Here is a 230686-nt window from a genome sequence, read left to right on the forward strand (position 1 = left end):
GCCCGTTGCGGCTGGTGTCGGTGACGAAGTGCTTCATCCGGGACGGGTCGACCGCGCCGAGCCGGGAGTCCATCCAGGCCCGCGCGCGGGCCCGGCGCCAGCGCTGGGTGGGGCACGAGGCGGGGTCCTTGCCCCGGGCGGCGTAGGCGAGGCAGGAGGAGATCAGCCGGCCGTACCAGGTGGTGGCAGCGCCGGACTGGTAGTTGGAGGCGTTCAGGTAGAAGCCGGTGGCCCGCTCGACCCCGGCCGCCAGCAGCCGCGTCACGATGCTGGGCACGGTGTGCCAGGCGGAGTGGCCGGCGTCGAGGTAGACCCGGGTGCGGCGCAGCGGTTCCAGGGTGGCGACCGCGTAGTTGATCTCCCCGAACCGGGCGGCGGTCCGCTGGTCGGCTGGTTTGGCCGCGAAGGGGGACGCCTTCGAGCGGGGCGGGGAGGGGACCGGCGGGGCCCCGCCGGACCCCGTCCGCGCCTCGGCCGCGTCGGCCGTGGCGGGGGGAGCCCCGGCCGAACCGGGGAGCGCCGGCCGGGCGTCGGCCGGCCCGGCGTCGGCCGAACCGGAGCTGCGCGCGGGGCCGCCGGGCGAGCCGGACCTGGGCACCGGTCCCTCCAGGGCGTCCGCGGCCTCGCCGGCTCCGCCCGGCGCGAGACCGTCCGGCGCGAGCCCGTCCGGCGCGAGCCCGTCCGCCTCCGGCGCGTCCCCGTCCAGGGCCCGGTCGGCCCGGCCGGCGTAGCCGCGCTCGGCGGACGGCCTGTCCTGCGCGCCGGACCACGGGAAGGCGTCGTAGGCGTCGTTCACCAGGTCGTCGGGGTCGACCGGTGCCTCCTTGCCGGGCCCGGACGGGTACGCGGTGTCGGGGGCGGCGGCGTCCGGGTCGAGGTCGGCGTCGGGGTCCACTTCCGGATCGGTGTCCGGATCGTCCAGCCCGGCATCCGGATCGGCGCCGGCATCCGGATCCGGCTCGGCGTCCGGGTCGGTGTCCTGGTCCCGGCCGCCGTCGTGGTCCGGGTCGGCCTGCGCGTCGTGGTCCGGGTCGTGGTCCGCGCCCGGGTCCGTGCCGGTGCCGGGGTCGGCCGCGGCGTCGCCGTCCGGACCGCCACCGGGGCAGTCCTGCGGCAGCAGCGCCAGCGAGTCCGGCTCCAGGATGACCAGGGCCTCCCGGTCGCCGATGCCGCGGGCGACCGCGTCGATCCAGGCCCGGTACTCGGTGGTGCTGCGGACGCCGCCGGCCGAGTAGCTTCCGCAGTCGCGGCCGGGCACGTCGTAGAGCGCGAGGACCGGCACCTTGTGCTGACGGGCCGCGCGCCGGGTGGTGGCGCGCACCTGGCGCTCCACGACGGCGGGCGTCTGGTCGCCGTACCAGACCGCGTGCGGGGTGCGGATCATGGCGAGGACACCGGCGGCGTCCCGGTAGGCCCGACGCTTCATCAGCTGCATGACGTGCCGGTAGGCGTCGTTGTCCGCCGGGGGCGTGTAGAAGCGGTCGGCGGGTTGCGAGGGGACGGCGGGCGCGGCCATGCCGGTCAGCGCGGGGACGGCGGCGGTGGCCGCGACGGCCGCGACGGTAGCGGCGGTGAGGATGGCGGGTCTGCTGCGCACCCCTCCATTTCCGCGCGCCGCCGCCGGTCCGGCAACCGTGTCCTACTCCGAGTGGCGGACGGACCTTGACTGCGCGTCAGGCGACCGAATCGAACCGCCCGTGTCCGGCGAGCGGTTCGCCGTCGTGATGGATCGGGGTGTGGGCCCCCGTTAGGGGCATGCCACTGCCGCCGCGCCGGTTCGCCACGATCTCGCTCGCGATGGACAGGGCCGTCTCCTCGGGCGTACGGGCCCCCAGGTCGAGGCCGATCGGGGAGCGCAGCCGGGCCAGTTCGAGCTCGTTGAGGCCGACCTCGCGGAGCCGGGCGAGCCGGTCCAGGTGGGTGCGCCGGGATCCCATGGCGCCGACGTAGGCGACGGGCAGCCGCAGCGCGCGCTCCAGCAGCGGGATGTCGAACTTGGCGTCGTGGGTGAGGACGCACAGCACGGTGCGGCCGTCCACCTCGGTGGCGTCGAGGTAGCGGTGCGGCCACTCCACGACGACCTCGTCGGCCTCCGGGAAGCGCTGGGCGGTGGCGAAGACGGGGCGGGCGTCGCAGACGGTGACGCGGTAGCCGAGGAACTTGCCGATGCGGACCAGCGCGCCCGCGAAGTCGATGGCACCGAAGACGATCATCCGGGGGGCGGGGACGCTGGATTCGACGAGCAGTTCCAGCGGCTCCCCGCAGAGGCTGCCGTCGGCGCCGATGGCGATGGTGCCGGTGCTGCCGGCGTCCAGCATGGCGCGGGCGATGCCGGCGGCCGTGCGGTCCAGGGCGGCGCCGTCCCGCACCGGGGCACCGGCCAGGGTGCCTCGCAGGCCGCCGTCCGGCCGCACCAGCAGGGCGCGGCCGAGCATCGCGGCCGGGCCGCCGACGATCCGCGCGGCGGCCGCCGCCTCCCCTCGGGCGGCGGCGGCCAGCGCGTCGGCGTAGGGCTTGCGGACCGGGTCGCCGGCCCGGACCGGGGTGACGAGGACGTCGATGGTTCCGCCGCAGGTCAGGCCCACGGCGAAGGCGTCCTCGTCGGAGTAGCCGAAGCTCTCCCGGACCGGCTCGCCGGTCTGGAGGGCCTGGTGGCACAGGTCGTAGACCGCGCCTTCCACACACCCGCCGGACACGCTGCCGACCGCGGTGCCCTCGGCGTCGACGGCCAGGGCGGCGCCCGGCTGCCGGGGCGCGCTGCCGCCGACGGCCACCACGGTCGCGACGGCGAAGTCGCGCCCTTCCTGGCACCAACGGTGCAGTTCGGCAGCGATGTCCAGCATCGGTGATCAGCTCCTTGCCTGACGTTACTGACTTAACTGGCACCGAGCCAGTGCTCGATGGGGTCAAGGGCGAAGTAGACGAGGAAGACGCCGGTCAGGACCCACATGAAGGCACCGGGTTCGCGGTACTTGCCCTGGGCGGCCTTGATCGCGGTGTAGGTGATCACGCCCGCGCCGACTCCGGCGGTGATGTTGTAGGTGAACGGCATCAGCGCCACGGTCAGGAAGACCGGGATGGACACCGAGCGGTCGCTCCAGTCGATGTGCGCGGCGGCGCTCATCATCATCGAGCCGATCACGACCAGGGCCGCCGCCGCCACCTGTCCGGGGACGAGCTGGGTCAGCGGGGTGAAGAAGAGGCAGACCGCGAAGAACAGGCCGGTGACCACGGAGGAGAGGCCGGTGCGGGCTCCCTCGCCGACGCCGGAGGCCGACTCGATGAAGACGGTCTGGCCGGAGGATCCGGTCACTCCGCCGATCGCGCCGCCCGCGCCGTCGACGAACAGCGCCTTGGACAGGCCCGGCATGCGGCCCTTGTCGTCCGCCAGCTTCGCCTCGGTGCCGACACCGATGATGGTGGCCATGGCGTCGAAGAACCCGGCCAGGACCAGCGTGAACACGATCATGCCGACGCTGATCGCCCCCAGCTTGTCCCAGCCGCCGAACTCCACATCGCCGAAGAGCCCGAAGTCGGGTGAGGAGACGGCGCTGCCGTGCAGCTCGGGGGTGGTGCCGCCCCAGTCCTTGTCGCTCAGGCCACCGATCTTGGTGACCACGATCGACAGGATCGTGCCGACGACGATGCCGATGAGGATGGCGCCGGGCATCTTGCGGGCCTGCAGCATGAAGATCAGCAGCAGGGTCACCGCGAAGAAGAAGACCGGCCAGCCGACGAGTGCGCCGGTGCCGGTGCCGAGCTGGACCGGGCCGCCCTTGCCGACGCCCACGAAACCGGCCTTGACCAGGCCGAGCAGCGCCACGAACATGCCGATGCCCATGGTGATCGCGTGCTTGAGCGGCAGCGGGATGGCGTTCATGATCATCTCGCGGAGGCCGGTGACCACCAGCAGCATGATCACCACGCCGTAGATCACGCACATGCCCATGGCCTGCGGCCAGGTCATGTTCGGCACGACCTGGCTGACCATGGCCGCCGAGACGTTGAGGCCGGCCGCGAGGGCGAGCGGGACCTTGCCGATGAAGCCCATCAGCAGGGTGCACAGCGCCGCGGCGAACGCGGTCGCGGTGACCAGGCCGGCGTGGTCGAGAGTGGTGCCGTTGACGTCCTCGGCGCTGCCCAGGATCACCGGGTTGAGCAAGAGGATGTAACACATCGCCATGAAGGTGGTGATGCCGCCGCGCACCTCGTTCGCGACGCTGGATCCTCTGTCGGATATGTGGAAGTACCGGTCGAGCCATGACCGTCCGGCCGAGGGACGGGAGCCGTTGGCAGCGTCCTCGGCGGACGTGCTGGGCTCGACTGTTGACTGGGTCATGCGGTGCCACTCCCAAGGTTCATAGGGGCCCCCGCGCACGGTGCGCGGGATTTGGGATGTTGCTTCGGCATCACGACCCGGGGGGACGGCCCGGAAAGCGATGGTGCAAGCGTCCTCGCCGGGCGGCGAGGAACCTTGTGGGGGGGTGTCGCGGGGGGGGTGGTGCGGGGGGTTGAGGGGGGTGATCGGGGATGGACGGGGGTCGGGGGGTGGGGCTTCGCCCTGCCGGGCGGGGTGCGGGGAGGGTGTTCGGCCCGCTCGGCAGGGCGGCGCCGCCTACGTACCGGTCAGGTGCTCGGGTCGTACCGGTACGCGGTTCAGGGCCAGGCCGGTCGCCTGGCGGATCGCCGCCACCACCGCGGGGGTGGAGGAGAGCGTGGGTGCCTCACCGACGCCGCGCAGCCCGTAGGGGGCGTGGTCGTCGGCGAGTTCGAGGACGTCGACGGGGATGGTCGGCGTGTCGAGGATCGTGGGGATCAGGTAGTCGGTGAAGGAGGGGTTGCGGACCTTGGAGGTCTCGGGGTCGACCACGATCTCCTCCATGACCGCCAGTCCGAGGCCCTGGGTGGTGCCGCCCTGGATCTGGCCGACCACGGACAGCGGGTTGAGCGCCTTGCCGACGTCCTGGGCGCAGGCCAGCTCGATGACCTTGACCAGGCCCAGCTCGGTGTCGACCTCGACGACCGCCCGGTGTGCGGCGAAGGAGTACTGGACGTGGCCGTTGCCCTGGCCGGTGCGCAGGTCGAACGCCTCGGTGGGGCGGTGCCGCCACTCCAGCTCGATGTCGACCGCCTCGCCCTGAAGGACGTCGACCAGGTCGGCGAGGACCTCGCCGCCGTCGGTGACGACCTTGCCGCCCTCCAGCAGCAGTTCGGCGGTGGCCCACGCCGGATGGTAGGTGCCGAACTTGGCGCGCCCGATCTCCAGCACCTTCTCGCGGACGGCCTCGCAGCTGTTCTTCACCGCGCCGCCGGTGACGTAGGTCTGGCGGGAGGCGGAGGTGGACCCGGCCGAGCCGACCTGGGTGTCGGCCGGGTGGATGGTCACCTGGGTGACCCCCAGCTCGGTGCGGGCGATCTGCGCGTGCACCGTGACGCCGCCCTGTCCGACCTCGGCCATCGCGGTGTGCACGACGGCGACGGGCTCGCCGCCGACGACCTCCAGCCGCACCCGTGCGGTGGAGTAGTCGTCGAAGCCCTCGGAGAAGCCGACGTTCTTGATGCCGACGGCGTAGCCGACGCCGCGCACCACGCCTTCGCCGTGGGTGGTGTTGGACAGGCCGCCGGGCAGCGCCCGGACGTCCACCGCCTCACCGGCCGCCTCCCACTGCCTCGAAGGCGGCAGCGGCATCTCCTTGACCCGGCGCAGCAGTTCGGCCACCGGCGCGGGCGAGTCGACCGGCTGCCCGGTCGGCATGATGGTGCCCTGCGACATGGCGTTGAGCTGCCGGAACTCCACCGGGTCCAGCTCCAGCGCGGCGGCCAGCTTGTCCATCTGGGCCTCGTAGGCGAAGCACGCCTGCACCGCGCCGAAGCCGCGCATGGCGCCGCACGGCGGGTTGTTGGTGTAGAGGGCGATGGCCTCGATCTCGACGTCGTCGATGACGTACGGGCCCACTGACAGCGAGGAGGCGTTGCCGACCACGGCCGGGGAGGCGGAGGCGTAGGCGCCGCCGTCCAGCACGATCCGGCACTTCATGTGGGTGATCTTGCCGTCCCGGGTGGCGCCGTGCTCGTACCAGAGCTTGGCCGGGTGGCGGTGCACATGGCCGAAGAAGGACTCGAAGCGGTTGTAGACCATCTTCACCGGCTTGCCGGTGCGCAGCGCCAGCAGGCAGGCGTGGATCTGCATCGACAGGTCCTCGCGGCCGCCGAACGCGCCGCCGACGCCGGACAGCGTCATCCGGACCTTCTCCTCGGGCAGGCCGAGGACGGGGGCGATCTGCCGCAGGTCGGAGTGGAGCCACTGGGTGGCGATGTACAGGTCGACACCGCCGTCCTCGGCGGGCACCGCCAGCCCGGACTCCGGGCCGAGGAACGCCTGGTCCTGCATGCCGACGACGTACTCGCCGGAGACGATCACGTCCGCGCGCTCGCGGGCGGCTTCCACGTCACCGCGGACGATCGGCTGGCGGTGCACGATGTTGGGGTGCGGGACGTGATCGACGTGGTGATCGGCGCGGCCCTCGTGGATGAGCGGCGCGTCCTCGGCGGTCGCGGACGCCTCGTCGGTGACCACCGGCAGCTCGGCGTAGTCGACCCTGATCTTGGCGGCGGCGCGCCGGGCGGTCTCGGGGTGGTCGGCGGCGACCAGCGCGACGGGCTCGCCGTGGTGGCGGACCCGGCCGTGCGCGAGGACCGGCGTGTCCTGGATCTCCAGGCCGTAGTTCTTGACGTCGGTCGGCAGGTCCTCGTAGGTGAGGACCGCGTAGACGCCGGGCTGGGCGAGCGCCTCGGAGATGTCGATGGAGCGGATCTCGGCGTGCGCGTGCGGGCTGCGCAGGGTGTGCCCCCACAGCATGTCCTCGTGCCACAGGTCCGAGGAGTAGGCGAATTCGCCGGTGACCTTCAGGGTGCCGTCGGGGCGCAGGGTGGATTCACCGATGCCGCCCCTGGTCTGGCTGGACTGGGAGATGCCGGTGGGCGTACGCGTCACGTCGGCCATGGTCAGACCGCCTCTCCGGCGCGGGCGGCCGCCAGGCGGACCGCGTCCAGGATCTTCTCGTAGCCGGTGCAGCGGCACAGGTTGCCGGAGAGCGCCTCACGGATGTCGGCGTCGGACGGGTCGGCGTTGCGCTCCAGCAGTTCGTCGGCGGCGACCAGCAGGCCGGGGGTGCAGAAACCGCACTGCACGGCGCCGGCGTCGATGAACGCCTGCTGGATCGGGGAGAGTTCGCCCTGCTCGCCGGCGTGCGCGCCGGACGGGCGCGCCTGCCACCGCTGTGCCTGGTCCAGGCTGGTGCCGCAGGCTCCGGTGGCGCAGCTCCCCTCGGCGCGCTCCTTGGCGTAGTCGGCGAGGCCCTCGACGGTGACCACCTCGCGGCCTTCCACCTGCCCGGCGGCCACCAGGCAGGAACACACCGGCACGCCGTCCAGGCGGACCGTACAGGAGCCGCATTCGCCCTGCTCACAGGCGTTCTTGGAACCCGGCAGGCCGAGCCGCTCGCGGAGCACGTAGAGCAGGCTCTCGCCTTCCCAGACGTCGTCGGCGGTCTGCTTGCGTCCGTTGACGGTGAAGTTCACGCGCACTGTGCTTCTCCCTTGCTGCGACCGCCGCGGTAGGACTCCCAGGCCCAGCCGAGGGTGCGGCGGGCCATGATGCCGACCGCGTGGCGGCGGTACTTCGCGGTCCCGCGCACGTCGTCGATGGGGTTGCAGGCGCCGGAGCACAGCTCGGCGAACTGCTTGGCGATCGACGGGGTGATCACCTTGCCGCTCTCCCAGAAGCCGCCCTCCTCCAGCGCGGCGGCGAGGAACCGCTCCGCCTCCCGGGCCCGGACCGGGGTGGGCGCGGCCGAGCCGATGCCGGTCCGCACGGCGCGGCTGTCGGGGTGCAGGGCCAGTCCGAAGGCGCACACCGCGATGACCATGGCGTTGCGGGTGCCCACCTTGGAGAACTGCTGCGGCCCGCCGGCGGTCTTGATGTGGACGGACTTGATCAGCTCGTCCGCCTCCAGCGCGTTGCGCTTCACCCCGGTGTAGAAGTCGTCGATCTCGATGAGCCGGGTGCCGCGTACGGACTCGACCTCGACCTGGGCCCCGGCGGCCAGCAGCGCCGGGTGGGCGTCACCGGCCGGGGAGGCGGTACCGAGGTTGCCGCCGACGCCGCCGCGGTTGCGGATCTGCGGAGAGGCGACCGTGTGCGAGGCGAGCGCCAGCCCGGGCAGCTCGGTCCGCAGGTTCTCCATGATCCGGGTGTACGGGACGGAGGGCCCGAGCCGGACCGTACCGCCGTCCGGGCTGACCTCCCACTCGCTCAGCTCACCGATGCGGTTCAGGTCCAGCAGGTACTCGGGCCGCCGATGGTCGAAATTGATCTCGACCATGATGTCGGTCCCACCCGCGATGGGCACGGCCGTGGGGTGCTCGGCCTTGGCGGCGAGCGCTTCCTCCCAGCTGGCGGGGCGCAGGAAGTCCATGGTGATCTCTTCTCGGAATCGTTCGGTGGGGAGGTGAGAGGGGGTATTCGAAGTCCGTTCCTGTCCTGGGCCCTGTCCGGACCCGAGATGTGATCTCCAGACAGCACCGCACGCGGCCTGACGCAAGTACACCGACGCCGTGTCCACCTGGTGCAGTCACGGAAAACATGAAGCGGTTGGCTGGCCAGGGGGCAGGTCTTGTAGATTCAGACGAAAGACGGGGGCCGGAAACCTCGCGGCATACCACCGGCAACATCACGACAGATCGGCTGGCAACGACATGCGGCTGCGCGCACTGCTGGAGACCGAGGCCCTGGGCCTGCGACTGCTCGGCGGCGAAGAGGAGCTGGACCGCACGGTACGGGGCGTGATGACGACCGATCTGCGCGACCCCAGCCGGTATCTCACCGGGGGCGAGCTGGTGCTCACCGGCCTGGCCTGGCGGCGCGAGCCCGCCGACTCGGAGCGCTTCGTGCGCATCCTGGCCGCGGCCGGGGTCGCCGGTCTCGCGGCCGGCGAGGCGGAGCTGGCCAATGTCCCGGCGGACCTGGTTCAGGCGTGCGCCCGGCACCGGCTGCCGCTGTTCTCGGTCGTCGAGGACGTGTCGTTCGCGTCGATCACCGAGCACGTGGTGCGGCAGGTGTCCGGGGAGCGGGCCGGGGATCTGGCCGCGGTCGTCGACCGGCACCGGCGGCTGATGACGTCCGGCCCGGCCGGCGGCGGACCGGACGTGATCCTCGATCTGCTCGGCTCCGACCTCGACCTGAGCGCCTGGGTGCTCTCCCCCACCGGTCGGCAGATCGCCGGGGCGCACCCCGGCGGCACCCCGGACCGGCCCGCGCCCGAGCTGCCCGCGGCGGTGTGCGCGCGGCTGGCGGGCGAGCACCTGGCCGCGGTCCGCGGCGGGCGGCGCGCCCCCTACCGGGTCGTGGTCCCCGGCGCCGGCACCTACTCGCTCTTCCCGGTCCACAGCGGCGCCCGCACCGGCGCCCGGGACGTGCGCGAGACGGTGCTGTCGGACTGGCTGCTGGCGGTGGAGGCCGACGCCGGTGACTGGCCGGAGGAGCGGCTGGACCTGCTGCACGGCGTCACCCAGCTGATCGCGGTGGAGCGGGACCGGCGGGACGCGGCCCGCACCGTGCGGCGGCGGCTGGCCCAGGAGGTGCTGGAGCTGGTCCAGGCGGGGGCGCCGCCGGCCGAGATCGCGGCCCGGCTGCGGGTCGCCGCGCCGGTGCTGCTGCCGGGGCTGGGCAGCGCCCCGCACTGGCAGGTCGTGGTGGCCCGGGTGGAGTGGGGGCTGCCGGGCGAGGGTGGCCCGGTCGGCGACGAGCCGGCGGGCGGCCCGGTCGCGCAGTCGCTGCTGGAGGAGATGCTGGTCGAGCCGGACACCACCGGATCGGAGCCCTCGGACCGGATCGCGGTGGCGCACACCGGCGACGAGGCGGTGGCCCTGGTGCCACTGCCCGCCGTCGCGGACGACGAGCAGGACGCCGCGCTCCACGCCGACCGGCTGCTCGCCGCGGTCCGCGAACCGCTCGGCCGCGGGCTGGACGGCGACGGGCGGCTGACCATCGGGGTGAGCGCCACCGTGCACTCGGCGGAGGGGCTGCGCGGCGCGCTGGAGGAGGCCCGGCACGCCCGCCGGGTCGCGGCGGCCCGGCCCGGCCGGGTGTGCGCCGCCGGCCACCAGGAGCTGGCCTCGCACGTGCTGCTGCTGCCGTTCGTCCCCGACGACGTGCGGCGCGCCTTCACCGCCCGGCTGCTGGACCCGCTGCGCGACTACGACCGGCGCCACCGGGCCGAGCTGATCCCCACCCTGGAGGCGTTCCTGGCCTGCGACGGCTCCTGGACCCGCTGCGCGACCCAGCTGCACCTGCACGTCAACACGCTGCGCTACCGGGTGGGCCGTATCGAGCAGTTGACGGGCCGGGACCTGTCGCGGCTGGAGGACAAGCTCGACTTCTTCCTGGCCCTGCGGATGAGCTGACAAGCCGCCACCATCGGAGTGCCGTCTTCCGGTAGAACCGTGGAGAGCCGCGGGGCCGCGGGCGAGCGACCCCACCGTGACGGGCGGACGAAAGCTTTGTGAATCCGTTCACACCGACCTCTTGGCCGCCCCCGCGGATCCGTGCTGAGATTCGCTCACGGCTTCCGGCTCCATGGCGCTTGGGGAGGGCAATGTGGCGGACACCGCCATGTCACGGTCTGGATCGTCGGATGCGCGGGAGGGGCTGGGGGGCCCACTGGACACGGCGGTGTGGCGGCTCAGGTCACGCGGCTGCTGGACGGACGCCGCCGAGCTGCTGGCCCCGCGCGCCGCGGCGGACCCGGCCGCCGCGCTGAAGCGCACCGCGCTGCTGACCGAGCAGTGCATGTTCACCGCACAGGGCTGGGAGTGCGCCGAGGACGCGCTGCGCGCCGCGGAGGCGCTGGTCACCAGCGACGAACACCGCGGCACGGCCGCCTGCGAGCGCGGCCATCTGGCGTACGCCTCGACGCTGTTCGGGGTGCGCGACCGGGCCGACGAGGCGCGGGCCGCGCTGGGCCGGGCGGCCGCGCTGCTCGCCCCCGGCTCACCCGCCCGTCCGCTGCTGGACTTCCGGCGCGGCCTGCTCGCCCAGCACCTGGCGCAGAATCCGGCCGGCGCGCAGGCCGCGTTCCAGCGCGCGCACGCCGGTGCGGCCACCCACGGCGACGAGCTGCTGCGCTCCTTCACCTGGCGGCACCTGGCCGCCCTGGCCGAGCTGAGCGGCGACCTGGCCGAGGCGCGCCGTGGATTCGCCGAGTCGCTGCGCATCCGCGAGGAGCTGGGCTATCTGATCGGCATCGCGCCCGCGCTGGCGGCGCTGGCCGAGGTCGAGGAGGAACCGGAGGCCGGGCGGCTGCGCGCCGAGGCGAGGCGGCTGGTGCGGCTGCTGGGCGGGGTGCCGTCCTGGCTCGCCGAGCAGCTGCGCCCGTCGCCGGACGGGAACCCGCCCGGCACCTGACGCGGCGGGGACGGGACCTCGCCCGGCACCTGATGCGGCGGCCGGACGGGAACCGGCCCGGCACCTGACGCGGCGGCCGGACGGGAACCGGCCCGGCACCTGACGCGGCGGGGAACGGGATCAGACCGGGCCCGAGAAGTGCTCGCGGACCAGGGTCTCGACGAGGTCGAGATCCTGCGCGGCCAGCGCCTGGAGCAGCGCCGTGTGCTCGGCGGCGTCCGCCACCAGGTCGGCGGTGCGCACCACCTGGCCGGGAACGAGCGGCCACTGCGCCCGCCGGTGCAGGTCGTCGGCGATGACGACCAGCTGCTCGTTGCCCGCGAGGCTGAGCAGCGCCTGGTGGAACGCGCGATCCGCCTCCAGGTACGCGACCCGGTCGCCCTTGGCGGCGGCGACCGCCGTGGCCTCGGCGAAGGGGTGCAGGGCCGCCCAGCGCTCGGGCGCGAGGGTCTCGGCCAGCGAGAGCACCACCGGCACCTCCAGCAGGGCGCGGACCTCGGCCAGCTCGGCCAGCTCGCGGGCGCTGCGCCGGGCGACCCGGAATCCGCGGTTCGGGACGACCTCCACGGCGCCCTCGCCGGCCAGCTGCTGCATGGCCTCCCGTACGGGTGTGGCGGACACCCCGAAGCGCTCGGCGAGCGCGGGGGCCGAGTACACCTCGCCGGGGGCGAGGTCGCCGCCGGCCAGGGCCCCGCGCAGGGCGTCCAGGATCTGGCGGCGCACCGAGTGCCGCTGCAACGGCACGCGGGGCGGCGCCGCCGTCTCGGCGCTGGGCTGCTCCACTCGGGTCCTCCTGAGATACGTCCCTGGAACGATATGCGGCCTCCGCGCCAGGTCAAACCGAGTCATCACGGATCAGGCACGACTTAGGCAAGCCTGACCACCCGCGTCGGGGCGCCCGTCGCGCTCGCGCCGTACCCGCCGCCGAGCGCCGTTCCGCAAGCTGATCGCTTCGATTCCACCGGAACGGATTCCGTGAATAGAATGCAAGTCGCTTGCAGCAAGCGAGCGTTCGAACCGTTTCGCACCTATCCGCGTGTCCCCACCGTCCGTTGGCGTCTTCTTGCCCGGAAACCCCTTGAGGCAAGGCCCGACTCCGCCAAGATGTCGCGCGAGTAGGCCGTACCACGGCCAGAACACCATTCGAAGCGAGGCAAGGGGCCGCATGAGACTGACCGACATATCGCTGGACTGGGCCGTGCCCGTGGCCGTGGCGCTCGTCGGAGTCGTGACGGCCGGGACGGTGCTCACTCGCGGCCGGAACGGCAAGGGCAAGGACAAGGCGGCCTCGGATTCCTGGGAGCGCAGCGAGGAGCGCCGCCGGCGCAAGGAAGCCGTCTACGGCATCGCCTCCTACCTGCTGCTGTTCTGCTGCGCCGCGGTGGCCGCCGCGCTCTCCTTCCACGGCCTGGTCGGCTTCGGCCGGCAGAACCTCAGCCTCTCCGGCGGCTGGGAGTACCTGGTCCCGTTCGGGCTCGACGGCGCCGCGATGTTCTGCTCGGTGCTGGCGGTCCGCGAGGCCAGCCACGGCGACGCGGCGCTGGGCTCCCGGCTCCTGGTGTGGCTGTTCGCCGGCGCCGCCGCCTGGTTCAACTGGGTGCACGCCCCGCGCGGCATGGGCCACGCCGGCGCCCCGCAGTTCTTCTCGGGCATGTCGCTCTCGGCGGCCATCCTCTTCGACCGGGCCCTGAAGCAGACCCGCCGCGCGGCGCTGCGCGAGCAGGGGCTGGTGCCGCGGCCGCTGCCGCAGATCCGGATGGTGCGGTGGCTGCGCGCCCCGCGGGAGACCTTCGCCGCCTGGTCGCTGATGCTGCTGGAGGGCGTGCGGACGCTGGACGAGGCCGTGGAGGAGGTCCGGGAGGACCGTCGCCAGAAGGAGCAGCTCCGGGACCGCCGGCGGGACCAGGAGAAGCTGGACCGTGCGCGGATCAGGGCCTACAACCGGCAGCACCGGGTGTGGGGCCGCCGCGGTGGCCGACAGGTCGATGTCGCGGCACTCCCCGCGCAGCCGGCGCAGCTCGGCTCGGACCCTGCTATAGCGGATTCCGGACAGCTGCCCTCACGCTCCTCCCTTCCCGCGCTCCAGTCCTCGGACACCCCCGGGACTGACACCGACTCCGGCCTGCTCGGTCCTTTCGGCAAGGACCGGCCGCGCACCGTCGACCTCACCGCCGAGGACGACACCCTGACCATTCCGCGCCTGGACTCCCTGGAGGAGAAACTCGCGCAGATCGAGCGGCAGTTCGGCTGAGCCGCTCAGCCGGCGGCCGTGCCGTCCAGCTCGAACCACACCGCCTTGCCGACGCCGTGTGCGGTGACGCCCCAGGCGTCGGCAAGCGCGCCCACCAGCAGCAGTCCGCGCCCCGAGGTGCCTTCCTCACCGCATGCGGGCGAGGGGCGGGCGGCCGGCGGCCGGGACGTGAAGTCCCGCACCTCGACGTGTAATCGGCCGCGCACCCGCGCGGCGGGAGAGTCGCCCAGAGTGGCGGTGACCACCGCGTCGCCGTCGGTGTGCACCAGGGCGTTCGTCACCAGCTCGCTGATCAGCAGCACCGCGGCGTCGGCACGGCCCGGCGCGCCCCAGTGGCGCAGCAGGTCGCGCAGCTCCCGGCGGACCTCCGCCACCCCGCTCAACTCCGTGTGCCGCAGTCGGATTCTCAGTCCCTGCCCCCACTCCCCCTCGATCACCGGCGCCTCGTCCGGCCATCTGATGTCCATGCCGCCTCGCTGTGCAGACCGACGCTTCATTCCTCCCCCGCCCCGATGTCCACCGCTGGTCCGGCATCACACGCCTTCGAACGCGCGCTCAGGGGATGCATGCCCGTGCGCCCGCGCCCACACACGCCGGATGTGATCGTGCCCGTGCCGGCGTGAGGCGGCTCTCAAGGCCGGGCGGTCCCGACGGCGGGCAGCTCTCGGCGGCGGGCAGCTCCGAGGGAGTCGCGGGCAGCTGTGCAGGGCGGTGCGGCTGGGACACGCCGCGGAGGGACCGCTCGGGCACGCCGCGGAGGGCTCGCTCACGCCTCCCAGACGGCGGCCGCCGTACGGTCGTCGGCGTACCCCTTCACCCGCACCTGGGTCTCCGCGAGGAATCCGGCAAGGCCCGGGGGCTCCGCTCCGGCCCACCGGCGGGCCAGCCGCTCGGCCAGCGCGGGCTCGCCGCGCAGCGGGTCGGCCAGGCCCGGGGTGCACAGCAGCAGGGTGTCGCCCGGCCGTGCGGCACAGGCCCGGAACCGGTACCCGGCCGCGGGCCCCTCGGCGCGCTCCTGGTCCGCGGCCTCCTCGGCCGCCGGTTCCAGGTCCTGCCAGGCGCCGTCCCGCAGCCGGAACAGCCCGCCGTCCCCGGCGCCGAAGTACACCCGCGTCCGGCAGGCCGGATCGGCGGGCAGCAGCAGACAGCGCGGCACGGCGGTGTAGGCGGCCGGGTCGAGTCCGAGTTCGCCGGCGCGGGCCCGCAGCCGGCCCAGTCCGCGGTCGGTGAGCCGGTGCAGGCCCGAGCTGAGCGCGGTCTGCCGCCCGGCCCGGATGTCCTCGGCGAGACGGGCGTGGCTGCGGCCGACCGCCCCGCCGATCCACTCGCACATCTCCCGCGCCGCTCGGTGCGCTCCCTCGGCGGCCCGCGGTCCGCTCGCCATGGCGGCCAGGACGAGGGCGGACCGGCCCGATCCGAAGCGGGCGATGAGCAGGGCGTCCCGCCGGGGTTCGCCGCGGTACCGCGCCGAGTCGCCGCGTAACGAGGCGGCCCGCAGGGTCAGCGGCCCGATGTGGGCGCCGTCCAGCACGGTGTCCGGCACCAGATCGGCCAGGTCGGCGGGGTCGGCGGGCGGCAGTGTGGTGGGTTCGGGGTCATAGGTGGGCGGCCGGTCGCCGACGAACTCCGCCTGGGCGGGGACCTCGTCCCGGTCCGGCGAGCCGGTCGGCGGCGAGTCGGGTCGCGGCGGGCCGGGCGGCGGCCAGGCCAGGGTGCTCAGCGCCGAGTCGACGCGGTCGTCCAGGGTGTCGCCCGCCCGGGCCGGGCCCGCGTCGCCGGAGCCCGCCTCGTACAACTCGCGCCACCAGTCGTCCTCGTGTACCCGCCCCGCCCCCTGCCGGCTCATGCCCACATTCTCCACGCCGCCGCGTGCCGGGACAGCGGGTTCGCAAACAGCACGTGCGGACTGGTACGACCGGAAGGGCGCTGCGGATCCGCACGTGAGGAAAGGCACCCTGCTGCATGCCCCCCGACCGGTGCGAGGATGAGGCGCCACATGCGGGGAGGAGTATCGGGTGCTTGATGCCATTGGTCTGGACGACTCTCAGGAGTCGGCCTATCGGGCGCTGGTGGCGCTCGGCTCCGCCGAGGTCGGCGATCTCGCTGAGCGGCTGACCCTCTCCGAGGAGGAGGCCGTGCGGACCCTGCGCCGGCTGGAGCAGCAGGGACTGGCGGCACGGTCGCCGGGGCGACCGGGGCACTGGGTGGCGGCTCCGCCGGGCGTGGCGCTGGGTGCGCTGCTCAGCCGCCGCCGGCATGAGCTGGCGCGGGCCGCGCAGGCGGCGGAGCTGCTGGACAAGGAGTACCGCTCGGAGGGTCCCGACACACCCGGCGCGCTGGAGGTGGTGGCGGGGGCCGGGCCGGTGGCGCGGCGCTTCGCCCAGCTGCGCTGGGGGGCCGCCGAGGAGGTGTGCGCGCTGGTCGCCGGCCGTGCGCCGGAGCCGTGGCCCGCGGCGTCCGGCGGGGTGATGCACCGGGTCGTCATCGAACGCGACGCGCTGACCGGCCCGGCCGGTCCCGGCGACTGGGGGCCGGAGCTGGGCCGCGGCCTGCGCGTGGCCGAGCGGGTGCCGTCGGACCTGGTGATCGCCGACCGTACGCTCGCGATCGTGCCGCTGACCGGACGGGCCGCCGAACCGGCCGCCCTGGTGGTGCACGCCGGCGGCCTGCTGGACGCGCTGCTGGCGCTGTTCGAGGGGGTGTGGGCGGAGGCGATGCCGCTGCGCCTGGGCGGGGGCGCGCCACACGAGGAGCACTGCCCGGACGAGGGCGCGGAACTCTGCCCGGAAGGCCCGCACGAGCCGGACGGCACCGATCTGGAGATCCTCTCGCTGCTGTTGGCCGGTCTCACGGACGCCAGTACGGCCCGGCAGCTGGACCTGGGGCTGCGCACGGTGCAGCGGCGGGTGAAGCGGCTGATGGAGCTGGCCGGCGTGACGACCCGGCTCCAGCTGGGCTGGCACGCCTACGAGCGCGGCTGGGTGTCCCGGGCGGACGCGCCCCGCTGACCGTGGCCGGCCCGGGTCCCGTCAGCGGGCTGTCCGGGGCCGGGTGGCAGCCGCGCCGGGGCCGGTCCGCCAGGCGCTCCTTCCGGCGTTCCGGCAGGCTGGGGCCATGGGGACGTGGCAGCTGGTGCTGTGCGGTCTGGTCATGCTGCTCGGGCTGATCGGCGTGGTCGTGCCGGGCCTTCCCGGGCCGCCCATCGTCTGGGCGGGCGTCCTGTGGTGGTCGATGGCCGAGAAGACCGCACTGGCCTGGGCGGTGCTGGCCGGGGCGACCGGTGTGCTGCTGCTCAACCAGGCCCTCAAGTTGCTGCTGCCCGCCCGCCGGATGCGCGGAGCGGGCATCACCCGGCGCACCTTTCTGGTGGCGGGGACGGCCGGGATCGTCGGCTTCTTCGCCGTGCCGGTGCTGGGCGCACCGCTCGGCTTCGTGGCCGGGATCTACGGCGTCGAGCGGCGGCGGCTGGGCCGGCACGGTGAGGCATGGGCGTCGACCCGGCTGGTGATGCGGGCCATCGGCACCAGTGTGCTGATCGAGCTGTGCGCGTGTCTGCTGGTGGCCGGGGCCTGGGTGGGTGCGGTGGTGGCGCCGGAGTGACCGGCTCCGCCGCCTGCCTCCGCGTCAGCCGCCCTGCCCGGAGCCCCCGGATCCCCCGGAGCCCGTGTCTCCGTCGGGCCCGGCGTCCCGGTAGGCCTCCAGCAGCCGCAGCCAGACCTCGCTGATCGTCGGGAAGGCGGGTACGGCGTGCCAGAGGCGCTCCAGCGGCACCTCTCCCGCGACCGCGACGGAGGCGGAGTGCAGGAGTTCCCCGACGCCCGGTCCCACGAAGGTCGCCCCGAGCAGTCGGCCGCGGTCCTCGTCGACCACCAACCGGGCCTGCCCCCGGTAGCCCTCGGCGTAGAGCGCGCTGCCCGCCAGCTTGGCCAGGTCGTGGTCGACGATGCGGATCCGGTGCCCCTGGTCGCGGGCCTGGGCGGCGGTCAGCCCGACCGAGGCGGCTTCGGGGTCGGTGAAGACCACCTGCGGCAGGGCCGCGTGGTCGGCGGTCGCCGCGTGCGCGCCCCACCGTCCGGCGTCCAGCGGTGCCCCGCGCGCCCGGGCCGCGATCGCCGCGCCGGCGATCCGGGCCTGGTACTTGCCCTGGTGGGTCATGAGCGCGCGGTGGTTGACGTCCCCCGCCGCGTACAGCCAGCCGTCGGCCACGCCCTGGACCCGGCAGCTGTCGTCCACCTCGAGCCAGCCGCCCGGGTCCAGTCCCACCGTCTCCAGGCCGAGGTCGTCGGTGCGCGGGGCCCGCCCGGTGGCGAAGAGCACCTCGTCGGCCTCCAGCTCCTCGCCGCCGTCCCCGGCCTCGCCCTCGATGCTGAGGGTGACCGGGCCGCCGGCCCCGGCGCGCCGGATGCCGGTCACCGTGGTGTGGGTGCGCAGGTCCGCCCCGGCCTCGGTCAGCGCCTGGGCGACGAGCTCTCCGGCGAACGGCTCCATGCGGGCCAGCAGGCCGGGGCCGCGGACCAGCAGGGTGACCGCCGAGCCGAGAGCCTGCCAGGCGGTGGCCATCTCGGCGGCGACCACGCCGCCGCCGACCACCGCGAGCCGCCCGGGGACCGTCCGTGAGCTGGTCGCCTGCCGGCTGGTCCAGGGGTGTGCCTCGTCCAGTCCCGGCAGCGGGGGCAGTGCCGCGCGGCTGCCGGTGCACAGGACGACGGCGTGCCGGGCGGTGAGCCGCCGCGTCCCGCCGTCCGGGGTCGCGACCGTGACCCGGCGGGGCCCGTCGAGCCTGCCCTGGCCGCGGACCAGGTCGATCCCTGACGAGTCGAGCCAGCTGACCTGGGCGTCGTCCTGCCAGTGCGAGGCGTTGGCGTCGCGGTGGGCGAGCACCGCGGGGACCTCCAGCGGACCGCCCACCCGCTGCCGCAGTCCGGGGACTCTGCGCGCGTCGGCGCGGGCGATCACCGGCCGCAGCAGCGCCTTGCTGGGCATGCAGGCCCAGTACGAGCATTCGCCGCCGACCAGTTCGTTCTCCACGATGACGGTGGACAGGCCGGCGGCACGGGTGCGGTCGGCGAGGTTCTCGCCGACCGGGCCCGCGCCCAGCACGATGACGTCGTAGACCTCGGCCTTCTGGTCGTCGCCCGTGCCCTGCGTGGTGTCGTCCGGGTCCGCGCTCATGGGCGTCATCCTCCCGTGGCTCGCCCGGCGCGGCCACACGACCGCGCGTATCGCGCCACCCCGGGCGCGGGCGCGGCCAGGGGTGGCGCGCCCGCAGGAAGGCCCGGGAGCATACGCGGAACGCGCGGGGCCGCTAGCGGCCGGAGCGGCCCTTGCGTTCCAGCATGTGGCGGCCGAGTGCCTGCCGCTGCTTCCACTCGCGCCGCATCTCGGCCCGCAGCCGGGCGTCGGTGCGGGCGGCCAGCCGCTGGTTCTCGCGCAGCAGCTTGCGGTAGCTCTCCAGCCGGCGGTGTGGCAGTGAGCCGTCGTCGACGGCGGCGAGGACCGCGCAGCCCGGCTCGCCTTCGTGGGCGCAGTCGTGGAAGCGGCACTCGGCGGCGAGCGTCTCAATCTCCGAGAACGCCTGTGAGACGCCGCTCTCGGCGTCCCACAGCCCGACCCCGCGCAGCCCCGGGGTGTCGATGAGCACGCCGCCCCAGGGCATCAGCAGGAGGTTGCGGGTGGTGGTGGTGTGCCGCCCCTTGCCGTCGACGTCCCGGGCCGCCTGGACGGTCTGGGCCTCCTCGCCGAGGAGGACGTTGGCCAGCGTCGACTTGCCCGCGCCGGACTGGCCGAGCAGCACCGAGGTGCCCGAGGCCAGCACGGCGGCGAGCACGTCGATCCCCTCACCGGTCGCCGCGCTCACCGGCAGCACCTGGACGCCGGGCGCCGCCGTCTCGGTGTCGGCGACCAGATGGGCCAGGGTGTCCGGGTCGGGCACCAGGTCGGCCTTGGTGAGGACGACCAGCGGCTGGGCCCCGCTCTCCCAGGCGAGCGCGAGGAACCGCTCGATGCGGCCGAGGTCGAGCTCGACGGCGAGCGACACCGCGATCACGGCGTGGTCGACGTTGGCGGCGAGGATCTGGCCCTCGGAGCGCTTGGAGGAGGTGGAGCGGACGAACGCGGTGCGGCGCGGCAGCAGGGCGCGCACATAGCCCTGGCCGAGATCGACGGCGGCCCAGTCGCCGGTGCACATGATGGCCAGCGGGTCACCGGTGGTGACCAGGGCGGTGTCGGCCGACACGGTGCGTACGCCGTCGCCGTCAGGGACGACGACATCGCAGCGGCCGCGGTCGACCCGCACGATACGGGCGGGGGTGAGGCCCTGCGCCGCGTACGGGGTGAAGGACTCCGCGATCCCGTCGTCCCAGCCGTAGGCGAGGAGAGGGCGCGCGGAAGTGGATCCGGAGAAGCCGGAGACGTCAGACAAGACGGGAGACCCTTTCGAGGGTGGTCCCGGGACGCACGCCAGGCATCGTCAGCGGAGCCGGTGCCGATGCGTCGATATGTCGATGACGGCATCGGTCCGGCGTCAGGCGTGGTGGATCAGCCGGGGACCTGGGAGGTGAGGAGAACAGGCTGGTGGTCGTGGGCAGCGCCCACCGCAACGACAGTCATCACGGTCCTCACCTCTCACTTCGCTCGCGTCGGTCACGGACGGCGGCAGACCGGCCGCGTCCGGATGACGATCACCCTGCCGGGGGCCGCCAGGCCGCGTCAATCGAATTAACGGTCGCGGGGCGCGTCAGCGGTCGCGGGGCGCGTCAGCGGTCGCGGGGCGCGTCAGCGGTCGCGGGGCGAGGTGTGCCACTCGCGGAGCGGTTCGCGCTCCGGGTCCGGGTCCAGGCCCGGGTCGCGGCGGGCGTGCAGCCGGGAGCGGACGTCCTCGGGCGGCAGGAACTGTGCCCAGCGCTCGGGGAACTCCGAGGGCGGCGGAACGTCCGACCAGGCCGGGCCATGCGACTCGTCGTCCTCCTCGTCGCCGTCCTCGCCGAAGTCATCGAAGTCGTCCGGGCCGTCGAAGGCGGCCTCGGCGCTCGCGCCGGATCGGTCCGCGCCCCCGCGCCCCGCCCGCTCGGCCCGGGCGGCCAGCGCCTCGGCGCGGGCCTCGGCCGCCATCCGCGCCGCGTGCTCGGCCCGGGCGGCGGCGATGGCCACCGAGGGCCACACCCGGTCGATGGCGGCGTTGACGGCCGCGCCGACGAGCACCGCGAAGGCCGAGATGCCGATCCACAGCAGGACGGCGACGGGGGCGGCCAGGGAGCCGTAGATGGTGGGGCCCTCGATGGTGTGGGTGAGGTAGATGCGCAGCAGGAAGCTGCCCAGCACCCAGATGGTCAGGGCGAACAAGGCGCCCGGGATGTCCTCCCGCCAGGGCGACCGCACCGGCACCGAGACGTGGTAGAGCGTGGTGAGGAAGGCGATGGACAGCAGCATCACCACCGGCCAGTACAGGATCCGCACCAGATTGCCGCTCCACGGCACGATGTCGACCATGGTCTCCGGGCCGACCACCATCAGCGGCAGCGCCACCGCCCCGATGATCAGGGCGACGATGTAGAGCAGGAAGGCGAGCAGCCGGGTCTTGACGATGCCCCGGTGCCCCTCCAGCCCGTACATCACCGTGATGGTGTCGACGAAGACGTTGACCGCGCGGGAGCCGGACCACAGGGCGATGGCGAAGCCCAGCGAGATGACGTCCGGGCGGCCGCCCTCGATGACGTCGTTCAGCAGCGGCTCGGCGATCTCGTTGACGCCCTTCTCGGACAGCACGGTCCCGGAGGCGTCCAGGATGTTGTCGCGGATGGTGGCGACGGTGTTGGTGTCGGTCCAGGCGTCCACATAGCCGAGCAGGCCGATCAGGCCGAGCAGCAGCGGGGGCAGCGACAGCAGCGTGAAGAAGGCCGCCTCGGCGGCCAGCCCGGTGACCCGGTACTCCATGCAGGAGTTGCAGGTGTCCTTCAGCAGCAACCACGCCGTCCGGCGCTTGGACACATTGCGGGTCAGGGCGCGGGCCTTGCGGAGCCGGCCGGGTGGCTGTTCCGCCGGTTGCGCTGATTCATGTCCGGGCTGCACGTCATAACGGTAGCCGGGGCGCGGCGGCACTTTTCACGCCAACCAGCCGATATTCGCGACGGAGGGTGATGCCGCGCCGACTCGGCATCACCCTCCGGGCGCGCTGTCCACTGTCGGCCGGGGGCGTGCTGTGCCGCAAACGTTGCGTCGCGTTGCAACCGATCTCACCGATGGCCGGGCACACGTCGCCCGGACACCGGCACCATGTGACCGTGAACCCAAGATCGAGGGACCGGGTCATACCGGCCGGCCCGGACGCGCGGCCGGTGATCGCCGAGTCGTGGCTGCGGTCGCTGCGGAACGGAGTCGACCCCGACGCCGGGCGTCCGGCGCATCAGCCGCTCTCCGCGGATCAGCTCGCGGGCCGGCGGCTCGGCACGTCGCTGGGCGAACTGCTGCCCGGGCTGCGTGAGGGGCTGCGGGCGATCACCGAGGACGAGCGGCACGTCATGGTCGTCACCGACGCCCGTGGCTGGGTGCTGTGGCAGGACGGCAGCCGGGCGGTGCGGCGCAGGGCGGAGCGGCTGGACCTGTTCGAGGGTGCCTACTGGGGTGAGGAGACGGTCGGCACCAATGGGATCGGGACCGCGCTGGTGGCCCGCCGCCCGGTGCAGGTGCACGCCGAGGAGCACTATCTCCGGACGCTGCGCGGCCTGGTGTGCGCGGCGGCCCCGCTGCACGACCCGCGGGACGGCCGGCTGCTGGGTGTGGTGAACGTGACCGGTCCGGCGAACGGGGCGCATCCCGCCACCCTCGCCCTGGTGTCGGCCGTGGCACAGGTCGCCGAGGGCGAGCTGCGGGCCCGGCACTGGTCGTCCGTGGAGCGGCTGCGCGCGGTGGCGGCGCCGGTCCTGGCCAGGCTGGGGGGTGCGGCGCTGGCGGTGGACCGGGCCGGCTGGCCCGCGGCGGTGACCGGCATGGCGGCCCCGGACCGGGTGGCGCTGCCCAGGACGCCGCAGGCCGGGCCGGTGTGGCTGCCGTCCCTGGGCTGCTGCACCCTGGAGCCGCTGCCGGGCGGCTGGCTGGTGCGGGTGGGCCCTGGGGAGTCGGGCGTGGTGCCGGGCCGGGTGGTGCTCGATGTGAGCGGGGCGCGGTCCTGGAGTGTGACGGTCTCCGGGCCGGCCGGCAGCTGGTCGCAGGAGCTGAGCCCGCGCCACACCGAGCTGCTGCTGGTGCTCGCGCTGCACCGGGAGGGGCGCAGCGCGGCGCAGCTGGCGGACGATCTCTTCGGCGATCCGGGGCGTTCGGTCACGGTGCGGGCGGAGATGTCCCGGTTGCGGCGCACCTTGGGCGGGGTGCTGGCCCATCGGCCGTACCGCTTCGCGGACGGGGTGCTGGTGGAGGTGGTGCGGCCGTCGCGGTCCGGGGATCTGCTGCCGGTCTCGACGGCGCCCGCGGTGCTGGCGGCGCGCCACGCCTGAAAGCGGCCACGCGTGCGGGCCGCTCTCACGCGTGAGGTCGGCGCCGCCGGAGAGCAGCACCGCCTGAGAGCGGCCGCGCCTGGGGGCGGGCACGCCTGGGACCGGCCCCGGGTGAGCGTGCCTCGTCCGGGTGGGTGGCCGTGTCCGGTCGGCGGCGCACGGTGCGTGGTTTGCTGAGTGTCATGGACAGCGAAGAGACCTTGACCACCTGGTACCTGGAACAGACCGCCCCGGAGGATCTCCGTCCGGCGGTGGAGCCGCCCGCCTCGGCGCAGGTGCGGATCGTCCGGTCCGAGGTGCCCAGCCCCGAGTTCAGCCGGTTCCTGTACGCGACGGTGGGGGCGGACGTGCGCTGGCACGACCGGCTGGTCTGGTCGGAGGAGCAGTGGCGGGAACTGGTGCACCAGCCCGGGGTGGAGACCTGGGTGGCGTACGAGCGGGGCACCCCGGCCGGGTTCATCGAGCTGACGGCGCAGGACGACGGGGTGGTCGAGATCGCCTACTTCGGACTGCTGCCCGCCTTCCGCGGCCGCGGCATCGGCGGGCATCTGCTGGCCTTCGGAACAGCGCGCGCCTGGGACATCGCGGAGCGCCTGCCGGACCGGAAGCCGACCCGGCGGGTGTGGGTGCACACCTGCAGCCTGGATGGTCCGGCCGCGATGGCCAACTACGAGCGGCGGGGCTTCCGGTTGTACGACACCACGACCGAGCCGATGCCGGAGAACCTCAAGGAGCGGCCGGCGAGCTGAGGCCGCCGCGCGCGGCGGGACAGCATCCGGCGGACCCGGTGGCACGCGATCCGGTGGGGCGGCACCGGGTCCCGCCGTATGTGACCGGCGCCACACTATCTCGCTGCACGAGACGAAGTTGTCCACATCTTGGATGGCGGTGGACTCCCCCGAGACGGCCATGCCACGCTTCGGTCATGTCCCGAGCTGGAATTGACTTGGTGAGTCGGCGCCACGTCGACCTCGGCCGCATGTCCAGCGCCATCTGTCCGGCGGGCTGACGCTCCCCCACCGGGCCTTGGCCCTGGCAGCGCCGCTGTAACGATTCCGCCGTCCCCGCCGACGTGGACGAGCGAGCACCCTCTCACTCCCCCCTTTATCTCCCGACACCCGCCGCTGCGCCCTGCTCGGCCGCTTCCCGGACCCTGCTCCCGGAGGCGTCCCACTTCCGCAGGTCACGGGGGTGGAGACAGTCTGACCTGCCTCCCGAAGCGCTGCACCCCGAAGGACACACCGCCATGCCCGCCACCCCGGAACACCCCCAGCCGTCTACCGGGGGCGCCCCCACCACCACGGGCGCGCCCCGCCGCAAGACCGGGCGCCACCGCGGCGAAGGACAGTGGGCCGCGGGGCACTTCACCCCGCTCAACGCCAATGAGCAGTTCAAGAAGGACGACGACGGTCTCAATGTGCGGACACGCATTGAGACGGTCTACGCGCACCGCGGTTTCGACGCGATCGACGGCGCCGACCTGCGCGGACGCATGCGCTGGTGGGGCCTGTACACCCAGCGCAAGCCCGGCATCGACGGCGGCAAGACCGCGATCCTGGAGCCGGAGGAGCTGGACGACGAGTACTTCATGCTCCGGGTCCGGATCGACGGCGGCCGGCTGACGACCGAGCAGCTGCGGGTGATCGGCGAGATCTCCGAGGAGTTCGCGCGCGGCACCGCCGACATCACCGACCGGCAGAACATCCAGTACCACTGGATCCGGATCGAGGACGTGCCGGAGATCTGGCGGCGGCTGGAGGCCGTCGGACTCTCCACCACCGAGGCGTGCGGCGACACCCCGCGCGTCATCCTCGGCTCCCCGGTCGCCGGCATCGCCGAGGACGAGATCGTCGACGGCACGCCCGCCATCGACGAGATCCACCGCCGGATCGTGGGCAACCCGGCCTTCTCCAACCTGCCCCGCAAGTTCAAGTCCGCGGTGTCCGGCTCACCGCTGCTGGACGTGGCGCACGAGATCAACGACGTCTCGTTCGTCGGCGTCGTCCACCCCGAGCTGGGCCCGGGCTTCGACGTGTGGGTCGGCGGCGGACTGTCCACCAACCCCAGGATCGGTGTCCGGCTGGGCGCCTGGGTCCCGCTGGAGCAGGTGCCGGACGTCTACGAGGGCGTCATCTCCGTCTTCCGCGACTACGGCTACCGGCGGCTGCGCAACCGCGCCCGGCTGAAGTTCCTGGTCGCGGAGTGGGGCGCGGCGAAGTTCCGGCAGGTGCTGGAGGACGAGTACCTGAAGGGGAAGCTGGCCGACGGCCCCGCCCCCGCCCGGCCGGTCCAGCAGTGGCGGGACCACGTCGGGGTGCACCGGCAGCGGGACGGCCGCTTCTACGTCGGGTTCGCCCCCCGGGTGGGCCGGGTGGACGGCGCGACCCTCACCAAGATCGCCGAGCTGGCGGCGGACCACGGCTCCGGCCGGCTGCGCACCACCGCCGAGCAGAAGATGATCGTGCTCGATGTGGCCGAGGACCGGGTCGAGTCGCTGGTCGCCGGTCTGGAGGCACTGGATCTGCGGGTCAACCCCTCGCCGTTCCGGCGCGGCACCATGGCCTGCACCGGCATCGAGTTCTGCAAGCTGGCGATCGTCGAGACCAAGGCGCGCGGCTCCTCGCTCATCGACGAACTCGAGCGCAGGCTGCCCGACTTCGACGAGCCGATCACCATCAACATCAACGGCTGCCCCAACGCCTGTGCCCGTATCCAGGTCGCGGACATCGGTCTCAAGGGCCAGCTGGTGCTGGACGAGGACGGCAACCAGGTCGAGGGCTACCAGGTGCACCTGGGCGGCGCCCTGGGCCTGGAGGCCGGGTTCGGCCGCAAGGTGCGGGGCCTGAAGGTCACCGCCGCCGGACTGCCGGACTACGTCGAGCGTGTTCTCAGGCGCTTCCATGCCGAGCGCGCGGACGGCGAGCGCTTCGCCGCCTGGGCGGCCCGAGCCGACGAAGAGGCCCTCTCATGAGTGAGCGAGCCGCTCCCTTCTACTGCCCGTACTGCGGTGACGAGGACCTGCGCCCGAGCGAGCAGGGCCACGGTGCCTGGGAATGCGCGGGGTGCAACCGCGCCTTCCAGTTGAAGTTCCTCGGACTGCTGTCCCGTGGACTTCGGCGCAACGACGGTGGAGGCGACGCGATATGACCACGATGCGGACCGACGATCTCAAGGCGCTTGCCGAGCGGGCCGGGCGCGAGCTGGAGGACGCCCCCGCGCTGTCCATCCTGAAGTGGGCGGTCGACACCTTCGGCCCGCGGTTCTGCGTGACCTCCTCCATGGAGGACGCGGTCGTGACGCACCTGGCCTCCCGGGTCGCCCCCGGCGTGGACGTGATCTTCCTCGACACCGGCTACCACTTCCCCGAGACCATCGGCACCCGGGACGCGGTCGCCGCCGTGATGGACGTCAACGTCATCACGCTGACGCCGGCTCGCACCGTTGCCGAGCAGGACGCCGAGTTGGGGCCCCGGCTGCACGACCGCGACCCGGACCTGTGCTGCGCCCTGCGCAAGGTCCAGCCCCTTCAAACGGGTCTGGCCGGGTACGACGCCTGGGCGACCGGCCTGCGCCGGGACGAGTCCGCGACCCGCGCGGACACCCCGGTGGTCGGCTGGGACGACCGGCGGCGGAAGGTGAAGATCTCCCCCATCGCCCGCTGGACCCAGGACGACGTGGACGCTTACGTCGCCGAGCACGGCGTGCTCACCAACCCGCTGCTGATGGACGGTTACACCTCCGTCGGCTGCGCCCCCTGCACCCGCCGGGTGCTCCAGGGCGAGGACGCCCGCGCCGGCCGCTGGGCGGGGCGCAGCAAGACCGAGTGCGGGCTGCACACATGACGACGACCACAGCGACCATCGCGACCCAGGAGAACCACGTGACGAGCGGAGCCACCGTCTGGCTCACGGGTCTGCCGAGCGCCGGCAAGACCACCATCGCCTACGAGCTGGCCGGCCGGCTGCGCGAGGAGGGCCACCGCGTCGAGGTGCTCGACGGCGACGAGATCCGCGAGTTCATCTCCGCGGGCCTCGGCTTCAGCCGCGAGGACCGGCACACCAACGTGCGGCGCATCGGCTTCCTCGCCGAACTGCTCGCCCGCAACGGCGTCAAGGTGCTCGTCCCGGTGATCGCGCCGTACCAGGACAGCCGCGAGGCGGTGCGCGAGCGCCACCAGGAGAGCGGGGCGCCGTACCTGGAGGTGCATGTGGCGACTCCGGTCGAGGTGTGCTCGGTCCGCGATGTGAAGGGGCTGTACGCCAAGCAGGCCGCGGGCGAGCTGACCGGGCTGACCGGCGTCGACGACCCGTACGAGGCGCCCGAGACGCCCGACCTGCGCGTCGAGTCGCAGCACCAGACCGTGAGTGAGTCCGCGGCCGCGGTCCACGCGCTGCTCACCGAGAGGGGACTGGCATGATGACGACCGTCGCGGCGGTGCCGGAGGGCACCGACAACCCCTACGCGCTCTCGCACCTGGACGCCCTGGAGTCCGAGGCGGTGCACATCTTCCGCGAGGTGGCGGGCGAGTTCGAGCGGCCGGTGATCCTCTTCTCCGGCGGCAAGGACTCCATCGTCATGCTGCATCTGGCGCTGAAGGCCTTCACGCCCGCGCCGGTGCCCTTCTCGCTGCTGCACGTCGACACCGGGCACAACTTCCCCGAGGTCATCGACTACCGCGACCGCGCGGTGGCCGAGCACGGCCTGCGGCTGCATGTCGCGTCCGTGCAGGACTACATCGACCGGGGTGTGCTGCGCGAACGCCCCGACGGGACCCGTAACCCGCTGCAGACGCTGCCGCTGACCGAGAAGATCCAGTCCGAGAGGTTCGACGCGGTCTTCGGCGGCGGGCGCCGGGACGAGGAGAAGGCGCGGGCGAAGGAGCGGGTGTTCTCGCTGCGGGACGAGTTCTCGCAGTGGGACCCGCGCCGGCAGCGGCCCGAGCTGTGGAACCTGTACAACGGCCGGCACGCCCCCGGCGAGCACGTGCGGGTGTTCCCGCTGTCCAACTGGACCGAGCTGGACGTGTGGCAGTACATCGCCCGCGAGTCCATCGAGCTGCCGGAGATCTACTTCGCGCACGAGCGCGAGGTGTTCCGGCGCGGCGGCATGTGGCTGACCGCCGGCGAGTGGGGCGGGCCGAAGGACGGCGAGACGGTCGAGAAGCGGCTCATCCGCTACCGCACGGTCGGCGACATGTCCTGCACCGGTGCCGTCGACTCCGACGCGGTGACGCTGGATCAGGTCATCGCCGAGATCGCCGCGTCGCGTCTGACGGAGCGCGGCGCCACCCGCGCCGACGACAAGCTCTCCGAGGCCGCGATGGAAGACCGCAAGCGCGAGGGGTACTTCTAGCCATGACGACCACCACCGAGGAGCTCGTCGCCACCACCCTGCTGCGGTTCGCCACCGCGGGCTCGGTCGACGACGGCAAGTCCACCCTCGTCGGCCGGCTGCTGCACGACTCCAAGTCGGTGCTCGCCGACCAGCTGGAGGCCGTCGAGCACGCCTCCCGCAACCGCGGCCAGGACACCCCCGACCTGGCGCTGCTCACCGACGGCCTGCGCGCCGAGCGCGAGCAGGGCATCACCATCGACGTCGCCTACCGCTACTTCGCGACCCCGCGCCGCCGGTTCATCCTGGCCGACACCCCGGGCCACGTGCAGTACACCCGGAACATGGTCACCGGCGCCTCCACCGCCGAGCTCACCGTGATCCTGGTCGACGCCCGCAACGGTGTCGTCGAGCAGACCCGCCGGCACGCCGCCATCGCCGCCCTGCTGCGCGTCCCGCACGTCGTCCTCGCCGTGAACAAGATGGACCTGGTCGACTACCGGGAGTCGGTGTTCGCCGCGATCGCCGAGGAGTTCACCGCGTACGCGACCGAGCTGGGCGTCCCGGAGGTGACCGCGATCCCGATCTCGGCGCTCGCCGGGGACAACGTCGTGGAACCGTCCGCCACCATGGACTGGTACGGCGGCCCGACCGTCCTGGAGCACCTGGAGACGGTCCCGGTCAGCCACGACCTGAGCCACTGCCACGCGCGGCTGCCGGTGCAGTACGTGATCCGGCCGCAGACCGCCGAGCACCCGGACTACCGCGGCTACGCCGGCCAGATCGCCGCCGGTTCCTTCCGCGTCGGCGAGCGGGTCACGGTGCTGCCCTCCGGCCGCACCTCGAAGATCTCCGGCATCGACCTGCTGGGCAAGCCGGTCGACGTCGCCTGGACCACCCAGTCGGTGACCGTCCTGCTGGAGGACGACATCGACATCTCGCGCGGCGATCTGATCGTGCCCACCCAGGACGCCCCGGCGACCACGCAGGACATCGAGGCGACGGTCTGCCATGTCGCCGACGCCCCGCTCACCGTCGGCCACCGGGTACTGCTCAAGCACGGCACCCGCACGGTCAAGGCGGTCGTGAAGGACATCCCGTCCCGGCTGACGCTGGACGACCTGTCCCTCCATCCGCACCCGGGGCAGCTCGTCGCCAACGACATCGGCCGGGTGAAGATCCGTACCGCCGAGCCGCTGCCGGTCGACTCCTACGCCGACTCGCGGCGCACCGGCTCGTTCATCTTGATCGACCCGAACGACGGCACCACGCTCACCGCCGGTATGGTCGGCGAGTCGTTCGCCTCTCCGGAGCCGGTCAAGGAGCAGACCGAGGACGACGGGTGGGACTTCTGACATGAACTCCACCGACTACTACGCCACGTTCGCCAAGGAGGGCGGCCGGGTCGGCAGCGGAGCCCTCGGCAGCGGCCAGGGCGGAGTCGGGCGATGTGCGTGCTGAGGGCCCTGCCCCCAGCTCCCGCACCGCACCGATTCCGACCCACCCAGCCGCCGGGCGTCCCCTGACAGAAGCCCCGGCTCTTCCGAGAGGAACACCTCCCGTGTCTGCCGACCACTCCGCTCCCGCCCGGCTCTCCCGCCACCGGCGTCTCATCGCGGCCGCCGCCGCCCTCCCTGTGCTGATCGGCGCCCTCGGCGCCTGCGGCTACGGCTCCCAGAAGGACGACAAGGACTCCCGGCCCACGGTCAGCGGCAAGAAGGTCGACGGCCTCGACGAGGTGAAGATCGGCTACTTCGCCAACCTCACCCACGCCACCGCGCTGGTCGGCCTCCAGCCGGACGGCCTGATCCAGAAGGAGCTGGGCGGCACCGCGATCAAGCCGTACACCTTCAACGCGGGCCCCTCCGAGATCGAGGCGCTCAACGCCGGCTCCATCGACATCGGCTGGATCGGCCCGTCCCCGTCGATCAACGGCTACGTCAAGTCGCACGGCAAGAACCTGCGCATCATCTCCGGCTCGGCCTCCGGCGGCGTGAAGCTCGTCGTCAACCCGGAGAAGATCGAGACGCTGGACGACGTCAAGGGCAAGAAGATCGCCACTCCGCAGCTGGGCAACACCCAGGACGTGGCGTTCCTCAACTGGATCGCCGAGCGGGGCTGGGATGTCGACGCCCAGAGCGGCAAGGGCGATGTCTCGGTGGTCCGCACCGACAACAAGGTGACCCCGGACGCGTACAAGTCCGGCTCCATCGACGGTGCCTGGGTGCCGGAGCCGACCGCCTCCAAGCTGGTCGCCGAGGGCGGCAAGGTGCTGCTGGACGAGAGCACCCTGTGGCCGGAGAAGAAGTTCGTGATCACCAATGTGATCGTCAAGCAGTCCTTCCTGGAAGAGCACCCGGACGTCGTCGAGGCCGTGCTGCGCGGCTCGGTGAAGACCAATCAGTGGATCAAGGACAACCCGGCCGAGGCGAAGGCGGACGCCAACGCCGCGCTGGCGAGGGAGACCGGCAAGCCGCTGCCGGCCGAGGTGATCGATCCGGCGTGGAAGGGCATCGAGGTCACCGACGACCCGCTGGCCGCCACCTTGGAGACCGAGGCGGACCACGCGGTGAAGGCGGGCCTGCTGGAGGAGCCCGACCTGGGCGGCATCTACGATCTCAGGCTGCTGAACAAGGTCCTCAAGGCCGCGGGCAGGCCGACGGTTTCCGCGGCCGACCTCGGCCGGCAGTAGACCCTCCGACCGCCCACGCAATCATCAGGAGGTGACGGGATGTCCCCGGCACTGACCACCGAGAAGACCGAGGCGAAGGCCGCCGGCGAGAGCGCCGCGTCCTCCATACCGGCCGTGCGGATCGGCCATGTCCACAAGGCGTTCGGCCGGCCCGGTTCCGCCGCGCAGTCGGTGCTGGAGGACATCAATCTCGACGTCCGGCCGGGCGAGTTCGTCTGCCTCCTGGGAGCGTCCGGCTGCGGCAAGTCGACGCTGCTCAACCTGATCGCGGGGCTGGACCGGCCGACCGCCGGGGAGATCGAGGTCCCCGGCGGCCGCCCGGCCCTGATGTTCCAGGAGCACGCGCTCTTCCCGTGGCTGACGGCGGGCAAGAACGTCGAACTGGCGCTGCGGCTGCGCAAGGTGCCGCGCGCCGAGCGCCGCCCGGAGGCGGAGCGGCTGCTGGAGCTGGTCCGGCTGGGCGGCGCGTACGGCAAGCGGGTGCACGAGCTGTCCGGCGGTATGCGGCAGCGGGTGGCGCTCGCCCGGGCGCTCGCCCAGGCCTCGGACGTGCTGCTGATGGACGAGCCGTTCGCGGCGCTGGACGCCATCACCCGCGATGTGCTGCACGGTGAGCTCACCCGGATCTGGAGTGAGACGGGCGTGTCCATCGTGTTCGTCACGCACAACGTCCGCGAGGCGGTGCGGCTCGCCCAGCGGGTGGTGCTGCTGTCCTCCCGTCCCGGGCGGGTGGTCCGTGAGTGGGCGGTGGACATCCCGCAGCCGCGCCGGATCGAGGACGCGGCGGTCGCGGACCTGTCCATCGAGATCACCGAAGAACTGCGGGGGGAGATCCGCCGACATGGCCAGCACTGAGACCACCGGCTCGTCGTCGCGGGAGAGCGCGACCGAGACGGTCGACAAGATCACCGACAGGCCCCTCGACGCGGCGGGCGACGGGGAAGTGGACAAGCGCCTCGACAAGGGCGCGGACGGGGCCGGCGGAGGGGACCTGGCGGGCCTGGAGGCCGGTCTGGACGCCCTGGACGCGGTCCAGATCCGCCGCACACCGGTGACCGAGGTCCTGGTCCAGAAGGTGCTGCCGCCCATCGTGGCCGTCGCCCTGGTGCTGGGCGTGTGGAAGCTGCTGGTCCTCGCCGAGGTCACCGAGGACTACAAGCTGCCCGACCCCAAGCTGGTCTGGGAGGAGCTGCGCCTGCTGTGGCTGCGGGGCGAGTTGCTGGACATCATCTGGACCAGCGTCTCGCGCGGCCTGTTCGGCTTCCTGATCGCGCTGGCGATCGCGACTCCGCTGGGGCTGGTCGTCGCCCGGCTGAAGTTCCTCCGGGCCGCGATCGGGCCGATCCTGTCCGGCCTCCAGTCGCTGCCGTCGGTGGCCTGGGTGGCGCCCGCGGTGATCTGGCTCGGCCTCAACGACCGGATGATGTACGCGGTCATCCTGCTCGGCGCGGTGCCCTCCATCACCAACGGGCTGGTCTCCGGCATCGACCAGGTGCCGCCGCTGTTCCTGCGGGCGGGCCGCACCCTGGGGGCGCGCGGTCTGACCAGCGCCCGGCATGTGCTGCTGCCGGCCGCGCTCCCCGGCTACGTCGCGGGTCTGAAGCAGGGCTGGGCGTTCTCCTGGCGGTCGCTGATGGCCGCGGAGATCATCGCCAAGTCCCCGGACCTGGGTCTGGGGCTCGGCCAGTACCTGGAGAACCAGCGGAACAACTCCTCCATGGCGGGGGTGCTGCTCGGCATCATCCTCATCCTGTTCGTCGGCATCGCCATCGAACTGCTGGTGTTCGCCCCCATCGAGCGGCGGGTGCTGCGCAGCCGCGGCCTGCTGGCAGGCGCCCGCTGAGACCTGCCCCAGTCCCCCGCACGACCGCGGAGTCCCGCTCACCCGGAAGGCCGTTGAAGGTACGTCACCGATGAACGCACCCGCCCTGCTCGTCGTCGCCCACGGCAGCCGCGATCCGCGGCACGCGGCGACCGTCACCGCGCTCACCGAGCGGGTGCGGTCGCTGCGGCCCGGGCTGCGCGTGGAGACGGCGTTCTTGGACTTCAACGCGCCGAGTGTGCCCCAGGTGCTGTCGCGACTGGCCGCCGAAGGGGCCCCGGAGGTGGTGGCCCTGCCGTTGCTGCTGACCCGCGCCTTCCACGCCAAGGCCGACATTCCGGCGGTGCTGCGGGAGGCCAGGGCGCGGCATCCGCGGCTCCCGATCCGCCAGGCGGCGACCCTGGGCCCGTCGCCGCTGCTGACCGCCGCCCTGGAGCGGCGGCTTTCCGAAGCCGGGGTGCGCCCCGGCGACCGTGGCTCGACCGGGGTCGTACTGGCCTCGGCGGGCTCCACCGACCCGGAGGCGATCGCAGTGATCGCAGAAATCGCGCGGGAGTGGCGGCACACCGGTTGGTGCGCCGTGCGGCCTGCGTTCGCCTCCGCTGTTACCGCCGCGGGCCCCGCCCGGACCGAGGACGCGGTCCGGGCGCTGCGGGCCGAGGGGTGCGCCCGGGTGGCGGTGGCGCCGTATGTCATCGCGCCCGGGCGGCTGCCGGACCGGATCGCCGAGGGCGCCGTGGCGGCCGGCGCGGACGTGCTCGCCCCGGTGCTGGGCGCCGCCCCCGAGCTGGCCCGGCTGCTGGTGCGCCGCTTCGATGAGGCCACCGTGCCGGTGCGCGCCGCGCTGACGGCCTGACCGCCCGCCACCGCGGCGCCGCTCGGGCATCTCACCCGGGCTCGGCGCCGACGGTCGGTCAGCTGAAGTCGAGTTCGCCGGTCCGGGTGCGCTTGAGCTCGAAGAACTTCGGGTAGCCGGCGAGCAGTCGCACGCCCTCGAAGATGCGCAGGGCGTCCTCGCCGCGCGGTACGGCGGTGAGCACGGGCCCGAAGAAGGCGACACCGTCGATGTGGAGGGTGGGGGTGCCGACCTCCTCGCCGACCGGCTCCATGCCCGCCCGGTGGCTGGCGCGCAGCGCGGTGTCGTACTCGGTGCCGGCGGCGGCGTCAGCGAGCGAGGCGGGCAGGCCGACCTCCACCAGGGCTTCCTTGACGGCGAGTTCGGTGTCCTGCCCGCCGCCCTCTCGGTGGATGCGGGTGCCGATCGCGGTGTAGAGGTCGCCGAGCACCTCCTCGCCGTGGTGCTGAGCGGCCGCGACGCACACCCGGACCGGGCCCCAGCCGCTGTCCAGCAGGTCCCGGTAGCGCTGCGGCAGGTCTTCCCGCCCCTCGTTGAGCACCGACAGGCTCATCACCCGGAACCGCAGGTCGAGTTGGCGCTGCCGGGCGACCTCCAGGATCCATCGGGAGGTGATCCAGGCGAAGGGGCAGATGGGGTCGAAGTAGAAGTCGACCTTGGGGACGGGAACCTCAGAGGTGGTGGCGGTGATGACGGTGGCGTCTGCTGTGCTCATGACGTCGAGCGTAGCCAGTCATTGGCCTGGCCATCAGGGCCAATGGCCCATCAGATCACTGGGCCATTTCTCACAACGGCGCGGACCGGCCGCCGCGCCCCGTGGGGGTGGGGAGCGACGGCCGGTCCGCTGCCGGGCCTGGCGGAACTACTCGACGATCTTGAGCAGCTTGTTCGGCGTGCCCTCGCTCGGGTTCGAGATCTTGTCCGGGGTGGCCCCCTCGGTCAGCGCGGTCGCCACCTGGTCCGGCGTGGCGTCCTGGTGGTTGCCGAGGTAGACGGCGGCCGCACCGGTCACATGCGGGGTGGCCATCGAGGTGCCCGAGATGGTGTTGGTCGCGTCGTCGCTCTCGTTCCAGTCGGAGGTGATGTCCGAGCCGGGAGCGTAGAGGTCGACGACCTCACCGTAGTTGGAGAAGTCCGACTGCTCGTCCTCCTTGGTGGAGGAGGCGACGGTGATCGCCTCCTTGACCCGGGCCGGGGAGCCCTGGCCGGCGTCGGTGGACTCGTTGCCCGCCGCGACGGCGAAGGTGACCCCGGACTGGATCGCCTTCTGCACGGCCGTGTCCAGCGCCTCGTCGGCGCCGCCGCCCAGGCTCATGTTGGCCACGGACGGACCCTGGTGGTTCTGGGTGACCCAGTCGATGCCCGCGACGACCTGCTCGGTGGTGCCGGAGCCCTGGTCGTCCAGCACGCGGACCGCGACGACCTTGGCCTTCTTGGCGATGCCGTGCTGGGCACCGGCGATGGTCCCGGCGACGTGGGTGCCGTGGCCGTTGCCGTCGTCGGCGTTGTCATCGTTGTCGATGGCGTCGAACCCGGAGGTGGCGCGGCCCTCGAAGTCTTTGTGCGTGATCCGCACACCGGTGTCGATGACGTACGCGGTGACGCCCTCGCCCGCGCTGTCGGGGTAGGTGTACTTGCCGTCGCCCTCGGTGTCCTCCTGGTCGACCCGGTCCAGGCCCCACGACGGCGGGTTGTCCTGGGTGGCGTCGATGGTGAACTTGTGGTTCTGGACGACCTTCGCCACGGCCGGGTCGGCCGCGAGCTGCCGGGCCTCGGTGTCGCTGAGGCCGGTGGCGGAGAAGCCGTTGACGGCGGAGTCGAAGCTGCGCTTGACCTTGCCGCCGTAACTCTCGGCCAGGTCCTTGCCCTCGGAGGCGGCCTTGATGCTCTTGCCGCCCTTGAGCAGCACGATGTAGCTGCCGTCGATGGCGTCCTTGGACTGGGTGCCGTAGACGGTGCCCTCGGCGGGAGTCGAGGCTCCGGCCGGGAGGGCGATGAAGGCTCCGGCGGTCACGGCCGCGGCGGCCGCGACCGCCAGGGCTATCTTGCGCTTTCCTGCGCGCTTGTGAGTTGCCATGACGAGGGTTCCTCCTCGTGAAGGGTGGGGGGATCGGGGCTGCGGTAACAGCCCCTGGTTTCCCGGGGATCGGGCTCCGGGTTGTGCGAAACCCTCGCTGATCCACCGGTCTTAATTCAAGATTCCCCGTCAGGTGTGACATAAGCAACTTCCTTACGTAAATACATATCCCGTTGAACGACGGAAAGTCGGAAAAGAACGCTGTTCCGGTCGAACCTGCCCATGTCCCTTTACGTGTAAGGGACCGGCATCAGGGGAGGTAGGGCTAGCCCCCCTCCCTGGGGTGTAGATGCCCCTCCTCGGCTTCACCAGCCAGCACGATGGGCCGTCAGGTCATGCGCCTCTAGCGTTTTCCACGTGGCGGCACGGGGTCGCCACCGCATGGAAATAAGGGGACGTCGTGGCGGACACAGGCCGCATGGACAGACCGCGCGGGCTCGCCGCCCGCGCCGGCAGTTGGAGTGCGCGGCACCGCTGGATCGCGGTCGGGGGCTGGGTGTTGTTCGTCGTACTCGCCGTCGCCATCGGGGGGATGGCGGGGCGGGTCGATGTGTCGGAGGGTGAGGAAGTACCCGGCGAGTCCGGGCGCGTCTCCAAGATCCTGGACGAGGCGGGCATCACCGATCCGGCCGGCGAGACGGTGCTCGTCCAGACCGCGGGACGCGGCGGCCCGACCGCCGACGACCGGGCCTTCCGCGAGACGGTCGACGCGGTGATGAGCGCGGTGAAGGGCACCGGCGAGGTCACCGCGGTGAAGTCCCCGTACACCTCCAAGGCGATATCGAAGGACCGGCGTTCGGCGCTGGTCCAGTTCGAGATGCGCGGCGATCCGGAGAAGGCCACCGACCACATCGAGCCGGTGCTCGACGCGGTGGAGAAGGTGAAGGGTGATCACCCAGGGCTGCATGTCGCGCAGTTCGGTGACGCCAGCGGCCAGAAGGCGTTCGACGACGCCTTCGGCGACGACTTCCAGCAGGCCGAGTTCTCCGCGCTGCCGGTCGCGCTCGGCATCCTGCTGATCGCCTTCGGCGCGCTGGTCGCCGCCCTGCTGCCGGTGGTGCTGGCGATGACCGCGTTCGTGGCCACCACCGGACTGGTGGCGCTGGTCAGCCACCTGGTGCACATGAGCGACACCGCCAACTCCGTGATGCTGCTGGTCGGTCTGGCCGTCGGCGTCGACTACTGCCTGTTCTACCTGCGGCGGGAGCGCGAGGAGCGCGCCGCGGGCCGGGACCGGCAGACCGCGCTGCGGATCGCCGCGGCCACCTCCGGCCACGCCATCCTGGTCTCCGGCTTCACCGTCATCGTCGCCATGGCCGGCATGCTCTTCACCGGTATCGCCGACTTCAAGGCGATGGGTCTGGCCACCCTGATGGTCGTCGCGGTCGCCGTGGTCGGCTCGGTGACGGTGCTGCCCGCGCTGCTGTCGCTCCTCGGCGACCGGGTCGAGAAGGGCAAGGTGCCTTTCCTGGCACGCCTGAAGCGGAGCGGCGGGCGGCACGGCGGCAGCGGCGAGAGCCGTTTCTGGCGCGCGGTGCTGGGCCGGGTGCTGCGGCGGCCGAAGCTCTCCGTCGGCGTGGCGGGCGGTGCGCTGATCCTGCTCGCCGTGCCGGCCGTGGGGATGAACACCGCCAACCTCACCCTGGACCAGGAGTTCAACAGCTCGATGCCGATCGTGGCGGCGTACGAGCGGATGAACGAGGCCTTCCCCGGCGGCCCCGACCCGGCCGAGGTGATCGTCAAGGCCGACGACATCGACGCCCCGCGGGTGCGCCAGGCCATCGCGGACTTCCGCTCGCAGGCGGTCTCCCAGGGTGCTTCCAAGGGACCGGTCTCGGTGACGGTCCACGCCCGGCAGAACATCGCCGTCATCCAGGTGCCGCTGGCCGGTGGATCGGACGAGGCGAAGAGCGAGAAGAGCCTGAACATCCTGCGGGACGAGGTACGGCCGGCGACCCTGGACAAGGTCGACGGAGTCGAGGCCCCGATCGGCGGCTCGACCGCCTCCTCCAAGGACTTCACCGACAAGATCGGCTCCTCGGTGGTCCCGGTCTTCCTCTTCGTGGTGGTCTTCGCCTTCCTGCTGATGCTGATGTCGTTCCGGTCGCTGACCATCGCGGTCACCGCCATCGCGCTCAACCTGCTGTCGGTGGGCGCCGCCTACGGCATCCTGACCGCGGTCTTCCAGCACGGCTGGGGCGCCGGACTGGTGGGCGCGGAGGGGGTCGGCGCGGTCGTCGCCTGGCTGCCGCTCTTCCTCTTCGTGATCCTCTTCGGGCTGAGCATGGACTACCACGTCTTCGTGGTCTCCCGGATCCGGGAGGCGCGGATGGCCGGTCGCACCACCAGGGACGCGATCGTGCACGGCGTGGTCACCACGGCCGGTGTGGTCACCAGCGCCGCCGTCATCATGGTCGCCGTCTTCGCGATCTTCGGCACGCTCTCCATGCAGAGCATGAAGCAGATGGGTGTGGGGCTGGCGGCCGCGGTGCTCATCGACGCCACGATCATCCGCGGGGTGTTGCTGCCGGCGGTGATGGCCCTGCTCGGCGAGCGCAACTGGTACATGCCGCGCTGGCTGCGGTGGCTGCCCGACCTGACGCACGACGAGCCGGTCGCGGTGCACGCCCCGGCATCCCCGGCGCCGGGGATGCCCGGCCCGGCCGGTCCCGAGCCGCAGCACGTGCGGGTCTGACATCCCGTCGCGGCCCGGCCTGCCGGGCCCGAACGGTCAACCGGCCGCGCGACCTCCGGGTCGCGCGGCCGGTTCGCGTTCCGCGGCCGGTTCGACCCTGGCGCGGTCACCCGCGCAGGGCGGCCTCGATCAGGTCGGCCGCGCGCTTGGTGCCGCCCTCGGCCGCCATGCGAGTCTGGATGGCGGCCAGGCGTTCCGCGACGGCGGGATCGTCCACCAGTTCCAGCACCGCGGCGCGCAACGCCTCGGCGGTGGCCTCCTCCTTGGGCAGATGCCGGGCCACCCCGAGCGACTGGAGCATGTCGGCGTTGCCGAACTGGTCGACGGCCTGCGGCACGGCGACCATCGGCACCCCGCAGGCGAGCCCTTCCTGGCTGCCGCCGGCGCCGGCGTGGGTGATGAAGGCGTCGGCCTGCCGCAGGACGCTCAGCTGCGGCACCCAGTCGTGCACCTCGATGTTGGCCGGGACCGGGCCGAGTTCGGCCGGGTCGACGTACTTGCCGATCTGCAGCACCACATGCCAGCCCGGCAGGTCCCCGAAGGCGGCGACGCAGGCGCGGTAGAAATCGGGCTCCTTGGTCCAGGCCGAGCCGAGGGAGACCAGCAGGACCCGGGTACCCTCGTCCAGCCCGGCCGGGCGCCGCCACTCGCCCTGGTCGGCACGGTCGCCCTGGCAGGCCCCGACGAAGGTGTAGTGGGACCTGTCGACGCGGTCGGCGTGCGGCTGGAGTGCCTCGGGGATGAGCACCAGGCACCGGTCGGGACGGCCCTGGAAGCGGTCGGGGTCGGTGCCGGGCATACCGTTCTCGGCGAGCCAGGCGCGGAACCGGGCGTAGTACGCCTGCCCCCGCTCGGACGCCTTGAGCTCGGCGAACATCGGCTCGGCGACCTCCTCCTCGTATCCCTCCCAGGCGACCAGGTTGGGCGAGAGCTGGATCACCGGGACCTGCCAGCGGTGGGCGAGTACCGGGGCGGGATAGGCGGTGATGTCGTACAGCACCAGGTCCGGCTCGTCGCCCTGGTACGCCGCCAGCTGCTGCGGGAGCGCCTGGACGGCGTCGGCGAGGAACGGCTCGATGTTGTCGATGAGTTCGGTGCCCCACGCCTCCGGATCGTCGTCGGTGGGCAGGGTGGAGGTGTAGATCTTCGGCTCCGCGCCGGTGGCGGCGACCTTCTCCGCGAAGGACTCCGGAATGGCGTAGGTGACGCGATGGCCCCGGGCGACCAGCTCACGGATCACCTCCAGGCTCGGGTTGACGTGCCCGTGCGCGGCGATGCTGAACATGGCGATGTGGGAACGCTTCGGCGAGGTCATGACCCGGAGCCTAAACGAGACGAGACGTCTCGTGCAACCTGTCTCCGTCGGGAGATCGGCGCTCAGGGCGCTTCCGGGGGGCGGATCTCCAGCCGGGCCGGGGTCGCGCCGGCCGCCGGCGGCAGCCGCAGGCCGGCGCGACCGGGGGTGATGGAGCCCAGGACGGCGGAGCGCCGTGCCCCGGTACAGGCCGGCACGGTGCCGCCCAGCCCATGGACGGTCAGGAAGCCGAGGACCGCGAAGGCGTACGCCTCCTTGGCCGCCGAGGGCAGGCCGAGCGCGTCGGAGGTGGTGAGCGGGACCCGGCCCACCGCCAGCTCCTCGCGGAGCATGGCCATCAGCGTCGGGTTGCGGGTACCCCCGCCGGAGGCGATGACCTCGGTGCCGCCGGCCTTGCGCACCGCGTCCGCGACCGTCCGGGCGGTGAGCCGGGTGACGGTGGCGACGACGTCCTCGGCGGCCGGCTCGGAGCGGAGGTCACGCAACGCCGCCTGGAGGTAGGGAAGGTGGAAGAGTTCCCTGCCGGTGGTCTTGGGCGCGGGCAGTGCGTAGTACGGCTCGCCGAGCAACCGCCGCAGCAGCGGCTGGTCGACGGTGCCGCGGGCGGCCAGCACGCCGTCGGCGTCGAAGGCAAGCCGGCCGCCCGTCAGTTCGCGGACCGCCACGTCGATCAGGGTGTTGCCGGGGCCGGTGTCGAAGGCGAGCGGCTGCCCGCCGCCGGAGCGGGCCACGGTGACATTGGCGATGCCGCCGAGGTTGAGCGCCACCGGGGTTCCCGGGCGGCCGCGCAGCCACAGCACGTCGAAGGCGCTCACCAGCGGCGCTCCCTGTCCGCCGGCGGCGATGTCGCGGGCGCGCAGATCGGAGACGACGGGGCGGCCGGTCGCCTCGGCGATCCAGGCCGGCTGCCCGATCTGCAGGCTCCCGTGCACCTGGCCGTTCTCGGACCAGTGGAAGACGGTCTGCCCGTGCGAGACGAAGAGTTCCGCGCGGCCGCCGCACAGCTCCCGGTCGGCGCGCTCCGCCACGGCCGCGAAGGACCGCCCCACGAGCGTGTCGAGCCGGCACACCGCGCCCATGGTGGTGGCCGACGGGGGCAGCGCGGCGGCCAGTTCGGCCCGCAGGCCGTCGGGCCAGGCGACGCCGATCATCCCGAGCGGCGACATCACCAGGGTGTCACCGGCCAGGGTCAGCTCGGCCGCCGCGGCGTCGACCGCGTCGCAGGAGGTGCCCGACATCAGTCCGATCACTCGCATCGCGCGGGTCCCTCCTCCCTCATCGGGTTTCGCTCATCGGGTTTCGCTCATCGGCTTTCAGCCATCGGGTTTCAGTCATCGAGCGGCCGCCGGTGGTCGTCGCCGCGCAGGGTGAGCAGCGCCGGGATACTGAGCCCGCAGGCCGCGACGGCGTAGTAGGCGGGGATGTCGGCGTCGTGGGTGCGTTCGATCAGCTCGGTGATGATCAGCCCGGCCGAGCCGGAGAACACCGCGTTCGACAGGGCGTACGCCAGCCCCAGGCCGGTGCAGCGGACGGCGGTGGGGAACATCTCCGCGAGCATCGCCGGTCCCGGGCCCGCCATCAGGCCGACCGCCGCGCCGGCGGCGAACACCGCGGCCCGCTTGGCGCCCGTCGAGGCGTCCGGGTCCTGCAACAGGTTCATCAGCGGGAAGGTCGCCACGACCACCAGCAGCGCCCCGGTCAGCATCACCGCCCGCCGGCCGATCCGGTCGCTGAGCGCGCCGGCCGGCAGGATCGCGCAGGCGAAGCCCAGGTTGGCCAGGACGGTGGCGAGCAGCGCCTGGGTGAAGGACATCGCGAGGGTGTTCTGCAGATACGAGGGCATGACGACCAGGAAGGTGTATCCGGCGGCCGACCAGCCCATGATCCGCCCGGTGCCCAGCGCGATGGCCCGGGCCACCGCGGACCGGCCCGGCCGCCCGGGTGGACTCGGTGGACTGCCGGCGCCCGTGCCCGCGTTCGACAGCCCGGCGGCGTCCCCAAGCGTCCGGCCGAACGCCGGGGTCTCCTCCAGCCGGAGCCGCAGCCAGAGCGCGAACAGGCCGAGCGGGCCGGTGAGCAGGAAGGGGATCCGCCAGCCCCACTGGTGGAGGGAGCTCTCGGTGAGCACGGTGCCCAGCACCGCGGCCACCCCGGCACCGGCCAGCAGGCCGAGCGCCACGGTGAAGGACTGCCACGCCCCGTACAGGCCGCGTCGGCCGGCGGGGGCGAACTCCGTCATGAGCGACACCGCACCGCCGAACTCGCCGCCCGCGGACAGCCCTTGCACCACCCGGAGCGCGGTGAGCAGCCAGGGGGCGGCCGCGCCCGCGGTCCCGTAGGTGGGCAACAGGCCGATCCCGGTGGTGGCGCCGGTCATCAGCAGCAGGACGAGGATCAGGGTCGGGCGGCGGCCGATCCGGTCCGCCAGGCGCCCGAAGAAGGCGGCGCCCAGCGGGCGGAAGAAGAAGGCCAGCCCGAACGACGCATACGTCTTGACCAGGCCCTCGGCCTCGCTGCCTCCGTCCGGGGTGAAGAAGTTCGCGGCGATGACCGTCGCCAGGTAGCCGTAGACACCGAACTCGAACCACTCGATGAAGTTGCCGATCGAACCGGCGGCCAGGGCCCGCCGCCGACCGCGGATTCCGGCTGCCGCCGCGGCCGGCTCCTGGACGGGCAGGGTCATGTCTGCTCCTCTCGATCCCTCGTCCCCACCAGACTCCCGCCCCGGGCCGGCCTGTCCAGGGACGAATCGCCGCCGAACCCGAGGGCCCAGGATGCGAGACTGGCGCTGATCGGCAGGCGAACGGCGGGAAGGCACGGCGTGACGGACGGGGCGTTCACCGAGTCCAGCGAGGTGACCGGGTCAAGCGAGGCGACCGGGTTCACCGAGGAGCGGGCCTGGAAGGTGCTCGCGGCGGCGGTGCCGCATCTGCGCGACGAGGGCGTGCGGGCACGGCTGCTGGCCTTCGGGGAGAACGCCGTCTTCGCCGTGGACCGGCCCGGCCGACCCGGCCTGGTGGTCCGTATCAGCCGCAGCGCCGATGAGGCGGCCTGGGACCGGGCGGTGCGCGAGCTGAAGATCGCCGAGTGGCTCGCCGCCCAGGGCCTGCCCGCGGTGCGGCCCGCCCCCTACAGCGCCGACCAGCCGCTGCCCTTCGGCGGCCATCTGGTGACCTACTGGCAGCAGCTGGCCCCCGCGGTGCGCCCCGCCGAGCCGCGCGACCTGGCCGGCCTGCTGCTCCTGGTGCACGCGCTCCCCGACTGCCCGTTCCCGCTGCCCGCGCGCGATCTGCTGGGCGGCGTCGAGCGCTGGCTGCGCCTGGCGGGCGAGGCCGTCGACCCGGCCGACGCGGCCTATCTGCGGGCCCGCCGGGACGACTTCGCGGCCGCGGCGGCGGAGCTGCACCCGCACCTGCCGACCGGGACGATCCACGGCGACGCGCTGCCGCGCAATGTGCACATCGGCCCGGACGGCCCGGTCCTCCTCGACCTGGAGACCTTCGCCACGGATCTGCGCGAGCACGACCTGGTGGTGATGGCACTCGCCCGCGACCGGTACGGAGTGGACCCGGCCGCGTACGACGACTTCGTCGCGGTGTACGGCTGGGACGTGCGCGACTGGGACGGCTGTGCGGTGCTGCGCGGGGCGCGCGAGACCGCCGGCTGTGCCTGGGTCGCCCAGCACGCGCCCGCCAACCCGGCCGCGCGGACCGAATTCCGCCGCCGGATCGCCTCCTTGCGCGAGGGCGATCCCACGGTGCGCTGGCACGCCTTCTGACCGGTCGGGAGAGCACGCCCGATCTGACCGGTCGGGAGAACACGCCCACCGCGACCGGTCGGCGCGGCATGTCCCGACCGTGTCCGGTCAGGAGTGCGCGTGCCGACCGGTCCGACGGGTCAGGACGGCAGGCCGCTCACCGCCGCGGCCTCGCGCAACGGCCAGCCGCCGTCGACCACCGCGTCCGGGGTGCCCCGGCCGCGCCGCCAGCGCTGGAGATCCGCCGCCCACTGGGCCGACCAGCCGACCTGCGCCCGGTGCAGGTCCCATGGCGCCAGCCGCGCCACCTGGGGGTGGGCCTCGGCGAGCGCGTAGGCGAGCCGGGCGGCGGCAAGCGCGTCCGCCCCGGCGTCGTGCGCCCCGGTCAGCGCGATTCCGTACACCTCGCAGACCGCGGCCAGCGTGCGTTTGCCCCGGCGGTATTTGTCGACCGCCCGGTCTATCGTGAGCGGATCGACGACCGGCCCGGTCTCGGCGCCGCCCAGCCGCTCGCTCAGCGGGCGGAGCCCGTACCGCCGCAGCTCGGCGGCGAGCAGGCTCAGGTCGAAGGAGGCGTTGTACGCGACGACCGGTGTGCCCGCTCGCCAGTAGCCGGCGAGGGTGTCCGCGATCTCGTCGGCGACCTCGCGGGCCGGGCGGCCCAGGGCCGTGGCGCGCTCATTGCTGATGCCGTGCACCGCGACGGCATCCTCCGGAATGGGCACGCCCGGATCGGCCAGCCATTCACGCCGGCCGATCGGCTCCCCGCCCTTCACCTCGACGACCGCCGCCGTGACGATCCGCTCCGCCGTCGGGTCCGTGCCCGTGGTCTCCAGATCGAAGCCGACCAGCAACTCCCGGTGCCACCCCATAGCGGCCCTCCTTCACCTGATCTCCCCCGGTTGTGCTTCAGCCTCGCACGGGGCACTGACACCGGGTGGGGCCTGCGCGGCCTAAGCGGGCTTCCGGACCTCGTCACGCATGACGGCGACCCGCTTGGCGAATGCCTCCAGGTCGATGGAGCCGGGCGAGCGGACGGCCAGCTTCATGTCTCTCAGCATGAACACACCAAGCGTCGTCGAGTCCCCCCACGCACAGACCGGGTAGGCCATCTTCCGTTGCTCGTCCTTGGCCATCACCACGCACGTCAACGGCTCGTTTGAGCCCTCGGGAGTGATCTCCCGCCGAGGCTGTCCGACCGAGGCGCCGTCAGCCTCCTCCATCCCGTCGAGGATGTCGTCGACGGCCTTGTCCGGGTCGACGATGCGACCGGTGAAACCGGTGTAGAGAAGCTGGTCCTCGACGCCGTGCGTGTACTGGCCCGCGCTGGACTTCATGTCCTGCGTGTTGACGCCGTCGTTCGGGGGATTCTCGTTGAACCTGTCGCTCAGGTCCTGCTCCAGGCTGTACTTCGCGTTCTCCAGGGTCTTCGGCACGATGAGCCGGTACGTGCCGCCGGTGGCGCCGCTCTCCGAGGGCGACGGCGACGCGCCGGGACTCTCGGCGCTCACGCTCGCACCGGCCGAGGGGCGGCCATCCGCCCTCTTGTCCTTCTCGTCCTTGTCGTCACCCCCGACGAGGAAGATCGCACCGGCGAGCACCGCCCCGACGGCCACCAGGCTCCCGATCACGATGGCGAGCGTCTTGTTGTTGCCACCCCGCGGCGGCGGGGGCGGCGGCGCTCCCCAGCCGCCGCCGTACGGCTGTCCCGGTGCCTGCCCCTGCGGCTGCCCCGGCGCCTGGACGTAGGGATGGGGCTGCGGCGCTCCCGGCGGCTGGCCGTAGGGGTTCGGGACCGGCTGGGCGTACGGGTTCTGCCGCGGGTCGGGGAATCCGCCCTGACCGGGCAGGGGAGGCTGCGGTGGGACTGTCATACCGAAGACCTTTTCACAAGGCCCCGAGGCCCTGCCGTCCGCCCTCGCGGCGATACCTCACTGGGGCGTGCTGCCCCAGCGGCCGCCGAACCGACGACATTCGGATCCGGGCGACGGTCTGTGTCCGGTGGTACGCCTGCTCGTAGCGGCTCCGGTGCTCGGGCGGGAGGTCGGGGTCGGCCAGTGCGGTGGGCAGGGCGACGGCGCGGACGGGCCCGGTCAGGTCGATGAGTGTGGGAATGAAGCCCAGGCGTCCGACCCGCCAGGAGCCGGCGGTCCGGGTGAACCGGAACCAGGACAGGAGGCCCTCCTCGGTGGTGCCTCGTGGAATGCGGTGCCGGGCAAGGAGATTGCCGTGGCCGTAGACCACCCAGGTGCCGTTGATCCGGTCGAACGGCTGGACCGCGTGGGCGTGGTGGCCGAGGATCACATCGACCGACGAACCGGCGGTCAGTTCCGCAGCCCGGGCAAGCTGGCGCGGGCTGGGCTCATGCTGGTGCTCCCGCCCCCAGTGCATGCTGAGGATCACCACTTCGGCGCCCGCGCGGCGAGCCCGGTGGGCCTCGTCGACGACGCGTTCGCTGATCGGGTTGGCCAGCCATGGCTTGTCCGGCGGCAGGAGTCGGCGGCCGAAACCGTAGGTATAGGACAGGTGTGCGACCGGGACACCTCCGGCCTCGATGATGTTCGGCTGGTCCGCCTCGGCCCTGCTCCGTGCCGAGCCGGTGTGCCGCAGGCCCGCCGCGTCCAGGGCGTCCAGGGTTCGCCGCACACCGGCCTCGCCCTGGTCGAGCGTGTGGTTGGACGCTGTCGAGCAGCTGTGGAACCCCACGTCCGCCAAGGCTGTGGCGATCTGCGGCGGGGCGGCGAAACTGGGGAAACCCGTGAACGGTCCCTCGGCCGGCGCGAGCGGTGTCTCAAGATGGCAGATCGCCAGATGGGCCCGGGACACCGCCGGCCTCAACCCGGCCAGCATCGGCCTGAAGTCGAGCCCCTGGCCACCGGCCGCCCTGGCATCCTGGGCGGCCTGCTCGATCAGCGGAGGGTGGATCAGGACATCGCCACCGGCGATCAGGGTGAAGGACACACCCTCATGATTGCCCGGCGTTCCCCGTCTCCGCTGCGGCCTTTCGGGTCACCTGGCGCATGGTCTGGGCACCACCCACCGAACCCGGCGCCGTCCCCCTCACCGCCATGCGCCATCCCGCCGTGCCCGGGGGCGACTTCGTCCGCCATGGGTGAGGTGGGCGGGGCAGGTCAGTGCTTCAGCGTGACCTTCAGGACCACGATGAGCAGGCCGAGGACCAGATTGACCACGCCGGCGGCGACCACCAGACCCCGTGTCGCCCCCGCGCGGACGGCGGCGACCGCCGCCCAGCCGACCTGACCCGCGATCGCGACGCCGAGCGCCAACCACAACGTCCCCTCCTCGCCGAGCCCCAGCAGCGGACTGACGGCGACCGCGACGGCCGGCGGCACCGCCGCCTTCACGATCGGCCACTCGGCCACGCAGACCCGCCAAATCTCCCTGCCGCCCAGGGGCACGTACGCGATCCGCTCGCCGAAGAGCCGGGCGAAGACGTGCGCGGCCCAGAACACCACACCGGTGAAGAACAGCAGCAGCACGAGTTCCAGCCGCGGGAACCTGCCGAGCGAGCCGGCGCCGACCACCACGGAGGCCGCGAGCAGCGAGCCGTACACGGCGCCGGTGTAGTCGACCTGCTTCTCGGTGGTCACCGCGTGCAGCAGGGGATCCTCGGGGTAAGTCCGGCCTCTCATGGGCAGTCTTTGATCAGTGGATGGGGAAGACGCCATGGTCGCCCCAGCCCTGCCCCGGCGCCTGGTCCCACCCCTGGCTCCACACCTTGCCGTCGGTGCCGGGCCAGAAGACATCGAGGTGTCCCGGCAGCCGGGCGACCGAGCAGGTCCGGGTGACCAGGGGCGGCAGATAGCGCTGGAGCGTCTGGCGGATCCGCCGCGTGCAGACCGCGCACAACGGGTGGGCCCAGCGTCCTCATGAGGCAGTTGAACCGAGGACGGTAGGCCCCGCAGTGGTAGTAGTGGGCGCCCTCGAAGGCGCCGGCCGTGGCGGCTGGCACCGGGCTCGGCTGAGGATGGCACTGCGCGCAGTCGGCATTGGCCGTCGTCGGCATGGCGGTACCGTCACGGTCGCATCCCCTCTTCCGTGCGGACGGGGACGCCTGCCTCGGCGGCGCCCCATGCTTCCAGTGTTCCGCCGGAACCCAAGATCGCAACTACACGCGTCAGCCGACAGTGGGCACGATCTCGCCCCGGGCCCGGCCCGACTCCCCGTACGGGTGGGTCTTGGCCGCCGACGCTGCTGTGCGGTGATCACCAGTGAAACGGCGTAGCGGGAATCCGTTTCAGGACACCGGCCGGGAGTCCGCCCAGACGCTGTCGAACTCCTCGCGGTAGACGTCGAAGAGACCGCCGTCCAGCTCGCCGCTCTCCTGGCGCACCACCTCGCGGGCGCGGCCGCCGCCGCGCAGCACCAGCACCGGGGCTTCGATACCGCGGGCCTTGCGGAGGTAGCTCTGGACGACGGCGAGGCCGTCGGCGCCGTCGCCGTTGACCAGGTAGGCGGTGAAGCGGGGGGTCTCGTCGAAGACGTGGATCTCGAAGGCGCCGGGGTCCCGCAGGCGGGAGCGGACGCGCCGCAGATGGAGGATGTTCATCTCCACCGAGCGGCTCATCTCCCCCTTCTTCAGCCCCAGTTCGCGCTCCCGGCGGCGGACCGCGCTGCTGGCCGGGTTGAGGAAGAGCAGCCGGGCGCGGCAGCCGGACTCGGCGAGGCGGACCAGCCTGCGTCCGGAGTAGTTCTGCACCAGGAGGTTGAGGCCGATGCCGACGGCGTCCAGGCGGCGGGCCCGTCCGAAGAGGTCCTCGACGGGCAGCTGGCGCTGGAGCCGTACCCGGTCGGCGTGCACGCCGACCACGTCCGCGTACCGGTCGCCGACCAGGTCCTCGACGGCGTCTATCGGGAGGCGTTCGGCGGACGGGGCGGCGGTGCCGCTGCCGAGGATCTCCAGCAGCCGGGCGCAGGCGCGTTCGGCCTGGGCGAGGACGGCCTGGGACAGGGCGCGGTTGCGGGAGACGACGTTGCGGGCGACTTCGAGTTCGTCGAGGGCGAGTTCGAGGTCGCGGCGGTCGTCGAGGTAGGGCTCGAAGCACGGCCAGTGCTGGACGAGCAGTTCGCGCAGCTGCGGCAGGGTGAGGAAGCTGAGGACGTTGTCGTCGGCCGGGTCCAGGAGGTAGCCCTTGCGGCGGCTCACCTCCCGGACCGCGGCGGCGCGCTGCACCCACTCCTGGCCGGCCGGTCCGGCGGCGGCGACCACCCAGTCGTCGCCGTGCACCGGCTCGTAGACGGGCCGGAGCACGGCGGCGACGACGGCACGCAGGCGCTGCTCGACGAGGTTCAGCCAGATGTAGGCGCGCCCGGCCCGGCGGGCACGGGTGTGCACCTCGGTCCAGGCCTCGGCGCCCCAGTCCAGTTCGGCGCCGATCTCCACCGGCCGCGCCAGGGACACCGCGCCAGGTGGCGCGTCGGTGGCGCCGTCACCCCCGGGACCGCAGTCACCAGGGGGCAGCTCCAACCCGCCCGAGCTCAACTTGCACCGCCTTCCGCCCCCGTCCAACGATCACCGCAGACTACTGCGCGGGCGGGGGCGGTGCATCCGGATCGATCGACCTGTCGGTCAACCTCGTTCTTCCGTATGGCCGTTGTGGCCGGACAGGGCCGGAGGCGTGAGCGGATTCATAGCGGTGACATCGCGCGGGGCGAGCTGAAAGCCCTGCCAGTGCACGGGCATCGGCTCCTGGTCCTCGTCCCGGGCGATGTGGTGGAAACCGATGTTGACCCAGGCGACGGGGTGCTTGAGCGTCTGGCCGCCGACCCACTTGTCGACGCTCTTGCCCGCGCCCGCACCGCAGTTGCGGAGGTTGTCGCTGGCGAACTGCTCGCACTTGTTGTACTCGGTGAAGTACACGTCGTGCTTGGTGTAGCCGCGGCCGGGGAACTTCGTGGTGTGGCCGGGCACGATCTCGTAGGACCGGGGGTGCCCGTCCTTGTTCTTGCCCTGGGAGCTGACGACCCGCCACCAGCGGGCGCCCGCCGCGTCGCCGGCCAGCTCCTTGGTGACCTGGGTGCGGGTGGTCTTGGTCTTCGGCAGCTGGCCCGCGGACTGCGTGGTCTTGGAGTCGTACTGCTCGATCCGGCTCTTGGGCGAGCCGTCGAGGCCGAAGTTGAGCCGCCAGAAGACGTTGTGGGCGTGGCTGGTGGCGTAGTCCTTGGCGCCCTTGCCGATCGGCCAGCCGCGGCCGTCGCCGGCGTCGTAGTCCATCGGGGAGAGCGTGCCGGTGGCGCCGACCTGCATGGTCATGGTGCCGTCGCCGGAGAACCGCCACTCGGTGATGTACTCGTACCAGCCGACCTTGTTGACGGTGTAGACCAGCAGGTCCTTGCCCTGGGCCTGGTAGACCTTGCCGCCGGGCTCGTCGGCCCCCATGCGGTAGGCGTGGCCGCGGGCCCGGGTGGTGGCGCACAGGCCCTTGACGTTCGGGTGGGCCGGGTCCCAGGCGCCGGGCACCTTGACGGTCTTGATGGTGCCGCCGGGGCACTCCGCCGGGTCCAGCTGCTGGAGGCCCTGGGCGAAGCCGGCCCCGGTGAGGTCGTCGTACTCCACGCTGCCGTCGTCGTAGGGCACATGGATCTGGGCGAGCTTGGCGCTGGTCAGCACCTTGATCGGGGCGGGCTCGCCCTTGGGCTGGTAGGAGACGTCGTCGAGGACCAGGCCGGCGTTGGACTCGTAGTGCCAGCACATCCGCCAGACGGTTCCGCCCTCCAGCTTCTGCTCGATCCGGTAGGCGCTGCTGCAGCTCGCGGCGGGGGCCGCGGTGGGGGCCTTCTCGGGCGCCTTGGGCGCGGCCTGGGCTCCGCTCGCGGGCCCGGCCGCGACCGTCGCGGCGCCCAGGAGCACACAGGCTCCGAATGCCGACCCCAGCCTGCTGCGGGCAGGGCGGCGCTTGTCGTCACGCATCTAAGGGACTCCTGTACGGAAACGTACGGATGAAGGAGATGAAGAAGATGAAGGAAGGGACGGCGGCGTCAGCTCAGCCGGGTGACGGCGCGGTCGCTGAGGTCGACGACCAGCTGCCGGGTGTCGATCCACGGGCCGTTGGTGACCCGGGTGAACAGCCGCACGCAGCGGTGCTTGCCGCATTCGGCGAGCCCCGCCGGGCCCGGGCGCTCGGCGTCGACGCGGTAGACGAAGCCGGTGACGGTCAGCTGGCTCGGGCCGGTGAGCTTGGATCCGGTGGCGTCCTGGAAGTCCTTCCGGAGGCCGTCGCCGAGAGGGTCGGCGATCAGCAGCCGGGCCGCCTCGTCGGTCTCCGCGCGGCTGAGCGGCGGCTGCACGCCGTGCTGGGTCTCGGTGTGGTCGACCTTGCCGGTGTCGAGGTCGACCGTCTTGGTGACGTAGGCGTCGTCCTTGTAGTCATAGAAGGTCACGTTCGCCCGCCGGTGGGCGTCGGTCCTGCCGACCTCCTCCGGAGGAAGCTCGGCGAGGTCGGTGGCGAGCTGCTGCGGGCCGGTCTTGCCCGTCACGTCCTCGCCGCCGCCGCGGAAGGTCCGGCCGCGTGCGATCTGCTCGGCGCGCCGGGTCTCGTCATCGGTGAGCGGGTCCCGGCCGCTGCCGGTGGGGCCCTGCGGTGCGGCGGATTCCACCACCGCGGGCGCCTGGCCCGGTTGCCCGCCACGCTCGGCGGTGGTGCCCTGGTTGCCGCCGCGAGCGGCCCTGGAGTCTCCCGAGGCGTCGCCCGGGAGGGTCACAGCGATCATCACGGCTGTGGCAGTGGCCGCGACGGCCGCGCCTGCCATCACCTTGCCCAGGTGACGGTGGCTTATCGTGCGCACATTCTCCCCCAATCCCCCCTGCTGTGAAATTAGCCGCGTACCGGCACATCCGGAGCGCGGAGTCACCCGGTAGGACGAACCGATGTGGTCGTAGGTTGCCTCGCTTTTGAGGAAGATCTGGTGAAAGCGGCGTCTTGGGGCACCTGTTGGGCCACCTTGCCCACCCGTCCCCGGGCCCTTGAAGTGCTGACGCGTCCTCGCGGCGCACGGAGAAGAAGTGGAAGAGTCGACGCATGCAGGTATGGCCGGGACAGGCTTACCCCCTGGGCGCCACGTACGACGGCGCCGGTACGAATTTCGCGGTGTTCTCCGAGGCCGCCGAGCGGATCGAGTTGTGCCTGTTGCACGACGACGGGTCGGAGACGGCGGTGGAGCTGCGGGAGAACGACGCGTTCGTCCGGCACGTCTACCTGCCCGGGATCATGCCCGGGCAGCGGTACGGCTTCCGGGTGCACGGACCGTACGAGCCGGAGCACGGCCACCGCTGCAATTCGGCCAAGCTGCTGCTGGACCCGTACGCCAAGGCGATCAGCGGCCGGGTCCGCTGGGGCGAGGAGGTGTACGGCTACCACTTCGACCGGCCCGAGCGGCGCAACGATCTGGACTCCGCCCCGCACACCATGACCTCGGTGGTGGTCAATCCCTACTTCGACTGGGGGGACGACCGGCCGCCGCGCACCGACTACCACCGCACGGTCATCTACGAGGCCCACGTCAAGGGGCTCACCATGCGGCACCCCCGGCTTCCGGAGGAGCTGCGCGGGACGTACGCGGCGCTCGCCCACCCGGCGATCATCGAGCATCTGACCGAGCTGGGGGTCACCACCCTGGAGCTGATGCCGGTGCACCAGTTCGTGCACGACCACCGGCTGGTCGACGCGGGGCTGGCGAACTACTGGGGCTACAACACCATCGGCTTCTTCGCCCCGCACAACGCCTACGCCTCCTGGGGTGACCGGGGCAGCCAGGTGCTGGAGTTCAAGTCCGCGGTGCGGGCGCTGCACCAGGCGGGCATCGAGGTGATCCTGGATGTCGTCTACAACCACACCGCGGAGGGCAACCACCTGGGGCCGACGCTGTCCTTCCGGGGGCTGGACAACTCCTCGTACTACCGGCTCACCGAGGACCCCCGGTACTACATGGACACCACCGGCACCGGGAACTCCCTGCTGATGCGGAGCCCCCACGTGCTCCAGCTGATCATGGACTCGCTGCGCTACTGGGTCACGGAGATGCGGGTGGACGGCTTCCGCTTCGATCTCGCGGCGACCCTGGCACGCCAGTTCCACGAGGTCGACCGGCTCTCGTCCTTCTTCGACCTGGTGCAGCAGGACCCGGTGGTCAGCCAGGTGAAGCTGATCGCCGAGCCCTGGGACGTCGGGGAGGGCGGCTACCAGGTCGGCAACTTCCCGCCGCTGTGGACCGAGTGGAACGGCGAGTACCGGGACACCGTGCGGGATCTGTGGCGCGGCGAGCCGCGGAAGCTGGCCGAGTTCGCCTCCCGGCTGACCGGCTCCTCCGACCTCTACCAGGGCGACGGGCGGCGCCCGCTGGCCTCGGTCAACTTCGTCACCTGCCACGACGGCTTCACGCTGAACGACCTGGTGAGTTACGAGAAGAAGCACAACGAGGCCAACGGCGAGGGCAATCGGGACGGCGAGAGCTACAACCGGTCCTGGAACTGCGGGGTGGAGGGCCCCACCGACGATCCGGAGGTGCTGGCGCTGCGGCAGCGGCAGATGCGGAACCTCATCGCCACGCTGATGCTCTCCCAGGGCGTGCCGATGCTCAGCCACGGGGACGAGTTCGCGCGCACCCAGGGCGGCAACAACAACGCCTACTGCCAGGACAACGAGCTGGCCTGGGTGCGCTGGCCGGACCCGCTCGACGAGCGGGACGCCGCCGCTCTTGAGATGCTGCGCTTCACCCGCTCGCTGGTGTGGCTGCGGCGCGACCACCCCGTCTTCCGGCGGCGGCGCTTCTTCCACGGCCGGCCGGTGGAGGGCACCCACGACGAGCTGTCGGACATCGCGTGGTTCACCCCCGAGGGCGAGGAGATGCGGCAGCGCGACTGGCAGGCGGCGCAGGCCAGCTCGCTGATGGTCTTCCTGAACGGCTCCGCGATCTCGGAGCCGGGCCCGCGCGGAGAGCGGATCAGCGACGACTCCTTCCTGCTGATGGTCAACGCGCACCACGAGCCGATGGACTTCACCGTGCCGGTCGACCACGGCAAGCAGTGGCAGGTGATCGTGGACACCGCGCTGCCCCAGGGGGTCGAGCCGGGCAGCGGGGCGAAGGTCGGGGCGGGCGACCGGCTGACCCTGGTGGACCGGAGCCTGACCGTGCTCCAGCGGCCGGGGTAGCCGCCGCGCCGGGCGGCGGTCGGATGCCGGCGGGGGCAGGCCGCGGCGGTCCGCCAGTCGGCCGAGTGGCGAACCTGCCCGCCGCCGGTTGTGGGTACGTACGTTCTTATGACGCCCGATCGCAGCGACGACCCCCGCCCCGCGGACCGTGCCGCCGGACGCTCCGCGCCGACCGCCACCTACCGGCTCCAGCTCCAGCCCGGCTTCCCGTTCGCGGCCGCCCGGGAGGCGGTGCCCTATCTGGCCTCGCTCGGTGTCTCCCACCTGCACCTGTCCCCGGTGCTGGAGGCGGTCCCCGGCTCCACGCACGGCTACGACGTGGTCGACCACACGGCCGTACGCGGGGAGCTGGGCGGGGAGGAGGGGCTGCGGGAGCTGGCCACCGCCGCCCGCGCGCACGGGCTGGGGCTGATCGCCGACATCGTGCCCAACCACATGGCGGTGCCGGCACCCGAATGGCTCAACCAGCCGCTGTGGCAGGTGCTGCGGGACGGCCCCGATTCCGGTTACGCCCGCTGGTTCGACATCGACTGGGCGGCGCAGGGCGGCAAGGTGCTGCTGCCGGTGCTCGGCGGCCCGCTGGGCGAGGAGCTGAAGCAGCTGCGGGTGGAGCGGGGGACGCTCCGCTACCACGAGCACGCCTTCCCGCTGCGGCCCGGCACCGAGGGGCTGCCGCTGCCGGAGCTGCTGGAGCCGCAGTGGTACCGGCTGGGGTGGTGGCGGCTGGCCCGCACCGAGCTCAACTACCGGCGGTTCTTCACCATCTCCGAGCTGATCGCGGTGCGGGTGGAGGATCCGGAGGTCTTCGAGGCGACCCATGCCAAGCTGCTCCAGCTGCTGCGCGAGGGCGTGCTCGACGGGCTGCGGGTGGACCACCCGGACGGGCTGGCCGACCCGGCGGGCTATCTGCGGCGGCTGGCCGGGGCGGCGGGTGGCCGCTGGACGGTCGTGGAGAAGATCCTCGCCCGCCACGAGCCGCTGCCCGTCGGCTGGCCGGTCGCCGGGACCACCGGGTACGACGCGCTGCACCGCGTCGACGGGCTCTTCCTCGACCCCGACGGGCTCACCGAACTCACCGACCTCTACCGCGCCGCCACCACGCCCGACGCGGGTCACGATCCCGCCCGGGGCCCTGACGGCGACGAAGCTCCGGGCTCCGCAGGCCCCGGCGACGATACCGGCGGCGGCTGGGCGGGCACGGTGCGCCGCGCGGCCGCCTGGGTGGTCACCCACGAGCTGGCCGCCGAGGTGGAACGGTTGGTGCGCACGGCCTGCCGGATCTGCGCCGCCTCACCGCGGTTGCGCGACCACGCGCCCTGGGCGCTGCGCACCGCCATCCGCGAGCTGCTGGTCCGGCTGCCGGTCTACCGCCCGTACGCCGTACCCGGCGCGCCGCCGCCGGAGGCCGACGCCGCGCTGCTGGAGACGGCCGCGCGCGGGGCGCGCACCGCCTTCTCGGTGCGCGAGGAGGCACGGGCGGTGGACACGGTGCGGGACGCGGCGCTCGGGCGGCTCGGCGACGGGCCGGAGCACCGCGACTTCCTCGCCCGGTTCGCGCAGACCGCCGCCGCGCTGCGCGCCAAGTCGGTCGAGGACACCGCCTTCTACCGCTTCACGCCGCTGCTGTCGGCCGCCGAGGTGGGGGGCGACCCGGGCGGGCCGGCGGTGAGTGCCGAGGAGTTCCACGCGTTCTGCGCGAGGATCCTGCGCGACTGGCCGCTGACCGGCACGGTGCTCTCCACCCATGACACCAAGCGGAGCGCTGATGTGCGGGCCCGGCTGGCGGCGCTCACCGAGTGTCCGGGAGCGTGGGGGCGGCTGTTCACCGGGGCGCTCGCCGCGCTGCGCGCCGACGGGGTGCCGGTGCCGGACCCGCGGCTGGCCTGGACGGCCTGGCAGACCGCGCTGGGGCTGGGGTCCGCCGCGGCAACTGCGGAGCGGCTGGTTCCGGCGCTGCTGAAGGCGGTGCGGGAGGCCGGGGTGCACACCAGCTGGACCGAGCGGAACGCGGAGTACGAGGACGCGGTCGCCGCGTTCGTGGCGGACGGCTGCCGCGGTCGGCACGGCGTACGCGGCCCGGCGTTCGCCGCCTTCGAGCGGGAGCTGGCCTCCCCGGCACGGGCCAACACCCTCGGTGCCGCGCTGCTCCATCTGACCATGCCGGGGGTGCCGGACCTGTACATGGGCACCGAGCGCACCCGCTACGCGCTGGTCGACCCCGACAACCGGGGGGTGCCGCGCTTCCCTGCGGGCGGGCGGGCGGCCGGTCCCGGCGACCCGGGCGGCGGACAGCCGGCCGACGGGCAGCCGGGGAGCGGGCAGCCGGGGAGCGGGCAGCCGGATGGCAGGGATTCGGCCGGCCGGCTGTCCGACGAGAAGCTGCGGGTGACCACGGCCGCGCTGCGGCTGCGCCGCCGCCGTCCGGAGTGGTTCGGCGCCGAGGGTTCGTACCTCCCGGTGGCGGCGGACGGGCCGGCCGCCGCGCACTGCGTGGCCTTCGTCCGCGCGGGCTCGGCGCTGACCGCCGTCACCCGGCTCTCCGGTCGGCTGGCCGGGGCGGGCGGCTGGGCCGGCACCGCGCTGCCGCTGCCGCCGGGCCACTGGCGGGATCTGCTCACCGGGCGGATGTGCCAGCGCCGGGTCAGGCTCGCCGAGCTCCTCACCGAGCTTCCGGTGGCACTGCTGGTACGGGAGTGAGGCGATCCCGGTCGCCGGGAGCCAGCCGGGCGGCCGTGGCCGTACGGAGCAGCTCGGTGAACTCGGCTGCCACTCCGGTGAGTTCCACCCGGGAGAACGCGGTCAGCTCGCGTCGCCACGGCGGGTCCACCGGCACCCGCGCGCAGTGGACACCGGCCGCCAGATGCGCGGGGGCGGCGACGATGCCCGCGCCCGCCGCGGCCATGTGGACGGCGGTGGAGCTGTGTTCGGTCCACACGCCGGTGCGCGGCGCGAACCCGGCCTGATCACACACCCGGTCCAGCCACCGGCGGCCGTCGATGACCGGCTCCAGCTCGCAGCGCACCCACGCGCGGTCCGCCAGCTCCGGCAGCCGCACCGAGGCACGGCCGGCCAGCGGGTCGTCGACCGGCATGACCAGCACGATCTCCTCCTCGCCGAGGGGGACCACCGGGCCCCGCCAGTCCTGCGGCGGTGGGCCGAGCGCCACGTCGGCCACCCCGCGCTCCATGCGGTCGCGCAGTTCCTCGGTGGTGGCGTACTCGTGCAGCAGCAGCGTGACCGCGGGGTGTTCGCGCCGCCAGCGGGCGAAGACCTCCGGCAGTACGCCGAGGGCGACGGCGTGGACGGAGGCGATGTGCAGCTCGCCGCCGTCCGCCCCGGCGGCGGCCCGGGCGGCGCGCCGGGCCTGTCCGGCGCTGCGCACCGCCAGCTCGGCGTGCGGCAGGAAGGCGCGGCCCATCGGGGTGAGTCCGACCCCGCGCGGCAGCCGCTCCAGCAGAGCGCCGCCGACCTCCCGTTCCAGCGCCTTGATCTGGTGGGAGAGCGCGGACTGGGTGACGTTGAGGGCCTCCGCGGCCCGGGTGAAGGACGCCTCCTCGACCACCGCCACCAGATACTCCATCTGCCGCAGACTCATCGCCCCTCCCCATGCACACAGTTCATGGGATCCATAGAAACATTGCCTTGGACTCATGCCGCGGCGCGGCCGAGGCTGGATCCATGCATGAGACAGACGTCATCGTCATCGGCGGCGGCACCGGCGGTTACAGCACCGCGCTGCGCGCCGCCGCCCTCGGGCTCCGGGTCGCCCTGGTCGAGCGGGACCTGGTCGGCGGCACCTGCCTGCACCGGGGGTGTATCCCGAGCAAGGCCATGCTGCACGCCGCCGAGCTCGTCGACGGGATCGCGGAGGCGCGGGAGCGGTGGGGCGTCAAGGCGTCCCTGGAGGCGGTGGACTGGGCGGCGCTGACCGCGACCCGCGACGACATCGTGGCCCGCAACCACCGCGGGGTGGAGGGCCACCTGTCGCACGCCGGGGTGCCGGTGGTGCGCGGCAGCGCGGCGCTGACCGGTGCGCGCTCCATCCGGGTGGTGTCGGGTCCGGCCGCCGGCGAGGAGTACACCGCGCGGCGCGGCATCGTGCTGGCCACCGGCTCGCGGCCGCGCGAGCTGCCGGGCCTGGCTCCGGACGGCCGCCGGGTGGTGACCAGCGACGACGCGCTGTTCGCGCCGGGGCTGCCGGAGTCGGTGCTGGTGCTGGGCGGCGGCGCGATCGGCGTGGAGTACGCCTCCCTGCACCGCTCGATGGGCGCCGCGGTCACCGTGGTGGAGGCGGCGGACCGGCTGCTGCCGCTGGAGGACGCGGACGTCAGCCGTCATCTGACCCGGGGGCTGAAGAAGCGGGGCATCCAGGTGCTGACCGGCGCCCGGCTGGAGGACGCCGAGCTGCCGGCCGACGGGGTGCGGGCCACGGTGCGCACCACCCGCGGCGAGGTGCGCACGGTGGAGGCCGAGCGGCTGCTGGTCGCGGTGGGCCGCGCCCCCGTCGTCGACGGGCTGGAGCTCTCCGCCGCCGGACTGGCCACGGACGGGCGCGGGTTCGTCGCCCCGGCCGACTGGTCGCGGCTGGAGACGGCGGTTCCGGGCGTCCATGTGGTGGGCGATCTGCTGCCGCCGCCGTCGCTGGGGCTGGCGCACGCGTCGTTCGCGGAGGGGCTGGTGGTCGCCGAGACGCTGGCGGGCCGTTCGCCGCGGCCGGTGGAGTACACCGCCGTCCCCCGGGTCACGTACTCCAGCCCGCAGACCGCGTCCGTCGGGCTGTCGGAGGCCGAGGCCCGGGCGGCCGGCCGGGACGTGGTGGTGAACACCATGCCGCTGACCGCGGTCGCCAAGGGCATGGTGCACGGGCAGGGCGGCATGGTGAAGGTGGTCGCGGAGCGGGGCGGGGCGGTGCTGGGGGTGCACCTGGTCGGGCCGCACGTCTCGGAGATGGTCGCCGAGAGCCAGCTGGTCGTCGGCTGGGACGCCGAGCCGGCGGACGTCGCCCAGCACATCCACCCGCACCCCACGCTCTCGGAGGCGGTCGGCGAGGCGTTCCTCACGCTCGCCGGACGCGGCCTGCACCAGCAGTGAGGCCACGCCGGCGGTGAGGCGCTACTTCCGTCGCGACCTGCGCGACTTCGGTATCGGATTCATCCGCCGGGAGCCTCCGGCCACGGAACGCTCGCTAGATTCGCTCCATGAGCAGCGCAGAGGGCAGACCGGAGAGCGAACCGGGCAGCGGGTCCGCAGGCCGTGTGCCCGGGGTGCCCCGGACCGCGCGTGACCGGGCCGTCGACGTGACCCTGTGTCTGCTGGCCCTGGCCTTCTCCGTGCTCACCGACGAGGCGGTGACCGAGGACCCGCGGATCTCGGAAGGTCAGCTGCTGGCCGATCAGCTCACCGGTCTGATGGCCTGCGCCGCCCTGTGGCTGCGGCGCGGCCATCCGGTCGGACTGGCCGCGGCGCTGGTGCCGGTGACCGTCTTCTCGCACTACGCCTCCGGGCCGCTGCTGGTGGCGCTGTTCACCGTCGCGGTGCACCGCCCGCTGCGCGCCGTGGTGTCCGTCGGCGCGGGGGCGATGGCCGCCACGGTGGTCGGCGGTCTGCTGCACCCCGACCCCGACCTGGACTTCGGCACCGTGCTGCTGCTCGTCGGCGTGATGTACGGCGGCACCATCGGCTGGGGGATGTTCGTACGCTCCCGGCGGCTGCTGCTGGAGTCACTGCGGGAGCGGGCCCGGCGCGCGGAGACGGAGGCGGGGCTGCGGGCCGAGCGGGCGCAGCGGCTGACCCGTGAGCGGATCGCCCGGGAGATGCACGACGTGCTCGCCCACCGGCTGTCGCTGCTCAGCGTGCACGCGGGCGCGCTGGAGTACCGCAAGGACGCCTCGCCCGAGGAGGTGGCGCAGGCGGCCGGGGTGATCCGGGACAGCGCGCACGCGGCGCTGCAGGATCTGCGCGAGGTGATCGGGGTGCTGCGGTCCCCGGACGGCGAGGGGGCGGAGCCGTCCGGCGAAGGGGCCGGGCCGGAGGCCGACGGCGGCGGACGGGAGGGGTCATCCCCCGTCCGGCCGCAGCCGACGCTGGCGGAACTGCCGCGCCTGATCGCGGAGTCGCGGCAGGCGGGGATGCGGGTGACGCTGCGCGACCGGCTGGGCGAGGAGGCCGCGGACGGGGTGCCGGGTGCCGTAGGCCGGACCGCGTACCGGATCGTGCAGGAGGGGCTGACCAATGCCCGCAAGCACGCGCCGGAGGGCGCGGTGACCGTCACCGCGGCGGGCACGGCGGGCGGCGGGCTGACGGTGGAGGTGCGCAACCCGGTGCCGGCCGGCGAGCCGGGGCGGGCGGAGATCCCCGGAGCGGGCGCCGGCCTGACCGGGCTGGCGGAGCGGGCCGCGCTGGCGGGCGGGCGGCTGGAGAGCGGCCGGACCGCCGAGGGAGACTTCCGGCTGTACGCCTGGCTACCGTGGCCGGCATGAGCACTCCCCCCGCACCCCCGCCCGCACCTGCCGCCTCCGGCCCGGTCCGCCTGCTGCTCGTCGACGACGACCCGCTGGTGCGGGCCGGGTTGCGCCTGATGCTGGGCGGCGCGTCCGGCATCGAGATCGTCGGCGAGGCGGCGGACGGCGCCGAGGTCGTCGGGCTGGTGGACCGTCACGCCCCGGACGTGGTGCTGATGGACATCCGGATGCCGGGGCTGGACGGGCTGGCGGCCACCGAGGAACTGCGGCGGCGGCCGGACCCGCCGGAGGTCGTGGTGCTGACCACCTTCCACGCCGACGAGCATGTGCTGCGGGCGCTGCGCGCCGGGGCCGCGGGCTTTCTGCTCAAGGACACGCCACCGCCACAGATCGTGGCGGCCGTGACGCGCGTGGCGGCGGGCGAGCCGGTGCTCTCCCCCGCCGTCACCCAGCAACTGATCGCCCATGTGGCGGGGTCCGGGCAGGACGACCGGCGGCAGCGGGCGCGGCGGCGGCTGGCGGCGCTGGGCGAGCGGGAGCGGGCGGTCGCCGTCTCTGTGGGGCGCGGCCGGTCCAACGCCGAGATCGGCGCGGAGCTGTACATGAGCGTGCCCACCGTGAAGACCCATGTGTCGCGGATCCTCACCAAGCTCTCGCTCAACAACCGGGTGCAGATCGCGCTGCTCGCCCATGACGCGGGCCTGCTGGACGGTCCGCCGGCCGCCGGCTGAGACCAATCCGCCGACCGCGGATTCAGCGAATAATCCGTGGACGGTGAGGAGTTGGCGCCCGTACGGTGCGGCGCCTCGCCCCCTTCAGGGAAGGATCCCCGTGACCGAGCTGGTCATCCGCGCGCTTCAGGCGAACGAAGCACATCTGTTCCACGCCCTGCCCGACCCGGGCCTGGTCGGCCGAGCCCGCTTCGGCCACCGCTACGCCCTGCGGGGCGCGGGCGGGGAGTACCGCCCGGAGTGGACCTGGGTCGCCCTGCGCGGTGACCGGGTGGTGGCCCGGGCCGCCTGGTGGGGCGGGCCGAAGGACACCGAACCGAAGGTGCTGGACTGGTTCGACTTCGCCGACGGCGAGTCCCAGGCCGCGGTGCGGCTGCTGCGTGAGGCGCCGCTGCGCGCCGAGTACAGCCTGCTGGTCCCGCCCGGGTGGCGGGAGGACGCCGCGGTGCGGGCCGCCGCCCAGGCGCGGATGGACGCCGTCACCGCGGCCGGGCTGACGCTGCTGGTGGAGCGCTTCCGCTACGAGTGGACCACCGGAGACGGGCTGCCCGAGCGGCCGGGCCGGCTTCGGTTCCGCCCCGAGCCGGACGACGGCGTGATCGCGGACGTGCTGCGCCGGATCACGCACGGCACCCTGGACGCGCACGACCGGCGGGCCGTCGCCGAGTCGGGGGTCGAGGCCGCGGTGCGGGAGAGCCTCGAACTCTTCCACTGGTTCCCCTCACCCCGCGCGTGGTGGCGGCTCGCCTTCACCGCGCAGGGCGACCTGGTCGGCATCCAGGTGCCCGCGCACAACCCGAACGGCCCGTGTGTCGGCTTCATCGGCGTCGTACCGGAGCAGCGCGGCCGCGGCTACGCCTACGACCTGCTCGCGGAGTGCACCCACGATCTGGTCGGTCACGGGGCCACCCGGATCACCGCCGCCACCGACCAGGGCAACACGCCGATGGCGGCGAACTTCGCCAAGGCGGGCTACCCGATCACCCAGGAGCGGATCGACTTCGTCTGAAGGCGCCGCGCCACCAAAGGCGCCGCGCCGGGATCGGCTTCCGGCCGGTTGCCTCACGCACCGATGCGCTCGCGGCACGCGTCCCGCAGCATGGTGGGGGCGGTGGTGATGCCGTCGACGGGCCACCGACGAGGAGGCGCCAGTGCTGTTCGAGGTCTGGGCACCCGCGGCCGACCGGGTCGCGCTCCATCTGGACGGCGCCCTCCGCCCGATGGAGCGCGACCCGGGCCGCGACGGCTGGTGGACCGCGAAGGCGCCGGCCGGGCCCGGCAGCCGGTACGGCTTCGCGCTGGACGGCGGGCCGCCGCTGCCCGACCCGCGCTCGCGCCGCCAGCCGGACGGCCCGGACGGCCTGAGCGCGGTGGTGGACCTCTCCGAGCCGGGGCGGGCGGGGCCGGAGCCGCCGTGGCCCGGGCGGCCGCTGGCCGGCGCGGTCCTGTACGAGCTGCACATCGGCACCTTCACCCCGGCCGGAACCTTCGACGCGGCCGCCGAACGACTGCCGTATCTGGCGGAGTTGGGGGTGACGCATGTGCAGCTGATGCCGGTGTGCCCGTTCCCGGGACGGCACGGCTGGGGCTACGACGGGGTCGCCCCGTGGGCGGTGCACGAGCCGTATGGCGGCCCGGCGGGGCTGCTGCGCTTCGTGGACGCCGCGCACCGGCAGGGCCTCGGCGTGGTCCTGGACGTGGTCCACAACCACCTGGGCCCGTCCGGCAACCATCTGCCCGCCTTCGGCCCGTACTTCACCGACACCCACCACACGCCCTGGGGCGCGGCGGTGAACCTGGACGCGCCCGGCTCGGACGAGGTGCGGGCCTACTTGCTGGGCAGCGCGCTGGCCTGGCTGCGCGACTACCGGATCGACGGGCTCCGGCTGGACGCGGTGCACGCGCTCTGCGACACCCGGGCCGAGCACTTCCTGGCCGAGCTGTCGGCGGCGGTGGACCGGCTCGCGGAGCACACCGGCCGGCCGCTGTTCCTGATCGCCGAGTCCGACCGGAACGATCCGCGCACCATCGCCCCCCGCCCGGCCGGCGGGCTCGGGCTGCACGCGCAGTGGAACGACGACTTCCACCATGCGCTGCACGTCGCGCTCACGGGAGAATCCCAGGGCTACTACGCGGATTTCGCCGCCGATCCGGCCGCCGCCCTCGTCAAGACGCTGACCTGCGGCTTCTTCCACGACGGCGGCTATTCCTCGTTCCGGGGCCGGGGCCACGGCAGCCGGCTGGACCCGCGCGCCACCCCGGCCTGGCGGCTGCTGGGCTACAGCCAGACCCATGACCAGATCGGCAATCGCGCCGCCGGTGACCGGCTCGCGGCCGGCTGCTCCCCGGGGCTGCTGGCCTGCGCCGCCACCCTGGTGCTGTGCGCGCCGTTCACGCCGATGCTGTTCATGGGCGAGGAGTGGGGGGCGAGCACGCCCTGGCAGTACTTCACCGACCACACCGAGCCGGAGCTGGCCGAGGCGGTGCGCGCCGGCCGCCGCCGCGAGTTCGCCGCGCACGGCTGGGCGGAGCACGAGGTGCCCGATCCGCAGGATCCGGCCACCCGCGACCGTTCCTGTCTGGACTGGTCGGAGCGGGAGCGGGCGCCGCACGCGGAGCTGCTCGCCTGGTACCGGCGGCTGATCGCGCTGCGCCGTGCCGAGCCCGCGCTGACCGACCCGTGCTGGGAGTACGGGGCGATCGGCGCGGGGCGGAACGGGTCGGGGCCGGACGGGACAGGGCCCGACGGGAGGGTGTGGGACGGGACGGTCCACTTCCGGCGCGGTAGGTGCGAGGTCGCGGTGAACCTGGGCGCCGCCCCCGCCGAGCTGCGGCTCGGCCCGCGGGCGGCCGGGGCCCGGGTGCTGGCGGCCTGGCGGCCGGTCTCCCCGCCGGATGCGGCGGGGGTGCTGCGGCTGCCGCCCCGGACGGCGGCCGTCCTTGCGGCCACCCGTCCCGGGCAGGACGCTGGAAGGTGACGCGCCCCGCCTTCGTGCGTGCGCGGACCGGGCACCGGGGCGTCGGGCGCGCCTGCCGAAGGAGTGAGGCCCATGCGTACGCTGCTCACCGCCCGGATCAACACCCAGGCCGGCAACGAGGCGATCCGCGACGGGACCATGCCGGCCGCCCTGAAGAAGACCATGGACCGGCTCAACCCGGAGTGCGCTTACTTCACCGCGATCGGGGGCCGCCGCACCGCGCTGATCGTCTTCGACATGAAGGAGTCCTCGCAGATGCCCTCCATCGCGGAGGCGTTCTTCATGGAGCTGGAAGCGGAGGTGACCTTCCAGCCGGTGATGAACTACGACGACCTGCAGAAGGGCCTGGCGGCCCTGGGGGGTTCGGACTGACCGTGACGGCAGACCGGCCCGGCCGTTGCCCGGCCGGGCCGTTGGGTCAGCTCGCGTCGGGGACGAGCCGCAGCGAGATGGAGTTGATGCAGTACCGCTGGTCGGTGGGGGTGGGGTAGCCCTCGCCCGCGAAGACGTGGCCCAGGTGGGAGCCGCAGCGGGCGCAGCGGACCTCGGTGCGGACCATGCCGTGCGACCTGTCCTCGATCAGCTCGACCGCGTCGGAGTCCCTCGGGTCGTAGAAGGAGGGCCAGCCGCAGTGGCTGGCGAACTTGGTCTCCGAGCGGAACAGCTCCGCACCGCAGGCGCGGCAGGCATAGCTTCCGGTCGTCGTGGTGTCGGTGTACTCGCCGGTGAAGGCGGGCTCGGTGCCGGCCTGCCGCAGGACCTGGTACTCCTGCGGGCTCAAGCAGGCGCGCCACTGCTCGTCCGGCTTGTCGACCTCGTAGGCCATGGCGGGACCTCCTCAGCTGTCGGTGCGCTCCAGGTGGGCGAGGATCCGCGGCCCGAGGTCGGTCACGTCGCCGGCGCCCATGGTGAGAACCAGATCGCCCGGCTTCGCCATTCCTGCGATCAGCTCGACGGCGGCGTCCTTGGCGGGCGCGGCCTGGACGTCGGCGCCGCCGCGGGCGGCCGCCTCGATGATGAGCGCGCTGGTGACGCCCGGGATCGGGTCCTCGCGGGCCGGGTAGATGTCGAGGACGACGGAGGCGTCGGCGAGGGTCAGCGCCTGACCCATCTCCACGCCCAGCTCCTGGGTGCGGCTGAACAGGTGCGGCTGGAAGACCACCAGCACCCGGCCCTCGCCCGCCCCGCCGCGGATCGCCTCCAAGTCGGCGGAGATCTCGGTGGGGTGGTGGGCGTAGGAGTCGATGACCTGGACGCCGGCCGCGGTGCCCTTGAGCTGGAGCCGCCGCTTGACGCCGGTGTACGAGGCGAGGGCCGGGGCCAGCTCGGCCGCGGGGATGCCCAGGGCGGCGCCCGCGGCGAGCGCGGCGACGGCGTTGAGCGCGTAGTGGCGGCCGGGGACGGAGACGGTGAAGGTGAGCGCCTGGCCGCCGAGGGACGCGGGGAGGGTGGCAGTCACCTCGCTGGTGAGGCCGCTCGGGGCGATCCCGGTCACCCGCACGTCCGCGTCCTCGGCCTCGCCGTAGGTGAGCACGGTCAGCGCCTCGCGGTCGCCCAGCCGGCGGATGAGCTCCCGGGTGCCGGAGTGGTCGGCGGAGATCACCAGGGTGCCGCCGGGGCGGATCTTGCCGACGAAGGTCTCGAAGGACTCGTAGATCTCCTCGATCGAGGCGTAGTTCGCGTGGTGGTCCAGCTCCGCGTTGAGGATGATCGCGACCTCGGGGGCGTACTTGTGGAAGCTGCGGTCGCTCTCGTCGGCCTCGGCGACGAAGATCTCGCCGCCGCCGTGGTGGGCGTTGGAGCCGGGCGCGTCGAGGTCGCCGCCGATGGCGTACGAGGGGTCCAGGCCCAGGGTGGTCAGGGAGACGGCGAGCATGGAGGTGGTGGTCGTCTTGCCGTGGGTGCCGGCCACGGCGATAGGCCGGGCGCCGTCCATCAGCGCGGCCAGCGCGTCGGAGCGGTGCACCACGGGGATGCCGCGCTCGGCGGCGGCGGCCAGCTCGGGGTTGTCGGCGCGGATGGCGCTGGAGACGACGACGCAGCTGGCGTCGGGGGCCAGGTGGGCGGCGGCGTGGCCGATGTGCACGGTGGCGCCGAGCGCGCGCAGCGCCTCCGCGGTCGCCGAGTCCTTGGCGTCGCTGCCCGCGACCTGGGCTCCGCGCATGGCGAGGATCTTCGCGATGCCTGACATTCCGGCGCCGCCGATGCCGATGAAGTGCGGTCGGTCCATGGCGGACGGAACGGCTGCCATATGCGGGGCTCCCTGCTTCGCGGTTTCTCGCTGTCGGCGCCGATTCTCGCATTGCGCGGGGCGGAATCTCGCGCGCGGACCCGACGGCGGGGCCCGCCGGCCGGGCGGCTGCCGAGTAGGGCCGGTCAGCCGCCCGCGGCGGCCTGCCCTTCGTCGACCGCGTGCGAGAAGAGCTTGAGCACCGGGACGCCGACCTTGTGCCGGGCCCGGGAGGCCCAGTCGCGGTGGAAGAACTCCTCCACGAAGTGCGGTGCGGTCAGCACGATCACCTCGTCCGCGCCGGTCTGCTCCACGACCGAGCGCAGCAGGTCCAGCGGGTGCTTCTCGACCACCTGGCCGACGGCCTCGCTGCCGGCCGCGCGCAGGGCGGCGAGCGAGTGGTCCAGGGCTCGCTGGGCGGGCAGCCGGGCCGCCTCGCCCTCCGGCTCGTCGCCCTCGTGGACGGCTTCATCCAGCTCGCCGAGCGCGACGTCGTCGATGGCGCGGAGCAGCCGGTCCTGGTCACCCCGCGGCTGCATCAGCACGACGAAGGAGACCGGGTCGTCACCGTGCAGGGTGGTGACGAACTCCACGTCTGCGGGCGTAAGGGGCTTCTCGATCATCAATACGCTGGTGAACACGGCGGACGCCCTTCTCCTTCTGGGCCGCGGGGCCCGAACAGAAACCATCCTGCGCTCGCCCGCGAGGGCTCGCGTGATTCAAGTCTGCCCGCCGGAGGTTAAGCGGAACGAAGAATTCCGTTGATCGTCAGCTCCGACGGTAGCGGGTGAACAGGAAGCCGGCCTCCTCCATGACGGACGCGAGCGAGAAGCGCTCCGGGTCCACCAGGGCCGGGCCGTCGGCGATCCGCTGCGCGTTCCCGGCCGCCACCAGCGGCGCGAGCGACAGGCACAGCTCGTCCAGGGCCCGGGCCGCCATGAACTGCCCGAGCAGCCTCGGCCCGCCCTCGGTGAGCAGCCGGGTGAACCCGCGTGTCGCGAGTGCCGCAACCGCCCGCACCGGCTCCACTCCGGCCCCGGCACCGGCCACCAGCACCTCCGCGCCCGCCGCGCGGGCCGCGGCGACCCGCTCCGGGGCGGCCTCGGCGCCGGTCAGCAGCAGCGTCGGCACCAGCGGCGCGGTGAACAGCGGAGCGGAGAAGTCCAGGTCCAGGCTGGCGGTGACCACGGCGATGGCCGGCGCGGGGGCCTGCCCCGCGGCCGCCCGGCGGGCCGCGAACTCCTTCCGCGCGCGGGCCGGGCGGTAGCCCTCGCGGCGTACCGTCTCCGCGCCCACCACCACGGCGTCGGCCAGCCCGCGCAGCACCCCGAAGATCCGCATGTCGGCGGCGGAGGACAGCGGCTGCGACCGGCCCTCGTGGTGGGCGGCGCCGTCCAGCGAGGACACCATGTTGGCCCGCAGCCAGCCGCCGGGCCGATCGGCCGGATAGGCGTACGCCTCGGCCAGCTCCTCGAGGCTCCACTCGCGGTCCTCGGCGTCGGAGGGGGCAGGGGGGTGTGACAGGGGGAACAGACGACGCATAGGTCGCAGTGTGACATGCCACGCTCATCATTCGAGCCGCACCGCGCCGCGCCACCGGGCCGCCCGCCCCCGGCCCCGCACGCCCGGCGGGGGCCCTCCGACCGGGTGGGGGCGTTGCGCCGAACGGGTCAATAAGCGTTTAGGCTGGGTAACCGTGCCAGCCACCGATTCCGCCTCCGATTCCGCGAGCCCGATAGCCGGCCTGCCGGCGGACGCCGCCGAGGGCCCCGCGGCGCTCACCGCCCGCACACCGCAGGTCCCCGCGACACGGCTCGTAGCGGAGATGGTCCCGCCGCCCCGCTTCGACGCGGTGCGCTTCGACACCTACATCCCCGACCCGAACCAGCCCAGCCAGACCGACGCGGTCAAGACGCTGGGCGGCTTCGCCGGCCGGCTCGGCGGCGGAGCGACCGCCACCGGCACCGGGCGGCGCCGCTGGTTCCGCCGGGAGGCGAAGCCGGCCGTCCCCAGCGGCCCGCGCGGCGTCTACCTGGACGGCGGGTACGGCGTCGGCAAGACGCACCTGCTGGCCTCGCTGTGGCACGCCACCCCGGCCGCCCCCGAACACAAGGCGTTCGGCACCTTCGTGGAGCTGACCAACCTGGTGGGCGCGCTCGGCTTCCAGCAGACCGTGCGGACGCTCTCCAGCCACCAACTGCTGTGCATCGACGAGTTCGAGCTGGACGACCCGGGCGACACCGTGCTGGTCTCCAGCCTGCTGGGCAAGCTGGTCGAGGAGGGCGTGGCGCTCGCCGCGACCTCCAACACGCTCCCCGGCAAGCTGGGCGAGGGCCGCTTCGCCGCCGCCGACTTCCTCCGGGAGATCCAGGGGCTGTCCGCGCACTTCCACACGCTGCGGATCGACGGTGAGGACTACCGGCACCGCGGGCTGCCGCAGGCTCCGGCGCCGTTCACCGACGAGGAGGTCACCCGGGCCGCGTACCGGGTCCCCGGCGCCTCGCTGGACGACTTCCCCTCGCTGCTGGAGCACCTGTCCCGGGTGCATCCCAGCCGTTACGGCGCGATGTGCGACGGCGTCCGCGCGGTGTGCCTGACCGGCGTCGAGCCGGTGCCGGACCAGTCGACGGCGCTGCGGCTGGTGGTGCTGGCCGACCGGCTCTACGACCGCGAGGTGCCGGTGCTGGCGTCCGGAGCGCCGTTCGACCAGCTGTTCGGCGAGGAGATGTTGAAGGGCGGGTACCGGAAGAAGTACTTCCGCGCCATCTCCCGGCTGACGGCGCTGGCCCGCGACGCGAAACGCGTGATCGAAGCGTAGCCCGCGGGCTGACCGCGTGGTACACACGTGCGGTCATATTCCTGTCCGCCAACAGGGAGATACCGCATGTCAGCAACCCGACGTCAGATCCTGGCGCGCACCGGCGCGGCCGGCGCCGCGATCGCCTTCGCCGGCAGCGTCTCGGAGATCTTCGCGGGCACGGCCGCGGCCGCGCCCGCCGCTCCCGCCCCGCCCACCGGCCACGCCGGATACGGCCCGCTGATCCCCGACCCCGAGGGCCTGCTCGACCTGCCCGAGGGATTCGGCTACCGCGTGCTGTCCCGGACCGGCGACCCGCTGCGCTCCGGCGAGGGCCTGGTCCCGAGCAACTGCGACGGCATGGCCGCCTTCCCCGGCAAGGGCGGCCGCAGGCACCTGGTCCGCAACCACGAGAACCGGCAGAACGCCACCCACCGGGTACCCACCGTGGAGGGCCTGACCTATGACCCCGAGGGCCCGGGCGGCTGTACCGCGCTCGCCCTGGACCGGCGTGACCGGGTGCTGGACGAGCGGGTCGCCATCGCCGGCACCTCCACCAACTGCGCGGGCGGGCCCACCCCCTGGCACACCTGGCTGACCTGCGAGGAGACCGAGTTCAAGGCGGGCGAGCAGGGCTACACCAAGGACCACGGCTTCATCTTCGAGGTGGACCCCTACGACCCGCGCCGCACCGGCGCGCACCCGCTCACCGCGATGGGCCGCTTCCAGCACGAGGCCATCGCGATCGACCCGGGCAACGGCACCGTCTACGAGACCGAGGACGCCTTCGAGCGGCCCTTCGGCCTCTTCTACCGCTTCCTGCCGAACAAGCCGCTGGGCGGCCGGGGTTCGCTGCGCGCGGGCGGACGGCTGGAGGCCATGCGGGTGCCGGGCGTGGCCGATCTGTCCGCCGTCCAGGAGACCGGCACGCACTTCGACGGCATCGAGTGGGTGCCGGTGCCCGACCCGCTGGCCCGGCAGACCCCGATCCGGTTCCAGGACTTCGGGCGCGGCGGCATCACCCACGCCCAGAAGCTGGAGGGCTGCTACTGGGGCGGATCGTGCGTCTACTTCGTCTCCAGCTTCGCCAAGAGCGCGAACGGGTCGGCCGCCGACCACTTCGGCCAGGTGTGGAGGTACGACCCGAAGCGGCGCCGGCTGACCCTGGTCGTGGTCTTCGGCCCGGACACCGACATCCAGCTGCCGGGCGAGTCCCCGGACAACATCACCCTGGCGCCCAGCGGGGGCCTGATGGTCTGTGAGGACGGCGACGGCGCCCAGCACGTCTTCGGGCTCACCCGGCGCGGCGCGGTCTACCCGATGGCGCGCAACGCCCAGAACATCAGCAGCCCCCAAGAGCCCGAGTGGGGGGAGTTCGCGGGCGTCACCTTCTCGCCGGACGGCGGCACCATGTACGTCAACTGCTACACCCCCGGTACGACCTTCGCGGTCACCGGCCCCTGGCGCCACTGACGGTCTCCGGCCCCCGCCTCACTCAGGCGGCCCGCCGGCGGCGGGGGCCCGGCTCCGACAGGGCCGGCTCCGGCAAGGGCTCAGCTCCGGCGGGCTCGGCTCCTGCGGGCTCAGCTCCGGCGCGAGCTGAGCGCGCAGGCCACCGCCACCGCCCCGGCCGCGACGGCGCAGGTGACGGCCGGCGGCCACCAGCTGACCGTGACGGTGCCGCTGCGCGAGCCGGTGACCAGGTCGGAGACCGCGGCGTTCGCGGGCGAGCCGCTCATCAGCAGCACCGCCATCCCGGCCACCAGGGTGGCCGGGATGGACCTGGCCGGGCTCCGCAGCAGCGGCCGGTTGCACAGCGCGCCGACCGCCGTACCCAGCAGCGCGCAGCAGCAGGCGGCCAGCAACCCGGCGGGGACGGCCTCGGCGACCGGCACCGCCACCGCGTGGTCGGAGCTGCGCGGGTCGCTGACGGCGGCGGTGAAGAGGACACCCGCGGCGCCGAGGACGAGGGAGAACCCGAGCGCGGCGAGCAGCGCGGCCAGGTGCGCCCTGGCCGGACCGGCCGCGGCGGCGACGCAGTTGCGGGCGGCCGCCGGCTCCTGGTTGGTGCAGACGCGCACCACCCAGGCGGCCACCGGGAGCAGGGCGCCGGCGGCCCAGCCGAGCGAGTCGAGGATCGGCTGGGCCCAGACGCCGACGGTGACGACGACGGCGTACAGCACGAGCGGTGCCAGCCAGCGCTGGGAGCGCAGCAGCAGCGCGGTCTGGTAGCGAAGCAGGGCGGTCACGCGTCTCCTGACCGAGGGGTCGATATCGGGTCGCGGGCGCCCGGGGACGGCCCCGGCGCGCCGGTGGGCGCACCCTCCGCTCCGGTGGCGGGGGCGCCGTCCGTCCCCGGGCTCCGGCCGTCGGGCGCGTCGGCGCGCCGGGCGCCGGGGAGCGGGGCGGGGGTCGGTGGGACGTCGGCGGGCCGCGGAGCCACGCCGCGGATGTGCCACGGCGGGCGGGCGGCGAGCAGGGCCCGCAGCAGGGCATCGGAGTGCGCGGCGCCGACGGCGAACCGCACCACGACGGGCGGAGGCGGCCCCGGATCCGCGGCCGGGGCGTTCGGGTGTCCGGCGCCCCACACGAGGGAGTCACCCGACGGCGCGGCGGCGAGCCGGGGGCCGGCCGGGGCGGGCAGCCGCACCGGGGCGCCGGGCAGTCCGTCGGGGGGCTCGGCGCCGGGCGGCCCCTCGGCCTCGACCACCATCTGTGGTCCGTCGGGGGCGCCCTGCCCGGCCGCGGACGGCCGCGGCACGGGTCGCAGCCGACCCTCGGTCAGCCGGTGGACGGCGTCCTCCGCCCCGGCCAGCCGGCGCGGATCGTGGTCGACGAAGACCACCGTCCCGCCGCCCGCCACCCGCTCGGCGACCGCCTCGTCCAGCACCCGGCGCGCGGCCTGGTCCAGGCCGGTCCATGCCTCGTCGAGGATGAGCAGGCCGGGCTCGGCGAGCAGCGCGGAGGCGACGGCGACCTTCTGGCTGGTGCCCTTGGACAGCTCGGAGAGCCGGGTACCGGAGTGGTCCGCGGCCCCGAACCGGTCCAGCCACGCGGCGGCGGAGCGCCCGGCCGCCGAGCGCCCCAGACCGTGGATGCGCCCGAGGTGGGTGAGGTAGCCCAGGGCGGTGAAGGGCAGGTCGGCGGGGAACCGTTCGGGCACGTAGGCGGTGCGGGGGCGGCCGGTGATCCGGCCGGCGCTCGGCGCGTCGATCCCGGCGAGCAACCGCAGCAGCGTGGACTTGCCGCTGCCGTTGGCCCCCTCGATCCGCAGCAGGGCGCCCGGCGCCACGTCGAGATCGACTCCACGCAGCACCCACGGCCCGCTCAGCCCGTACCGGCGGCCGACTCCGTGCAGTCTCATGCTGGTTGAGCCTACGCGGGAGCACGCGCCCGGGCGCCGGCGGCCGCCCGTTCGCGGCCCGGTGGCGGCTGGCACACTGGACCGGTGAACAGCTCCGACACCGCCGACGTCCCCGCCGACCCCACCACCTCCTACGTGGCGACCGACCGGGACGCGGCGCCGCAGTTCGTGCTGCCGCTGGTGGTGCGGATCGAGAAGTCCGCTCCCCCGGCCCGGACCGACGCGCTGCAGACGGCGGCCCGCGCGGTGCTGACGCTGCTGTCCGACGAGCGGGCGACGGCGGAGGACGGCGTCTGGGCGCAGGCCGTCCGGGACTGGCAGGACGCGCGGATCCGCAAGGTGGTGCGCCGGGCGCGCGGCGCGGAGTGGCGGCGGGCGCAGTCCCTGCCGGGCATCACGGTCACCGGGGACACCGCCGAGGTGCGGGTCTTCCCGCCGGTGCCCCTGGACGGATGGCCCAAGGAGCTGGTCAAGCTCCAGGTCAGCGGCACGGATCTGAGCGACCCGGAGCCGCCTGTCACTCCGGACGAGGCCGGGCCGGTGCTCTGGCTGAACCCGGCGGTCGAGATGTCGGCGGGGAAGGCCATGGCGCAGGCCGGACACGGTGCCCAGCTGGCCTGGTGGGAGCTGGACGAGGCACAGCGCGCGGCCTGGCGCGAGGCCGGGTTCGCGTTGTCGGTGCGCACGGCGGACCCGCAACGGTGGGCGCGGCTGACCGCGACCGGCCTGCCGGTGGTCAGGGACGCCGGGTTCACCGAGATCGCGCCCGGGTCCCGCACGGTGATCGCCGACCACCCGGCACTGCGCGCGACCCGCGCCTGACGGCCCGCACCCGGTCCGCCGCACCGCACCGATCCGCTGCGCCCGGACCCCCTCCGGTCACCGCGCGGCCCGGCCGGAAACGCGGCCAGCCAGAAGCGCAACCGGTCAGAAGCGCAGCGCCGCCACGATGTGATCGCGTGCGGCGAGGGCCTCGTCCGGGACGAAGGCCACCGCGCTCCCGGTCTCCAGCGCGGCCTCGATGATCTCGTCGACGATGTCCTCCTGGAGCCGGGTGCCCGGCTCGGCCGGCGGGGTCTCGGCGGGATCGACGGGTACCAGGTGGCCGTCGGCCACGCGGACCGTGCGCTGGAAGGACTCCTCCACGGCGAGGGTGTCGATCCTCCCCTCCCGGACGACCTGCCACACCTCTTCCAGCCCGGCGGCGAAGGCCCGGCGCCCCTGGGCCTCGCCGACCCGGTCCAGCACCCGCTCGGCCTCCCGCCTGGCCTGCTCCTCGCGCGCCGGGGCGATGGCCTCGGCCAGTGCGGCCGCGGGGCCGTTGGTCAGCCCGCCCTTGACGACCTTGGCCACCGCCGCCTTGGCCGCGGTGCCCACGTCCTCCAGCAGGCTGAGCGCCGGGGTGGTGCCGACCAGGTACAGCGGTCGCGGCTCGGCGCCCAGCAGCTTCTCGATGGCGGTGTCGACCTGCCGCATGTACATCCGCGCGTTCTCGCCGCCGTACGGACCGGGCACCTCGCCTCTGCGCCCTTCGCGCTCGGGGTCGGGCGTCAGTTCCGGCGGTTCGGCCGGCAGCCCGTGGGCGTGCTCCTCGCGCAGGGTGCCGTCGTTGCCGCTCCACAGGGTGGTGTGGTCCGCGGCGACGGCGATCACCCAGTACGGGCGGGCCCGCTCGCGGGCGGAGACCAGGTTGCGGGTGAGGAAGGTGTCGCTGAAGACGACCCGCTCGGGGGCGGGGTTCGGCAGGTACCAGACCTGGTGCTCGCCCTTCGCGGCGAAGATCACCAGTGCGTCCTGGAACTGGCTCGCCTCGACCTCGCCCGCCGCCGCGTCGAGCTGCTGGGCGATGTCGTAGCGGGCCTCCCGCGAGACCTCGGGGTCCGCTTCGAGCCGGTGTTTGGCCTCGGCGATCACGTTCCGCAGCCGCACCGCGTCCTGCGTCGTGGCAGGCGTCGCCCGCCTGTCGGTGGGCAGGGTGACGGTGACCGCCGGGTAGGGCCGTCGCGTGCGCAGCGCGGCCAGCGTGCTGGATGTCAGATCGGTGGTGCGCATCTCTGCCTTTCGACGATGGCCTCCCCAGCAGGATCGCCCAGACCCGGCAGCCGCGCATCACGGAGAGGCCCGGGGGTGCGCCGAGCGGCCATGCCCCACCCGTGTGAAGAGATGGTGATGGGTCGGTGATACTGAACGTCGTACTTTCGTACTGGCGCCTTGGGGGCGGGACACCTTGAAAGCGTTGCAGGCAAAGCGCGCCTACGGCATAGCCGCGCTGATCGCGATAGCCGTCGTCGTCGCACTGCTGGTCTCCCTGACCAGCGGTGGGTCCGGTTCCGCGGACGAGCAGGAGCCGCCCGCGGCCGGCAGACCCGCTCCCGGGCCGGACGGGAAGCAGGCCCCCGAGCCCGGCAAGAAGAAGGGGAAGTACGCGGACTGGGACGGCAAGGTCAAGGTGCTGGGGGACGGCTCCACCGCCTACACCGGGCCGCAGCCGGGGCAGCCCAAGCCGAAGAAGCTGAAGCCCGGCGAGAAGCCCCCGCAGTTCGTCGTCTTCTCCTGGGACGGCGCGCTGGAGAACGAGGACCATCTCTTCTCGCACTTCCGGCAGGTCGCCAAGGACAACAACGCCGACATGACGTTCTTCCTCAGCGGCATGTACCTGGTGCCGAAGTCCAAGCGCGAGCTGTATCTGCCGCCGCAGCACAAGCCGGGGTCCGCCGCGATCTCCTTCCCCACCGACCCGCACATCCGCGAGACGCTGGAGCAGCTGAGCGGCGCGTGGCTGGAGGGCAACGAGATCGGCTCCCACTTCAACGGGCATTTCTGCGGGCCCAAGGGCGGCGGGGACTGGAGCACGAGTGAGTGGCGCAGCGAGATCGAGCAGGCGTACTCCTTCGTGAAGAACTGGAAGACCAACACCGGCTTCACCGACATGGAGCCGCTGCCCTTCGACTACGACGAGGAGCTGGTGGGCGGCCGGGCCCCCTGCCTGGAGGGGCAGAAGAACCTGATCCCGGCGGTCAAGGCGTTCGGCTGGCGGTACGACGCCAGCTCCCCCGGCGACTTCCAGATCTGGCCGTCCAAGATCAAGGGCGTCTGGAACTTCCCGCTTCAGCTGGTGCCGTATCCGCAGAGCGAGAAGCAGGTCCTGTCCATGGACTTCAACTTCCTCTACAACCAGTCCGGCGACACCACCGAGGGTGATCCGGCGAAGTACGACGAGTGGGAGCAGCTGACCCGGGACGGCTATCTCAACGGATTCGAGCGCGTCTACCACGGCAGCCGGGCACCGCTGTTCATCGGGAACCACTTCGAGACCTGGAACGGCGGCATCTACATGCGGGCCATCGAGGACGTGATGAGGAGCGTGTGCCGCCGCGACGGCGTGCGCTGCGTGTCGTTCCGCCAGCTCGCCGACTGGCTGGACGCCCAGGACCCGAAGGTCCTGGACAAGCTGCGGATGCTGGACCCGGCCGAATCGCCCGACTGGTCCACCTACCTGAAGCACTGAGGTCCCGCTGAGGGCGGGAACCGCAGAGCTGGTCTCGCAGAACCGATCCCTCAAGGGCTAAGGCCCTTGAGGGATCGGTCATGTGCGCCGATCGCCCGGCCGGGGCGGAGGGTCAGCCGGCCGCCGCGGCCTTCATGTAGCGCGTCCAGATCTCGATGGGGTAGTCGCTGCCCGGCTTCCCCGGCGCGGCCCCGCCCAGCCCGGTCAGCGGCAGCAGCTCCTGCGTCTTCGGGTCGAGCCGGGAGAGCGAGACGGCCGTCGCGAGGTCGTCGGTGTAGCCGACGAACCAGGACGAGGTGTTGTCCTGCGCGGTGCCGGTCTTTCCGGCGATGCCGGGCCCGGCCTGGGCCGCCAGGGTCGCGGAGCCCCGCCGGACGGCGCCCTTGAGCGCGTCGCCGACCTGCTCGGCGACCTGCGGGCTGAACGCCCGCGCGGCGCCCGACTTCTCCAGGTGGACCTTGTTCCCGTTCTTGGAGAGCGAGGTGACCGAGAACGGCGGGGTGTGCATGCCGTCGGCGGCGAAGGTGCCGTAGGCGCTGGCCATCCGGATGGCGCTCGGCTTGGCCGTGCCGAGCGAGTAGGCCGGGACCCGGGAGCCGCCGACGCTGCTGGGCAGCAGCCCGGCGTCCACCGACGCCTGGCGCACCCGGTCGAGTCCTACGTCCATGCCCAGCTGCATCATCGGGGTGTTGATGGACTGTTCCACGGCCTTCTCGAGGGTCACCTGGCCCCAGTCGCGGTCGCCGTCGTTGGAGCCGCGCACGATCTTCCCGCTGCGGTCCCAGTACGGCCCCTCGGGGGTGCGGATGGCCGCCTCGTCGTTGCCGTCGTACGGGGTCATGGGGTTGACCGGGGTGCGCGGCGCGCCGCGTTCGCGCTGCACCCCGTCGCGCAGCGCCGCGGCGTAGACGAACGGGGTGAAGGACGTACCCGCGGGTACGTTGGAGGCGTTGGCGTCGTTGAAGCCCTGCTTGAGGTAGTCCGGGCCGCCGTAGATCGCCCGGATGCTGCCGTCCGGGCCGACCGAGGCGGCGCCGATCCGCACATTGCGGTCGGCCGCGCGCTGCCGGGGGCGCAGCTCGTGCCGGGCCTCGTCCACCGCCTCGGCCAGCGCCTCGACCTTCGGCTTCTGGAAGGTGGTGTGGATCTGATACCCCCCAAGGTCGAATTCGGCGTCGGTGATGTCGGTGTGGGAGGCGACGTATGCGCGGGCGGTCTCCACCAGGTAGCCGGTCTGGCCGGTCAGCCCCTCCAGCCGGGGCGGGGCGATGGGCTCGGGGAAGGTCTTGTAGCGGGCCCGCTCCTTGGCGGAGAGCTTGCCGATCTCCACCATGCGGTCGAGCACCCAGGCCCAGCGTTCCTTCGCCCGGCGCCGGTTGTCCGCGCTGATCGCCGGATCGAAGGAGCCGGCGCCCTTGAGCAGCGAGGCGAGAAAAGCGCCCTCGCTCGCGTTCAGCTGCGAGACATTCTTTCCATAATAGGCGTTCGCGGCCCGCTGGATTCCATAGGTGCCGCGCCCGAACCAGCTGGTGTTGAGATATCCCTCGAGAATCTCCTCCTTGCTCATCTTGTCGTCCAGCTTCATGGCGATGAACATTTCGGTGAGCTTGCGGGAGAATGTCTGACGCTGGTTCAGGTAGGCGTTCTTGACGTACTGCTGAGTAATCGTGGAACCACCCTGCGTCTCGCCGCCGGTCACCATGCGGGTGACGGCGCGGGCGAGTCCGCTGGGCGATATGCCGTTGTCCGAGTAGAAGTTGGCGTTCTCCGCGGCAAGCACCGCCCACTGGACGTCCTCGGGCACCTTGTCCAGGGCGATGTCCTGCCGGTTCACCGGGCCGGTGCGGGCCATCTCGCTTCCGTCGGCCCAGTAGTAGACATTGTCCTGCTGGGTCGCGAAGTCATTGAGGTCCTCAGGTATCTCGGTCTGCCAGTAGATATAGCTCAGCCCACTGGTGAGAATTCCGAGGCAGAAGAGGAAGGAGAGCGAGGTCTGGCGCCAGGACGGCAACCAGCGCCGGATTCCCTGTTTGCGGCCGCGCGGGTAGTCGAGTATCAGACGGCGATAAGCCCAGCGGCGCACCGCCCATGCCCTGACCGTCGACGGGGGTATCCGGCGATGCCTTCTACGCCGCTGCCTGCCCGCGTCCCTGCTGCTGCCCTGCACGTCGCCCCCACGCTCCGCGCGCCCGCGCGCTCGAAAAATCCGATCTCATACATCCCCCCAAGACGGGTCCGACCTTATAGCCCCCTTCCGGGGATCTGTCGCAGGAGACCCCCATAAGTCCGCGTCGGTGCGTCGGGACGCCGGCCGGGGGGCACCGCGGCGGCGGGCGGCGAAGCTCAAATGAAGCTCTGAACCGTCCGGCTCCGGGATTCGTCCTGGCCAAGGGGGGTCATGACTCCCGACGGAGAGAGGGGGAATCATGGTGCGTCTGGGAACCGGAATCGGCTGGCGGCCGGAGATAGCCGACGACATAGCCCGACTGCCCGGGATCGACTGGGTGGAGGTCGTCGCGGAGAACATCTGCCCCGGCCATCTTCCGGACGGTCTGCGGCGGCTGCGGGAGCGCGGTACGACCGTGGTGCCGCACGGGGTCTCACTGGGGCTCGGCGGCGCGGAGCGGCCGGACGCCGGGCGGCTGGCGGCGCTCGCCGGGTGTGTGGAGGCGCTGGGCGCCCCGCTGGTGACCGAGCACATCGCCTTCGTCCGGGGCGGGGGGCCGCTCACGGCCTCCCCGGGCATCGAGGCCGGGCATCTGCTGCCGGTGCCGCGCACCCGCGAGGCGCTCGACGTGCTGTGCGCCAATGTGCGGATCGCCCAGGCGGAGCTGCCGGTGCCGCTGGCGCTGGAGAACATCGCGGCGCTGGTCTCCTGGCCGGGAGAGGAGCTGACGGAGGGGCAGTTCCTCACCGAGCTGGTGGAACGCACCGGGGTGCGGCTGCTGATCGACGTCGCCAACCTGCACACCAACCACGTCAACCGGGGGGAGGACCCGGCCGCCGCGCTCGACACGCTGCCGACCTCGGCCATCGCGTATGTGCACGTGGCGGGCGGGGTCGAGCGGGACGGGGTGTGGCACGACAGCCACGCGCATCCGGTGAGCCGCCCGGTGCTGGACGTCCTGGCGGAGCTCTGCGCGCGGACCACCCCGCCGGGGGTGCTGCTGGAGCGCGACGAGGACTTCCCGGCATTCAAGGAGCTGGCGGCCGAGCTGGACGCGATCCGCGCGGTCACCGAGCGGGCGGCGCTGGTCGCGGCCGTCTCCGCCGCGACCGGCACCGGGCATGCGGCGCACGCGGACGCTCCGGCCGGTGGCCCAGGCGCGGGGGCCGGTGGCTCGGGCACGTTGGCAGAGGCCGGTGGCGCGGGCGCGGCAGCGGAGGCGGGCGACCTCGGGGACGCCGGGGGCGCGGAAGCAGGTGGCGCGGGCGCGGGGGCCGCGGACGTCGACGCGGGTGTGCGGGAGCGGCTGGCGGTCACCCAGACCGCGCTGCTGTCGGCGCTGGTCGCGGGGACGCCGCCGCCGGAGGGCTTCGACCGGCAACGGCTGCGGGTGCAGCACCAGGCGCTCCTGGCGAAGCGGGCCAGTGTGGTGGCCAAGGTGGCGCCGGAGCTGCCGGAGATCCTGGGAGACGGCTTCCGCCCCGCCTTCTTCCGGTACGCCCGGTCCCGCCCGATGACCGGCGGCTACCGCCAGGACGCCCTCGCCTTCGCCGAGCACGCGCTGGCGCTGCGCGAGCCGTCGGACCCCGGCGCGCGCCGGCGGCTGCGCGACTGGTGGCTGGAGCGCTCGGGGCCGGTGCCTCCGCGACCCGGCCGGGTGGCCCGACTCGCCCGCACCGCCCGGTACGCCCTGCTCAGGAGGTGAACGGGAGCGGGAGACGAGCGCGAGTGCCGGCGAGGGCGGCCGGTGAGCCGCGCCCGTATGGTGAACAGCCCATGGCGGAACCGGCGTTCCGGGGGTAGAACTCGCCCATGTTCTGGGTGCTGTTCCTCCTCGTCGCCTGGGGCGCCGCGCTGCTCAGCTGCGCCCGGTTGTGCGCGGCCGCGGTCAGTGCCGCCGAGGCCCCGGAACCGCCCCCGGCGGTGCTCGACCGCGACCTGGACCTGTACGAGACCGCGTTCCTGGCCGGCGGCCCGCACCGGGTCACCGATCTCGCCCTGGTCTCGATGTACCGGCAGCGCCGGCTGCTGCTGGCGCACACCGGCTGGGTGACCGTGGTCGATCCGGAGGGCCGGGACGAGCTGGAGCGCTCGGTGATCTCCGCGATCGGCCCCGACGGCCAGTCCCCGGTCCCGCCGGTGCGGACCGCGCTCAGCGCGGACGAGTCGGTGCGGGCGCTGGCCGACCGGCTGGTGACGGCCGGTCTCGCGGTGCCGGCCGCGGCCCGCACCGGCGTGGCGTCGGCGGTCCGTCAGGTGCGGGCGGCCTGTGTGCTGGTGCTGCTGACCGGGGCGGTGTCGCTGCTGATGGTCCCTCCGACCGGAGGATCGGGCCAGGTGCTCGCCTGGTTCGCGCTGCCGCTGCTGCTGACCGGCGGCTGTCTGCTGATAGCCCGCGCCGAGATGCACCCCTACAGCCGCTGGGCCTCCCCCGCCGGGCAGCAGCTGCTGGGCGCCATCACGGTGCCCCGGCGGCCGCCGCGAGCCGATGACGGCACGGCGGGCCCGGACGATGATCTGACCGCGCTGGCGGTGCACGGATCCGGCGCGCTGACCGACCCGGTGCTGCGCGCGGCCCTGCGCGACCGCCGCCGGGGCGACTGAACACCGCCGGCGCGTACCCGCCGTACCCGCCGTAGCCCCGGCGCACACCCGCCGTCCCCCCTGAGGGGCGCATTGGGAGCATTGCTCACGACACCGCTCGCCGGTGCTTTACAACATCCCCGAACGGGCCAAATATCCCTTTTATAGCGAAACATAGAAGGGATGTCCTGTGAGAGCAGCCGCGCTGTACGGCGTCCTCGGTTCCATGGCCATGACCGCACTCGTCATCACCCCGGCCACCGGCTCCCCCGCCGCCCCACCACCCGGCGGAGCCGCCGAGGCGCACGGCGTGAAGGTCGCCGCTGAGCGCGCCGCCGCCCGGGGCATCCACTTCGGCCGCTGCCCCGCCGCGGAGGAGCTGCCCTCGCGGGTGCGCTGCGGCACCGTCAAGGTGCCGCTGGACTACGCCCACCCGCACGGCAAGCAGATCTCCCTGACCGTCAGCCGCGGCCTGGCCACCGGCCCTCGGGAACGCCGCCAGGGGGCGCTGGTCTACAACCCGGGCGGACCGGGTGGCTCCGGTATGAAGTTCCCCCTCCGGGCGGGCGAACCCGACTTCCGGAAGCTCGCCGCCGCGTACGACTTCGTGGGCTACGCGCCACGCGGCGTCGGGCGCTCGGCACCGCTGTCCTGCCAGGACCCGGCGGAGTTCGCGAAGGCCCCCAACAGCTCGCCCACCTTCCCCTCCCCCGAGTACAAGCGGAGCCGGATCCTGCGGGCCCGCGCCTACGCGGAGGGCTGCGCCCGCAACGCCGGCCAGGACCTGAGGCACTTCAGCACCCTCAACAACGCCCGTGACCTCGATGTGCTGCGGGCGGCGCTCGGCGAGCGGCGCCTCACCTACCTGGGCGCCTCGTACGGCACCTACTTCGGCGCGGTGTACGCCACCCTCTTCCCGCGGCACGTGCGGCGGATGGTGCTGGACAGCGTGGTCAATCCCGATCCCCGGCAGATCTGGTACCAGAACAACCTCGACCAGTCGCTGGCCTTCGAGAGCCGCTGGGCCGACTGGCGCGCCTGGGTGGCCCGGCACGACGCCGTCTACCACCTCGGCACGACACCGGCCCAGGTGCTCGCCTCCTACCTCAAGGCCCGGCAGGCGCTGGACCGGGCTCCGGCGGGCGGCAAGGTCGGCACCGGCGAACTGCACGCCGCCTTCCTGCGCGTCACCTACCACGACGCCTACTGGGAACCCAGCGCCCGCGCGCTGGCGGCCTATCTGCGCGGCGACTCCAAGCCGCTGATCACCCTGGCCGCGCCCGATCCCAAGGAGGCCGCGGACAACGAGAACAGCAACGCCGTCTACACCGCCGTCGAGTGCAACGACGCCTCCTGGCCGACGGACTGGTACACCTGGGACCGGGACAACACCGCGCTCGCGCGCCGCGCCCCGTTCGAGACCTGGGACAACGTCTGGATGAACCTGCCGTGCGCCTTCTGGCCCGTCCAGCAGCGGCAGCAACCCGTCGACATCGGCGCCGGGCCGGGCGCGCTGCCCCCGGTGCTGCTGGTCGCCGGGGAGCGGGACGCCGCCACGCCGTACGCCGGAGCGCTGGAACTGCGTCGCCGGTTCGCCGGATCGCGGCTGCTCACCGAGCGGGACGCGGGCACGCACGGCGTCACGGGCGGCCCGAACGCCTGCGTGAACCGGCACGTCGACAGCTATCTGCTCACCGGCCGCACGCCGGGACGGGACGCCTCCTGCGCCGGGCGCCCGCAGCCGCAGCCGACCGCCACCACCACCCGGGAGAAGCGCCCGACCCCGCACGCGGTGCTGACCCGCACCCCGTGACCAGGGCCCCGGGACACTGAAGGGGAATGACCGACGGCCCGCCCGGGCCGCGGCGGCGCATCGCGCCGGCCGCCCGGGCGGGCCGTCATCGGTGGGCTTTGCCGCGCCCCGCCGGACCTCTCAGGCCAGGTCCGCGACGAGCTCCGCGACCGCCTTGCGCCGACCGGTGTAGAACGGCACCTCCTCGCGCACGTGCCGGCGCGCCTCGGAGCCGCGCAGGTGCCGCATCAGGTCGACGATCCGGTACAGCTCGTCGGCCTCGAAGGCGAGGATCCACTCGTAGTCGCCCAGCGAGAAGGAGGCGACGGTGTTGGCGCGCACGTCCGGGAAGCCGCGGGCCATCTTGCCGTGGTCGGCGAGCATCCGGCGACGGTCCTCGTCGGGCAGCAGGTACCAGTCGTAGGAGCGCACGAACGGGTAGACGCTGACGTAGTCGCGGGCGACCTCGTCGGCCAGGAAGGCCGGGATGTGCGACTTGTTGAACTCGGCGGGCCGGTGCAGTGCCATGTTCGACCAGACCGGCTCCAGGGCCCGGCCCAGCCGGGTGCGGCGGAAGCGGTTGTACGCGTCCTGCAGCGCGTCGGAGGTCTCCGAGTGCCACCAGATCATGACGTCCGCGTCGGCCCGCAGCCCGGACACGTCGTAGGTGCCGCGCACCGTGACGTCCTTGGCGGCGAGCTGCTCGAACAGCTCCTCCACCTCGTCGGCGAAGCCGGTCCGGTCCTCGGGCAGCACATCGCGCAGCTTGAACACGGACCACAGGGTGTAGCGGATGACCTCGTTGAGGTCCTTGGCCTTCTTCCCGGCGTTCGGGGCCTTGGCTGTTGTCGCGGTCTCTGGAGCAGTCATGGCTCTATTCTCGCTCGCCCTCCACCGGGCCCCGCGCCAGGGTCGCCAGCAGCTCCTCGGCGGCGCGCTCGCCGCTGGCGACGCAGGCCGGGATGCCCACACCGTCGTACACCGCGCCGCAGACCCCGAGCCCGGGCACCTTGGCGACCTGCTCGCGGATCCGGGCGACCCGGTCGAGGTGGCCGACCGGATACTGGGGCAGGCCCTGGTCCCAGCGGGTCACCCGGGTCGCCACCGGCCGGGCGCTCAGGCCGGTCGCCTCCCCGAGGTCGGCCAGCGAGACCGCCACCAGGTCGGCGTCGTCGCGCCGCAGGTCCTCCTCGTCCTGGTACCGCCCGATCGAGGTACGCAGCACGAACAGCTCGGAGTCGGCGTCCCGCACCCAGCCCCACTTGCGGCTGGAGAAGGTCGCCGCCTTGATCCGGTGGCCGTCCACCGGCGGCACCAGGAAGCCGCTGCCGTCCGGGAGCCCGGCCGCGTCGGCCCGCCGGAAGGCCATGGTGACCAGCGCCATGGAGGCGTAGTCGACGCCGGCCAGCTCGCCTGCGGCGGCCGGGGCGTCGGCGGCCAGCAGCCGCGCGGCGGCCGGGGCGGGGACCGCGACGACCACGGCGTCCGCGGTCAGCGTGGCGTCGTCGGTGACGACGGTCCAGCCGGCCCCGCCCGCGCGGCGCAGCTCCCGCACCGGGGTGCCGGTGCGGATCTCCCCGCCCGCGGCGCGCACCGCGTCCGCGACGGCGAGCGGCAGCCGCCCGACACCGCCGTCCAGCCCCATGAACACCGGCCGGCCGTGCTGGTGCGACGCCGCCTGGGCCTTGCGCTGCACTGCCCGGACGCCTTCGGTCAGTGAGCCGTGGACCCGCGCCGCCTCGAAGAGCTGGGGCACCGCGGCACGCATCGAGATGCGGTAGGCGTCGCCCGCGTACACCCCGCCCAGCAGGGGTTCGACGAGCCGGTCCACCACCTCGCGGCCGAAGCGGTCCGCGACGAACGCGCCGATCGCCACGTCCTCGGACAGCTCGGGGCGGGGCAGCTCCGGCTCGCGCGCGATCCGAGCCAGCCCCTCCTCGGAGAGCACCCCGGTCGCGGCCAGCGGTGCCGTGTCGGCGGGCACGCCCATCACCTGGCCCTTGGGCAGCGGGCGCAGCGCGCCGCGCGTCCACAGGCCCGCGGTGCTCGTGGCGGGGGGCTGCAGGGCGTCGGCGAGCCCGCAGCGGCGCGCGAGGTCGACCGCCTCCGGCCGCCGCGCCAGCATCGCCTCGGCGCCCAGGTCGACCGGGAGTCCGGCGATCTCGCCGGTCCACAGCTTGCCGCCGACCCGCGGCGAGCCCTCCAGCACGGTCACCCGGGCGCCGCCCGCCAGCAGCCGGTGGGCCGCGGCCAGTCCGGAGATCCCACCGCCGATCACGATCACATGTCCGCTGCCCGTGCCACCCGTGCCGCCCGCTCGCCGCATCCCCTGCGTGTCCATGGCCCCACTGTCTCAAACCCGGGTCGGCCGGACGCCCGCCCGGGCCCCATTGACAGGGCGCGAGGGGCAGACTGAGACTCGTGAGCGGCCCGCTCTGTACCGAACGGTCGGTGGGGCCGCTGAGGTCCGGTGAGCGGACCGGCTGGGTGGAAGAGGGGACAGATGAACGACCGCATACGGGATGTGTACATCGTCGACGCCGTCCGGACGCCGGTCGGCAAGTACGGCGGAGGGCTGTCCCGGGTGCGCCCCGACGACCTGGCCGCCCATGTGGTGCGCACGCTGGTCGACCGCGCCCCGGCGCTGGACCCGGCCCGCATCGACGACGTCTACTTCGGCAACGCCAACGGCGCGGGCGAGGAGAACCGCGACGTGGCGCGGATGGCGGTGCTGCTGGCGGGGCTGCCGGTCTCGGTGCCCGGCACCACGGTCAACCGGCTGTGCGCCTCCGGGCTGGAGGCCGTCGTGCAGGCCACCCGCGCGATCGCGGTCGGCGACGCCCACATCGCACTGGCCGGCGGCGTGGAGTCGATGTCCCGGGCCCCCTGGGTGCTGCCCAAGCCGGAGCGGGCCTTCCCCGCCGGCCACCAGGAGCTGTACTCGACCACCCTGGGCTGGCGGATGACCAACCCCGCGATGCCCCCGGAGTGGACGGTGGCGCTCGGCGAGGGCGCCGAGCTGATCGCCGACGAGCACTCCATCGACCGCCAGGCGCAGGACGCCTTCGCCCTGGAGAGCCACCGCAAGGCGGCGCGGGCCTGGCAGGAGGGGGCGTACGACGCCGAGGTGGTGCCGGTCAAGGGCGCCGACCTGGCGCGGGACGAGACCATCCGGGACACCACCTCGATGGAGGCGCTCGGCGGCCTGAAGCCGGCCTTCCGCCCCGGTGGCACCGTCACCGCGGGAAACTCCTCACCGCTCAACGACGGCGCGGCGGCGCTGCTGCTCTGCGACGAGGAGGGGCTGCGCGCCACCGGCCGCGAACCGCTGGCCCGGATCCGGGCGAGCGCGGTGACCGGCATCGAGCCGCAGTTCTTCGGCCTGGGCCCGGTGGAGGCGGTGCGCCGGGCGCTGGCCAAGGCGGGGCGCACCTTCGAGGATCTGGTCACCGTGGAGCTGAACGAGGCGTTCGCCGCCCAGGCCCTGGGCTGCCTCGCCGCCTGGCCGGAGCTCGATCCGGCGAAGGTCAATCCGCGCGGCGGCGCCATCGCGATCGGGCACCCGCTCGGCGCCTCCGGCGCCCGGCTCGCCGGGGCCGTGGCCCATCAGCTCGCCGCCCGCGGCTCGGGCACGGGCCTGGCGAGCCTGTGCATCGGGGTCGGGCAGGGCCAGGCGCTGGTCCTGGAGCGCTGAGAAAAGCCGGTACCGGACCGACGACGCCCCGCCACCGAGAACGGCGGCGGGGCGTCGGGCGTGAGCCGCGGCCTCAGGTCAGCGCGCGGTCCGGGTGTGCACGTACTCCACCAGGCGGGTCAGCGCGTCCGGGTCGGTGTCCGGCAGCACGCCGTGGCCGAGGTTGAAGACGTGTCCCTCCAGCCCGGCCGCCGCGGCCAGGACCTCGTCCGTCTTCGCCTCCACCGCCTCGCGCGGCGCGAAGAGCACGGCCGGGTCGAGGTTGCCCTGGAGCGCCTTGCCGGGTCCCACCCGGCGGGCGGCCTCGTCCAGCGGCACCCGCCAGTCGACGCCCACCACGTCCGCGCCGGCCTCGCCGAGCAGCGGCAGGAGTTCGCCGGTGCCGACGCCGAAGTGGATGCGCGGCACGCCGTAGGAGGCCACCGCGTCGAAGACCTTCGCCGAGGCGGGCATGACGCTGCGCCGGTAGTCGGCGGGGGCCAGCGCGCCGACCCAGGAGTCGAAGAGCTGCACGGCCGAGGCGCCCGCCTCGATCTGCACCTTGAGGAAGCCGGCGGTGATCTCCGCGAGGCGGTCCAGCAGGTCGGCCCAGAGCTGCGGGTCGCCGTACATCAGCGCCTTGGTGTGCTCGTGGTTGCGCGAGGGCCCGCCCTCGACCAGGTAGCTGGCGAGGGTGAAGGGGGCGCCCGCGAAGCCGATGAGCGGGGTGGAGCCCAGCTCCCGGGTGAGCATGGAGATGGCCTCGGTGACGTACGCCACATCGCCCGGCTCGAGCGGGCGCAGCCGCTCCAGGTCGGCGCGGCTGCGGATCGGCTGGGCGACGACCGGACCGACGCCGGGCTTGATGTCCAGGTCGACGCCGATGGCCTTGAGCGGCACCACGATGTCGCTGAAGTAGATCGCGGCGTCGACGCCGTGGCGGCGCACCGGCTGGAGGGTGATCTCGGTGACCAGCTCGGGGAGCATGCAGGATTCGAGCATCGCGGTGCCCTCGCGGACCTTGCGGTACTCCGGGAGCGAGCGCCCGGCCTGGCGCATGAACCACACCGGGGTGTGCGGCACGGGCTCGCGCCGGCAGGCCCGCAGGAAGGCGGAATCCTGGACTGACGAAGCCGCCGCGCGGCCGGTCTGCTGCTGGCCCGTCGGCCGGTCGGAGACGCTCATGCCCTAAATCTTCGCACGGGCCGAACGAGTGACCCGACAACCCGGGTGTCCCTACCTCGTTGCGCGGGTTCGAACGCCTAGTCTTCCGGGCATGGCAGCGGCTCAGGGACACCTTGCGGACGGTGCGGACAGCACTGATGGTCAGGACAGCGCCCCGTTGGCCTTCCGGCACGCGGTCGCCGGATTGCGCGGCGCGCGGCCGCGGGCCGAGGTGGAGATCGACGCCACCGCGCCGCCGCGGCGGCTGGCGCCGTACGCGTACGCGCTGGAGGCGGTCGTCGCCGTCGACGGGGACGACGCGGACGAGGGGGGCGAGGAGGAGCTGGCGGAGGGCCGGCTGATCCTGCTGCACGACCCGGCGGGGCACGACGCCTGGCGCGGCACCTTCCGGCTGGTCACCCTCGTGCACGCCGATCTGGAGCCGGAGATGGCGGCGGACCCACTGCTGCCCGAGGTGTGCTGGACCTGGCTGACCGGGGCGCTCCAGGCGCGCGGCGTGGCGTACGGCGAGCCGAGCGGCACGGTGACACTGGCGAGCTCGCACCACTTCGGCGGGCTCGGGGACCGGGAGCCGTCCACCCGGATCGAGATCCGGGCGTCGTGGACCCCGGACGACAGCGCGGGCGTGCCGGACACCGGGGCGCACCTCGCGGCCTGGTGCGATCTGCTGTGCCAGATCGCGGGCCTGCCGCCGGCGGGTGGCGACCCGGGGGTCGTCCCGCTGCCGCAGCGGCGCGGGCCCCGGCCGCGCTGACGAAAGCCCACCGACCGGGCCGCCCGGCCGCACGGACGTCCCTGGCCGCACGGACGCCCCCGACCCCGCGGGCACCCCGCCCGCACGGGTCGATCAGCCGTCTGAATTGTCCGAATTGTTACTCACTCGTTCGTGATCATTCCCTAAAGCCGGGCGAGGGGGGTGCCGAAGGACCTCATGACCGTCCCCACCCAACTCCCTTCAGGAGGCCTGGTGTCTGTTCTCCTTGAGCAACCTTCCAGCCTGGTCGCCTACCGCCCGAACAAGCCGACGGCCATGGTCGTCGTCGCCGACCCCCGCGTCCGTTCCACCGTCACCCGTCACCTGTGGGCCCTCGGCGTGCGCGATGTCATCGAGGCATCGTCCATCGCGGAGGCCCGTCCCCGCATCGGCAACCCGCGCGACATCTGCGTCGCCGACGTCCACCTCCCCGACGGCTCGGGGCTCACCCTGCTGTCCGAGACCCGCGCCGCGGGCTGGCCCAACGGCCTGGCCCTCTCCGCCGCCGACGACATCGGCGCGGTACGCAACGCCCTGGCCGGCGGCGTCAAGGGATACGTCGTCACCGGGACCCGCACCAACCTGGGGCTCCCCGGCCGCCCGGGAGCCGCCCCCATCGGCGCCGCCGCGGCCCGGCTGCACCGGCGCCCGCCGGGCGCGCCCGGTCACCCCGGCGGCTTCCGCGAGCTGTCCGGTCGCGAGGTCGAGGTGCTGCGGCTGGTGGCGGAGGGCCAGTCCAACAAGGCCATCGGCGTCTCGATGGGCCTGTCGGCACTCACCGTCAAGAGCCACCTGGCGCGGATCGCCCGCAAGCTCGGCACCGGCGACCGGGCCGGCATGGTCGCGGTGGCGCTGCGCACCGGCATCATCCACTGACGGCCCATCCGCGCTTCTTCTCACTCCTTCGCACCTTCTCCCCCCTCCCTCCCCCTCCCCCGCTTCTCCCCCCTTTCTCCGCCCTTCCTCCTCCCCAGACCCCCACTCCCTCTCCCTCCCCCACCGCTGATCCCTCCGATTCCCCCGATTCCCCCCACCGAGCCCACCCGGCTTCCCCGCTGCCACGCCCGTCGACGGACGTTCCGTCGGCGGGCGCCCTGCATCCGGCACGCACACAGATACCCTTGACTGGTGACCGACGCCCAAGAGACCGCAGCTAAGACGACACTGCGCACCACCGGGGGCGGCCCCCCGGACGACGTCGAAACGGCGCCGATCCCCCTGTTGGAGCCCCGCGAGGGCATCCCCCCGGTGGTCGCCGACCCGGCGGCGCTGGATGGCGTCGTGGCCGCCTTCGCCGCCGGCCACGGGCCCGTCGCGGTCGACGCCGAGCGGGCCTCCGGCTACCGGTACGGGCAGCGGGCCTACCTGGTCCAGCTGCGCCGCGCCGGGGCGGGCACCGCGCTGATCGACCCCGTCGGCTGCCCCGACCTGTCCGCGCTCGGCGCGGCCCTCGGCGACGCCGAGTGGGTGCTGCACGCCGCCACCCAGGACCTGCCCTGCCTGCGCGACATAGGCATGGTGCCGGACCGGATCTTCGACACCGAGCTGGCCGGCCGGCTGGCCGGGTTCGCCCGGGTCGGCCTCGGCGCCATGGTCGAGAACGTCCTCGGCTACGCCCTGGAGAAGGGGCACTCCGCGGTCGACTGGTCCACCCGTCCGCTGCCCGAGCCGTGGCTGCGCTATGCCGCGCTCGACGTCGAGCTGCTGGTGGACCTGCGGGACGCCCTGGAGGAGGAGCTGACCGGCCAGGGCAAGCTGGAGTGGGCGCGCCAGGAGTTCGCGGCCATCGCCGCGGCCCCGCCGGCCCAGCCGCGCAAGGACCCCTGGCGGCGCACCTCGGGGATGCACAAGGTCCGCCGCCGCCGGCAGCTGGCCGTGGTGCGGGAGCTGTGGACCACCCGCGACCGGATCGCCCAGCGCCGCGACGTCTCCCCCGGCAAGGTGCTCAGCGACGCCGCGATCGTGGAGGCGGCACTGGCGCTGCCGTCCACCACCAACGCGCTCGCCGCGCTGAACGGCTTCGGGCACCGCACCGGCCGCCGCCAGCTGGAACAGTGGCAGGCCGCGGTCGACCGGGCGCGCGCCCTGCCGGAGACCGAGCTTCCGCAGCCGGGCCAGCCGGTCACCGGCCCGCCGCCGCCCCGCGCCTGGGCGGACAAGGACCCGGCCGCCGCGGCCCGGTTGTCGGTGGCCCGGTCGGCGGTGTCCGCGCACGCCGAGCGGCTGGGCATGCCGCAGGAGAACCTCATCGCCCCGGACACGGTGCGCCGGCTGTGCTGGGAGCCGCCCGCCGAGCTGACGCGGGAACAGGTGTCGGCGGTGCTGGCCGGCCATGGCGCCCGCCCCTGGCAGATCGAGCAGGTCGCGGAGATCCTCACCGCCGCGCTGACGGCGACCACCGCCTGACGCGACGCGCGTCGACGCTCCCTTGCCACCTCCCCGCGGACCGGCGTCCGGAGGGGGGCGGCCGGGCGCGGCCTGCCTGTTACCGGCGGTACGGGCGCCGGATCGTGTGACCTTCGCCGCTCCCGCGCGGAAGGCTGTGCAGCTTGGTTACCCACAAGTAGCATGACCCCTGTCGGCGCGCCGAACGCGTGCCCGCAGCAGTGCCACCCCGCACCTGGAGGAGAGCCAACGTGCCTCGTACCGCTAGGGACGTCGTCTTCGTCGACGGCGTCCGGACCCCATTCGGCAAGGCGGGCCCGAAGGGCATCTACCACGAGACCCGCGCCGACGATCTGGTCGTCAAGTGCATCCGGGAGCTGCTGCGCCGCAACCCGGACCTGGACCCGGCCCGCATCGACGAGGTGGCCATCGCCGCCACCACGCAGATCGGTGACCAGGGCCTGACCCTGGGCCGCACCGCCGGCATCCTGGCCGGCCTGCCGCAGTCGGTGCCCGGCTACTCCATCGACCGCATGTGTGCCGGCGCGATGACCGCCGTGACCACCACCGCGGGCTCCATCGCCTTCGGCGCGTACGACATCGTCGTCGCGGGCGGCGTCGAGCACATGGGCCGTCACCCGATGGGCGAGGGCGTCGACCCCAACCCGCGCTTCGTGTCGGAGAAGCTGGTCGACGAGTCCGCCCTGTTCATGGGCATGACGGCGGAGAACCTGCACGACCGCCTCCCGCACATCACCAAGCAGCGCGCCGACGAGTACGCCGTGCGCTCGCAGGAGAAGGCCGCCAAGGCGTACGCCGACGGCAAGATCCAGCAGGACCTGGTGCCGATCGCCATCCGCCGCACCAGCCCCGAGGCCGGCGAGACCGGCTGGGGTCTGGCCACCGCCGACGAGCCGATGCGCCCGGGCACCACGCTGGAGAACCTGGCGACCCTGAAGACCCCGTTCCGCCCGCACGGCCGGGTCACCGCGGGCAACGCCGCCGGTCTCAACGACGGCGCCACCGCCTCGCTGGTCGCCGCCGAGGACGTGGCCCGCGAGCTGGGCCTGCCGGTCCGGATGCGTCTGGTGAGCTACGCCTTCGCCGGCGTCGAGCCGGAGGTCATGGGCTACGGCCCGGTGCCCTCGACCCAGAAGGCGCTGGCCAAGGCGGGTCTGTCCATCGAGGACATCGGCCTGTTCGAGGTCAACGAGGCGTTCGCCGTCCAGGTGCTCTCCTTCCTCGACCACTTCGGCATCGCCGACGACGACCAGCGCGTCAACCAGTACGGCGGCGCGATCGCCTTCGGTCACCCGCTGGCCTCCTCCGGCGTGCGTCTGATGACGCAGCTGGCGCGGCAGTTCGAGGAGCAGCCGCACGTCCGCTACGGCCTGACGACCATGTGCATCGGCTTCGGCATGGGCGGCACCGTGATCTGGGAGAACCCGCACTTCGACGGAGGCAACAAGTGAGCACCACCGCTGAACTCCTGAAGGGCGCCGCCGAGCTGTTCCCGGACGAGGTCGTCACCCAGGCGCACGTCCGCCACCTCGACCTCCCGGGTGCGGGCCGCTTCGCGCTCATCACCCTGGACAACGGCTTCGACCACACCAAGCCGACCACCTTCGGCCCGCAGTCGCTGGCGAACCTCAACACCGCCATCGACCAGGTCGAGAAGGAGGCCGCCGAGGGCTCCATCGTCGGTGTCGGCCTCACCGGCAAGCCGTTCATCTTCGCGGTCGGCGCCGACCTCAAGGGCGTCGAGCTGCTGAAGAAGCACGAGGAGGCCCTGGCCATCGGCAAGGGCGGCCACGACGTCTTCAAGCGGCTGTCCGGTCTGGCCGTGCCGACCTTCGCGTACTACAACGGCGCGGCCATGGGCGGCGGTGTCGAGGTCGGCCTGCACTGCACCTACCGCACTGTCTCCAAGGCGCTGCCGGCCTTCTCGCTCCCCGAGGTCTTCCTCGGCCTGGTGCCGGGCTGGGGCGGCTGCGCGCTGCTGCCGAACCTGATCGGCGCCGACCGCGCGGTCACCGTCATCATCGAGAACTCGCTCAACCAGAACAAGCAGCTCAAGGGCGAGCAGGTCTTCAAGCTCGGGATCGCGGACGCGCTCTTCGAGGGCGCGGACTTCCTGGAGCAGTCGCTGCTGTGGACCGCGTCCGTCCTCAAGGGCGAGACCGAGGTCGTGCGGGCCGAGGTCGACCGCGGTGAGGCATGGGACCAGGCCGTCGAGCGCGGCCGGGCCGTCGCCGACTCCAAGGTGCACGGCGCGGCCCCGGCCGCCTACCGGGCCCTGGACATCATCGCGGCCGCCAAGAACGGCGACCTGCGCCAGGGCTTCGACGCCGAGGACCAGGCGCTGGCGGACCTGATCATGGGCGGCGAACTGCGCAGCGGCATCTACGCCTTCAACCTGGTGCAGAAGCGCGGCAAGCGCCCGGCCGGTGCGCCGGACAAGTCGCTGGCCCGCCCGGTCAGCAAGGTCGGCGTCGTCGGCGCGGGCCTGATGGCCTCTCAGCTGGCGCTGCTCTTCCTCCGCCGCCTCGAGGTGCCGGTCGTGCTGACCGACATCGACCAGGAGCGCGTCGACAAGGGTGTGGGCTACGTCCACGGCGAGATCGACAAGCTGCTGCTCAAGGGCCGGATCAACCAGGACAAGGCCAACCGCCTCAAGGCCGCGGTGACCGGCTCGCTCGACAAGGCCGCCGCCTTCGGCGACGCGGACTTCGTCATCGAGGCCGTCTTCGAGGAGATGGGCGTCAAGCAGAAGGTGTTCGCCGAGGTCGAGGCGGTCGTGCCGGAGCACACCATCCTGGCCACCAACACCTCCTCGCTGTCCGTCACCGAGATGGCCTCGAAGCTCAAGCACCCCGAGCGGGTCGTCGGCTTCCACTTCTTCAACCCGGTCGCGATCCTCCCGCTGCTGGAGATCGTGCGCGGCGAGCGGACCGACGACGCCTCGCTGGCCACCGCCTTCGCCGTCGCCAAGAAGCTGAAGAAGACCGGTGTGCTGGTCAAGGACGCCCCGGCGTTCGTGGTCAACCGGATCCTGACCCGCTTCATGGGCGAGATCCAGAACGTCATCGACGAGGGCACCTCGGTCGAGGTCGCGGAGAAGGCCGTCGAGCCGCTCGGCCTGCCGATGTCCCCGCTGGTGCTGCTGGAGCTGGTCGGCCCGGCCATCGGCCTGCACGTCTCCGAGACGCTGCACGGCGCGTTCCCGGACCGCTTCAAGGTCTCCGAGAACCTCGCCGCGGTCGTCAAGGCCGGCAAGCGCGGCTTCTACGTCTACGACTCCGGCAAGCCGGAGCTGGACCCGGAGGTCGCCGCGCTGCTCAAGCAGGGCGATGTCCAGCTGACCGAGGAGCAGGTGCGCGAGCGGGTGCTGGACGCCGTCGCGCAGGAGATCGGCCTGATGCTGGACGAGGGCGTCGTCGCCGAGGCGCAGGACATCGACCTGTGCCTGATCACCGGCGCCGGCTGGCCCTTCCACCTGGGCGGCATCACGCCGTACCTGGACCGTGAGGGCGTCTCGGAGCGGGCGATCGGGAAGAAGTTCCTGGCTCCGGGCGTGGCCAGCGTCCCGGCGTAACCGCGAGGCGTAGCCGGTCTTCGTGGGGGCTCCGCCCCCACACCCGGGGTCCTCAAGCGCCGGACGGGCTGGATTTTCCAGCGCGTCCGGCGCTTTGCCATGTCGGATCGTAGGTTCAGACCGTGTGCCAGGCGTCGAGCGCGAGGCCCGGCTCGCTGGTCTTCTGGCGGGCGATCCGCAGCTCGCCGCCCGGTCCGAGCGCTGCGAGCACCACGCGCCCGAGACCGTCCAGCGCCAGCGCCGGATTGCTGAGCCCCGGCTCGCCGGTGGGCGTCCACCACACCCCGGCCGCCTCGTTCTGGGCGGGGCAGGCGGCGACGGAGAGCCGTCCGGTGCCCGGTTCGCGCTGCGCGAGGACGGTGCACTCATGGCCGTCCACCGGGGCCTGGAGGAGGGCGACGGGGCCACTGCCCCCGGCGCCCCCGAGGGATATCGGCTCGGCGCCCTCCCCCGCGCGGTAGGCCAGCACCTCACCGCCGGCCGCGTCCCGCCAGAAGTGGGTGAGCGTGTCCGGGCCGGTCTCGATCGCGGCGGCGGAGCCCGGCTGCGGGTCGACCGGCAGGTCCTCGCCGCGCTTGAGCCCGCCGCCCGGCTCCGTCATGTACCAGCGCAGCGCCCCGCCCTTGGTCGGCGCGAGGAACTCCACCCGGCCCTCCCGGGTCGCGGCGGCGGACAGCCCGTCGGTGACGTCCTGACCCTTGAAGTCCACCCAGCCGCTCCACTTGCCCTTGGCGTCCTGCCGCCGCGCGCTGATACCGCCCCCGGCGTTTCGCACGAAGACGTGCACCGCGCCGTCCAGGCCGGTGACGGTGGCCACGACGGTGACGCGGCGGGCCTTGCGCCAGTCCTTGGGGTGCGGCGTGCCGAGGGAGTGCCATGCCGTGGTGGGCCTGCCGGTCTGGAACTGGGTGGCGTGCACCACGTCGACGTCGACCCGGTCGCCCTCGCCCTGCCGCTGCCGCAGGCCCATCAGATGGACGTAGCCGTCCGCTCCCTGGCCGATGGAGCAGGCGGTCAGGCCGGGCAGCCGCAGCAGCTCGGGCCCGCTCCACTCCGGGCCGCCCGGGCGGGCCTCCGTCCAGCGGTTGATGCCGCCTGCCGTCGGCGCGTAGGCCGTGAGCCTGTCGTCCTTGCCGCGCAGCAACCGCAAGACCATGGTTCGCCGACAACCTTCCCTCGCGTGATGTAAGACAACACCATTTTGCCTTCCTGCCTCGGCGTGCCGAGTGGCCACCCGTCGACTGACCCGTCATGATGCCCCGCGCCCCGCCCGCCCTGCCCTGTCATGTCCCGCGCTGCCCTGCCCTGTCCGCCCGGCACCGTCCGCCCCGTACCGCCCGGTGCGGCAGGGTGGGGACATGAAGGCTCTTGTGGTGGTGGACGCGGCGAACGTGGTCGGCTCGGTGCCGGACGGCTGGTGGCGGGACCGGCACGGCGCGGCGGAGCGGCTGCGGGACCGGCTCGCGCCGTACGCGGAGCACGGCCTGCCGGCGGGCCCCGGTCTGCCGGAGTGGGCCGTCCGGTGCTCGGTGGAGCTGGTGCTGGTCGTCGAGGGCGCGGCGCGCGGGGTCGACCCGGTGGACGGGGTGCGGGTGGTGGCGGCCGACGGCAGTGGGGACGACCGGATCGTGGTGGAGGTGGCCGGGCGGGAACCGGGACGGCCCTGTTTGGTGGTGACGGCCGACCGGGAGCTGCGGGCCCGGGTCACCGCCCGGGGCGCCGAGGTCGCCGGCCCGCGCGCGGTGCGCTGACGGCGGCGCCAGCCGGGGCGACCGGCGGTGCCGGCCCGGGCCGGCGCGGCGTCAGAACCGTTCGAGTCGGTCAGTGGTGGCGCTCATCCGGCTGTGCGACCGCCCGTAGAGGAAGTAGACGACGAAGCCGATGGCCATCCAGACCCCGAACCGCACCCAGGTCTCGGACGGCAGATTGAGCATCAGCCAGGTCGACGCGGCGACCGAGACGATCGGCAGTACCGGCACCCAGGGGGTGCGGAAGGCGCGGGGCAGATCGGGGCGGGTGCGACGCAGGATCAGCACGCCGATCGCGACGACCACGAAGGCGAAGAGGGTGCCGATGTTCACCAGCTCCGCCAGCTCCTCGAGACTGGTGAAGCCCGCGACGATGGAGATGATCCCGCCGAGCAGCACGGTGGAGCGGTAGGGGGTGGCGAAGCGCGGATGCACCTTGGAGAAGAAGCGGGGCAGCAGCCCGTCCCGGCTCATCGCGAAGAACACCCGGGTCTGCCCCAGCAGCAGGATCATGCAGACCGTGATCAGGCCGACTGCGGCGCCGAAGCTGATGAGCCCCGCGTACCAGGGGTGCCCGGTTGCCTTGAACGCGTCCGCCAGCGGCGCGTCCACGCTCAGCTTGGTGTACTTCTGCATGCCGGTGACCACGATCGTCACCGCGACGTACAGGGTGGTGCAGATGAAGAGGGAGCCGAGGATGCCGCGCGGCATGTCGCGCTGCGGGTTCCTGGTCTCCTCGGCGGCGGTCGCCACCACGTCGAAGCCGATGAAGGCGAAGAAGACCACGGCGGCGGCGGTGAAGATGCCCTGGACGCCGAAGTTGGTGGGTTCGTAGCCGAAGATGACCTGGATCAGGGGTGCGGTGAGGCCGGACTCCGACTCCCGTCCCTGCGCCTTGGGGATGAAGGGGTCCCAGTTGTCGGTGTGGATGAAGAAGGCCCCGGCGATGATCACGATCAGCACCACGGTCACCTTGATCGCCACCACGACGCTGGTGATGCGGGCGGAGAGCTTCATGCCCAGCACCAGGATCCCGGTCAGCAGCAGGACCAGCAGGAAGGCGAGCAGGTCGAAGCCGACCCCGTCGACCTTGTCGGGTCCTTCCAGGGCGTCCGGTAGGTGCCATCCGGCGTTGTCCAGCAGATTGCGCACATATCCGGACCAGCCCACCGCCACCACGGCGGTGCCCAGCGCGAACTCCAGGATCAGGTCCCAGCCGATGATCCAGGCGGGCAGCTCGCCGATCGAGGCGTACGAGAAGGTGTAGGCCGACCCGGCCACCGGGACCGTGGAGGCGAACTCGGCGTAGCACAGGGCCGCCAGGGCGCAGACGACACCGGCCGCGGTGAAAGCGAGCGCGGTCGCCGGGCCCGCCTGGTTCCTCGCCGCGGTCCCAGTGAGCACGAAGATCCCGGTGCCGATGATGACACCGACACCGAAGACGGTGAGGTCTAGAGCGGACAGCGATCTGCTGAGCGCGTGGTCCGGCTCCTCGGTGTCCTGGATGGACTGCTCGATCGACTTGGTCCGGAAGTAGTTCCCGGACTTACGGACGCTCGGTTCCCTGGTGCTCACCCGTGCTCCTCACACTTGCCCGTCCGCGCCATGCTTCTCGTCGCGCGGCGGCAGCGGCGGATGCACGCTCGGCCGACTGCGTGTTTCATCCGATCGGAGGCCGCGGCCGGGTAAGCCACTGGGCCGGTCGGCGCACCCGTCACAAGCGTGCGTGAGGGTGCGCCGACCGGCCCAGGACGGCGGGTGTGTTCCGCGTCAGTCGCGGGCGGGCTCCGCGGCGGGCTGCTCGGCGGCGGCTCCCCCGGTCGAACGGAGCTGCGACTGCGGGAGGCCGTCGATCCGGGCGACCAGGCCGGTCACCTGGCGGGCGATGTCCGGTGCGGTGAGCCCGATCTCGGCCATCACCTCCTTGCGGGAGGCGTGGTCGAGGAAGCGCGGCGGGATGCCGAAGTCGCGCAGCGGGACGTCCACGCCCGCGTCGCGCAGCGTCTGGGCGACGGCCGAGCCGACTCCGCCGACGCGGATGTTGTCCTCGACGGTGACCACGACCCGGTGGCGCGCTGCCAGCGGGACCAGCGCCTCGTCGACCGGCTTGACCCAGCGCGGGTCGACCACGGTGGTGGAGATGCCCTGCTTGTCGAGGAGGTCGGCGATCTCCAGGCACATCGGGGCCAGGGCGCCGACCGACACCAGCAGCACGTCCGGGCGCTGGGTGCCGGGGTCGCGCAGCACGTCCATGCCGCCGACGCGGCCGACGGCCCGCACCGCCGGGCCGACCGCGCCCTTGGAGTAACGCACCACGGTGGGCGCGTCGGTGACCTCGACAGCCTCGCGCAGCTGGGCGCGGACCTGGTTGGCGTCGCGCGGGGCGGCGATCCGCAGGCCGGGGACGACCTGGAGGATGGACATGTCCCACATGCCGTTGTGCGAGGCGCCGTCGGTGCCGGTGATCCCGGCCCGGTCCAGGACGAAGGTCACGCCGCACTTGTGCAGGGCCACGTCCATCAGCACCTGGTCGAAGGCGCGGTTGAGGAAGGTGGCGTACACGGCGACGACTGGGTGCAGCCCGCCGGTGGCCAGGCCGGCGGCGGAGACGGCGGCGTGCTGCTCGGCGATGCCCACGTCCCAGACCCGGTCCGGGAAGCGCTTGGCGAACTTCTCCAGCCCGACCGGCTGGAGCATGGCCGCGGTGATCGCGACGATGTCCTCGCGCTCCTCGCCGAGCTTGACCATCTCCTCGCCGAAGACCGAGGTCCAGTCGGCGCCGGAGGCGGCGATCGGCAGCCCGGTGTCGGGGTGGATCTTGCCGACGGCGTGGAAGCGGTCGGCCTCGTCCTGGAGGGCGGGCTGGTAGCCGCGGCCCTTCTCGGTGAGGCAGTGCACGATGACCGGGCCGTTGAAGCGCTTGGCGCGCTGCAGGGCGGATTCCAGGGCCTCGATGTCGTGTCCGTCGATCGGGCCGACGTACTTCAGGCCCAGGTCCTCGAACATGCCCTGCGGGGCGATGAAGTCCTTCAGCCCCTTCTTGGCGCCGTGCAGGGTCTCGTAGAGCGGCTTGCCGACGACCGGGGTGCGCTCCAGGATGTCCTTGCCGCGGGCCAGGAAGCGCTCGTAGCCGTCGGTGGTGCGCAGCGTGGCGAGGTGGTTGGCCAGGCCGCCGATGGTCGGCGCGTAGGAGCGCTCGTTGTCGTTGACCACGATGACCAGCGGGCGGTCCTTGGCCGCGGCGATGTTGTTCAGCGCCTCCCAGGCCATGCCGCCGGTCAGCGCGCCGTCACCGATGACCGCGGCGACGCGGTGGTCGCGGTGGCCCAGCAGCTCGTTGGCCTTGGCGATGCCCTCGGCCCAGCCCAGCACCGTGGAGGCGTGGCTGTTCTCGATGACGTCGTGCTCGGACTCGGCGCGCGAGGGGTAGCCGGACAGGCCGCCCTTGCCCTTGAGGTTGGTGAAGTCCTGCCGCCCGGTGAGCAGCTTGTGCACGTAGGACTGGTGCCCGGTGTCGAAGAGCACCTTGTCCTTGGGGCTGTGGAAGACGCGGTGCAGGGCGATGGTGAGCTCGACCACGCCGAGGTTGGGTCCGAGGTGGCCGCCGGTCTTGGAGACTTCTTCGACGAGGAAGGTACGGATCTCCGCCGCCAGCCGGTTCAGCTGTCCCGGGGTGAGGCGGTCCAGATCACGCGGTCCCCTGATGCCAGTCAGCAGCACCCGTGCCTCCTTGCTTCGAGCTTGCTGTTCAGCTCGCTGTCGAGTCGAGCCTTGCGGTCCGACGAGTCTAATGTTCCGCCCGTCCCTTGGGTGAGCGGGCCACGGTGACGCACCGGTGCCCGGCACCGTCACGGGAAACGGTGCCGGGCACGATCGCGCGCGTGCGCGGTGCGGGGATGTCCTCCGGTCAGCCGCGTCCGGAGGAGCGCTGGGTCCGCCGGGAGACGGAGTCGATCACCACGGCGGCCAGCAGCACACCGCCGGTGATCATGTTCTGCACGGAGCCGGAGATGCCCAGCAGCGAGATGCCCGAGGCGAGCGAGCCGATCACCAGCATGCCCAGCAGCGCGGACCACACGTTGCCGCGCCCGCCGAAGAGGCTGGTGCCGCCGATGACGGCGGCCGCGATGGCCTCCATCAGCAGGGTGCCGGTGCCGGCGGCGCTGTCGGCGGAGGTCAGCCGGGACGCGATGATCAGGCCGCCGGCCGCGGCCATCAGGCCGGAGAGCGCGAAGACCGAGATCCGTACCAGGTCGACGTTGATGCCGGCCCGGCGGGCGGCCTCGACGTTGCCGCCGAGCGCGAAGACCTTGCGCCCGTAGGAGGTGCGGCGCAGCACGAAGTCGAAGAAGACCAGCACCAGCAGGAAGATCACCAGTGCCAGCGGCAGCCCCATGTACTCGTTGAGCTTCCAGGCCGCGGCGAAGGCCAGCACGGCCAGCACGGCGGTGCGCAGCAGGATGTCGGTCAGCGGCCGGGACGGGATACCGGCAGCCTTGCGGCGCTTCCGGTCCAGCAGCTGCGCGAGGAGGAACACGCCCACCGTGACGCCGGCGACGCCGTAGGCGGCGGCGATCTGGCTGAAGTAGTGGTTGGTCAGGTAGGCGACGAGGCCGTCCTCGTCCAGGTTGATGGAGCCGGTGGTGCCCAGCACCTGCTGCTTGAGGCCCTCCCAGCCGAGCAGACCGGCCAGCGTGACGACGAACGCCGGAACGCCGATCTTGGCGAAGAAGAAGCCGTGCAGCGCGCCGATCGCCGCGCCGGTGGCCAGCGCGATGAGCACGGCCAGGCCCTCCGGCACCCCTTCGTTGACGCTCAGCACCGCCACGACGGCGGCGGACAGTCCGCTGACCGAGCCGACGGACAGATCGATCTCGCCGAGCAGCAGGACGAAGACGATGCCGACCGAGATCAGGCCCGTGCCCACCAGGAGGATGGACAGGTCGGACAGGTTCTTCGGGGAGAGGAACGCGTCGTCCTTCCACTGGAAGACCGCCCAGATGACGGCGAGGCCGACCACGACCGGCAGGGAACCGAGCTCTCCGCTGCGTATCTTGCGGCCGAACTCCCGCAGGTAGCCCCCGAGACCCTCCTGGCGGACCAGCAGCCGCGGGTCGACCGCGCTGACAGCGCCCGGGGCGGCGGGCTCGGCGTTCACGGGACCGTCTCCCGGGGTGTTGTGCTTGCTGATGTCAGTGGTCACTTTCCGGCCTCCGCGGTGCGCGCCCTGCGGCGGGTCACGGCGTTGTCCGTGGCGCCGGTGATGGCGGAGATGATCTCTTCCTGAGAAGTGGTCCGGACATCGAAGATGCCGTTGTTGCGGCCCAGGCGCAGCACCGCGACGGTGTCCGCGACGGCCTTGACGTCCGCCATGTTGTGGCTGATGAGGATCACCGCGTGGCCGCGGTCGCGGAGCCGCTCGATCAGGTCGAGGACCTGGGCGGTCTGCTCGACGCCGAGGGCGGCGGTCGGCTCGTCCAGGATCACCAGCTTGGGCTCGCCGAGCATGGAACGGGCGATGGCCACGGTCTGCCGCTGACCGCCGGAGAGCGCGGCGATGGGGATCCGGACGCTGGGGATGCGGATCGAGAGGGTGTCGAGCAGCTCGCGGGAGCGGCGCTCCATCTCGACCTCGTCCAGGACACCGGCGCGCTGGATCTCCCGGCCAAGGAAGAGGTTGCCGACGACGTCGATGTTGTCGCAGAGCGCGAGGTCCTGGTAGACGGTCGCGATGCCCAGCGCCTGGGCGTCATGGGGGCGGTTCACCTGGACCGCGCGCCCGCACCACTCGATGACGCCGTCGTCGGCGGGGCCGACTCCGGCGATCGTCTTGACGAGGGTGGACTTGCCGGCGCCGTTGTCGCCGACCAGGGCGACCACCTCACCGGCGTGGACCTCCAGGTGTACGTCGGTGAGCGCTTGAACGGCGCCGAAGCGCTTGGAGATCCCGCGCAACGCCAGTACGGGTTCGTTCGGCACGATGGCCATCTCCGATCTAGGGCAGGGGGTGACCCTGCGGATCGCGGAGGAGAACAGTGAAACGTTCCCTCTCCGGGAGCTGATTCAACACGGGCCCGCCGCTGGTGGAGGGCGGGCCGGGCACCGGAAGGGGCGCCGGGCGCCCGGTCGGGGCGGCCCAGGAACCCCGGACTCCGTCCGGGGCCGGGGATCCCCCGGCGGAGCCAGGGGGGGGAGGGCCCCTCGGGGTGGGCCGGCCGCCGACTAGCGGCGGCCGCCCCTATCCGGTCAGTGGTCCGCGCGCGCCGCCCCGGCGGGCGGCGCGGCAGGTCACTTCAGGCCCGCCGCCTTGCAGGCGGCCTCGTACTTGGCCGTGCAGATCTGGTCGACCTTCCACAGCCCGTCCTTGACGACCGTGGACTTGACGTTGTCCTTGGTCAGCGCGATCGGCGTGATCAGCGTGGACGGAATGCCCTTCTTGGTGGGGCTGTCGACGGTGGCGGAGGCGTCCGGCGCCTCGCCGTGGCCCAGCGCGATGGCCATCTCGGCGGCGGCCACGGCCTCCGGCTCGTACGGCTTGTAGACGCTCATGTACTGGTCGCCGGTGAGGACACGCTGGACGCCCGCGAGTTCGGCGTCCTGGCCGGTGACCGGGGGCAGCGGGTCGAAGCCGCCGCTCTTGAGCGCGGAGATGGCGGCGCCGGCCATGGTGTCGTTGGCCGAGTAGACGCCGACGATCTTGTCCTTGCCGAGCGAGGAGATGGCACCGGTCATGCTCTCGTTGGCCTTCACCGGCAGCCAGCGGTCCACGTCGTAGCTCTTGCCGACCTTGACCTTGCCGTCGAGGACGGAGAGGGCGCCCTTCTTGAACAGGGCCGCGTTGGGGTCGGCCTCCCAGCCGTTGAGCATGACGATCTCGCCGTCGTCGGCGGAGTCGCCCAGCGCCTCGAGCAGCGCCTTGCCCTGGACCTTGCCGACCTCTTCGTTGTCGAAGGAGGTGTAGGCGGAGACCGGGCCCTCGGCGAGCCGGTCGTAGGCGACGACCGGGATGCCCGCCTTGTCGGCCTTCCTGACCGAGCCGGCGATGGACTTGGAGTCCACGGCGTCCAGGATGATCACGTCCACCTTCTTGGTGATCATCGAGTCGACCTGGCGCTGCTGGGCGGAGATCTCGGACTTGGCGTTGACGTACAGCACCTTGCAGTCCGCGCAGAGGGCCTTGATGTGCTTGGTGATCAAGGGCCGGTCGAAGTTCTCGTAGCGCGCGGTCTGGTCCTCCGGAAGGAGCAGGCCGATGGTGAGCGGCCCGGTCTTCTTCTTCTCGGATCTCTGGCCGCCGTCGGCTTCCTTCGCCGTGCCGCAGGCGGCGAGCGACGCCGCCATGGCCGCAGCGGCCGTGGCTATGGCGACGCGACGCATCATTGCGTTCATGTTGGGGGTGACCTCCCTGACGAGGCCGCGTCCTTGCGGCCGAGGTGGCTGGAAGTCAACTCGGCCGCCACCTTGGCGTCAAGAAGTAAATCCTTAACGAGATGGCAACGGTGCCATTCGTTATCTGTCTGAACTCAGCGTGTTGCCGAAGCCCCGATGTCAGCTCAGAACCGGAGCCGCGGCCGGCAACGGCGCGTCCAGCAGCGTGGAGTCGCCCATCTCGCTGAGCACCAGGGCGATCGCGCCCAGCACCTCCGCGCGGCCGCCGAGCGCCCCCGGCATCACCGACAGCCGGCGCGCCGCGCTGGGGATGGCGTACCGGGCCACCGACTCGCGGATGGGGTTGAGCACCAGGTCACCGGCCTCGGCGAGATGGCCGCCGAGCACCACCCGGCTCGGGTTGAGCAGATTGCAGAGGTTGGCCACCCCGCTGCCGATGTGCCGGCCCACGTCCCCGACCACCCGGCGGCAGCCGGGGTCGCCGTCCCGCGCGAGCTGCACCATGCGCTCCACCGTCAGATCCGCGCCGTGGCTGGAGTGCAGCAGCGGCAGCACGTACCGGGCCGCGGTGAAGGTCTCCAGGCAGCCGCGGTTGCCGCAGCGGCACACCGGCCCGGACTCGTCCAGCGTGATGTGCCCGATCTCCCCCGCGGTGCCGCCGGGGCCGCGGTAGATCTGCCCGCTGATCACCAGCCCGGCGCCGACACCGCTGGCGACCTTGATGTACGCCAGGTCGGCGACGCCCTGGCCGGCGCCCCAGACCAGCTCGCCGAGGGCGCCGAGGTTGGCGTCGTTGTCCACGTGCACCGGGACGCCGAGCCGGGCCGCGAGCTCGTCCCGCGGGTTGGTACCCGCCCAGCCCGGCAGGATCGCGGTCGAGCCGAGCACACCGGTCTCCACGTCGATCGGGCCCGGCACGCCGAGGCCGACCCCGATCACCTTCCCCGGGCTGATGCCGGTGCCCGCGATCAGGCGGTTGACCAGCTGTTCCGCCCGGTCCAGACCCTGCGCGGCGGAGGCGTCCACATCCAGCGGCTCGGCCTCTTCGGCGATCACCTGATGGGCCAGATTGCCGATCGCCACCCGCAGGTGGGTGTGGCCGAAGTCCACGCCGACCACGATGCCCGCGTCCCCGCTGAGCGAGACGCTGCGGGCCCGGCGGCCGCCGGCGGAGGTCGGGGTGACCTCGACCGTCCCGCCGTCCTTGAGCTCCCGGACGATGTTGGAGACGGTCGCCGCGGACAGCCCGGTGCTCCGGGCGATCTCCGCCTGGGTCAGCGATCCCGCCATGCGCACCGCGCGCACGACCCGCTCAAGGTTGGCCCGGTGCAGCGATGACTGCGATCCCGGAGTCTCCACGCCCATCCACTCCCGCCTCGGCGCACGGCACGACGACCGCCCACCGGCCGGGCCACAACGACGGGGCCCGGCGATGTCTCCAACATGTGAACTCTAAGTCGAGCTGGCACGGTTGTCCTCCGTCAAGCCCTTGACCGACTCTGCCCCACCGGGGCCCGGCCGTCACCGCACGTGAGAAACGACACAGCGGCGGCACCGGGCCGAGGAGGCCGGTGCCGCCGCCGCGGGCGACGTGTTCAGATGTTCGCTTTTCCCCTCCGGGCTACTTCAGCGCGCCGGCGGTCAGGCCCGCCTGGACCTGCCGCTGGAAGACGATGTAGACGCCGAGGACCGGCAGCATCGCGAGCACCAGTCCGGCGAAGAGCGCGGACCAGTCGCCCTTGTACTGCTGGCTGGCGGCCAGCTGCACCAGGCCTTGGGTGAGGACCCGCTTGTCCTCGTCGGTGTTGAGCACCGTGGGCAGCATGTACTGGTTCCACTGGCCGAGGAAGTTGAAGATCCCGACGCTGATCAGCCCCGGCTTCGCCATCGGCAGCATGACCTGGAAGAAGGTCCGGGTCTGCGAGGCGCCGTCGAGCATCGCCGCCTCCGCCACCGAGGTGGGCAGCGTCTTGAAGAAGGAGGTGAGGAAGAAGACGGTGAACGGCAGCGAGTAGGCGATGTAGACCAGGATCAGCCCATGGAAGGTGTTGAGCAGGCTCATGTTCTTCATCACGAAGAACAGCGGCACCAGCGCCAGGATGATCGGGAAGCTCATCCCCCCGACGAAGGTGAAGTAGACGACCTTCTTGCCCGGGAAGTCGAACCGGGCCAGCACGTACGCCGCCATCGAGCCCAGCAGCATCGTGCCGACCAGCGAGCAGCCGACCACCAGCACGGTGTTGAGGAAGAACTCGTCGATGTTCGACTTGCCCCAGGCCCGGGACCAGTTGTCGAAGTGCAGGCTGGAGGGCAGCCCCCAGGGCGAGGTGAAGATCTCCTTGTCGGTCTTGAGCGAGCTCATCACCGCCCACAGCAGCGGCAGGGTGACCAGCAGGCCCCAGATCAGCAGCACGCCGTGCGAGAAGACGTTCAGCACCCGGCCCTCGCCGCCGGGGCGAGCCTGCGGCCGCCCGGCCCGCGGCGGCGGCGCGACCGGGCCGGGGACGGCGGGCGGCTCCTCCAGCTTGGCGACGTTCCCGAGCTCCGAGGGCTCTGCTTGCGCGGTCACGGTGCTCCCCTCAGGTCGGGTGCGGTGCTGCTCCGGGCGGCGGTCGCGCCGCGGTGCGCTTCGATGGTCGCCATCAGTACTCCAGCCGCTCGCGGCGGCCCAGCCGCGACACGATGACCGCGAAGATCAGGGTGACGACGAGCATCGCGACGCCGATCGCGGTGGCGCGGCCGGCCTGCCCGTCGCGGAAGGTCTTGGTGTAGACGTAGTAGCCCAGCACCTCGGTGGAGTCGGCCGGACCGCCCGGGCCCACCGTCATGATCTGGACCACGGCGAAGGCGTCGAGCGCGATGATGCCCATGTAGATCCAGCCGGTCTGCACGGTGTCCCACAGCAGCGGCAGGGTGATCCGGAAGAAGGTGTTGAAGCGGTTGGCGCCGTCCAGCAGCGCCGCCTCGTAGAAGTCCTTCGGGATGGAGCTCATGCCCGCGGAGAAGAGCACCACGTAGAAGCCGACGTTGCTCCACACCATCACGGCCATGACGCACCACAGCGCCAGGTCCGGGTCGCCCAGCCACAGCTGTTTCCAGGAGTCGAGCCCGACCGCCTCAAGTGCCGAGTTGATGGCACCGCTGCGCGCGTTGTAGGTGAACTGGAAAAGCAGCGCGACGATCGCGATGGAGAGCACCTGCGGGAAGAAATAGACGATCTTGTAGAGGTGCGACCCGCGGACGCCGGAGACCGCCGCGTCCTTTCTGCGGCGGCCGCCGACATTGAGCATGAAGGCGAAGAAGAGGCCGAGTCCGAGCGTCACCAGCGGCAGCACGAGCAGCAGCAGGATGTTGTGCCCGACCGCTTTCCAGAACAGGTCGTCGTGGAGGAGCCAGTCGTAGTTCTTGAATCCGACCATCTTGTAGTCCGAACTCAGACCGGTCCAGTCCGTGAACGAATAGTAGATGGCCTGGACGAATGGCGAGATCACGAAGATCGCGTAAATCGCCAGGGGCGCGATCAGGAAGCCGACGACGAACCCGTATTTCCGGTACCACCTGACGAAGCGGCCAGGGGCGTGCCGCGTTCCCGTCCGGTCCCGATCTTCTCGCGCGGCTGACACCGCCGGGGTGACATCGCTCTTCATCAGGCGTGCCGGTAGTGCGTGACGCTGTCGTCCTTGGCCGTGTCGTCGGCGAACTTCTGGATCTTCTTGATCGCCTCCGCCGGCGTCATCCGGCCCGCCATCATCTCGCCGAGCGCGCCGATCCCGATCTGCTGCTTGTTCAGCGCGACGTACCAGTCCTGGATGCGCGGGTTGACGATGTTCTTGCCGGCCTTCTCCAGCAGCTGCTGCGCGGAGGTCAGGCCCGGGCCGAGGGTGAGTCCCTCGGTGCCGCCGTTGAACGAGGTCAGCGAGGACACCTGCTTGATGAAGTTCCGGGACGACTTCTGCCCCAGCATGATGCGCAGCAGCTCCATACCGCCCTGCGGGTTCCGGGCTGCCCTGGGCACGATGAAGGGCTCGCCGCCGGAGGCCCAGATGGTGCCGTAGGGCATCTTGTCGCCCTTGTCCAGGCTGGGCGGGGCGCCCACCGCCATCTGGAAGTCGTCCGGCGTGATCTTGCTCGACTCGTTCTCCACCCAGGAGCCGTTGGGGATGAACAGCGCCTTGCCCTGGGTCCAGTCGGTCTGCGCCTCGGTGTGGCTCTGGCTCGGGGTGCCCTCGAGGATGTAGCCCTTCCGGTAGAGCTCGTAGTACGCCTCGAAGGCGGCCTTGACGGCCGGGTGCTTCCAGGCGTTCGGCTCCAGGTTGTCGATGGCGTTCAGGACCTCGACGCCGCCGATCTTGGCGATGAAGGGGTAGAGGCTGAACGGCAGGTAGTACGGGAACTTGCCCGGGTAGGTCCAGCCGGCGATGCCCTTCTTCTTCGCCGCGGCGCACAGCGCCAGCATCTCGTCCCAGGTCTCGGGGTACTCCCAGTCGTTCTTCCGCAGCGCGGTCTCGGAGTACCAGATGCCGTAGACGGTGTAGGCGTAGTAGAGGACCCAGACCGGCTTGCCGTCGAACTGGCCCATCTCGACCACCCCGGGACGCAGCGTCTCACGCACCGTCTTGCCCGGGTCGTCGATGGACGGCGCGTCCAGCAGCGGGGTGAGGTCGGTCAGCTGCTTCTTGCCGACCAGGGTGCCGAAGTCCATCTGCTCGGCGCCGGAGTTGTCGATGAGGTCCGGCGGAGTACCGCCGTTGAAGCGAGGCTGAAGGGTGGTCTGGATCTTCTGGGTGGCCGAGTGCTTGACCTTGCCCGCGGTCTTCGGATACGCCTTCTCGAACTCCTTTTCGGCATCCTTGGCGTACTGCTGCCCGAAGCCACCATCGAAGATGACGACGTCGATACCGGCACTCTCATTGACGGCGAGCGGGTTCTTGTCGGTCTTCTTCCCCTTGTCGACCTTGTCTCCGTCGCTGTCTCCGCCACTCGCGCACGCGGACAGCAGGCCGACGGAGGGCACGGTGATCAATCCGAGGGCCGCGGACCGCTTGATCAGGTCACGGCGGCCGAAATCTGAGGTGGATCCCATGCTCAAGTCCTCGCCTTCGTCAGTGCTCAGACGGTGACCGGTCTCCCGTGCTTGTCTCGCCACCGGCGAGGGGCCCGACACCGCGTGTCAGTTGGAGCTCGAAACTGAGTTGCTACTGGGTGGCGCGCCGGGAGAGATGAACGTCGGGCGGCGAAGGTGACCAGCGCCGCGACCCCCCGGGCCGGCTGCCGCGGGAACGGCGGCTCGGACCCGACAGGTATAGTCCACTCCTCCTGGGCGGGGCAAGATCGATAGCGTTTTTCTTCGGCCTCTTTCCCGAGTTGAGACCTGTTCGACATACCGTAGGCGACGCGAGCCTCTGCGGCGTGCCGCCGCCCCGTCACCCGCGTACGCCCCTTGAGCTCCCGCACCCTTGACACCACCCGCCCACCGGCGCCTACTTGACGGTGCGCAACCCCATTGACAACGTTGTCTGACACGTTGTGAGGCTGAGATGCGACACAGACGACGGCGCCGCGCCGGTCGACCGATCGCCCTGCTGGCGGCCGCCTTGCTGGTGGCCACGGCGGACGGGGCCGCGACCTGGGCCGCCGCGACGCCGCACCAACCCCCCGCCCCCACCACTTCGTTCGCCTCCTCGTTCGAATCGGGCGAGCCGCAACCCGACTGGCGCAACACCGTGGAGACCGGCCCGGACGGCGGCGAGCGGGCGGCCGGCGTGGACGGCTCGTACGCCACCGGGATCCCCGGCAATGTGACGGACAAGGTCACCGACGTCCGGGCCAGCGGGGAGCACGTGGAAGCGGGCGAGGTCAAGGAGAACCTGATCGACGGCGAGGTCACCAGCAAGTGGCTGGTCTTCGACACCACCGCCTGGCTGGAATTCAAACTCTCCACGCCCGTGGACGTGGTCCGCTACGCGCTCACCTCGGCCAACGACGCGGCCGGGCGCGACCCCCGCGACTGGCGGCTGCTGGGCTCCGCCGACGGCTCGGCATGGCAGACCCTCGACACCCGCGAGGGCCAGGTGTTCGAGCGCCGCCAGCAGACCCGGGAGTTCACCGCTTCGAACTCCACCGCCTACCGCCACTACCGGCTGGAGATCACCCGCAACGCCGGGGAGGACCTCACCCAACTGGCCGAGGTGCAGCTGGGCGGCAGTGACACCACGCCACCCGCCCCCTCCGCCATGCAGAGCCAGGTGGACTCAGGGCCCGCGGGCTCGCCCACGGCCAAGGCGCGCGCGGGCTTCACCGGGACCCACGCGCTGCGGTACGCGGGCACCCACACCCGCCACGGCCGCGGGTACTCCTACAACAAGGTCTTCGACGTCGATCTGGCGGTGCGCCGCGACACCCGGCTGTCGTACCGGATCTTCCCCTCGATGCCGGAGAGCGATCCGCACTATCCGGCCACCCATGTGGCGGTCGATCTGGCCTTCACCGACGGCACCTATCTGAGTGATCTGGGCGCGGTCGACCAGCACGGCGCCCCGCTGTCCCCGCCTGGCCAGGCCGCGTCCAAGACGCTCTACGTCAACCAGTGGAACCACAAGGAGTCGCGGATCGGGGCGGTCGCCGCGGGGAAGACGGTCGACCGGATCCTGGTGGGTTACGACTCCCCGCGGGGCCCGGCGACGTTCCGCGGCTGGGTCGACGACATCTCCCTCGCGCCCCAGGCCGCCAAGAAACGCCTCGCCCATCTGTCGGACTACGCCGTCACCACCCGCGGCACCAACTCCAGCGGCAGCTTCTCGCGGGGCAACACCTTCCCCGCCACCGCCGTGCCGAACGGCTTCAACTTCTGGACCCCGGTCACCCAGGCCGGGTCCGCCGACTGGCTCTACCAGTACTCCCGCGCCAACAACGCCGACAACCTGCCCACCCTCCAGGCATTCAGCGCCAGCCATGAGCCGAGCCCCTGGATGGGTGACCGGCAGACCTTCCAGGTGATGCCGTCGGCGGCCGCCGGCACCCCGGACGCCGGGCGGACGGCCCGGGCGCTGCCCTTCCGGCACGAGCGGGAGACCGCCCGGCCGCACTACTACGGCGTGCGCTTCGAGAACGGCGTCACGGCCGAGATCGCGCCCACCGACCACGCCGCCATCATGCGTTTCCGTTATCCGGGCGATGACGCCAGCGTCATCTTCGACAACATCACCGGCGACGGCGGGCTCACCCTGGACGCCGAGCACAAAATGGTCACCGGCTACTCCAACGTCCGCAGCGGCCTGTCCGCCGGCGCGTCCCGGATGTTCGTCCACGGCGTCTTCGACGCGCCCGTCACCGCGGGCGGCAAGCTGCCGGGCGACGCCGGCAAGGACGTCACCGGCTACTTCCGCTTCCGGCCGGGCGCGGACCGTACCGTGACGCTGCGGATCGCGACCTCGCTCATCGGCGTCGACCAGGCGAAGGCCAACCTGGACCGCGAGATCCCCCAGGCGGCCACCTTCGAGCAGGTCAAGGCCGATGCCCAGCGGTCATGGGACGAGCTCTTGGGCCGGGTGGAGGTCGAGGGAGCAGACCCGGACCAGCTCACCACGCTCTACTCCAGCCTCTACCGGCTGTATCTGTATCCCAATTCCGCTTACGAGAACGCCGGGACCGCGGCCAAGCCGGAGTACCGGTACGCCAGCCCGTTCTCCCCGCCCGCCGGGCAGAACACCCCGACCCGCACCGGCGCGAAGATCGTGGACGGCAAGGTCTACGTCAACAACGGCTTCTGGGACACCTACCGCACCACCTGGCCGGCCTACTCGCTGCTCACCCCGCGGCGCGCGGGCGAGATGGTCGACGGCTTCGTGCAGCAGTACCGGGACGGCGGCTGGATCTCCCGGTGGTCCTCCCCCGGTTACGCCGATCTGATGACCGGCACCAGCTCGGACGTGGCCTTCGCCGACGCGTACCTCAAGGGCGTGGATTTCGACGCCGAGGCCGCCTACGAGGCCGCGCTGAAGAACGCCACCGTCGTCCCGCCCTCGCCGGGCGTCGGCCGCAAGGGTATGGCCACCTCCCCCTTCCTCGGCTATACCGGCACCGCCACCCCCGAGGGCATGTCCTGGGCAATGGAGGGATATCTCAACGACTTCGGCATCGCGAACATGGCGAAGGCGCTGTACGCGAAGACGAAGAAACCCCGCTATCGGGAGGAGTCCGCCTACTTCCTCAATCGCGCCCGCGATTACGTCAAGCACTTCGACGACCGGGTCGGTTTCTTCCAGGGCCGCGACGGCAAAGGCGAATGGCGGCTCCCGGCGGACACCTACGACCCGCGTGTCTGGGGATACGACTACACCGAGACCAATGGCTGGGGATATGCCTTCTCCGCGCCGCAGGACAGCCGGGGACTCGCCAATCTCTACGGCGGCCGCGAGGGCCTGGCCGGGAAACTCGACACCTACTTCGCCACCCCGGAGACGGCGAGTCCCGAATTCGCCGGTTCCTACGGAGGGGTCATCCATGAGATGACGGAGGCGCGGGACGTGAGGATGGGCATGTACGGCCACAGCAATCAGGTCGCCCATCACGCCATCTACATGTACGACGCGGCCGGCCGGCCCTGGAAGACCCAGGAGAAGGTCCGCGAGGTCCTCTCCCGCCTCTACACCGGCAGCGAGATCGGCCAGGGCTACCACGGTGACGAGGACAACGGGGAGCAGTCGGCCTGGTACCTGTTCAGCGCGCTCGGCTTCTATCCGCTGGTGATGGGCTCCCCCGAGTACGCGGTCGGCTCGCCCCTGTTCACCAAGGCGACCGTGCATCTGGAGGGCGGCCGCGACCTGGTGGTCAAGGCACCGCGCAACAGCGCCCGGAACGTCTACGTCCAGGGCCTGAAGGTCGACGGCAAGCCCTGGACGTCCACGGCCCTGCCGCACGAGCTGCTGGCGCGCGGCGCCACGCTGGAGTTCGCGATGGGCGACAAGCCCTCGGCCTGGGGCACCGGCAAGGACGCGGCCCCCTCCTCCCTCACCCGCGACGACCGCGTACCGACCCCGCGCGGCGACCTGCTCGACGGCCCGGGGGCGCTGTTCGACGACACTTCGGCGACCGACGCCCCGGTCGGCCGGACGGATCTACCGATGCCGTCCGCGCGCCGCGCGGTGCAGTACACCCTGACCTCCTCGGACCGGACGAAGGCACCGTCCGGCTGGGTGCTGGAGGGCTCGGCCGACGGCCGGCGGTGGCGGGAGCTGGACCGCCGCTCGGGCGAGTCCTTCGCCTGGGACCGGCAGACCCGGGTCTTCTCGGTCGACTCGCCCGGACGTTACCGGTATTACCGACTGGTGCCGGATGCCCCGGCTCGACTGGCAGAGGTGGAGCTGCTCGGTATGGACTGAAACCTCTTGACAGGTGAAGATCACCTGAAATGCTCAAGGAGCCGGCGTGGCGCGTCCGGTGACCGGGCACGCCACGCTCACTGTTCCTCACACACCTGGAGCACTCCATGGCCCGCATTCCCGGCCGTACCCGCGGCCGCGCCGTGGCGCGGCTGACGACCGCGGCGATAGCCGCCGCACTGGTCGGCACCTCCGCCGGAGCCGCCGTGGCCGACACCCCGGCCCCGGCCTCCAAGAGCCTGTCCAAGGCCGCCGAGGGTCTCGGCGCCGTGCGGCAGGGAGCCCCGCGGGCCGCCGCGGTGGCCCCCGCCCCGGTGCTGCCGCTGTTCGGCGCCAACGTGGCCGGCGATGTCTTCATGTACGAGCCGAACGGCCGCGGCGGTCTGAAGCCCCGCACGTTCGTGACCGACAGCTGGCAGAGCGTCGACGCCTCCGTGCAGGTGGCCAACGGCAACGACATCGACCTGTACTTCCGCACCCGCAGCAACGCGCTGGGCTTCAGCCACGGCGGCGAGACCACCTGGCTCCCCGGCGACTGGGGCCGGTACAACCTGTTCCGTTCGCCTGGCAACCTCGGCGGCGCCCGCCAGGCGGACCTGCTGGCCCGTGACCGCTCCGGCGTGCTCTGGCTCTACCTGGCCAAGTCCGACGGTACGCTGACCGGCCGCAGAGAGGTCGGCGGCGGCTGGGGCCAGTACACCCAGCTGGCGGGCGAGGGCGACCTGACCGGCGACGGCAGGGCCGACCTGGTCGCCGCCGACCGCTCCGGCACGCTGTGGCTGTACAAGGGCACCGGCGACTACACCAGGCCGTTCGCCCACCGCACCCGGATCGGCACCGGCTGGGGCCAGTACAACCACCTGCTCTCCACCGGCGACCTGACCTTCGACGGCAGAGCCGACCTGATCGCCCGCCACCGGGACGGCTCGCTGTGGCTCTACGCGGGTACGGGCCGGGCGTCCGCGCCCTTCAAGGCGAAGAAGAAGATCGGCGCGTCGGGCTGGAACGGCTACGTCCAGCTGTTCTGAGTCCTGACCGCCCAGAACGCGGGAAACGACACACGTGAAACGGGCACGTGAAAACGGGCCGCACTCCCCGCCAGGGAAGTGCGGCCCGTTCGGTCGCTAGCGGCTGTTCCGCTCGGTGCTTACTTGCGGATCAGCGAGCGCAGCACGTACTGCATGATGCCGCCGTTGCGGTAGTAGTCCGCCTCACCGGGGGTGTCGATGCGGACGACCGCGTCGAACTCGACGCCGGTGTCGGTGGAGACCTTGACCGTGCGCGGGGTGGTGCCGTCGTTCAGCTCGGTGACACCGGTGATGGAGAAGGTCTCCTCGCCGGTCAGGCCGAGGGAGAGGGCCGAGGCACCCTCCGGGAACTGCAGCGGCAGGACGCCCATGCCGATGAGGTTCGAGCGGTGGATGCGCTCGTAGGACTCGGCGATGACGGCCTTGACGCCCAGCAGCGCGGTGCCCTTGGCGGCCCAGTCACGCGAGGAGCCGGAGCCGTACTCCTTGCCCGCCAGGACGACCAGCGGGATGCCGGCGGCCTGGTAGTTCTGCGAGGCGTCGTAGATGAACGACACCGGGCCGTCGGCCTGCGTGAAGTCGCGGGTGAAGCCGCCCTCGGTGCCCGGCGCGATCTGGTTGCGCAGGCGGATGTTGGCGAAGGTGCCGCGGATCATGACCTCGTGGTTGCCGCGGCGCGAGCCGTAGCTGTTGAAGTCGCGACGCTCGACGCCGTGCTCGGTGAGGTACTTGCCGGCCGGGGTGTCGGCCTTGATCGCACCGGCCGGGGAGATGTGGTCGGTGGTGACCGAGTCGCCGAGCTTCGCCAGCACGCGGGCGCCGGTGATGTCGGTGACCGGGGTGGTCTCCATCGTCATGCCCTCGAAGTACGGGGGCTTGCGGACGTAGGTGGACTGCGGGTCCCACTCGAAGGTGTTGCCGGTCGGGATCGGCAGCGCCTGCCACTGCGCGTCACCCGCGAAGACGTCCTGGTAGGAGGTGGAGAACATGTCCTCGCCGATGGCGTTGGCGACGACGTCGTTGACCTCGGCCTCGGTGGGCCAGATGTCCTTGAGGTAGACCGGGTTGCCGTCCTGGTCGGTGCCCAGCGCGTCCTTGGTGATGTCCACCTTCATGGAGCCCGCGATGGCGTACGCGACGACCAGCGGCGGGGAGGCCAGGTAGTTCATCTTGACGTCGGGGTTGATCCGGCCCTCGAAGTTCCGGTTGCCGGAGAGCACCGAGGTGACGGCGAGGTCGGCGTCGTTGACGGCCTTGGAGACCTCCTCCGGCAGCGGGCCGGAGTTGCCGATGCAGGTGGTGCAGCCGTACCCGACGAGGTTGAAGCCCATCTTGTCGAGGTACGGGGTGAGGCCGGCGCGGTCGTAGTAGTCCATGACGACCTTGGAGCCCGGGGCCAGGGTGGTCTTGACCCACGGCTTGCGGGCGAGGCCCTTCTCCACCGCCTTCTTGGCCACCAGCGCGGCGGCGACCATGACGTACGGGTTGGAGGTGTTGGTGCAGGAGGTGATCGCGGCGACGGTGACGGCACCGTGGTCGATCTCGTAGACGGTGCCGTCGGCGGCGGTGACCTGGGTCGGCTTGGTCGGCACGCCGTTGTGGTCGAGCGCCGGGGAGTCCGAGGCCGGGAAGGACTCCTTGCCCGCCTCCTCGTCCTCGTCCACGTAGTTGCGCACGTCCTGCGCGAACGCTTGCGCGGCCTCGGCAAGGATGATGCGGTCCTGCGGGCGCTTCGGGCCGGCGATCGAGGGGACGACCGTGGAGAGGTCCAGCTCGAGCTTCTCGGAGAAGTCCGGCTCGGCGGCCGGGTCGAGCCACAGGCCCTGCTCCTTGGCGTACGCCTCGACCAGCGCGACCTGCTGCTCGGAGCGGCCGGTCAGGCGCAGGTAGTTCAGGGTCTCACCGTCGATGGGGAAGATCGCGGCGGTGGAGCCGAACTCCGGCGACATGTTGCCGATGGTGGCGCGGTTGGCGAGCGAGGTGGCGGCCACGCCCTCGCCGTAGAACTCCACGAACTTGCCGACCACACCGTGCTTGCGCAGCATCTCGGTGATGGTGAGCACCAGGTCGGTGGCGGTGGTGCCGGTGGGCAGCTCGCCGGTCAGCTTGAAGCCGACGACGCGCGGGATGAGCATGGAGACCGGCTGGCCGAGCATCGCGGCCTCGGCCTCGATGCCGCCGACGCCCCAGCCCAGCACGCCGAGGCCGTTGACCATGGTGGTGTGCGAGTCGGTGCCGACCAGGGTGTCCGGGTACGCCTGACCCTTGCGGACCATGACGGTGCGGGCCAGGTGCTCGATGTTGACCTGGTGGACGATGCCGGTGCCCGGCGGGACGACCTTGAACTCGTCGAAGGCGGTCTGGCCCCAGCGCAGGAACTGGTAGCGCTCCTTGTTGCGGCCGTACTCCAGCTCGACGTTCTGCGCGAAGGAGTCCGGGGTGCCGAACTTGTCGGCGATGACGGAGTGGTCGATGACCAGCTCGGCCGGGGCCAGCGGGTTGATCTTCGCCGGGTCGCCGCCGAGCTCCTTGACGGCCTCACGCATGGTGGCGAGGTCCACGACACACGGTACGCCGGTGAAGTCCTGCATGATCACGCGGGCCGGCGTGAACTGGATCTCCTGGCTCGGCTGGGCCTGGGAGTCCCAGTTGCCGAGCGCGCGGATGTGGTCGGCGGTGATGTTCGCGCCGTCCTCGGTGCGGAGCAGGTTCTCCAGCAGCACCTTCAGGCTGTAGGGCAGGCGGGCGGAGCCCTCCACCTTGTCCAGCCGGAAGATCTCGTACGACTCGTCGCCCACCTGCAGCGTGCTGCGGGCGTCGAAGCTGTTCGCCGACACGGCAGTCTCCTTCTTGCGTGATCTCGCGCGTATTCACCGCAATCCTGCCGTCGCAGGTCCAAGCCGATCGGCTAAGGTATGCCTAAGTTAGGCTTGCCTTACCCAAAACGACCGCGGTACGCCTCTCGGCAGATATCTCGATGTCGAGATAACCCTAATACATCGCCGCCGCACGGTCATGCTCCGGCCGCGCCATCGCCGACCCCGCCTGTCCGCGGATCTTGGGGCCCCGCCCGGCGACTCAGGGCGTGAAGACCGCCCGGGTCGGGGCGAGACTGGAAGAAACCGGCAGAACCAGCGGAACCGGCGTAAGAAGGGACGGCCCGCGATGTTCGGGAACACCAAGGCGTTCAGTGGCTTCTCCGTGGACGACATCGGCGCGGCGAAGGACTTCTACGACACCATCCTCGGCCTGCGGGTGTCCGAGGAGCACGGCATGCTGCGGCTGCACATCCCGGGCAGTGCGCCGATCCTGGTCTACCCCAAGGACAACCACACCCCGGCCACCTTCACCATCCTCAACTTCCCCGTCGAGGACATCGACGGCGTCGTCGACGAACTGGTCCGGCGCGGCGTCACCTTCGAGCGGTACGAGGCGTTCGAACAGGACGACAAGGGCGTCGCCCGCAGCCCCGGTGTCGACGTCGCCTGGTTCAAGGACCCCGCGGGGAACGTGCTGTCGGTGCTCCACGACAGGGGGTTCCACGGAGGGTGATGACACTGCTCCGGATGGCCCACCCACATCACCCGCATCTCATATGTGAGATAGCATCATTAGTATGACAGATGATTACCTCACGCGTATCGGCAAGCTCATCCGCGATGCCCGCCAGCACCGGGGTTGGACCCAGTCCCAACTCGCAGAGGCGCTCGGGACGAGTCAGAGTGCGGTGAACCGTATCGAGCGAGGCAACCAGAACATCAGTCTTGAGATGATCGCCCGTATCGGCGAGGCCCTGGACAGCGAGATCGTCTCGCTCGGCTACGCCGGTCCCATGCACCTGCGGGTCGTCGGCGGCCGCCGCCTGTCCGGCAGCATCGACGTGAAGACGAGCAAGAACGCCTGCGTGGCCCTGCTCTGCGCCTCTCTGCTCAACTCCGGCCGCACCACACTGCGCAGGGTCGCCCGGATCGAGGAGGTCTACCGGATCCTGGAGGTGCTGGGCAGCATCGGCGTCCGCACCCGCTGGATCAACGACGGGGCCGACCTGGAGATCGTGCCGCCCGCCGAGCTGGACCTGGACGCGATGGACACCGAGGCGGCCCGCCGGACCCGCAGCGTCATCATGTTCCTCGGCCCGCTGCTGCACCGGATGGACAAGTTCAAGATCCCCTACGCGGGCGGTTGCGACCTGGGCACCCGCACCGTGCAGCCGCACATGACCGCGCTGCGCCACTTCGGCCTGGAGATCACCGCCACCGACGGCACCTACCACGCGGAGGTGGACCGCACGGTCTCCCCCACCCGCGCGATCGTCCTGACCGAGCGCGGCGACACCGTGACGGAGAACGCGCTGCTGGCCGCCGCCCGTTACGACGGTGTCTCCGTCATCCGCAACGCCTCCTCCAACTACATGGTCCAGGACCTGTGCTTCTTCCTGGAGCAGCTGGGTGTCCGGGTGGAGGGCGTCGGCACCACCACGCTGACCGTGCACGGTGTGGCCCAGATCGACCGCGATGTCGACTACGCCCCCTCCGAGGACCCGGTCGAGGCGATGAGCCTGCTCGCCGCGGCCGTGGTGACCGAGTCCGAGCTGACGATCCGCCGGGTGCCGATCGAGTTCCTGGAGATCGAGCTGGCCGTCCTGGAGGAGATGGGCCTGGACCACGAGCGCAGCCCGGAGTACCCGGCGGACAACGGCCGTACCCGGCTGATCGACCTGACCGTGCGGCCGTCGAAGCTGAGCGCTCCGCTGGACAAGATCCACCCGATGCCGTTCCCCGGCCTCAACATCGACAACGTGCCGTTCTTCGCGGCCATCGCCGCCACCGCGCAGGGCTCGACGCTGATCCACGACTGGGTCTACGACAACCGGGCCATCTACCTCACCGACCTGAACCGTCTCGGCGCGGGCGTCAAGCTGCTGGATCCGCACCGGGTGCTGGTGGAGGGCCCCACCCGCTGGCGCAGCGCGGAGATGATGTGCCCGCCGGCGCTGCGGCCCGCGGTGGTGGTGCTGCTGGCGATGATGGCCGCCGAGGGCACCTCGGTGCTGCGCAATGTGTACGTCATCAACCGGGGTTACGAGGATCTGGCGGAGCGGCTGAACTCCATCGGCGCGCAGATCGAGATCTTCCGCGACATCTGACCGGAATCGGTTGATTCACAACCGACCGAACAGTGCACGCCGGACGACGGCGGCGGGGTCCACCGGATATCCCCGAGGGCCCCTCCGCCGTCAGTGCCATTCCCAGCGCAGCGCCCGGAAACCGGGGCCGGGGTTCTCGAAGACGGCGTGGGCCCGGCCGGCGGCGCTGATCCACACCGGCTCGGCGGAGGCCGGTTCGCCGGTGGCCGCGGCGCTGGTGCAGCGCAGGCAGCGCACCGGCACGGCGTCCGGATGGAAGGTCACTTCCAGCGAGTAGAGCTGGGCCGCGGCGCGGAAGCCGCGTCCGCACTCCTCCGTCGGGCGGCCGGACTCGGCGAAGACCAGGGTGTACTCCACCAGCGCGGTCTCGCCCTCGGTCAGGGTGCGGTCCAGGAACAACTCGGTGACCAGCAGCGGGACGCTGGGATCGGCACGCAGCCGGCCCGGGCGGGCGTTGCGTACGTCGACGAAGACGGGCAGCGGGCGATCCGGGTCCTCGCCGCGGATGACGATCACGCAGCGGTCGACCCGCTCGCGGGTCGCCTTGAGCACCAGGCTGGTGGTGAGCCTGCTCTCGGCGCCCTGGGCGTCCAGCTCGTAGCGGTCGTGGGCGGCGACCCGGAGCAGTCCGTCGTCGGCGCTGCCCAGCTCGGCGAGGAGGTCCGGCAGGCTCCCGTACTCGCTCCACAGGCGTTCGGTCTCCATCACCTCGGGGCCCTGGTTGACCCATCGGCCGCGCGGCCGCTTGGGGCCGAGCAGGGAGACCAGGCCGTCGGTGGGCGTGCCCAGCAACTCCTCCAGCAGCCGCACCGCCTGGCGGGACTGCGGGCGTTCGGGGCGGCTGCGGCCGCGCCGCCAGTAGCTGAGGGTGGTCACGCTGATCTCGACCCCGCGTTCGGCGAGCCGGTGCTGGATGCGGTCCAGGCTCAGGCCGCTGGCGCGGATGGCGGCGTCCAGGGCGGCCTCGAAGGGGCCGTGGCGGAGGGCTGCGAGCAGGTCCGCGGGGAGCGGCCTGGGGCCGTGCGCCGGCTTCGGATCCAGCAGCCCTTGGGCCTGATCCGCCGGTCTTGACCGGATATTTCCATGTGACGATGCCACCATGCTCGCCTCCCGCCGACGTACGCGCGCCTGCGTGGGGGCGCCGCCTGTGACCGCGTTGTCGCAGGGATGAGTTGAATGAGGTCACATGCTAGCCAGGTAAAGAAGATTTGAGGACGAGATTGCGGTCACTCTGTGAACAGTTTTACCCAAAGGTAGGGCGGGGCCAGAGCCCGTAGCGCGGGCACGGGGCGCCCTTATGTTCCCTTCACATCGTCCGCAATTAAACAGACTTGGAGTCCGTTGACCGGCCGGGCGGGCAGCGGCCACTCTCCCGGCTCATGAAGAGAACCGTGCTCGCCGGATCGCTGACGCTCGCCGTCAGCGGTCTTCTGATAGCCGGCGTGGGGAACCCCGCCTCTGCCGCCGACGATGTTCGGCCCCATCCGCCGAAGGCCGGCAAGAGCCAGGCCATCGCGGACGCTCGCGACTCCATCGCCGACCACCCGAAGGCGGTCCGCGCGAGCGCCCACGACACCTTCAAGGCCGCCTCGGTGCAGGTCGACAAGGACGGCACGCGCCATGTCCACATGACGCGCACGTACCGCGGTCTGCCCGTTCTGGGCGGAGATGTCATCGTGCACGACGCGCCGAACGGGGCGTTCCGCGAGTCCACCGTGGCGCTGAAGAAGCCCCTCGCGCTGTCGGTGAGCCCCAAGGTCGCCGCCAAGCGCGCGGAGGCCGCCGCGCAGCGGAAGTTCAAGGGCAAGCGCGCCCGGACCTCCTCCAAGCTGGTGATCGACGCGGCCTCGGGCACCCCGAAGCTGGCCTGGCAGGTCACGGTCGACGGCACCGCCCCCGACCAGTCCCCCAGCCACTTCAACGTGCTGGTGGACGCCCTCACCGGCAAGGCCGGGCAGACCTGGAACGACTTCCACACCGCCGAGGGCACCGGCCACGGCTACCAGGTCGGCGACGTCAGCCTGACCACCACCGCGGTCTCCGGCGGCTACCAGCTCAAGGACGCCACCCGCGGCGGCGGCGAGACGCGGGACGCCCAGAACCAGACGGCCACCAACGACAGCCCGCCGGCCGGCTGGGGCAAGTCCTTCACCGACACCGACGACGTGTGGGGCGACGGCACGCTGGGCGACCGCGCCACCGTGGCCGCCGACGCCCACTACGGCATCCAGGCGACCTGGGACTACTACAAGAACGTGCACGGCCGCAACGGCATCAAGAACGACGGTGTCGGCGCCCGGTCCTTCGTGCACTACGGCCAGAACTACTCCAACGCGGGCTGGGACGACACCAGCTTCAGCATGATCTACGGCGACGGTGACGTCGGCCAGAAGCCGTTCACCGAGCTCGACGTGGCCGGCCACGAGATGAGCCACGGTGTCACCTCCGCGACCGCCAACCTGAACTACTACGGCGACGCGGGCGGCCTCAACGAGGCCACCAGCGACATCTTCGGCACCCTGGTCGAGTTCAACGCCAACAACCCGGCGGACACTCCCGACTACCTGATCGGCGAGAAGATCGACATCCGCGGCAACGGCACCCCGCTGCGGTACATGGACGACCCGAAGAAGGACGGCTCCTCGCAGAGCTGCTGGACCACGAACACCAAGAACCTGGACCCGCACTACTCCTCGGGCGTGGGCAACCACTTCTTCTACCTGCTCGCCGTGGGCTCCGGCTCCTCCTCGTACGGCAACAGCCCGACCTGCGACGGCTCCTCGGTCACCGGTCTCGGCAACGCCGCGGCCGGCAAGATCTGGTACCGCGCGCTCACCACGTACATGACCTCCACCACCAGCTACCCGCAGGCCCGTACCGCGACCATCAAGGCCGCGATCGACCTGTACGGCGCGGGCAGCACGCAGTGCTCCGCGGTGGAGAAGGCGTGGAGCGGCGTGGCCGTCGTCCCGACCTCGACCACCTGCGGTGGCGGCACCACCCCGCCGACCGGCTCCAACCTGCTGACCAACCCGGGCTTCGAGTCCGGCGCGACCGGCTGGAGCTCCACCTCCGGAGTGATCACCAACGACGCCAGCGGCACCCCGCGCTCCGGCTCGTACTACGCCTGGCTCAACGGCTACGGCACCAGCCACACCGACACGCTGTCCCAGTCGGTGAGCATCCCCTCCACCGCGGCGGCGCCGAAGCTCAACTTCTACCTGGCCATCGACACCAAGGAGTCCGGCTCCACGGCGTACGACACCCTGAAGGCCCAGGTCGTCTCCGGCACCACCACGACCACCCTGGCGACGTACTCCAACGTCACGCCGGGCAGCTACACCCTCCGCTCCCTTGATCTGTCGGCGTTCAAGGGCAAGACCGTCACGATCAAGTTCACCGGTACCGAGGACTCGTCCGCGGCGACCAGCTTCCTGATCGACGACACGGCGGTCGTCACCGGCTGAGTCAGTACACCCCACACCTCAGCCGGGTGGTGAGCAGGTCCGGTCGGTTCCCCCAACCGACCGGACCTTCTCGCGCCCGTCCGGGCCGCATCGGGGGGCGGCCCGGCCGGCGCGGCTCAGCCGGGCAGTACGGCGATGCCGTCCAGCTCCACCAGGGCCGCCTCGTCCCACAGCCGCACCACGCCGATGACGGCCATCGCCGGATAGTCCCGGCCGGCCAGCTCCCGCCAGATCCGGCCCAGCTCGGGCGCGTGGCGGCGGTAGTCGGCGACATCGGTGGCGTACACCGTGACCCGGGCCAGCCGGCCGGGGTCCCCGCCGCAAGCGCCCAGCGCGGCCAGCAGATTTCCCAGCGCCTGCCGGAACTGCTCGGGCAGGGTCGCGCCGGTGACCTTGCCGTCGGCGTCCAGGGCGGTCTGCCCGGCCAGGAAGACCAGCCGGCCGCCGGTGGCGGTGACGGCGTGGCTGAAGCCGCTCGCCGGGGAGAGCCCGGCCGGGTTCACACGGTCCAGACTCATCGGTACAGCTCCTTGGCGATGATGGTGCGCTGGACCTCGGTGGCGCCCTCGTAGATCCGCGGGGCACGCACCTCGCGGTAGAGGTGTTCGAGCAGATGGCCGCATTGCAGCGCGCGGGCGCCGTGGATCTGCACGGCGGCGTCGACCACGTACTGCGCGGTCTCGGTGGCCAGCAGCTTGGCCATCGCGGACCGCTTGGCCACATCGGGGGCTCCGGCGTCGAACGCCTCGGCCGCCGCCCGGACCAGCAGCCGGGCGGCCTCGGTGCGGGTGGCCATCTCCGCGAGCTGGTGCGCGACCGACTGGAGGTCTTTCAGCGGGCCGCCGAACGCGGTGCGCCGCGCGGCGTGCGCCAGGGCCGCCTCCAGCGCGGCCTGGGCCATTCCGACGGCGAAGGCGCCGACGCTGGGCCGCAGCAGATTGAGGGTGCGCATGGCGACCCGGAAGCCGTCGTCGGGCCGCCCCAGCACGTCGGCGGCGGTGACCGGCACCCCGTCGAAGGCGAGGCTGCCGATGGGGTGCGGGCTGAGCATCCGAAGCGGGCTGCCGGTGAGTCCGGCCCGGTCGGCGGGGACCAGGAAGGCGGTGATCCCGCGCGCGCCGGCGTCCTCGGTGGTGCGGGCGAAGACGGTGTAGACGTCGGCCTCCGGGGCGTTGGAGATCCAGCACTTCTCGCCGGTCAGCCGCCACCGCTCGGGTCCGTCCGGCTCGGCCCGCAGGGTGAGGGCGGCGGCGTCGGAGCCCGCGTCCGCCTCGCTCAGCGCGAAGGCGGTGACCACCCGGCCTGCCCTGACTCCGGGCAGCCAGCGCTCGCGCTGCCCGGCCGTCCCGGAGAGCACCACCGGATACGCGCCCAAGCCCTGGAGGGCCAGCGCGGTCTCGGCCTCGGTGCACTCCACCGCCAGCGACTCGCGCAGCAGGCACAGGTCGCGGGCGCGCACCGGCCCGTCGGCCGGGAAGAGCCGCGCCAGCAGGCCCAGGTCGCCGAGCGCGGCGACCAGCGGGCGGTTGACCCGGCCGGCCTCGGCCCGCTCGGCCAGCGGTCGCAGCCGCTCCGCGGCCATCGCACGCAACCCGGCGCACCAGGTGAGCTGTTCCGCCTCGAGTCCGAATCCCGGCACGGGCGCCCTCCTCGCTGAAGTTATCGCGATCTGTTGACTGTCGTCACCAACACGTTACGCTGACGAAGCGACTCAGGGCAGTCATCCGGCAACGCTAGGAGGCGCGTTGGCGATGCGGCTGGGGACTTCGGCTCATACCGACACCTTCGCCCGTGACCATCTCCCGCCCGCCGACCAGTGGCCACAGCTGCTGCTCGGCCCGCCGGGACCCACCTACCCCGAGCGGCTCAACTGCGGCGCCGAGCTGCTGGACGGCACCGCGCGGCGGCTGGGTCCGCAGCGCGTCGCGATCCGCGGCGCCACCGGCGAGACCTGGACCTACGGCGAGCTGCAGGGCCACGTGGACCGCATCGCGCACACCCTCACCCGGGAGCTGGGCGTGGTCCCCGGCAACCGGGTGCTGCTGCGCGGCCCCACCTCGCCCTGGCTCGCCGCCTGCTGGCTGGCGGTGATGAAGGCGGGCGCCGTCGCGGTGACCGTCCTCGCCTCGCACCGCGCCGCGGAGCTGTCCACCATCTGCGAGATCGCCCGGGTCCGGCACGCGCTGTGCGACGCCCGGTGCGTGGCGGACCTGGAGAAGGCCGAGGTGCCGGGGTTGCGGACCACGGTCTTCGGCGGCCGGTCGGCCGACGACCTGCTGCGGCTGGCGGCCGCCCAGCCGGTGCCGTACACGCCGGTGGAGACCTCGGCGGACGATGTCGCGCTGATCGCCTTCACCTCCGGCACCACCGGCCGGCCCAAGGGGTGCATGCACTTCCACCGCGATGTGCTCGCCATCGCCGACACCTTCTCGGCGCAGGTGCTGCGGCCCGAGCCGGACGACGTGTTCGCGGGCAGCCCGCCGCTGGGCTTCACCTTCGGCCTCGGCGGCCTGGTGGTCTTCCCGCTGCGCGCCGGCGCCTCGGCGCTGCTCACCGACTGGGGCGGGCCCGCCCGGCTGCTCGACGACATCGAACGGCACCGGATATCGGTGCTGTTCACCGCGCCCACCGCCTACCGTGCGATGCTCGGCCGGCTCAGCGCGTACGACACCGGCAGCCTGCGCCGCTGCGTCTCCGCCGGCGAGAACCTGCCCGCCGCCACCTGGCGCGACTGGTACGCGGCCACCGGGCTGCGCATCATCAACGGCATCGGCGCCACCGAACTGCTGCACATCTTCATCTCCGCCGCGGACGACGAGATCCGGCCGGGCACCACCGGGCTTGCCGTACCCGGCTTCCAGGCCCGGGTGGTGGACGCGGAGGGGCTCCCGGTGCCGGACGGCGAGCCGGGCCTGCTGGCGGTGCGCGGCCCGACCGGCTGCCGCTACCTGGCGGACGCGCGGCAGCGCGATTACGTCCGGGACGGCTGGAACCTCACCGGGGACACCTACGTCCGCGAGCCGGACGGCTACTTCCGCTATGTGGCGCGCGCCGACGACATGATCATCTCCGCCGGGTACAACATCGCCGGACCCGAGGTCGAGGACGCGCTGCTGCGCCACCCGCAGGTGGAGGAGGTCGCGGTCACCGGGCGCCCGGACCCGGACCGCGGCATGGTCGTCGTCGCCCACGTGGTGCTGCGGTCCGGTGTGCCGCGCGAGCCGGAGACCGCCGAGGCGCTGCGGGAGTTCACCAAGGCCGAGCTGGCCCCGTACAAGTGCCCCCGGGAGATCGTCTTCCTGGACGCCCTGCCCCGCACCGCCACCGGCAAGCTCCAGCGCTTCCGGCTGCGCGGCGGCGCTCTACAGTAAGCGCGTGAGTGACCACCACGCCCCCCGCTCGCTGATCGTCACCTTCTACGGCGCCTACGGCCGCGGCACGGCCGAGCAGCCCGCCGGGCCGGTGCCGGTGGCCGCCCTCATCCGGCTGCTCGGCGCGGTCGGAGTGGACGCGCCCTCGGTGCGGTCGGCGGTCTCCCGGCTCAAGCGGCGCGGTCTGCTGGTCGCCGGGCGCACCGCGGACGGGGCGGCCGGATACGCGCTGTCGGACGCCGCCCGGCAGATGCTGGACGACGGCGACCGGCGGATCTACCGGCGCCCGGCGGGCCCGTCCGGCGACGGCTGGCTGCTGGCGGTCTTCTCCGTCCCCGAGCAGGAGCGGCACAAGCGCCACCTGCTCCGCTCCCGGCTCGCCCGGCTGGGGTTCGGCACCGCCGCCCCCGGGGTGTGGATCGCCCCCGACCATCTCCACGAGGAGACCCGGCACACCCTGGAGCGGCTGGAGCTGAGCGGCTACGTCGATCTCTTCCGCGGCGGCCACGCCGGGTTCGACCCGACCGCTGAGGCGGTGCGCCGCTGGTGGGACCTGGACGCGCTGGCCAAGCTCCACCTGGCCTTCCTCGACGCGCACGAGCCGGTGCTGCGCCGCTGGGCCCGGCGCCGGGCCACCGACCCGGAGGCGGCCTACCGCGACTATCTGCTGGCCCTGGACTCCTGGCGCCATCTGCCGTACGCCGACCCGGGGCTGCCGTCCGTGCTGCTTCCGAAGGACTGGCCGGGCGCCCGCTCCGCCGAGGTCTTCGCCGCTCTCCACACCCGACTACGCGACGCGGGCGCGCGGTTCGTTGGACCAAGCCCGTCCGGCGATTGAGGACCGGGGTCCGGGGCGGAGCCCGGTGAGGCAGGGCGCCCTAGAGGGTCAGCCTCGGCTTGGGCGCATCCGTCCGGCCAGTCGGCGGCTTCCGACTACCCGCCCCGTACTGCACCGGCCACGGCGCCCCCGGCCCCCGATACCCCTGCTCCGCCGCGGCGTGCAGGGTCCAGTGCGGGTCGTACAGGTGGGGGCGGGCCAGCGCGCACAGGTCCGCGCGGCCGGCCAGGATCAGCGAGTTGACGTCGTCCCAGGAGGAGATCGCGCCGACCGCGATGACCGGCATGCCGAGTTCGTTGCGGATGCGGTCGGCGTACGGGGTCTGGTAGGAGCGGCCGAACTCAGGAGCCTCGTCGGGGACGACCTGCCCGGTGGAGACGTCGATGGCGTCGGCGCCGCGGGCGCGGAAGGCAGCGGCGACCACGACGGCGTCGTCCGCGGTCATGCCGCCGGGCGCCCAGTCGGTCGCCGAGATCCGGACCGTCATGGGGCGGTCGTCCGGCCACACGGCCCGCACCGCGTCGAAGACCTCCAGCGGGTAGCGGAGGCGGGCGGTGAGTGGCCCACCGTAGCCGTCGGTGCGCTGGTTGGTGAGCGGGGACAGGAAGCTGGAGAGCAGATAGCCGTGGGCGCAGTGCAGCTCCAGCAGGTCGAAGCCGGCCCGGGCGGCGCGCCGGGCGGCCTGGGCGAACTGCTCGCGGATCTCGGCCAGTCCGGCCGTGTCCAGTGCGGCGGGGATCTGGCTGACGCCCGGCCGGTAGGGCAGCGGGGAGGGGGCGACCAGCGGCCAGTTTCCGCTGGGCAGCGGGTCGTCGATGCCCTCCCACATCAGCCGGGTGGAGCCCTTGCGGCCGGAGTGCCCCAGCTGCACCCCGATGGCCACCCCGGGTGACTGTCGGTGGGCGAAGTCCACCACGCGCCGCCAGGCCGCCTCCTGCCCGGCGGTGTAGAGCCCGGCGCAGCCCGGCGTGATCCGGCCCTGCGGGCTGACGCACACCATTTCGGTCATCACCAGGCCGGCGCCGCCCAGGGCGCGGGCGCCGAGGTGGACGAGGTGGAAGTCGCCGGGCATGCCGTCTTCGGCGGAGTACATGTCCATCGGGGAGACCACCACGCGGTTGCGCAGGGTCAGCCGGCGCAGCGGGAAGGGGGTGAACATGGGCGGTGTGCCGGGGTCGATGCCGGCCTCCCGCTCGACCGCGGAGACGAATCCGGCGTCACGCAGCCGCAGGTTGTCGTGGGTGACGCGGCGGCTGCGGGTGAGCAGGTTGAACGCGAACTGGCGCGGCGGCTGCGGCAGATAGCGGGAGAGGTTCTCGAACCAGCGCAGGCTGGCCGCGGCCGCGCGCTGGGTGGACTCGACGACGGGGCGGCGTTCGGCCTCGTAGGCGGCGAGCGCCTCGGCGACGGTGGGCCGCTCCTGGAGGCAGGCGGCCAGCGCCAGGGCGTCCTCGACGGCCAGTTTGGTGCCGGAGCCGATGGAGAAGTGCGCGGTGTGCGCGGCGTCGCCGATCAGCACGGTGTTCCGGTGCGACCAGCGGTCGTTGACCACGGTGCGGAAGGCGGTCCACTGGGAGCGGTTGGCGCGCAGCGGACGGCCGTCCAGGGCGGGGGCGAAGAGCCGAGCGCACCGTTCGACGGATTCTTGCGGGGTGCGGCGGTCGAGGCCGGCGCGGCGCCAGACGTCCTCGTGCATCTCGACGATGACGGTGCTGGCGCCTGCCCCGGCCTCCTTCCCGGGGGGCGTCGCGGGGTGCGCGTACGGGTAGCCGTGGAGCTGCATCACGCCGTACTCGGTCTCGGTGATCTCGAACCGGAAGGCGTCGAAGGCGAAGTCGGCGGCGAGCCAGATGTAGCGGCAGCCGTGGGTGGTCAGCCGGGGCCGGAAGGCGTCGGCGTGGGCGTCGCGCGTGGTGCTGTGCACGCCGTCGGCGGCTATCACCAGGTCGTGGTCGCGGGCGAGTTCGGCGGCCGCGGGGGCCGGCGCGCCGAAGTGCAGGCGGATGCCGAGGGCGCGGCAGCGCTGGTGCAGGACGGCCAGCATCCGGCGGCGGCCGATGGCGGCGAAGCCGTGCCCGCCGGAGGTCAGCGCCTTTCCGCGGCGGACCACGTCGATGGTGTCCCAGCGGACGAATTCGGCGCTGAGCGCCTGGTGGACGACCGGGTCGGCGTGCTCGATGCCGCCGAGGGTCTCGTCGGAGAGCACCACGCCGAAGCCGAAGGTGTCGTCGGGGGCGTTGCGCTCCCAGACGGTGATCTCCCGGTCCGGGTCGAGGCGCTTGAGAAGTGCTGCCGCGTACAGTCCGCCGGGGCCGCCGCCTATGACGGCGACCCGCATCGGGCGCGGCACGGCTATCGCCCCTGCCACTTGGGCGAGCGCCGGGCGGTGAACGCGGCATGGAATTCGGCGTAGTCGGAGCTGTTCATCAGCAGCGCCTGGGTGGCCGCGTCCATTTCCACGGCGGCGGCCAGCGGCATGTCGAGTTCGGCGGTGAGCAGTGCCTTGGTCTGGGCGTGGGCCAGGGCGGGCCCTTCGGCGAGGCGGCGGGCGAGGGCGGCGGCGGCCGTGGGGGCCTGGCCCTCGTCGGCCGGCTGGCTGATCAGGCCGATGCGCTCGGCCTCCGGGGCGGGTACGGGCTCGCCGAGCATCAGCAGCCGGGTGGCGTGTCCCAGCCCGACGACGCGAGGCAGCAGGTAGGCGGCGCCCATGTCGCCGCCGGAGAGGCCGACTTTGGTGAAGAGGAAGGCGAAGCGCGCGGTGGGGTCGGCGACGCGGAAGTCGGCGGCGAGCGCCAGGACGGCGCCGGCTCCGGCGGCGACCCCGTGCACGGCCGCGATGACCGGGAAGGGGCATTCCCGCACCGCGCGCACCACCTGCCCGGTCATCCGGTTGAAGTCGAGGAGCGCGCCGGTGTCCATGGCGAGGGTGGCGCCGATGATCTCGTCGACGTCACCGCCGGAGCAGAAGCCGCGGCCTTCGCCGCCGAGCACCAGGGCGCGCACGGCCCGCTCCCGGGAGAGCTCGGCGAGCAGGTCGCGCAGGTCGGCGTAGGCGCCGAAGGTGAGCGCGTTGAGCTTCTCGGGGCGGGCCAGGGTGACGGTGGCGACCCCGGCGTCGAGGGTGAGGCGCAGATTCCGCCACTCCTCGGTCCGGTTCGCCGATCCGGTAAAGGGACTCATGAGCACGGCCTCCTTCAGCCGGGATGGCTGGATGGGCGGACGGGCTGTACCTGCTACCGGAAAGTTATCACTGAAGCGTGACTGTCGTCACGAGTGCGCGATAGACGACAGGCGATGGACGCCGGGAGGCAAGGGAGCCGCCGGGGCGCGGGAGGGCGTCAGGGCGCGAGGGTGGCGACCAGCACCGCCTTGATGGTGTGCATCCTGTTCTCCGCCTCGTCGAAGACGACGGAGTGCTCGGACTCGAAGACCTCGTCGCTGACCTCCAGCTCGGTCAGTCCGTGTCGCTCGTAGATCTCCCGGCCGACATCCGTGCCCAGGTCATGGAAGGCCGGCAGGCAGTGCAGGAACTTCACATCCGGCTTGCCGGTGGCGCGCAGCACGTCCATCGTCACCGCGTACGGGCCGAGCAGCGCGATCCGCTCGTCCCACACCTCCTTGGGCTCGCCCATCGACACCCAGACGTCGGTGGCGACGAAATCCGCCCCGCGCACGCCCTCGGGGACGTCCTCGGTGAGGGTGATGCGGGCGCCGGAGGACTTGGCGAGCTCACGCGCCACGGCCACGATCGTCTCGTCCGGCCACAGCAGCCGGGGAGCCACGATCCGCACGTCCATGCCGAGCAGGGCGCCGGTGACCAGGTAGGAATTGCCCATGTTGTAACGGGCGTCGCCGAGGTAGGCGTAGGCGATCCGGTCCAGCGGCTTGTCGCTGTGCTCGGCCATGGTGAGCACGTCGGCGAGCATCTGGGTGGGGTGCCACTCGTCGGTGAGGCCGTTGTAGACCGGGACGCCGGCGTGCGCGGCGAGCTCCTCCACGACGCCCTGGCCATGGCCCCGGTACTCGATCGCGTCGAACATCCGACCGAGGACGCGCGCGGTGTCCTTGACCGACTCCTTGTGCCCGATCTGCGAACCCGCCGGGTCGAGGTAGGTGGTGGCCGCGCCCTGGTCGGCGGCCGCGACCTCGAAGGCGCAGCGGGTGCGGGTCGAGGTCTTCTCGAAGATCAGGGCGATGTTCTTGCCGCGGAGCCGCTGGACCTCGGAGCCCGAGCGCTTGGCGGCCTTCAGCTCGGCGGCCAGATCCACCAGGCGGCGGAACTCCTCGGCGGTGAAGTCCAGCTCCTTGAGAAAGTGGCGGCCGGTGAGGTCTTTGGCCATGGCTCGGGCTCCTCGGTCGACGGTATGCGCGGCGGATTTCTCCAGCGGTGAGCGGCTGACCGTTGGAAGTATATACGAAGGAATGCATATCTATAGCACGGGCTGTGCGACGGGACTCCTGCCGCTATCGCACGCCACTGGTGTCGCTACGGCACGGCGTCGCGCTCGACCGGGCAGCTCATGCAGCGCGGGCCGCCCCGGCCCCGGCCCAGCTCGCTGCCCGGAATGGTGATCACCTCGATGCCGCGCTTGCGCAGATGGGTGTTGGTGGTGGCGTTCCGCTCGTAGGCGACGACCACGCCCGGCTCGACCGCCAGGACGTTGCAGCCGTCGTCCCACTGCTCGCGTTCCGCCGCGTGCACGTCCTGCGTCGCGGTCAGCACCCGGATGTCGTCCAGGCCCAGGGCGGCCGCGATGGCCCGGTGCATGTGCTCCGGCGGATGGTCGGTGACCTTGAGCTCCTGCTCCTCGGCGCCCGGCTCGATGGTGTACGACGGGAGCATCCCCAGCCCCGCGTACTGGGTGAAGGTGTCCCCGTCGATCATCGTCATGACCGTGTCCAGGTGCATGAAGGCCCGCCCCTTGGGCATGTTCAGCGCCACGATGGTGCGTGCCGAGCCCGCCGCGAACAGGCCGCGGGCCAGCATCTCCACCGCCTGCGGGGTGGTCCGCTCGCTCATGCCGATCAGCACCGCGCCGTTGCCGATCACCAGCACGTCGCCGCCCTCTATCGTCGACGGATAGGCCGCCTGCCCCTCCGACCAGACGTGGAAGCCGCCGTCCGAGAAGAGCGGGTGATGGCGGTAGACGGCTTCGTAGTGCACCGTCTCGTGCCAACGGGCGGGCCAGCGCATCGCGTTGATGCACACCCCGTCGTACACCCAGGCGGAGGCGTCCCGGGTGAACAGGTGGTTGGGCAGCGGATCGATCAGGAAGTCATCCGGGTCCATGACGTGGAAGCGCACAGAGGTCGGCTCCGGGTGGCGCTCCAGGTACTCCCGCTTGGTCATCCCGCCGACCAGCGCCTCGGTCAGCTCCGGGGCGGACAACTCCTCGAAGGCCGCGCGCAGGTGATCGGTGGCGAGCGGCCCGTACTCCTTCTCGTCGAAGACCCGGTCCAGCACCAGGGACCGGGCCTCGGGCAGGGTCAGGCTCTCCGCCAGCAGGTCACCGAAGAGATGCACCTCGACCCCGCGGTCCCGCAGCACGTCCGCGAATCCGTCGTGTTCCTGGCGGGCGCGCCGCACCCACAGCACGTCGTCGAAGAGCAGTGTGTCCTTGTTGCTCGGCGTGAGCCTTTTGAGCTCCAGGTCAGGGCGATGCAGGATGACGCGTCGCAGACGACCGGCCTCTGAATCGACATGGAATCCCATACCCCCATCTTGGCCGTCCGGGCGCCGGATCGGGCGCTGAGCGGCGAAGCCGGGCGCGGCCGTGTCAGGCCGCGGTGAGGATCACGATCAGCACCAGGGCCACGGCGATCACGCCCAGCAGCATGGAGACCCACAGCTGGCCGGGCTGGAGGTCGAGCCGCCCGCTGTCGCCGCCCCGACGTCCCCGCACCCACGAGCGCCGTGGCCATGCCCACCGACGGCCGGTCCGGCCGCCGTCCGCCCCGCCGCGGCCGGCCTGCTCGCGCTGTTCGCGTGCGCGGCTTTCGCCTGGGTGGTTGTCCCGGAGCCTGATTTCGCGGGAGCTGCTTTCGCGTGCGCGGTTGTCGCGTGCGCGGTTGTCGCGGGGCCGGGTGGTGGCCGGGTCGGCGACCTGGGACGGGTCGGCGCGATGGGACGGGTCTGTGCGGCGGGAGGCGTCGGCGTCGGGGACCGCCGGCGCCATGACGGGCACGGCGGACAAGAACAGCGCCCGCCAGCCGGACTCGCCGAATCCGGCCGGACCCGGGCCCTCCAGAATGCGGTGCACCACCTCGCGGCCCGCGCCGTCGGGGGCCTGCCACAGCCGGGGCAGGGCGACGGCCAGCAGTTCGCAGGTGCGGCCGCGTCCGGTGCGCGGCCGGACCAGCCCCTCGTAGAGCGCGACGGCGTTGCGGATCCGGGTGCGTGCGCCCAGGCGCGGGTCCTCCTCCGGCTCAGCCCCCACCGGGCCGGGCGCGCGCTCAGGGCCTGCGCTACCGCCGTGCGATGCGTGGGCACGGCCGTCCTCGCCCTTGACCGCGCCGACTCGCCGGTCCACGTACAGCAGCGCCCGCAGCACTTCCGCGCAGACCGCGTCCGCCGTCTCCGGGCGCCGCCTTCCGGCGCGGGCCACCAGCTCATCGACGACCGCGGCGCCGCGCCGGGCGGATACCCCCTCGTCCAGCACGCTCAGCAGCACCCCGTCGTCCGCGTCCGCCAGCACCGCGCCGACGGCGTCCCCGCCGCGCCGCAGCGTCTCGCGCACCGCGTCCGGTGTCGGGCGGGGACGGCGGGGCACCCCCGCGCGGGCCACCGCGGCGATGGTCCTGGCGCCGGCCGGCCGACCGGCGGCGGCCACCCCGTCCGCGACGGCCGGCCCGTCGGTGGCGGCCATCCCATTGACGGCGGCCACCCCGTCGGCGGCGGCCCGTGCGTGCGGTTCCTGCGGCATGGCTCAGACTCCCTGTGCTCGAACGGATCGATCGCGCCGACGCGTGCCTCGGCCGCGATCACGGGCCGGGGATTCCGGAGCACCCGGAGCGTCCGGAGAGATGGACGGCGGGGCGCCCCCTTGTTCGTCCCGCCGCCCTGCTCCGGTGCCGCGTCCCCCGGCCGCGCACACCCCCGTGGCCCGCGGCCGGCTCTCCACCACACCGCGGCCCGTGGGCACCGGTACGCCGTCCTGCCTCGCTCACCGGCGCCTCCCGCGGTCACGCCACCGGGAAACCACCATCGCCGCGGCGCGCGGGACGGGCTGTAGCCGTTTACACAGTCGCGGCCGATTCCTTCGCGCCCCGCGGGCGCGCATGGCACGGGCGCACGGACCGACGCCAAAGGGCCCAAGGGGAAATCCGTCCGGCGCCTGGGTCCGCCCGGCGGCCTCGGTCCACCGGGCGCCGCGGGCGTCACTCCGGCCGCCGGGTCAGCCCTCGCGTCCCTGGGCCAGCAGCCGCAGCAGCGCGATGTCCCGCACCACGAAGCGGCGTGGTCCGGTGGTGACCACGCCCTGGTCGCGCAGCAGTCGCAGCGCCTTGGCGACCGCTTCCCGGGTCGATCCGACGGCCGCGGCCAGGTCGTGTTGCGGCAGCGGCAGGTCGACCACGATGCCGTCGGGGCCCGGCCGCCCGGTGCGTTCGGCGAGTTCGACCAGGCGGGCGGCGAGGCGCTGCAGCACGCGCTCGGAGGCCAGCGAGCGGCGCTCGCCGTCCGAGCTGCGCAGCCGTGAGCTGAACTGACGCATGATCAGAGCGGTGGCGGTCGGCCGGGCGGCGAGGTACGCGCGGAACCGTTCACCCGTCACCACGACGGCCTGGACCGGACCGAGAGCGGTGACCGTGGCGCTGCGCGGGCGGTGGTCGATGGCGGCCTGGTCGCCGACCACCTCGCCCGCGCCGCGCAGCGCGAGGATCAACCGGATCCCGCGTTCGGTGCCGACCGAGACGGTGGCCCAGCCGGAGAGGATCGCCACCACGAACGAGGTGCTCTCCAGCTCACGCAGCAGCACATCGCCCGGCCGGTAGCCGCGGCGGTGTCCACGGCCGAGCAGGGCCCGGCGATCCTCGGCCGGGAGCGCGGCGAGAAACGGCCGGCCGTTCTCGAAGAGACTCATCCGCCCCTCCCCGCTCGGTGTCCGGGACCGGGCGTCCTGCGACGAGCCGGATACCGAACGTAGGAGAGTCGGCCGACCGCGTCAACGGCGGTGCACCGGGGGGCCTTTGGCCGGTCTCCACGACGCCGCGAAGACCGACCAGAGTCCCGCCGGAGACCCGCCGATGACCCGCCAAAGACCCCTAGAGCCGGGGGTCGACCGGCTCCGACTCCAGGGCGAGCACCGCGAACACCGCCTCGTGCACCCGCCACAGCGGCTCCCCGTCCGCCAGCCGGTCCAGCGCTTCCAGGCCCAGGGCGTACTCCCGCAGCGCCAGCGACCGCTTGTGGCCCAAGTGGCGGACGCGCAGCCGCTTCAGGTTCTCCGGGCGGGTGTACTCCGGACCGTAGATGATCCGCAGGTACTCCCGGCCACGGCACTTGATGCCCGGCTGGACGAGCCTGCCGTCCTCCTTGCGCAGGAACGACTGGACCGGCTTGACCACCATGCCCTCGCCGCCCGCCTCGGTCAGCTCCAGCCACCAGCGCACACCGGCCGCGACGGATGCCTCGTCCTCGGTGTCCACATACAGCCGGCCGGTCTCGCGCAGCAGTCCGCTGGTGTCGTGACGCACCATCCGGTCGAGCCAGGCCAGCTGCTGATCGTGCGGAACGGTGGCCAGGTTGCGGCCCTCGGCGGCGAGCAGTTGGAAGGGGGCGAAGCGCACCCCGTCCAGCCCGTCCACCTGCCAGCAGTAGCGGCGGTAGGCCTCGGTGAAGGCCGCCGCGTGCGCCGCGCGGTCGCGCTGCCGGGCCAGCAGCCCGCCCTCGCCGCCGATGCCCTCGACACCGCGGGCCTCGGCCGCCTCCAGCGCGGCCATCGCGCCGGGGAAGACCGCCCCGGAGGCCGCGCCGACCGCCGCGTACTGCCGGCGCAGCAGGCCGGAGGACTTGAGCGACCAGGGCAGCAGCTCGGCGTCGATGAGCAGCCAGTCGGTGGACAACTCCTCCCACAGCCCGGCGCCGGTGACCGCGTCCCGGATACGGGACAGCACCTGCTCGGTGACGGAGGGACCCGCTGGGGGCACCCCCGGACGAAGTCTGGGGGAGGAGCCGCTGATGTCATCCGTGAAGAAGGGACGGCCGGTGCGGGTGTGTACGGCCCCGGTGACCTGGTCGGCGACGCCGAAGCGGGTACGGGCGACGTCGGCGTCCCGGCACACCAGGGCCACCGCCCGCGACCCCATGTGCTTCTCCTCGCACACCACCTGGCGCACCCCGTCCGCCCGGTAGGCGGCGAACGCCTCGGCGGGGTGCTCCAGATAGCCCTCCTCGGCGGCTCCGTCGACCTCCTCCTTCGAGGTCGCGCACGGCGCCATGGTCGGCGGGAGGTAGGCGAGCAGCCGCGGGTCGACGGCGAAGCGGCTCATCACCTCCAGCGCGGCGGCGGCGTTCTCCTCCTTCACGGCGAGCCGGCCCATGTGCCGGGTTTCCACCACGCGCCGCCCGGCGACGTCCGCGAGGTCCAGCGGACGGGCGTCCGAGCCGGCCGGCTCTGCGGCGGTCAGCGGCTTCGCCGGCTCGTACCAGACCTGCTCGGCGTCCACGTCCACCAGCTGCCGCTCCGGCCAGCGCAGGGCGGTCAGCTTGCCGCCGAAGACGCAACCGGTGTCCAGGCAGATGGTGTTGTTGAGCCAGGACGCCGCCGGGGTCGGGGTGTGGCCGTAGACGACGGCGGCGCGCCCGCGGTAGTCCTCGGCCCACGGATAGCGCACCGGCAGGCCGAACTCGTCGGTCTCGCCGGTGGTGTCGCCGTACAGGGCGTGGACGCGGACCCGGCCGGAGGTGCGGCCGTGGTACTTCTCCGGCAGGCCGGCGTGGCACACCACCAGCGCGCCGCCGTCCAGGACGTAGTGGCTGACCAGGGAGTCGATGAACTCGGCCGCTCTGCGGCGGAAGTCCGGGTCGGCGGCGTCCTCCTTCTCCAGCTGCTCGATGGTCTCGGCCAGCCCGTGGGTCCGCTGGACGTTGCGGCCCTTGAGGTAGCGGCCGAGCTTGTTCTCGTGGTTTCCGGGCACGCACAGCGCGGCGCCGGAGGCCACCATGCCCATCACCAGGCGCAGCACGCCGGGGCTGTCCGGCCCGCGGTCGACGAGGTCGCCGACGAACACGGCGGTCCGGCCCTCGGGGTGCCGGGCGTCGACGGGGCGGCCGAGGGTGTCGCGTTCCAGGGTGTATCCGAGGGTGGAGAGCAGGGTCTCCAGCTCGGCGCGGCAGCCGTGGATGTCGCCGATGATGTCGAACGGGCCGGTCAGGTGACGCAGGTCGTTGAAGCGGCGCTCCAGGACGATCCCGGCGGCGTCGACCTCGGCCTCCCCGCGCAGCACGTGCACCTTGCGGAATCCCTCGCGCTCCAGGGACCTCAGGGAGCGGCGCAGCTCGCGGCGCTGGCGGGGGATGACGTGGGCGGGCATGGCGGCCCGGTCCGGGCGCTCGGCGTTGCGCCGGGCGCAGACGCTCTCCGGGACGTCCAGCACGATGGCGACGGGCAGTACGTCATGCTCCCGGGCGAGCTTGACCAGCTGACGGCGGGCCTCGGGCTGGACGTTGGTGGCGTCCACGACGGTGAGCCGCCCGGCCGCCAGCCGCTTGCCCGCTATGTAGTGGAGCAGGTCGAACGCGTCCGGGGTGGCGGCCTGGTCGTTCTCGTCGTCGGCGACGAGGCCGCGGCACACGTCGGAGGAGACCACCTGGGTGGGCAGGAAGTGGCGCCGGGCGAAGGTGGACTTGCCGGAGCCGGTGGTGCCGACGAGCACCACCAGGCTGAGGTCGGGTACGGCCAGGCCGCGAGTGTCGCTCATGCCGCCGCCTCCTTCGTGGTCACGGTCGTGTCATCGCTGTCGCCGGTGGTGTCGCCGGTGCTCTTCTTCTGACTGCTGCTGTCGTCGCCGGTGCCGTCGGCCGGCCCTTCGCCGAGGCGGAAGACCGCCAGCTGGGTCGGCGATCCCACCTCGGGGTCGTCGGGACCGACCGGCCGGAAGTCCACGGTGTAGCCATGGCGCCGGGCGACCTCGCCGGCCCAGTCGCGGAACTCCTGCCGGGTCCACTCGAAGCGGTGGTCGGCGTGCCGGCTGTGCCCGGCGGGGAGGGTCTCCCAGCGCACGTTGTACTCGACGTTGGGTGTGGTGACGATGACCGTCGCGGGCCGGGCCGCCCCGAACACCGCGTACTCCAGGGCGGGCAGCCGGTCCAGGTCGAGGTGCTCGATCACCTCGCTGAGCACGGCCGCGTCATAGCCCGCCAGCCGGCTGTCGGTGTAGGTCAGTGAGCCCTGGAGCAGCCGCACGCGCGCCGACTGCCGCTCGGACATCCGGTCCAGCCGCAGTCGTCGGGCCGCGATGTGGAGCGCGCGCATCGACACGTCCACGCCGACGATCTCGGTGAACCGGACCTCCTTGAGCAGGGCGGCCACCAGCTGGCCCTGGCCGCAGCCGAGGTCGAGCACCCGTGCGGCGCCGGTGGCGCGCAGGGCCGCCAGGATCGCCTCGCGCCGCTGGACGGCCAGCGGCACCGGCCGCTCCTCGGTGTCGGTCGTCTCGTCGACGGCGTTGTCGAGGGTCTCGGCCTCGGTGTCGTCCGCCTCGGCGAGCCGCGCCAGCTCCAGCCGGTCGAGCGCGTCGCGGGTCAGGGAACGGCGCCGCGCCAGATAGCGGTTGGTGATCAGCAGCTGCTCGGGGTGGTGCTCCAGCCAGCCGTCTCCGGCACGCAGCAGCTTGTCCACCTCGTCCGGCGAGACCCAGTAGTGCTTGGCGTCGTCCAGTACCGGCAGGAGTACGTACAGATGGCGCAGTGCGTCCGCGAGCCGCAGCTCGCCGTCGAGCACCAGCCGCACATACCGGGAGTCGCCCCATTCGGGGAAGTGCTCGTCCAGCGGCACCGGCTGGGCGGTGACGGTCCAGCCCAGCGGCTCGAAGAGCCGCACCACCAGCTCGGCGCCGCCGCGCGCGGGCAGCACGGGGACCTCCACACGCAGCGGCAGCGCCTGTCCGGGCAGCTCCGGTCGCGCCTTGCACTGGGCCTTGAGCGCACTGGAGAAGACCGAGCTCAGGGCGACCGCCAGCAGTGACGAGGCGGCGTAGGGCCGGTCGTTGACGTACTGTCCGAGGGCCAGGTGCGCGGCCCCGCCGGGTGCGGCGCCCTTGCCACGGCCGCGTCGCACCAGCGCCACGGGATCCACCTCCAGCAGCAGCGCGGCGGTGCAGCGCTCGGGCGTGGCCTCGGGGTAGAAGACGTGCGCGGTGCCGTGGGAGGTCGAGAACTGCTGCGTCTTCTCCGGGTGCTTGTGCAGCAGATACCCGAGGTCGGTTGCCGGCTGTCCGGCGGTGCCAGTGGTGGTTATCGTCAGAAACACCCGGCTGAGTATTCCCCGTGCCCCTCGCTCCCTCCTATCCTTTTTCGCCGTCGCCGTCGCCGTCGCCGTCGCCGTCGCCGCTTGGGGCCGCGGGGCTCGCGGAGGAGTCCTCCGCGTCGGTGGCCTGGCCGCTGAGCGCCTCCGCCACCTCGGCGATGAGGTCCGGGCCGACCCGGCAGCAGCCGCCGATGAGCCGGGCGCCCGCGTCCCGCCACGCGGCGGCCTGCCGCGGCCCGAAGGTGGGCTTGCCCCGCCAGCCCCGCTCCCGCGCATCCCACACCTCCCCGCTGTTCGGGTAGACCACCACCGGCTTTCCGGTGTGCTGCGCCGCGAGCCGCACGGCCGGGCCGGCGTCCGTGGGCTCGCAGCAGTTGACGCCGACCGCGATCACCTGGTCGTGCCCCGCGGCCAGCGCGAAGGCGTCGGCCAGCGGCTGCCCGGCCCGGGTGGCCGTGCCCGCCGCGCTGTAGGACAGCCAGACGGGCACCCCGCAGCCTTCGGCCGCCCGCAGCAGAGCCTCGGCCTCGTCGATGTCCGGCACCGTCTCCAGCGCCAGCACATCGGGGGCCGCCTCGGCCAGGGTCTCGATCCGCGGCCGGTGGAACCGTTCCAGCTGGGCGACGCTCAGCCCGTATCTCCCCCGGTACTCGCTGCCGTCCGCCAGCATCGCGCCGTACGGGCCCACCGATGCGGCGACCCAGATCTCCCGGTCCACGCCGGCCGCCGCGCGCCGTGCCAGTTCCACGCCGCGGCGCAGCAGGGCGGCCGCCTCCCGCCGCGGCAGGCCCCGGCGTGCGAAGCCCTGGTAGGTGGCCTGGTAGCTGGCGGTGATCAGTATCTGTGCGCCCGCCCGCGCATACGCCGCGTGGGCCGCTTCGATCTGCCGCGGGTCGTCGGCGAGCAGCCGGGCCGACCACAACGCGTCGGTCAGGTCGCAGCCCTGCGACTCCAGCTGGTTGGACAGCCCGCCGTCCAGGACGAGCGGTCCGCGCCGCAGCGCGGCGGCCAGCGGGGTGCTGGGGACGGGTGCGGACTCTCGGGCGGACGTCACAGGTACTGCTCCTCACTCAGGCGGTCGTCGGGACCTGAACCTCAGGCGGTCGTCGGGACCTGAACCTCTTCGTCGTCCCGGGCCTGATCCCAGGGCTCGTGGAGCGGCTCAGCCGAGCTGGGACCCGACCTGGTTGGCGATCAGCTCCAGGTGGTCGAGGTCGTCAAGGTCGAGGATCTGGAAGTAGAAGCGGGAGGATCCGGTCTCCGCGTACCGGCCGATCTTGTCGACGACCTCGGCGGGCGAGCCGGCCAGGCCGTTCGCCTTGAGCTCGTCCACCTCCCGGCCGATCGCGGCCGCCCGTCGGGCGACTTCGGCGTCGTCCTTGCCGACGCAGGCCACCAGCGCGTTGGAGTACACCAGGTCATCAGCCGCGCGGCCGGCTTCCTCAGCCGCCTTCCGCACCCGGCCGAACTGCCGCTCGCTGTCCTCCACCGAGGCGAAGGGGACGTTGAACTCATCGGCGTAGGTGCCGGCGATCCGGGGCGTGCGGTTGGCTCCGAGCCCGCCGATGAGCACCGGCACCTTGGCCTGGGCGGGCTTGGGAAGGGCGGGAGAGTCGAGGAGCTGGTAGAAGTCTCCGGCGTAGCTGAAGGTCTCGCCGACCGGGGTCTTCCACAGCCCGGTGACGATCGCCAGCTGCTCCTCCAGCCGGGCGAACTTCTCCTTGGGGAACGGGATGCCGTATGCCTGGTGCTCCTCCTCGTACCAGCCGGCGCCCAGCCCCAACTCCACCCGGCCACCGGACATCTGGTCGACCTGGGCGACCTGGATGGCCAGCACCCCGGGGAGTCGGAACGTCGCCGCGGTCATCAGCGTGCCGAGCCGGATCCGCCGGGTCTCCCGGGCGAGACCGGCCAGCGTGAGCCAGGCGTCCGTGGGCCCCGGAAGCCCGTCGACAGCGCCCATGTGCAGGTAGTGGTCGGAGCGGAAGAAGGCGTCGAAGCCGAGATCCTCGGTGGCCTTGGCGACGGTGAGCAGGGTGTCGTAGCTCGCCCCTTGCTGGGGCTCGGTGAAGATGCGGAGATCCATCCTTCCATCCTGCACGCTTCCGGCCACCGTCAACGCCATGCCCCCGCCGCCGGTCGCCGCTTCCCGGCAGGGTGAAATTCCGCGCCCTCGGCCGGAACCGGCTGTCGCACCGGTTACCGGGGCGGTCGTGCGGTCGTTGCCCCGGGCGGGGCCGGACCCTCCGGTCCGCGCGCCGGTGGCCACGGTCCACCGCGAACGCACCACCGCCCTCCCCGGCCGGGAGGGCCGGGGCCGAGGAGGCCGTCATGCCGCAGGATGCCGCGTCCGAACCGTCCGCCCTCGCCGGGCCCCGCCCAGCCGGCGACTGCGGGGCGGCCGGGGCCACCCGGATCGCCGGGCGCGCCGGATCCGGGGCCGCCGGGCGGCAGGCGCGCCCCGGGGAGGGCCCGGGGGGCCTGCTGCGGCAGATGGAGGAGCTGATGGCAGCGCTCGACGCGGACCTGTCGCGCCTGGACGCCGAACTGCAGTCCGCCACGGAGCACCCGCCCGCGGACGGCTCCGGACCTCGCGCCTGACCACCTCACGCGGCACCACCCCGCTCCCGGACCTCCAGATGCCGCAGGATCCCGCGGACCCGGTCCCGCGACTCGTCCCCGGCGTCGATGGATTCCACGCACTGCCAGTACAGCGCCTCCTCCTCGGTGCCGGAGGCGACCTGGACCAGCGCGATGCCGGCGTCCCCCAGCAGCTCGGCGAGCGCGGGCAACGCCCGGCCCGGACAACGAACTTCGGCCAGCTGCGCGGCCCGTATGCCGCCGCTGCGGACGGCCGGGTGCCGTGAGGCGGGATGCTGGAGCGCGGCGCGCGCCCGCCCGGCGGCCTCGCCCAGGCCGCGCGCCTCGGTGCGCGCCTCCGGCGGGCCGTGCACCGCCAGATGCCCCCCGATCGCCTCCGCCAGGGCGTGCGCCTGCCACGCCTCGGCGACGACGTCCTGCTCCGTCCCGGCACCCGCCAGGGCATGCCGGTTGGCATCGATAAGCCGCATCGCGTCCATGCCCCGAACCCCTCTCCACGGACCTCACTGCCCGGTCAACCTTCCACTACCCAGAGTGATGGCCAACGGCCCGAAAAGCTAGGGGAATTCAGAAATCTGTTGACAGAAGTTGCGCTGTGGATAACTCGATCACTACAAAGAGTGACGACGGGGAGTGGTGGGGTCCTCCACTGGGAAGCGGCGCTCATTGCGCTCGATCTTCGCCGAGAGCGCGGCCAGCGGGTCGATGCCCAGCACCCCGCAGAACTGCAGCAGATACGCCAGGACATCGGCGACCTCGTCCTCGACGCGAGCCGCCGCCTCGGGGCTCTCCATAACCCGTGCCGACTCCTCCGGGGTCAGCCACTGGAAGATCTCCACCAGCTCGGACGACTCGACGCTCAGCGCGGCGGCCAGGTTCTTCGGCGTGTGGTACGGCTGCCAGTCGCGCGCCGCGGCGAACGCGGCGAGGCGGTGTTGCAGGTCGGTGAGGTCGGCTGCCGGCGCCGGACCGGATTCAGGGGCTTGGTTCACGCCTCCAGGTGTACCACCGTCACCGGCTCGCTTCCGCCCTCGCCCGCAGCGGCCCCCGCCCCCGCGCCCCCAGCCGCGCGCGCCGCCGGTACCGTGCCCGCCCGCCGGTCCGAGCCCCCGTCCGAGCGCCCGCCCGAACCCTCCTCCGCACCTCCGCGCGTCCCCGTCCCCGCGCCCGGGCCTCCGCCTCCCGCCAGGTCCAGGGCCTCCACGTCCCGCACCGCCCCCACCAGCCGGATATGGCCCCGGACGCACATCCGCCCCGCCACCCCCAGCAGCTCCCGCGCCTGCCGCCGGTCCAGGCACCGGTCGAAGCCGTCCGCCAGTACCGTCAGCGCCTGCTGCGCCGGTAGCACGTCCGCCACCTGGTCGACCTCCAGCACCCCCGGCCCCGTCATCAGGACCAGTGCCAGCGCCAGATACCGCAGCTCCCCGTCGCCCAGCCGCTCGACCGGCATCGTCCCCAGCTCGCCCTGGTCCAGCACGGCCCGCACCGCGCCCCCGGACAGCCGCTCGGTCGTCAGGCCCTCCACCGGCCCCGCGCACCCGGCGCGTACCGCGGCGACCAGGGCGGCGTGCCGGGTCGCGCACTCGGTCCGGGTGCGCAGCAGGACCGCGGCGAGGTTGTCGCAGTCGCCGCGCAGCCGCCCCTGCCCGCGCTGGGCGGGCACCCGCATCCGCTCCGGCAGCGGATCACACGGGAAGACCGAGCGCAGCGCGATCACGACCTGCTCGGCGGCGGCCAGCGTGAGCAGCTGCCCGGCGGTCTTGCCCGCGATGCGCAGCGGCAGCAGCGCGGTCGCCAGCCGGTCGTCGGGCAGCGGCGCGCGGGTGACCGGGACCGGTCCGGCGGTGTGCCAGGCCGCCTGGACCGCGCGACGGCCGGGATCGCGCAGCGCCGTCTCCAGCAGCGTCTCCCCGGCGCCGGTCATCCGCTCGCCGACGACGCGGAGTTCGGGCTCGGCCTGGATGGCGACATCCAGCCGCACCGGGCCGACCGGCCCGTCCACCGTGCAGCCGATCCGGAAACCGCGTCTGCCCTGGGCGTCGGGGCGCGCGCGGCGCGGCACACACGCCGCGGGATCGGGGAAGACGGCGTCCAGGGTCTCCCCGCCCGCCAGCCGGGACAGCGCCACATACGCCTGAAGCGCGCTGGACTTGCCGCTGCCGCTCGGTCCGGTGAACAAGGTCAGCGGCCCCAGCGGAAAGGTCGCGCGCGAGTGGGTCTTGAAGGCCGAGAGCCTCAGCTCGGTCACCGCCGGCCGCAGCCTGGATGTGCTCATGGCCGGAACGTATCCCGCCACATCTCCGCGGAAATCCGCCGAACCGTTACGCCCCGGGGTCCTTCCTACGATCGAGGGACGGCAGAGGACATTCGCGGCTCGGCCACCTCGGTGCCGGCCGGCGCGAGAAGGAAGACATTGGTGTCCACCCGGTGCATCCCGCTGCTGAGCCCGAAGACGATTCCGCTGGCGAAATCCAGGATACGACGCGCGACTTCGGCATCCGCGCTGGTGAGGTCGAGCAGCACCGGGATCTGGGCGAGCAGGTACTCGGCGACCTCGCGGGCGTCCGCGAAGCACTGGGCGCGGATGACGACGAGGCGCCGGTTACCGGAGACCTCGGGCTCGGGTTCCTCTTCGGGCAGTGCCCGGTGGTTCGGCCAGGACGGCCATTCGTTCCGGCCACGCAGCGGGACGACCTCGGCGAGCCCCTCCCACTGCTCGTCGGTGACGTCGAGGCGGGTCATCGGACCACCTCGCGGGCGAGCGCGCTGGATATCTGCATCAGGCAATTCTAGGGATGACCAGACCAATCCCTGACGGAGCGACACCCCGGCCGCGCCGCACCGCCGCCGAAAAGCGATGGACGTCGCGGACGAAGCTGCTGGATGCTCGGCCGCGGACGGCCACCCGCCGCACGGCGCCTGAAGAACAGCACGGCGTGGAACGTCCCATCGAACCAACCCAGTGACACTGCAACCGGATACGGAGCGAGGCTTCTCAGATGAGCGGGACGAACAGGGCCGCAGTGCTGACCCCGGGCGATGAAGTGACGGTCAGGCTGGTCAAACACCCCAGGCCCGACGTGCGGTATCCCGCGCGGGTCACCGCCGATGACGGCACCCATGTCGTGGTCAGCGCCCCGTGGGCCGGGGCCGCCACCCGCGACTTCGGCTTCGTCCGCTTCGAGAGCGGCGATGTGTTCACCGAGCACTACTGGCGCGACCGCTGGTACGCGGTGAAGGAGGTGCGCGGCGCGGACGGCACGCTCAAGGGCTGGTACTGCGATGTGACCCGCCCCGCCGGGGTGGAGCCCGGCGGCCTGGTCGTCGAGGACCTCGACCTGGACCTGTGGCTCTCCGCCGACGGCGGGACGGTACTGCGCCTGGACGAGGACGAGTTCGAGGCGAGCGGCCTGCCGCAGCGCGACCCCGCCTCCGCCGACCAGGCCCGCCGCGCCCTCGACGAACTGGAACGACTCGCCCGCGCCGGCGATCTGGCGGCCCAGCTGAGCTGACCGGACGGGCCCCTGGTGGCAGGTTCCCGGGCTCGCACGTCGAACTCCGGGAGCCCGCCACCGGCATCCGGCGCCGCTACAGCCCCACGTCGCGGCCGCGGATGTCGTCCAGGGACTCCCGCCGTACCAGCAGACGGGCGAGACCGTCGCGCACGGCGGCCACCGGCGGGCGGCCGACCAGGTTGTAACCGGAGGCCATCGACAGGTGGTAGGCCCCGGCCACCGGGACGGCGAGCAGGTCGCCGGGGCGTATGTCGGCGGGGAGTCGGACGTCGGCGGCCACGATGTCACCGGCCTCGCAGTGCCGGCCGACCACGGTCACCGGGGTCAGGGGTGCGCTGCCGCGCCGGCCGACCAGGCGGGGCGCGTACCGCACCCCGTACAGCGCCGGCCGGGGGTTGTCGCTCATGCCACCGTCCACCGCGACGAAGGTGCGGCTGCCGGTGCGTTTGACGGACAGCACGTGGTACAGGGCGATGCCCGCCGGCCCGGCGATGGCCCTGCCCGGCTCGATGATCAGACGCGGCACGGTGAGCCCGGCCGAGGCGCACGCCTCGATCAGCTCGGCGCGGACCTTGCGGGCCAGTGTGGTGAGGTCCAGGGCCCGATCGCCGGGGCGGTAGGCGATGCCGTGGCCTCCGCCGAGGTCGAGTTCGGGCAGGACCAGGCCGTGCTGCTCGTACAGCCGGGCCATCAGACCCACCATCCGCCGCACGGCGGCCAGGTACGGCTTGACGCCGGTGATCTGCGAACCCAGGTGGCAGTGGAGTCCGGTCAGTTCCAGCTGCGGCTGGGCCAGTATCCGGGTGATGGCGTGCTGGGCGTAGCCGTCGGCGATGGACAGGCCGAACTTCTGGTCGTCGGTGCCGGTGCGGATCTTCTCGTGGCCGCCGGCGCTGATGCCGGGCACCACGCGGACCATCACCTTCTGGTGCCCGTCCGCGCCGACCGCGGCGGCCAGCCGGGCGATCTCCGAGGGGCTGTCGATGACGATGCGGCCGACGCCGAGCTGCAGGGCCACCTGCAGCTCGCGCGGCGATTTGGCGTTGCCGTGCAGCACGATCCGCTCGGGCGGGAAGCCGGTGGTGACCGCGAGTTCCAACTCACCGGCGGAGCAGACGTCGAGGCCGAGGCCCTCCTCGTCCATCCAGTGGACCATGGCCCGGCACAGGAACGCCTTGGCGGCGTAGAGGACTTCGGCGTCGGGGAAGGCATGCCGGTAGGTGCGGCAGCGCCGCCGGACCTCGTCCTCGTCCAGGACGTACACCGGGGTGCCGAAGCGTTCGGCGATCTCGGCGAGCGGCACCCCGCCGACGGCGAGGTCGCCCGGGCGGGGCTCCGCGGCGGAGGCCGGCCACACCGACAGTTCGTCGAACTCCATGTCAACGGCGGGAGCGTGGACGGTGGTCATGGTGTCGCCCCCTTCAGCCGGCCCAGAGCGACAGCGCCGCGACGAGCGCGCCCGCGGCGGTCACCCGCAGCGCGCCGACGGCCTGCGGATCCCAGCCACCCGGCCGCGGGCCTGGCACACCGGACGCCTCCACAGCGCGGCCCGCGCCCCCACCACGCCTCGCCGCCGGGGCCGTGAACTGCGGATCCACCGTGACGCTGGTGACGCCGAGCGGTGCGGCCAGCGCGCGCAACGCGGGCTCGGCGAGCCTGATCCACGGCTGATCGGGCCCGAGCGTGGCGGTCAGCCCGCGCTCGGAGGTGAAGCCGACGGCCGTCCGACCGCCGAGCGGTGTGCGGAACAGCCGGGTCACACACCCGACCGGACCCGGCCGGACCGGAACGTACAGGGGCCCGGCCGGGAACGGTTCAGAAGGCTCCGGGTCTTCGCCGCACAGGAGTTCTGTCATGGGATGCCTCCGGGAGGATCCGAGTGATTCACCACGAGCTGGAATGCCCCGGAAGCGGGGAGGCGCACCGGGGCTCACCCATGACGCTATGCCGCCATGGCCCCCCGCCCCTGCTCTTGGCCCTCTCTTGACGCGATGCTTACGACGTACGGGGCGGCGCTGACGGGACGCTGACGGCCCAACGCACCGCCGAGCGGGGAAAGCCCAGCCAAGAGGGCGTCGGTGCCCGGAACCCGAACGCGACTCGGCCGTACGACGGCGACAGGACCAACCCCATACGAGAGCTGGTGTTGACGGCCTCCGAGTACCAGTGCGCCTCCTGCAGCTACGGTGGCGGGATCGGCGAGGACGTCGTATCTCTCACGGGACGCTTCCTCACCGGCCCCAGCCGGGCGCCCGCAGTATCGTCGCAGCCCACCGCGCCTGGCACGCCAGGCAGTCCTCTATGGTGTGCCACGCTCTGCCGAGCAGGAACCGAGGTGATACCTCAGCGGGAGCCTCGCTCGAGGTGTCATCCGCTGCCACTCACCGCTCCGGCCGGTATTCGGCCCATCCATTTCTTGAAGTCATCGAGCTCGCGGTAATCGCGTACAAACCCCGCCTCGGTGAGGTCCTCGCGGCGGGCAGACAGTTCCAGCACGACGACATAGTTGTGGCCGTGCATGCGGGCACACGGGTACCAGCTCGGCAGCCTGTGGAGGACGTGGCTGGCCGAGAAGTGGAACTCCTTGGTGATCGTCAGCGTGGCGGCTCCAGTGTGCCACCTGCCGTCCGGGCTCCTCTCCGGTCATCCGCCCCCGTCAACGGTCCAACCCTTCGCCCTCGCGGATGGCAATGTTGAGGGGGACCTACGTGAGGAAGCGGTCGCACAGCGGGTCATCGGTGACCAGGGCCGCCTTGCGAACGACCTCGCGCCGGGCCGCCCGTAACAGTCGGACACGTCCCAACGCGCCCACCGTGGAGGCTCCTTCTGCCCCGCCGGTGGCGAGTTCCTGACGCCAGGCCCGGAGGGTGGCGGCGAGCTGTGTGCGTTGTACGTCGGCATGCCTTGCCGCGGTGCACCAGCCCGTTGCGGATCTTTCCTGTCCGCTCCCGGCGAACTGAGAAGCGTGGCTGATCCGGGCTGTCCACGACCGCCACCCAGGCCCCTGGCACACGCGATCAGCCCGAGGCTTCGTGACCGTCGATGAGCCCCTGGATCGCGGACAAGATCCCCTCCAATGCGCCGGGCTCGGAGGCAAGCGAGGTCAGCAAAACCGACGGCCAGGCGTTATAGCCCTTTCCCGGCAGAGCCTCCAGCTTCTTCTGCAGGCCGGGGACCGTGGGCAAGGAAGCCGCGAATGCCGCCGCCCTTTCGCGGCCAAGGTGATGGGTGATGGAACCGAAGGCGATGGAGAGGTCGTCCCTCGCCGGGTCGTCTCGCAGAGACAGCGTCCAGAACGGCACCTCACGGCCGGAGACGCGATAGTAGACGGGCATGCTCGGATACCGGGCCGTGCCGCCCTCCGGTCGCCCGTGGGCCGTCGCGTGATCGAGCAGGGCGGTCGCGATCCGCCGTACTTCCGGATCCGGACGTGACTGGATCGCCGTGTCCATGTCGTCCCGCGTGGTCCTCTGCGCAGTACGCCGCCCGGAGGGGGACTTCGCCGCTGTCGCGACCTCCCCATGAATGCGCGGGACGAGGACGCGAAGGTCTCCGCCACCGCGATACTGGGTCAGCTCGACCGCGTACACATCGGTCTGTCGCAGCTGCCGGTTCAGGAACTCCACGATCGCCCGCAGCTCCAGCGGAATCCGGTCGGCGACGAACAGCAGACGCATCTGCCCGGCGGCCAGCCGCTCCTCGACCATCACCCAGAAATCCTCTGCGGAACGTTCACCGAGAAGCTCCCCGTACGCCTCCTCCATCGACCGGCCGTCCTTGGCACAGGTGTCCTCGAAGGAGCTCTGCAGCAGTGCAGCCGGCCAGTAGCGGGCTGCGTTCGCCGCGTAGTCCAGCATCTGGCCCACGACCTCGCGCCGGATCCGCGTGTCGGTGGCCCGCTTGACCTCCACGAGGGTCGGCACGCCGTCGGCGTCGACGAAGAGGTGGTCCAGCCAGTACACCGGGGCACTCTCCGTGCTCGTCGGGACCCCCATCTCCCGAGCCACCAGCACCAGCCTCAGAGGCCGGCCGTCGGCCAGCGTTCCGAAGTCCAGCACGCGCGGATGGCGGGCGAGCAGTTCCTGGAACTCCGCTTCCGTCTCGAACCCAGCCAGCTCCAGAGCCTGCAGTTCCTCGCCCAACACGAACACCGGCTGATCGCTCATCTACTCCCCCACCGCGCCGCCAAGTTCCCGCGGCCACTCATATCATTCCCACACCGATTCATATCGGAAGCCACTGACAACGGCTCCCAGCCGTCCGTCCCGCGACGCTTGCCTATCGCGTCTTCGGAGCTAGCAGCTTCAGCGCCTCATCCCACCGGAAACGATCCGCACCGCCGCCCGCCTTCGGCCGATGAGGCAAGTAACTGCCGATCAGGACGCCCATCTCACGCAGTTGGTCGAGACTCCGGCGGTACGCGGGGAGCTGCCTGCGCCGAGTTCAGGTAAGGCAGGACGGCGGCCAGGATGCCCATGCCGTACGCCTCGCACAGGATTCCCAGGGCAAGGATGTCGGAGATCCCGGCGGCCCACTTGTTGACCGTATTGAAGGTGGCCGGCGCGACGGCGATCGCGTCGGCGGGCGGCAGCGGACGGGCCTCGCCGGGCGTACGCCAGGCCGAGCGGATCGGGTAGCCGGTCTGCGCCTCGATCGTCTCCGTGTCCAGGACACCCAGCCCCGCCGGAGTGGCGACGACCCGGACGTCCCAGTTCCGCTCCTGCGCGGCCGTGATCAGCTTGCCGAGGTCGCCGGCGATGCCGCACGCGCAGACGACGACGTACAGGAAGGGCTTCTTCTCCGGGGCGTTCGGCTCAGTCACGCAGAAGCTCCCAGTTGGCCTGAAGTTGGGCAGTTCTGGCAGGGTATGGCGGCGGTCGCGGGCGGCCATGTCGGCGACCAGGTCGCGCACGGCGGGTCGGCGGACATCCTGGGCGGCGCAGGTCTCGGCGATCCGGAGGGCCTGGCAACCGTCGGAGAGGCGGCCTTGCTGGGTGTAGGCGCGTGCCGTCTCCACCCACAGGGCGGCCCAGCGCTCGGGCACGGGGATGTGCCGGTGCATCAACGGGCGCGCGGCCTGGAGGGCGAGGCCGCCGTCGCCGAAGGCCACCAGGGCACTGAGTTCGTGGAGGGCGACGTTGGTGGGCGGTGTGCCGGACCAGGGTGACGGTACTGAGTTCTTTCAGCTTGGCCACTGATCGGGGGCGGGGCCAGGGTCCGCAACGCACGAGGCTCCTGTGCCGTTGAGGGAGGTGTCCGAAGTCTCAACCCATCGGCGCAGGAGGCTCGTTGGTCTCTCATCCTGCTGCACTCGATCTGCCTCATGCGCTCGTCGAGTGGGTCACCACGCTCATCGCCACCCGGGAGGGTGACCGTCGCTGCAGGCTCCCACCGCACCAGCGTGCCCTTGTCGGGCTGATGTACCTGCCCCGGCACGACGCCCTCGCACAGATCGCGGCCGGCTTCGGCATCTCCCTCGGGTCTGCCCACCTCCGCTGAACGAACGGACCCCAAGAGAACGGGATCAGTCTGCCCGGCGGAATGCATGGAGCCAGCGCCGCTTACGGAAACTCATTCCGTCCCCCACCGCACGACGTCGAACGTCAGGAAATGGGGAACCAGGTCGACAGGCGCTTGGCGATGACCGGTACGTCGATGTTGTCCTGCGCAACTTCCTCGACGAACGGGCCGGCAATGGAGACGGGTGGTGGGACGGTACTGGCGCTGACACCGTTGAACCGCAGGAAGACACGCATGGCGAGCCAGGCGGTGCGCTTGTTGCCGTCGATCAGCGCGTGATTGCGGGCGACGGAGTGCAGCAGTGCCGCAGCCTTCTCGTGCAGCGTGGGATACAACTCGACTCCGAACACGTTCGTCCGGGGTCGCTTGATCGCCGACACCAGAAGGCCCATGTCACGCACGCTGTACTCGGTGCCGTTGACCGTGCGGGCGATGGCCAGGATCTCGTCGATCTGGATGTAGCGCACGTCGATCACTTCAGGTAGTCCAGGATCTCCGCATCGCTGTCCATGATCTCGGCCAAGACGTCCTCGACCTTCAGCTCGGCCCGGTTCTGAGCGTCACGGATGGCCTCAATGGCAAGTTCCTGCTTGCTGCGGCCCTCACGACGAGCCCGCTCGGTGAGCTTCGTGTCAAGGTCGTCGGGGAGCCGGAGTGTCATCGCCATGCAGAGATGATACCAGGCCGGTATCAAAGTGGCACGGTCGGGCCACGTTCTCAGCTCCAAAGAATGTGGGCCGGGTGGTCGCTCGCACCGCCCCTGCGGAGCTGCAGCAGAGACGTCCGCTTCGAGCGACATCCGAGCGTCATGAATATCCGAAAGAGCCTCTGAAGGCGCCGCCGATACAAACGCCTCGCTCACGAATCCGCAGGTCAGAGAGGTCTCAAAGATCGATCCGTCCGCTCGAACCGCTACACGGAGGGAACCAGGCCGAGCAACCCACCCGAACAATGAAAGCGCAGGTCAGCGGCCCTTCTCGGCCGGCTCCAGGATCGCCACGCACTCCACGTGGTGCGTCATCGGGAAGAGGTCGAAGGCCCTGAGCGTGCGGACGCGGTAGCCGCCGTCGCGGAAGTAGGCGAGGTCGCGGGCGAGGGCGGCCGGGTCGCAGGCGACGTAGGCGATGCGGCGTGCTCGCAGGCTCGCCAGGTGGCGCACGGTCTGCTTGCCCGCGCCGGCGCGGGGCGGGTCGAGGACGATCAGGTCCACCTCGGTGATGCCGGTGCGGGGGAGGATCTGTTCGACCTTGCCCTGCTCGATGCGGACGCGCTCGAATTCCTGGAGGTTGTGGCGGGCGTCCTCGACGGAGCGCTTGCCCGACTCGATGCCGAGCACCGCGCCCTGGTCGCCGACGCGGTCGGCGAGGGCGCCGGCGAAGAGGCCGACGCCGCAGTAGAGGTCGAGGGCCGTGTCGCCCTTGCGCGGCAGCAGGCCCTGCATCACGGCGCGGACCAGGGTGTCGGCGGCCTTCGGGTGGACCTGCCAGAAGCCGCCCATGCCGACGCGGTAGGTGCGGTCGTCCGCGCGCTCGCGGACGAAGGGGCGGCCGTGCACCCGGTGCACCCCGCCGTCCTTCTCGCCGACGCGGAGGACGGAGACCGGCTTGTCGAGCTCGACGATGGGGAGCCGGGCGCCGGGGCGGGGGGTGAGGATGACCTGGCGGTCGCCGGAGCCGGTGGCCGCGATCGCCTCGAGGGAGGCCATGCCCTCCCAGGTGCGGCGCTCGATGCCCAGTTCGGTGACGCCGGGGGCGGCGATCATGCAGTGGTCGACCGGCTCGACCTCGTGGGAGCGGTGGCGGCGCAGGCCCGCGCGCCCGGAGGCGTCGATGGCGTACTGGACGCGGGTGCGCCAGGCGGGCACCTCGCCGGCGGGCAGCTTGTCGCCCTCGGCCGGCATGACCGTGCCGTCCCAGCCCGCCTCCTCGGGGGTCAGCCCCGCCAGGCGCTGCAGCTGCTCGGCGATGACCTCGCCCTTGAGGCGGCGCTGGGCGCCGGGCTTGGCGTGCTGCCAGTCGCAGCCGCCGCAGCGGCCGGGGCCGGAGAAGGGGCAGGGGGCCTCGACCCGGTCCTTGGAGGGTTCCAGCACCTCGACCGCGTCGGCGCGCAGGAAGCGGGAGCCCTCGTCCCCCTCGGTGACCTTGGCGCGGACCCGCTCGCCGGGCAGGGTGTGCCGGACGAAGAGGACCCGGCCGTCCGGGGTACGGGCGATGCAGTGACCGCCGTGCGCGACGGGGCCCACCTCGACCTCGTACTCCTCGCCGACCAGCGATGCGTGGGCTTCGGACTGCATGGCGTGGTGGCTCCAGTACGTGAGGGGGTTGCGGGAGGGAGGGGGGTGCGGGAGGGGCGGCGGACGGCGACCGTCCAGGACAACAGCCGTCCAGTCTACGTCCCGCCCGCCCCTTGCCCGACCGACCAGCCCTTGCCAGACCGGCCACCGCTTGCCCGACCGGCCAGCCCTTGCCGACGGCGCTTGGCGTCGGCCCCCGCCGGGCACCAGGCCTACGTCACTTGCGGGAGGCCGCCTTCTCCTGCCTGGGCTGGGCCACCGGGCCGCGCCGGACCGAGCCGGGGGCGTTCCACTCGGCCCGCTTGCGGGCCCGCTTGCGCGCCTGCTCGGAGGAGTCCAGCTGCCAGGGCACCGAGGTGACCATGACGCCGGGGGTGAACAGCAGCCGGCCCTTGAGGCGCAGTGCGCTCTGGTTGTGCAGCAGGTGCTCGTACCAGCGGCCGACGACGTACTCGGGGATGTAGATGCTCACCACGTCGCGCGGGCTCTCCCGCCGCAGGCTCTTGACGTAGTCGATGACCGGCCGGGTGATCTCCCGGTAGGGCGAGTCCAGGACCTTGAGCGGGACGTCTATGCCGCGCTCCTGCCAGTCGGCCTGGAGGGCCTTGGTCTCGGCCGCGTCGACGCCGACGCTGAGGGCTTCCAGCTTGTCGGAGCGCATCAGCTTGGCGTAGGCCAGGGCGCGCAGGGTCGGCTTGTGGATCTTCGACACGAGCACCACGGCGTGTACCCGGGAGGGGCGTACGGCGTCGTCGTAGGGGGCGTCGTCGGCGGCGAGCTCATCGGCGACGCCGTCGTAGTGCCGCCGGATCGCGGACATCGTGACGTAGAAGATCACCATGCCCAGCAGCGCGACCCAGGCGCCGTGGGTGAACTTGGTCACCAGCACCACGACCAGCACCAGGCCGGTGAAGAAGGCGCCGAACGCGTTGATCGCGCGGGAGCGGACCATGTGGCGCCGCTTGGCCGGATCCTCCTCGGTGGCCAGATGGCGGTTCCAGTGCCGCACCATGCCGGTCTGGCTGAGGGTGAAGGAGACGAAGACGCCGACGATGTAGAGCTGGATCAGCTTGGTGGAGTCGGCGCCGTAGATCCACACGAGCACGGCCGCGGCGCCGGCCAGCAGCACGATGCCGTTGGAGAACGCGAGCCGGTCGCCGCGGGTGTGCAGCTGGCGCGGCAGGTAGCGGTCCTGGGCGAGGATCGAGCCGAGCAGCGGGAAGCCGTTGTACGCGGTGTTGGCGGCGAGGAAGAGGACCAGCGCGGTGGCCGCGGCGAGCACCACGAACAGGAAGGTGCCGTCGCCGAAGACGGCGGCCGCGACCTGGGAGATGACCGGGTCCTGGGTGTAGTCCTCGCCGACCGGGGTGCCGTTCTTCAGCAGGTCGTGCGCGGGGTTCTCGGCCATCTTCACATCGGTGGCCATGGCCAGCGCGATGATCCCGCAGAACATGGTGACGGCCAGGGCGCCCATCAGCGCGAGGGTGGTGGCCGCGTTCTTGCTCTTGGGCTTGCGGAAGGCGGGCACGCCGTTGCTGATGGCCTCGACGCCGGTCAGCGCGGCGCAGCCGGAGGAGAAGGCGCGCAGCAGCAGGAAGATCAGCGCGAACCCGGCCAGTCCGGTCTTCTCGGCGTGGATCTCGTAGTCCGAGGTGGGGGCGTGCATCTCGTCGCCCGAGACCAGTCCGCGGTAGGCGCCCCAGGCGATCATCAGGAAGACGCCGGCGACGAAGACGTAGGTCGGGATGGCGAAGAGCTTGCCGGACTCCTTGACCCCGCGCAGGTTCATCAGGGTGAGCAGCAGGATGATGCCGACCGCGCAGAGGGTCTTGTGCTCGATGACGAAGGGGACGGCCGAGCCCAGGTTCTCCACGCCGGAGGCGATCGACACGGCCACGGTGAGGACGTAGTCGACGAGCAGGGCGCTGGCGACGGTGAGACCCGCCCTGGGTCCGAGGTTGGTGTTGGCGACCTCGTAGTCACCGCCACCGCTCGGGTACGCGTGGACGTTCTGCCGGTAGGAGGCGACCACGGTGAACATGAGCACCACGACGGCGACGGCGATCCACGGGCTGTAGCTGTAGGCCGACACTCCCGCCACGGACAGCACGAGCAGCACCTCGCCGGGTGCGTACGCCACGGAGGACAGCGGGTCGGAGGCGAAGACCGGGAGGGCGATGCGCTTGGAGAGGAGCGTTTCCCCCAGCTTGTCACTGCGCAGCGCCCGGCCGATCAGGATCCGTTTCGGGATGTCGGTCAGTTTGGACACAACAGAGGATCGTAAAGGTTCGGCTTAAGGGGTGCCCACCCGCCTGCCGCCGGTGATAACGGCAGGCGGGTCGCCGCAGGTGGTCAGCTCAGCAGGGCGGGCAGGCCGCGGTGACCGTTGGAGATGAAGGACTCCACCGGTGTCAGGCCCTCGGGGCCGGCCGCGAGCCGCAGCCCGGGGAACCGCTCGAAGAGGGCCGGGAGGGCGATGGCCGCCTCCAGCCGGGCCAGCGGGGCGCCGACGCAGAAGTGGACGCCGTGTCCGAAGGCCAGGTGGTCCTTGAGCTTGCGGGTGACGTCGAAGGCGGCCGCGTCGTCGCCGTGCAGCTCGGGGTCGCGACCGGCCGCGAGGTAGGCGGCGACGATCGCGTCGCCCTTGCGCAGCACCACGCCGCCGTCGAGCTCGATGTCCTCCACGGCGTAGCGCAGCGGGAGGCTGGCCACCGGGGCCTGGACCCGCAGGGTCTCCTCGATCACGTCGTCCCAGTCGGCGCGGCCGGCCCGGACGTGCTCCAGCTGCTCGGGGTGGGTGAGCAGGGCGTGGATGGCGTTGTCGAGGAGGTTGACGGTGGTCTCGTGCCCGGCGCTGATCATCAGCAGCAGGGTGTCGACCAGCTCCTGCTCGGTGAGCCGGGAGTCGCCGTCCTCGTCGCGGGCGGCGATCAGCCCGCTGGTGAGGTCGTCGCCGGGCCGCTCGCGCTTGCGGGCGACCAGCTCGCCGAGGACGGCGTAGATCTCGGCGTAGGTGGCGGTGACCTCCTCGGGGTCGGCCGAGGTGTGGAAGATGCTGTCGACGCAGGCCCGCAGCCGCAGCCGGGTGGGCTCGTCCTCGACGCCGAACAGCTCGCAGATCACCTGGATCGGGATGGGGTACGCGTAGCCCTCACGCAGGTCCACCACCTCGCCCGGGGCGGTGGCGGCGAACGCGTCGAGGAGCTCGGCGGTCATCTCCTCGATGCGGGGGCGCAGGGCGGCGGTGCGCCGCGCGGTGAACGCCTTGGCGACCAGGGTGCGCAGGCGCTTGTGGTCGGCTCCGTAGGCGGTGAACATGTTCCGCACGGCGACCCAGGTGAACAGCGGCCACTCGGGGGAGATCTCGCCGTTGATCCAGCGGGGCCAGTGCCGGTTCGGGTCCTTGGAGACGCGCGGGTCGGTGAGGAGCTGTTTGAGCAGGGGCTGCCGGGTTACTGCCCACGCCACCACGCCGCCAGGGAGCTCCACAGGCGTCGCCGCCCCCCGGGCGTGGATCGCTGCGGCTTCGGCGTGGATGTCGCGGCCTGTGGGGTCGATGACAAAAGGGGCCGGCTGGCTGGGCTGGCGTTCCATCGGCTGTCTCCAGAGGTGTCGTCGATGTGGTCACGCGCGGGTGCGGCCTCGGGTGCGGGCGCCAGGTTCGGCAGCGGCGTCGTCACGGTGAGGGGCACCGGGGGGAAGCGGACGGGCAGCGCGGCGAGTGCGCGGTGGAAGGGGCCGGGCCGCCACCGGAGCTGGTCGGCCGGGACGGCGAGCTCGATGTCAGGTACCCGGTCCAGCAGCTTCTCCACGGCGACGGCCGCGATCAGCCGGGCCGCGTCCTTGCTGGGGCAGGTGTGCGGGCCGGCGCTCCAGGAGAGGTGGGCGCGGTTGCCGGCGCGGTGGTCGGAGGCGAGGACGGGGTCGTTGTTGGCGGCGGCGAAGCTGACCACGACCGGCTCGCCCTCACGCAGCCGCACTCCCCCGAAGTCCAGGTCGTGGACGGGGTAGTGGATGCCGTAGTTGGCCATCGGCGGGTCCAGCCACAGCACCTCGTCCAGCGCGTCCTCCACCGGGAGGCTGCCGCCGGACAGGTCGCCGGCGAAGCGGTCGTCGGAGAGCAGCAGCCGGAGCGCGTTGGTGATCAGGTTCTGCTGGGGTTCGGTTCCGGCACCCATCAGGACGACGAGCTGGTGGATCATCTCCTCGTCGGTGAGCTGGACGGGGTGGGCCAGCATCCAGGAGGTGATGTCCGCCTGGGGGCGGCGGCGCTTGAGCGAGATCAGCTCGATGCAGGTCTCGGTGAGCAGGGCGTTGGCCCGCTCGGCGTCCACCCCGTCGAAGATCCCGGACATGCCGGCGACCAGCCGCTCGCCGAGCGCGGGCGGGCAGCCGAAGAGCTGCTGGAAGACCATCAGCGGCAGCACCTTGGCGTAGTCGCCGAGGAGGTCCGCCTCGCCGGTGGGGGCGAACTCGTCGATGAGGGTGTCGGCGCTGCGCTCGACGTAGCCGCGCAGCGCGGTGGGGTCCACCCGGGCGAGGCTGTCGGTCACCGGCTGGCGCAGCCGGGCGTGGGCCTCGCCGTCCGCGAAGAGGCAGTTGGGGCGGTAGTGCATCATCGGCACCACCGGGTTGTCCGGGGCGACCCGGCCGTCGGCCAGGGCCTTCCAGCGGCGGGAGTCCTTGGCGAACTTCTCCGGGCTGCGCAGCACTTCGAGTGCGGCGTGGTAGCCGGTGACGAGGGTGGCGTGCGCGCCGGGGGCCAACTCGACCGGGGCGGTGGGGCCGTAGGTGCGCAGCCGGGCGTAGACGGCCTGCGGGTCGGCGGCGAAGTCGGGGCCGTACAGCGGCACGCTCGCGGTGGGGTGGCCGTCTGAGCCGGTGTGTGCGGGGCAGCCGGGGGGCGGCACGGTGCCGGCGTCGGGGCGGTAGGTCACACATGCTCCTGGGTGGTACGGGAGTGCAGGTACTGCACGAGGGAGATCAGTGCCTGGGTGGAGGAGGTCCGGTCGCGGGCGTCACAGGTGACCAGCGGGGTCTCGGGCAGCAGGTCGAGCGCCTCGCGGATCTCCTCCTCGGCGAAGACCGGGGATCCCTCGAAGTGGTTGACGGCGACCGCGTAGGGCAGCCCGTGTTCCTCCAGCAGCCCCATGACGTCGAAGGACTGCTCCAGGCGGCGGGTGTCGGCCAGCACCAGTGCGCCCAGCGCGCCGCGGGTCATGTCCTGCCACAGCCGGGTGAAGCGCTGCTGGCCGGGTGCGCCGAAGAGGTAGAGGACGAGCGAGTCGCTGAGGGTGAGCCGCCCGAAGTCCATCGCCACCGTGGTGGTCGTCTTGTCCTTGATGCCGGCGAGGTCGTCGACGAGTGCGCCGGCCTGCGTCATCGTCTCCTCGGTGCGCAGCGGCTTGATCTCGGACAGCGAGCCGACGAAGGTGGTCTTGCCGACCGCGAAGTGCCCGACGACCAGCAGCTTCACCGCTGTCCGGACGGACTGTCGCAGATAGACGCCGTTGTCAGAGGCGAGCGCGGAGTCCATCGAGCACCTCCTGCAGGAGCTGGGCCTCGGGCAGCTGGGCCGAGGGGATGGGTGACCGGGTGGTGATGTGACCGCTGTCGACGAGGTCGCCGAGCAGGACCTTCGTGACGCTCACGGGCAGCCGCAGATGGCCGGCGACCTCGGCGACCGAGAGCGCCCCGCCGAGGCACAGCTCCATGAGCTTGCGCTTTTCGGGGCTGAGCCCGCCCAGTGGCCGGTCGCCGTGCGCCATCACCAGCGTGACCAGGTCGAAGGTGTTGCGGGTCGGGTGGGCGCGGCCGTCGGTGACGACGTACGGCCGCACCAGCCCTCGTTCCTGACGCCGCCGCGCGGTCATGCCGGGCTGCCGATCCCCTGCCACGAGGCGTCCTGCCGCGGCGGGCTGGTGAGCTCCTTGCCGAGCCGGTCGACGAGCTTCTGCATCCGGTAGGTGACGGCCTCCATGTCCACCTCGGCGCCGGCGGAGACCGCGAGGTAGGCGCCGGGGCCGGCGGCGATGAGGAAGACGTATCCGCCGACGAACTCGACGAGCGTCTGCTGCCAGGGGGTCTCCTGGCGGTCGCAGAACTCGGCGGTGCTGCGGCTGATCGACTGCAGGCCGGAGAGAGCGGCCGCCTGGCGTTCCGCCTCGTCACGGTCGATGCCCTCGGAGTGGGCGCGGAGCATGCCGTCCGCGGAGAGCAGGATCGCGTGCCGCGCCTCCGGCATCTTCACGACCTCGTCGAGCATCCAGCCCAACTCGTTGTTCATGTGGTCGTTCATGCCTGGCGATTCCCTTCATCGTGGTGCTCAGCGGCGTCGTCGCGGTTGCCCGCACGACCGGATCGGGTGCCGCGGGCGAACGCCCCCATGCGCCGGGCGGTCTCCTCCGCCGAGCGGACGGGGTGCGAGCCGGTGTCCGGCTCGTGTCCGGGCTGCGGCCGGCTGCCCGGCGTCGGCCAGTCGTCCGCCGGCTGGTCGATTGCCGGCTGGTCGACCGCCGGCTGCCGGCGGCGGCGCTTGGGCAGGCCGCCGGCGGTCGACGGGTAGCTGCGCGGCACGTCGTCGCCGGGCTGCGGGTGGCCCAGCGGGCTGCGCGGCTCGGGGGCCGGCGGCGCGCTCCGGTGCTGCCGGGGCTGTGAGGGGGTCCGGGGCTGCGCGGCGGCGGGCGCGGGGGCTTGCATGGGGTGCGGTCCGTCCGGTTCCAGGTGGGTGAGGAGCGCGCTGGGGAGGAAGAGGACGGCCCGCACGCCGCCGTAGGGGGACCGGGTGTCCACCGAGACGCTGAAGCCGTACCGCGCGGCGAGCACCCCGATGACCGGGAAGCCGAACTGCGGTGGGTCGCCGAGCCGGGAGACGTCGACCGGGCGGTGCCCGGACAGCAGGGCGCCGGCCCGCTGCACCTCCTGGCCGTCCATGCCGACACCGGCGTCGTCGATCACCACGCAGGCGCCGTTGTGCACCGGTTGGAGGCTCACCTCGACGGTGGTGTTGGGCTGCGAGTGGCGGGCGGCGTTGTCCAGCAGCTCGGCGACGGCGAGCACCACCGGTTCCACGGCCCGGCTGATGACCGCGATGTCGATCTGGGAGTGCACCTGGATACGGCGGTAGTCGCGGATGCGCGACTTGGCGCCCCGCACCACGTCGCTGAGGGAGGAGGCGGCACGCTGCCGGCCGGGCCAGGATCCGCAGAGCACGGCGATGGCCTGGGCCCGGCGGCCGAACTGGGAGTTCGCGTGGTCGATCTCCAGCAGGTCGCGGAGGACGTCGGGGTTGTCGTGCCGGTCCTGCATCTCTGAGATGGACATCTGCTGCTCGTGCGCGAGGCCCTGGAGCGCCCGCATCGACGCCTTGAGCGCGGCCTTGGCCGAGGTGTCGGCCTTGGTCTGGGCCCGGTCCACGGCCTGGGTGAAGAGGTCCACCGCGGCCTGCAGGCCCTGCGCGTACGCCGTCCCGGCGAGCCGTCCGTCGAGGAGGCCGGGGGGTGCGACCGGCTGGGGCGAGGCATCCCCGGCGGCGGGCAGCCGGACGGCGACGAGGTGCTGGATCTCCGCGTCCCGCGACCGCAGGCTGTCTTCAAGTACGGCGTTGCGCTTGCGCACGGTGGCGGTGATCCGGTGCTGACGCAGCAGCAGCACCGAAGCGACCAATACGAGCACGCCCAGGCACCAGACCATCACCTCCGATATGTGATCTGTCATCAGTTCCTCGTGGACGAGAGGACAAGAGGAGTCCAGAAGCGGAATACAGCGATCATCCTAGTCGCGCTGGTGACCAAGTGTCCCTTCGCCATCACAATTTGCGAGATGGGGCGCCGATTGACCCGCGAGTAACCCGATTTGGGCGCACTCAGGTCTGTGCGGGTACGGGCGACAGCGAACCGGAATGCCCGACTCGGAACTTTGCCAGAGCAAATTATTTCTCAGGGCCAGAAACCGCTGTCGCCGAGTCAGAAACCGCCGCCGCCCGCTCGGGAACCGCCCTCGCGGAGCCGGGAACCGCTCCCCCGGCGGTCAGGAATCACCTCCGCCGGGCCCGGAGCCGTCGAGGATCACCGAGCGGGTCAGATGGCGCGGGCGGTCCGGGTCCAACCCCCGGGCGGCCGCCACGGCGACCGCGAGCCGCTGCGCCCGCACCAGCTCGGCGAGCGGGTCCAGCCCGCCGGCGACCCACATCCCGCCGGCCGACCGCACCTGCTCGGCCAGCCCCTCGGGCGCCTCGCCCAGCATCCAGGTCGCGGTGGACGGTGCGGTGATGCTGATGGGGCCGTGCCGGTACTCCATCGCCGGATAGGACTCGGTCCAGGCCAGCGACGCCTCCCGCATCTTCAGCGCCGCCTCGTTGGCCAGACCCACCGTCCAGCCACGGCCGAGGAAGGTGAACTGCGAGCAGTCGGCCAACCCGGCCGGCAGCGGCTCGGCGAGCGCGGTCCGGGCGTCGGCGACGGCGTCCGTCGTGTGCAGGCCCAGGTGGGCGCGGAGCAGGGTCAGCCCACTGGTGGCGAAGCGGGTCTGCACCACGGACCGCTCGTCGGCGAAGTCCAGCACCACCACGTCGTCGGCGGCCGTCATCACCGGGGTCGCGGGATCCGCGGTGATCGCGGTGGTCCGGGCCGAGCCGCGCAGCCGGGCCAGCAGTTCCAGCACCTCGGTCGTGGTCCCGGAGCGGGTGAGCGCCACGACCCGGTCGTAGCGGCGGCCGAGGGGGAACTCGGAGGCGGCGAAGGCGTCCGTCTCGCCCTGTCCGTCGCCCTCACGCAAGCCCGCGGCGGCCTGCGCCATGAACAGCGAGGTGCCGCACCCCACGATGGCCACCCGCTCTCCGGCGCGCGGGAGCACGGTGGCATGGGCGGCCGCCAGCCCGGCCGCCCGCCGCCAGCACTCGGGCTGGCTGGCGAGTTCCCGCTCCACGTCGGTGCGGCCCCGCTCGATGTCGGCGCGGATGTCCTGCTCGGCTTCGGTTCGGGCTTGCTTCTCTCCATGGCTCACGGCGAACTCCCACCCCTGAGGCGAATGTTGAGCGTTTCTGCAAGATATCGGCGACTTCCGAGCGCGATCAAGCATCACAGCGTGTCGCGCTAGGGTCACGGGACGATCGACGATCGGACCGGTGAGACGGCGGGAGCGCCGCCCGCCGATCGACGAGAGCAGATCCACCAGACCCGATCGACGGATGGAGGGGGCCGGATGTCCCGGGACGCCCGCTGGAAGGCACTGCTGGAACTACTCGTCGAGCAGGGCCGGCTGGACGTCGAGCAGGCGGCCACCGCGCTCGGCGTCTCGGCCGCGACCATCCGGCGCGACTTCGACCAGCTCGCCGAGCAGCAGATGCTGGTACGCACCCGGGGCGGGGCGGTGGTGCACGGGGTCTCCTACGAGCTTCCGCTCCGCTACAAGGTCTCCCGCCGCGCCTCCGAGAAGCAGCGCATCGCCGGCGCCGTGGCCGAGCTGATCGCGCCCGGCGAGGCGGTCGGCCTGACCGGGGGGACCACCACCACCGAGGTCGCCCGCGCCCTCGCGGTGCGGCCGGAGCCGGCGGACGGCTCCCCGGCCCTGACGGTGGTGACCAACGCCCTGAACATCGCCAACGAGCTGGCGGTCCGCCCGCACATCAAGATCGTCGTCACCGGCGGGGTGGCCCGGCCGCAGTCCTACGAGCTCATCGGGCCGCTCGCCGACGGCGTGCTCGGGCAGATCTCCCTGGACACCGCGGTGCTGGGGGTGAACGCCTTCCATGTGAGCGAGGGCGCCGCCGCCCATGACGAGGCGGAGGCCAGGATCAACCGGCTGCTGTGCGAGCGGGCGGCGCGGGTGGTGGTGGCCGCCGACTCCAGCAAGCTGGGCGAGCGCGCCTTCGCCCGTATCTGCGCCACCGCCGAGGTCGACGTCCTGGTCACCGACGCCGCCGTCCCACGGGACCTCGCCGAGGCCTTCACCGAGGCGGGCGTGACGGTCGTCACCGTCTGACCGCCCGCGCAGGCCCCAGGCCGCCGGATCGACCATGCGTTCCAAGTTGCCTTCCCGGGTCCCGCTACGGTGGACTCAGACATGCGAGGGGCCGGCTTTCCGCCTGCCTGACGCGTCCAGACCCGGCCACGCCGGGGCCATCGACGGTCCCGACGCACCGGGTGAGCCGAGAAGGAAGATGTGAGCGGGTTGTTTACGGAATTCAGCGGGCCGGCCAGGAGTGCGGGGTAGCGGGACGATGCACGTCGTCATCATGGGCTGCGGCCGAGTCGGCGCCGCACTCGCTCAGACCCTGGAGGCACAGGGTCACACGGTCGCTGTCGTGGACCAGGACCCGACGGCCTTCCGCAGGCTGGGCGCCGGATTCGGCGGCCGCCGGGTGACCGGGGTCGGCTTCGACCAGGACACCCTGCGCGAGGCGGGCATCGAGGAAGCCGGAGCGTTCGCCGCGGTCAGCAGCGGCGACAACTCCAACATCATCGCCGCCCGGGTGGCGCGCGAGATGTTCGGCGTGGAGAACGTCGCGGCCCGCATCTACGACCCGCGCCGCGCCGAGGTCTACCAGCGGCTCGGCATCCCCACCGTGGCCACGGTGCGCTGGACCGCCGACCAGATGCTGCGGCGGCTGCTCCCCTCCGGCTCGGAGCCGCTGTGGCGGGACCCGAGCGGCGGAGTGCAGCTGGCCGAGGTGCACACCTCCCCGACCTGGGTCGGGCACAAGATCAGCAAACTGCAGGAGGAGACCGGGGTCCGGGTGGCGTTCATCACCCGCCTGGGCGAAGCGATGCTGCCGACTTCACAGACGGTGCTCCAGGAAGGGGACCTGGTGCACGTGATGATGCGCACCGACGAGGTCGAGAAGGTCGAGGCGGCGTTCGAGACGGGCCCGGAGGACGCGCGATGAGGGTTGCGATCGCCGGAGCGGGCGCGGTGGGACGTTCCATCGCGGGTGAGCTGCTGGAGAACGGGCACGAGGTACTGCTGATCGACAAGGCGCCGACCGCGATCTCGGTGGAGCGGGTGCCGCAGGCCGAGTGGCTGCTGGCCGACGCCTGCGAGATCACCTCGCTCGACGAGGCCGCGCTGCAGCGCTGCAACGTGGTCATCGCCGCGACCGGCGACGACAAGGTGAACCTGGTCGTCTCGCTGCTCGCGAAGACCGAGTACGGGGTGCCGCGGGTGGTGGCCCGGGTCAACAACCCCAAGAACGAGTGGCTGTTCAACGAGGCCTGGGGGGTGGACGTGGCCGTCTCCACGCCGCGCCTGATGTCCGCCCTGGTCGAGGAGGCGGTCAGCGTCGGCGACCTGGTGCGGCTGCTGCGCTTCAGCCACGGCGACGCGAACCTGGTCGAGCTGACGCTGCCGCCGGAGGCGGCGCTGGCGGGCACCCGGGTCGGCGAGGTGGCGTGGCCGGAGGACACCAGCCTGGTCACCATCATCCGCGGCACGCGGGTGCTGACGCCCAGCAAGGACGATGTGCTGGAGGCCGGGGACGAGCTGCTGTTCGTGGCGGCTCCGGCGCGCGAGGAGCAGCTGGAGGATCTGCTCTCGGTGCGCCGCGAGGACACCGTCGAGGAGTAGCGCGCATGAGAAGGGCCGGGGCCCGGGGCTGAGCCCCGGGCCCCGGCCCTTGACGCGTCTCAGGCCCCGCCGGGGTGCGAAGCCACGCGCTCCCGCTCGGCCTTCTCCTCGGCCTCCATCTCCGCGATCACGTCGATCGGCGGCGGGGCCTTCGCCAGGAAGATCCAGGTCAGGTAGACGCAGAGCAGGAACGGCGGAATGCCCAGCGCCACCTTGACCCAGCCCAGCTGCGTGGCGTCCCCCCACCAGTAGAGCGGGAAGAGGATGGCCGACTTGGCGAGCAGGACCAGCCCCCACGCCCAGGTGGCCTTGGTGTAGGCGGTGAACCGGCCCGGGTTGCGGGTGCGCCAGGAGAGGTTCTCCTTGAGCATCGGGCCGAGCAGCACACCGATCAGCGGGTAGCGGAAGATCGCGGAGAGGACGTAGGCGATCGCCAGCCCCAGCGTGTAGAGCATGCCGGGGAGGTAGAAGTTCTTGGCGTCGCCGGACATCATCGCGAAGACCGCGCCGATGGCCACCCCGAAGACGCCGCTGAAGGCGTGCTTGAGGGTCTCCTTGCGGATCAGCCGGGCGACCGCGAGCAGCATCGACAGGCCGAGGGCCGCGATGGCCGCGAGATGGATGTCCCGCTTGATCGTGTAGAACAGGACGAAGACCAGTCCGGGCACGGTGGTGTCCACCATGCCGCGCACCCCGCCGAACGCCTCCAGCAGCGCGGTGTCGGCCGCCGCCCTGCTCTGGGCGGCGTCCGCGGCCCGCGCGTCGGCGTCCGGCGCGGCGGAGCGTTGCGCTGCGGAGGCGTGCGCGACCCCCCCGGCGTTCTGATCGGTCAAGGTCTGCTTGTCGTCAGACGTCGTCACCCGCTACTCCTGTCCGAGCGGTCGGAGTTCGTACTTGGGGTTGAACAGCACCCGGCGCCCGTGACTCATGGAGATCCGGCCGGTGGCGATGAGTTTGCGGCCCGGCTCTATCCCGATGATGGAGCGGCGGCCCAGCCACACCACGTCCAGGGCGGCGGTGCCGTCGTAGAGCTCCGCCTCCAGGGCGGGCACCCCGGCCCGCGGCCGCAGCGTGACCGTGCGAAGCGTACCGGTCACCATCACTATCTGCCGGTCGCCACACTCGCCGATCTTGGTGCAGCCCGCGTTCTCCGCGTCCTGCTCCAGCTCTGCGGAGTGGAGCTCCTCCTGGGAGCTCGACAGCCGGTCGAGCATCCGGCGGAACCGGCCGGCGGGCTTGTCGGATCGGGATTCGGCACTCATACGGCCAGCGTACCGGGGAGCCCTGACCGCTTCACCGGTCCGGGCGCCACCGCATCGGCCCGGCCCGGTGACCCCCCGCTCGCGCCCCGGGTCAGCCCTCGAAGCGGTAGCCCATCCCCGGCTCGGTAATACGCCGTCTCCCGGGGGACAACCCCCGGACCCCCGGCCGACACGCCAGCCCTCAGCCCTCGAAGCGGTAGCCCATCCCCGGCTCGGTAATGAAGTGGCGGGGGTGGGAGGGGTCGGTCTCCAGCTTGCGGCGCAGCTGGGCCATGTAGACGCGCAGGTAGTTGGTCTCGGTGCCGTAGGCCGGGCCCCACACCTCCTGGAGCAGCTGCTTCTGGCTGACCAGGCGGCCGGTGTTGCGGACCAGCACCTCCAGCAGGTGCCATTCGGTGGGCGTCAGCCGGATGTCGCGGCCGCCGCGGTTGACCTTCTTGGCGGCGAGGTCGACGGTGAACGCGTCGGTCCGCACCACGACCGGGTCCTCGCTCTGACCCGAGGGCTCGGCGCGGCGCACCGCGGCGCGCAGGCGGGCCAGCAGCTCGTCCATGCCGAAGGGCTTGGTGACGTAGTCGTCGGCTCCGGCGTCGAGCGCCTCGACCTTCTCGTCGGAGGTCTGCCGGGCGGAGAGCACCAGGATCGGGACCCGGGTCCAGCCGCGCAGCCCCTTGATCACCTCGACGCCGTCCATGTCGGGCAGCCCGAGGTCGAGGACGACGACGTCCGGGTGGCGGGCGGCGGCGAGCTGGAGGGCGGTCGCGCCGTCCGGGGCGGCATCCACCTCGTACTTGCGGGCCTTGAGGTTGATGACGAGGGCGCGGACGATCTGCGGCTCGTCATCCACCACGAGCACCCTCACGGGCGTCCTGGGGGCACTCACAGCGGTCGCTGGAAGAGGGCCGCCGGAAGGATGCGGCATGGGACGGCCTGCCTTTCTGTGCTGTCGTGGCCGGGGCGGTGGTGGGGTGGCCGGGCTGTTGCGTCGCGGCCGGTCACGAGGTGACCTGGGCGGGAAGTTCCGGGCGGGCCGGCGGGCGTCCCGGCGCGACCTGGAGGGTGAGCACCATGGTCATCCCGCCGCCGGGGGTGTCCTCGGCGGTGAGCCGGCCGCCCATCGCCTCCGCGAAGCCGCGGGCGACGGCGAGGCCGAGGCCCACCCCGGCGCCGCGCGGGGCGTCGCCGTACCGCTGGAAGGGGGCGAAGATGCGGTCCTTGGCGCTGTCCGGGACACCCGGGCCCCGGTCGGCGACGCGCAGCTCCACGCGCTCGCCCAGCGCGCTGGCGGCCACCAGGACGGGGGTGCCGGGCGGGCTGTACTTCACGGCGTTCTCGACGATGTTGGCGACGCTGCGCTCCAGCAGGCCCGGGTCGACGGCGACCATCGGCAGTTCCTCGGGGATGTCGAGGGTGACGCTGTTCTCCGGGACACCGACCAGCGCCATCGGCACCACCTCGTCGAGGTCGATCTCGCGGATCAGCGGGGTGACGGTGCCGGTCTGCAGCCGGGAGATGTCGAGGAGGTTGCCGACCAGGTGGTCGAGGCGGTCGGCGCCGTCCTCGATGCCCTCCAGCAGCTCCGCCTCGTCCTCCTCGGACCAGGCCACGTCGTCGGAGCGCAGCGAGGTGACGGCCGCCTTGATGGCGGCCAGCGGGGTGCGCAGGTCGTGGCTGACGGCGGCGAGCAGCGCGGTGCGGATGCGGTTGCCCTCGGCCAGTTCGTGGGCCCGCTCGGCCTCGCCCACCAGCCGCTGCCGGTCGAGGACGACGACGGCCTGGGCGGCGAAGGCGGAGAGCACCCGGCGGTCTTCGGCGGGCAGCACCCGGCCGCTGAGCGCCAGCGCCATGTGGTCGCCGACCGGCATGTCGACGTCCGCGTCCTCGGGCCGCCGCGGCGGCGGGGCGTCGCCGCTGCCCGCGCTGCCCGCGCAGGTCCACGGATCGACGTCGCCGGCCCGTTCCAGCAGCGCCACCGAGTCCATGGAGAAGGTCTCCCGGACCCGTTCCAGCAGCGCCTCCAGGCTGGTCTCGCCGCGGAGCACGCTGCCCGCGAGGTAGGAGAGCACCTCGGACTCGGCGCGCAGCCGGGCGGCCTGGTGGGTACGGCGGGCGGCGGTGCCGACGACGGAGGCGACCAGGACGGCGACCGCGAAGAAGATCACGATCGCGACGATGTTCTTGGGGTCCTGGACGGTCAGCGTGCGGGTGGGCGGGGTGAAGAAGTAGTTGAGCAGCAGGGAGCCGAAGGCCGCGGAGGCCAGGGCCGGCAGCATGCCGCCGGCCAGTGCCGCCACCACGTTGAGGAAGAGGAAGAGCAGCACCTCGTTGGCGAAGCCCGGCCCGGAGTCGTAGGAGTCGGGGTTGGGGTTGGTGCCGATCAGCAGGAGGGAGAGGAGGACGGGCCCGACCACGCCGACCAGCCAGCCGGCGATGATCCGGGACCGGCCGAGCCGGGCGCCTCGGGCGACGGGGAGCCCCCGCCCCTTGGCGACCTCGTCGTGGGTGACGATGTGGACGTCCAGGTCGGGGCCGGAGTCGCGGGCGACGGTGGCGCCGACGCCGGGCCCGAAGATGTACTGCCATGCCTTGCGGCGGCTGGAGCCCAGCACGATCTGGGTGGCGTTGACGCCGCGCGCGAACTCCAGCAGGGCGTGCGGGATGTCCTCGCCGATGACGTGGTGGAAGGTTCCGCCGAGGTCCTCGACCAGGGTGCGCTGGACGGCCAGCTCCTTCGGGGAGGCCGAGGTCAGCCCGTCGCTGCGGGCGATGTAGACGGCGAGGATCTCGCCGCCGGCGCCCTTGGCCGCCATCCGGGCGGCCCGGCGGATCAGGGTGCGGCCTTCGGGCCCGCCGGTGAGGCCGACCACGATGCGCTCGCGGGCGCTCCAGATGGTGGAGACGCTGTGCTCGGTCCGGTACTGCTGGAGGTATTCGTCGACCCGGTCGGCGGTCCACAGCAGCGCGAGCTCCCGCAGGGCGGTGAGGTTGCCGGGCCGGAAGTAGTTGGACAGGGAGGCGTCGATCTTGTCCGGCTTGTAGATGTTGCCGTGCGCCATGCGGCGGCGCAGGGCGTGCGGCGACATGTCGACCAGCTCTATCTGGTCGGCGCGGCGGACGACCTCGTCGGGCACGGTCTCGCGCTGCCGGATGCCGGTTATCGACTCGACCACGTCGCCCAGCGATTCCAGGTGCTGGATGTTGACGGTGGAGATGACGTCGATGCCGGCCTGGAGCAGCTCCTCGATGTCCTGCCAGCGCTTGGTGTTCCGGGAGCCGGGGACGTTGGTGTGCGCCAGCTCGTCGACGAGGACGACGGCGGGACGGCGGGCGAGGACCGCGTCCACGTCCATCTCGGTGAAGGTCGTCCCCCGGTACTCCATCGTGCGGCGCGGGACCTCTTCCAGTCCGTGCAGCATCACCTCGGTGCGGGGGCGGCCGTGGTGCTCCACGAAGCCGACCACGAGGTCCGTACCTCGCTCGACACGCCGGTGGCCCTCGGAGAGCATCGAATAGGTCTTGCCGACGCCCGGCGCCGCGCCGAGGTAGATCCTGAACTTTCCGCGTGCCATGGCCCCATTTTCGTGCCCGGGCCGGTAGACCGCCCGGCTCATTCGAATGCACTGCTGACTGTACGACCCCCAGAAGGGACGAATCAGACCAGGTGACGGCTGATGGCCAGTCTTTGACGCGGCTCTGACGTCCGGCGGCGGCGCGGAAAACGCCTGGCACACACCGGTGCGGGTTGCGATCATGCCCGGCATGACGGACTTAACGCGGACACAGCTCCTGCACACCTCGGCCCTGGACCCGGCGGCGCTCTCGGCGATCCGGGCGCTGCTCGACGACGCCTTCGAGGGGGACTTCGGCGACGCCGACTGGGACCACACCATCGGCGGCACGCACGCGCTGATCTGGGAGGACGGCGTGCTGATCGCCCACGGCGCGGTGATCCAGCGCCGGCTGGTGCACCAGGGCCGGGCGCTGCGTACCGGCTATGTGGAGGGCGTCGCGGTGCGCGCCGACCGCCGCAGGCAGGGATACGGCGCGGCGGTGATGGAAGCGCTGGACCGGGTGGTGCGCGGGGCGTACGAGCTGGGCGCGCTGTCGGCCGCCGACGAGGCGGGTGCGTTCTACCAGGCCCTGGGCTGGCAGCTGTGGCGGGGCACCACCTCGGCACTCACCCCGACCGGGATCGAGCGCACCCCGGAGGAGGACGGATCCACCTACGTCCTGCCGCTGGGCGCGCCGTTGGAGATGACCGGCGAGCTGACCTGCGACTGGCGGGACGGCGACGTCTGGTAGCCCCGGGGTGCGTCCTTCTTTGAACGCAGACGGCGGCGGCTTGAACGCGCCGGCGGCGGCCCGCGCCTCCCCCATGGGGCGCGGGCCGCCGCACTGTCGCGTCGCGGTTCAGCTCTTGGCGTCGAGCTCCTTGAGCGCGATGTTGAGCTTCAGGACGTTGACGCGGGGCTCGCCCATGAAGCCGAGGATCCGGCCGTCGGTGTGGTCGTCGACCAACTTGGCGACCTGGGCCTCGGTCAGCTTGGGGTGGTTCTTGGCCACCCGCTTGATCTGGAGCTCGGCGTACTCCGGGGAGATGTCCGGGTCTATGCCGGAGCCGGAGGCGGTGAGCGCGTCCACCGGCACGTCCTTGGGGTCGACGTCGTTGAATTCGGCGACCGACCCGCGGCGGTCGTTCACGGCGTCCAGGAGCACCTGGCTGTCCGCGGCCAGGTTGGAGGCACCCGACACGATGATCTTGTACTTGGTGTTGTAGGCGTTGGTGCCCGCCGCGGACGGCCGGGGCTGGAACCACTTCGGGTCCGGCAGCGGGTTGCCCTCCTCGTCGGTCTTGTCGAGGTCGAAGGTCTGGCCGATGCGCTCGGAGCCGACGACCTTGCCGCCGGAGGTGATCTCGGAGCCGTTGGCGTTGTCCCGGAACGCCGCCTGGGCGATGCCCGTGACGACGAGCGGATAGATGACGCCGCAGACCAGGGTGAGCACGAGCAGGGCTCGGAGCCCCGCGCCCACCAGTCGGGCGGCGCCGCGTACGGAAGTGTTCATGGTCGTCACCCGATGCCAGGGATGAGAGTGATGAGCAGGTCGATGATCTTGATGCCGATGAACGGCGCGATGAGCCCGCCCAGGCCGTAGACGGCCAGGTTGCGGCGGAGCATCTTGTCCGCGCTCATCGGGCGGTAGCGCACACCCTTCAGGGCGAGCGGCACCAGCGCGACGATGATCAGCGCGTTGAAGATCACCGCGGAGAGGATCGCCGACTCGGTCGAGTGCAGCTGCATGATGTTGAGGGTGTCCAGGCCCTCGTAGCCCTTCACCGCCGCGAACATCGCCGGGATGATCGCGAAGTACTTCGCGACGTCGTTGGCGATCGAGAAGGTGGTCAGCGCGCCGCGCGTGATGAGCAGCTGCTTGCCGATCTCGACGATCTCGATGAGCTTGGTCGGGTTGGAGTCCAGGTCCACCATGTTCCCGGCCTCCTTGGCGGCCGAGGTACCGGTGTTCATGGCGACGCCGACGTCCGCCTGGGCCAGCGCCGGGGCGTCGTTGGTGCCGTCACCGGTCATCGCGACCAGCTTGCCCCCCGCCTGCTCCCGCTTGATCAGCGCCATCTTGTCCTCGGGCGTGGCCTCCGCGAGGAAGTCGTCCACGCCCGCCTCTTCGGCGATCGCCTTGGCGGTGAGCGGGTTGTCGCCCGTGATCATGACGGTCTTGATGCCCATGCGGCGCAGCTCCTCGAACCGCTCCCGCATGCCGTCCTTGACGACGTCCTTGAGGTGGATGACGCCGAGGACGCGGGCGCCCCTGCCGTCCTCCACGGCGACCAGCAGCGGGGTGCCGCCGGCTTCGGAGATCTCGTTGGCGAGCTGGTCGGCGTCGGCCGCGACCGTGCCGCCCCGCTCCTTGACCCAGGTGATCACCGAGGCGGTCGCGCCCTTGCGGACCTTGCGGGCCACGCCGTCCTCTTCGAGGTCGACGCCGGACATGCGGGTCTGGGCGGTGAAGGGCACCCACTCGGCACCCACCAGCTCACCCTCGTGACGTTCGCGCAGGCCGTACTTCTCCTTGGCCAGGACGACGATCGAGCGGCCCTCGGGCGTCTCATCGGCGAGCGAGGAGAGCTGGGCGGCGTCCGCCACCTCGGCGGCCGTGGTGCCCTTGACGGGCACGAACTCCGCCGCCTGGCGGTTGCCGTAGGTGATGGTGCCGGTCTTGTCGAGCAGCAGCGTGGAGACGTCGCCGGCGGCCTCGACGGCGCGTCCGGACATCGCCAGCACGTTGCGCTGGACCAGCCGGTCCATACCGGCGATGCCGATCGCGGAGAGCAGCGCGCCGATGGTGGTGGGGATCAGGCAGACCAGCAGCGCGGCCAGCACGATCATCGAGGTCTCGCTGTCGGCCCCCGCGTGGATCGCGAACGGCTTGAGGGTGACCACCGCGAGCAGGAAGACGATGGTGAGCGACGCGAGAAGGATGTTCAGCGCGATCTCGTTCGGCGTCTTCTGCCGGGCGGCACCCTCGACGAGGTTGATCATCCGGTCGATGAAGGTCTCGCCGGGCTTGGTGGTGATCTTGATGACGATGCGGTCGGAGAGCACCTTGGTGCCACCGGTCACCGCGGACCGGTCGCCGCCGGACTCCCGGATGACCGGGGCCGACTCGCCGGTGATCGCCGACTCGTCGACCGAGGCGACGCCCTCGACGACGTCACCGTCACCGGGGATGACGTCGCCCGCCTCGCAGACCACCAGGTCGCCCACGCGCAGCGCGGTGCCGGGCACCTGCTCCTCGCTCCTGCCGTCCTCGGACAGGCGGCGCGCGACGGTGTCGGTCTTGGCCTTGCGCAGGGTGTCGGCCTGCGCCTTGCCGCGGCCCTCGGCGACCGCCTCGGCAAGGTTGGCGAAGATCACGGTCAGCCACAGCCAGATGGCGATGGCCCAGCCGAACCAGTAACCGGGGTCCTTCAGGGCCAGCACCGTGGTGCCCACCGAGCCGATCTCGACCACGAACATCACCGGGGACTTGACCATGATCCGCGGGTCGAGCTTGCGGAAGGCGTCCGGCAGGGACTTCACCAGCTGCGTGGGGTCGAAGAGGCCGCCGGAGACCCGGCTCGCACTCGACTCGGGCTGCTGGATGTGCTCGCCCTCGCTCTCGGGAACCTTGCGTACGGGTGTGGTGGTGCTCATGCGAGTCCCTCCGCCATCGGGCCAAGGGCCAGTGCCGGGAAGTAGGTCAGACCGGTGATGATCATGATTGCGCCGACCAGCAGCCCCGCGAAGAGCGGCTTCTCGGTGCGCAGGGTGCCCGCCGTCTCCGGGACGGGCTTCTGCTCGGCCAGCGAGCCGGCGAGCGCCAGGACGAACACCATGGGGAGGAAGCGGCCGAGCAGCATGGCCAGACCGATCGTGGTGTTGTACCAGGTGGTGTTGGCGTTCAGGCCACCGAAGGCGGAGCCGTTGTTGTTGGCGCCGGAGGTGAAGGCGTAGAGCACCTCGGAGAAGCCGTGGGCGCCGCTGCCGTTCACCGAGTGGTCGGCCGAGTTGAGGATCGAGTCCGGCGGGGTGGACAGCGCCATCGACAGGGCGGTGAAGCCCAGCACCAGCGTCGGGGTGATCAGGATGTAGCAGGCGGCGAGCTTGATCTCGCGCGAGCCGATCTTCTTGCCGAGGTATTCCGGCGTCCGGCCGACCATGAGGCCCGCGATGAAGACCGCGATGATCGCCATGACGAGCATGCCGTAGAGGCCGGAGCCGACGCCGCCGGGCGCGATCTCGCCGAGCATCATGCCGAGCAACTGGATGCCGCCGCCGAGGCCGGTGAAGGAGGAGTGGAAGGAGTCCACCGCGCCGGTCGAGGTGAGCGTCGTGCTCGTCGAGAAGATCGCGGAGGCGCCGACGCCGAAGCGCTGCTCCTTGCCCTCCATCGCGCCGCCCGCCGCTTCCAGCGCCGGGCCGCTGCCGTGGAACTCGGTCCACATCATCAGCGCCGTGAAGGCCACCCAGATGACACCCATCGTGGCGAGGATCGCGTAGCCCTGCCTGACGTTGCCGACGAGCTTGCCGAAGGTCCGGGTCAGCGAGAAGGGGATGACCAGGATCAGGAAGATCTCGAAGAGATTGGTGAAGGCGTTCGGGTTCTCGAAGGGGTGGGCGGAGTTGGCGTTGAAGATGCCGCCACCGTTGGTGCCGATCTCCTTGATGGCCTCCTGGGAGGCCACCGCGCCGCCGTTCGTCTGCTGACCGCCGCCGCCGAACTGACCGACCTCGTGGATGCCGGAGAAGTTCTGGATGGCGCCACACGCCACCAGCACCACCGCGGCGATGACCGCCAGCGGGATCAGGATGCGGACGGTGCCGCGGACCAGGTCCGCCCAGAAGTTGCCCAGCTCACCGGTACGGAGGGGGGTCCCCCCTGCTCGAGCGGAGCCGAGAGCTCGGGGGCGGGCGAAGCCGCGCACCAGGGCGATCGCCACCGAGATGCCGACCGCGGCGGAGAGGAAGTTCTGCACCGCCAGGCCGCCGGTCTGCACCAGGTGTCCCATGGACTGCTCGCCCGAGTAGGACTGCCAGTTGGTGTTGGCGACGAAGGAGGCGGCGGTGTTGAACGCCTGGGAGGGGCTGATGGGCGTGAAGCCCAGCGACCCCGGGAGGCGGTCCTGGAGGCGCTGCAGCCCGTACAGGAAGAGCACGCTCACCGCGGAGAAGGCGAGCACGCCCCGCAGGTAGGCGGGCCAGCGCATCTGGGCGTTGGGGTTGGCGCCGATGGAGCGGTAGATCAGCTTCTCGACACGCAGGTGCTTGTCGGAGCTGTACACGGCGGCCATGTAGTCGCCGAGTGGGCGGTACACCAGGGCGAGCGCTCCGATGAGCGCGACGAGCTGGAGCACCCCAGCGAGTTCGGAACTCATCGCAGTGCTCAGAACCTCTCCGGGAAGACAAGAGCGAGGACCAGGTAGCCCAGCAGGGCGACGGCCACGATCAGACCGACGACGTTCTCGGCGCTCACAGCTTCGCCACCCCCTTGGCGACGAAGGCCACCAGCGCGAAGACCGCGACCGTGGCGAGTACGAAGGCCACGTCGGCCATCGGATGCTCCTAGAGGTTCGGTTGAACTGACCCCTAGAGGAAACCGTCTCGGTGACCGGTTGCGGCCGGTGTTGACGGCTCCCTTACGGCCATTAGCGCGCCCTTGACGACTTTCATACGCCCACCGCTCTGACCTGCAAAAACGCCGGTGGGCCGTACTCCCGAATCGGGAGTACGGCCCACCGGAACCGCCTATTCAGGCCGGTCAGCGCACCTCGGTGATCTCCGGGCCGCGCTGCAGTCGGTCGGCGCCGCCCGCGAACCGCGAGCCCCGCGCCTCCTCCTGCTGGACGCCGTCCGGCACCATCTGGGCGTCCTCCGGCAGCTTGAGGACGATCGGGTCGCGGGGGGCCATCGGCCCCTCGCCGCGCACCACGACGGTGTCCCGGAAGACCGCCTCCAGCAGGCTGCCGGTCTCGGGCTTCACCGCGCCCTGGCCGGAGATCACTCCGCGCAGGAACCAGCGGGGCCCGTCCACGCCGATGAAGCGCACCATCTGCACGCCGTTGGTCCCGTCCGGCAGCTGCACCGGCACCTGGGCACGCAGCTCCCAGCCGAGCGGGCCCTCGACCTCGTCGACGACCCCGCCCTGCTGGGTGATGCCGCCCGCGATCTCCTCGCGGACCTCGCGCCAGATGCCCTCGTTCTTGGGGGCGGCGAAGGCCTGGAGCTGTACGGCGCTGTCCCGCAGCACCACCGTCGCGGCGACGATCGCGTCACCGGCGACCTCCACCCGCAGCTCCATGCCCTCCACACCCGGCACGAACAGGCCGCCCAGGTCGACCCGGCCCTCGCCGGGCTGCCGTACCTCGGAGACGTCCCACGGGCCGTCCGGGCGCGGCGCCGGCGGCAGGCTGACCCGGCCGGCGTCCTCGGCGGTCTCGCCCGCGTCGGTCAACTCCTCGGAGGTCACGCCGATCTCCTCGACGTCCTCCTCGCTGCGCTTGCGGCGACGTCCGAACACGTCACTGTCCTTCCCGGTCGGAACCGACCGATGCGTATCCATTCCCACCCGTCGAGCCGTCCACCGAGGCATGACCGCCGGTGGACCCGAAGCCCCCATCGGCCCGGGCCGAACCGGGCAGCTCCGCGACCTCGTGGAAGCGCACCTTCTCGACCTGCTGGACGACCAATTGGGCGATCCGGTCGAAGCGCTCGAACCGCACACTCTCGCGCGGGTCCAGATTGACCACGATCACCTTGATCTCTCCACGGTACCCGGCATCGACCGTCCCCGGGGCATTCACCATCCCCACACCGCAGCGGGCGGCGAGTCCGGACCGCGGATGCACGAAGGCCGCGTACCCGTCCGGCAGCGCGATGGACACGCCGGTGGGCAGCACCGCGCGCTCCCCCGGCGCCAGCACGGCGGCCTCGGTGGTCACCAGGTCGGCGCCGGCGTCTCCTGGGTGCGCGTACACGGGCAGGGGTACCTCGGGGTCCACCCTGCGGATCAACACGTCGACCGGCATCCGGGTCACGCCGTCCTCCTGTTCACTGCGGTCACGGTCACGGGTTCACCTCGAAGGCCCGCGCCACCCGGACCTGGTCGGGGTCGGCGAGGGCCGCGTTGATCTCTTCCGGGCGGCCGTTCTCGATGAAGTGGTCGACGTTCACCTCGATGAAGAGGGCGTCGGCCCTGACCGCGACCGGCCCGTCCGGGCCGCCGATCCGGCCGGTGGCGGTGGAGTAGATCTTGCGGCCGTGCACCGCGTTCACCCGGGCGTCCAGGTGCAGCACGGTGCCGACCGGCACCGGAAGAATGAAGTCGGTCTCCAGCCGTCCGGTCACCGCGATCACCCGCAGCAGCCACTGGAGGGCGCCGATGGTCTCGTCCAGCGCGGTCGCCAGCACTCCACCGTGCGCCAGGCCGGGCGCGCCCTGATGGGCGGGCTGCACGGTGAACTCTGCCGTCAGAGTGACGCCCTCGCCCGCGCGGGCCGCCAGGTGCAGCCCGTGCGGCTGCCCGGCACCACAGCCGAAGCACTGGTCGTAGTGCGCGCCGATGATCTCCCCGGGCGCGGGCGCGTCGGGGTGGCGTACCGGTGGCTTGGCACCGTCGGGCGGCGTCAGCACTGTCGTTCTTCCACTCACAGCGCCGAACCTTACCCGCGCGGAAGGGGCGGATCGGCCGCCGTGCCAAGCTTGCCTTCATGCAGTCTTACGAAGAGCGTCTGACCGCTCCCCGTTCCTGGTGGTTCATCGCGGTTCTGTCGGGGGTCGCGATGGGGCTGATCCTGCTGCCGTACGGCACGCTGCCGATGCTGGGCGGGCTGATCGGCGCGGGCGTGCTGGCCACCGCACTGGTCAGCTCCTACGGCTCGGCGCGGATCCGGGTCGTGGCCGGCTCGCTGGTCGCCGGGGACGCGAAGATCCCGGTGACCGCCCTGGGCGCCGCCGAGGTGCTGGACGCCGCCGAGGCGGCCGCCTGGCGCACCCACAAGGCCGATCCGCGGGCGTTCATGCTGCTGCGTGGGTACATCCCCACGGCGCTGCGGGTGGAGGTCACCGATCCGGCCGACCCGACGCCGTACGTCTACCTGTCCACGCGTGATCCGCGGCGGCTGGCCGCGGCGCTGGAGTCGGTGCGCACCGGCTGACCGGCGGCCGACCGGGTGCTGCCCGGTCTTGTACGGCCTTGCGCGGCAGCCGCTCCCGAGGCGGCCCTGGGGCGGTCCCGTGCGGCGGCGGTCCTACGCGGCGGCGGCCGGCAGGGTGTGCCAGGGCACCTGCCGGGTACGCAGGTCCGCGCGCACCTTCTGGGCCAGCTTGAGCGTGTCCCGGCGGTTCATCGCTGCTCCGACGGCCGCGCCCACCATGAAGGGCGCCAGGATCGGCAGGCTGCGGAAGGAGCGCCTGATCACCCGCTGCCGCAGCTCGCGCCTGAGCTGCCCGCCCAGGGCGGCGTTGACGCTGGCGGGGACGGCCACATCGATGCCCCGCTCCTCGGCCCATCCGCTGAGATAGGCCGCGGTGCGCTGCATCCGGTTGCCGGGGGCACGCAGGCCGTAGACCTCGTGCAGCTCGGCGACGAGCTTGAACTCTATCGAGGCGACGCCGACGATCTCGGTCGCCAGTTCGGTGGGCATGGCGGGCGGGACCGGCAGCATCGCCGCGGCTCCGACGCCCGCACCCACCGCGGAGGTGCCTTTGAGGGCACCGGCCACCAGCCTGTCCGCGAGCTCCTCCGGGCCGAGCCCGGGGTACTGCGCGCGCAAGGTGGCCAGGTCGCGGACCGGAATGCGCGGGGCAGCCGCGAGGATGCGCTCGACGACGGTGGTCAGCCGCGTCCGCGCCCCTCGCCTGCCCGTGCGGGCCCCGTGGGCGACGGCGGTCGCGAGCGAGGCCGCCCGGCCCCGCTCGACGCTCGCGTCGCCCTGCTCCGCGCTCACGCCGGTCCTGCGTCCTTTAGGCCGCGCAGTCGCGGCAGATCGGCTGGCCGTTCTTCTCCTCTGCCAGCTGGCTGCGGTGGTGCACCAGGAAGCAGCTCATGCAGGTGAACTCGTCCTGCTGCTTCGGCAGCACGCGGACGGCCAGCTCCTCGTTGGAAAGGTCCGCGCCGGGCAGCTCCAGCCCTTCGGCGGCCTCGAACTCGTCGACGTCGACCGACGAGGTCGACTTGTCGTTCCGGCGAGCCTTCAGCTCTTCGATGCTGTCCTCGTTGACGTCATCGTCGGTCTTGCGTGGGGTGTCGTAGTCCGTTGCCATGTCGCTCTCCCCCTCTGGGTGTCTGCGGTGTCTCCAGCGCACGTAACGCGTGAGAGGCCGGACTTGTGCCCGACCCGAGGCGGAGATTTTGCCTCACATCAAGGTCTGTTACTCAATCGACACCCAACCGCACCTCCAAGAGGCGATCGGCTTGGGTGGCGAACGGGACCGTACACCGTCGAGGGACTGCCTGACACACGGGCCCTGACGTGTACTTCCCGTGATCGCGGCCCTGGGAAACCCGGAGTTTCCGGGCTCCTCGCCGGGCGTGGCGATCACTCAGCGTAGATGGCCGAATATTCGCTCATGTGATCGATCACACACGGTCGAGGTGGCGGCGAACTCAGGAGAATTTCGCCCAAAGCGAACGTCTGCGCGATCTGCGACGTGCCCCCATGGTGGCAGATCTCAGAGCGGAAGGACGACTCGCATGACCAGGCCACCACCCTCGCGCGGCGTCGCGCTGATCCGGCCGCCGTGCGCCCGGGCCACCGAGCGCGCGATCGACAGACCCAGCCCCACGCCCTTGTCGCTGCCGGTGCGCTCGGTACGCAGCCTGCGGAAGGGCTCGAAGAGGTTGTCCAGCTCGTAGGCCGGGACCACCGGACCGGTGTTCGTCACCACCAGCACGGCCTCGCCACCGGCCACCTCGGTGCCGACCTCGACCCACCCGTCGGGGACGTTGTACCGGACGGCGTTCTGCACCAGGTTCAGCGCGATGCGCTCCAGCAGCACGCCATTGCCCTGGACCACGGCGGGCTGCCGGGACCCGCGCAGCTCCACACCCTTGGCCTGTGCCTCGGCGCGGGTCTGGTCCACCGCCTGGGTGGCGACCTCGGCCAGATCCACCGGCTTGCGGTCCACGATCTCGTTGTCCGAGCGGGCCAGCAGCAGCAACCCCTCCACCAGCTGTTCACTGCGCTCGTTGGTGGCCAGCAGGGTCTTCCCCAGCTGCACCAGCTCCGGCGGCGCTCCCGGATCGGACAGGTGCACCTCCAGCAGCGTGCGGTTGATCGCCAGCGGGGTGCGCAGCTCGTGCGAGGCGTTGGCGACGAACCGCTGCTGCGCGGTGAACGCCCGGTCCAGCCGCTCCAGCATGTCGTCGAAGGTGTCGGCCAGCTCCTTGAGCTCGTCGTCGGGACCGTCCAGCTCGATCCGGCGGGAGAGGTCGGAACCGGCCACCTGGCGCGCGGTGCGGGTGATCCGGCCCAGCGGCGAGAGCACCCGGCCGGCCATGGCGTAGCCGAAGGCGAAGGCGATCACCGAGAGCCCCATCAGGGCCAGCAGGGAGCGCCGGAGCAGCCCGTCCAGGGCCAGTTGGCGCTGCTCGCGCATGCAGCTGTTGAGCGCGTGGTTGAACTCGTCCGGGTCGAGCTTCTGGCCCATGATCTCCGGGCAGGTGCTGTTGGTCGCCTGCACCTTGCCGTACTCCAGCTTGAACGGGAGTTCGTTGCCGACGTGCAGGGCCTGGGCGGCCAGCAGATAGATGATGGTCAGCAGGACGACCCCGGCGATCAGGAACATCCCGCCGTACAGCAGGGTCAGCCTTATCCGGATCGTGGGGCGCAGCAGCGGGCTGTGCCGGACACTGTGCCGTGGCTCCCAGCTGGGCTTGGGCGGGGCGGCGGGCGGCGGTGGAGCGGTGGCCATGTCCATCAGATCCGGTAGCCGGAGCCGGGGACGGTGACGATCACGGCGGGCTCACCGAGCTTCCGGCGCAGGGTCATCACGGTGACCCGCACCACATTGGTGAACGGGTCGGTGTTCTCGTCCCAGGCCTTCTCCAGCAGTTGCTCCGCGGAGACCACGGCGCCCTCGCTGCGCATCAGGACCTCCAGCACCGCGAACTCCTTCGGTGCCAGCTGGACCTCCCTGCCGTCCCGGAAGACCTCGCGGCGGTTGGGGTCCAGCTTGATCCCGGCACGCTCCAGGACCGGCGGCAGGGCGACGGTGGTGCGCCGCCCCAGGGCGCGCACCCGGGCGATCAGCTCGCTGAAGGCGAAGGGCTTGGGCAGGTAGTCGTCCGCGCCGATCTCCAGGCCCTCCACGCGGTCGCTGACGTCGCCGGAGGCGGTCAGCATCAGCACGCGGGTGGGGATGCCCAGCTCGACGACCTTGCGGCAGACGTCGTCCCCGTGCACCAGCGGCAGGTCGCGGTCGAGGACGATGACGTCGTAGTCGTTGACCGCGACCCGTTCCAGGGCGGCGGCACCGTCGTACACGACGTCCACTGCCATGGCCTCCCGGCGCAGTCCGGTGGCCACCGCATCGGCGAGCAGCTGCTCGTCCTCGACGACGAGTACACGCACGTCGTTGGTCCTTCCCTGTCGTCGCCCGCCGCCGGGGCGAGCCGTCGTACCCTCCGCGCGGAGGTGCCCCGAGGGGCGCATGTGAGCGGATCCATCCTGCCCCGAAGCCTGATAAACCGGCGGTAAGCGATGGTCACCGGGAGTCCGGGAAGCCGACGAGCCGGTCGCCGGACCGGATGGTTACCCGCCGGTTGCTCGGCGGTGGCCGGAACGTGGCCCGTCCCGGAATTACGGATTCATGTCGGATTCCCGGGTGTACCGAGGTTTCCGCCGCGACGCGGATGGGGAGGACGACTGCACACCCGATCACGCCCTGTCCTGTGGCACGCCTCGACTGCGCCTCGCTGCCAGACGGGGACCACGCCGTGATCGTCCTCCCCCAGCCTCCGGCCGGGGACCCCCAGGGCACACCCCCGTGCCGCCGACCCTACCCAAGACGAGGGGGCGCCAAATGGACGCGTTCACCGCAGGCATTCTGCAGCGCATAGAGACCACCAAATCCGATCTCACGCGCGCCCGTGAGACCGGCGACGATTTCCTCGCCGAGGTGGAGCTGGCGGAGCTGGAAGATCTCCGTCGTCTTGCCGCCGAACACGGTGTCGAGGTCGGCAGCGCGAGCGTCTGACCCGCCGGCCGACGCAAGCGAACGCCCCGGTGCCATCGCGGCACCGGGGCGTTTCGCCGTCCCGGCCACCCTCCGCCGACCCGGGCACCGCCGCCGACACGCGGCGGACTGCCGGTCGGGCGCGGGCGATGCCGGCCGGTCGGGCGCGGGCGGTGCAGTCAGGGCGGCGTGGGCGGTGCCGGCAGGGCGGCGCGGGCCGTACGGGCGCGGTCAGTCGTGCCAGGCCCCGAGGCCCTCCAGCAGCCGCTGCAGCGGCTCGAAGACGCCGGGCACCGCCGCGATGGTCAGGTCGCCGTCCGCCGGGGCGCCCGGCCGGCCGCCGGTGAGCGCGCCCGCCTCGCGCGCGATCAGCTCGCCCGCCGCCAGGTCCCAGGGGTTGAGGCCGCGCTCGTAGTAGCCGTCCAGCCGGCCGCAGGCGACGTCGCACAGGTCGATCGCGGCCGAGCCGCCGCGCCGGATGTCCCGCACCTGGGGCAGCAGCACGCGGACCACCTCGGCCTGGGCCGCGCGCCGCTCGGCGAGGTAGCCGAAGCCGGTGCCGATCAGCGCCTGCGCGAAGGGCGGTGTGGGCCGGACGCGCACCCGCTCACCGTTGAGAAAGGCGCCGCCGCCGAGCACCGCGTGGTACGTCTCCTGGCGCGCCGGCGCGGCGACCACGCCCACCACCGTCTCGCCGTCCCGCTCGGCGGCGATCGACACCGACCAGGACGGCAGGCCGTAGAGGTAGTTGACGGTGCCGTCGATGGGGTCGATCACCCAGCGCACACCGCTGCGGCCGGCCTCGCTCGCACCCTCCTCCCCCAGCACGCCGTCATCCGGGCGCCGCTCGGCCAGGAAGTCGGTGATCAGCTTCTCGGCGGCGACGTCCATCTCGGTGACGACGTCGATCGGGCTGGTCTTGGTGGCGGCCACGCCGAGGTCGGCGGGCCTCCCCTCGCGCAGCAGCACGCCTGCCCTGCGGGCCGCCTCCAGGGCGAGGTCGAGCAGTTCCTGGTTGAGCTGGTCGGTCACGGTTCTCCTCGGGAGGGGGACGGATCAGGCGTACGGGCTGTCGGCGCCGGCGGCGGCGGGGCGCGGCGATCGGGCCGGGCAGCAGCCGACGGGGCAGAGGTCGTGGCTGGGGCCGAGCGCGCCCAGCGCGCAGCGCTCCGGGGCCCGCCCCGCGACCGGTGCGGCGGCGCCCGGCTCGGCGCCCCCCGGCGCGGCGCCGCCCGGTCCGGCGGCTTCCTGGGCCACCACGCCCGTCCCGGCGCCCAGGCGCTCCGCGGCGGCGCGCTCCAGGACCAGGTCGCGGACGGCGGCGGCGAACCGCGGATCCGCCCCGACCGTGGCGGCGCGGGCGACCGGCAGGCCCAGCTCCGCGGCCTTGGCGGTGGCCTCGGTGTCGAGGTCGTACCTGACCTCCATGTGGTCCGAGACGAAGCCGATCGGGACCATCACGGCCGCGGGCACCCCGGCGCCGTGCAGCTCCTCCAGGTGGTCGCAGATGTCCGGTTCCAGCCACGGGATGTGCGGGGCGCCGCTGCGCGACTGGTAGACCAGCCGCCAGGGGTGGTCGATCCCGGTCTGCTCGCGCACCGCCTCGGCGATGGTGCGCGCCACGTCCAGGTGCTGTGCGACGTACGCCCCGCCCTCGCCGCCCCGGGTGTGCGCCTCCACCGGCCCGGAGGTGTCGGCCGCCGCGGTGGGGATGGAGTGCGTGGTGAAGGCCAGATGGGCGCCGGCGCGGACCTCCTCGGGCAGCTCTGCGAGCGCGGCGAGCGTCGCGTCCACCATGGGGCGGACGAAGCCGGGGTGGTTGAAGTAGTGCCGGAGCTTGTCCACCCGCGGCAGCGGCAGGCCCTCGTCGGCGAGGGTGGCCAGCGCGTCGGCGAGATTCTCGCGGTACTGGCGGCAGCCGGAGTACGAGGCGTAGGCGCTGGTGGTCAGCGTCAGGATGCGCCGGTGGCCGTCGGCGACCATCTCGCGCAGGGTGTCGGTCAGGTACGGCGCCCAGTTGCGGTTGCCCCAGTGGACGGGCAGGTCCAGGCCGTGTTCCGCGAAGTCCTCGCGCAGCGCCCGCAGCAGCTCGCGGTTCTGCGCGTTGATCGGGCTGACCCCGCCGAAGAGGAAGTAGTGGCTGCCGACCTCCTTGAGCCGCTCAGGGGGGATGCCGCGGCCGCGGGTGACGTTCTCCAGGAACGGCACGACGTCGTCCGGACCCTCCGGCCCTCCGAAGGAGAGCAGCAGCAGCGCGTCGTAGGGCGCGGCGGAGGCAGGCTGATTCGGGTGCTGGGCGGACATGGCACCGATCCTGCCACCCGGCGCTGACAGCCGGGAAATAACCCCCTGCGCGCCGCCGCGGGCCCGCCGTAAGCTGTATCGGCTGTCTACATCCCTTACGTGCCGACCGGCGGAGCCCCACCATGCCCAGTCCCTATCGCATGATCTTCGCCGCCCCCGGCGCCAAGGGCTTCTCCGCCGCCGGATTCCTCGGCCGGATGACGCTGTCGATGATGGGCATCGGCATCGTCACCATGGTGTCCCAGCTCACCGGGCGGTACGGACTGGCCGGCGCCCTGTCGGCCACCCTCGCCCTGTCCGCCGCCGCCATCGGACCGCAGGTCTCGCGGCTGGTCGACCGGCACGGGCAGCGCCGGGTGCTGCGCCCGGCCACCCTGATCGCCGTCGCGGCGGTCACCGGGCTGCTGATGAGCGCGCATCAGGGCTGGCCGGACTGGACCCTGTTCACCTTCGCGGCCGCGGCCGGCTGCGTGCCGAGCGTGGGCTCGATGGTGCGGGCCCGCTGGGCGGCCATCTACCAGGACGCGCCGCAGCGGCTGCACACCGCCTACGCCTTCGAGTCGGTCATGGACGAGCTGTGCTTCATCATCGGGCCGATCGTGTCCATCGGGCTGTCCACCGCCTGGTTCCCGGAGGCCGGCCCGCTGCTGGCCGGCTGCTTCCTGGCGGCGGGCGTCTACTGGCTGACCGCGCAGCGCGCCACCGAGCCGGTGCCGCATCCGCGCGAGCACCACGACGGCGGGTCGGCGCTGCGCTCCCGCGGACTCCAGGTGCTGGTCGCGACCTTCGTGGCGACCGGTTCCATCTTCGGCTCGGTCGACGTGGTGACGGTGGCCTTCGCCGAGGACGAAGGGCACAAGGCCGCGGCGAGCGTGGTGCTCGCGGTCTACGCGCTCGGCTCCTGCCTGGCCGGTGCCGTCTTCGGACTGCTGCGCCTGCGCGGGTCCGCCCCGCGCCGATGGGTGGTGGGCGTGTGCGCCATGGCCGTGAGTATGATCCCCCTCCAATTGGCCGGGAGCCTGCCGTTCCTGGCCGTCGCGCTGTTCGTCGCGGGCCTGGCCATCGCACCGACGATGGTCACCACCATGGCCCTGGTGGAACGGCACGTGCCGCGCGCGAAACTGACCGAGGGGATGACCTGGGTGAGCACCGGGTTGGCGGTCGGGGTGGCGCTCGGTTCGTCGGCGGCCGGGGTGGTGGTCGACGAGGCCGGAGCCGCCGCCGGGTACGCGGTGTCCGGGGTCTCCGGGGCGTTGGCCACCGTGGTGGCGTTCCTCGGCTACCGCCGGCTGCGGTCGGCGCCAGAGCAGGCAGGGGCGGCCCTGCCGCAGGCTACGGGAGGGTCGAAGGCGGATGACCGTGCGGACCACACAGAGCAGCGGCACCTGGCGTAACTGGGCGGGCAATGTGACCGTCCGCCCGGCGCGGACGGTCACCCCGTCCTGCACCGAGGAACTGGCGGCCGCGATCCGCTCCGCGGCGGACGAGGGCCTTGACGTCAAGCCGGTCGGGACCGGCCATTCCTTCACCCCGGTGGCCGCCACCGACGGCCTGCTGATCCGCCCCGACCGGCTCACCGGGGTGCTCGCGGTCGACCGGGAGCGGGGGACCGTGACCGTCGCGGCGGGCACCCCGCTGTGGCAGCTGAACGAGACCCTGTCGGTCTACGGCCTCTCGCTGACCAACATGGGCGACGTCATGGCGCAGACCGTGGCCGGAGCGGTCTCCACCGGCACGCACGGCACCGGCTTGCACAGCGCCTCGCTCGCCGCCCAGATCAAGGGCCTGGAGCTGGTCACCGCGGACGGTTCGGTACTGCGCTGCTCCGCGGACGGGACCGCGGAGGAGGCGGCGGTCTTCGACGCGGCACGGCTGAGCCTGGGCGCGCTCGGCGTGGTCAGCGCGATCACCTTCGCGGTGGAGCCGGAGTTCCTGCTCACCGCCCGCGAGGAGCCGATGTCCTTCGATCGGGTGACCGGGGAGTTCGACCAGCTCGTGGCCGAGAACGAGCACTTCGAGTTCTACTGGTTCCCGCACACCGATCGGTGCAACACCAAGCGGAACAACCGCAGCACCGGGCCCATGGCGCCGCTGGGGCGGGTGAGCGGCTGGGTCGAGGACGAGCTGCTGTCCAACGGTGTCTTCCAGGCGGCGTGTTCGCTGGGCCGGGCGGTCCCGGCGGTCATCCCCGGCATCGCCAAGGTCTCCAGCCGCGCCCTGTCCGCCCGCACCTACACCGACATCCCGTACAAGGTGTTCACCAGCCCGCGCCGGGTCCGCTTCGTGGAGATGGAGTACGCCATTCCGCGGGAGGCGGCGATCGCGGCGCTGGGCGAGCTCAGGGCGATGGTGGAGCGTTCGGGATTCCGGGTGAGCTTCCCGGTGGAGGTACGCACCGCGCCGGCCGACGACATCCCGCTGTCCACCGCCTTCGGTCGCGACACCGCCTACATCGCCGTGCACATGTACCGGGGCACCCCGTACCGGGCGTACTTCACCGCGGCCGAGCAGATCATGACCGCGCACGGCGGGCGGCCGCACTGGGGCAAGCTGCACAGCCGGGACGCGGCCTACCTGGCCGGGGTCTACCCCCGCTTCGGGGAGTTCAACGCGCTGCGCGACCGGCTCGACCCGAACCGGGTCTTCGGCAACGACCACCTGCGGCGCGTACTGGGCGACTGACGGCCTGCCAGAGCGGCGCCGAGGGACCGGCTGCGGCTCACTCGGCTGCTTCGCCGGTGGCGGGCGGGGTGGGCGTGGCCGGGGTGACGCCGGCCGTGCCGCCGTCTCCGCCGGAGGGATCCGGCGAACCCTCGCCGCTGCCCGAGGGGGCGGGCGTGGGGGTCGCGGTCCCGGTCCCGTCCTCGCCGCCCCGGTGCCCGCCGCCGCCGGCCGGGTCCTCACCCGTTCCGGTGTCCCGCCCACCACTGCCGGAGGGTGTGGGGGTCGGCTCGTCTCCGCCGCCGGTCGCGGGGGTGTGCGGCGAGGCGCTGGGGGAGGAGGGGCCGACGGGGGTGCGATCGGGGGCCGGGCGAGACTTGCCCGGCCGGCCCACGCTGTTGCCGACCGTGGTGCCTCCGTGGTCGCCGCCCCAGACGTTCGAGACCGGGCCGCCGGCGAACATCTCGATCCCGGTGACGGTACCCATGGCGAGGACGAAGACGGTGCCGGCCGCGAGCGCCGGGCGCCGCCAGCCGCGCAGCCGGGTCCCGTGGGTGGTCGCCGCGCCGTACTCCCCCACCGGCGACGCGACGCCCGGCCGCCCGTCGGGCGCGGTGGCGTGCGTGGCCGCGAGATCGCCCGGGCCATGACCGACGTGGCCGCGCGCCCTGGGGCGGGCCTGGGCGGTCGCCTCCTTCAACTGTTCACCCGTACGCCGGAACAGGTGCTGGAAGACCGAGCCGCCCGCGGTGGCCACCACGCTCACCACTCCGGCGCCGAGGATCGTCCCGTAGACGCCGAGCTTGGAGGCGAGCACCGCCGCGGCGACCGCCGCGAATGCGCTGCCCGCGACTTGAGCGACACTCAACTCGAGGCGTCTATTTTCCGCCTTTCCCGGGCGCCCAGTCTGATTTCCCTCACTTTCGGCTTTGACGTCCATCTCCTGCCCCGGGTTGACCATTCGTGCCAGCTTGCAGTCACTAGTGACATCTGAGCGAATCGCGGAGTTCCGCTTCTGCCACTTCTGTGAAACTTGCCACGCATGCCACCCCGCAAGATCCGGCCCACCGGGGCCAACTCGGCCGTGCCCACGGAACTTGACCGGCGCGGCAGTCCACCGAAGTGGCCCGAATGGAGTACTGTGGCGAGCCCTGGCCCCGCTTTCCCGTCCGGCCGCCCGGACCCAGCGGGAGGGGCCATTCAGCGGCAACTCAACCGGCGGTGCCGCGACATGGCAGGGAACCCACTGCACAGAGTGACGATCGTCACTAAGAGTTGCGAAACGGGTAACCGTGCCATAACGGCGGATCAGGGCCCTGGCCCGACACGCCGGGCAACTCGGCAATGTTGTGGCAGGCTGCACCCGGGCAGGTCACACTCGTCTAGCGGGAGAACGGCAGCGACGCACGTGACGTCGGCAGGCACCACCCGGGAGGTCCCCATGCCCGAACTGCGTGTCGTGGCCGTCAGCAACGACGGCACACGGCTGGTGCTCAAGGCTGCGGACAGCACGGAGTACACGCTTCCGATCGACGAGCGGCTGCGTGCCGCCGTGCGCAACGACCGCGCCCGGCTCGGCCAGATCGAGATCGAAGTCGAGAGCCACCTGCGGCCCCGGGACATCCAGGCGCGTATAAGAGCAGGAGCCTCCGCCGAAGAAGTCGCCCAGCTCGCCGGCATCCCCGTCGACCGGGTGCGCCGCTTCGAGGGCCCGGTGCTCGCCGAGCGCGCCTTCATGGCCGAGCGGGCCCGTAAGACACCCGTCCGCCGCCCCGGGGAGAACACCGGACCGCAGCTCGGTGAGGCGGTCGGCGAGCGGCTGCTGCTGCGCGGCGCCGAGAAGGACAGCGTGCAGTGGGACTCCTGGCGGCGCGACGACGGCACCTGGGAGGTGCTGCTGGTCTACCGCGTCGCGGGTGAGCCGCACTCGGCCAGTTGGACGTACGACCCGCCGCGACGGCTCGTGCAGGCCGTGGACGACGAGGCCCGGGCGCTGATCGGGGAGACCGACGACACCCCCGAGCCGAGCTTCCCGTTCGTGCCCCGGATCGCCCGGCTGCCCCGGGACCGCCCGCTCGACCGGCCCGAGCGCCCCGAGCGGCCAGTCCCGGCGCCGCCGCTGGAGCCCGACACGGACCTGGTGGCCGCGGTGGACAGCGGCAGTGAGCGGGACTCGCTGACCAGCCTGCTGGAGGCGGTGCCCAGCTTCCGGGGCGACATGATCGTCCCGGACCCGCCGTCGGAGGCGCCCGGTCCGCCGGACGAGCCCGCCGAGGAGGCCGAGGCCCTGGAGCCCCCGGCTCCCGCGGCGAGTGCCGGCTCGGCGTACGCGGACGTGCTGATGCCGCGCTCGGTGGCGGGTCACCGCGAGCGGCTCACCGGCACGACCGACCGCCAGGCGGAAGCCGACGGGGTCCGGCCGGGCCGGCGTGCGGCGGTGCCCAGCTGGGACGAGATCGTGTTCGGCACCCGGCGCAAGAAGCAGGACTAGCCAGACTGCCGCGACTGAGCAGGCTGTTGCCCCTGCGGTGGGTTGCGCCCCGTCGTGCCTCTGGATACTCAGGCATGCCGTTCCCTGCGGACGCCGCCGGTGGCGTCACCGGTGAGGCCACCGGCGGAAAGTGGCCGTACGGCGGAAGGGGACGTGTCGGGGCGCTCCCCGCAGAAGGCGCGGTCGGCGCAGCTCGTCCCCGCGATGAGCCAGTAGAAGCGCCGTACGGGAGACGCCCCGGCACTGCACCGACCCAGCCACCAACAGGTGAAGCACCACCGGCAGGCGAAGCACCACCGGTGCCGGGGCAGCTCGCATAGGCCGCCCCGGCGAGGGAATCGTCAGCCGGGCAGCGGGCCGGTGGCGATGGGCCGGGAGGGGTCGGAGCACCACTCGCTCCAGGAGCCGACGTACAGCGCCGCCGGCACCCCGGCGACCGCCAGCGCCAGGACCTCCTGGGCCGCGGAGACCCCGGAGCCGCAGTAGACGCCCACCTCGGCCCCGGGCTTCGCGCCGAGCTTGCGGAAGCGCTCGGCCAGCTCCTCGGCGGGCAGGAAGCGTCCGTCCGGCGCCAGGTTGTCGGTGGTGGGCGCCGAGTGGGCACCGGGGATGTGGCCGGCGACCGGGTCGATCGGCTCCACCTCGCCGCGGTAGCGCTCCCCCGCCCGCGCGTCCAGCAGCACCCCTCGGCGGGCCAGCGCCGCCGCCTCATCCGCCGTCAGCAGCGGCAGCGCTCCCGGTGACGGGGTGAAGTCGCCCTCGGTGACGGCGGGCTCGTGGGTGCTCAGCGGGCCGCCGTTGGCGGTCCAGGCGGCCAGGCCGCCGTCCAGGACGCGCACCGACGGATGGCCCGCCCAGCTCAGCAGCCACCAGGCGCGGGCCGCTCCCCAGCCCTTGTCCGCGTCGTAGACCACGACATCGCGTCCCGCGGTGACGCCGGCGCGGCGCATCGCGGCGGTGAAGACGGCCGGGTCGGGCAGCGGGTGGCGGCCCGCGGCGCCGGGCGGGCCGGCGAGTTCGTCCTCGAGGTCGACGTAGACCGCGCCGGGGATGTGCCCGGCCGCGTACTCGGGGCGGCCGGGCGGCCCGCCGAGCTGGTAGCGGACGTCCAGCAGCAGGGGCGGTTGCCCGCCCGCCAACTCGCCGGCGAGTTCGGATGCGGTGATGATGGCATTCATGGGACCCCATCCTTGCGTAGAAACGCCTGCGCTGAATGGTCCCCCCGGACATTGGGTGCGCGTCCGATTGACAGCGTCCGGCGATGGTGCCGGGGGGCCTTGCCGACCCGTTCCGGGGAGGCAGGGTCATGGTAATTCGGGCATTCTCCTCCGGTAAGCCGCCTTCCGCGGCGCGGCCCTGGCGCGCCGTGCGCCCGGCGGTGCGAGCATCTGCTCGGACTCAAGTCCCGTACCATCCCCGTTCATCCCTGAGGAGCCGATCGGCCTCAGCCGCACGGCTACCACGACGGTCCGAGGAGAGATGAGATGACCGAGGCACCTGCTCGGTGCGCACCGGGCACGCCCTGTTGGACAAGTCTGATGGTGCACAGCCTTGCGACGACGCAGAACTTCTACCACGCGCTGTTCGGCTGGGACTTCACGCCCGGACCGCAAGGACTGGGCGCGTACGTGCGCTCCACGCTCGATGGCCACGCGGTGGCCGGAATCGGTGAACTGGCCCCCGAGCGCCACCTTCCGATCGCCTGGACGACCTATCTGGCCTCGGACGACGCCGATGACACGGCGGAGCAGATCCGCTGCTGCGGCGGGACGGTGGCGGTGGGTCCGCTGGACGCGGAGGAGGCCGGGCGGCTGGTGATCGCCTCGGATCCGGCGGGCGCGGTGTTCGGGGTGTGGCAGGCGCGCGCCCATGTGGGCGTGGAGCGGGTCGGTGTGCCGGGTACCCCGGCCTGGCACGAGCTGCTGACCTACGAGACCGCGACGGTGGGCAAGTTCTACGAGGCGGTTTTCGGCCACCAGGTGCGGCCGGAGGTCGCGCTCGGCACCGACCGGGTGACGCTCTCCGTCGCCGGCCGGCCGGTGGCGGCGATCGAAGGGGTGGGCGGCGCACTGCCGCGCGACCGCGGCCCGCACTGGATGACGTACTTCGAGGCGGCGGACGTGGACGGGGCGGCGCGCCGGGTCAGCGAGCTGGGCGGGCAGGTGATCCAGCCGCCACGGGACGGGACGGCCGGACGCTACGCCCAGGTCGTGGACCCGGAGGGCGCGGTGTTCACGCTGGTGCGCTCGCGCGTGTGACCGGGGCGCCGGACGGCTCGTCGACCGGCAGCACATCGGGTGACAGGGTGGCGGCGCGGGCCGCCGCCGCTGTCATCCGGCGGCGGTGGTGGCGCCGGCACAGCACCTCGTAACCGACCTCGCTGCCAGGCTGGTTGACGTCGCCGGGGACCACCTGGGCGCCTTCGATCACCATCTGGCCGCCGACGGTACGGGCGTTGTGCGTGGCCCGGGCGCCGCACCAGCACAGCGCCTCGACCTGGAGTACCTCGATCCGGTCGGCGAGTTCCACCAGCCGCTGCGAGCCGGGGAAGAGCTTGGTGCGGAAGTCGGTGGTGATCCCGAAGGCGAAGACGTCTGTTTCGAGGTCGTCGACGATCCGGGCGAGCTGGTCGACCTGGAGCGGGGTGAGGAACTGCGCCTCGTCCACGATGATGTAGTCCGCCCGGCCGCCGGCGGTGAGATGGGCGATGACGTGGGCGTACAGATCCACGCCCTCCTCCGCCTCGACCGCCTCGGTGACCAGCCCGAGCCGGGAGGAGAGCTTGCCCACGCCCGCCCGGTCGTCCCGGGTGAAGATCATCCCTTGCAGACCGCGCGCCGAGCGGTTGTGCTCGATCTGCAGAGCGAGGGTGCTCTTTCCGCAGTCCATGGTTCCGGAGAAGAACACCAGCTCGGGCATGGGGGTGGGAACGCCTTTCTCAGGTCGGGGTTGCGGGCGGCGGTCGGTCCGGCCGGTCCGCCGAGGTCGGCCCGCAGGCGCGGGCCGGGCCGCCGGGGGCGGAAGGGGCCGGTTCAGGTGCGTACTTCGAGCAGCGGCACGAGCTGCTCGACCGGGGTCATCGATCCGTGCAGCCCGACCATCAAGGACTCCTTGGGCTCGGTCAACGAGGCGACGATCGCGACATCGGCGGCGGCGGCCGCCACCACGTCGCCGATCCGCCCGTGGACCCGCTCGTCCACCCCGGACCCGGGCGGGCCGAACCAGCCCGCGGCGATCGCCTCCTCGCGGCCGGCCACCCACATCCGGTCACCGAGCACCTCGCGCCAGACGGCCAGCACGTCGGCGGCGGCGCCGGGCACGGCGTAGACATGGCGGGCGCGGGCCTCGCCGCCGAGCAGGGCGACACCTGCCCGCAGCTCCCAGTCCTCGTCGAAGTCGATCCGGGAGTCGGGGTCGAAGGGGATGTCGATCATGCCGTGGTCGGCGGTGACGTAGAGCGCCGAGCGGGGCGGGAGCTGTTCGGCCAGGCGGCGGGCCAGCCCGTCGACGTACATCAGCTGGCCGCGCCAGTCGTCGGAGTCGACGCCGAAGCGGTGCCCCTTGCCGTCCACCTCGCTGTAGTACGTGTAGACCAGCGAGCGGTCGGCGGCGGCCAGCTGCCGGGCGGCGAGGTCCATCCGGTCCTCGCCGGAGAGCCGGCCGTGGAAGGTGCCGCCACTCAGCGCGATCTTGGTCAGCGGGGTCTGTTCGAAGGTCGGCGCGGAGACCTGGCAGGTGTGCACCCCGGCGGCGTCCGCGAGCTGGAAGACCGTGGGGTAGGGCTGCCAGCGGTAGGGGTCGGTCCACGGCTGCCAGCGCAGCTGGTTCATCAGCGCGCCGGTGTCCGGGTCGGCGACGGTGTAGCCGGGCAGGCCGTGCGCGCCGGGCGGCAGGCCGGTGCCGACCGAGGCGAGCGAGGTCGCGGTGGTGGACGGGAATCCGGCGGTGAGCGGGGTCCCGGTGCCGTTGCCCGAGCCGGCCAGCAGCGAGGTGAGGAACGGTGCCTCGGCGGGGTGGGCGCGCAGCAGCTCCCAGCCGAGTCCGTCGATGAGGAAGACGCAGACCCGGTCGGCCGGGGCGAGCTCCAGCCCGGAGGACATCCCGGGGACCCCCAGCCCCGCGGCGACGGCGGGCAGCAGGTCGGCGAGCGATCCGGTGCCGTAGCGGGGGGCCGGGGCCTGGCGCGGGTCGAGCGGTTCGGGCTCGTGCCAGGGTGAACCGGCGGCCGTCGAGCCCATGGCGGAGTCGGCCATCAGCGGCCGGCGTCCGTGGTGGCTTCGGAGAGCGCCTGGGCGAAAGCGAGGGTCTGGCGGACGGTGTCGGGGCCGTCGCCCGCCTCGCTGACCCGCAGGCTGAGGTCGTCGGCGGTGGAGGAGCCGGTGTAGCCGTGGTCGGCCTCGCAGTTGGGGTCGCCGCAGGCGGCGGGCTCCAGGTCGAGGCGGTTGACGGCGCCCCAGCCGATGGTGAGCACGACCTCGCGGGGCAGGGTGCCCGGGGTGTACGACTCGGGGTTGGCGACCACCCGGCTGAGCACCACCGAGGAGATCCGGTCCAGCTTCACCGACTCGGTGGAGGTGGTGGCGTACGGCGAGGGGGAGGTGCCGTCGGCGGCCTGCTCGTCGGTGTGGCTGACGATGAACCGGGTGCCGGTCAGGACCAGGACCGTGACATGGCGGCGGACCTCGTTGGAGTCGAAGGTGGTCTCCTGGTGGACGAGGTACGAACCGATCCGCTCGCCGCCCACCGCGGCCTCCACCGCTTCGGCCACGAGTGCCGGGTAGTAGCCGCTGCGCTCGATCGCCGCGCGCAGCCCCTGGGTCGTCGTACCGGTCTTCGCCATGTGCTCCATCCTACGGGGCGAGACCGGGCCCGGACCCCGCCCCTGCGGCGGGCCGGTGCCCCCGGGGGCTCTCGGGGTCTCCCGGGGGCTGTCAGTAGTGCGGCAGGTGGCGGGGGCCGAGGTCGGTGCGGACCGGCGGCCGGGCCAGACGGAGGGAGGCGCCGAGCACGGACAGCCCCCGCTGGGCGACGACGACGGGCTCCAGATCGACCGCGACCACCTCGGGATGATCGTCCACCAGGCGGGACACTCGCAGCAGCAGCTCCTCCAGGGCGGCGGTGTCCACCGGCTGGGAGCCGCGCCAGCCGAAGAGCAGCGGCGCGGTCCGGATGGACCGGATCAGCTCGGCGGCGTCCCGGTCGGTGGCGGGCACCAGCCGGTGGGCGGTGTCGCCCAGCAGTTCGGAGGGGGCGCCGGCGAGGCCGAAGGAGAGCACGGCCCCGGCGGCGGGGTCGATGGCGGCCCGTACGACCGTGTCGACGCCGCGCGGCGCCATCCGCTGCACCACCGGCAGCAGCTCCTCGGGCCCGCCGAGCCGGTCGGTCAACTCAGCGTAAGCACGCCGGAGTTCCGGCTCGCTGCCGAGGTCCAGCCGGACGCCGCCGAGGTCGGTGCGGTGCCGCAGGTGCGGGGCGGTGGCCTTGAGCGCGACCGGGAAGCCGAGCCGGGTCGCGGCGTGCACCGCGGTGTCGGGGTCCGGTGCGGCGAAGGCGGGCAGCAGGCTGATGCCGTACCGGGCGAGCAGGCGCTGGGTGTCGGGGGCGGACAGCTCGACGCCGGCGTCCGGGGCGGCGGGCTCGGGCGCGGGCACCGCCGCGGCGGCCCCCGGCTCCCCGGTCGCGTCCGGAACCGGCGGGAAGTCGAGGGTGGGGGTCTCGCGGGCCGGCGCGCCGCCCTCCCCGGCGAGCAGCACCTCGATGTCGGCGGCGGCTCCGGCCTCGTCGATGTCGTCGTAGGCGGGCACCCGGCCGGGCTCGGCGGCCTGGTGCCGCCAGCGGGCGTACCGCACGGCCTCGGCGAGGGCCCGCACGGCGCGCTCGGCGGAGGGGTAGGCCGGGATCCGGCAGGCCGCGGCGGCCGCGTCGGTACTGGGGGCGCCTGCGGGAGCCTCGGTCATGGGGGTCCCGGCGGACGCGTCGGCGGGTCGGCCGCCGGGCGCGGCCGCGGGTTGCGCGGTGGGCCTGGACGGCGCGGCGGGCGCGGAAGAGCCGCCGGACCCGGGCAACGCCGAAGCCGCCGGCGTCCCGGCACCACCCGGCCCGGCAGGGGCGGGAGGAGGGTCGGCGGGCATGGGAGGCCACGCAGGCGCCGAAGGCCCGGCCTGCGTCGCGGTCCCGGCCGTACCCGAAGGCCCGGGCTGCGACTGCGCGGTGGGCCCGGCGGGGGCGGGAGGCGCGGCAGGCCGGATCTGACCGGTGCGCGCGACGGGCCCGGACGGCGCGGCGGGCGTGCCGGGCCCGGGAGGCGCGGCGTGTGCGGCGGGGTCGCGAGGCCAGGGAGCGGCGGCAGACGCGGCAGGCGCGGGCGGCGCGCCGGACCCGGCAGCGGCGGCGGGCCCGGAGGCGAAGGCCCCGGGCGCGGCGGTGCCGGTTGCGGCGGTGCCGGGGTGGGGCACGGGCGCCGTGGTGTCGGCGAGGCCGTCCGGGGCCGTGGGCGCCTGCCCCGTGGTGTCGCAGGGCGCGCCCGGCGCCGCGAGTGCTTCGGCGAGGCCGGGGATCTCCAGGTGGACCACGGCGATCGGCTTGGCCGCGCCGCCGGCCGCGGCGGCCTCGCGGAGCGCCGCGGCGAGGTCCGCCGCGGAGGGCTCCCCGACCCAGGGCATGGCGTTGACGACGACCGCGTCGCACCGCTCGTCGGCCAGCGCCTCGCCCAGTGCCCGGCCGAAGTCGGCCGGGCCCGCGCCGGTGGTGAGGTCGCGGGGCGGCAGCGGGCTGAGCCCTTCGGTGCGGCAGGCGTCGTAGGTGAGCAGGCCGAGGGACTCGCTGTTGCCGAGGATGGCGACGTGCGGGCCGTGCGGCAGCGGCTGGGCGGCGAGCAGCAGTCCGGTGTCGGCGAGTTCGGTGACGGTGTCGACCCGGATCACGCCCGCCTGGCGGAGCAGGTCGCTGACGATGGCGTCCGGGATGCCGGTGGTGGCGACGGCGTGGCCGGGCGGGGCGCTGCCGCTGTGCCGGGAGCCTTTGACCACGACGACGGGCTTGACGGCCGCGGTGCGCTTGGCCAGCCGGCTGAACTTCCGGGGGTTGCCGATGGATTCGAGGTACATCAGGGCGATGCCGGTGTGCGGGTCGTCGTGCCAGTACTGCAGCACGTCGTTGCCCGAGACGTCGGCGCGGTTGCCCGCGGACACGAAGGTGGACAGGCCCACCAGTCCGGCGGCGCGCCGGTGGAGTCCGGACAGCAGCGCGATGCCGATGGCGCCGGACTGGGTGAACAGCCCGACCCGGCCGGCGAAGGGCAGCTCGGGAGAGAGCGAGGCGTTGAGCCGGACGGCGTCGGCGGTGTTGATGATCCCGAAGGCGTTGGGGCCGATCACCCGCATCCCGTAGCTGCGGGCCTGGCGGATCAGCTCGCGCTGGCGGGCGCGGCCCTCTGGGCCGCTCTCGGCGTATCCGGAGGAGACCACGACGAGCCCCTGGACGCCGTGTTCGCCGCAGTCGGCGACGACGGAGGGGACGTGTTCGGCCGGTACGGCGACGATGGCCAGGTCGACCGGATCGGCGATCTCGCGGATGGAGCGGTACGCGGGGACGCCCTCGGGCTCCAGGACCGTCTGTCCCTCCGGGAAGGCGCGGTTGACCGCGTAGGCGCGGCCGGTGAAGCCGCCGGCGAGGACGTTGTGCAGCACGGCGCGGCCGACGCCGCCGGGGCTGCGTCCGGTGCCGATGACGGCGACGGAGCCGGGCGCGAGCAGCCGCTGCACCGAGCGGGCCTCGGCGCGCTGCTCCCGGGCGCGCATCACGGCGAGCGACCGGTCGGTGGGTTCGAGGTCGAATTCGAGGCGGACGACCCCGTCCTCGAAGCTGCGCTGCTGGGTGTAGCCGGCGTCCGTGAACACCTTGATCATCTTGGTGTTGGCGGGCAGCACCTCGGCGACGAAGCGGCGGATGCCGCGCTCGCGGGCGACGGCGGCGATGTGCTCCAGGAGGGCGGAGGCCACCCCCCGGCCCTGGTGGGCGTCCTGCACCAGGAAGGCGACCTCGGCCTCGTCGGGGACCGGCGCGGGGGCCGTGCCGGGGGCCGCCGGATCGGGGTGGGAGCTGGCGGGCCGGCCGCGCTCGTCGATGCGGTCGTAGCGGACGGTGGCGATGAACTCGTCCCCCACCGTGGCGGCCAGCCCGACCCGGTCGACGTAGTCGTGGTGGGTGAAGCGGTGCACGTCGCGGGCGGAGAGCCGGGGGTAGGGCGCGAAGAAGCGGTAGTACTTCGACTCGTCGGAGACATGCTCGTAGAAGCTGACCAGGCGTTGCGCGTCGTCCGCGGTGATGGGGCGGATCTGCGCGATGCCGCCGTCGCGGAGCACCACGTCCGCTTCCCAGTGGGCCGGGTAGCTGTGGCGGTCCGGATCTGACGCGGTGTCCATGGGGCCAGCGTAAGCGCCGGGGCGGAGACGGACACCCGCCCCGTGGTGCCGCATCGCGGACCCGCGGATGGCGCGGCAAGCTGTGCACGACGTACCGGCCGGGCCCCGCGTCAGGTCCGTTCCGGACCACTCCCGACACCGTGCGACACTGGTCTAGACAACCTAGCAACGACCTGAAGGGCTACACCATGGTTGAGCGCCGCGTCACCGTCGGCTGGGCCGAGGGCCTGCATGCCCGCCCCGCGTCGATCTTCGTTCGGGCCGCTACCGCTTCGGGCGTCCCCGTGACGATCGCCAAGGCCGAGGGCAACCCGGTCAACGCCGCCTCCATGCTCGCGGTGCTGGGCCTGGGCGCCCAGGGTGGCGAGGAGATCGTCCTCGCCTCGGAGGACGACAGCGCGGAGGCCGCGCTCGACCGTCTGGCCAAGCTGGTCGCCGAGGGGCTGGAGGAACTGCCGGAGACGGTCTGACCCGGCAACCCTCGCCCCGGCACCACCGGGGCACACCAAGGCCGCGGTATCCCGGAACCGGGAGACCGCGGCCTTGCTGTCACCACATTCCCGAAGGACCGCTCGCTATTCCCTGCACGGAAAGGGCGGACTCCACGTCGATATCGGCGCACCATAAAGGCACACGGCACCGCTCCGGGAATTCCCCCGAGGGTTGTATACCGGCGAATTGTTAATTCTGGGAACTCGCCGTGTTTACGGACTGTTTCGAACCCCTCACCTGGAAGGGGCGACGCAGCCGGTAATCGGCCATGGACCGCTCGGCGTGCGCCGCGGCCAGCGAGCGAGCCCGCTCGGCGTCACCGCGGGTCACCGCGTCCAGCAGCGCGCCGTGTTCCGCCCAGGACTCCACCGCTCGGGCGGTGCCCGGCTCCGTACGCCCGGCGCCGCGGGCGGGCGGCGGCGTGGTCCGGCCAGGCTGGGCGCGCGAAGCGCTTTCCGTCGCGGGTGGCGGCGGGAGACGGGCGGGATCGACCGCGTAGACCCAGTAGATCTTGCGGCGCAGCTGGACCAGCAGCCCGGCCAGGCTGGGGCTGCCGGAGGCCTGCGCGAGGGTCTCGTGGAACCAGTCGCCCAGCGACCGCAGCTCCGCCAACTGGCCCCGCGCCGCCCGCTCCTGCCCGAGCCTGACCAGCCCGCGGAGCACCTTGAGGTGGGCCTCGGTGCGGCGCTGGGCGGCCCGCGCCGCACCCAGCGGCTCCAGCAGGGCGCGGATGTCGAGGAGGTCGGCGACCTCGCGCTCGGACGGCTGGGCGACGCAGGCGCCGGCATGCCGGCGGGTGGTGACGAACCCCTCGGACTCCAGGGTCCGCAGCGCCTCGCGGACCGGGACCCGCGAGACGCCGTAACGGCGCGCGAGCAGTTCCTCGGTCAGTCGACTGCCGGGCTGGTACGCGCCGGAGACGATGTCGTCCCGAATCGCGGTGCATACGGCGTGCGCGGAAATCCGGCGACCGCCCTGGACCGCTGTCGTATCGCCGCTCACTTCCGGTCCCGCATGGTGTGAACCTCCGCCTTAATCTCTGCGAAACGCAGTCGATCGACGCGCGTTCACCGAACTCTATTCCACAGAGCTCGAATTTCCGACGAGCGGCGGGATTTCATGGATAATTTTTGGCCAAGCGGGATTGCGCGGCAGTCGCGGCGCCCTCCGGCCGTCCCGGCGGCACACGCGGCCGCCCCGGCGCCACCTTGCGGCAGGCCCGGCGGGACATACGACAGGCCCCGGCCGAGTGGCCGGGGCCTGTGCGCGATGGTCCGGGGGCGTCAGATGTTGACCCCGTGCGAGCGGAGGTAGGCGACCGGGTCGATGTCCGAGCCGTACTCCGGGCTGGTCCGCGCTTCGAAGTGCAGGTGCGGGCCGGTGGTGTTGCCGGTGTTGCCCGACAGGCCGATCTGCTGGCCCGGGGTCACCGTCTGGCCGACCGAGACATTGAGCGACGACAGGTGGCCGTACTGGGTGTACGTGCCGTCATTCATCTTGATCACGATGTTGTTGCCGTACGCGCCGCCCCAGCCTGCTTCGACTACGGTCCCGGAGCCCACCGCGTGCACCGTGGTGCCGGACGCGGCGTGGAAGTCGACACCGGTGTGGCTGCCGGAGCTCCACAGCCCGCTGGAGGCGTGGTACTGGGTGGAGACGTAGGAGCCGGTTATGGGCGCCACGAAGGTGTTCAGCCGCTTGCGCTCGGCCTCCCGCGCGGCCCGCTCCTTGGCCGCCCGCTCCGCCTTGGCCTTCTTCTCAGCGGCCTCGGCCTTGCGCTTGGTCTCGGCGGCCTGGCGGACGGCCTCCCGGCGCGCCGTGTCCTCGGCCTCCGCCTTGGCCGCGTCCTCCTCGGCTGCGCGCTCCTGGCTGTGCGCCTGGGCGCCGATCTCCTGGGCGAGGTCGTCGCCGACGACGATCGCCTGGTTCAGACCGGTGTCCTCGAAGCTCGGGGAGTCGCCGCCGGCGGCGAGCGCCGGGGAGGCGAGACTGGCGACGACGCCGGAGGCGGCCAGGGTGGCCATGCCGGCGATGTTCGTGCCGGTGCGCATGGCGGAGCGCCGGGGGCGGCGGTGCTTCCCGGTGGGACGGGTGAACGCCATGGGGTGGCGTACTCCTTTCCTTCCTTCTCGCCTACCGGGTTAGCTGACGGGTTCGGAGCAGGAAGGTCTCCTACGGACCCCTCCTCGCGGAGGCGCCCGATTCACCCCAGGGGAAGTCCCTCCGAAGAGGGCGGGTCCCCGGCTCCCTTGCGGGACTCGGCGATGGCTGCCCGGGCCGCGGGTGCGACGCAATCCGACGAACAGCCGACCCGACGCTAGACGGCTGATCTTTTGATCGCCAAACAGATCCGGCATTTTGTTGCCCTCGCCACAGGGCAGACATACCGCCTCCACGACAAACCGGACACCGCAGGCGGATAACGCAGGACTCCGGCGTCTCGTGCGACGCCGGAGTCCTGTGTGTCCTCGCTCCGCTGAGCCGTCGTCAGCCGGTGAGCGTCTCCGCCCGGCCGCTGACGGCCTCTCAGCCGGTGGCCGTGGGTCAGCCGGTGACCACCTTCACCTCGCCGATGCCCAGGGCGCGGACCGGCTCCTCGATGACCGAGGCGTCACCGACGAGCACGGTGACGAGCCGGTCGACGGGGAAGGCGTTCACCGCGGCGGCCGTCGCCTCGACCGTCCCGGTCTCGGCGAGCCGGGCGTACAGATGGGCCTGGAAGTCGTCCGGCAGGTGCTGCTCGACCTGGTCCGCCAGAGTGCCCGCGACGGCCGCCGCGGTCTCGTAGCGGAGCGGGGCGACGCCGACCAGGTTCTGCACCGCGACATCACGCTCGTCGTCGGTCAGCCCCTCCTCCGCGAGGGTGCGCAGCACCTTCCAGGTGTCCTCCAGCGCGGGCCCGGTCACCTCGGTGGCCACCGAGCCGCTGATGGCGAGCATCGCGACACCGGTGGGCGCGGAGCCGGAGCCGCCGGGGCCGGGGGCGCCGTCCGGCACCGACATCAGCACCTGCCCGAAGGCGCGCACCCCGTAGGTGTAGCCCTTCTCCTCGCGCAGCACCCGGTCGAGCCGGGAGGTGAGGGTGCCGCCGAGGCAGTAGGTGCCGAGCACCTGGGCGGGCCAGACCCGGTCGTGCCGGTCGGCACCGATCCGGCCGATGAGCAGCTGGGTCTGCACCGCGCCGGGCCGGTCCACGATCACCACCCGGCCGGCGTCGTCGGCGGTGATCACCGGGTACGGACGCTCCGGCGCCGGACCGCCGCTCCAGGCGCCGAGCGTGTCGGCAAGGGCCTTGTCCAGGTCGACGCCGGTCAGGTCGCCGACCACCACGGCGGTCGCGGAGGCCGGCCGCACATGCGCCTGGTAGAAGGCGCGCACCGCGGCGGCGTCGATCCGCCGGACGGTCTCCTCGGTGCCCTGGCGGGGCCGGGAGAGCCGGGCGGCCGCCGGGAAGAGCTCCTTGGACAGGGCCATGGAGGCCCGCCGGGCGGGGTTGGCCAGCTCGTGCGGGATCTCGTCCAGGCGGTTGGCCACCAGCCGCTCCACCTCGCTCTCCGGGAACGCGGGGGCGCGCAGCGCGTCGGCGAGCAGACCGAGGGCCTTGGGCAGCCGGGAGACCGGCACCTCCAGCGAGACCCGGATGCCGGGGTGGTCGGCGTGCGCGTCGAGGGTGGCGCCGCACCGCTCCAGCTCGGCGGCGAACTCCTCGGCGGTGTGCTTGTCGGTGCCCTCGGACAGCGCGCGGGCCATGATGGTCGCGACGCCGTCGAGCCCGGCGGGCTCGGCGTCCAGCGGGGCGGTCAGGTTGATCTCCACGGCGACGACCTGCTGACCGGGGCGGTGGCAGCGCAGCACGGTGAGCCCGTTGGGCAGTTCGCCGCGCTCGGGGGCCGGGAAGGCCCACGGCTTGGCGATGCCGCCCGTCGGCTGCGGGTGGAACGTCATGGTGGGGGTGGTGGCGTCGCTCACTGGGCCGCCTCCTCTTCTGCGGTGTCGTCGGCGGCGGTCTCGGTGGCGTCCTCGGCGTCGGTGCCCGGCCCGGTGGGTTCGTAGACCAGCACGGCGCGGTTGTCCGGCCGCAGTCGTGCCTGGGCGGCGGCCCGCACCTCCTCGGCGGTGACGTCCAGCACCCGCTGGACGGCGGTGAGCGCCAGCTGGGGGTCGCCGAACAGCACGGCGAAGCGGCAGAGTTCGTCGGCGCGGCCGCCGACGGTGGCGAGCCGGTCGAGCCACTCGCGCTCCAGCTGGGCCTGGGCGCGCTCCATCTCCTGCGGGGTCGGGCCCTCGGCGGCGAAGCGGGCCAGCTCGTCGTCGACGGCGGCCTCGATGGCGGGCACCTCGACGCCGGCCGACGCCTTCACGTCCAGCCAGCCGAGCGAGGGCGCGCCGGCCAGCCGCAGCATGCCGAAACCGGCGCCGACGGCGCTGCGGTCGCGCCGCACCAGGCGGTTGTGGAGCCGGGAGGACTCGCCGCCGCCGAGGATGGTCAGCGCCAGATCGGCGGCGTCCGCCTCACGGGTGCCGTCGTGCGGCAGGCGGTAGGCGGCCATCAGGGCCCGGGAGGGGACCTCCTCGGCCACGACCTCGCGCAGCTCCGCACCGATGACGTCGGGCAGGGTGCCGTCGCGCGGCGGCTGCTTGCCGTCGTGGGAGGGGATGGAGCCGAAGTACTTCTCGATCCAGGCGAGAGTCTGCTCCGGGTCGATGTCGCCGACGACGGCGAGCACCGCGTTGTTCGGCGCGTAGTAGGTGCGGAAGAAGTTCCGCGCGTCCTCCAGGGACGCCGCGTCCAGGTCGGCCATCGAGCCGATCGCGGTGTGGTGGTAGGGGTGGCCCTCGGGGTAGGCCATGGCGACCAGCCGCTCGAAGGCGGTGCCGTAGGGGACGTTGTCGTAGCGCTGGCGGCGCTCGTTCTTCACGACGTCCCGCTGGTTGTCCAGGCTCTCCTGGTCCAGCGCGGCCAGGAGAGACCCCATGCGGTCGGCTTCCAGCCACAGCGCCAGCTCGACCTGGTGGGCGGGCATGGTCTCGAAGTAGTTGGTGCGCTCGAAGCTGGTGGTGCCGTTGAGCGAGCCGCCGACACCCTGGACCAGCTCGAAGTGGCCGTTGCCGGAGACCTGGGCCGAGCCCTGGAACATCAGGTGCTCGAAGAGGTGAGCCAGGCCGGTGCGCCCCTTGACTTCGTGGCGCGAGCCGACGTCGTACCAGAGGCAGACGGCGGCGACCGGGGTCAGATGGTCCTCGGAGAGCACCACCCTCAGGCCGTTGGCCAGGCGGTGCTCGGTCGCTGTCAGGCCGCCGGAACCGGCCTGTTGCGTGGCCGTGTGACCCATGGGCATGGACGTCCCTTCGATCGCGTGCTGGTGCAGGTGTGGATGTGTGCGTTGAGCAGTCCTGTCACTGTATGCAACCGCACCGACATCTGCTGAAGTTCCCCGCCCCGGGATCCGGTGGGTTCCCCGTCCGGGAGGCCGCCGGTCCCGCCCGGAAGGCTGCTGCTACCGGTCCGGGAGGCCGCCGGTCCCGGTCCGGGGAGGCTCTGCCGGGGCGCCCGGGACGGGGCGCGGTCCGCGTTGTCGGTGGGGCGCGCCACAATGGTCGGCATCAGACACAGCATCGGTAGTTGAAGGAGCCGCAGCCCGATGGCCCGCCGCAGCACGAAGACCCCGCCTCCGGGAGACTTCGAGGAGCGCATCCTCGACATCGACGTCGTCGACGAGATGCAGGGCTCCTTCCTGGAGTACGCCTATTCGGTCATCTACTCGCGCGCGCTGCCCGACGCCCGCGACGGACTGAAGCCCGCGCACCGCCGCATCCTCTTCCAGATGAACGAGATGGGGCTGCGCCCGGAGCGCTCGTTCGTGAAGTGCGCCCGGGTCGTCGGCGAGGTGATGGGCAAGCTCCATCCGCACGGCGACGCCTCGATCTACGACGCGCTGGTGCGCATGGCGCAGCCGTTCTCGATGCGGCTGCCGCTGGTCGACGGCCATGGCAACTTCGGTTCGCTGGGCAATGACGACCCGCCCGCCGCCATGCGGTACACCGAATGCCGGATGGCCTCGGCGACGTCGCTGATGACGGAGTCGATCGACGAGGACACCGTCGACTTCGTCCCGAATTACGACGGGAGCGAGCAGGAGCCGGTCGCGCTTCCCGCCGCCTACCCGAATCTCCTGGTCAACGGCTCGTCCGGGATCGCGGTCGGCATGGCTACCAACATGCCGCCGCACAACCTGGGCGAGGTGATCGCGGCCGCCCGCCACCTGATCAAGCATCCGGGCGCGGACCTGGAGACCCTGATGCGGTTCGTGCCGGGTCCGGACCTGCCCACCGGCGGCCGGATCGTCGGGCTCAGCGGCATCCGGGACGCCTACGAGTCGGGGCGTGGCAGCTTCAAGATCCGCGCCACCGTGTCCGTGGAGAACGTCACCGCACGCCGCAAGGGCCTGGTCGTCACGGAACTCCCCTTCACCGTCGGGCCCGAGAAGGTCATCTCGAAGATCAAGGACCTGGTCGGCTCGAAGAAGCTCCAGGGCATCGCGGACGTGAAGGACCTCACCGACCGCGAGCACGGCCTGCGGCTGGTCATCGAGGTGAAGAACGGCTTCAACCCGGAGGCCGTGCTGGAGCAGCTGTTCAAGCTGACGCCGATGGAGGAGTCCTTCGGGATCAACAACGTCGCGCTGGTGGACGGCCAGCCGCTGACGCTCGGCCTCAAGGAGCTGCTGGAGGTCTATCTCGACCACCGCTTCAACGTGGTCCGGCGGCGCAGCGAGTTCCGGCGCGGCAAGCGGCGCGACCGGCTGCACCTGGTCGAGGGCCTGCTGGTCGCGCTGCTCGACATCGACGAGGTCATCCGGATCATTCGATCGAGTGAGAACGCGGCGGCGGCCAAGGAGGGCCTGATCGCCCGCTTCGCCCTCTCCGAGACCCAGATCCAGTACATCCTGGACACTCCGCTGCGCCGGCTGACCAAGTTCGACCGGATCGAGCTGGAGTCGGAGCGGGACAGGCTCACCAGGGAGATCGCGGAGCTGACCCGGATCCTGGACTCGGACGCGGAGCTGCGCAAGCTCGTCTCCTCCGAACTCGCCGTGGTGGCGAAGAAGTTCGGCACCGACCGGCGCACCGTGCTGCTGGAGTCGGCGGGCGCTCCGGTGTCCGCGGTGCCGCTGGAGGTGGCCGACGACCCGTGCCGGGTGCTGCTGTCCTCCACCGGGCTGCTGGCGCGTACGGCCACCGTCGAGCCGCTGGCCGACGAGGGGCTGGGCAAGCGCGCCAAGCACGATGTGATCGTGTCGGCGGTGCCGGCGACGGCCCGTGCCGAGCTGGGCGCGGTGACCTCGGCCGGCCGGCTGCTGCGGCTGCCGGTGATCGACCTGCCGATGCTGCCGGAGACGGCGGGCGCGCCGAATCTGGCGGGCGGCGCGCCGATCTCCGAGTTCCTGACGCTGGCCGAGGGCGAGCGGCTGGTGTGTCTGACCACGCTCGACGAGTCCTCACCGGGGCTGGCGATCGGCACCGAGCAGGGCGTGGTGAAGCGCGTGGTGCCCGACTATCCGGCGAACAAGGACGAGTTGGAGGTCATCGGGCTGAAGGAGGGCGACCGAATCGTCGGCGCGGTGGAGCTGCGCACCGGCGAGGAGGATCTGGTCTTCATCACCAGCGATGCCCAGCTGCTGCGCTACCCGGCGGCACAGGTGCGCCCCCAGGGCCGCCCGGCGGGCGGTATGGCGGGCGTCAAGCTGTCGTCCGGAGCGAAGGTGCTCTCGTTCACCGCGGTGGATCCGGCGGCCGACGCGGTGGTCTTCACCGTCGCGGGCGGCAGCGGCACGCTCGACGACTCGGCGCAGCAGTCGGCCAAGCTCACGCCGTTCGAGCAGTTCCCGCGCAAGGGCCGGGCCACCGGCGGGGTGCGCTGCCAGCGGTTCCTGAAGGGCGAGGACCATCTGGTGCTGGCCTGGGCCGGAGCCTCCCCGGCGCGGGCGGCCACGGCGAGCGGCACGCCCGCTCCGCTGCCGGAGCCGGATCCGCGAAGGGACGGCTCCGGCACGCCGCTGGCCAAGCCGGTATCGGTGGTCGCCGGGCCGGTGTAGCCGGCACCGGGCCGGTGTGGCCGCCAGGAGGAGACCGGCAGCGGAAGACGGAGACAGCGACACAGCGCGAGGGGTGCGGCACCGACCGGTGCCGCACCCCTCGCTGTCCGCCGGCGGGTCAGGCCGCCGGGACCGGCTGCGCGGGCGGCGGGCCGACATAGCGGGCGGCCGGCCGGATGATCTTGCTGTCCTGGGCCTGTTCCAGGATGTTGGCGCTCCAGCCGACCACCCGGGCGGCGCAGAAGGTCGGGGTGAACATCTCCCGCGGCAGCCCGCACAGCTCCATGACGACGCCCGCGAAGAACTCCACATTGGTGTGCAGCTCGCGGCCGGGCTTCAGCTCGGCGAGGATCGCCTCCACCTGCTTCTCGACCTCGACGGCGAAGGCCACCCGGGGGCCGCCGAACTCCTGGGCGATCTGGCGCAGCATGCGCGAGCGCGGGTCCTCGGTGCGGTAGACAGGGTGGCCGAACCCCATGATCCGGTCGCCCGCCAGCACCCGCTCGCGGATCCACGGACCTATCCGGTCCGGGGTGCCGATGGCGTCGAGGGTGTCCAGGGCCCGGCTGGGAGCGCCGCCGTGCAGCGGACCGGAGAGCGCGCCGATAGCCCCGACCAGGCAGGCCGCCAGGTCCGCCCCGGTGGAGGCGATGACCCGGGCCGTGAACGTCGAGGCGTTGAACCCGTGCTCGACGGTGGAGATCAGGTAGCGCTCGATGGCGCGCGCCCGGCGCGGTTCCGGCTCCGTGCCGGTGAGCATGTAGAGGTAGTTGGCGGCGTACGGCAGGTCCTCGCGCGGCGGCACCGGCGCCAGGCCCTGGCCCAGCCGGTACAGCGCGGTGAGCAGCGTGGGCACGGCCGCGCAGGCGGCCAGCGCCTCCTCCCGGCGGCGGTCGGGGTCGATGTCGTACAGCGGGCGCAGTCCGGCGGACGCCCCGAGCAGGGAGATCGCGGTGCGCAGCCCGGCGAGCGGGCCGGACAGGGCACTGGACCGGGCCACGGCGGGCAGCACGGCCTCGACGTCGGCGGGCAGCCGGCGCAGCGCGGCGGTCCGGGCGGTGAAGTCCGCGCGACCGGCGGCGTCCGGGAGGTGCCCGTGGAACATCAGGTGCCAGACGTCCTCGAAGGTGCGGCTGTGGGCGAGCTCGACGGCGGAGTACTGGCGGTAGTGGTAGAAGCCCTCGCGCCCGCGGACGTCCCCGAGTTCGGTCTCGGTGACGACGACACCCGCGAGCCCGCGCGGTACGTCGGTCGGTGCGTTGGTCCCCATGGTCGGCATCGGTTTCCTCCCTTGATATTGATCCGACTGTCTATGCTTGACTCATCGACTGTCAATATTGATCGAATCAACATGGAATGGTGTGACCATGGCGGATCAAGCAGCGGATGAGCGGCGGTTGACCACCCGGGAGGCGGCCGAGCGGCTCGGGGTGAAGCCCGAGACGGTGTACGCGTATGTCAGTCGGGGCCAGCTGACCAGCCGGCGGAGCCCCGGCGGGCGGGGCAGCACCTTCGACGCGGCGGAGGTGGACGCGCTCGCGCGGCGCAACAGGCGCGAGCCGGAGGGGACGGACGACAGTCCGGTCGGCACCAGCATCACGCTCATCGAGGGCGACCGCCACTACTACCGCGGGGTGGACTCCACCACGCTCGCCGCGCGGCACGGCTACGAGGAGGTCGCGCACTGGCTGTGGACCGGGCGGATGCGGCCGGGCATCCGATTCACCGCACACCCCGAGACCCTGACCGCGGCCCGCCAGGCGGCCGAGGCGCTGCCCGCGCAGAGCGGACTGCTGGACCGGCTGCGGGTGGCCGCCATCGCGGCCGCGGCCGCCGATCCGCTCCGCTTCGACCTGGAGGAGGCGACCGTCGTGGCCACCGCGCGCGACCTGATCGCCACCCTCACCGATGTGCTGCCCCGGCTCGGCGGCGAGGAGCCGCCGGACGCGCCGGTGGCCCGGCGGCTGTGGACCCGGCTCACCGATCTGCCCTGCGACGACCGATGGCTCCGGGTGCTGGACAGCGCACTGGTGCTGCTGATCGACCATGACCTGGCGGTCTCCACGGTGGCGGCCCGCGTCGCCGCCTCCGCCCAGGCCCACCCGTACGCCGTCGTCTCCGCCGGGCTGGGCGCGTTGGACGGCCCGCTGCACGGCGGGGCCAGCGGATTCGCGCACCGCATGCTGCTGGACGCGCTGGAGCGGGGCGGCGCGCCGGTGGTGGCGAGCCATCTGCGGGCCGGGCGCCGGGTGCCGGGCCTGGGCCACCGGCTCTACCCGGGCGAGGACCCGCGCGCGGCGGTGCTCTTCGCCCTGCTGGAGGAGGTGCCCGAAGCGGCCCCCGCGCTGCGCGCGGCCCGCGAGGTGGTGGCCACCATGGCCCGCCATGTGCCGCTGCACGCCAATGTCGACCTGGCCCTGGCGGTGGTGTCGGTCTCGGCGGGGATGCCGCAGGAGGCGGGCGAGACGGTCTTCGCGGTGTCCCGCACCGCGGGCTGGATCGCCCACGCGCTGGAGGAGTACGGCGAGCACCCGCTGCGGATGCGCCCCACCGGCCGGTACCGCGGCCCCCGTCCGCCCCAGCCGCTGCCGCTGCCGGTGCCGTGAGTGCGCGCGGCACGCGGCACGCGGCACGGCGCCGCGGGGCCGCGGGGCGGTTGCACGTGACCGCGGGGCGCGTGGCCGCGGGAGGCCTGGCCACGGGCGGTGTGGGGTCACGGTGCCGGTTCGAGCGTGGGCCGAGCTGCCGCGGGCCGGCATCAGGTTAGGCTTACCTTTGTGAGTACGTGCGCCAGCGCCTCCCGGAATCTGTCCGAGCCACTCGCCGGAACCGCGGCCCTCGCCCCCACCTGGCTCCTGGTCGAGCAGCCCGGTCCCTGGGGCTCGGACGCCCTCACCGCCAGCCACCTCGACCCGGCGGTGGGCCGTGCCCTGGAACGGGCCGCGAAGGACACCGGGGTCCGGGTCGCCCTGATCCGCCGCCCCGGCCGGCACGCCGACTGCCATGTGCCCGCCCGCCACCGGGTCTTCGTCGCGCACACCCGGCCGGGCCACTCCTGGATCCGCACCACCACCCTCACCGACCCGGCCCGCCTGCTCGAGATGGATCTGGCCGCACTGGGCGCCGGCGATCCGAACGGACTGAGCGGCCTGAGCGGCCTGAGCGGCGAGTGGGCCGTGTACCGGGGCGACCCGCTCGTCCTCGTCTGCACCAACGGCAAGCGCGACCGCTGCTGCGCGATGCTCGGACGCCCGCTCGCCGCCGAGCTGGCCGCCTCCGGCGGGGAGGGCACCTGGGAGGTCACGCACATCGGCGGGCACCGCTTCTCCCCCACCCTGGTCGTCCTCCCGCACGGCTACGCCTACGGCCGGGCCACCGCCGAGGCCGTCAAGGAGGTGCTGGTCGCCGCCGCCACCGGCCAGGTGGTCACCGAGGGCTGCCGGGGCCGCTCCTCCTGGGAGCGGCCCGGCCAGGCAGCCGACCTCGCCGTCCGTGAGCTGACCGGCGAGACGGGCGCGGACGCGCTGACCGTGATCCGCACCGAGGGCGCCGCACCCGCCTGGACCGTCACGGTGGCACACACCGACGGCCGGGCGTGGCAGGTCTCCGTCACCCAGGTCGCGGGCGACCCGCCGCGCCCGGAGAGCTGCGGAGCGGCGCTGGGCACTCCGGCCCGGATGGACGTGGTCGGCATCCGCGAAGCGGTGGCCACCATGCTCTGACCGGTGCTCTGACCGGTTCCCTCCGGCGCAGCTGCGCTTATCCTTCCTGCCCATGAGCGCAGCGACCTCCCCCGGCCCGCGGGGCGCCGGCCGATGGCGCATCGGCTGGCCCCGCCCGCGACGGGTGTTCTCGCAGGTCCTGCTGATGCAGCTGGCCATCGCCGGCGGCGTCGCGGTGCTCGCCACCGGCCTCTTCCTGGCCCCGCTCGGCTCCCAGCTGGATGACCAGGCGATGCGGCGGGCACTGGCCATCGCCCAGACCACGGCCGCCGAGCCGGACCTCGCCGAGACGCTGGAGGGCCCGGGACCGGACCCTGCCGGACCGGCGCAGCGGACGGCGGAGCGGATCCGCCGGGCCACCGGCGCCGAGTACATCGTGATCATGGACCGGCGCGGGGTGCGCTGGTCCCATCCCTCGGCGGCCGAGATCGGCAAACCGGTCTCCACCGATCCGCGTGAGGTCCTGGCCGGTCATGAGGTCATGCAGATCGACACCGGCACACTGGGCAGATCCGCGCGCGGCAAGGTCCCGCTGCGCGCCGGTGACGGCCGGATCGTCGGCGCGGTCTCCGTCGGCATCGCGTACGAAAACGTCCGCGACCGGCTGATCGGCGCCGTACCCGGACTCCTCGCCTACGCGGGCGGGGCGCTCGCGGTCGGCGCCCTGGCGGCGTACGCCGTGGCCCGCAGGCTCCGGCGCCGCACCCATGACCTGGCCTTCTCCGACATCTCCGCGCTCCTCGCCGAGCGCGAGGCGATGCTGCACGGAATCCGCGAGGGGGTCGTCGCGCTCGACGCACAGGGCCGCGTCCGGCTGGTCAACGACGAGGCGCAGCGGCTGCTGGAGCTGGGTGCGGAGCACACCGGACGGCCGCTGGAGGAGGTGCTGCCGCCGGGCCGCACCACCGATGTGCTGGCCGGCCGGGTCACCGGGGCCGATCTGCTGACCGTCAGCGGCGGCAGGGTGCTGGTGGCCAACCGGATGCCCACCGAGGACGGCGGGGCGGTGGTCACCCTGCGGGACCGGACCGAGCTGGAGCGGCTCGGCCGCGAGCTGGACGGCACCCGGGGGCTGATCGACGCGCTGCGCGCCCAGGACCACGAGCACGCCAACCGCATGCACACCCTGCTCGGCCTGCTGGAACTCGGGCTGCACCCAGAAGCGGTCGAGTACGTGACCGAGGCCGTCGGGGTGCATCGGGCCACCGCCGAGCAGGTCACCGAGCGGGTTCACGATCCGCTGCTCGCCGCGCTGCTGGTCGGCAAGGCGACGGTGGCGGCGGAGCGCGGCGTGGCGCTGCGGATCGGCCCGGACACCCTGCTGCCGGACCGGGTGGTGGACCCGCCGGGTCTGGTGACCATCGTCGGCAATCTGGTCGACAACGCGCTGGACGCGACGGCCGGAGCGGCACGGGCTGATGTGGAGGTGGGGCTGCGGGCCGAGGGCCGGACGGTGGTGCTGACCGTCGCGGACACCGGTCCCGGGATTCCCGCCGAGCGGCGCGAGGACGTGTTCACCGAGGGCTGGTCCACCAAGGAACCGCCGGCGCACCGCGAGCGGGGCATCGGGCTGGCCCTGGTGCGCAGGCTGGCCGAGCGCCAGGGCGGCAGCGCGCGGGTGACCGACCGGGACGGCGGCGGCGCGGAATTCACCGTGCTGCTCCCCGAGGCGCTGGCCGAGGAGGCGGCGCCCGTCCCGGGCGGCCGGACCGCACAAGCGCCGGGCCGGGCCGAAGGCGTCGTCGCGGGGCGCACGGGGCGCGGGCCCGGCGTCCCGGAAGACGCCCCCGCGCGGACGGAACACGCGCCCGGCGAGCCGGGAGACGCGCCCGCGCGGACCGGACACCTGGCCGGGGAGCCGGGAGACGCGCTCAGCCGGATGGGAGACGCCTCATGATCAAGGTGCTGGTGGTGGACGACGATGTGCGGGTCGCTCGCGTCAACGCCGCCTACGTCGAGCGGATCCCCGGATTCCAGGTGGTCGGGCAGGCACACAGCGCCGCCGAGGCGTTCGCCTTCCTGGAGCGCGCGGAGGTCGATCTGGCGCTCCTCGACCACTATCTGCCGGACGAGACGGGCCTGGCCCTGGTCCGGCGCATGCGGCAGCTGGGCCACCACACCGACGTGATCATGGTGACCGCCGCCCGCGATGTCGCGACCGTGCAGGCGGCGATGCGGCACGGCGCGCTCCAGTACCTGGTGAAGCCGTTCACCTTCGCCGGGCTGCGCGCCAAGCTGGACGGCTACGCGGCGCTGCGCCGCACCCTGGACGGTGGCGGCGAGGCCGAGCAGGAGCAGGTGGACCGGATCTTCGGCGCACTCGGCGGCGCCACCACCGGCGGGGCCGAGCTGCCCAAGGGCCACTCCGCGCACACCGCGGACCGGGTCCGGGGCGTGTCGCGCGGCGCGGACGGGCCGCTCTCGGCGCAGGAGGTCGCCGAGCGCTGCCGGCTGAGCCGGCAGACCGCCCAGCGCTACCTCAAACTGCTGGAACGCACCGGCCGGGTGCGGCTCAGCCTGCGCTACGGGGAGACGGGCCGCCCCGAGCATCTCTATCTCTGGCAGCACGGTGACCGCGCGCTCTGACAGCCATGGTGCGGCGCTCACCCATGGCTGGTGACCGCGCTCGGCCGGCCACGCCTGACGGCCGCGCTCGGCCCGCGCCGCCGCACGGGCTCACACCGCGACCCCGCACGGGCCACACCACGCTCACACCGCACCCGCCCCGGTGAGCGCCCGTACCTCCGTCTCCGCGTACCGCTCCTGGTCGGCGGGGACCGCGGAGGTCACCGTGCCCAGCCAGCCCGCCAGGAAGCCGAGCGGGATGGAGACCAGCCCTGGATTCCGCAGCGGGAAGAGGTGGAAGTCGACACCGGGGAAGAGCGCGTCGGGGGAGCCGGAGACCACCGGCGAGAGCGCCATCAGCAGCACCGCGGACAGCAGCCCGCCGTAGACCGCCCAGACCGCGCCGCGGGTGGTCAGACGCCGCCAGAACAGCGTCAGCAGCAGGACCGGCAGATGGGCCGAGGCGGCCACCGCGAAGGCCAGCCCGACCAGGAACGCCACGTTCAGGTCCTGGGCGAACAGCCCCAGCCCGGTCGCCGCCACCCCGACGCCGACCGCCGCGAGCCGGGCCGCCGTGACCTCGGCACGCGGCGAGCGGGCCGGGCGTCGCCTCAGCGCGGCGCGCAGGTCATGGGCCACCGACGCCGCGGAGGACAGCGTCATCCCGGCGACCACGGCGGGGATGGTCGCACAGGCGACCGCGGCGACGATCGCGAAGAGAACCGTTCCGCCGGTGGAGTCGGCGCCGCCGCCGAGGTGGAGGGCGAGCAGCGGCACGGCGGTGTTCCCGGACGGGCTGGAGGCGCGCACCTGATCGGTCCCGAGCACCGCGGCCGCGCCGAAGCCGAGCACGATCGTCATCAGGTAGAACGCCCCCATCAGCCCGATCGCCCAGACGACGGAGCGGCGGGCGGCGCGCGCGGTGGGCACCGCGCCCAGCCGGGACAGGGTGTGCGGCAGTCCGGCGGTGCCGAGCACCAGCGCCACTCCGAGGCTGATGAAGTCCAGCCGGGCGGCCCAGCCCTCGCCGTGGGCCAGTCCCGGCAGCAGGAAGTCCCGGCCATGCCCGCTGCGTGTCGCGGCGGTGTCCAGCACACCGCCCGGATCGCCGTGGAAGCGCAGCAGCAGCAGAACGGTCAGCGCCATCGCACCGCCCAGCAGCAGCGCCGCCTTGACGATCTGGATCCAGGTCGTGGCCCGCATACCGCCCACCGCGACATGGACGATCATCAGCGCGCCCACCCCGATGACGGTCCAGCCGCGGGCCTCGTCGCTGGTGTCGCCCAGCAGCAGCGCCACCAGGCTGCCCGCCCCGACCAGTTGAGCCACCAGGTAGAGCAGCGACACGGTGAGAGCGGAGGCGCCCGCCGCGATCCGCACCGGGCGCCCGCGCAGCCGGACGGCGAGCACGTCGGCGAGCGTGAAGCGGCCGCAGTTGCGGACGAGTTCGGCGGCCACGAAGAGCACCAGCAGCCAGGCGACGAGGAAGCCGACCGCGTAGAGGACCCCGTCGTAGCCGAAGAGGGCGATGAGTCCGGAGATGCCGAGGAACGAGGCGGCGGACAGGTGGCCGCCGGCGATGGCGAATCCGTTCTCCAGCGGGGAGAACAGCCGCCCGCCCGCGTAGAACTCCTCGGGTGAGTCGTGTCGCCTGCGGCTCGTCCAGGTGGTGATCGCCAGGGTGAGGACGGTGAAGGCCAGGAAGAGCAGCAGCGCCGGCCGCTGGGGATCTGCGGTCACCGGCCGCGCTCCCGGGCCGTCTCGCGCGCGGCCTTGGGCGCCATCTCCGTCTCCCGGGCCATCTCCGCCGCCATCTCCTGGGTCATCCAGCGCAGTTCGAGGGCGAGCCGGTCCCGGCGCCGCCCGGCGTGCCGGGCATACGCCCAGGCCAGCAGGAAGGTGGTGACGAACTGCGCGATCCCGGCGACCATGGCGACGTTGAACGCGCCGACGACCGGACGGGCCATCAGCCCGGACCCGCTGACCGCCAGGACCACATAGGTCAGGTACCAGAGCAGGAAGGCGGCCGTCGCGGGAAGGGCGAACCGGCGGTAACGGCGGCGCACTTCCTGGAACTCCCGGCCGGCGTGGACCTGCTGGTAGACGCGGGCGAGCGGCTCCGGGACCGCGGCCTGCGACGGGGCGGCCGCCGGTGCCCGGACGGCGGAGGCGGCCGGCGCGGCGCCGGCGCCCGGCCAGGCGGGCGGGGGGCCGGTCGCGGCGGGCGGTTCCCCCCATCCCGAGGCCAGCGCGTCGTACCAGGGATCGTCCAGCCGCACCGATCCGGCATCGGGCTCGCCCTGTGCGGCCGGCTCGTCCGGTCCGTCGTACCCGTCCCACCCGTCCTGCTTGTGCACCGAGTTCTCCTTGGTCTCGCGGCGTCTCGGCCGCAGGCCCCAAGGATGGACAGAGTGGGAAGATCCTGGACGCTCTACCCGTGTACGTTCACACCATCCAGTGACGTACGCCCCGGAACGGGCACGCGGACGTGCCGGTTCCGGGGCGTACGGAGGAAGCCGCCAGGGCGCCGGTCAGGCGTCGATGCGCGACCGGTCCAGGGCTCCCGCCGAGTTGGTGATGAACTCCTTGCGCGGCGCGACCTCGTTGCCCATCAGCAGGTCGAAGGCGGCCTCGGCGGCCTCCAGGTCGCTGATGTTGATCCGCCGCAGAGTGCGGTGGCGCGGGTCCATGGTGGTCTCCGCGAGCTGATCGGCGTCCATCTCGCCCAGACCCTTGTAGCGCTGGATGCCCTCCTTGAAGCGGACGTTCTTCCGCCGCAGCTCCAGCAGGGTGTCCTTCAGCTCGTTGTCCGAGTAGGTGTAGATGTACTTGTCCTGCCCCTTCTTGGGGTTGATCAGCTCGATCCGGTGCAGCGGCGGCACGGCCGAGAAGACCCTGCCCTGCTCGACCATCGGCCGCATGTAGCGCTGGAAGAGGGTCAGCAGCAGACACCGGATGTGGGCGCCGTCGACATCGGCGTCCGCCAGGAAGATCACCTTGCCGTAGCGGGCCTGGTCGATGTCGAACGTCCGGCCCGAGCCGGCCCCTATGACCTGGATGATCGCTCCGCACTCGGCGTTCTTGAGCATGTCCGAGACGGACGACTTCTGGACGTTGAGGATCTTGCCGCGGATCGGCAGCAGCGCCTGGAACTCGGAGTTCCGGGCCAGCTTGGCGGTGCCCAGAGCCGAGTCTCCCTCGACGATGAACAGCTCGCTGCGGTCCACGTCGTCGCTGCGGCAGTCGGCGAGCTTCGCGGGCAGGGAGGAGGACTCCAGCGCGGTCTTGCGGCGCTGCGCCTCCTTGTGCTGCCGGGCCGCGATCCGGGTGCGCGCCGCGGCCACGACCTTCTCCAGCACCGCGCGCGCCTGCTGCTTGGCGTCCCGCTTGGTGGAGGTCAGGAAGGCCTTCAGCTCCTTGGCGACGACATTGGCGACGATCCGGGAAGCGGCCGAGGTGCCGAGCACCTCCTTGGTCTGGCCCTCGAACTGCGGCTCGGCCAGCCGGACGGTGACCACGGCCGTCAGACCCTCCAGCGCGTCGTCCTTGACCACGTCGTCCTCGGCGACCCGCAGCAGCTTGGCGGAGCGCAGGACCTCGTTCACCGTCCGGGTGACGGCCCGCTCGAATCCGGCCACGTGGGTGCCGCCCTTGGGGGTGGCGATGATGTTGACGAAGGACTTGAGCGTGCTGTCGTAGCCGGTGCCCCAGCGCAGCGCGATGTCGACGCCCAGTTCCCGGGTGACCTCGGTGGGCGTCATGTGGCCCCGGTCGTCCAGCACCGGGACGGTCTCCTTGAAGGTGCCCTGGCCGGTCAGCCGCAGCACGTCGCAGACGGCCTTGTCCTGGGCCAGGTACTCGCAGAACTCGCTGATGCCTCCGTCGTACCGGAAGATCTCCTCGGACGGCCCCTCCTGCCCCTCCGCGCCCTTCTCGCCCCGCTCGTCCCGCACGACCAGGGTGAGGCCGGGCACCAGGAAGGCGGTCTGGCGGGCGCGGGCGTACAGCGTCTCCAGGGAGAGCCTGGCGTCCTTGAGGAAGATCTGCCGGTCCGCCCAGTAGCGGATACGGGTGCCGGTGCGGGTCTTGGGCACCCGCTTGCCCTTGAGCAGTCCGTTCGCCGGATCGAAGGGCGCCTCGGGCCCCGACTCGGTGAAGATCCCGGGGACACCGCGGCGGAAGCTGATCGAGTGGGTCTTGCCGTCCCGGTCCACCTCGACGTCGAGGCGGCTGGAGAGGGCGTTCACCACGGAGGCGCCGACGCCGTGCAGACCGCCGGAGGCGGCGTACGAACCGCCGCCGAACTTTCCTCCGGCGTGCAGCTTGGTCATCACGACCTCGACACCGGACAGCCCGGTCTTCGGCTCGACGTCGACCGGGATGCCGCGCCCGTTGTCGCGGACCTCGACCGAGCCGTCGTCGTGCAGGATCACCTCGATGTGATCGCAGTAGCCTCCGAGCGCCTCGTCGACCGAGTTGTCGATGATCTCCCAGAGGCAGTGCATCAGGCCGCGGCTGTCGGTCGAGCCGATGTACATGCCGGGGCGCTTGCGCACCGCCTCCAGCCCCTCGAGGACGAGCAGGTGCCGCGCGGTGTAGTTGGAGCCGCCCCGGTCTGCTCCGGTCAGCAGCGCAGTGGACGGCACGGACGTGTCGGCGGTCACGCGGTTCGCTCCTCGCTGAATTTCTGGATGGCCCGCTTCCGGGCGTGGTGGTGGCTTGGTCGCCGGTGAGAGCGTACCGAGGCCAGATAGAGCCTTTGTGCCGCCACCCGTGAGAACGACCATGCTAGTCGAGACGGACCCGGCTTCGCTCGTACGTTCGATGCCAGACCTGGGCGGCACAAACATCACGTTCCTTTTCAGGCATGAACCATTTAGGCTCCGGGCACGTCCTCAATCACAACCGGCAACCCAGCCGGGAGGACGAAGACCGACAAGCGACGTGAAACCGTAGACCTAGGCAATACGGCTCATTCGCCGCCAACCGTCACCATCCAGCCGACTCGGAAGGTTTTTTCGAGAAAAAGGCACGAGCGGGAACGTTTTCGACCTGGTTGGATGTTGACCCTGGTACGACAGCTCGTCGAGCTAGAGAAGAGGCGACGTGACTACTGTTCTGACCCCCGCCAGTCCGCTGACGGCCGCTGACCGGTGCGACCGCTGCGGCGCCCAGGCCTACCTGCGCGTCGTCCTGACGAGCGGCGGCGAGCTGCTCTTCTGCGCCCACCACGGTCGTAAGTTCGAGCCGGAACTCAAGAAGATCGCCGCCGAGATACAGGACGAGACCGAGCGCCTCACCACTGTCCCGGCATCCGCGTCCGACGACGAACGCTGACATCTCGCATCCACGACGAGCCGGACCGGCCCCGAGCCGGGCAGGCGGGCGGTCACCCCTGACCTCACAGGGGCGGCCGCCCGTCCGCATCCCGGCACTTCCGGTGACACCGCACCCACCGACCGGCAGCCGGCCCGTTCGCCCCGTTTCGGGCTGCCCGCCCAGAGTCGTCGTGCGGCCTGCCGGGTCCTCCCCGGCTCAGTCGCCGCTCTCCACCAGGGGCGCGACCGCCGAGATCCGGGTGTAGACGCCCGGGCTGCCCGCCTCGCCGCATCCGCTGCCCCAGGACACCAGTCCGATGAGCCGCCCGCGGGCGACGAGCGGCCCTCCGCTGTCGCCCTGACAGGCGTCCCGCCCGCCTTCCGGCAACCCCGCGCACACCATGGACTTCGCCTCATAGGCACCGTCCGTGCTCCTGGGGTAGGCGCGTTCGCAGACGTTGTCCGCCAGCACGCGGACATCCGCGCTCCGCAGGGTCCGCGCGTAGCTGCCGTCCCCTCGGGTGTCGCCCCAGCCGTAGACCGCGGCAGCCGTCCCCGGCGCGTAGGAGCGGTCGCCCCGCTCCGCCATCGGCAGGGCCTGCAGTGAGCGCGTCACGGTCAGCACCGCGACGTCCCCGGCGTGGCTGACCGGGTCGTATTCCGGGTTCACCCATACCCGCCGCACCTCCAGCTCATGGCCGTCGTCGGCGGCCAGGTCACCCCGGCCTGCCACTACCCGCAGATCGGTCACCTGGCGCCAGTCGACGCCGAGCACTTCGGGCCGCATGCAGTGCGCCGCCGTCACCACCGTCGTGCGGGAGACCGCCACCCCGCCGCAGAACTGACCCGACCTGGATTCCCCGAACCGCTCCCGGCTGGCCAGCGCCACCATCCACGGAGCATCGGACGCACGTACCGGATGGCCGCCGACGACGACCCGGCCCGCATCCGCCGGGCCCGGGGCGGCGAACAGCAGGGCGAGCGCGCTGGTAAGCGCGGCCACGGGCACCACGACGAACAGACGGGGCCGAATGCGCATACCTTCTCCTGACCATATGGAGTGACCTGCGTACCCAGCGTCATCCATCTGCACCGCTTCCGCATCCCGAGGCGGCACCGGTTACGGCCCGGAGTGGCGGCCGCGCAGCGCGAAGGCCGGGCCCCCGCAGAGGGGACCCGGCCTTCGAACAACTCAGGCGGCGGCCGTCCGTCAGTCCAGGTAGTCCCGCAGGACCTGGGAACGGGAGGGGTGCCGCAGCTTGGACATGGTCTTGGACTCGATCTGGCGGATCCGCTCACGCGTCACGCCGTAGACCTTGCCGATCTCGTCCAGCGTCTTCGGCTGGCCGTCGGTCAGACCGAAGCGCATGGAGACCACGCCCGCCTCGCGCTCGCTGAGGGTGTCGAGGACGGAGTGCAGCTGCTCCTGGAGCAGCGTGAAGCTGACCGCGTCGGCCGGGACGACGGCCTCGGAGTCCTCGATGAGGTCACCGAACTCGCTGTCGCCGTCCTCACCCAGCGGGGTGTGCAGGGAGATCGGTTCGCGGCCGTACTTCTGGACCTCGATGACCTTCTCCGGGGTCATGTCGAGCTCCTTGGCCAGCTCCTCCGGGGTGGGCTCGCGGCCCAGGTCCTGGAGCATCTGGCGCTGCACGCGCGCGAGCTTGTTGATGACCTCGACCATGTGCACCGGGATACGGATGGTGCGGGCCTGGTCGGCCATCGCGCGGGTGATCGCCTGCCGGATCCACCAGGTGGCATACGTGGAGAACTTGTAGCCCTTGGTGTAGTCGAACTTCTCGACGGCGCGGATCAGACCGAGGTTGCCCTCCTGGATGAGGTCCAGGAAGAGCATGCCGCGGCCGGTGTACCGCTTGGCCAGCGAGACCACCAGGCGGAGGTTGGCCTCCAGCAGGTGGTTCTTGGCGCGGCGGCCGTCCTCGGCGATGATCTCCAGCTCGCGCTTGAGCTTCGGGGCGAGCTTGTCGGAGTTGGCGAGCTTGTCCTCGGCGAACAGACCGGCCTCGATGCGCTTGGCGAGCTCGACCTCCTGCTCGGCGTTGAGCAGGGGGACCTTGCCGATCTGCTTGAGGTAGTCCTTGACCGGGTCGGCGGTGGCGCCGGCCGCGGCGACCTGCTGCGCCGGGGCGTCGTCCTCGTCCTCGTCGGAGAGCACGAAGCCCTGGCTCTCGCCTTCGCCCTCCGCGCCTTCACCCGGCTTGCCGGGGACCGCGGCCTCGTCGAGGGGCTCTTCGTCGAGGAGCTCGTCGGCGTCCTTCTTGGTGGCGGTCTTCTTGGCCGTCGTCTTCTTGGCGACGGTCTTCTTCGCCGTCGTCTTCTTGGCGGCCGTCTTCTTGGCGGCGGCCTTCTTCGCGGGCGCTGCCGTGACCTCGTCAGTCTCGACGGCCTCCGCCTCCGGGGTGGCCGAGGCGCTGGTCTTCCTGGCGGTGACCGTCTTGGCCGTGACGGTCTTGGTGGCGGTGCGCTTCGCCGGACTCTTCGCTGCGACGCTCTTGCGGGTGCGCTTGGGCGCCTCTGCGGCACTGACCATCAGCGTCACACCCTCCTCGTCGAGGATCTGGTTGAGGCTGCGCAGAACGTTCTTCCACTGGGTTGGCGGAATCTGGTCAGCCTCGAAGGCCCGACGCACGTCATCGCCGGCGATCTGCCCATCAGCCTTTCCCCGCTCGATGAGCGCCATGACAGACTCGGACTCGGCGATCTCCGGCGGGAGCGTACGGGATGTGCTGGCCGACACGAACAACCTCTCGGAATGATGGAAACGGCTTCCGGCCCCGTCCGCGGTGGACAGGAGCCGACGACCACCGGCAGGGATGAACCGATGGCGCGGGCGGGAGTGCAGGGGACCACAGCGTCACGAGCGACGTCCGTATTCCCTCAGCGGCTACCACCTCTTTAGTCATCGCGCTGCATCAAGGAGCGTTACGCCCAATCCCCGTGGCCCGAGTCACACCACAAATGGGGTGAAGGCGGTACGAAGCGGACGGAACACAGTGCGTCGCCGAACCCCACGGCCGATCGGATCCCGCGCAGGATCCGGCGACGCCATCTCGCGCCCGTCCGACCCGCGTGAGCGGCGGCGGCTCAGTGCTCGCGTGGTGCGGGCACCACGCGCTCGACTTCGGGGTGGACGGTGAGAAGTTGCCGCATCGCGCTCTCCGCGGCCCCGGCGTCCCCCGCGCCGACGGCGTCGACGATCCGGCGGTGGTTGCCGACCCCCGCCTCGCTGGGCCGGTCGCAGCTGATCGCCGGCCCGCCGGAGACGTGCAGCGCGGAGGCGACGATGCCCGCCAGGTGCTCCAGCATGCGGTTGCCCGCGACCTGGAGGAGCAGGGCGTGGAACTCGGCGTCGGCGCGGGAGTAGGTCAGGGAGTCTCCCTGCGCCAGGGCATGGCCCATGATCTCCACCATGTCGGCCAGCCGCTGCTGCACCTCCTCGCGGCCGTGTCCGGCGGCGAGGCGGGCCGCCAGCGGTTCGATGGTCCAGCGCAGCTCACACAGCTCGCGGCGCTGGTCGTCGCGCTGCGGGCCGAACGCCCGCCACTCGATGATGTCCGGGTCGAGCAGATTCCAGTCGCTGACGGGCCGGACGCGGGTGCCGACGTTGGGCCGGGCGCTGACCAGGCCCTTGGCCTCCAGCACGCGGAGGGACTCTCGGACGACGGTGCGGGAGACCTCGAAACGCTGACCGATCTCCTCGGGGACGAGCGGGCGGTCCGCCCCCAGGTCGCCGGAGACGATCATCTGGCCGAGCTGCTGGACGAGTTGGCCGTGCAGGCCGCGTCCGCGGTTGCCGGCGGCGCGCCGTCCCACGCGTCCGATCTCGGTGTCGGCGCCTTCCCAGGAAGGCGCGCCCCCGCGGTCGGCGCCGGAGGCGTCGGGGTAGGGGTAGCGGTCAAGCTCGCCCGAGCCGGCGAGGCCGGAATCGGCGGGGCGAGCCGCGGTCATCGTGGTGTGCGCAAGGGTACTCACGCATCCTTTGTCGGCGACGCCTCCGAGACCCTTAGGGTCTTTGGTGAAAAGCACACGAAAGGGTGATCGACCATTACCTCACAATTGACGTCCAATCGGGCAGAAATCGCCAGCCGTCGGGGAGTTGCGAGCAGTTGAGGCGAAGCGGCCTGGGCCCGGCACGGGCCTGCCCCACGCCGCCGGCCTTCGGTGACCTCCCCGGACGCGCCACGGGACGCCCCGACCGCCGCAACAACGCATCGTCCACGGCAGGTTGACGGAGCTCGGAACACCGCGTCCGACGGCGATCAGACCTCCGGACGCAGCATCGGCGGATTCAGCAGCGTCGCCCCGCCCGCCCGGAACAGCTGTGCCGGACGTCCGCCCTGCCGGGTCGTCGTCCCACCGGTCGGCACCAGGAAGCCCGGGGTGCCGGTGACCTTGCGATGGAAGTTGCGCGGATCCAACGCCACACCCCACACCGCCTCGTAGACCCGCCGCAGCTCACCGACCGTGAACTCCTGCGGGCAGAACGCCGTCGCCAGTGAGGAGTACTCGATCTTCGAACGGGCGCGCTCCACGCCGTCCGCGAGGATGCGGGCGTGGTCGAAGGCCAGCGGCGCGAACACCTCGCCGTCGTGCCGGTAGGCCCCTTCCTGACCGAGCAGGGTCTCCACCGGTGCCCAGCGCACACTGTGTGCGTCGCCGCCCGCCCGGGGCGCGGGCAGGTCCGGCGCGAGCGCCAGGTGCGCCACGCTCACCACGCGCATCCGAGGGTCGCGCTTGGGGTCGCCGTAGGTGGCGAGCTGTTCCAGGTGCGCGGCGTTCGGAGGCACGGGCAGGGAGGGGTCGTGGGCGAGCAGCCCGGTCTCCTCGGCGAGTTCCCGGGCAGCGGCGGCGGCGAGATCCTCTTCCGCGCGCACGAATCCCCCGGGCAGCGCCCAGTGCCCCTGGAAGGGCGGCTCACCGCGACGGACGGCGAGTGCGCACAGCGCGTGCCGCCGCACGGTCAGCACGACCAGATCGACAGTGACGGCGAAGGGCGGGAAGGCCGACGGGTCGTAGGGCATGGACGCGATCATAGTCGTCTTCCTGACGATAATCAGGCGCTTGACGATCGTCGCGCCGTGCTCGTGGCAGCGCTCCCACAGTCTGGCACACGTCGTGCTCCCTCCCTTCGGGTCGACTGGAGTGCCTGACCCGCGCTGCCGGGTCCGGGCGGAGGGCGGCAGCGGCCCCTGATCGCTCGGTGGGCGGCTCGGCCGGTCCTCATAGGCAGCCGTCCGCACCGCGCCGTCCCGGCCGCCGGCGGGGTCGCGGACTGAGGCCGGGGCGGCGGCCGTCACGGCTGCCGCGCGGCGCCCCCGGGCCACTGGGGCCCGGGCGGTTCCGGCGGCCCCTGCGCCAGGCTGCCGCCGGCCTGCCGCTGCCGGCCGGTCCGTGTACCGCGGCCGGTCCGGCCGCCGACTCCGCCGGGGCCTGCCCCCCGACCCCGGTCACCGCCGCCTCGTCTGCCCCCACCCCGACCGTCGCCGCCCCGGTCGCCGCGCTCGGGCCGGTCGTGCCCCGGCTCTCGGTCTCCGGGCCGCCGATGTCGGCACACGGGTCATCGGCGCCGGGATCGCCGGCGTCGGAACGCTCGGCCCTGGCATCATCCGCCCGGAAGTCCGGCCCAGGGGAGAAGCGGTCCTGGGCGGCGTCGGCATGGGAGGCGCTGCCGCCTGGGGTGCCGACCGAGGAAGCGGCCCCGCCGGGGGCGTCGGAGCCGCGGGCCAACTCCTCGTGCACGGCGGCGTGCACCGCCTGGTCCGCCCGCTCCCGCCGCAGACAGCGGCGGAGCCGCTCCGGGTCGAGACCTTCGTTGCACGCCTGGTGCAACAGCCTGGCGAAGAGGTAGTCCGGGTCGGCGCGCAGCGCGCAGCCGAGTGCGATGCGGGCGAACGGCTCGTCCCCGGACGACCAGGCCACCCACCCCGCGAGTGTGAGCGGCGGCGCGGAATGCTCCGCGTAGGAGCCGACGCAGCGCCGGGCCAGGGCTCGCCACAGGCGCAGCGCTGGGTCGGCCTCCGTGCCCTCCATCCACTCCGCCGCGCGGTCCCGGGCGATCCGGTCCTGGAGGCCGATGATGGCGGCCGCGGCCTCGCCGGGGTCCAGGAGGCCGTCGTCGCGACGGTCCGAGGCCACCGGATCGGCGATCGGCGGCGTTCCGCGGAACTTCTCGATCATCTTGTTCAGCAGGGTGAGGGTCTCGTCGCGGACGGTGGCGGCGGAGGTCCCGTTCAGCATCCTCGGCACCAGGGCGACGGCGGCCGCGTCCAGGGCGGTCTCCTGCTCCCTGGCGCCGGGTGCCGTGAGCGGGGTGAGCCTGGCCTCCATCTCCCGCAGTGTGCCGCGTACCTGAATGCCGGCATAGGCCGCGGTGGCGGCCATCACGGAGGTGCCGGGGATGCCGAGGGGGACGCCTTCGGCCGGGCAGCACCGCGGATCGGGGCAGCAGTAGGACCAGAAACGGCCGCCGGACATGCACAGGGCTTCGAAGACCGGCACCTCCATCGCTCCGCAGGCGAGGCGCAGGCGCTGGGCGAGCGGGCGGAGCCGCTCCATGACGTCCTGGGCCGACTCGTTTCCCGAGGGGTCCTGGCACAGGAAGAGGATGATGCCGTCGGGGCGCGAGCCGTGCCGCTCGCTGCCGGTGACCAGGCACTCGGCGATCTGATCGCTGACCTCCGGCCAGTCCTCGCGGGCCTGGGGAATGCCTAACCGGAGCCGGCCGCCGAAGCGGCCCTGCGGGCCGTGCAGGGCGACCAGCACGATGGAGTCGTCCGGGTGGAAACCGAGCAGGAAGGGAAGGGCGTCGGCGAGCTCGGCCGGGCTGCGGAGCGTGATCTGCTCCCGGAGGGACGGACCGGTGGATGCGTTGTGTCGGGTCATGGCCCGACGGTCCCGTGATCGCGAAATTCCCGCCACCCCTGTGGATAACTTTGTCCACAGGTTCCGCGGCCCGTTCGCGCGATGTCGGTGGCATCGGGTTGCATGGGGGGCATGAGCAACGAAGATCTCCGCGTCTCGGCCGACCGCGTCCTCGCCCGTCTGGTCGCGGACGCCTCCGGCACGGCCCGGCTCCGGGAGGACCAGTGGCGCGCGGTCGAGGCGCTGGTCGCCGACCGCCGCCGGGCGCTGGTGGTGCAGCGCACCGGCTGGGGGAAGTCCGCGGTGTACTTCGTCGCCACCGCATTGCTGCGTGAGCGCGGCAGCGGCCCCACGGTCATCGTCTCGCCGCTGCTGGCGCTGATGCGCAACCAGGTCGACGCGGCGGCGCGGGCCGGGATCCGCGCCCGCACCATCAATTCCGCGAACCCCGAGGAGTGGGACGGCATCCAGGCCGAGGTGGCCGCGGGTGAGGTCGATGTTCTGCTGGTCAGTCCCGAGCGGCTGAACAATCCGGACTTCCGCGATCAGGTGCTGCCCAAGCTGGCTGCCGCCACCGGTCTCCTCGTGGTCGACGAGGCGCACTGCATCTCCGACTGGGGTCATGACTTCCGGCCCGACTACCGCAGGTTGCGCACCATGCTCGCCGAGCTTCCGCCGGGTGTGCCGGTGCTGGCGACGACGGCTACGGCCAACGCCCGCGTCACCGCCGATGTGGCCGAGCAGCTGGGCACCGGCGGAGACGCGCGGCCCGGGTCGCCGGACGGTTCGCGGGCGCTGGTACTGCGCGGGCCGCTGGATCGCGAGAGTCTGAGCCTTTCGGTGCTGCGGCTGCCCGACGCCGCCCACCGGCTCGCCTGGCTGGGCGATCGGTTGGAGGCACTGCCGGGCTCAGGGATCATCTACACCCTCACCGTCGCCGCGGCCGAGGAGGTCACGGCCTATCTGCGCCGGTGCGGACACACCGTGTCCTCGTACACCGGCAGGACGGAGAACGCCGACCGGCAGCAGGCCGAGGAGGATCTGCTGGCCAACCGGGTCAAGGCGCTGGTCGCCACCTCCGCGCTCGGGATGGGCTTCGACAAGCCGGACCTCGGTTTCGTGGTCCACCTGGGCTCCCCCTCCTCCCCCATCGCCTACTACCAGCAGGTCGGACGGGCCGGCCGCGGGGTGGAGCACGCCGAGGTGCTGCTGCTGCCCGGCCGCGAGGACGAAGCGATCTGGCAGTACTTCGCCTCGCTCGCCTTCCCCTCCGAAGAGCAGGTGCGGCGCACGCTGGACGTGCTGGCGGCCGCCGGCCGTCCGATGTCGCTGCCCGCGCTGGAGCCGCAGGTCGAGCTTCGCCGGTCCCGGCTGGAGACCATGCTCAAGGTGCTCGACGTGGACGGGGCGGTGCGGCGGGAGCGTGGCGGCTGGACGGCGACCGGCCGGCCCTGGAGTTACGACGCGGAGCGCTATGCCTGGGTGGCGCGGCAGCGCGAGGCGGAGCAGCAGGCCATGCGGGAGTACGCCGCGTCGGCCGGCTGCCGGATGGAGTTCCTGCGGCGGCAGTTGGACGACGAACAGGCCGCCCCGTGCGGGCGTTGCGACAACTGCGCGGGGTCCCGCTTCACCACCGAGGTGTCGGAGGCTTCGCTGTCCGCGGCCCGGGGTGAGCTGGGGCGGCCGGGGGTGGAGGTGGAGCCGCGCCGGATGTGGCCCACCGGCCTCGCCGCGGTCGGTGTCGACCTCAAGGGCCGCATTCCGGCGAGCGAGCAGGCCGCTGCGGGGCGGGCCCTGGGCCGGCTGTCGGACATCGGCTGGGGCAATCGGCTGCGTCCGCTGCTGTCGCCGCAGACCCCGGACGGCCCGGTTCCCGACGATGTGGCCGATGCCGTGGTGACCGTCCTGGCGGACTGGGCGAAGGGGCCTGGCGGCTGGGCCTCGGGAGCGCCGGACGCTCCGGGCCGGCCGGTGGGGGTCGTCATGGTCGATTCGGTGACCCGGCCGCAGCTGATCCGGTCACTGGCCGAGCGCATCGCGAGCATCGGGCGGATGCCCTTGCTCGGCACGGTGGCGTACACCGGAGGACACGACTCGCATGTGCCGCGCAGCAACAGCGCGCAGCGGCTCCGCGCGCTGCACGGGGCGCTGACCGTGCCGCCCTCGCTCGGTGCGGCACTCGCCGACGCGGCCGGACCGGTGCTGCTGGTCGATGATCTGGCCGATTCCGGCTGGACCCTCGCGGTGGCCGCCCGGCTGCTTCGCAGGGCCGGCGCCCAGGAGGTCTTTCCCCTGGTCCTGGCGGTGCAGGCGTGAGGGGCAGACGGGATCGGACGCGGGGCGGGAGAAAATAGCCGACGCACCGTCGCATAACGGTCGGCGGCGCCAATTGCTCGTTGCCGCAGGCCGGTACGACCGCAAGAATTAGACCAGCTCCCCGTCCGCGTCTCGCGGTCAGCCGGGGCCGCGTCCTGGTGTGCGCCCGGTGCCCGGCGCCCCGCGCGAACCGTGGGGTACGCAGACGAAGGGAGGCCCGTGTCCTTCGGCTTCGCCCCGCCCCCGTCCTCCGATTCCGCTTCCCGGCTGGGCAGGCTGCTCGAACCTTCCGAGTGGGCCTCGGCAGGCATACCGCTGCTGCGTAATCCGCGCGAGGTGGTCACCGGCCTGCACTCCCGCCATCTGCCGACCCCCTCGACGGCGGTGGTGGCGGTGCTCGGCCCGGACGAGCGGCTGGTGGCGAGTGCCTCGTTCCGCCGGCAGGACACCGCCGCCGACGGCTGGGAGTTCCGCAACGCCCTCCTGTCCCAGCTGCGCCGCGTGATACCGCACGATCTGCGGCGGCGCACTCCGATACGTACCGCCGTGTTGCTCTACTGCCGTGAGGGGGACGGTGGATGGACCGAGGAGGACGGCGCGTGGATGTGGGGGCTGCGGGACGCGTGCACCCTGCACGGCCTGCGCTGTGGTGCGTACATCACCCTCACCCCCAGCGGCTGGCAGGTGCTGGGCGAGGGGCGCGGCGGCCGCAGACCACACTCCTCCTCCGCGCCCGACCGGCCGGAGGCCACGCTTTCGGCGGACACCATGCCGTTCCGCGCGCCGGAGGCCGATGACGCCGCCGGCGCCAGGACACGCTCGGGCGGAGGTACGCCGAAGGCGCTGCGGCGTGCGATCGCCCGGTGACGGGCGGCTCCCCGTTCAGGGGCCGCCGGGCACCGGGCGTCGTGGATCCAGCGTGCGGGACGGGGCTCAGACGCCGGCGGTGATCAGCGTGTTGATGCGCTGCGGATCGCCGCAGACGATCAGCAGCGCACCGGCGCGGGACATGGCCTGCGGCAGCGCACCGGCGATGTCCTCGTCCGCGCCGCCGTTGACGGCCACGACCACGACGGGGCGTGCGCTGAGTCGGTCGGCCCCTGTGGCGGCGTAGAAGACGTCGTCCGCCGCGTCCTGCTGGGCCCAGTACGACGCTTCACCGAAGGACAGCTCGTGCGCCGCCCAGGGATGCTGGTCTCCGGTGGTCAGCACCAGGATGTCGCCGGGTGCTCGGCCGGAGTCCAGCAGCAGGTCGACAGCCTCGTCGGCGGCGTCCAGCGCGCCCTGCGCCGAGGCGGGGATGAGCTGGATCTGCGGGGTGGACGGAGCCTCCGTGGTGGGAGGCGTGGGTGGCGCGGTCTTCACCGCGTCACCCGCGGCGCGCTGCGACGGGGTCGCGGCCGGACCGCGGTGCGGGCCCGGGGTGCCGGGCCGCCGAGGGGCGGGCCGGGGGCCGGGAACGGGACGGGGGGTCGGCACGGCGCGGCCTGCGGCCGGCGTCGCGCGGGGACCCGGGACACTCTCGTGAATCTGAGGCTCCTCGGGGATGAGAGGCATGACCTGATATTTATCAAACGTCGGTGCGAGTCGCACCGGCGGGTGGCGGACTGGTCCGCTCAGAAGTCGAAGCCGAGTTGGCCACCGGCTTCCAGCGCAGCTGTTTCAGGGACGCTGCGGCCCCGCTTGAGGTGCCGCCAGCGCGGCAGGGCGTCCAGGTAGGCCCAGGACAGTCGGTGGTGCGGGGTGGGTCCCAGCTCCTCCAGCGCGGCGCGGTGCACCGGCGAAGGGTACCCGGCGTTGTCAGCGAAGCAGAAGTCCCGGTGATCGTCGCCGAGTTCGGCCATCATCGCGTCCCGTCGCACCTTGGCGATCACCGACGCCGCGGCGACCACGACGCAGCTCTGGTCGCCCTTGATGACGGTGCGCACCCGCCAGGGGTCGCCGAGATAGTCGTGCTTGCCGTCGAGGATCACCGCGTCCGGCCGCACCGGGAGATCGGCCAACGCGCGGGTGGCGGCGAGCCGGAGGGCGGCGGTCATGCCCAGCGCGTCGATCTCCTGCGGCGAGGCGTGGCCGAGGGCGTATGCGGTGACCCAGGTCTCCAACTCCTGCGCCAGCTCGGTGCGGCGCTTGATGGTCAGCAGCTTGGAGTCGGTGAGCCCGGCGGGCGGGCGGCGCAGTCCGGTGACGGCCGCGCAGACGGTGACCGGCCCCGCCCACGCTCCGCGCCCGACTTCGTCGATTCCGACGATGACGCGGGCTCCGGTGGTGGCGCGGAGAGAGCGCTCGACACTGTGCGTGGGCGGTTGGTAGGGCATGGCATGACCAACCCTACGCCGCCGCTTCCGGCGCCGTGCACCGGGAGCACCGGGGGCGCCACCAGGCCGCGATCTTCGCCGCCCCCGGTGGTGACGATCACTCAGCTCGCTCGCGATCTTCCCGTCCGGCGGCCGGTCACCGCGGTCAGGCGGCAGGCCCGGGGAGCCAGGCCGGCAACGCCTCGGTGCGTTCCAGCCACTCCGCGGGCGGGGCACCGGCCGACGAGGCCGCGACCACGCCGCCTGCGATGGCACAGGTGGTGTCGACGTCACCACCCGCCTGCGCGGTGGTCCAGAACACCTCCTCGTAGGAGTCGAGGTGGCGGGCGGCGGCCCAGAGCGCGAAGGGGACGGTGTCGTGGGCGCTGGTGCGGCGTCCGCAGCCCAGCACCGCGGCGACCGTACCCGCGTCGCCGTAGTCGAGCATGTCGCGGGCGCGGCGCAGCCCGGCCTGCACCGCGCTGCGGGGCACCAGGGCGACCACGGCGTCCAGCAGGGCCTCCGGCTCCCGCGGACCGTCGGTGTCGGCCACCAGCGCCGCGGCCGCGGCCACCGCCATCGCGCCGGCGACCGCCTCCCGGTGCTGGTGCGTGGTGTAGGCGGAGATCTCCGCCTGGTGCGTCGCCTGCTCGGCGTCGCCCGCGTACCAGGCGCCGAGCGGGGCGATCCGCATGGCCGCGCCGTTGCCCCACGACCCCTGGCCGTTGAACAGGGCGGAGGCCAGCTCTCGCCAGTCGCCGCCTTCGCGGATCAGCCGGAGCATGCGGTTCACCGCCGGGCCGTAGCCGCGGTCGAAGTCATGGTGGTGCGCGAAGGACCGGGCCAGCGCGTCCTGGTCGATCCGGCCGTGGGTGACCAGGACGGCCAGCACCGAGCAGGCCATCTCGGTGTCGTCCGTCCACTGCCAGGGGGAGGGCGGCAGCTCCCGCCGGGCCAGGGACGGGAAGTTGGCGGGTACGAAGAACTGGGAGCCGAGGGCGTCGCCCACGGCCAGCCCCCGCAGGCTGGCGAGGGCACGGGTGAATCGATCGTCGGTCATCGCATCGAACTCTAACCGGTGGGACCGTACGGCTCGGCGCTGTAAGGCTCGGGCGTGCACCAGCGCTCGAAGGGCCGGTCGAGGTGATACCGACCGTCGGGTCCGAGGATCAGCGCCCTGGTCTCGCCGTTTCCCGGATTCGACAGTGATTCGAACTCCGCCACCGACCAGTGCAGCCAGCGCATGCAGAACAGCCGCATGGTCAGCCCGTGGGTCACCAGCAGGACGTTCGGCGGGTGTGTCGGGGCCTCGAAGCTGCGCCACAGGCTCTCCAGGAAGGCACCCACCCGGTCGTAGACGTCGGCTCCGGACTCGCCCTGGGCGAATCGGTAGAAGAAGTGGCCGTAGGCATCGCGGTACGCCTTCTGTCTGCGCACGTCCTCCCGGTCCTGCCAGTTTCCCCAGTCCTGCTCGCGGAGCCGCGGTTCCTCCCGGACCCGGGTCCTGGAGGGGTCGAGCCCCAGCAGCCGGAAGGTCTGGTGGGTGCGGCGGTACGGGGAGACGTAGGCGGAGACGGTCTCGTCGCCGAACATCTCGCGCAGTCGGGCACCGGCCTCCCTCGCCTGGCGCTGCCCGGTGGGGGTCAGGCCCAGAGCGTGGTCGGGCTCTCGCTCGTACACCGTG

The 230686-nt window shown here is 72.5% G+C and carries 187 protein-coding genes, 6 pseudogenes and 1 riboswitch (2 of these 194 running past the window's edge); of the genes and pseudogenes, 71 read left to right on the forward strand and 122 right to left on the reverse strand.

The genetic code is table 11. The features are described 5' to 3' along the window. From AC4BDD_RS05735 to AC4BDD_RS05760, 6 genes are all read right to left on the reverse strand, one after another. On the reverse strand, nt 1-1597 hold the 5' portion of the coding sequence (locus AC4BDD_RS05735; RefSeq protein WP_490689871.1) for a glycoside hydrolase family 6 protein. 461 nt of this gene lie to the left of the window's left edge; 1597 of the gene's 2058 nt are visible here — the first part of the coding sequence; it begins with the start codon at nt 1595-1597; its stop codon lies beyond the left edge, outside the window. A gap of 76 nt (nt 1598-1673) precedes the next feature. Beyond that, nucleotides 1674-2843, reverse strand: coding sequence for an XdhC family protein (locus AC4BDD_RS05740; RefSeq protein ID WP_490689872.1), 1170 nt, complete (start codon nt 2841-2843; stop codon nt 1674-1676). 32 nt (nt 2844-2875) lie between these two features. Further along, the gene (locus AC4BDD_RS05745) at nt 2876-4339 is read right to left on the reverse strand and encodes an NCS2 family permease (RefSeq protein WP_490689873.1); all 1464 of its coding nucleotides are present in this window, start codon (nt 4337-4339) and stop codon (nt 2876-2878) included. 276 nt (nt 4340-4615) lie between these two features. Beyond that, a complete protein-coding gene (locus AC4BDD_RS05750) occupies nt 4616-7003 on the reverse strand; it encodes a xanthine dehydrogenase family protein molybdopterin-binding subunit (RefSeq protein ID WP_490689874.1) in 2388 nt (795 codons plus the stop codon). A gap of 2 nt (nt 7004-7005) precedes the next feature. Continuing rightward, nucleotides 7006-7587 carry a (2Fe-2S)-binding protein gene (locus AC4BDD_RS05755; RefSeq protein WP_490689875.1) on the reverse strand — a complete coding sequence of 194 codons (582 nt, stop codon included), beginning with the start codon at nt 7585-7587 and terminating at the stop codon, nt 7006-7008. Beyond that, nucleotides 7578-8477 carry an FAD binding domain-containing protein gene (locus AC4BDD_RS05760; protein ID WP_490689876.1) on the reverse strand — a complete coding sequence of 300 codons (900 nt, stop codon included), beginning with the start codon at nt 8475-8477 and terminating at the stop codon, nt 7578-7580. Before AC4BDD_RS05760 ends, AC4BDD_RS05755 begins: the two co-directional genes overlap by 10 nt. A gap of 280 nt (nt 8478-8757) precedes the next feature. Between AC4BDD_RS05760 and AC4BDD_RS05765 the strand changes: the two genes are divergently transcribed. Continuing rightward, nucleotides 8758-10464 (forward strand): PucR family transcriptional regulator, encoded by a 1707-nt coding sequence (locus AC4BDD_RS05765; RefSeq protein ID WP_490689877.1) that lies wholly within the window; start codon nt 8758-8760, stop codon nt 10462-10464. A 208-nt stretch (nt 10465-10672) separates the two neighbouring features. After that, nucleotides 10673-11464, forward strand: a complete 792-nt coding sequence (locus tag AC4BDD_RS05770; RefSeq protein WP_490689878.1) for a hypothetical protein — start codon at nt 10673-10675, stop codon at nt 11462-11464. Nucleotides 11465-11584: 120 nt separating this feature from the next. Here the strand turns inward: AC4BDD_RS05770 and AC4BDD_RS05775 are convergent, their stop codons facing one another. Continuing rightward, nucleotides 11585-12247: a GntR family transcriptional regulator gene (locus AC4BDD_RS05775; protein ID WP_490689879.1), complete on the reverse strand. Its 663-nt coding sequence runs from the start codon at nt 12245-12247 to the stop codon at nt 11585-11587. Between the two features lie 382 nt (nt 12248-12629). Here AC4BDD_RS05775 and AC4BDD_RS05780 point away from each other — a divergent pair, with 382 nt between their 5' ends. After that, on the forward strand, nt 12630-13715 hold the full coding sequence (locus tag AC4BDD_RS05780; RefSeq protein WP_490689880.1) for a DUF2637 domain-containing protein: 1086 nt from the start codon (nt 12630-12632) through the stop codon (nt 13713-13715). A gap of 5 nt (nt 13716-13720) precedes the next feature. Here AC4BDD_RS05780 and AC4BDD_RS05785 read toward each other — a convergent pair whose 3' ends face one another. Both AC4BDD_RS05785 and AC4BDD_RS05790 read right to left on the reverse strand, forming a co-directional pair. Continuing rightward, nucleotides 13721-14182 carry an ATP-binding protein gene (locus AC4BDD_RS05785; protein ID WP_490689881.1) on the reverse strand — a complete coding sequence of 154 codons (462 nt, stop codon included), beginning with the start codon at nt 14180-14182 and terminating at the stop codon, nt 13721-13723. A 299-nt stretch (nt 14183-14481) separates the two neighbouring features. Further along, complete coding sequence (locus AC4BDD_RS05790; RefSeq protein WP_490689882.1) at nt 14482-15561, reverse strand: protein phosphatase 2C domain-containing protein; 1080 nt, start codon at nt 15559-15561, stop codon at nt 14482-14484. A 169-nt stretch (nt 15562-15730) separates the two neighbouring features. Here AC4BDD_RS05790 and AC4BDD_RS05795 point away from each other — a divergent pair, with 169 nt between their 5' ends. Continuing rightward, complete coding sequence (locus tag AC4BDD_RS05795; RefSeq protein WP_490689883.1) at nt 15731-16723, forward strand: helix-turn-helix domain-containing protein; 993 nt, start codon at nt 15731-15733, stop codon at nt 16721-16723. 106 nt (nt 16724-16829) lie between these two features. Continuing rightward, on the forward strand, nt 16830-17315 hold the full coding sequence (locus AC4BDD_RS05800; protein WP_490689884.1) for a DUF456 domain-containing protein: 486 nt from the start codon (nt 16830-16832) through the stop codon (nt 17313-17315). A gap of 24 nt (nt 17316-17339) precedes the next feature. On the opposite strand, the gene AC4BDD_RS05805 is transcribed toward AC4BDD_RS05800, so the two are convergent. The 3 genes from AC4BDD_RS05805 to AC4BDD_RS05815 all read right to left on the reverse strand — a co-directional run bounded on the left by AC4BDD_RS05805 (nt 17340) and on the right by AC4BDD_RS05815 (nt 21782). Further along, nucleotides 17340-18887 carry a dihydrolipoyl dehydrogenase family protein gene (locus AC4BDD_RS05805; RefSeq protein ID WP_490689885.1) on the reverse strand — a complete coding sequence of 516 codons (1548 nt, stop codon included), beginning with the start codon at nt 18885-18887 and terminating at the stop codon, nt 17340-17342. A gap of 133 nt (nt 18888-19020) precedes the next feature. Beyond that, entirely contained in the window at nt 19021-20136 is a 1116-nt protein-coding gene (rsgA, locus tag AC4BDD_RS05810; protein WP_490689886.1) for a ribosome small subunit-dependent GTPase A, read from the reverse strand. A 353-nt stretch (nt 20137-20489) separates the two neighbouring features. Beyond that, a complete protein-coding gene (locus AC4BDD_RS05815) occupies nt 20490-21782 on the reverse strand; it encodes a YihY/virulence factor BrkB family protein (protein ID WP_490689887.1) in 1293 nt (430 codons plus the stop codon). 170 nt (nt 21783-21952) lie between these two features. Here AC4BDD_RS05815 and AC4BDD_RS05820 point away from each other — a divergent pair, with 170 nt between their 5' ends. From AC4BDD_RS05820 to AC4BDD_RS05875, 12 genes are all read left to right on the forward strand, one after another. Then, nucleotides 21953-23203: a helix-turn-helix domain-containing protein gene (locus AC4BDD_RS05820; protein ID WP_490689888.1), complete on the forward strand. Its 1251-nt coding sequence runs from the start codon at nt 21953-21955 to the stop codon at nt 23201-23203. Nucleotides 23204-23385: 182 nt separating this feature from the next. Then, on the forward strand, nt 23386-23952 hold the full coding sequence (locus AC4BDD_RS05825; protein ID WP_490689889.1) for a GNAT family N-acetyltransferase: 567 nt from the start codon (nt 23386-23388) through the stop codon (nt 23950-23952). Between the two features lie 497 nt (nt 23953-24449). Then, entirely contained in the window at nt 24450-26174 is a 1725-nt protein-coding gene (locus tag AC4BDD_RS05830) for a nitrite/sulfite reductase (RefSeq protein WP_490689890.1), read from the forward strand. Then, the gene (locus tag AC4BDD_RS05835) at nt 26171-26350 is read left to right on the forward strand and encodes a hypothetical protein (RefSeq protein WP_490689891.1); all 180 of its coding nucleotides are present in this window, start codon (nt 26171-26173) and stop codon (nt 26348-26350) included. The genes AC4BDD_RS05830 and AC4BDD_RS05835 overlap by 4 nt, the downstream gene beginning before the upstream one ends. Beyond that, a complete protein-coding gene (locus AC4BDD_RS05840; RefSeq protein ID WP_490689892.1) occupies nt 26347-27045 on the forward strand; it encodes a phosphoadenylyl-sulfate reductase in 699 nt (232 codons plus the stop codon). Before AC4BDD_RS05835 ends, AC4BDD_RS05840 begins: the two co-directional genes overlap by 4 nt. Then, a complete protein-coding gene (gene cysC / locus AC4BDD_RS05845) occupies nt 27042-27620 on the forward strand; it encodes an adenylyl-sulfate kinase (RefSeq protein WP_490689893.1) in 579 nt (192 codons plus the stop codon). The genes AC4BDD_RS05840 and cysC overlap by 4 nt, the downstream gene beginning before the upstream one ends. Further along, entirely contained in the window at nt 27620-28555 is a 936-nt protein-coding gene (gene cysD / locus AC4BDD_RS05850) for a sulfate adenylyltransferase subunit CysD (RefSeq protein WP_490691683.1), read from the forward strand. Before cysC ends, cysD begins: the two co-directional genes overlap by 1 nt. 2 nt (nt 28556-28557) lie before the next feature. Beyond that, entirely contained in the window at nt 28558-29889 is a 1332-nt protein-coding gene (locus AC4BDD_RS05855; RefSeq protein ID WP_490689894.1) for a sulfate adenylyltransferase subunit 1, read from the forward strand. Nucleotides 29890-30095: 206 nt separating this feature from the next. Then, the gene (locus AC4BDD_RS05860; RefSeq protein WP_490689895.1) at nt 30096-31226 is read left to right on the forward strand and encodes an ABC transporter substrate-binding protein; all 1131 of its coding nucleotides are present in this window, start codon (nt 30096-30098) and stop codon (nt 31224-31226) included. A 39-nt stretch (nt 31227-31265) separates the two neighbouring features. Further along, complete coding sequence (locus tag AC4BDD_RS05865) at nt 31266-32081, forward strand: ABC transporter ATP-binding protein (protein ID WP_490689896.1); 816 nt, start codon at nt 31266-31268, stop codon at nt 32079-32081. Continuing rightward, nucleotides 32068-33069 (forward strand): ABC transporter permease, encoded by a 1002-nt coding sequence (locus tag AC4BDD_RS05870; RefSeq protein ID WP_490689897.1) that lies wholly within the window; start codon nt 32068-32070, stop codon nt 33067-33069. Before AC4BDD_RS05865 ends, AC4BDD_RS05870 begins: the two co-directional genes overlap by 14 nt. Nucleotides 33070-33139: 70 nt before the next feature. After that, nucleotides 33140-33904 (forward strand): sirohydrochlorin chelatase, encoded by a 765-nt coding sequence (locus tag AC4BDD_RS05875; RefSeq protein ID WP_490689898.1) that lies wholly within the window; start codon nt 33140-33142, stop codon nt 33902-33904. Nucleotides 33905-33962: 58 nt separating this feature from the next. Here the strand turns inward: AC4BDD_RS05875 and AC4BDD_RS05880 are convergent, their stop codons facing one another. Both AC4BDD_RS05880 and AC4BDD_RS05885 read right to left on the reverse strand, forming a co-directional pair. Beyond that, nucleotides 33963-34619 (reverse strand): mycothiol-dependent nitroreductase Rv2466c family protein, encoded by a 657-nt coding sequence (locus tag AC4BDD_RS05880; protein WP_490689899.1) that lies wholly within the window; start codon nt 34617-34619, stop codon nt 33963-33965. A gap of 147 nt (nt 34620-34766) precedes the next feature. After that, nucleotides 34767-35981: a S8 family peptidase gene (locus AC4BDD_RS05885; RefSeq protein WP_490689900.1), complete on the reverse strand. Its 1215-nt coding sequence runs from the start codon at nt 35979-35981 to the stop codon at nt 34767-34769. Nucleotides 35982-36399: 418 nt separating this feature from the next. Here AC4BDD_RS05885 and AC4BDD_RS05890 point away from each other — a divergent pair, with 418 nt between their 5' ends. Next, a complete protein-coding gene (locus AC4BDD_RS05890) occupies nt 36400-38676 on the forward strand; it encodes an MMPL family transporter (protein WP_490689901.1) in 2277 nt (758 codons plus the stop codon). A 106-nt stretch (nt 38677-38782) separates the two neighbouring features. Here the strand turns inward: AC4BDD_RS05890 and mgt are convergent. The 3 genes and pseudogenes from mgt to AC4BDD_RS05905 all read right to left on the reverse strand — a co-directional run bounded on the left by mgt (nt 38783) and on the right by AC4BDD_RS05905 (nt 42674). Next, nucleotides 38783-40028 (reverse strand): annotated as a pseudogene (gene mgt, locus AC4BDD_RS05895) (macrolide-inactivating glycosyltransferase). Nucleotides 40029-40053: 25 nt separating this feature from the next. Then, on the reverse strand, nt 40054-41247 hold the full coding sequence (locus tag AC4BDD_RS05900) for an anhydro-N-acetylmuramic acid kinase (protein ID WP_490689902.1): 1194 nt from the start codon (nt 41245-41247) through the stop codon (nt 40054-40056). Between the two features lie 71 nt (nt 41248-41318). Then, a complete protein-coding gene (locus AC4BDD_RS05905) occupies nt 41319-42674 on the reverse strand; it encodes an MFS transporter (RefSeq protein ID WP_490689903.1) in 1356 nt (451 codons plus the stop codon). A 171-nt stretch (nt 42675-42845) separates the two neighbouring features. On the opposite strand from AC4BDD_RS05905, the gene AC4BDD_RS05910 reads away from it, so the two are divergent. Further along, nucleotides 42846-43769 carry a phosphotransferase enzyme family protein gene (locus AC4BDD_RS05910; protein WP_490691684.1) on the forward strand — a complete coding sequence of 308 codons (924 nt, stop codon included), beginning with the start codon at nt 42846-42848 and terminating at the stop codon, nt 43767-43769. A gap of 119 nt (nt 43770-43888) precedes the next feature. On the opposite strand, the gene AC4BDD_RS05915 is transcribed toward AC4BDD_RS05910, so the two are convergent. The 9 genes and pseudogenes from AC4BDD_RS05915 to AC4BDD_RS05955 all read right to left on the reverse strand — a co-directional run bounded on the left by AC4BDD_RS05915 (nt 43889) and on the right by AC4BDD_RS05955 (nt 51479). Continuing rightward, nucleotides 43889-44620, reverse strand: coding sequence for an exonuclease domain-containing protein (locus AC4BDD_RS05915; protein WP_490689904.1), 732 nt, complete (start codon nt 44618-44620; stop codon nt 43889-43891). Between the two features lie 81 nt (nt 44621-44701). Further along, nucleotides 44702-45622, reverse strand: coding sequence for a hypothetical protein (locus AC4BDD_RS05920; protein WP_490689905.1), 921 nt, complete (start codon nt 45620-45622; stop codon nt 44702-44704). Between the two features lie 13 nt (nt 45623-45635). Beyond that, entirely contained in the window at nt 45636-46709 is a 1074-nt protein-coding gene (locus AC4BDD_RS05925; RefSeq protein WP_490689906.1) for a CapA family protein, read from the reverse strand. Between the two features lie 170 nt (nt 46710-46879). Continuing rightward, complete coding sequence (locus tag AC4BDD_RS05930; protein ID WP_490689907.1) at nt 46880-47401, reverse strand: hypothetical protein; 522 nt, start codon at nt 47399-47401, stop codon at nt 46880-46882. A gap of 13 nt (nt 47402-47414) precedes the next feature. Further along, on the reverse strand, nt 47415-47618 hold the full coding sequence (locus AC4BDD_RS05935; protein ID WP_490692013.1) for a hypothetical protein: 204 nt from the start codon (nt 47616-47618) through the stop codon (nt 47415-47417). A gap of 49 nt (nt 47619-47667) precedes the next feature. Continuing rightward, nucleotides 47668-47775, reverse strand: a pseudogene (locus AC4BDD_RS05940) (hypothetical protein); the annotation flags it as partial. A 231-nt stretch (nt 47776-48006) separates the two neighbouring features. Beyond that, nucleotides 48007-49251 carry a DUF5919 domain-containing protein gene (locus tag AC4BDD_RS05945; RefSeq protein WP_490689908.1) on the reverse strand — a complete coding sequence of 415 codons (1245 nt, stop codon included), beginning with the start codon at nt 49249-49251 and terminating at the stop codon, nt 48007-48009. Nucleotides 49252-49338: 87 nt separating this feature from the next. Continuing rightward, nucleotides 49339-50679, reverse strand: a complete 1341-nt coding sequence (locus tag AC4BDD_RS05950; protein ID WP_490689909.1) for a copper amine oxidase — start codon at nt 50677-50679, stop codon at nt 49339-49341. Between the two features lie 68 nt (nt 50680-50747). Further along, nucleotides 50748-51479, reverse strand: a complete 732-nt coding sequence (locus tag AC4BDD_RS05955; protein ID WP_490689910.1) for a Tat pathway signal sequence domain protein — start codon at nt 51477-51479, stop codon at nt 50748-50750. A 308-nt stretch (nt 51480-51787) separates the two neighbouring features. Between AC4BDD_RS05955 and glgX the strand changes: the two genes are divergently transcribed. Further along, complete coding sequence (glgX, locus tag AC4BDD_RS05960) at nt 51788-53917, forward strand: glycogen debranching protein GlgX (RefSeq protein ID WP_490689911.1); 2130 nt, start codon at nt 51788-51790, stop codon at nt 53915-53917. Between the two features lie 108 nt (nt 53918-54025). Then, nucleotides 54026-56614, forward strand: coding sequence for an alpha-amylase family glycosyl hydrolase (locus AC4BDD_RS05965; protein ID WP_490689912.1), 2589 nt, complete (start codon nt 54026-54028; stop codon nt 56612-56614). On the opposite strand, the gene AC4BDD_RS05970 is transcribed toward AC4BDD_RS05965, so the two are convergent. Beyond that, the gene (locus AC4BDD_RS05970) at nt 56577-57512 is read right to left on the reverse strand and encodes a LysR family transcriptional regulator (protein ID WP_490689913.1); all 936 of its coding nucleotides are present in this window, start codon (nt 57510-57512) and stop codon (nt 56577-56579) included. The genes AC4BDD_RS05965 and AC4BDD_RS05970 overlap by 38 nt on opposite strands. A gap of 83 nt (nt 57513-57595) precedes the next feature. On the opposite strand from AC4BDD_RS05970, the gene lpdA reads away from it, so the two are divergent. From lpdA to AC4BDD_RS06000, 6 genes are all read left to right on the forward strand, one after another. Further along, a complete protein-coding gene (gene lpdA / locus AC4BDD_RS05975; protein WP_490689914.1) occupies nt 57596-59008 on the forward strand; it encodes a dihydrolipoyl dehydrogenase in 1413 nt (470 codons plus the stop codon). A gap of 107 nt (nt 59009-59115) precedes the next feature. Further along, on the forward strand, nt 59116-60396 hold the full coding sequence (locus AC4BDD_RS05980; protein WP_490689915.1) for a sensor histidine kinase: 1281 nt from the start codon (nt 59116-59118) through the stop codon (nt 60394-60396). Next, nucleotides 60393-61109 (forward strand): response regulator transcription factor, encoded by a 717-nt coding sequence (locus AC4BDD_RS05985; protein WP_490689916.1) that lies wholly within the window; start codon nt 60393-60395, stop codon nt 61107-61109. Before AC4BDD_RS05980 ends, AC4BDD_RS05985 begins: the two co-directional genes overlap by 4 nt. Before the next feature lie 100 nt (nt 61110-61209). Further along, nucleotides 61210-62118: a GNAT family N-acetyltransferase gene (locus tag AC4BDD_RS05990; protein ID WP_490689917.1), complete on the forward strand. Its 909-nt coding sequence runs from the start codon at nt 61210-61212 to the stop codon at nt 62116-62118. Nucleotides 62119-62260: 142 nt separating this feature from the next. Continuing rightward, nucleotides 62261-64087 carry a malto-oligosyltrehalose trehalohydrolase gene (gene treZ / locus AC4BDD_RS05995; protein WP_490689918.1) on the forward strand — a complete coding sequence of 609 codons (1827 nt, stop codon included), beginning with the start codon at nt 62261-62263 and terminating at the stop codon, nt 64085-64087. 72 nt (nt 64088-64159) lie between these two features. Then, nucleotides 64160-64459, forward strand: coding sequence for a hypothetical protein (locus AC4BDD_RS06000; protein WP_490689919.1), 300 nt, complete (start codon nt 64160-64162; stop codon nt 64457-64459). A 46-nt stretch (nt 64460-64505) separates the two neighbouring features. On the opposite strand, the gene msrB is transcribed toward AC4BDD_RS06000, so the two are convergent. The 4 genes from msrB to AC4BDD_RS06020 all read right to left on the reverse strand — a co-directional run bounded on the left by msrB (nt 64506) and on the right by AC4BDD_RS06020 (nt 67859). After that, entirely contained in the window at nt 64506-64913 is a 408-nt protein-coding gene (gene msrB / locus AC4BDD_RS06005) for a peptide-methionine (R)-S-oxide reductase MsrB (RefSeq protein ID WP_490689920.1), read from the reverse strand. Nucleotides 64914-64925: 12 nt separating this feature from the next. Further along, the gene (gene murC / locus AC4BDD_RS06010) at nt 64926-66338 is read right to left on the reverse strand and encodes a UDP-N-acetylmuramate--L-alanine ligase (protein ID WP_490689921.1); all 1413 of its coding nucleotides are present in this window, start codon (nt 66336-66338) and stop codon (nt 64926-64928) included. Between the two features lie 125 nt (nt 66339-66463). Then, the gene (locus AC4BDD_RS06015; protein WP_490691685.1) at nt 66464-66940 is read right to left on the reverse strand and encodes an indole-3-glycerol phosphate synthase; all 477 of its coding nucleotides are present in this window, start codon (nt 66938-66940) and stop codon (nt 66464-66466) included. A 145-nt stretch (nt 66941-67085) separates the two neighbouring features. Beyond that, nucleotides 67086-67859 (reverse strand): pyrimidine reductase family protein, encoded by a 774-nt coding sequence (locus AC4BDD_RS06020; RefSeq protein ID WP_490689922.1) that lies wholly within the window; start codon nt 67857-67859, stop codon nt 67086-67088. 193 nt (nt 67860-68052) lie between these two features. On the opposite strand from AC4BDD_RS06020, the gene zapE reads away from it, so the two are divergent. After that, complete coding sequence (gene zapE / locus AC4BDD_RS06025; protein ID WP_490691686.1) at nt 68053-69135, forward strand: cell division protein ZapE; 1083 nt, start codon at nt 68053-68055, stop codon at nt 69133-69135. 66 nt (nt 69136-69201) lie between these two features. Further along, nucleotides 69202-70587 (forward strand): alkaline phosphatase PhoX, encoded by a 1386-nt coding sequence (locus tag AC4BDD_RS06030; protein WP_490689923.1) that lies wholly within the window; start codon nt 69202-69204, stop codon nt 70585-70587. A 110-nt stretch (nt 70588-70697) separates the two neighbouring features. Here AC4BDD_RS06030 and AC4BDD_RS06035 read toward each other — a convergent pair whose 3' ends face one another. Beyond that, nucleotides 70698-71363 (reverse strand): ABC transporter, encoded by a 666-nt coding sequence (locus tag AC4BDD_RS06035; protein ID WP_490689924.1) that lies wholly within the window; start codon nt 71361-71363, stop codon nt 70698-70700. Next, on the reverse strand, nt 71360-72478 hold the full coding sequence (locus AC4BDD_RS06040) for an ABC transporter ATP-binding protein (RefSeq protein ID WP_490689925.1): 1119 nt from the start codon (nt 72476-72478) through the stop codon (nt 71360-71362). The genes AC4BDD_RS06035 and AC4BDD_RS06040 overlap by 4 nt, the downstream gene beginning before the upstream one ends. Nucleotides 72479-72562: 84 nt before the next feature. Here AC4BDD_RS06040 and AC4BDD_RS06045 point away from each other — a divergent pair, with 84 nt between their 5' ends. After that, on the forward strand, nt 72563-73300 hold the full coding sequence (locus AC4BDD_RS06045; protein ID WP_490689926.1) for an aminoacyl-tRNA hydrolase: 738 nt from the start codon (nt 72563-72565) through the stop codon (nt 73298-73300). A 105-nt stretch (nt 73301-73405) separates the two neighbouring features. Here the strand turns inward: AC4BDD_RS06045 and AC4BDD_RS06050 are convergent, their stop codons facing one another. After that, complete coding sequence (locus tag AC4BDD_RS06050) at nt 73406-74530, reverse strand: baeRF3 domain-containing protein (RefSeq protein ID WP_490689927.1); 1125 nt, start codon at nt 74528-74530, stop codon at nt 73406-73408. A gap of 184 nt (nt 74531-74714) precedes the next feature. Here AC4BDD_RS06050 and AC4BDD_RS06055 point away from each other — a divergent pair, with 184 nt between their 5' ends. Continuing rightward, on the forward strand, nt 74715-75986 hold the full coding sequence (locus AC4BDD_RS06055; RefSeq protein ID WP_490689928.1) for a polysaccharide deacetylase family protein: 1272 nt from the start codon (nt 74715-74717) through the stop codon (nt 75984-75986). A 112-nt stretch (nt 75987-76098) separates the two neighbouring features. Here the strand turns inward: AC4BDD_RS06055 and AC4BDD_RS06060 are convergent, their stop codons facing one another. Continuing rightward, nucleotides 76099-77997 carry a transglycosylase domain-containing protein gene (locus AC4BDD_RS06060; RefSeq protein WP_490689929.1) on the reverse strand — a complete coding sequence of 633 codons (1899 nt, stop codon included), beginning with the start codon at nt 77995-77997 and terminating at the stop codon, nt 76099-76101. A gap of 415 nt (nt 77998-78412) precedes the next feature. Between AC4BDD_RS06060 and AC4BDD_RS06065 the strand changes: the two genes are divergently transcribed. The 3 genes from AC4BDD_RS06065 (at nt 78413) to AC4BDD_RS06075 (ending at nt 82549) form a co-directional block, all read left to right on the forward strand. Further along, on the forward strand, nt 78413-79858 hold the full coding sequence (locus tag AC4BDD_RS06065; protein ID WP_490689930.1) for an MbnB/TglH/ChrH family RiPP precursor modification enzyme: 1446 nt from the start codon (nt 78413-78415) through the stop codon (nt 79856-79858). A 107-nt stretch (nt 79859-79965) separates the two neighbouring features. Next, nucleotides 79966-80757, forward strand: coding sequence for a TIGR04222 domain-containing membrane protein (locus AC4BDD_RS06070; protein WP_490689931.1), 792 nt, complete (start codon nt 79966-79968; stop codon nt 80755-80757). A gap of 169 nt (nt 80758-80926) precedes the next feature. Further along, on the forward strand, nt 80927-82549 hold the full coding sequence (locus AC4BDD_RS06075; RefSeq protein WP_490689932.1) for an alpha/beta hydrolase: 1623 nt from the start codon (nt 80927-80929) through the stop codon (nt 82547-82549). A 120-nt stretch (nt 82550-82669) separates the two neighbouring features. Here AC4BDD_RS06075 and hemQ read toward each other — a convergent pair whose 3' ends face one another. Together hemQ and hemG are read right to left on the reverse strand one after the other, a co-directional pair. Further along, on the reverse strand, nt 82670-83398 hold the full coding sequence (gene hemQ, locus AC4BDD_RS06080; RefSeq protein ID WP_490689933.1) for a hydrogen peroxide-dependent heme synthase: 729 nt from the start codon (nt 83396-83398) through the stop codon (nt 82670-82672). Nucleotides 83399-83402: 4 nt separating this feature from the next. Beyond that, complete coding sequence (gene hemG / locus AC4BDD_RS06085) at nt 83403-84869, reverse strand: protoporphyrinogen oxidase (protein ID WP_490689934.1); 1467 nt, start codon at nt 84867-84869, stop codon at nt 83403-83405. Between the two features lie 162 nt (nt 84870-85031). On the opposite strand from hemG, the gene AC4BDD_RS06090 reads away from it, so the two are divergent. After that, complete coding sequence (locus tag AC4BDD_RS06090; protein ID WP_490689935.1) at nt 85032-86222, forward strand: thiolase family protein; 1191 nt, start codon at nt 85032-85034, stop codon at nt 86220-86222. A 78-nt stretch (nt 86223-86300) separates the two neighbouring features. Here AC4BDD_RS06090 and hemE read toward each other — a convergent pair whose 3' ends face one another. Continuing rightward, the gene (hemE, locus tag AC4BDD_RS06095; RefSeq protein ID WP_490689936.1) at nt 86301-87386 is read right to left on the reverse strand and encodes a uroporphyrinogen decarboxylase; all 1086 of its coding nucleotides are present in this window, start codon (nt 87384-87386) and stop codon (nt 86301-86303) included. 91 nt (nt 87387-87477) lie between these two features. Between hemE and AC4BDD_RS06100 the strand changes: the two genes are divergently transcribed. The 5 genes from AC4BDD_RS06100 to AC4BDD_RS06120 all read left to right on the forward strand — a co-directional run bounded on the left by AC4BDD_RS06100 (nt 87478) and on the right by AC4BDD_RS06120 (nt 94120). Then, nucleotides 87478-88140: a DUF3000 domain-containing protein gene (locus tag AC4BDD_RS06100; RefSeq protein ID WP_490689937.1), complete on the forward strand. Its 663-nt coding sequence runs from the start codon at nt 87478-87480 to the stop codon at nt 88138-88140. A gap of 213 nt (nt 88141-88353) precedes the next feature. After that, nucleotides 88354-89016 (forward strand): LuxR C-terminal-related transcriptional regulator, encoded by a 663-nt coding sequence (locus tag AC4BDD_RS06105; protein WP_490689938.1) that lies wholly within the window; start codon nt 88354-88356, stop codon nt 89014-89016. 252 nt (nt 89017-89268) lie between these two features. Further along, a complete protein-coding gene (locus tag AC4BDD_RS06110) occupies nt 89269-90546 on the forward strand; it encodes an HRDC domain-containing protein (RefSeq protein WP_490689939.1) in 1278 nt (425 codons plus the stop codon). Between the two features lie 230 nt (nt 90547-90776). Beyond that, on the forward strand, nt 90777-91997 hold the full coding sequence (locus AC4BDD_RS06115) for a thiolase family protein (protein WP_490689940.1): 1221 nt from the start codon (nt 90777-90779) through the stop codon (nt 91995-91997). Further along, nucleotides 91994-94120, forward strand: a complete 2127-nt coding sequence (locus AC4BDD_RS06120; protein ID WP_490689941.1) for a 3-hydroxyacyl-CoA dehydrogenase NAD-binding domain-containing protein — start codon at nt 91994-91996, stop codon at nt 94118-94120. The genes AC4BDD_RS06115 and AC4BDD_RS06120 overlap by 4 nt, the downstream gene beginning before the upstream one ends. A 115-nt stretch (nt 94121-94235) precedes the next feature. Here AC4BDD_RS06120 and AC4BDD_RS06125 read toward each other — a convergent pair whose 3' ends face one another. Continuing rightward, nucleotides 94236-95276, reverse strand: coding sequence for a PLL family lectin (locus AC4BDD_RS06125; protein WP_490689942.1), 1041 nt, complete (start codon nt 95274-95276; stop codon nt 94236-94238). A gap of 202 nt (nt 95277-95478) precedes the next feature. Here AC4BDD_RS06125 and AC4BDD_RS06130 point away from each other — a divergent pair, with 202 nt between their 5' ends. Beyond that, nucleotides 95479-95871 (forward strand): NTP pyrophosphohydrolase, encoded by a 393-nt coding sequence (locus tag AC4BDD_RS06130; RefSeq protein WP_490689943.1) that lies wholly within the window; start codon nt 95479-95481, stop codon nt 95869-95871. Between the two features lie 51 nt (nt 95872-95922). Here the strand turns inward: AC4BDD_RS06130 and AC4BDD_RS06135 are convergent, their stop codons facing one another. The 9 genes from AC4BDD_RS06135 to ngcE form a co-directional block, all read right to left on the reverse strand. Beyond that, complete coding sequence (locus AC4BDD_RS06135) at nt 95923-97443, reverse strand: amino acid permease (protein WP_490689944.1); 1521 nt, start codon at nt 97441-97443, stop codon at nt 95923-95925. A 195-nt stretch (nt 97444-97638) separates the two neighbouring features. Beyond that, nucleotides 97639-99588 (reverse strand): 1-deoxy-D-xylulose-5-phosphate synthase, encoded by a 1950-nt coding sequence (gene dxs / locus AC4BDD_RS06140; protein WP_490689945.1) that lies wholly within the window; start codon nt 99586-99588, stop codon nt 97639-97641. Between the two features lie 187 nt (nt 99589-99775). Continuing rightward, entirely contained in the window at nt 99776-101071 is a 1296-nt protein-coding gene (locus tag AC4BDD_RS06145) for a sugar ABC transporter permease (protein WP_490689946.1), read from the reverse strand. Further along, nucleotides 101068-101856, reverse strand: coding sequence for an ATP-binding cassette domain-containing protein (locus AC4BDD_RS06150; RefSeq protein ID WP_490689947.1), 789 nt, complete (start codon nt 101854-101856; stop codon nt 101068-101070). The genes AC4BDD_RS06145 and AC4BDD_RS06150 overlap by 4 nt, the downstream gene beginning before the upstream one ends. A 300-nt stretch (nt 101857-102156) precedes the next feature. Beyond that, nucleotides 102157-103257 (reverse strand): substrate-binding domain-containing protein, encoded by a 1101-nt coding sequence (locus AC4BDD_RS06155; protein WP_490689948.1) that lies wholly within the window; start codon nt 103255-103257, stop codon nt 102157-102159. Between the two features lie 159 nt (nt 103258-103416). Then, on the reverse strand, nt 103417-104616 hold the full coding sequence (locus AC4BDD_RS06160; protein ID WP_490689949.1) for an ROK family transcriptional regulator: 1200 nt from the start codon (nt 104614-104616) through the stop codon (nt 103417-103419). 262 nt (nt 104617-104878) lie between these two features. Beyond that, on the reverse strand, nt 104879-105826 hold the full coding sequence (locus AC4BDD_RS06165) for a carbohydrate ABC transporter permease (RefSeq protein WP_490689950.1): 948 nt from the start codon (nt 105824-105826) through the stop codon (nt 104879-104881). A gap of 73 nt (nt 105827-105899) precedes the next feature. Next, nucleotides 105900-106904: a carbohydrate ABC transporter permease gene (locus AC4BDD_RS06170; RefSeq protein ID WP_490689951.1), complete on the reverse strand. Its 1005-nt coding sequence runs from the start codon at nt 106902-106904 to the stop codon at nt 105900-105902. Further along, nucleotides 106904-108340, reverse strand: coding sequence for an N-acetylglucosamine/diacetylchitobiose ABC transporter substrate-binding protein (gene ngcE, locus AC4BDD_RS06175; protein WP_490689952.1), 1437 nt, complete (start codon nt 108338-108340; stop codon nt 106904-106906). The genes AC4BDD_RS06170 and ngcE overlap by 1 nt, the downstream gene beginning before the upstream one ends. A 454-nt stretch (nt 108341-108794) precedes the next feature. On the opposite strand from ngcE, the gene AC4BDD_RS06180 reads away from it, so the two are divergent. Continuing rightward, nucleotides 108795-112637, forward strand: coding sequence for a GH92 family glycosyl hydrolase (locus tag AC4BDD_RS06180; RefSeq protein WP_490689953.1), 3843 nt, complete (start codon nt 108795-108797; stop codon nt 112635-112637). 107 nt (nt 112638-112744) lie between these two features. Next, a complete protein-coding gene (locus AC4BDD_RS06185) occupies nt 112745-113665 on the forward strand; it encodes an FG-GAP repeat domain-containing protein (protein WP_490689954.1) in 921 nt (306 codons plus the stop codon). A gap of 119 nt (nt 113666-113784) precedes the next feature. Here AC4BDD_RS06185 and acnA read toward each other — a convergent pair whose 3' ends face one another. Then, nucleotides 113785-116502 carry an aconitate hydratase AcnA gene (gene acnA, locus AC4BDD_RS06190; protein ID WP_490689955.1) on the reverse strand — a complete coding sequence of 906 codons (2718 nt, stop codon included), beginning with the start codon at nt 116500-116502 and terminating at the stop codon, nt 113785-113787. A 328-nt stretch (nt 116503-116830) separates the two neighbouring features. Between acnA and AC4BDD_RS06195 the strand changes: the two genes are divergently transcribed. Both AC4BDD_RS06195 and AC4BDD_RS06200 read left to right on the forward strand, forming a co-directional pair. Beyond that, entirely contained in the window at nt 116831-117217 is a 387-nt protein-coding gene (locus AC4BDD_RS06195; RefSeq protein WP_490689956.1) for a VOC family protein, read from the forward strand. A gap of 64 nt (nt 117218-117281) precedes the next feature. Next, nucleotides 117282-118811, forward strand: a complete 1530-nt coding sequence (locus AC4BDD_RS06200) for a helix-turn-helix domain-containing protein (protein WP_490689957.1) — start codon at nt 117282-117284, stop codon at nt 118809-118811. Nucleotides 118812-118901: 90 nt separating this feature from the next. Here the strand turns inward: AC4BDD_RS06200 and AC4BDD_RS06205 are convergent, their stop codons facing one another. Further along, nucleotides 118902-119912: a hypothetical protein gene (locus AC4BDD_RS06205; RefSeq protein WP_490689958.1), complete on the reverse strand. Its 1011-nt coding sequence runs from the start codon at nt 119910-119912 to the stop codon at nt 118902-118904. Between the two features lie 278 nt (nt 119913-120190). Between AC4BDD_RS06205 and AC4BDD_RS06210 the strand changes: the two genes are divergently transcribed. Continuing rightward, the gene (locus tag AC4BDD_RS06210) at nt 120191-122278 is read left to right on the forward strand and encodes a M4 family metallopeptidase (protein ID WP_490689959.1); all 2088 of its coding nucleotides are present in this window, start codon (nt 120191-120193) and stop codon (nt 122276-122278) included. A 116-nt stretch (nt 122279-122394) separates the two neighbouring features. On the opposite strand, the gene AC4BDD_RS06215 is transcribed toward AC4BDD_RS06210, so the two are convergent. After that, nucleotides 122395-122796, reverse strand: a complete 402-nt coding sequence (locus tag AC4BDD_RS06215; RefSeq protein WP_490689960.1) for a RidA family protein — start codon at nt 122794-122796, stop codon at nt 122395-122397. Then, nucleotides 122793-123860 carry an acyl-CoA dehydrogenase family protein gene (locus AC4BDD_RS06220; protein ID WP_490691687.1) on the reverse strand — a complete coding sequence of 356 codons (1068 nt, stop codon included), beginning with the start codon at nt 123858-123860 and terminating at the stop codon, nt 122793-122795. The genes AC4BDD_RS06215 and AC4BDD_RS06220 overlap by 4 nt, the downstream gene beginning before the upstream one ends. A 169-nt stretch (nt 123861-124029) precedes the next feature. Between AC4BDD_RS06220 and AC4BDD_RS06225 the strand changes: the two genes are divergently transcribed. Both AC4BDD_RS06225 and AC4BDD_RS06230 read left to right on the forward strand, forming a co-directional pair. Further along, on the forward strand, nt 124030-125649 hold the full coding sequence (locus AC4BDD_RS06225) for an AMP-binding protein (RefSeq protein ID WP_490689961.1): 1620 nt from the start codon (nt 124030-124032) through the stop codon (nt 125647-125649). Between the two features lie 4 nt (nt 125650-125653). Continuing rightward, nucleotides 125654-126487, forward strand: coding sequence for a PaaX family transcriptional regulator (locus AC4BDD_RS06230; RefSeq protein WP_490689962.1), 834 nt, complete (start codon nt 125654-125656; stop codon nt 126485-126487). Nucleotides 126488-126527: 40 nt separating this feature from the next. Here AC4BDD_RS06230 and AC4BDD_RS06235 read toward each other — a convergent pair whose 3' ends face one another. From AC4BDD_RS06235 to AC4BDD_RS06280, 10 genes are all read right to left on the reverse strand, one after another. Then, on the reverse strand, nt 126528-128825 hold the full coding sequence (locus AC4BDD_RS06235) for a bifunctional salicylyl-CoA 5-hydroxylase/oxidoreductase (RefSeq protein WP_490691688.1): 2298 nt from the start codon (nt 128823-128825) through the stop codon (nt 126528-126530). Between the two features lie 14 nt (nt 128826-128839). Then, complete coding sequence (locus AC4BDD_RS06240; protein ID WP_490689963.1) at nt 128840-129667, reverse strand: enoyl-CoA hydratase family protein; 828 nt, start codon at nt 129665-129667, stop codon at nt 128840-128842. 158 nt (nt 129668-129825) lie between these two features. Further along, a complete protein-coding gene (argF, locus tag AC4BDD_RS06245; protein ID WP_490689964.1) occupies nt 129826-130827 on the reverse strand; it encodes an ornithine carbamoyltransferase in 1002 nt (333 codons plus the stop codon). 146 nt (nt 130828-130973) lie between these two features. Continuing rightward, on the reverse strand, nt 130974-132200 hold the full coding sequence (locus AC4BDD_RS06250) for an arginine deiminase (protein ID WP_490689965.1): 1227 nt from the start codon (nt 132198-132200) through the stop codon (nt 130974-130976). 64 nt (nt 132201-132264) lie between these two features. After that, nucleotides 132265-133410, reverse strand: coding sequence for a serine/threonine-protein kinase (locus tag AC4BDD_RS06255; RefSeq protein WP_490689966.1), 1146 nt, complete (start codon nt 133408-133410; stop codon nt 132265-132267). A gap of 471 nt (nt 133411-133881) precedes the next feature. Then, nucleotides 133882-134568, reverse strand: a complete 687-nt coding sequence (locus AC4BDD_RS06260) for a Crp/Fnr family transcriptional regulator (RefSeq protein ID WP_490689967.1) — start codon at nt 134566-134568, stop codon at nt 133882-133884. Nucleotides 134569-134749: 181 nt separating this feature from the next. Continuing rightward, complete coding sequence (locus tag AC4BDD_RS06265) at nt 134750-137407, reverse strand: polynucleotide kinase-phosphatase (RefSeq protein ID WP_490689968.1); 2658 nt, start codon at nt 137405-137407, stop codon at nt 134750-134752. After that, nucleotides 137404-138957 (reverse strand): 3' terminal RNA ribose 2'-O-methyltransferase Hen1, encoded by a 1554-nt coding sequence (locus AC4BDD_RS06270; RefSeq protein WP_490689969.1) that lies wholly within the window; start codon nt 138955-138957, stop codon nt 137404-137406. Before AC4BDD_RS06270 ends, AC4BDD_RS06265 begins: the two co-directional genes overlap by 4 nt. Nucleotides 138958-138991: 34 nt before the next feature. Beyond that, complete coding sequence (mmuM, locus tag AC4BDD_RS06275; RefSeq protein ID WP_490689970.1) at nt 138992-140008, reverse strand: homocysteine S-methyltransferase; 1017 nt, start codon at nt 140006-140008, stop codon at nt 138992-138994. Between the two features lie 108 nt (nt 140009-140116). Then, nucleotides 140117-141040 (reverse strand): LLM class F420-dependent oxidoreductase, encoded by a 924-nt coding sequence (locus AC4BDD_RS06280; RefSeq protein WP_490689971.1) that lies wholly within the window; start codon nt 141038-141040, stop codon nt 140117-140119. Nucleotides 141041-141285: 245 nt separating this feature from the next. On the opposite strand from AC4BDD_RS06280, the gene AC4BDD_RS06285 reads away from it, so the two are divergent. Next, the gene (locus AC4BDD_RS06285) at nt 141286-141555 is read left to right on the forward strand and encodes a hypothetical protein (RefSeq protein WP_490689972.1); all 270 of its coding nucleotides are present in this window, start codon (nt 141286-141288) and stop codon (nt 141553-141555) included. Nucleotides 141556-141560: 5 nt separating this feature from the next. Here the strand turns inward: AC4BDD_RS06285 and AC4BDD_RS06290 are convergent, their stop codons facing one another. The 4 genes from AC4BDD_RS06290 to AC4BDD_RS06305 form a co-directional block, all read right to left on the reverse strand. Continuing rightward, nucleotides 141561-142034, reverse strand: a complete 474-nt coding sequence (locus AC4BDD_RS06290) for a DUF6099 family protein (protein WP_490689973.1) — start codon at nt 142032-142034, stop codon at nt 141561-141563. A 132-nt stretch (nt 142035-142166) separates the two neighbouring features. Beyond that, nucleotides 142167-142547, reverse strand: coding sequence for a nucleotide pyrophosphohydrolase (locus AC4BDD_RS06295; RefSeq protein ID WP_490689974.1), 381 nt, complete (start codon nt 142545-142547; stop codon nt 142167-142169). Beyond that, the gene (locus tag AC4BDD_RS06300) at nt 142544-143830 is read right to left on the reverse strand and encodes an AAA family ATPase (protein WP_490689975.1); all 1287 of its coding nucleotides are present in this window, start codon (nt 143828-143830) and stop codon (nt 142544-142546) included. Before AC4BDD_RS06300 ends, AC4BDD_RS06295 begins: the two co-directional genes overlap by 4 nt. Nucleotides 143831-143895: 65 nt before the next feature. Further along, entirely contained in the window at nt 143896-144297 is a 402-nt protein-coding gene (locus tag AC4BDD_RS06305; protein WP_490689976.1) for a cell division protein SepF, read from the reverse strand. A 257-nt stretch (nt 144298-144554) separates the two neighbouring features. On the opposite strand from AC4BDD_RS06305, the gene AC4BDD_RS06310 reads away from it, so the two are divergent. Next, a complete protein-coding gene (locus AC4BDD_RS06310) occupies nt 144555-145067 on the forward strand; it encodes a ribonuclease FAU-1 family protein (RefSeq protein WP_490689977.1) in 513 nt (170 codons plus the stop codon). A 76-nt stretch (nt 145068-145143) separates the two neighbouring features. Here AC4BDD_RS06310 and lysA read toward each other — a convergent pair whose 3' ends face one another. Both lysA and AC4BDD_RS06320 read right to left on the reverse strand, forming a co-directional pair. After that, nucleotides 145144-146478: a diaminopimelate decarboxylase gene (gene lysA, locus AC4BDD_RS06315; protein WP_490689978.1), complete on the reverse strand. Its 1335-nt coding sequence runs from the start codon at nt 146476-146478 to the stop codon at nt 145144-145146. Nucleotides 146479-146491: 13 nt separating this feature from the next. After that, nucleotides 146492-146830 carry an SAV_915 family protein gene (locus AC4BDD_RS06320; protein WP_490689979.1) on the reverse strand — a complete coding sequence of 113 codons (339 nt, stop codon included), beginning with the start codon at nt 146828-146830 and terminating at the stop codon, nt 146492-146494. A 359-nt stretch (nt 146831-147189) separates the two neighbouring features. Between AC4BDD_RS06320 and AC4BDD_RS06325 the strand changes: the two are divergent. Further along, a pseudogene (locus tag AC4BDD_RS06325) lies at nt 147190-147288 on the forward strand (phosphorothioated DNA-binding restriction endonuclease); the annotation flags it as partial. Nucleotides 147289-147476: 188 nt separating this feature from the next. On the opposite strand, the pseudogene AC4BDD_RS06330 reads toward AC4BDD_RS06325, so the two are convergent. The 3 genes and pseudogenes from AC4BDD_RS06330 to AC4BDD_RS06340 form a co-directional block, all read right to left on the reverse strand. Next, nucleotides 147477-147668: pseudogene (locus AC4BDD_RS06330) on the reverse strand (6-pyruvoyl trahydropterin synthase family protein); the annotation flags it as partial. 419 nt (nt 147669-148087) lie between these two features. Further along, nucleotides 148088-149236, reverse strand: a complete 1149-nt coding sequence (locus AC4BDD_RS06335; RefSeq protein WP_490689980.1) for a hypothetical protein — start codon at nt 149234-149236, stop codon at nt 148088-148090. A gap of 112 nt (nt 149237-149348) precedes the next feature. Further along, nucleotides 149349-149892, reverse strand: a pseudogene (locus AC4BDD_RS06340) (flavoprotein). Nucleotides 149893-150359: 467 nt separating this feature from the next. Here AC4BDD_RS06340 and AC4BDD_RS06345 point away from each other — a divergent pair. Then, nucleotides 150360-150560 (forward strand): annotated as a pseudogene (locus AC4BDD_RS06345) (transposase family protein); the annotation flags it as partial. A gap of 113 nt (nt 150561-150673) precedes the next feature. Here the strand turns inward: AC4BDD_RS06345 and AC4BDD_RS06350 are convergent. From AC4BDD_RS06350 to AC4BDD_RS06400, 11 genes are all read right to left on the reverse strand, one after another. Continuing rightward, nucleotides 150674-151066 carry a type II toxin-antitoxin system death-on-curing family toxin gene (locus AC4BDD_RS06350; RefSeq protein WP_490689981.1) on the reverse strand — a complete coding sequence of 131 codons (393 nt, stop codon included), beginning with the start codon at nt 151064-151066 and terminating at the stop codon, nt 150674-150676. Next, nucleotides 151063-151257: a ribbon-helix-helix protein, CopG family gene (locus tag AC4BDD_RS06355; RefSeq protein ID WP_490689982.1), complete on the reverse strand. Its 195-nt coding sequence runs from the start codon at nt 151255-151257 to the stop codon at nt 151063-151065. The genes AC4BDD_RS06350 and AC4BDD_RS06355 overlap by 4 nt, the downstream gene beginning before the upstream one ends. Nucleotides 151258-151554: 297 nt before the next feature. Continuing rightward, nucleotides 151555-152883, reverse strand: a complete 1329-nt coding sequence (locus tag AC4BDD_RS06360; RefSeq protein ID WP_490689983.1) for a class I SAM-dependent RNA methyltransferase — start codon at nt 152881-152883, stop codon at nt 151555-151557. Between the two features lie 217 nt (nt 152884-153100). Then, nucleotides 153101-155152 carry an APC family permease gene (locus AC4BDD_RS06365; RefSeq protein WP_490689984.1) on the reverse strand — a complete coding sequence of 684 codons (2052 nt, stop codon included), beginning with the start codon at nt 155150-155152 and terminating at the stop codon, nt 153101-153103. 83 nt (nt 155153-155235) lie between these two features. Continuing rightward, complete coding sequence (locus AC4BDD_RS06370) at nt 155236-156354, reverse strand: cytochrome P450 family protein (RefSeq protein ID WP_490691689.1); 1119 nt, start codon at nt 156352-156354, stop codon at nt 155236-155238. Further along, entirely contained in the window at nt 156336-157820 is a 1485-nt protein-coding gene (locus AC4BDD_RS06375) for a cytochrome P450 (protein ID WP_490689985.1), read from the reverse strand. Before AC4BDD_RS06375 ends, AC4BDD_RS06370 begins: the two co-directional genes overlap by 19 nt. Further along, entirely contained in the window at nt 157817-158419 is a 603-nt protein-coding gene (locus AC4BDD_RS06380) for a GTP-binding protein (protein WP_490689986.1), read from the reverse strand. The genes AC4BDD_RS06375 and AC4BDD_RS06380 overlap by 4 nt, the downstream gene beginning before the upstream one ends. After that, nucleotides 158397-158756, reverse strand: a complete 360-nt coding sequence (locus AC4BDD_RS06385) for a DUF742 domain-containing protein (protein ID WP_490689987.1) — start codon at nt 158754-158756, stop codon at nt 158397-158399. The genes AC4BDD_RS06380 and AC4BDD_RS06385 overlap by 23 nt, the downstream gene beginning before the upstream one ends. After that, nucleotides 158753-159181, reverse strand: coding sequence for a roadblock/LC7 domain-containing protein (locus AC4BDD_RS06390; RefSeq protein WP_490689988.1), 429 nt, complete (start codon nt 159179-159181; stop codon nt 158753-158755). The genes AC4BDD_RS06385 and AC4BDD_RS06390 overlap by 4 nt, the downstream gene beginning before the upstream one ends. Next, nucleotides 159178-160599, reverse strand: a complete 1422-nt coding sequence (locus tag AC4BDD_RS06395; RefSeq protein WP_490689989.1) for an ATP-binding protein — start codon at nt 160597-160599, stop codon at nt 159178-159180. The genes AC4BDD_RS06390 and AC4BDD_RS06395 overlap by 4 nt, the downstream gene beginning before the upstream one ends. 312 nt (nt 160600-160911) lie before the next feature. Beyond that, nucleotides 160912-161829, reverse strand: coding sequence for an SIS domain-containing protein (locus AC4BDD_RS06400; protein ID WP_490691690.1), 918 nt, complete (start codon nt 161827-161829; stop codon nt 160912-160914). A gap of 255 nt (nt 161830-162084) precedes the next feature. On the opposite strand from AC4BDD_RS06400, the gene AC4BDD_RS06405 reads away from it, so the two are divergent. The 3 genes from AC4BDD_RS06405 to AC4BDD_RS06415 all read left to right on the forward strand — a co-directional run bounded on the left by AC4BDD_RS06405 (nt 162085) and on the right by AC4BDD_RS06415 (nt 164445). Beyond that, a complete protein-coding gene (locus AC4BDD_RS06405; protein WP_490689990.1) occupies nt 162085-162864 on the forward strand; it encodes a DeoR/GlpR family DNA-binding transcription regulator in 780 nt (259 codons plus the stop codon). Nucleotides 162865-163102: 238 nt separating this feature from the next. Further along, the gene (locus AC4BDD_RS06410; RefSeq protein ID WP_490689991.1) at nt 163103-163768 is read left to right on the forward strand and encodes a potassium channel family protein; all 666 of its coding nucleotides are present in this window, start codon (nt 163103-163105) and stop codon (nt 163766-163768) included. Further along, nucleotides 163765-164445, forward strand: coding sequence for a potassium channel family protein (locus tag AC4BDD_RS06415; RefSeq protein ID WP_490689992.1), 681 nt, complete (start codon nt 163765-163767; stop codon nt 164443-164445). The genes AC4BDD_RS06410 and AC4BDD_RS06415 overlap by 4 nt, the downstream gene beginning before the upstream one ends. 59 nt (nt 164446-164504) lie before the next feature. On the opposite strand, the gene AC4BDD_RS06420 is transcribed toward AC4BDD_RS06415, so the two are convergent. From AC4BDD_RS06420 to AC4BDD_RS06435, 4 genes are all read right to left on the reverse strand, one after another. Next, entirely contained in the window at nt 164505-165305 is an 801-nt protein-coding gene (locus AC4BDD_RS06420; RefSeq protein WP_490689993.1) for a DUF3159 domain-containing protein, read from the reverse strand. Nucleotides 165306-165308: 3 nt separating this feature from the next. After that, a complete protein-coding gene (locus tag AC4BDD_RS06425) occupies nt 165309-165707 on the reverse strand; it encodes an OB-fold nucleic acid binding domain-containing protein (protein ID WP_490689994.1) in 399 nt (132 codons plus the stop codon). Between the two features lie 181 nt (nt 165708-165888). Continuing rightward, nucleotides 165889-166629: a response regulator gene (locus AC4BDD_RS06430; protein WP_490689995.1), complete on the reverse strand. Its 741-nt coding sequence runs from the start codon at nt 166627-166629 to the stop codon at nt 165889-165891. Nucleotides 166630-166702: 73 nt separating this feature from the next. After that, a complete protein-coding gene (locus AC4BDD_RS06435; protein WP_490689996.1) occupies nt 166703-169276 on the reverse strand; it encodes a DUF4118 domain-containing protein in 2574 nt (857 codons plus the stop codon). Nucleotides 169277-169466: 190 nt separating this feature from the next. Between AC4BDD_RS06435 and AC4BDD_RS06440 the strand changes: the two genes are divergently transcribed. Continuing rightward, the gene (locus AC4BDD_RS06440; RefSeq protein WP_490689997.1) at nt 169467-170009 is read left to right on the forward strand and encodes a GNAT family N-acetyltransferase; all 543 of its coding nucleotides are present in this window, start codon (nt 169467-169469) and stop codon (nt 170007-170009) included. Nucleotides 170010-170117: 108 nt separating this feature from the next. Here AC4BDD_RS06440 and kdpC read toward each other — a convergent pair whose 3' ends face one another. The 7 genes from kdpC to AC4BDD_RS06475 all read right to left on the reverse strand — a co-directional run bounded on the left by kdpC (nt 170118) and on the right by AC4BDD_RS06475 (nt 176908). After that, nucleotides 170118-170771, reverse strand: a complete 654-nt coding sequence (gene kdpC / locus AC4BDD_RS06445) for a potassium-transporting ATPase subunit KdpC (protein WP_490689998.1) — start codon at nt 170769-170771, stop codon at nt 170118-170120. A gap of 5 nt (nt 170772-170776) precedes the next feature. Next, entirely contained in the window at nt 170777-172915 is a 2139-nt protein-coding gene (gene kdpB, locus AC4BDD_RS06450; RefSeq protein ID WP_490689999.1) for a potassium-transporting ATPase subunit KdpB, read from the reverse strand. Continuing rightward, nucleotides 172912-174636: a potassium-transporting ATPase subunit KdpA gene (gene kdpA / locus AC4BDD_RS06455; RefSeq protein ID WP_490690000.1), complete on the reverse strand. Its 1725-nt coding sequence runs from the start codon at nt 174634-174636 to the stop codon at nt 172912-172914. Before kdpA ends, kdpB begins: the two co-directional genes overlap by 4 nt. Nucleotides 174637-174644: 8 nt before the next feature. Next, a complete protein-coding gene (kdpF, locus tag AC4BDD_RS06460; RefSeq protein ID WP_443234987.1) occupies nt 174645-174734 on the reverse strand; it encodes a K(+)-transporting ATPase subunit F in 90 nt (29 codons plus the stop codon). A 285-nt stretch (nt 174735-175019) separates the two neighbouring features. Beyond that, nucleotides 175020-175778, reverse strand: a complete 759-nt coding sequence (locus tag AC4BDD_RS06465) for a DUF3710 domain-containing protein (RefSeq protein WP_490690001.1) — start codon at nt 175776-175778, stop codon at nt 175020-175022. A 1-nt stretch (nt 175779) separates the two neighbouring features. After that, nucleotides 175780-176295, reverse strand: a complete 516-nt coding sequence (gene dut, locus AC4BDD_RS06470; RefSeq protein ID WP_490690002.1) for a dUTP diphosphatase — start codon at nt 176293-176295, stop codon at nt 175780-175782. Nucleotides 176296-176323: 28 nt separating this feature from the next. Then, nucleotides 176324-176908, reverse strand: coding sequence for a PaaI family thioesterase (locus AC4BDD_RS06475; RefSeq protein WP_490690003.1), 585 nt, complete (start codon nt 176906-176908; stop codon nt 176324-176326). Nucleotides 176909-176967: 59 nt separating this feature from the next. Between AC4BDD_RS06475 and AC4BDD_RS06480 the strand changes: the two genes are divergently transcribed. Next, nucleotides 176968-177414, forward strand: coding sequence for a DUF3093 domain-containing protein (locus AC4BDD_RS06480; protein WP_490690004.1), 447 nt, complete (start codon nt 176968-176970; stop codon nt 177412-177414). A gap of 93 nt (nt 177415-177507) precedes the next feature. Here AC4BDD_RS06480 and AC4BDD_RS06485 read toward each other — a convergent pair whose 3' ends face one another. From AC4BDD_RS06485 to AC4BDD_RS06500, 4 genes are all read right to left on the reverse strand, one after another. Continuing rightward, a complete protein-coding gene (locus AC4BDD_RS06485; RefSeq protein ID WP_490690005.1) occupies nt 177508-178206 on the reverse strand; it encodes a hypothetical protein in 699 nt (232 codons plus the stop codon). A gap of 16 nt (nt 178207-178222) precedes the next feature. Further along, entirely contained in the window at nt 178223-178522 is a 300-nt protein-coding gene (locus tag AC4BDD_RS06490) for a DUF4193 domain-containing protein (protein WP_304464367.1), read from the reverse strand. A 408-nt stretch (nt 178523-178930) separates the two neighbouring features. Continuing rightward, nucleotides 178931-180172, reverse strand: coding sequence for a sensor histidine kinase (locus AC4BDD_RS06495; RefSeq protein WP_490690006.1), 1242 nt, complete (start codon nt 180170-180172; stop codon nt 178931-178933). Between the two features lie 5 nt (nt 180173-180177). Beyond that, entirely contained in the window at nt 180178-180831 is a 654-nt protein-coding gene (locus tag AC4BDD_RS06500) for a response regulator transcription factor (protein WP_490690007.1), read from the reverse strand. Nucleotides 180832-181282: 451 nt separating this feature from the next. Between AC4BDD_RS06500 and AC4BDD_RS06505 the strand changes: the two genes are divergently transcribed. Beyond that, nucleotides 181283-181456 (forward strand): hypothetical protein, encoded by a 174-nt coding sequence (locus AC4BDD_RS06505; protein WP_490690008.1) that lies wholly within the window; start codon nt 181283-181285, stop codon nt 181454-181456. Nucleotides 181457-181666: 210 nt separating this feature from the next. Here AC4BDD_RS06505 and AC4BDD_RS06510 read toward each other — a convergent pair whose 3' ends face one another. Both AC4BDD_RS06510 and AC4BDD_RS06515 read right to left on the reverse strand, forming a co-directional pair. Beyond that, nucleotides 181667-182467: an inositol monophosphatase family protein gene (locus AC4BDD_RS06510; RefSeq protein ID WP_490690009.1), complete on the reverse strand. Its 801-nt coding sequence runs from the start codon at nt 182465-182467 to the stop codon at nt 181667-181669. A gap of 24 nt (nt 182468-182491) precedes the next feature. Continuing rightward, entirely contained in the window at nt 182492-183739 is a 1248-nt protein-coding gene (locus tag AC4BDD_RS06515) for a ferrochelatase (protein ID WP_490690010.1), read from the reverse strand. 122 nt (nt 183740-183861) lie between these two features. Here AC4BDD_RS06515 and AC4BDD_RS06520 point away from each other — a divergent pair, with 122 nt between their 5' ends. Then, nucleotides 183862-185133 carry an MFS transporter gene (locus tag AC4BDD_RS06520; RefSeq protein WP_490690011.1) on the forward strand — a complete coding sequence of 424 codons (1272 nt, stop codon included), beginning with the start codon at nt 183862-183864 and terminating at the stop codon, nt 185131-185133. After that, nucleotides 185093-186421 carry a D-arabinono-1,4-lactone oxidase gene (locus AC4BDD_RS06525; RefSeq protein WP_490690012.1) on the forward strand — a complete coding sequence of 443 codons (1329 nt, stop codon included), beginning with the start codon at nt 185093-185095 and terminating at the stop codon, nt 186419-186421. The genes AC4BDD_RS06520 and AC4BDD_RS06525 overlap by 41 nt, the downstream gene beginning before the upstream one ends. 37 nt (nt 186422-186458) lie before the next feature. Here AC4BDD_RS06525 and AC4BDD_RS06530 read toward each other — a convergent pair whose 3' ends face one another. Beyond that, the gene (locus AC4BDD_RS06530) at nt 186459-187268 is read right to left on the reverse strand and encodes a hypothetical protein (protein ID WP_490690013.1); all 810 of its coding nucleotides are present in this window, start codon (nt 187266-187268) and stop codon (nt 186459-186461) included. A gap of 540 nt (nt 187269-187808) precedes the next feature. Between AC4BDD_RS06530 and sepH the strand changes: the two genes are divergently transcribed. Continuing rightward, nucleotides 187809-188891: a septation protein SepH gene (gene sepH, locus AC4BDD_RS06535; RefSeq protein ID WP_490690014.1), complete on the forward strand. Its 1083-nt coding sequence runs from the start codon at nt 187809-187811 to the stop codon at nt 188889-188891. A gap of 341 nt (nt 188892-189232) precedes the next feature. Here sepH and AC4BDD_RS06540 read toward each other — a convergent pair whose 3' ends face one another. Continuing rightward, complete coding sequence (locus AC4BDD_RS06540) at nt 189233-190069, reverse strand: sulfurtransferase (RefSeq protein ID WP_490690015.1); 837 nt, start codon at nt 190067-190069, stop codon at nt 189233-189235. A 306-nt stretch (nt 190070-190375) separates the two neighbouring features. Between AC4BDD_RS06540 and AC4BDD_RS06545 the strand changes: the two genes are divergently transcribed. Beyond that, nucleotides 190376-191149, forward strand: coding sequence for a VOC family protein (locus AC4BDD_RS06545; protein ID WP_490690016.1), 774 nt, complete (start codon nt 190376-190378; stop codon nt 191147-191149). On the opposite strand, the gene AC4BDD_RS06550 is transcribed toward AC4BDD_RS06545, so the two are convergent. The 4 genes from AC4BDD_RS06550 to AC4BDD_RS06565 all read right to left on the reverse strand — a co-directional run bounded on the left by AC4BDD_RS06550 (nt 191124) and on the right by AC4BDD_RS06565 (nt 197314). After that, entirely contained in the window at nt 191124-191810 is a 687-nt protein-coding gene (locus AC4BDD_RS06550) for a thymidine kinase (protein ID WP_490690017.1), read from the reverse strand. The two genes, AC4BDD_RS06545 and AC4BDD_RS06550, sit on opposite strands and share 26 nt — an antisense overlap. A gap of 113 nt (nt 191811-191923) precedes the next feature. Continuing rightward, entirely contained in the window at nt 191924-193144 is a 1221-nt protein-coding gene (locus AC4BDD_RS06555; protein ID WP_490690018.1) for an alkaline phosphatase family protein, read from the reverse strand. Then, nucleotides 193144-193731: a DUF5998 family protein gene (locus AC4BDD_RS06560; RefSeq protein ID WP_490690019.1), complete on the reverse strand. Its 588-nt coding sequence runs from the start codon at nt 193729-193731 to the stop codon at nt 193144-193146. Before AC4BDD_RS06560 ends, AC4BDD_RS06555 begins: the two co-directional genes overlap by 1 nt. A 91-nt stretch (nt 193732-193822) precedes the next feature. Beyond that, nucleotides 193823-197314, reverse strand: a complete 3492-nt coding sequence (locus AC4BDD_RS06565) for a bifunctional acetate--CoA ligase family protein/GNAT family N-acetyltransferase (RefSeq protein WP_490690020.1) — start codon at nt 197312-197314, stop codon at nt 193823-193825. A gap of 188 nt (nt 197315-197502) precedes the next feature. Between AC4BDD_RS06565 and AC4BDD_RS06570 the strand changes: the two genes are divergently transcribed. Further along, on the forward strand, nt 197503-197784 hold the full coding sequence (locus AC4BDD_RS06570) for an HPr family phosphocarrier protein (protein ID WP_490690021.1): 282 nt from the start codon (nt 197503-197505) through the stop codon (nt 197782-197784). 211 nt (nt 197785-197995) lie between these two features. On the opposite strand, the gene AC4BDD_RS06575 is transcribed toward AC4BDD_RS06570, so the two are convergent. The 4 genes from AC4BDD_RS06575 to AC4BDD_RS06590 all read right to left on the reverse strand — a co-directional run bounded on the left by AC4BDD_RS06575 (nt 197996) and on the right by AC4BDD_RS06590 (nt 203139). Beyond that, nucleotides 197996-198808, reverse strand: a complete 813-nt coding sequence (locus AC4BDD_RS06575) for a GntR family transcriptional regulator (protein WP_490690022.1) — start codon at nt 198806-198808, stop codon at nt 197996-197998. 281 nt (nt 198809-199089) lie between these two features. Then, entirely contained in the window at nt 199090-199908 is an 819-nt protein-coding gene (locus tag AC4BDD_RS06580) for a M23 family metallopeptidase (RefSeq protein WP_490690023.1), read from the reverse strand. A 14-nt stretch (nt 199909-199922) separates the two neighbouring features. Further along, a riboswitch (cyclic di-AMP (ydaO/yuaA leader) is annotated at nt 199923-200080 on the reverse strand. Between the two features lie 270 nt (nt 200081-200350). Next, nucleotides 200351-201775, reverse strand: coding sequence for a M16 family metallopeptidase (locus AC4BDD_RS06585; RefSeq protein ID WP_490690024.1), 1425 nt, complete (start codon nt 201773-201775; stop codon nt 200351-200353). Continuing rightward, nucleotides 201772-203139: a M16 family metallopeptidase gene (locus tag AC4BDD_RS06590; RefSeq protein ID WP_490691691.1), complete on the reverse strand. Its 1368-nt coding sequence runs from the start codon at nt 203137-203139 to the stop codon at nt 201772-201774. The genes AC4BDD_RS06585 and AC4BDD_RS06590 overlap by 4 nt, the downstream gene beginning before the upstream one ends. A 309-nt stretch (nt 203140-203448) precedes the next feature. On the opposite strand from AC4BDD_RS06590, the gene AC4BDD_RS06595 reads away from it, so the two are divergent. Beyond that, nucleotides 203449-205902: a DNA gyrase/topoisomerase IV subunit A gene (locus AC4BDD_RS06595; RefSeq protein ID WP_490690025.1), complete on the forward strand. Its 2454-nt coding sequence runs from the start codon at nt 203449-203451 to the stop codon at nt 205900-205902. A 118-nt stretch (nt 205903-206020) separates the two neighbouring features. Here the strand turns inward: AC4BDD_RS06595 and AC4BDD_RS06600 are convergent, their stop codons facing one another. Further along, nucleotides 206021-207181: a citrate synthase/methylcitrate synthase gene (locus AC4BDD_RS06600; RefSeq protein ID WP_490690026.1), complete on the reverse strand. Its 1161-nt coding sequence runs from the start codon at nt 207179-207181 to the stop codon at nt 206021-206023. A gap of 88 nt (nt 207182-207269) precedes the next feature. Here AC4BDD_RS06600 and AC4BDD_RS06605 point away from each other — a divergent pair, with 88 nt between their 5' ends. The 4 genes from AC4BDD_RS06605 (at nt 207270) to AC4BDD_RS06620 (ending at nt 212210) form a co-directional block, all read left to right on the forward strand. Continuing rightward, complete coding sequence (locus tag AC4BDD_RS06605; protein WP_490690027.1) at nt 207270-208508, forward strand: citrate/2-methylcitrate synthase; 1239 nt, start codon at nt 207270-207272, stop codon at nt 208506-208508. A gap of 171 nt (nt 208509-208679) precedes the next feature. Further along, nucleotides 208680-209624: a ferredoxin family protein gene (locus AC4BDD_RS06610; RefSeq protein WP_490690028.1), complete on the forward strand. Its 945-nt coding sequence runs from the start codon at nt 208680-208682 to the stop codon at nt 209622-209624. Between the two features lie 52 nt (nt 209625-209676). Next, nucleotides 209677-211521: an ATP-binding protein gene (locus AC4BDD_RS06615; RefSeq protein WP_490690029.1), complete on the forward strand. Its 1845-nt coding sequence runs from the start codon at nt 209677-209679 to the stop codon at nt 211519-211521. Further along, a complete protein-coding gene (locus tag AC4BDD_RS06620) occupies nt 211518-212210 on the forward strand; it encodes a response regulator (protein WP_490690030.1) in 693 nt (230 codons plus the stop codon). The genes AC4BDD_RS06615 and AC4BDD_RS06620 overlap by 4 nt, the downstream gene beginning before the upstream one ends. Nucleotides 212211-212333: 123 nt before the next feature. On the opposite strand, the gene AC4BDD_RS06625 is transcribed toward AC4BDD_RS06620, so the two are convergent. The 3 genes from AC4BDD_RS06625 to AC4BDD_RS06635 form a co-directional block, all read right to left on the reverse strand. Further along, entirely contained in the window at nt 212334-213929 is a 1596-nt protein-coding gene (locus AC4BDD_RS06625) for a solute symporter family protein (protein ID WP_490690031.1), read from the reverse strand. Continuing rightward, nucleotides 213926-214546 (reverse strand): DUF485 domain-containing protein, encoded by a 621-nt coding sequence (locus tag AC4BDD_RS06630; RefSeq protein ID WP_490690032.1) that lies wholly within the window; start codon nt 214544-214546, stop codon nt 213926-213928. The genes AC4BDD_RS06625 and AC4BDD_RS06630 overlap by 4 nt, the downstream gene beginning before the upstream one ends. Before the next feature lie 174 nt (nt 214547-214720). Continuing rightward, complete coding sequence (locus AC4BDD_RS06635; RefSeq protein ID WP_490690033.1) at nt 214721-216853, reverse strand: DNA gyrase/topoisomerase IV subunit B; 2133 nt, start codon at nt 216851-216853, stop codon at nt 214721-214723. Between the two features lie 442 nt (nt 216854-217295). Between AC4BDD_RS06635 and AC4BDD_RS06640 the strand changes: the two genes are divergently transcribed. Beyond that, nucleotides 217296-217526: a DUF7455 domain-containing protein gene (locus AC4BDD_RS06640; RefSeq protein WP_490690034.1), complete on the forward strand. Its 231-nt coding sequence runs from the start codon at nt 217296-217298 to the stop codon at nt 217524-217526. Between the two features lie 198 nt (nt 217527-217724). Here the strand turns inward: AC4BDD_RS06640 and AC4BDD_RS06645 are convergent, their stop codons facing one another. The 5 genes from AC4BDD_RS06645 to AC4BDD_RS06665 all read right to left on the reverse strand — a co-directional run bounded on the left by AC4BDD_RS06645 (nt 217725) and on the right by AC4BDD_RS06665 (nt 224410). Then, on the reverse strand, nt 217725-218546 hold the full coding sequence (locus AC4BDD_RS06645; RefSeq protein WP_490690035.1) for a S1 family peptidase: 822 nt from the start codon (nt 218544-218546) through the stop codon (nt 217725-217727). A gap of 171 nt (nt 218547-218717) precedes the next feature. Continuing rightward, entirely contained in the window at nt 218718-220265 is a 1548-nt protein-coding gene (locus tag AC4BDD_RS06650) for an RNA polymerase sigma factor (RefSeq protein WP_490690036.1), read from the reverse strand. A 347-nt stretch (nt 220266-220612) separates the two neighbouring features. Further along, entirely contained in the window at nt 220613-221554 is a 942-nt protein-coding gene (locus AC4BDD_RS06655) for a FadR/GntR family transcriptional regulator (protein WP_490690037.1), read from the reverse strand. 233 nt (nt 221555-221787) lie between these two features. Continuing rightward, a complete protein-coding gene (locus AC4BDD_RS06660) occupies nt 221788-222549 on the reverse strand; it encodes an NUDIX hydrolase (RefSeq protein WP_490690038.1) in 762 nt (253 codons plus the stop codon). 199 nt (nt 222550-222748) lie between these two features. Next, complete coding sequence (locus AC4BDD_RS06665; protein ID WP_490690039.1) at nt 222749-224410, reverse strand: DUF4192 domain-containing protein; 1662 nt, start codon at nt 224408-224410, stop codon at nt 222749-222751. A 111-nt stretch (nt 224411-224521) separates the two neighbouring features. Here AC4BDD_RS06665 and AC4BDD_RS06670 point away from each other — a divergent pair, with 111 nt between their 5' ends. Then, entirely contained in the window at nt 224522-226705 is a 2184-nt protein-coding gene (locus AC4BDD_RS06670; RefSeq protein WP_490690040.1) for a RecQ family ATP-dependent DNA helicase, read from the forward strand. A gap of 219 nt (nt 226706-226924) precedes the next feature. Then, complete coding sequence (locus tag AC4BDD_RS06675; RefSeq protein ID WP_490690041.1) at nt 226925-227572, forward strand: hypothetical protein; 648 nt, start codon at nt 226925-226927, stop codon at nt 227570-227572. A gap of 66 nt (nt 227573-227638) precedes the next feature. On the opposite strand, the gene AC4BDD_RS06680 is transcribed toward AC4BDD_RS06675, so the two are convergent. The 4 genes from AC4BDD_RS06680 to AC4BDD_RS06695 all read right to left on the reverse strand — a co-directional run. Then, nucleotides 227639-228262, reverse strand: coding sequence for a hypothetical protein (locus AC4BDD_RS06680; protein WP_490690042.1), 624 nt, complete (start codon nt 228260-228262; stop codon nt 227639-227641). 59 nt (nt 228263-228321) lie between these two features. Continuing rightward, nucleotides 228322-229023 carry a ribonuclease HII gene (rnhB, locus tag AC4BDD_RS06685; RefSeq protein WP_490690043.1) on the reverse strand — a complete coding sequence of 234 codons (702 nt, stop codon included), beginning with the start codon at nt 229021-229023 and terminating at the stop codon, nt 228322-228324. Between the two features lie 145 nt (nt 229024-229168). Next, nucleotides 229169-230062, reverse strand: a complete 894-nt coding sequence (locus AC4BDD_RS06690) for an ADP-ribosylglycohydrolase family protein (protein ID WP_490690044.1) — start codon at nt 230060-230062, stop codon at nt 229169-229171. 11 nt (nt 230063-230073) lie between these two features. Next, a protein-coding gene (locus AC4BDD_RS06695) for a histidine phosphatase family protein (protein ID WP_490690045.1) crosses the window boundary here: on the reverse strand, nt 230074-230686 show its 3' portion. The gene runs 62 nt beyond the window's last position; the window shows 613 of its 675 coding nt (coding positions 63-675); the start codon falls outside the window, past its right edge; the stop codon is at nt 230074-230076.

The sequence above is a fragment of the Streptomyces sp. JLBT605 genome (genome assembly GCF_058215555.1).

Excerpts from the sequence above, each read along its gene's own strand:
- lpdA (WP_490689914.1), top strand. The coding sequence starts at position 57,596 with ATGCATGAGACAGACGTCATCGTCATCGGCGGCGGCACCGGCGGTTAC.
- AC4BDD_RS06690 (WP_490690044.1), bottom strand. The coding sequence starts at position 230,062 with ATGACCGACGATCGATTCACCCGTGCCCTCGCCAGCCTGCGGGGGCTG.
- hemE (WP_490689936.1), bottom strand. The coding sequence starts at position 87,386 with ATGAGCGTCTCCGACCGGCCGACGGGCCAGCAGCAGACCGGCCGCGCG.
- AC4BDD_RS06220 (WP_490691687.1), bottom strand. The coding sequence starts at position 123,860 with ATGGCCGCGGAGCGGCTGCGACCGCTGGCCGAGCGGGCCGAGGCCGGC.
- lysA (WP_490689978.1), bottom strand. The coding sequence starts at position 146,478 with ATGACCACCGTCCACGCTCCCGCCGTTGACATGGAGTTCGACGAACTG.
- AC4BDD_RS06390 (WP_490689988.1), bottom strand. The coding sequence starts at position 159,181 with ATGAACGACCACATGAACAACGAGTTGGGCTGGATGCTCGACGAGGTC.
- AC4BDD_RS06620 (WP_490690030.1), top strand. The coding sequence starts at position 211,518 with ATGATCAAGGTGCTGGTGGTGGACGACGATGTGCGGGTCGCTCGCGTC.
- AC4BDD_RS06240 (WP_490689963.1), bottom strand. The coding sequence starts at position 129,667 with ATGAGTCCCTTTACCGGATCGGCGAACCGGACCGAGGAGTGGCGGAAT.
- AC4BDD_RS06435 (WP_490689996.1), bottom strand. The coding sequence starts at position 169,276 with ATGGCACGCGGAAAGTTCAGGATCTACCTCGGCGCGGCGCCGGGCGTC.
- AC4BDD_RS06580 (WP_490690023.1), bottom strand. The coding sequence starts at position 199,908 with ATGGCGTTCACCCGTCCCACCGGGAAGCACCGCCGCCCCCGGCGCTCC.
- AC4BDD_RS06410 (WP_490689991.1), top strand. The coding sequence starts at position 163,103 with ATGCACGTCGTCATCATGGGCTGCGGCCGAGTCGGCGCCGCACTCGCT.
- AC4BDD_RS05985 (WP_490689916.1), top strand. The coding sequence starts at position 60,393 with ATGAGCACTCCCCCCGCACCCCCGCCCGCACCTGCCGCCTCCGGCCCG.
- AC4BDD_RS05855 (WP_490689894.1), top strand. The coding sequence starts at position 28,558 with ATGACGACCACCACCGAGGAGCTCGTCGCCACCACCCTGCTGCGGTTC.
- AC4BDD_RS06200 (WP_490689957.1), top strand. The coding sequence starts at position 117,282 with ATGACAGATGATTACCTCACGCGTATCGGCAAGCTCATCCGCGATGCC.
- AC4BDD_RS05905 (WP_490689903.1), bottom strand. The coding sequence starts at position 42,674 with ATGACCCTGCCCGTCCAGGAGCCGGCCGCGGCGGCAGCCGGAATCCGC.
- AC4BDD_RS06645 (WP_490690035.1), bottom strand. The coding sequence starts at position 218,546 with ATGCGCATTCGGCCCCGTCTGTTCGTCGTGGTGCCCGTGGCCGCGCTT.
- AC4BDD_RS06000 (WP_490689919.1), top strand. The coding sequence starts at position 64,160 with ATGCGTACGCTGCTCACCGCCCGGATCAACACCCAGGCCGGCAACGAG.
- AC4BDD_RS06600 (WP_490690026.1), bottom strand. The coding sequence starts at position 207,181 with ATGCCGACCATGGGGACCAACGCACCGACCGACGTACCGCGCGGGCTC.
- AC4BDD_RS06250 (WP_490689965.1), bottom strand. The coding sequence starts at position 132,200 with ATGGGATTCCATGTCGATTCAGAGGCCGGTCGTCTGCGACGCGTCATC.
- AC4BDD_RS05800 (WP_490689884.1), top strand. The coding sequence starts at position 16,830 with ATGGGGACGTGGCAGCTGGTGCTGTGCGGTCTGGTCATGCTGCTCGGG.
- AC4BDD_RS05745 (WP_490689873.1), bottom strand. The coding sequence starts at position 4,339 with ATGACCCAGTCAACAGTCGAGCCCAGCACGTCCGCCGAGGACGCTGCC.
- AC4BDD_RS05870 (WP_490689897.1), top strand. The coding sequence starts at position 32,068 with ATGGCCAGCACTGAGACCACCGGCTCGTCGTCGCGGGAGAGCGCGACC.
- AC4BDD_RS05765 (WP_490689877.1), top strand. The coding sequence starts at position 8,758 with ATGCGGCTGCGCGCACTGCTGGAGACCGAGGCCCTGGGCCTGCGACTG.
- AC4BDD_RS05750 (WP_490689874.1), bottom strand. The coding sequence starts at position 7,003 with ATGGCCGACGTGACGCGTACGCCCACCGGCATCTCCCAGTCCAGCCAG.
- AC4BDD_RS06545 (WP_490690016.1), top strand. The coding sequence starts at position 190,376 with ATGACCGAGGCACCTGCTCGGTGCGCACCGGGCACGCCCTGTTGGACA.
- AC4BDD_RS06525 (WP_490690012.1), top strand. The coding sequence starts at position 185,093 with ATGACCGTGCGGACCACACAGAGCAGCGGCACCTGGCGTAACTGGGCG.
- AC4BDD_RS06260 (WP_490689967.1), bottom strand. The coding sequence starts at position 134,568 with ATGAGTCTCTTCGAGAACGGCCGGCCGTTTCTCGCCGCGCTCCCGGCC.
- AC4BDD_RS06290 (WP_490689973.1), bottom strand. The coding sequence starts at position 142,034 with ATGGACGCGATGCGGCTTATCGATGCCAACCGGCATGCCCTGGCGGGT.
- AC4BDD_RS06180 (WP_490689953.1), top strand. The coding sequence starts at position 108,795 with ATGCGACACAGACGACGGCGCCGCGCCGGTCGACCGATCGCCCTGCTG.
- AC4BDD_RS06520 (WP_490690011.1), top strand. The coding sequence starts at position 183,862 with ATGCCCAGTCCCTATCGCATGATCTTCGCCGCCCCCGGCGCCAAGGGC.
- AC4BDD_RS06210 (WP_490689959.1), top strand. The coding sequence starts at position 120,191 with ATGAAGAGAACCGTGCTCGCCGGATCGCTGACGCTCGCCGTCAGCGGT.
- AC4BDD_RS05970 (WP_490689913.1), bottom strand. The coding sequence starts at position 57,512 with ATGAGTCTGCGGCAGATGGAGTATCTGGTGGCGGTGGTCGAGGAGGCG.
- AC4BDD_RS06205 (WP_490689958.1), bottom strand. The coding sequence starts at position 119,912 with ATGGTGGCATCGTCACATGGAAATATCCGGTCAAGACCGGCGGATCAG.
- AC4BDD_RS06440 (WP_490689997.1), top strand. The coding sequence starts at position 169,467 with ATGACGGACTTAACGCGGACACAGCTCCTGCACACCTCGGCCCTGGAC.
- AC4BDD_RS06310 (WP_490689977.1), top strand. The coding sequence starts at position 144,555 with ATGAGCGGGACGAACAGGGCCGCAGTGCTGACCCCGGGCGATGAAGTG.
- AC4BDD_RS06660 (WP_490690038.1), bottom strand. The coding sequence starts at position 222,549 with ATGCCCTACGACCCGTCGGCCTTCCCGCCCTTCGCCGTCACTGTCGAT.
- AC4BDD_RS05780 (WP_490689880.1), top strand. The coding sequence starts at position 12,630 with ATGAGACTGACCGACATATCGCTGGACTGGGCCGTGCCCGTGGCCGTG.
- AC4BDD_RS05790 (WP_490689882.1), bottom strand. The coding sequence starts at position 15,561 with ATGAGCCGGCAGGGGGCGGGGCGGGTACACGAGGACGACTGGTGGCGC.
- AC4BDD_RS05740 (WP_490689872.1), bottom strand. The coding sequence starts at position 2,843 with ATGCTGGACATCGCTGCCGAACTGCACCGTTGGTGCCAGGAAGGGCGC.
- AC4BDD_RS06480 (WP_490690004.1), top strand. The coding sequence starts at position 176,968 with ATGCAGTCTTACGAAGAGCGTCTGACCGCTCCCCGTTCCTGGTGGTTC.
- AC4BDD_RS05835 (WP_490689891.1), top strand. The coding sequence starts at position 26,171 with ATGAGTGAGCGAGCCGCTCCCTTCTACTGCCCGTACTGCGGTGACGAG.
- AC4BDD_RS05900 (WP_490689902.1), bottom strand. The coding sequence starts at position 41,247 with ATGCGAGTGATCGGACTGATGTCGGGCACCTCCTGCGACGCGGTCGAC.
- AC4BDD_RS06285 (WP_490689972.1), top strand. The coding sequence starts at position 141,286 with ATGCCGCAGGATGCCGCGTCCGAACCGTCCGCCCTCGCCGGGCCCCGC.
- AC4BDD_RS06430 (WP_490689995.1), bottom strand. The coding sequence starts at position 166,629 with ATGCCGCATCCTTCCGGCGGCCCTCTTCCAGCGACCGCTGTGAGTGCC.
- AC4BDD_RS05820 (WP_490689888.1), top strand. The coding sequence starts at position 21,953 with ATGGCCGGGCACACGTCGCCCGGACACCGGCACCATGTGACCGTGAAC.
- kdpC (WP_490689998.1), bottom strand. The coding sequence starts at position 170,771 with ATGAACACTTCCGTACGCGGCGCCGCCCGACTGGTGGGCGCGGGGCTC.
- AC4BDD_RS06225 (WP_490689961.1), top strand. The coding sequence starts at position 124,030 with ATGCGGCTGGGGACTTCGGCTCATACCGACACCTTCGCCCGTGACCAT.
- argF (WP_490689964.1), bottom strand. The coding sequence starts at position 130,827 with ATGGCCAAAGACCTCACCGGCCGCCACTTTCTCAAGGAGCTGGACTTC.
- AC4BDD_RS05840 (WP_490689892.1), top strand. The coding sequence starts at position 26,347 with ATGACCACGATGCGGACCGACGATCTCAAGGCGCTTGCCGAGCGGGCC.
- AC4BDD_RS06615 (WP_490690029.1), top strand. The coding sequence starts at position 209,677 with ATGAGCGCAGCGACCTCCCCCGGCCCGCGGGGCGCCGGCCGATGGCGC.
- AC4BDD_RS06505 (WP_490690008.1), top strand. The coding sequence starts at position 181,283 with ATGGACGCGTTCACCGCAGGCATTCTGCAGCGCATAGAGACCACCAAA.
- AC4BDD_RS06550 (WP_490690017.1), bottom strand. The coding sequence starts at position 191,810 with ATGCCCGAGCTGGTGTTCTTCTCCGGAACCATGGACTGCGGAAAGAGC.
- AC4BDD_RS05825 (WP_490689889.1), top strand. The coding sequence starts at position 23,386 with ATGGACAGCGAAGAGACCTTGACCACCTGGTACCTGGAACAGACCGCC.
- kdpA (WP_490690000.1), bottom strand. The coding sequence starts at position 174,636 with ATGAGTTCCGAACTCGCTGGGGTGCTCCAGCTCGTCGCGCTCATCGGA.
- AC4BDD_RS06515 (WP_490690010.1), bottom strand. The coding sequence starts at position 183,739 with ATGTCCGCCCAGCACCCGAATCAGCCTGCCTCCGCCGCGCCCTACGAC.
- AC4BDD_RS06595 (WP_490690025.1), top strand. The coding sequence starts at position 203,449 with ATGGCCCGCCGCAGCACGAAGACCCCGCCTCCGGGAGACTTCGAGGAG.
- AC4BDD_RS06305 (WP_490689976.1), bottom strand. The coding sequence starts at position 144,297 with ATGACCCGCCTCGACGTCACCGACGAGCAGTGGGAGGGGCTCGCCGAG.
- hemQ (WP_490689933.1), bottom strand. The coding sequence starts at position 83,398 with ATGACTGCTCCAGAGACCGCGACAACAGCCAAGGCCCCGAACGCCGGG.
- AC4BDD_RS06195 (WP_490689956.1), top strand. The coding sequence starts at position 116,831 with ATGTTCGGGAACACCAAGGCGTTCAGTGGCTTCTCCGTGGACGACATC.
- AC4BDD_RS05950 (WP_490689909.1), bottom strand. The coding sequence starts at position 50,679 with ATGCGTGACGACAAGCGCCGCCCTGCCCGCAGCAGGCTGGGGTCGGCA.
- AC4BDD_RS06065 (WP_490689930.1), top strand. The coding sequence starts at position 78,413 with ATGGTGCGTCTGGGAACCGGAATCGGCTGGCGGCCGGAGATAGCCGAC.
- ngcE (WP_490689952.1), bottom strand. The coding sequence starts at position 108,340 with ATGGGATCCACCTCAGATTTCGGCCGCCGTGACCTGATCAAGCGGTCC.
- rnhB (WP_490690043.1), bottom strand. The coding sequence starts at position 229,023 with ATGCCCTACCAACCGCCCACGCACAGTGTCGAGCGCTCTCTCCGCGCC.
- AC4BDD_RS05805 (WP_490689885.1), bottom strand. The coding sequence starts at position 18,887 with ATGAGCGCGGACCCGGACGACACCACGCAGGGCACGGGCGACGACCAG.
- AC4BDD_RS06670 (WP_490690040.1), top strand. The coding sequence starts at position 224,522 with ATGAGCAACGAAGATCTCCGCGTCTCGGCCGACCGCGTCCTCGCCCGT.
- AC4BDD_RS06185 (WP_490689954.1), top strand. The coding sequence starts at position 112,745 with ATGGCCCGCATTCCCGGCCGTACCCGCGGCCGCGCCGTGGCGCGGCTG.
- AC4BDD_RS05785 (WP_490689881.1), bottom strand. The coding sequence starts at position 14,182 with ATGGACATCAGATGGCCGGACGAGGCGCCGGTGATCGAGGGGGAGTGG.
- AC4BDD_RS06050 (WP_490689927.1), bottom strand. The coding sequence starts at position 74,530 with ATGCGCACCACCGATCTGACATCCAGCACGCTGGCCGCGCTGCGCACG.
- AC4BDD_RS06015 (WP_490691685.1), bottom strand. The coding sequence starts at position 66,940 with ATGATCGAGAAGCCCCTTACGCCCGCAGACGTGGAGTTCGTCACCACC.
- msrB (WP_490689920.1), bottom strand. The coding sequence starts at position 64,913 with ATGGCCTACGAGGTCGACAAGCCGGACGAGCAGTGGCGCGCCTGCTTG.
- AC4BDD_RS06605 (WP_490690027.1), top strand. The coding sequence starts at position 207,270 with ATGGCGGATCAAGCAGCGGATGAGCGGCGGTTGACCACCCGGGAGGCG.
- AC4BDD_RS06490 (WP_304464367.1), bottom strand. The coding sequence starts at position 178,522 with ATGGCAACGGACTACGACACCCCACGCAAGACCGACGATGACGTCAAC.
- kdpB (WP_490689999.1), bottom strand. The coding sequence starts at position 172,915 with ATGAGCACCACCACACCCGTACGCAAGGTTCCCGAGAGCGAGGGCGAG.
- AC4BDD_RS06235 (WP_490691688.1), bottom strand. The coding sequence starts at position 128,825 with ATGCGGGTCGCCGTCATAGGCGGCGGCCCCGGCGGACTGTACGCGGCA.
- AC4BDD_RS06280 (WP_490689971.1), bottom strand. The coding sequence starts at position 141,040 with ATGGATCTCCGCATCTTCACCGAGCCCCAGCAAGGGGCGAGCTACGAC.
- AC4BDD_RS06155 (WP_490689948.1), bottom strand. The coding sequence starts at position 103,257 with ATGAACGCAATGATGCGTCGCGTCGCCATAGCCACGGCCGCTGCGGCC.
- AC4BDD_RS06565 (WP_490690020.1), bottom strand. The coding sequence starts at position 197,314 with ATGGACACCGCGTCAGATCCGGACCGCCACAGCTACCCGGCCCACTGG.
- AC4BDD_RS05760 (WP_490689876.1), bottom strand. The coding sequence starts at position 8,477 with ATGGACTTCCTGCGCCCCGCCAGCTGGGAGGAAGCGCTCGCCGCCAAG.
- AC4BDD_RS05885 (WP_490689900.1), bottom strand. The coding sequence starts at position 35,981 with ATGGCAACTCACAAGCGCGCAGGAAAGCGCAAGATAGCCCTGGCGGTC.
- AC4BDD_RS06130 (WP_490689943.1), top strand. The coding sequence starts at position 95,479 with ATGAAGGCTCTTGTGGTGGTGGACGCGGCGAACGTGGTCGGCTCGGTG.
- AC4BDD_RS06360 (WP_490689983.1), bottom strand. The coding sequence starts at position 152,883 with ATGCAGTCCGAAGCCCACGCATCGCTGGTCGGCGAGGAGTACGAGGTC.
- AC4BDD_RS06385 (WP_490689987.1), bottom strand. The coding sequence starts at position 158,756 with ATGACCGCGCGGCGGCGTCAGGAACGAGGGCTGGTGCGGCCGTACGTC.
- cysC (WP_490689893.1), top strand. The coding sequence starts at position 27,042 with ATGACGACGACCACAGCGACCATCGCGACCCAGGAGAACCACGTGACG.
- AC4BDD_RS06495 (WP_490690006.1), bottom strand. The coding sequence starts at position 180,172 with ATGGCCACCGCTCCACCGCCGCCCGCCGCCCCGCCCAAGCCCAGCTGG.
- AC4BDD_RS05930 (WP_490689907.1), bottom strand. The coding sequence starts at position 47,401 with ATGAGAGGCCGGACTTACCCCGAGGATCCCCTGCTGCACGCGGTGACC.
- AC4BDD_RS06100 (WP_490689937.1), top strand. The coding sequence starts at position 87,478 with ATGGCAGCGGCTCAGGGACACCTTGCGGACGGTGCGGACAGCACTGAT.
- AC4BDD_RS06560 (WP_490690019.1), bottom strand. The coding sequence starts at position 193,731 with ATGGCGAAGACCGGTACGACGACCCAGGGGCTGCGCGCGGCGATCGAG.
- AC4BDD_RS05890 (WP_490689901.1), top strand. The coding sequence starts at position 36,400 with ATGGACAGACCGCGCGGGCTCGCCGCCCGCGCCGGCAGTTGGAGTGCG.
- AC4BDD_RS05830 (WP_490689890.1), top strand. The coding sequence starts at position 24,450 with ATGCCCGCCACCCCGGAACACCCCCAGCCGTCTACCGGGGGCGCCCCC.
- AC4BDD_RS05880 (WP_490689899.1), bottom strand. The coding sequence starts at position 34,619 with ATGAGCACAGCAGACGCCACCGTCATCACCGCCACCACCTCTGAGGTT.
- AC4BDD_RS06020 (WP_490689922.1), bottom strand. The coding sequence starts at position 67,859 with ATGCGTCGTCTGTTCCCCCTGTCACACCCCCCTGCCCCCTCCGACGCC.
- AC4BDD_RS06540 (WP_490690015.1), bottom strand. The coding sequence starts at position 190,069 with ATGAATGCCATCATCACCGCATCCGAACTCGCCGGCGAGTTGGCGGGC.
- cysD (WP_490691683.1), top strand. The coding sequence starts at position 27,620 with ATGACGACCGTCGCGGCGGTGCCGGAGGGCACCGACAACCCCTACGCG.
- AC4BDD_RS06665 (WP_490690039.1), bottom strand. The coding sequence starts at position 224,410 with ATGACCCGACACAACGCATCCACCGGTCCGTCCCTCCGGGAGCAGATC.
- AC4BDD_RS06265 (WP_490689968.1), bottom strand. The coding sequence starts at position 137,407 with ATGAGCGACACTCGCGGCCTGGCCGTACCCGACCTCAGCCTGGTGGTG.
- AC4BDD_RS06555 (WP_490690018.1), bottom strand. The coding sequence starts at position 193,144 with ATGGCCGACTCCGCCATGGGCTCGACGGCCGCCGGTTCACCCTGGCAC.
- AC4BDD_RS06425 (WP_490689994.1), bottom strand. The coding sequence starts at position 165,707 with ATGAGTGCCGAATCCCGATCCGACAAGCCCGCCGGCCGGTTCCGCCGG.
- AC4BDD_RS06170 (WP_490689951.1), bottom strand. The coding sequence starts at position 106,904 with ATGAAGAGCGATGTCACCCCGGCGGTGTCAGCCGCGCGAGAAGATCGG.
- AC4BDD_RS06300 (WP_490689975.1), bottom strand. The coding sequence starts at position 143,830 with ATGAGCACATCCAGGCTGCGGCCGGCGGTGACCGAGCTGAGGCTCTCG.
- AC4BDD_RS06255 (WP_490689966.1), bottom strand. The coding sequence starts at position 133,410 with ATGCCGCAGGAACCGCACGCACGGGCCGCCGCCGACGGGGTGGCCGCC.
- murC (WP_490689921.1), bottom strand. The coding sequence starts at position 66,338 with ATGGCAGCCGTTCCGTCCGCCATGGACCGACCGCACTTCATCGGCATC.
- AC4BDD_RS06355 (WP_490689982.1), bottom strand. The coding sequence starts at position 151,257 with ATGGCGATGACACTCCGGCTCCCCGACGACCTTGACACGAAGCTCACC.
- AC4BDD_RS05965 (WP_490689912.1), top strand. The coding sequence starts at position 54,026 with ATGACGCCCGATCGCAGCGACGACCCCCGCCCCGCGGACCGTGCCGCC.
- AC4BDD_RS06395 (WP_490689989.1), bottom strand. The coding sequence starts at position 160,599 with ATGACAGATCACATATCGGAGGTGATGGTCTGGTGCCTGGGCGTGCTC.
- AC4BDD_RS06590 (WP_490691691.1), bottom strand. The coding sequence starts at position 203,139 with ATGGGTCACACGGCCACGCAACAGGCCGGTTCCGGCGGCCTGACAGCG.
- AC4BDD_RS06125 (WP_490689942.1), bottom strand. The coding sequence starts at position 95,276 with ATGGTCTTGCGGTTGCTGCGCGGCAAGGACGACAGGCTCACGGCCTAC.
- AC4BDD_RS05920 (WP_490689905.1), bottom strand. The coding sequence starts at position 45,622 with ATGACAGTCCCACCGCAGCCTCCCCTGCCCGGTCAGGGCGGATTCCCC.
- AC4BDD_RS05915 (WP_490689904.1), bottom strand. The coding sequence starts at position 44,620 with ATGGGGTGGCACCGGGAGTTGCTGGTCGGCTTCGATCTGGAGACCACG.
- AC4BDD_RS05865 (WP_490689896.1), top strand. The coding sequence starts at position 31,266 with ATGTCCCCGGCACTGACCACCGAGAAGACCGAGGCGAAGGCCGCCGGC.
- AC4BDD_RS05955 (WP_490689910.1), bottom strand. The coding sequence starts at position 51,479 with ATGATCGCTGTGACCCTCCCGGGCGACGCCTCGGGAGACTCCAGGGCC.
- AC4BDD_RS06380 (WP_490689986.1), bottom strand. The coding sequence starts at position 158,419 with ATGGACTCCGCGCTCGCCTCTGACAACGGCGTCTATCTGCGACAGTCC.
- AC4BDD_RS06335 (WP_490689980.1), bottom strand. The coding sequence starts at position 149,236 with ATGAGCGATCAGCCGGTGTTCGTGTTGGGCGAGGAACTGCAGGCTCTG.
- AC4BDD_RS05980 (WP_490689915.1), top strand. The coding sequence starts at position 59,116 with ATGAGCAGCGCAGAGGGCAGACCGGAGAGCGAACCGGGCAGCGGGTCC.
- AC4BDD_RS05875 (WP_490689898.1), top strand. The coding sequence starts at position 33,140 with ATGAACGCACCCGCCCTGCTCGTCGTCGCCCACGGCAGCCGCGATCCG.
- AC4BDD_RS06405 (WP_490689990.1), top strand. The coding sequence starts at position 162,085 with ATGTCCCGGGACGCCCGCTGGAAGGCACTGCTGGAACTACTCGTCGAG.
- glgX (WP_490689911.1), top strand. The coding sequence starts at position 51,788 with ATGCAGGTATGGCCGGGACAGGCTTACCCCCTGGGCGCCACGTACGAC.
- AC4BDD_RS06570 (WP_490690021.1), top strand. The coding sequence starts at position 197,503 with ATGGTTGAGCGCCGCGTCACCGTCGGCTGGGCCGAGGGCCTGCATGCC.
- AC4BDD_RS06090 (WP_490689935.1), top strand. The coding sequence starts at position 85,032 with ATGAACGACCGCATACGGGATGTGTACATCGTCGACGCCGTCCGGACG.
- hemG (WP_490689934.1), bottom strand. The coding sequence starts at position 84,869 with ATGGACACGCAGGGGATGCGGCGAGCGGGCGGCACGGGTGGCACGGGC.
- AC4BDD_RS06415 (WP_490689992.1), top strand. The coding sequence starts at position 163,765 with ATGAGGGTTGCGATCGCCGGAGCGGGCGCGGTGGGACGTTCCATCGCG.
- AC4BDD_RS06680 (WP_490690042.1), bottom strand. The coding sequence starts at position 228,262 with ATGCCTCTCATCCCCGAGGAGCCTCAGATTCACGAGAGTGTCCCGGGT.
- AC4BDD_RS06215 (WP_490689960.1), bottom strand. The coding sequence starts at position 122,796 with ATGAGTCTGGACCGTGTGAACCCGGCCGGGCTCTCCCCGGCGAGCGGC.
- AC4BDD_RS06040 (WP_490689925.1), bottom strand. The coding sequence starts at position 72,478 with ATGAGACTGCACGGAGTCGGCCGCCGGTACGGGCTGAGCGGGCCGTGG.
- AC4BDD_RS06030 (WP_490689923.1), top strand. The coding sequence starts at position 69,202 with ATGTCAGCAACCCGACGTCAGATCCTGGCGCGCACCGGCGCGGCCGGC.
- AC4BDD_RS05770 (WP_490689878.1), top strand. The coding sequence starts at position 10,673 with ATGTCACGGTCTGGATCGTCGGATGCGCGGGAGGGGCTGGGGGGCCCA.
- AC4BDD_RS06070 (WP_490689931.1), top strand. The coding sequence starts at position 79,966 with ATGTTCTGGGTGCTGTTCCTCCTCGTCGCCTGGGGCGCCGCGCTGCTC.
- AC4BDD_RS06150 (WP_490689947.1), bottom strand. The coding sequence starts at position 101,856 with ATGGCCATCGTGCCGAACGAACCCGTACTGGCGTTGCGCGGGATCTCC.